The organism is Sphingomonas sp. Leaf67 (genome assembly GCF_001421965.1).
Classification (GTDB): domain Bacteria; phylum Pseudomonadota; class Alphaproteobacteria; order Sphingomonadales; family Sphingomonadaceae; genus Sphingomonas.
The window spans coordinates 1-214,861 of record NZ_LMLP01000024.1; the positions used below are offsets into that span (position 1 = coordinate 1).

The 214,861-nt window shown below is 65.3% G+C and carries 186 protein-coding genes, 5 tRNA genes and 1 pseudogene; 105 read left to right on the top strand and 87 right to left on the bottom strand.

Annotated features, from left to right (window positions below; all coding sequences use genetic code 11):
- Nucleotides 1-98: 98 nt before the first annotated feature.
- The 5 genes and pseudogenes from ASE90_RS21035 to ASE90_RS17025 form a co-directional block, all read left to right on the top strand.
- Nucleotides 99-467: pseudogene (locus tag ASE90_RS21035) on the top strand (integrase core domain-containing protein); the annotation flags it as partial.
- A gap of 223 nt (nt 468-690) precedes the next feature.
- On the top strand, nt 691-1,362 hold the full coding sequence (locus ASE90_RS17010) for a protein-L-isoaspartate O-methyltransferase family protein (RefSeq protein WP_056003665.1): 672 nt from the start codon (nt 691-693) through the stop codon (nt 1,360-1,362).
- A gap of 6 nt (nt 1,363-1,368) precedes the next feature.
- A complete protein-coding gene (locus ASE90_RS17015) occupies nt 1,369-2,940 on the top strand; it encodes a TolC family outer membrane protein (RefSeq protein ID WP_056004145.1) in 1,572 nt (523 codons plus the stop codon).
- 20 nt (nt 2,941-2,960) lie between these two features.
- Nucleotides 2,961-3,524 (top strand): DUF2497 domain-containing protein, encoded by a 564-nt coding sequence (locus tag ASE90_RS17020; protein ID WP_414889400.1) that lies wholly within the window; start codon nt 2,961-2,963, stop codon nt 3,522-3,524.
- A gap of 45 nt (nt 3,525-3,569) precedes the next feature.
- On the top strand, nt 3,570-6,416 hold the full coding sequence (locus ASE90_RS17025; RefSeq protein WP_056003671.1) for a valine--tRNA ligase: 2,847 nt from the start codon (nt 3,570-3,572) through the stop codon (nt 6,414-6,416).
- 154 nt (nt 6,417-6,570) lie between these two features.
- Here ASE90_RS17025 and ASE90_RS17030 read toward each other — a convergent pair whose 3' ends face one another.
- Complete coding sequence (locus tag ASE90_RS17030; protein ID WP_056003674.1) at nt 6,571-7,455, bottom strand: diacylglycerol/lipid kinase family protein; 885 nt, start codon at nt 7,453-7,455, stop codon at nt 6,571-6,573.
- 83 nt (nt 7,456-7,538) lie between these two features.
- Here ASE90_RS17030 and hemB point away from each other — a divergent pair, with 83 nt between their 5' ends.
- Genes hemB through ASE90_RS17045 form a run of 3 tightly spaced genes read left to right on the top strand, consistent with a single transcriptional unit; the run spans nt 7,539 to nt 11,244 of the window.
- Nucleotides 7,539-8,525 (top strand): porphobilinogen synthase, encoded by a 987-nt coding sequence (gene hemB, locus ASE90_RS17035; RefSeq protein WP_056004149.1) that lies wholly within the window; start codon nt 7,539-7,541, stop codon nt 8,523-8,525.
- A complete protein-coding gene (locus ASE90_RS17040) occupies nt 8,522-9,052 on the top strand; it encodes a GNAT family N-acetyltransferase (RefSeq protein ID WP_056003677.1) in 531 nt (176 codons plus the stop codon). The genes hemB and ASE90_RS17040 overlap by 4 nt, the downstream gene beginning before the upstream one ends.
- Nucleotides 9,049-11,244, top strand: coding sequence for a spermidine synthase (locus ASE90_RS17045; RefSeq protein WP_235531923.1), 2,196 nt, complete (start codon nt 9,049-9,051; stop codon nt 11,242-11,244). The genes ASE90_RS17040 and ASE90_RS17045 overlap by 4 nt, the downstream gene beginning before the upstream one ends.
- A gap of 49 nt (nt 11,245-11,293) precedes the next feature.
- Here ASE90_RS17045 and ASE90_RS17050 read toward each other — a convergent pair whose 3' ends face one another.
- Nucleotides 11,294-11,788, bottom strand: coding sequence for a hypothetical protein (locus ASE90_RS17050; RefSeq protein ID WP_056003680.1), 495 nt, complete (start codon nt 11,786-11,788; stop codon nt 11,294-11,296).
- An 82-nt stretch (nt 11,789-11,870) separates the two neighbouring features.
- Here ASE90_RS17050 and ASE90_RS17055 point away from each other — a divergent pair.
- A tRNA-Arg gene (locus ASE90_RS17055) sits at nt 11,871-11,947 on the top strand.
- A gap of 172 nt (nt 11,948-12,119) precedes the next feature.
- A tRNA-Arg gene (locus ASE90_RS17060) sits at nt 12,120-12,196 on the top strand.
- Between the two features lie 110 nt (nt 12,197-12,306).
- On the opposite strand, the gene ASE90_RS17065 is transcribed toward ASE90_RS17060, so the two are convergent.
- The 3 genes from ASE90_RS17065 to ASE90_RS17075 form a co-directional block, all read right to left on the bottom strand.
- On the bottom strand, nt 12,307-13,947 hold the full coding sequence (locus tag ASE90_RS17065) for a glycoside hydrolase family 43 protein (RefSeq protein ID WP_056003682.1): 1,641 nt from the start codon (nt 13,945-13,947) through the stop codon (nt 12,307-12,309).
- Nucleotides 13,948-13,976: 29 nt separating this feature from the next.
- The gene (locus ASE90_RS17070) at nt 13,977-15,326 is read right to left on the bottom strand and encodes a glycoside hydrolase family 27 protein (protein WP_056003684.1); all 1,350 of its coding nucleotides are present in this window, start codon (nt 15,324-15,326) and stop codon (nt 13,977-13,979) included.
- A 97-nt stretch (nt 15,327-15,423) separates the two neighbouring features.
- On the bottom strand, nt 15,424-16,983 hold the full coding sequence (locus tag ASE90_RS17075) for a glycoside hydrolase 43 family protein (protein WP_056003686.1): 1,560 nt from the start codon (nt 16,981-16,983) through the stop codon (nt 15,424-15,426).
- Between the two features lie 306 nt (nt 16,984-17,289).
- Here ASE90_RS17075 and ASE90_RS17080 point away from each other — a divergent pair, with 306 nt between their 5' ends.
- Both ASE90_RS17080 and ASE90_RS17085 read left to right on the top strand, forming a co-directional pair.
- Entirely contained in the window at nt 17,290-18,045 is a 756-nt protein-coding gene (locus tag ASE90_RS17080) for a FadR/GntR family transcriptional regulator (protein WP_056004155.1), read from the top strand.
- Between the two features lie 107 nt (nt 18,046-18,152).
- A complete protein-coding gene (locus ASE90_RS17085) occupies nt 18,153-20,111 on the top strand; it encodes a sialate O-acetylesterase (RefSeq protein WP_082449906.1) in 1,959 nt (652 codons plus the stop codon).
- A 42-nt stretch (nt 20,112-20,153) separates the two neighbouring features.
- Here ASE90_RS17085 and ASE90_RS17090 read toward each other — a convergent pair whose 3' ends face one another.
- Entirely contained in the window at nt 20,154-20,780 is a 627-nt protein-coding gene (locus ASE90_RS17090; RefSeq protein ID WP_056003691.1) for a nickel uptake transporter family protein, read from the bottom strand.
- Nucleotides 20,781-20,920: 140 nt separating this feature from the next.
- On the opposite strand from ASE90_RS17090, the gene ASE90_RS17095 reads away from it, so the two are divergent.
- Genes ASE90_RS17095 through ASE90_RS17110 form a run of 4 tightly spaced genes read left to right on the top strand, consistent with a single transcriptional unit; the run spans nt 20,921 to nt 25,297 of the window.
- Nucleotides 20,921-23,155, top strand: coding sequence for a TonB-dependent siderophore receptor (locus tag ASE90_RS17095; RefSeq protein ID WP_056004157.1), 2,235 nt, complete (start codon nt 20,921-20,923; stop codon nt 23,153-23,155).
- Nucleotides 23,152-23,466: a hypothetical protein gene (locus ASE90_RS17100; protein ID WP_056003694.1), complete on the top strand. Its 315-nt coding sequence runs from the start codon at nt 23,152-23,154 to the stop codon at nt 23,464-23,466. The genes ASE90_RS17095 and ASE90_RS17100 overlap by 4 nt, the downstream gene beginning before the upstream one ends.
- The gene (locus ASE90_RS17105; RefSeq protein WP_056003697.1) at nt 23,463-25,049 is read left to right on the top strand and encodes a PepSY-associated TM helix domain-containing protein; all 1,587 of its coding nucleotides are present in this window, start codon (nt 23,463-23,465) and stop codon (nt 25,047-25,049) included. The genes ASE90_RS17100 and ASE90_RS17105 overlap by 4 nt, the downstream gene beginning before the upstream one ends.
- Complete coding sequence (locus tag ASE90_RS17110; RefSeq protein ID WP_056003700.1) at nt 25,046-25,297, top strand: DUF3325 family protein; 252 nt, start codon at nt 25,046-25,048, stop codon at nt 25,295-25,297. The genes ASE90_RS17105 and ASE90_RS17110 overlap by 4 nt, the downstream gene beginning before the upstream one ends.
- On the opposite strand, the gene trmFO is transcribed toward ASE90_RS17110, so the two are convergent.
- Entirely contained in the window at nt 25,284-26,609 is a 1,326-nt protein-coding gene (gene trmFO / locus ASE90_RS17115) for a methylenetetrahydrofolate--tRNA-(uracil(54)-C(5))-methyltransferase (FADH(2)-oxidizing) TrmFO (RefSeq protein WP_056003704.1), read from the bottom strand. The genes ASE90_RS17110 and trmFO overlap by 14 nt on opposite strands.
- A 104-nt stretch (nt 26,610-26,713) precedes the next feature.
- Here trmFO and ASE90_RS17120 point away from each other — a divergent pair, with 104 nt between their 5' ends.
- Nucleotides 26,714-27,145, top strand: coding sequence for a DUF488 family protein (locus ASE90_RS17120; protein WP_056003706.1), 432 nt, complete (start codon nt 26,714-26,716; stop codon nt 27,143-27,145).
- Between the two features lie 23 nt (nt 27,146-27,168).
- On the opposite strand, the gene ASE90_RS17125 is transcribed toward ASE90_RS17120, so the two are convergent.
- Complete coding sequence (locus tag ASE90_RS17125; RefSeq protein WP_056003709.1) at nt 27,169-27,513, bottom strand: DUF952 domain-containing protein; 345 nt, start codon at nt 27,511-27,513, stop codon at nt 27,169-27,171.
- Nucleotides 27,510-30,293 carry a DNA gyrase subunit A gene (gene gyrA, locus ASE90_RS17130; protein ID WP_056003712.1) on the bottom strand — a complete coding sequence of 928 codons (2,784 nt, stop codon included), beginning with the start codon at nt 30,291-30,293 and terminating at the stop codon, nt 27,510-27,512. Before gyrA ends, ASE90_RS17125 begins: the two co-directional genes overlap by 4 nt.
- A gap of 127 nt (nt 30,294-30,420) precedes the next feature.
- Between gyrA and ASE90_RS17135 the strand changes: the two genes are divergently transcribed.
- Nucleotides 30,421-31,506, top strand: a complete 1,086-nt coding sequence (locus ASE90_RS17135) for a mechanosensitive ion channel family protein (protein WP_056003715.1) — start codon at nt 30,421-30,423, stop codon at nt 31,504-31,506.
- Here ASE90_RS17135 and ASE90_RS17140 read toward each other — a convergent pair.
- The 3 genes from ASE90_RS17140 to ASE90_RS17150 are packed head-to-tail and all read right to left on the bottom strand — an operon-like array spanning nt 31,484 to nt 34,778.
- Nucleotides 31,484-33,313, bottom strand: coding sequence for a DUF885 domain-containing protein (locus tag ASE90_RS17140; protein ID WP_056003717.1), 1,830 nt, complete (start codon nt 33,311-33,313; stop codon nt 31,484-31,486). The two genes, ASE90_RS17135 and ASE90_RS17140, sit on opposite strands and share 23 nt — an antisense overlap.
- A gap of 56 nt (nt 33,314-33,369) precedes the next feature.
- Nucleotides 33,370-33,804 (bottom strand): NfeD family protein, encoded by a 435-nt coding sequence (locus tag ASE90_RS17145; RefSeq protein ID WP_056003719.1) that lies wholly within the window; start codon nt 33,802-33,804, stop codon nt 33,370-33,372.
- Nucleotides 33,801-34,778: an SPFH domain-containing protein gene (locus tag ASE90_RS17150; RefSeq protein ID WP_056003721.1), complete on the bottom strand. Its 978-nt coding sequence runs from the start codon at nt 34,776-34,778 to the stop codon at nt 33,801-33,803. Before ASE90_RS17150 ends, ASE90_RS17145 begins: the two co-directional genes overlap by 4 nt.
- Nucleotides 34,779-34,827: 49 nt before the next feature.
- On the opposite strand from ASE90_RS17150, the gene ASE90_RS17155 reads away from it, so the two are divergent.
- The 7 genes from ASE90_RS17155 (at nt 34,828) to ASE90_RS20905 (ending at nt 41,293) form a co-directional block, all read left to right on the top strand.
- Nucleotides 34,828-35,625 (top strand): HpcH/HpaI aldolase/citrate lyase family protein, encoded by a 798-nt coding sequence (locus ASE90_RS17155; protein ID WP_056003724.1) that lies wholly within the window; start codon nt 34,828-34,830, stop codon nt 35,623-35,625.
- Between the two features lie 37 nt (nt 35,626-35,662).
- Nucleotides 35,663-37,114, top strand: a complete 1,452-nt coding sequence (locus ASE90_RS17160; protein ID WP_056003727.1) for a M20/M25/M40 family metallo-hydrolase — start codon at nt 35,663-35,665, stop codon at nt 37,112-37,114.
- A 19-nt stretch (nt 37,115-37,133) separates the two neighbouring features.
- Nucleotides 37,134-38,591 carry an IMP dehydrogenase gene (guaB, locus tag ASE90_RS17165; protein ID WP_056003730.1) on the top strand — a complete coding sequence of 486 codons (1,458 nt, stop codon included), beginning with the start codon at nt 37,134-37,136 and terminating at the stop codon, nt 38,589-38,591.
- Nucleotides 38,592-38,758: 167 nt separating this feature from the next.
- Nucleotides 38,759-39,937 (top strand): RsmB/NOP family class I SAM-dependent RNA methyltransferase, encoded by a 1,179-nt coding sequence (locus tag ASE90_RS17170; RefSeq protein WP_056003733.1) that lies wholly within the window; start codon nt 38,759-38,761, stop codon nt 39,935-39,937.
- A gap of 25 nt (nt 39,938-39,962) precedes the next feature.
- The gene (locus ASE90_RS17175) at nt 39,963-40,487 is read left to right on the top strand and encodes a tetratricopeptide repeat protein (RefSeq protein ID WP_056003735.1); all 525 of its coding nucleotides are present in this window, start codon (nt 39,963-39,965) and stop codon (nt 40,485-40,487) included.
- A gap of 69 nt (nt 40,488-40,556) precedes the next feature.
- Nucleotides 40,557-41,093 (top strand): SIMPL domain-containing protein, encoded by a 537-nt coding sequence (locus tag ASE90_RS20900; RefSeq protein ID WP_268795028.1) that lies wholly within the window; start codon nt 40,557-40,559, stop codon nt 41,091-41,093.
- On the top strand, nt 41,018-41,293 hold the full coding sequence (locus ASE90_RS20905; RefSeq protein WP_162235111.1) for an SIMPL domain-containing protein: 276 nt from the start codon (nt 41,018-41,020) through the stop codon (nt 41,291-41,293). Before ASE90_RS20900 ends, ASE90_RS20905 begins: the two co-directional genes overlap by 76 nt.
- Before the next feature lie 10 nt (nt 41,294-41,303).
- On the opposite strand, the gene rsmA is transcribed toward ASE90_RS20905, so the two are convergent.
- The 4 genes from rsmA to ASE90_RS17205 form a co-directional block, all read right to left on the bottom strand.
- A complete protein-coding gene (gene rsmA, locus ASE90_RS17190; protein WP_235531925.1) occupies nt 41,304-42,149 on the bottom strand; it encodes a 16S rRNA (adenine(1518)-N(6)/adenine(1519)-N(6))-dimethyltransferase RsmA in 846 nt (281 codons plus the stop codon).
- Complete coding sequence (gene pdxA, locus ASE90_RS17195; RefSeq protein WP_082449909.1) at nt 42,146-43,141, bottom strand: 4-hydroxythreonine-4-phosphate dehydrogenase PdxA; 996 nt, start codon at nt 43,139-43,141, stop codon at nt 42,146-42,148. Before pdxA ends, rsmA begins: the two co-directional genes overlap by 4 nt.
- Nucleotides 43,142-43,154: 13 nt before the next feature.
- The gene (locus ASE90_RS17200) at nt 43,155-44,516 is read right to left on the bottom strand and encodes a peptidylprolyl isomerase (RefSeq protein WP_235531927.1); all 1,362 of its coding nucleotides are present in this window, start codon (nt 44,514-44,516) and stop codon (nt 43,155-43,157) included.
- 86 nt (nt 44,517-44,602) lie between these two features.
- Nucleotides 44,603-46,837, bottom strand: a complete 2,235-nt coding sequence (locus ASE90_RS17205) for an LPS-assembly protein LptD (RefSeq protein WP_156361640.1) — start codon at nt 46,835-46,837, stop codon at nt 44,603-44,605.
- A gap of 173 nt (nt 46,838-47,010) precedes the next feature.
- Here ASE90_RS17205 and ASE90_RS17210 point away from each other — a divergent pair, with 173 nt between their 5' ends.
- The 3 genes from ASE90_RS17210 to ndk all read left to right on the top strand — a co-directional run bounded on the left by ASE90_RS17210 (nt 47,011) and on the right by ndk (nt 49,524).
- Complete coding sequence (locus ASE90_RS17210; protein WP_056004163.1) at nt 47,011-48,480, top strand: leucyl aminopeptidase; 1,470 nt, start codon at nt 47,011-47,013, stop codon at nt 48,478-48,480.
- 109 nt (nt 48,481-48,589) lie between these two features.
- On the top strand, nt 48,590-49,027 hold the full coding sequence (locus ASE90_RS17215) for a DNA polymerase III subunit chi (RefSeq protein ID WP_056003755.1): 438 nt from the start codon (nt 48,590-48,592) through the stop codon (nt 49,025-49,027).
- A 74-nt stretch (nt 49,028-49,101) separates the two neighbouring features.
- The gene (gene ndk / locus ASE90_RS17220; protein ID WP_056003757.1) at nt 49,102-49,524 is read left to right on the top strand and encodes a nucleoside-diphosphate kinase; all 423 of its coding nucleotides are present in this window, start codon (nt 49,102-49,104) and stop codon (nt 49,522-49,524) included.
- Between the two features lie 402 nt (nt 49,525-49,926).
- Here ndk and ASE90_RS17225 read toward each other — a convergent pair whose 3' ends face one another.
- From ASE90_RS17225 to purM, 4 genes are all read right to left on the bottom strand, one after another.
- Nucleotides 49,927-50,538, bottom strand: a complete 612-nt coding sequence (locus ASE90_RS17225; protein WP_056003760.1) for a hypothetical protein — start codon at nt 50,536-50,538, stop codon at nt 49,927-49,929.
- 105 nt (nt 50,539-50,643) lie between these two features.
- A complete protein-coding gene (locus ASE90_RS17230) occupies nt 50,644-50,904 on the bottom strand; it encodes a hypothetical protein (protein WP_056003763.1) in 261 nt (86 codons plus the stop codon).
- Nucleotides 50,901-51,422: a phosphoribosylglycinamide formyltransferase gene (purN, locus tag ASE90_RS17235; RefSeq protein WP_056003765.1), complete on the bottom strand. Its 522-nt coding sequence runs from the start codon at nt 51,420-51,422 to the stop codon at nt 50,901-50,903. Before purN ends, ASE90_RS17230 begins: the two co-directional genes overlap by 4 nt.
- A gap of 40 nt (nt 51,423-51,462) precedes the next feature.
- Nucleotides 51,463-52,569, bottom strand: coding sequence for a phosphoribosylformylglycinamidine cyclo-ligase (gene purM / locus ASE90_RS17240; RefSeq protein ID WP_056003768.1), 1,107 nt, complete (start codon nt 52,567-52,569; stop codon nt 51,463-51,465).
- A gap of 60 nt (nt 52,570-52,629) precedes the next feature.
- Between purM and ASE90_RS17245 the strand changes: the two genes are divergently transcribed.
- From ASE90_RS17245 to ASE90_RS17260, 4 genes are read left to right on the top strand one after another with little or no spacing between them, the layout of a single operon-like run.
- The gene (locus tag ASE90_RS17245; protein WP_056003771.1) at nt 52,630-53,874 is read left to right on the top strand and encodes a hypothetical protein; all 1,245 of its coding nucleotides are present in this window, start codon (nt 52,630-52,632) and stop codon (nt 53,872-53,874) included.
- Nucleotides 53,871-54,509, top strand: a complete 639-nt coding sequence (locus ASE90_RS17250) for a hypothetical protein (RefSeq protein WP_056003774.1) — start codon at nt 53,871-53,873, stop codon at nt 54,507-54,509. Before ASE90_RS17245 ends, ASE90_RS17250 begins: the two co-directional genes overlap by 4 nt.
- Nucleotides 54,506-56,680, top strand: coding sequence for an RNA degradosome polyphosphate kinase (locus tag ASE90_RS17255; protein ID WP_056003777.1), 2,175 nt, complete (start codon nt 54,506-54,508; stop codon nt 56,678-56,680). Before ASE90_RS17250 ends, ASE90_RS17255 begins: the two co-directional genes overlap by 4 nt.
- Nucleotides 56,650-58,167 carry a Ppx/GppA family phosphatase gene (locus ASE90_RS17260; protein ID WP_082449911.1) on the top strand — a complete coding sequence of 506 codons (1,518 nt, stop codon included), beginning with the start codon at nt 56,650-56,652 and terminating at the stop codon, nt 58,165-58,167. The genes ASE90_RS17255 and ASE90_RS17260 overlap by 31 nt, the downstream gene beginning before the upstream one ends.
- Nucleotides 58,168-58,377: 210 nt before the next feature.
- Here the strand turns inward: ASE90_RS17260 and ASE90_RS17265 are convergent, their stop codons facing one another.
- Nucleotides 58,378-58,728 (bottom strand): I78 family peptidase inhibitor, encoded by a 351-nt coding sequence (locus tag ASE90_RS17265; protein ID WP_056003780.1) that lies wholly within the window; start codon nt 58,726-58,728, stop codon nt 58,378-58,380.
- Nucleotides 58,725-59,900, bottom strand: coding sequence for a ribonuclease D (rnd, locus tag ASE90_RS17270; RefSeq protein ID WP_056003783.1), 1,176 nt, complete (start codon nt 59,898-59,900; stop codon nt 58,725-58,727). The genes ASE90_RS17265 and rnd overlap by 4 nt, the downstream gene beginning before the upstream one ends.
- Before the next feature lie 109 nt (nt 59,901-60,009).
- On the opposite strand from rnd, the gene aspS reads away from it, so the two are divergent.
- The gene (aspS, locus tag ASE90_RS17275; protein ID WP_056003786.1) at nt 60,010-61,806 is read left to right on the top strand and encodes an aspartate--tRNA ligase; all 1,797 of its coding nucleotides are present in this window, start codon (nt 60,010-60,012) and stop codon (nt 61,804-61,806) included.
- Between the two features lie 43 nt (nt 61,807-61,849).
- On the opposite strand, the gene ASE90_RS17280 is transcribed toward aspS, so the two are convergent.
- Nucleotides 61,850-62,476: a carbonic anhydrase gene (locus ASE90_RS17280; protein WP_156357586.1), complete on the bottom strand. Its 627-nt coding sequence runs from the start codon at nt 62,474-62,476 to the stop codon at nt 61,850-61,852.
- Between the two features lie 107 nt (nt 62,477-62,583).
- Here ASE90_RS17280 and lipA point away from each other — a divergent pair, with 107 nt between their 5' ends.
- Together lipA and ASE90_RS17290 are read left to right on the top strand one after the other, a co-directional pair.
- On the top strand, nt 62,584-63,510 hold the full coding sequence (gene lipA, locus ASE90_RS17285) for a lipoyl synthase (protein WP_056004170.1): 927 nt from the start codon (nt 62,584-62,586) through the stop codon (nt 63,508-63,510).
- Nucleotides 63,510-64,010, top strand: a complete 501-nt coding sequence (locus tag ASE90_RS17290; RefSeq protein WP_056003792.1) for a type II toxin-antitoxin system RatA family toxin — start codon at nt 63,510-63,512, stop codon at nt 64,008-64,010. Before lipA ends, ASE90_RS17290 begins: the two co-directional genes overlap by 1 nt.
- On the opposite strand, the gene ASE90_RS17295 is transcribed toward ASE90_RS17290, so the two are convergent.
- From ASE90_RS17295 to ASE90_RS17305, 3 genes are read right to left on the bottom strand one after another with little or no spacing between them, the layout of a single operon-like run.
- Nucleotides 63,932-64,471, bottom strand: a complete 540-nt coding sequence (locus tag ASE90_RS17295; RefSeq protein WP_056003795.1) for a CinA family protein — start codon at nt 64,469-64,471, stop codon at nt 63,932-63,934. The genes ASE90_RS17290 and ASE90_RS17295 overlap by 79 nt on opposite strands.
- 4 nt (nt 64,472-64,475) lie before the next feature.
- The gene (locus ASE90_RS17300) at nt 64,476-64,991 is read right to left on the bottom strand and encodes a hypothetical protein (protein ID WP_056003798.1); all 516 of its coding nucleotides are present in this window, start codon (nt 64,989-64,991) and stop codon (nt 64,476-64,478) included.
- Nucleotides 64,988-66,130 (bottom strand): bifunctional 2-C-methyl-D-erythritol 4-phosphate cytidylyltransferase/2-C-methyl-D-erythritol 2,4-cyclodiphosphate synthase, encoded by a 1,143-nt coding sequence (locus ASE90_RS17305; protein ID WP_056003801.1) that lies wholly within the window; start codon nt 66,128-66,130, stop codon nt 64,988-64,990. The genes ASE90_RS17300 and ASE90_RS17305 overlap by 4 nt, the downstream gene beginning before the upstream one ends.
- Nucleotides 66,131-66,222: 92 nt before the next feature.
- On the opposite strand from ASE90_RS17305, the gene dusB reads away from it, so the two are divergent.
- From dusB to hflX, 7 genes are all read left to right on the top strand, one after another.
- On the top strand, nt 66,223-67,218 hold the full coding sequence (gene dusB / locus ASE90_RS17310) for a tRNA dihydrouridine synthase DusB (protein WP_056003804.1): 996 nt from the start codon (nt 66,223-66,225) through the stop codon (nt 67,216-67,218).
- 25 nt (nt 67,219-67,243) lie between these two features.
- Nucleotides 67,244-68,275 carry a two-component system sensor histidine kinase NtrB gene (locus ASE90_RS17315; protein WP_056003809.1) on the top strand — a complete coding sequence of 344 codons (1,032 nt, stop codon included), beginning with the start codon at nt 67,244-67,246 and terminating at the stop codon, nt 68,273-68,275.
- On the top strand, nt 68,272-69,726 hold the full coding sequence (ntrC, locus tag ASE90_RS17320) for a nitrogen regulation protein NR(I) (RefSeq protein WP_056003811.1): 1,455 nt from the start codon (nt 68,272-68,274) through the stop codon (nt 69,724-69,726). The genes ASE90_RS17315 and ntrC overlap by 4 nt, the downstream gene beginning before the upstream one ends.
- Before the next feature lie 79 nt (nt 69,727-69,805).
- Complete coding sequence (locus tag ASE90_RS17325; protein ID WP_235531929.1) at nt 69,806-72,061, top strand: sensor histidine kinase NtrY-like; 2,256 nt, start codon at nt 69,806-69,808, stop codon at nt 72,059-72,061.
- Nucleotides 72,058-73,440 carry a sigma-54-dependent transcriptional regulator gene (locus ASE90_RS17330; protein WP_056003817.1) on the top strand — a complete coding sequence of 461 codons (1,383 nt, stop codon included), beginning with the start codon at nt 72,058-72,060 and terminating at the stop codon, nt 73,438-73,440. Before ASE90_RS17325 ends, ASE90_RS17330 begins: the two co-directional genes overlap by 4 nt.
- A gap of 102 nt (nt 73,441-73,542) precedes the next feature.
- Nucleotides 73,543-74,064: an RNA chaperone Hfq gene (gene hfq / locus ASE90_RS17335; protein ID WP_268795030.1), complete on the top strand. Its 522-nt coding sequence runs from the start codon at nt 73,543-73,545 to the stop codon at nt 74,062-74,064.
- A complete protein-coding gene (gene hflX / locus ASE90_RS17340) occupies nt 74,061-75,347 on the top strand; it encodes a GTPase HflX (RefSeq protein WP_056003823.1) in 1,287 nt (428 codons plus the stop codon). Before hfq ends, hflX begins: the two co-directional genes overlap by 4 nt.
- A 33-nt stretch (nt 75,348-75,380) precedes the next feature.
- On the opposite strand, the gene mazG is transcribed toward hflX, so the two are convergent.
- The 10 genes from mazG to ASE90_RS17390 form a co-directional block, all read right to left on the bottom strand.
- On the bottom strand, nt 75,381-76,097 hold the full coding sequence (gene mazG, locus ASE90_RS17345) for a nucleoside triphosphate pyrophosphohydrolase (protein ID WP_056003825.1): 717 nt from the start codon (nt 76,095-76,097) through the stop codon (nt 75,381-75,383).
- Between the two features lie 167 nt (nt 76,098-76,264).
- Entirely contained in the window at nt 76,265-76,870 is a 606-nt protein-coding gene (locus ASE90_RS17350; protein ID WP_056003828.1) for a TIGR02281 family clan AA aspartic protease, read from the bottom strand.
- Complete coding sequence (locus ASE90_RS17355) at nt 76,867-77,631, bottom strand: MBL fold metallo-hydrolase (RefSeq protein ID WP_056003831.1); 765 nt, start codon at nt 77,629-77,631, stop codon at nt 76,867-76,869. Before ASE90_RS17355 ends, ASE90_RS17350 begins: the two co-directional genes overlap by 4 nt.
- Nucleotides 77,628-78,407 (bottom strand): TatD family hydrolase, encoded by a 780-nt coding sequence (locus tag ASE90_RS17360; protein ID WP_056003834.1) that lies wholly within the window; start codon nt 78,405-78,407, stop codon nt 77,628-77,630. Before ASE90_RS17360 ends, ASE90_RS17355 begins: the two co-directional genes overlap by 4 nt.
- Entirely contained in the window at nt 78,404-79,954 is a 1,551-nt protein-coding gene (gene metG / locus ASE90_RS17365; protein WP_056003837.1) for a methionine--tRNA ligase, read from the bottom strand. The genes ASE90_RS17360 and metG overlap by 4 nt, the downstream gene beginning before the upstream one ends.
- A 281-nt stretch (nt 79,955-80,235) precedes the next feature.
- Nucleotides 80,236-81,222, bottom strand: a complete 987-nt coding sequence (locus ASE90_RS17370) for an AAA family ATPase (RefSeq protein ID WP_056003840.1) — start codon at nt 81,220-81,222, stop codon at nt 80,236-80,238.
- Nucleotides 81,219-81,845 (bottom strand): dTMP kinase, encoded by a 627-nt coding sequence (tmk, locus tag ASE90_RS17375; RefSeq protein WP_056003843.1) that lies wholly within the window; start codon nt 81,843-81,845, stop codon nt 81,219-81,221. Before tmk ends, ASE90_RS17370 begins: the two co-directional genes overlap by 4 nt.
- Nucleotides 81,842-83,008, bottom strand: coding sequence for a D-alanyl-D-alanine carboxypeptidase family protein (locus tag ASE90_RS17380; RefSeq protein WP_056003846.1), 1,167 nt, complete (start codon nt 83,006-83,008; stop codon nt 81,842-81,844). The genes tmk and ASE90_RS17380 overlap by 4 nt, the downstream gene beginning before the upstream one ends.
- A gap of 17 nt (nt 83,009-83,025) precedes the next feature.
- The gene (locus ASE90_RS17385) at nt 83,026-83,799 is read right to left on the bottom strand and encodes an SPOR domain-containing protein (protein WP_082449912.1); all 774 of its coding nucleotides are present in this window, start codon (nt 83,797-83,799) and stop codon (nt 83,026-83,028) included.
- Nucleotides 83,796-84,818, bottom strand: coding sequence for a lytic transglycosylase domain-containing protein (locus ASE90_RS17390; RefSeq protein WP_056003852.1), 1,023 nt, complete (start codon nt 84,816-84,818; stop codon nt 83,796-83,798). The genes ASE90_RS17385 and ASE90_RS17390 overlap by 4 nt, the downstream gene beginning before the upstream one ends.
- 278 nt (nt 84,819-85,096) lie before the next feature.
- On the opposite strand from ASE90_RS17390, the gene ASE90_RS17395 reads away from it, so the two are divergent.
- A tRNA-Ser gene (locus ASE90_RS17395) sits at nt 85,097-85,186 on the top strand.
- A 187-nt stretch (nt 85,187-85,373) separates the two neighbouring features.
- Here ASE90_RS17395 and ASE90_RS17400 read toward each other — a convergent pair.
- The 5 genes from ASE90_RS17400 to ASE90_RS17420 form a co-directional block, all read right to left on the bottom strand.
- Nucleotides 85,374-86,876, bottom strand: coding sequence for an OprO/OprP family phosphate-selective porin (locus ASE90_RS17400; RefSeq protein ID WP_056003855.1), 1,503 nt, complete (start codon nt 86,874-86,876; stop codon nt 85,374-85,376).
- 754 nt (nt 86,877-87,630) lie between these two features.
- Nucleotides 87,631-88,944 carry a methyl-accepting chemotaxis protein gene (locus tag ASE90_RS17405; protein WP_235531930.1) on the bottom strand — a complete coding sequence of 438 codons (1,314 nt, stop codon included), beginning with the start codon at nt 88,942-88,944 and terminating at the stop codon, nt 87,631-87,633.
- Nucleotides 88,945-89,426: 482 nt separating this feature from the next.
- On the bottom strand, nt 89,427-89,720 hold the full coding sequence (locus ASE90_RS17410) for a hypothetical protein (protein WP_056003858.1): 294 nt from the start codon (nt 89,718-89,720) through the stop codon (nt 89,427-89,429).
- 164 nt (nt 89,721-89,884) lie between these two features.
- On the bottom strand, nt 89,885-90,103 hold the full coding sequence (locus ASE90_RS17415; protein WP_156361643.1) for a hypothetical protein: 219 nt from the start codon (nt 90,101-90,103) through the stop codon (nt 89,885-89,887).
- A 354-nt stretch (nt 90,104-90,457) separates the two neighbouring features.
- Nucleotides 90,458-91,018: a YkgJ family cysteine cluster protein gene (locus ASE90_RS17420; protein ID WP_056004177.1), complete on the bottom strand. Its 561-nt coding sequence runs from the start codon at nt 91,016-91,018 to the stop codon at nt 90,458-90,460.
- Nucleotides 91,019-91,165: 147 nt separating this feature from the next.
- On the opposite strand from ASE90_RS17420, the gene ASE90_RS17425 reads away from it, so the two are divergent.
- The 3 genes from ASE90_RS17425 to ASE90_RS17435 all read left to right on the top strand — a co-directional run bounded on the left by ASE90_RS17425 (nt 91,166) and on the right by ASE90_RS17435 (nt 93,862).
- Nucleotides 91,166-91,381, top strand: coding sequence for a hypothetical protein (locus ASE90_RS17425; protein ID WP_056003864.1), 216 nt, complete (start codon nt 91,166-91,168; stop codon nt 91,379-91,381).
- A gap of 163 nt (nt 91,382-91,544) precedes the next feature.
- Entirely contained in the window at nt 91,545-92,270 is a 726-nt protein-coding gene (locus ASE90_RS17430) for a response regulator transcription factor (protein ID WP_082449913.1), read from the top strand.
- Nucleotides 92,267-93,862: a sensor histidine kinase gene (locus ASE90_RS17435; protein ID WP_056003869.1), complete on the top strand. Its 1,596-nt coding sequence runs from the start codon at nt 92,267-92,269 to the stop codon at nt 93,860-93,862. Before ASE90_RS17430 ends, ASE90_RS17435 begins: the two co-directional genes overlap by 4 nt.
- Nucleotides 93,863-93,975: 113 nt before the next feature.
- On the opposite strand, the gene ASE90_RS17440 is transcribed toward ASE90_RS17435, so the two are convergent.
- From ASE90_RS17440 to mutL, 3 genes are all read right to left on the bottom strand, one after another.
- Nucleotides 93,976-94,689: a hypothetical protein gene (locus tag ASE90_RS17440; RefSeq protein WP_056003871.1), complete on the bottom strand. Its 714-nt coding sequence runs from the start codon at nt 94,687-94,689 to the stop codon at nt 93,976-93,978.
- Between the two features lie 496 nt (nt 94,690-95,185).
- Nucleotides 95,186-97,354, bottom strand: a complete 2,169-nt coding sequence (locus ASE90_RS17445) for a xanthine dehydrogenase family protein molybdopterin-binding subunit (RefSeq protein ID WP_056003874.1) — start codon at nt 97,352-97,354, stop codon at nt 95,186-95,188.
- 10 nt (nt 97,355-97,364) lie between these two features.
- On the bottom strand, nt 97,365-99,140 hold the full coding sequence (mutL, locus tag ASE90_RS17450) for a DNA mismatch repair endonuclease MutL (RefSeq protein WP_056003877.1): 1,776 nt from the start codon (nt 99,138-99,140) through the stop codon (nt 97,365-97,367).
- 140 nt (nt 99,141-99,280) lie between these two features.
- Here mutL and ASE90_RS17455 point away from each other — a divergent pair, with 140 nt between their 5' ends.
- From ASE90_RS17455 to ASE90_RS17490, 8 genes are all read left to right on the top strand, one after another.
- The gene (locus tag ASE90_RS17455; protein ID WP_055756311.1) at nt 99,281-100,324 is read left to right on the top strand and encodes a rod shape-determining protein; all 1,044 of its coding nucleotides are present in this window, start codon (nt 99,281-99,283) and stop codon (nt 100,322-100,324) included.
- Between the two features lie 17 nt (nt 100,325-100,341).
- On the top strand, nt 100,342-101,259 hold the full coding sequence (gene mreC, locus ASE90_RS17460) for a rod shape-determining protein MreC (protein ID WP_056003880.1): 918 nt from the start codon (nt 100,342-100,344) through the stop codon (nt 101,257-101,259).
- On the top strand, nt 101,256-101,756 hold the full coding sequence (gene mreD, locus ASE90_RS17465; RefSeq protein ID WP_056003883.1) for a rod shape-determining protein MreD: 501 nt from the start codon (nt 101,256-101,258) through the stop codon (nt 101,754-101,756). Before mreC ends, mreD begins: the two co-directional genes overlap by 4 nt.
- Nucleotides 101,753-103,789, top strand: a complete 2,037-nt coding sequence (mrdA, locus tag ASE90_RS17470; protein WP_056003885.1) for a penicillin-binding protein 2 — start codon at nt 101,753-101,755, stop codon at nt 103,787-103,789. Before mreD ends, mrdA begins: the two co-directional genes overlap by 4 nt.
- Nucleotides 103,786-104,922 carry a rod shape-determining protein RodA gene (gene rodA / locus ASE90_RS17475; RefSeq protein ID WP_056003888.1) on the top strand — a complete coding sequence of 379 codons (1,137 nt, stop codon included), beginning with the start codon at nt 103,786-103,788 and terminating at the stop codon, nt 104,920-104,922. The genes mrdA and rodA overlap by 4 nt, the downstream gene beginning before the upstream one ends.
- Nucleotides 104,923-105,036: 114 nt before the next feature.
- Nucleotides 105,037-105,112, top strand: a tRNA-Lys gene (locus ASE90_RS17480).
- An 11-nt stretch (nt 105,113-105,123) separates the two neighbouring features.
- Nucleotides 105,124-105,199: transfer RNA gene (locus tag ASE90_RS17485), tRNA-Lys, on the top strand.
- A 42-nt stretch (nt 105,200-105,241) separates the two neighbouring features.
- Nucleotides 105,242-106,210: a 2-hydroxyacid dehydrogenase gene (locus ASE90_RS17490; protein ID WP_056004179.1), complete on the top strand. Its 969-nt coding sequence runs from the start codon at nt 105,242-105,244 to the stop codon at nt 106,208-106,210.
- On the opposite strand, the gene asd is transcribed toward ASE90_RS17490, so the two are convergent.
- Nucleotides 106,207-107,058, bottom strand: coding sequence for an archaetidylserine decarboxylase (asd, locus tag ASE90_RS17495; protein WP_056003891.1), 852 nt, complete (start codon nt 107,056-107,058; stop codon nt 106,207-106,209). The genes ASE90_RS17490 and asd overlap by 4 nt on opposite strands.
- 141 nt (nt 107,059-107,199) lie before the next feature.
- Between asd and ASE90_RS17500 the strand changes: the two genes are divergently transcribed.
- A complete protein-coding gene (locus ASE90_RS17500; protein WP_056003894.1) occupies nt 107,200-107,763 on the top strand; it encodes an FKBP-type peptidyl-prolyl cis-trans isomerase in 564 nt (187 codons plus the stop codon).
- 45 nt (nt 107,764-107,808) lie between these two features.
- Here the strand turns inward: ASE90_RS17500 and ASE90_RS17505 are convergent, their stop codons facing one another.
- On the bottom strand, nt 107,809-108,771 hold the full coding sequence (locus ASE90_RS17505; RefSeq protein ID WP_056003896.1) for a family 43 glycosylhydrolase: 963 nt from the start codon (nt 108,769-108,771) through the stop codon (nt 107,809-107,811).
- A gap of 250 nt (nt 108,772-109,021) precedes the next feature.
- A complete protein-coding gene (locus ASE90_RS17510) occupies nt 109,022-111,859 on the bottom strand; it encodes a TonB-dependent receptor (protein ID WP_056003899.1) in 2,838 nt (945 codons plus the stop codon).
- 184 nt (nt 111,860-112,043) lie between these two features.
- Here ASE90_RS17510 and ASE90_RS17515 point away from each other — a divergent pair, with 184 nt between their 5' ends.
- From ASE90_RS17515 to paoC, 6 genes are all read left to right on the top strand, one after another.
- Nucleotides 112,044-113,210 (top strand): cellulase family glycosylhydrolase, encoded by a 1,167-nt coding sequence (locus ASE90_RS17515; protein WP_056003903.1) that lies wholly within the window; start codon nt 112,044-112,046, stop codon nt 113,208-113,210.
- A 104-nt stretch (nt 113,211-113,314) separates the two neighbouring features.
- Nucleotides 113,315-115,399 carry a putative bifunctional diguanylate cyclase/phosphodiesterase gene (locus ASE90_RS17520; RefSeq protein ID WP_056003905.1) on the top strand — a complete coding sequence of 695 codons (2,085 nt, stop codon included), beginning with the start codon at nt 113,315-113,317 and terminating at the stop codon, nt 115,397-115,399.
- Nucleotides 115,400-115,469: 70 nt separating this feature from the next.
- The gene (locus ASE90_RS17525; protein WP_056003908.1) at nt 115,470-115,922 is read left to right on the top strand and encodes a tRNA (cytidine(34)-2'-O)-methyltransferase; all 453 of its coding nucleotides are present in this window, start codon (nt 115,470-115,472) and stop codon (nt 115,920-115,922) included.
- Nucleotides 115,923-116,035: 113 nt separating this feature from the next.
- Entirely contained in the window at nt 116,036-116,674 is a 639-nt protein-coding gene (gene paoA / locus ASE90_RS17530) for an aldehyde dehydrogenase iron-sulfur subunit PaoA (protein ID WP_056003911.1), read from the top strand.
- On the top strand, nt 116,671-117,621 hold the full coding sequence (locus ASE90_RS17535) for an FAD binding domain-containing protein (protein WP_056003914.1): 951 nt from the start codon (nt 116,671-116,673) through the stop codon (nt 117,619-117,621). The genes paoA and ASE90_RS17535 overlap by 4 nt, the downstream gene beginning before the upstream one ends.
- Before the next feature lie 3 nt (nt 117,622-117,624).
- Nucleotides 117,625-119,820, top strand: a complete 2,196-nt coding sequence (gene paoC, locus ASE90_RS17540) for an aldehyde oxidoreductase molybdenum-binding subunit PaoC (RefSeq protein WP_056003917.1) — start codon at nt 117,625-117,627, stop codon at nt 119,818-119,820.
- 5 nt (nt 119,821-119,825) lie between these two features.
- On the opposite strand, the gene ASE90_RS17545 is transcribed toward paoC, so the two are convergent.
- A complete protein-coding gene (locus ASE90_RS17545; RefSeq protein WP_056003919.1) occupies nt 119,826-121,154 on the bottom strand; it encodes an oligogalacturonate lyase family protein in 1,329 nt (442 codons plus the stop codon).
- A gap of 112 nt (nt 121,155-121,266) precedes the next feature.
- Between ASE90_RS17545 and ASE90_RS17550 the strand changes: the two genes are divergently transcribed.
- Together ASE90_RS17550 and ASE90_RS17555 are read left to right on the top strand one after the other, a co-directional pair.
- Nucleotides 121,267-122,772 (top strand): MFS transporter, encoded by a 1,506-nt coding sequence (locus ASE90_RS17550; RefSeq protein ID WP_056003922.1) that lies wholly within the window; start codon nt 121,267-121,269, stop codon nt 122,770-122,772.
- Nucleotides 122,769-123,725 (top strand): glycoside hydrolase family 43, encoded by a 957-nt coding sequence (locus ASE90_RS17555; protein WP_235531931.1) that lies wholly within the window; start codon nt 122,769-122,771, stop codon nt 123,723-123,725. Before ASE90_RS17550 ends, ASE90_RS17555 begins: the two co-directional genes overlap by 4 nt.
- A gap of 110 nt (nt 123,726-123,835) precedes the next feature.
- Here ASE90_RS17555 and rhaT read toward each other — a convergent pair whose 3' ends face one another.
- The 5 genes from rhaT to rhmD form a co-directional block, all read right to left on the bottom strand.
- Complete coding sequence (gene rhaT, locus ASE90_RS17560) at nt 123,836-124,894, bottom strand: L-rhamnose/proton symporter RhaT (protein WP_056003924.1); 1,059 nt, start codon at nt 124,892-124,894, stop codon at nt 123,836-123,838.
- Complete coding sequence (locus ASE90_RS17565; protein ID WP_056003929.1) at nt 124,891-125,790, bottom strand: amidohydrolase family protein; 900 nt, start codon at nt 125,788-125,790, stop codon at nt 124,891-124,893. The genes rhaT and ASE90_RS17565 overlap by 4 nt, the downstream gene beginning before the upstream one ends.
- Before the next feature lie 181 nt (nt 125,791-125,971).
- The gene (locus ASE90_RS17570) at nt 125,972-126,712 is read right to left on the bottom strand and encodes an SDR family NAD(P)-dependent oxidoreductase (protein WP_056003933.1); all 741 of its coding nucleotides are present in this window, start codon (nt 126,710-126,712) and stop codon (nt 125,972-125,974) included.
- Nucleotides 126,709-127,563: a fumarylacetoacetate hydrolase family protein gene (locus tag ASE90_RS17575; RefSeq protein WP_056003935.1), complete on the bottom strand. Its 855-nt coding sequence runs from the start codon at nt 127,561-127,563 to the stop codon at nt 126,709-126,711. Before ASE90_RS17575 ends, ASE90_RS17570 begins: the two co-directional genes overlap by 4 nt.
- Nucleotides 127,564-127,575: 12 nt before the next feature.
- On the bottom strand, nt 127,576-128,766 hold the full coding sequence (gene rhmD, locus ASE90_RS17580; protein WP_056004187.1) for an L-rhamnonate dehydratase: 1,191 nt from the start codon (nt 128,764-128,766) through the stop codon (nt 127,576-127,578).
- 196 nt (nt 128,767-128,962) lie between these two features.
- On the opposite strand from rhmD, the gene ASE90_RS17585 reads away from it, so the two are divergent.
- From ASE90_RS17585 to glgX, 12 genes are all read left to right on the top strand, one after another.
- Nucleotides 128,963-129,817 (top strand): IclR family transcriptional regulator, encoded by an 855-nt coding sequence (locus tag ASE90_RS17585; RefSeq protein WP_056003938.1) that lies wholly within the window; start codon nt 128,963-128,965, stop codon nt 129,815-129,817.
- 14 nt (nt 129,818-129,831) lie between these two features.
- Nucleotides 129,832-130,596 (top strand): SDR family NAD(P)-dependent oxidoreductase, encoded by a 765-nt coding sequence (locus ASE90_RS17590; protein ID WP_056003941.1) that lies wholly within the window; start codon nt 129,832-129,834, stop codon nt 130,594-130,596.
- Nucleotides 130,593-131,372, top strand: a complete 780-nt coding sequence (locus tag ASE90_RS17595; RefSeq protein ID WP_056003944.1) for a rhamnogalacturonan acetylesterase — start codon at nt 130,593-130,595, stop codon at nt 131,370-131,372. The genes ASE90_RS17590 and ASE90_RS17595 overlap by 4 nt, the downstream gene beginning before the upstream one ends.
- A gap of 170 nt (nt 131,373-131,542) precedes the next feature.
- Nucleotides 131,543-132,427 carry an alpha/beta hydrolase gene (locus ASE90_RS17600; RefSeq protein WP_235531934.1) on the top strand — a complete coding sequence of 295 codons (885 nt, stop codon included), beginning with the start codon at nt 131,543-131,545 and terminating at the stop codon, nt 132,425-132,427.
- Nucleotides 132,424-133,179, top strand: a complete 756-nt coding sequence (locus ASE90_RS17605; RefSeq protein WP_056003950.1) for a (Fe-S)-binding protein — start codon at nt 132,424-132,426, stop codon at nt 133,177-133,179. The genes ASE90_RS17600 and ASE90_RS17605 overlap by 4 nt, the downstream gene beginning before the upstream one ends.
- A complete protein-coding gene (locus ASE90_RS17610) occupies nt 133,176-134,570 on the top strand; it encodes a lactate utilization protein B (RefSeq protein ID WP_056003953.1) in 1,395 nt (464 codons plus the stop codon). The genes ASE90_RS17605 and ASE90_RS17610 overlap by 4 nt, the downstream gene beginning before the upstream one ends.
- Nucleotides 134,567-135,178, top strand: a complete 612-nt coding sequence (locus tag ASE90_RS17615; protein WP_056003956.1) for a LutC/YkgG family protein — start codon at nt 134,567-134,569, stop codon at nt 135,176-135,178. Before ASE90_RS17610 ends, ASE90_RS17615 begins: the two co-directional genes overlap by 4 nt.
- 357 nt (nt 135,179-135,535) lie before the next feature.
- Nucleotides 135,536-137,965 carry a glycogen/starch/alpha-glucan phosphorylase gene (locus tag ASE90_RS17620; protein WP_056003959.1) on the top strand — a complete coding sequence of 810 codons (2,430 nt, stop codon included), beginning with the start codon at nt 135,536-135,538 and terminating at the stop codon, nt 137,963-137,965.
- A complete protein-coding gene (gene glgB, locus ASE90_RS17625) occupies nt 137,962-140,112 on the top strand; it encodes a 1,4-alpha-glucan branching protein GlgB (RefSeq protein ID WP_056003962.1) in 2,151 nt (716 codons plus the stop codon). The genes ASE90_RS17620 and glgB overlap by 4 nt, the downstream gene beginning before the upstream one ends.
- A gap of 14 nt (nt 140,113-140,126) precedes the next feature.
- The gene (gene glgC, locus ASE90_RS17630; RefSeq protein ID WP_082449915.1) at nt 140,127-141,386 is read left to right on the top strand and encodes a glucose-1-phosphate adenylyltransferase; all 1,260 of its coding nucleotides are present in this window, start codon (nt 140,127-140,129) and stop codon (nt 141,384-141,386) included.
- A 41-nt stretch (nt 141,387-141,427) separates the two neighbouring features.
- Nucleotides 141,428-142,843, top strand: coding sequence for a glycogen synthase GlgA (gene glgA, locus ASE90_RS17635; RefSeq protein WP_056003968.1), 1,416 nt, complete (start codon nt 141,428-141,430; stop codon nt 142,841-142,843).
- Complete coding sequence (gene glgX, locus ASE90_RS17640) at nt 142,840-144,609, top strand: glycogen debranching protein GlgX (RefSeq protein WP_056003972.1); 1,770 nt, start codon at nt 142,840-142,842, stop codon at nt 144,607-144,609. Before glgA ends, glgX begins: the two co-directional genes overlap by 4 nt.
- On the opposite strand, the gene ASE90_RS17645 is transcribed toward glgX, so the two are convergent.
- The 6 genes from ASE90_RS17645 to ASE90_RS17670 are packed head-to-tail and all read right to left on the bottom strand — an operon-like array spanning nt 144,596 to nt 155,914.
- Entirely contained in the window at nt 144,596-146,101 is a 1,506-nt protein-coding gene (locus ASE90_RS17645; protein WP_056003975.1) for an MFS transporter, read from the bottom strand. The genes glgX and ASE90_RS17645 overlap by 14 nt on opposite strands.
- A 27-nt stretch (nt 146,102-146,128) precedes the next feature.
- Nucleotides 146,129-148,171 (bottom strand): glycoside hydrolase family 97 protein, encoded by a 2,043-nt coding sequence (locus tag ASE90_RS17650; RefSeq protein ID WP_056003979.1) that lies wholly within the window; start codon nt 148,169-148,171, stop codon nt 146,129-146,131.
- A 17-nt stretch (nt 148,172-148,188) separates the two neighbouring features.
- Nucleotides 148,189-149,793 (bottom strand): alpha-glucosidase, encoded by a 1,605-nt coding sequence (locus ASE90_RS17655; protein ID WP_056003982.1) that lies wholly within the window; start codon nt 149,791-149,793, stop codon nt 148,189-148,191.
- Nucleotides 149,793-151,577: an alpha-amylase family glycosyl hydrolase gene (locus tag ASE90_RS17660; protein WP_056003984.1), complete on the bottom strand. Its 1,785-nt coding sequence runs from the start codon at nt 151,575-151,577 to the stop codon at nt 149,793-149,795. The genes ASE90_RS17655 and ASE90_RS17660 overlap by 1 nt, the downstream gene beginning before the upstream one ends.
- A complete protein-coding gene (locus ASE90_RS17665) occupies nt 151,574-153,088 on the bottom strand; it encodes a tryptophan halogenase family protein (protein WP_056003987.1) in 1,515 nt (504 codons plus the stop codon). The genes ASE90_RS17660 and ASE90_RS17665 overlap by 4 nt, the downstream gene beginning before the upstream one ends.
- 57 nt (nt 153,089-153,145) lie before the next feature.
- Nucleotides 153,146-155,914 carry a TonB-dependent receptor gene (locus ASE90_RS17670; RefSeq protein WP_082449916.1) on the bottom strand — a complete coding sequence of 923 codons (2,769 nt, stop codon included), beginning with the start codon at nt 155,912-155,914 and terminating at the stop codon, nt 153,146-153,148.
- 201 nt (nt 155,915-156,115) lie between these two features.
- Between ASE90_RS17670 and ASE90_RS17675 the strand changes: the two genes are divergently transcribed.
- Both ASE90_RS17675 and ASE90_RS17680 read left to right on the top strand, forming a co-directional pair.
- Nucleotides 156,116-157,138, top strand: a complete 1,023-nt coding sequence (locus ASE90_RS17675; protein WP_056003990.1) for a LacI family DNA-binding transcriptional regulator — start codon at nt 156,116-156,118, stop codon at nt 157,136-157,138.
- A gap of 41 nt (nt 157,139-157,179) precedes the next feature.
- Entirely contained in the window at nt 157,180-157,551 is a 372-nt protein-coding gene (locus tag ASE90_RS17680) for a MerC domain-containing protein (protein WP_056003992.1), read from the top strand.
- Nucleotides 157,552-157,556: 5 nt separating this feature from the next.
- On the opposite strand, the gene ASE90_RS17685 is transcribed toward ASE90_RS17680, so the two are convergent.
- The 6 genes from ASE90_RS17685 to ASE90_RS17710 form a co-directional block, all read right to left on the bottom strand.
- On the bottom strand, nt 157,557-158,447 hold the full coding sequence (locus tag ASE90_RS17685) for an SMP-30/gluconolactonase/LRE family protein (RefSeq protein WP_056003995.1): 891 nt from the start codon (nt 158,445-158,447) through the stop codon (nt 157,557-157,559).
- A 1-nt stretch (nt 158,448) separates the two neighbouring features.
- The gene (locus ASE90_RS17690; protein ID WP_056003998.1) at nt 158,449-159,243 is read right to left on the bottom strand and encodes an SDR family NAD(P)-dependent oxidoreductase; all 795 of its coding nucleotides are present in this window, start codon (nt 159,241-159,243) and stop codon (nt 158,449-158,451) included.
- 22 nt (nt 159,244-159,265) lie between these two features.
- Complete coding sequence (locus tag ASE90_RS17695; RefSeq protein ID WP_056004001.1) at nt 159,266-160,405, bottom strand: fumarylacetoacetate hydrolase family protein; 1,140 nt, start codon at nt 160,403-160,405, stop codon at nt 159,266-159,268.
- A gap of 10 nt (nt 160,406-160,415) precedes the next feature.
- Entirely contained in the window at nt 160,416-162,194 is a 1,779-nt protein-coding gene (locus ASE90_RS17700) for an IlvD/Edd family dehydratase (RefSeq protein ID WP_056004003.1), read from the bottom strand.
- 68 nt (nt 162,195-162,262) lie between these two features.
- Nucleotides 162,263-163,672: a sugar porter family MFS transporter gene (locus ASE90_RS17705; RefSeq protein WP_056004006.1), complete on the bottom strand. Its 1,410-nt coding sequence runs from the start codon at nt 163,670-163,672 to the stop codon at nt 162,263-162,265.
- Nucleotides 163,673-163,797: 125 nt separating this feature from the next.
- Nucleotides 163,798-164,877 carry a LacI family DNA-binding transcriptional regulator gene (locus ASE90_RS17710; RefSeq protein ID WP_056004009.1) on the bottom strand — a complete coding sequence of 360 codons (1,080 nt, stop codon included), beginning with the start codon at nt 164,875-164,877 and terminating at the stop codon, nt 163,798-163,800.
- Between the two features lie 158 nt (nt 164,878-165,035).
- On the opposite strand from ASE90_RS17710, the gene ASE90_RS17715 reads away from it, so the two are divergent.
- Nucleotides 165,036-167,444: a glycoside hydrolase family 3 N-terminal domain-containing protein gene (locus ASE90_RS17715; protein ID WP_200910938.1), complete on the top strand. Its 2,409-nt coding sequence runs from the start codon at nt 165,036-165,038 to the stop codon at nt 167,442-167,444.
- 441 nt (nt 167,445-167,885) lie between these two features.
- Here ASE90_RS17715 and ASE90_RS17720 read toward each other — a convergent pair whose 3' ends face one another.
- From ASE90_RS17720 to ASE90_RS17740, 5 genes are all read right to left on the bottom strand, one after another.
- Nucleotides 167,886-168,257, bottom strand: coding sequence for a hypothetical protein (locus ASE90_RS17720; protein WP_056004015.1), 372 nt, complete (start codon nt 168,255-168,257; stop codon nt 167,886-167,888).
- A gap of 125 nt (nt 168,258-168,382) precedes the next feature.
- Nucleotides 168,383-168,811: an ExbD/TolR family protein gene (locus tag ASE90_RS17725; protein ID WP_056004018.1), complete on the bottom strand. Its 429-nt coding sequence runs from the start codon at nt 168,809-168,811 to the stop codon at nt 168,383-168,385.
- Nucleotides 168,812-168,823: 12 nt separating this feature from the next.
- Entirely contained in the window at nt 168,824-169,309 is a 486-nt protein-coding gene (locus tag ASE90_RS17730; RefSeq protein ID WP_056004020.1) for an ExbD/TolR family protein, read from the bottom strand.
- A gap of 73 nt (nt 169,310-169,382) precedes the next feature.
- The gene (locus tag ASE90_RS17735) at nt 169,383-170,177 is read right to left on the bottom strand and encodes a MotA/TolQ/ExbB proton channel family protein (protein WP_056004023.1); all 795 of its coding nucleotides are present in this window, start codon (nt 170,175-170,177) and stop codon (nt 169,383-169,385) included.
- A gap of 85 nt (nt 170,178-170,262) precedes the next feature.
- Nucleotides 170,263-170,955, bottom strand: a complete 693-nt coding sequence (locus tag ASE90_RS17740; RefSeq protein WP_056004026.1) for an energy transducer TonB — start codon at nt 170,953-170,955, stop codon at nt 170,263-170,265.
- A 222-nt stretch (nt 170,956-171,177) separates the two neighbouring features.
- On the opposite strand from ASE90_RS17740, the gene ASE90_RS17745 reads away from it, so the two are divergent.
- Nucleotides 171,178-172,035, top strand: a complete 858-nt coding sequence (locus tag ASE90_RS17745; RefSeq protein ID WP_235531936.1) for a hypothetical protein — start codon at nt 171,178-171,180, stop codon at nt 172,033-172,035.
- Nucleotides 172,036-172,039: 4 nt separating this feature from the next.
- Here the strand turns inward: ASE90_RS17745 and ASE90_RS17750 are convergent, their stop codons facing one another.
- A complete protein-coding gene (locus ASE90_RS17750) occupies nt 172,040-172,783 on the bottom strand; it encodes an SDR family oxidoreductase (RefSeq protein ID WP_056004029.1) in 744 nt (247 codons plus the stop codon).
- On the bottom strand, nt 172,780-173,151 hold the full coding sequence (locus ASE90_RS17755; RefSeq protein WP_056004036.1) for a dihydroneopterin aldolase: 372 nt from the start codon (nt 173,149-173,151) through the stop codon (nt 172,780-172,782). The genes ASE90_RS17750 and ASE90_RS17755 overlap by 4 nt, the downstream gene beginning before the upstream one ends.
- A gap of 139 nt (nt 173,152-173,290) precedes the next feature.
- On the opposite strand from ASE90_RS17755, the gene ASE90_RS17760 reads away from it, so the two are divergent.
- From ASE90_RS17760 to ASE90_RS17775, 4 genes are read left to right on the top strand one after another with little or no spacing between them, the layout of a single operon-like run.
- Nucleotides 173,291-173,788, top strand: a complete 498-nt coding sequence (locus ASE90_RS17760) for a GNAT family N-acetyltransferase (protein ID WP_056004039.1) — start codon at nt 173,291-173,293, stop codon at nt 173,786-173,788.
- A 41-nt stretch (nt 173,789-173,829) separates the two neighbouring features.
- Nucleotides 173,830-174,393, top strand: coding sequence for a DUF1285 domain-containing protein (locus ASE90_RS17765; RefSeq protein WP_056004042.1), 564 nt, complete (start codon nt 173,830-173,832; stop codon nt 174,391-174,393).
- On the top strand, nt 174,390-174,980 hold the full coding sequence (locus tag ASE90_RS17770; RefSeq protein WP_056004045.1) for a CoA pyrophosphatase: 591 nt from the start codon (nt 174,390-174,392) through the stop codon (nt 174,978-174,980). Before ASE90_RS17765 ends, ASE90_RS17770 begins: the two co-directional genes overlap by 4 nt.
- Entirely contained in the window at nt 174,971-176,176 is a 1,206-nt protein-coding gene (locus tag ASE90_RS17775) for a CCA tRNA nucleotidyltransferase (RefSeq protein WP_414889431.1), read from the top strand. Before ASE90_RS17770 ends, ASE90_RS17775 begins: the two co-directional genes overlap by 10 nt.
- Here the strand turns inward: ASE90_RS17775 and ASE90_RS17780 are convergent.
- The 3 genes from ASE90_RS17780 to ASE90_RS17790 form a co-directional block, all read right to left on the bottom strand.
- The gene (locus tag ASE90_RS17780; RefSeq protein ID WP_056004199.1) at nt 176,146-177,759 is read right to left on the bottom strand and encodes a putative bifunctional diguanylate cyclase/phosphodiesterase; all 1,614 of its coding nucleotides are present in this window, start codon (nt 177,757-177,759) and stop codon (nt 176,146-176,148) included. The genes ASE90_RS17775 and ASE90_RS17780 overlap by 31 nt on opposite strands.
- Nucleotides 177,760-177,957: 198 nt before the next feature.
- Complete coding sequence (gene parC, locus ASE90_RS17785; protein WP_056004048.1) at nt 177,958-180,210, bottom strand: DNA topoisomerase IV subunit A; 2,253 nt, start codon at nt 180,208-180,210, stop codon at nt 177,958-177,960.
- A 60-nt stretch (nt 180,211-180,270) separates the two neighbouring features.
- The gene (locus ASE90_RS17790; RefSeq protein WP_162235112.1) at nt 180,271-180,846 is read right to left on the bottom strand and encodes a TetR/AcrR family transcriptional regulator; all 576 of its coding nucleotides are present in this window, start codon (nt 180,844-180,846) and stop codon (nt 180,271-180,273) included.
- 176 nt (nt 180,847-181,022) lie between these two features.
- Here ASE90_RS17790 and ASE90_RS17795 point away from each other — a divergent pair, with 176 nt between their 5' ends.
- From ASE90_RS17795 to purC, 3 genes are all read left to right on the top strand, one after another.
- Entirely contained in the window at nt 181,023-181,859 is an 837-nt protein-coding gene (locus ASE90_RS17795; protein WP_235531939.1) for an alpha/beta hydrolase, read from the top strand.
- A 62-nt stretch (nt 181,860-181,921) separates the two neighbouring features.
- Entirely contained in the window at nt 181,922-182,758 is an 837-nt protein-coding gene (locus tag ASE90_RS17800) for a hypothetical protein (RefSeq protein WP_056004058.1), read from the top strand.
- Between the two features lie 91 nt (nt 182,759-182,849).
- Nucleotides 182,850-183,629, top strand: coding sequence for a phosphoribosylaminoimidazolesuccinocarboxamide synthase (purC, locus tag ASE90_RS17805; RefSeq protein ID WP_056004061.1), 780 nt, complete (start codon nt 182,850-182,852; stop codon nt 183,627-183,629).
- A gap of 138 nt (nt 183,630-183,767) precedes the next feature.
- Here purC and ASE90_RS17810 read toward each other — a convergent pair whose 3' ends face one another.
- The 4 genes from ASE90_RS17810 to ASE90_RS17825 are packed head-to-tail and all read right to left on the bottom strand — an operon-like array spanning nt 183,768 to nt 187,203.
- Nucleotides 183,768-185,570 carry an acyl-CoA dehydrogenase C-terminal domain-containing protein gene (locus ASE90_RS17810; RefSeq protein WP_056004063.1) on the bottom strand — a complete coding sequence of 601 codons (1,803 nt, stop codon included), beginning with the start codon at nt 185,568-185,570 and terminating at the stop codon, nt 183,768-183,770.
- A 4-nt stretch (nt 185,571-185,574) separates the two neighbouring features.
- Nucleotides 185,575-186,021 (bottom strand): MerR family transcriptional regulator, encoded by a 447-nt coding sequence (locus tag ASE90_RS17815; RefSeq protein ID WP_056004065.1) that lies wholly within the window; start codon nt 186,019-186,021, stop codon nt 185,575-185,577.
- A gap of 32 nt (nt 186,022-186,053) precedes the next feature.
- Complete coding sequence (locus ASE90_RS17820; RefSeq protein WP_056004068.1) at nt 186,054-186,515, bottom strand: EF-hand domain-containing protein; 462 nt, start codon at nt 186,513-186,515, stop codon at nt 186,054-186,056.
- A gap of 43 nt (nt 186,516-186,558) precedes the next feature.
- Nucleotides 186,559-187,203, bottom strand: a complete 645-nt coding sequence (locus tag ASE90_RS17825; protein WP_082449918.1) for a squalene/phytoene synthase family protein — start codon at nt 187,201-187,203, stop codon at nt 186,559-186,561.
- 93 nt (nt 187,204-187,296) lie between these two features.
- Between ASE90_RS17825 and ASE90_RS17830 the strand changes: the two genes are divergently transcribed.
- Genes ASE90_RS17830 through ASE90_RS17840 form a run of 3 tightly spaced genes read left to right on the top strand, consistent with a single transcriptional unit; the run spans nt 187,297 to nt 190,531 of the window.
- Nucleotides 187,297-189,282 (top strand): pilus assembly protein, encoded by a 1,986-nt coding sequence (locus ASE90_RS17830; RefSeq protein ID WP_056004074.1) that lies wholly within the window; start codon nt 187,297-187,299, stop codon nt 189,280-189,282.
- Entirely contained in the window at nt 189,279-189,860 is a 582-nt protein-coding gene (locus ASE90_RS17835) for a TadE/TadG family type IV pilus assembly protein (protein WP_056004077.1), read from the top strand. Before ASE90_RS17830 ends, ASE90_RS17835 begins: the two co-directional genes overlap by 4 nt.
- Complete coding sequence (locus tag ASE90_RS17840) at nt 189,854-190,531, top strand: TadE/TadG family type IV pilus assembly protein (RefSeq protein ID WP_056004079.1); 678 nt, start codon at nt 189,854-189,856, stop codon at nt 190,529-190,531. Before ASE90_RS17835 ends, ASE90_RS17840 begins: the two co-directional genes overlap by 7 nt.
- 150 nt (nt 190,532-190,681) lie before the next feature.
- On the opposite strand, the gene ASE90_RS17845 is transcribed toward ASE90_RS17840, so the two are convergent.
- The 3 genes from ASE90_RS17845 to ASE90_RS17855 all read right to left on the bottom strand — a co-directional run bounded on the left by ASE90_RS17845 (nt 190,682) and on the right by ASE90_RS17855 (nt 193,627).
- On the bottom strand, nt 190,682-192,121 hold the full coding sequence (locus ASE90_RS17845) for a pyruvate dehydrogenase complex E1 component subunit beta (RefSeq protein WP_056004082.1): 1,440 nt from the start codon (nt 192,119-192,121) through the stop codon (nt 190,682-190,684).
- A gap of 1 nt (nt 192,122) precedes the next feature.
- Nucleotides 192,123-193,172: a pyruvate dehydrogenase (acetyl-transferring) E1 component subunit alpha gene (gene pdhA / locus ASE90_RS17850; protein ID WP_056004085.1), complete on the bottom strand. Its 1,050-nt coding sequence runs from the start codon at nt 193,170-193,172 to the stop codon at nt 192,123-192,125.
- A gap of 98 nt (nt 193,173-193,270) precedes the next feature.
- On the bottom strand, nt 193,271-193,627 hold the full coding sequence (locus ASE90_RS17855) for an FtsB family cell division protein (RefSeq protein WP_082449919.1): 357 nt from the start codon (nt 193,625-193,627) through the stop codon (nt 193,271-193,273).
- A 62-nt stretch (nt 193,628-193,689) separates the two neighbouring features.
- Between ASE90_RS17855 and ASE90_RS17860 the strand changes: the two genes are divergently transcribed.
- The 3 genes from ASE90_RS17860 to ASE90_RS17870 all read left to right on the top strand — a co-directional run bounded on the left by ASE90_RS17860 (nt 193,690) and on the right by ASE90_RS17870 (nt 194,910).
- Nucleotides 193,690-194,058 (top strand): tRNA-binding protein, encoded by a 369-nt coding sequence (locus ASE90_RS17860; protein ID WP_056004092.1) that lies wholly within the window; start codon nt 193,690-193,692, stop codon nt 194,056-194,058.
- Between the two features lie 100 nt (nt 194,059-194,158).
- Nucleotides 194,159-194,524, top strand: coding sequence for a hypothetical protein (locus ASE90_RS17865; protein WP_056004095.1), 366 nt, complete (start codon nt 194,159-194,161; stop codon nt 194,522-194,524).
- Between the two features lie 47 nt (nt 194,525-194,571).
- Nucleotides 194,572-194,910, top strand: coding sequence for a hypothetical protein (locus ASE90_RS17870; RefSeq protein WP_056004098.1), 339 nt, complete (start codon nt 194,572-194,574; stop codon nt 194,908-194,910).
- Between the two features lie 109 nt (nt 194,911-195,019).
- Here ASE90_RS17870 and eno read toward each other — a convergent pair whose 3' ends face one another.
- On the bottom strand, nt 195,020-196,294 hold the full coding sequence (eno, locus tag ASE90_RS17875; protein WP_056004101.1) for a phosphopyruvate hydratase: 1,275 nt from the start codon (nt 196,292-196,294) through the stop codon (nt 195,020-195,022).
- Nucleotides 196,295-196,435: 141 nt separating this feature from the next.
- Between eno and ASE90_RS17880 the strand changes: the two genes are divergently transcribed.
- The 5 genes from ASE90_RS17880 to ASE90_RS17900 all read left to right on the top strand — a co-directional run bounded on the left by ASE90_RS17880 (nt 196,436) and on the right by ASE90_RS17900 (nt 198,415).
- On the top strand, nt 196,436-196,972 hold the full coding sequence (locus ASE90_RS17880; RefSeq protein WP_200910939.1) for a hypothetical protein: 537 nt from the start codon (nt 196,436-196,438) through the stop codon (nt 196,970-196,972).
- An 8-nt stretch (nt 196,973-196,980) separates the two neighbouring features.
- Complete coding sequence (locus ASE90_RS17885; protein WP_056004104.1) at nt 196,981-197,313, top strand: phage holin family protein; 333 nt, start codon at nt 196,981-196,983, stop codon at nt 197,311-197,313.
- A complete protein-coding gene (locus tag ASE90_RS17890; protein ID WP_056004107.1) occupies nt 197,313-197,618 on the top strand; it encodes a hypothetical protein in 306 nt (101 codons plus the stop codon). The genes ASE90_RS17885 and ASE90_RS17890 overlap by 1 nt, the downstream gene beginning before the upstream one ends.
- A gap of 4 nt (nt 197,619-197,622) precedes the next feature.
- Entirely contained in the window at nt 197,623-198,102 is a 480-nt protein-coding gene (locus ASE90_RS19395; RefSeq protein WP_082449920.1) for a DUF883 family protein, read from the top strand.
- Nucleotides 198,103-198,193: 91 nt separating this feature from the next.
- The gene (locus ASE90_RS17900) at nt 198,194-198,415 is read left to right on the top strand and encodes a DUF4170 domain-containing protein (protein ID WP_056004110.1); all 222 of its coding nucleotides are present in this window, start codon (nt 198,194-198,196) and stop codon (nt 198,413-198,415) included.
- 163 nt (nt 198,416-198,578) lie between these two features.
- On the opposite strand, the gene ASE90_RS17905 is transcribed toward ASE90_RS17900, so the two are convergent.
- The 4 genes from ASE90_RS17905 to carA all read right to left on the bottom strand — a co-directional run bounded on the left by ASE90_RS17905 (nt 198,579) and on the right by carA (nt 204,744).
- Nucleotides 198,579-199,241, bottom strand: coding sequence for a rhomboid family intramembrane serine protease (locus tag ASE90_RS17905; RefSeq protein WP_056004114.1), 663 nt, complete (start codon nt 199,239-199,241; stop codon nt 198,579-198,581).
- Nucleotides 199,242-199,247: 6 nt separating this feature from the next.
- Nucleotides 199,248-199,724: a transcription elongation factor GreA gene (gene greA, locus ASE90_RS17910; RefSeq protein ID WP_056004117.1), complete on the bottom strand. Its 477-nt coding sequence runs from the start codon at nt 199,722-199,724 to the stop codon at nt 199,248-199,250.
- A gap of 97 nt (nt 199,725-199,821) precedes the next feature.
- Complete coding sequence (gene carB / locus ASE90_RS17915; protein ID WP_056004120.1) at nt 199,822-203,142, bottom strand: carbamoyl-phosphate synthase large subunit; 3,321 nt, start codon at nt 203,140-203,142, stop codon at nt 199,822-199,824.
- A 405-nt stretch (nt 203,143-203,547) separates the two neighbouring features.
- Nucleotides 203,548-204,744 (bottom strand): glutamine-hydrolyzing carbamoyl-phosphate synthase small subunit, encoded by a 1,197-nt coding sequence (gene carA, locus ASE90_RS17920; RefSeq protein ID WP_056004123.1) that lies wholly within the window; start codon nt 204,742-204,744, stop codon nt 203,548-203,550.
- A gap of 145 nt (nt 204,745-204,889) precedes the next feature.
- On the opposite strand from carA, the gene ASE90_RS17925 reads away from it, so the two are divergent.
- From ASE90_RS17925 to ASE90_RS17960, 8 genes are all read left to right on the top strand, one after another.
- Complete coding sequence (locus tag ASE90_RS17925; RefSeq protein WP_056004127.1) at nt 204,890-205,342, top strand: GatB/YqeY domain-containing protein; 453 nt, start codon at nt 204,890-204,892, stop codon at nt 205,340-205,342.
- Nucleotides 205,343-205,388: 46 nt separating this feature from the next.
- On the top strand, nt 205,389-207,194 hold the full coding sequence (gene dnaG, locus ASE90_RS17930; protein WP_056004130.1) for a DNA primase: 1,806 nt from the start codon (nt 205,389-205,391) through the stop codon (nt 207,192-207,194).
- Between the two features lie 164 nt (nt 207,195-207,358).
- Nucleotides 207,359-209,398 carry an RNA polymerase sigma factor RpoD gene (gene rpoD / locus ASE90_RS17935; protein ID WP_056004133.1) on the top strand — a complete coding sequence of 680 codons (2,040 nt, stop codon included), beginning with the start codon at nt 207,359-207,361 and terminating at the stop codon, nt 209,396-209,398.
- Between the two features lie 187 nt (nt 209,399-209,585).
- The gene (locus tag ASE90_RS17940) at nt 209,586-210,245 is read left to right on the top strand and encodes a DUF6975 family protein (RefSeq protein ID WP_235531941.1); all 660 of its coding nucleotides are present in this window, start codon (nt 209,586-209,588) and stop codon (nt 210,243-210,245) included.
- Between the two features lie 50 nt (nt 210,246-210,295).
- Nucleotides 210,296-211,141, top strand: coding sequence for an AAA family ATPase (locus tag ASE90_RS17945; RefSeq protein WP_056004208.1), 846 nt, complete (start codon nt 210,296-210,298; stop codon nt 211,139-211,141).
- Nucleotides 211,142-211,226: 85 nt separating this feature from the next.
- Nucleotides 211,227-211,769 carry a CHAP domain-containing protein gene (locus ASE90_RS17950; protein WP_056004136.1) on the top strand — a complete coding sequence of 181 codons (543 nt, stop codon included), beginning with the start codon at nt 211,227-211,229 and terminating at the stop codon, nt 211,767-211,769.
- A 16-nt stretch (nt 211,770-211,785) separates the two neighbouring features.
- On the top strand, nt 211,786-213,153 hold the full coding sequence (locus ASE90_RS17955; RefSeq protein ID WP_056004139.1) for a hypothetical protein: 1,368 nt from the start codon (nt 211,786-211,788) through the stop codon (nt 213,151-213,153).
- A gap of 198 nt (nt 213,154-213,351) precedes the next feature.
- Nucleotides 213,352-214,530 carry a vWA domain-containing protein gene (locus ASE90_RS17960; protein WP_056004142.1) on the top strand — a complete coding sequence of 393 codons (1,179 nt, stop codon included), beginning with the start codon at nt 213,352-213,354 and terminating at the stop codon, nt 214,528-214,530.
- Nucleotides 214,531-214,861: the final 331 nt, after the last annotated feature.

A 214,861-nucleotide genomic window follows, 5' to 3' on the forward strand; every position in this document is an offset into this window, starting at 1 on the left:
TCAGGCGTCATTCCGCGCTCGACTACACCAGCCCCTCGCAGTTCGAACGAACCGCGTCACGCTGAGCAAATGCCTCTCCACTTAAGCGGGGCAAGTCCAATGGCATTCAGTTCGCCGAGCAACCGCGCAACCGCAACACCGCCTGGTCGCGCCAGATGCGCTTCGACATGATCTGCGAGGCGAACGGCATTAAGCACCGGCTCACCAAACCCAACCACCCGTGGACCAACGGCTAGGTCGAGCGGATGAACCGGACCATTAAGGAGGCGACCGTCAAACGCTTCCATTACGAAAGCCACGACCAACTCCGGACGCACTTCGCCGACCTCACGGCAGCCTATAACTTTGCCGGCCGGCCCAAGACGCTTAGCGGGCTCACACCCTACGAATACATCGCCAAGATCTGGACTTCAGAGCCAGACCGGTTCATCGTCAACCCGATCCTCCAAATGCCGGGACTAAACACCTACGTGCCGTTTACAGAGCGCCGGATCCGACAAGACGGTACCGATGGCTGTCCTTCGACGAATCAGGCTTCGTTCGGCACTGTTAAGAGCACTGGACGACACGTCGGTCGCCGCGAAATTATACGCCACCCCGTCCTTGGCGAGGGCACCGCGTCGCGATAGACAGCGGTCGCGATGCGATGTGTATTGCGTGGCTAAAACAGTTGTGCGACAGGATTGCACCATGACCGATTCGAACCAGACCCGTCCCGATTTCGAAGCAATGCGCCACGCGATGGTCGTCAGCCAGCTTCGCACCAGTGCCGTCAGCGATCCACGCGTCGTCGACGCGATGGGCGAGGTGCCGCGGGAAGCCTTCGTGCCTGCTTCGCAGGCGGCGCTTGCCTATCGCGACGCGCCATTGCCGCTGGGGGGCGGCCGCGCGATCAATCCGCCGCTGATCACCGGCCGGTTGCTGGTCGCGGCCGACATCCGCCCGACCGATCGCGTGCTGCTGATCGGTGCGGCGATGGGCTATGCGGCGGCGGTGCTGGCGCGGCTGGCGGCGTCGGTCGTCGCGTTGGAGGAAGATGCCGGGCTGGTCGGCTCGGCCCGCGAGGCGATTGCAGATGCGAAGGTGACGCTGGTCGAGGGGCCGCTGAAGGCCGGCTGGGCCGAGGCTGCGCCCTATGACGTCATTATCATCGACGGGGCGGTCGAAGCGGTGCCTGATACGATCGCCGATCAGCTCGCCCCCGGCGGGCGGCTGGCGACGGGACTGGCCGATCGTGGCGTGACGCGGCTGGCGCTGGGCCGGCGCAGCGAAGGCGGGTTCGGGCTTGTCGACTTCGCCGACCTCGAATGCGTCGAGTTGCCGGGCTTTGCGCGGCCCAAGACGTTTCAGTTCGCAAGGTAGGAAATGATGCGGGGGGGGAAGTTCATCGGCGGGGTTGCGGTGCTGGCATTGCTGGCATCTCCTGCGAGTGGGGAGACGTTGCGGGAGGCGTTGGTACGCGCATATGCAACCAATCCACAGCTGACGCAGGCGCGGGCCAACCAGCGCGCGACCGACGAAACGGTGCCGATCACCCGTTCGCAGGGGCTGCCGCAGGTCGTCACGCAGGGTCAGGTCATCGAAAATATCCTGAACCCCGCGAGCCGCGGGTTCACGCAGGCACCGCGCACCGGCAACGTCCAGCTGAACGTCAGCCAGTCGCTCTACGCGGGCGGATCGATCCGCAACGGAGTGCGGGCGGCCGATGCGCGGGTCGAGGCGGGGCGCGCCAACCTGCGCAGCACCGAGGCCAATGTCTTCACGCTGGTCGTCGCCGCGTATAACGACGTAATCCGCGACGAGGCGATCGTCCGGCTGAACCAGCAGAATGTCCGCGTGCTCGAAGTCAACCTCCAGGCGTCGCAGGACCGGTTCCAGGTCGGCGACCTGACCCGCACCGACGTCGCCCAGTCCGAGGCGCGGCTGGCATCGGCACAGGCGCAGTTGCGCAATGCCGAAGCGTCGCTGATCCAGAGCCGCGAAAACTATGTCGCGACCACCGGCACGCCGGCGGGAACGCTCGACGCGCCGCCCGCGCTGCCCAATCTGCCCGCCGATCCCAACGGTGCGGTTGGGGTGGCGGTATCGAACAATCCGGCGCTGATCGCGGCACGGCGCAGCAGCGATGCCGCCGGGTTCGACGTGCGCGTCGCCCGCGCCAACCGGCTGCCGACGGTGAGCGCGATTGCCGGGGGGAGCTATACCAGCTTCCTCGGGTCGGCGCAGTCGGTGGATGGCATCGTCCTGCAACAGGATGGCGGACAGGCGCAGGCCGGCGTGCAGTTCAGCCTGCCGCTGTTCCAGAGCGGACGGCCCAGCGCGCAAATCCGTCGCGCGCAGGCGTTGGAAGGCGCCGCGATCGAGCAGGTGACGCAGGTCGAACGGTCGGTCGTGTCCGATGCGCGATCGGCGTTCGCCGCATGGCAATCGGCACTGCGCGTGATCGAGTCGTCGGAAGTGCAGGTACAGGCCAACCGCCTGTCGCTGGAGGGTGTCCGCGCCGAGAACAGCGTCGGCACCCGGACGATCCTCGACATCCTGAATGCCGAGCAGGAATTGCTCAATTCGCAGGTGCAGTTGGTGTCGGCGCGGCGGGACGCCTATGTCGCCGGCTTCGCATTGCTGGCGGCGATGGGTCGGGCGGAGGCACGCGATCTGGGGCTCGATGGCGGCGCGCTGTACGATCCGGTCGCGAATTACGAGCGGGTGCGCAATCGCATCTGGGACTGGAGCGACGATCCCGCGCCGGTGCCGATCGCGCCCAGCACGGTCAACACCCCGGCACAGACGCCGGTGGTGACCCGCGAACTCGATCCCGCATTGCAGCGGACGCCCAATCCCTATACGCCGACGCAGGGGATCGATGCACCAAATCGACAGGGTGGAGCACCGCGCGCAACGCAAGGCGTTGACACGCCGCGGATCAACCCCGAAGGCTAGGCGTTCAAGGGGCGGAACGAATGAGGGTTGCGATGGGCGATATCAGCAACGAAACGTCGATGGAGGACATCCTGTCCTCGATCAAGCGGATCATCGCCGAAGAGGGCGAAGGATCGGCCCAGGCGTTGCGCGGTCGCAAGTCGATCCGCACGGCGCAGGCACGCGACCTCGACGATAGCGACGAAATTCTGGAACTGAATCAGAGCGTTGCAGCGCCGCCACCGCCGCCGCGCATGGAACAGCCACGGGTCGAACAGCCCCGTGTGGACGCACCGCGCGCCGAACGGCCGCGCGCCCCCGAACCTCGCATGGAAGCCGAGCCCGAACCGATGCCAGCAGCGCCAGCACCCGGCAAGATCGACGCCTCGATCGTATCCGACCGCGCCGCCGAGGCGAGTCGCGGCGCGCTCGATCAACTGTCGCGGATGTTGGTGAAGCCCGAAACGCCGGGTGCCGATTCGCTCGAAGGGATGGTGCGCGAGATGCTGCGCCCGATGCTGCGCGAATGGCTGGACGCAAAGCTGCCCGGCATCGTCGAGGCGATGGTGGCGCGGGAGATCGCCCGGATCAGCGGACGCGAATAACGCCCCTCTCTTGCAACGCCGTCGCATCCGCGCCATGCGACGGCGATGAGCGAACTGCCCAAGACTTTCGATCCCGGCGCCATCGAAGCGCGCTGGTATGCCCACTGGGAACAAGACGGCCTGTTCCGGCCCGAGCGGCCGAACGCGACGCCGTGGACGATCGTCAATCCGCCGCCCAACGTCACCGGCAGCCTGCATATCGGCCACGCGCTCGACAACACGTTGCAGGACATTCTGGTCCGGCATGCCCGGTTGCAGGGCAAGGACGCCCGCTGGGTCGTCGGTACCGACCATGCCGGCATCGCGACGCAGATGGTCGTCGAACGCCAGATGGCGCAGCAACAGCAGAAGCGTACCGATTTTTCGCGCGACGATTTCGTCGCCAAGGTCTGGGAATGGAAGGCCGAAAGTGGCGGCCAGATCACCGGGCAGTTGCGGCGGCTCGGCTGTTCGATGGACTGGGCCGATGAACGCTTCACCATGGACGAAGGCTTTTCGGCCGCCGTCCTGAAGGTGTTCGTGCAGTTGCATCGCGAAGGGCTGCTGTACCGCGACAAGCGACTGGTGAACTGGGACCCGGGTCTCGGCACCGCGATCAGCGATCTCGAGGTCGAGACGCGCGAAGTCAGGGGCAATTTCTGGCGCTTGCGCTACCCGTTGGCGGACGGATCGGGCTTTATCGAGGTGGCGACGACGCGGCCCGAAACGATGCTGGCCGATATGGCCGTCGCGGTGCATCCCGACGACGCGCGCTATATCGCGCTGATCGGCAAGCAGGTGCGCCTGCCGATTACCGGGCGTCTGATCCCGATCGTGGCCGACGAACATGCCGATCCCGCACTGGGATCGGGTGCGGTGAAGATCACGCCCGGCCACGACTTCAACGATTTCGAGGTCGGCCGTCGCGCCGGGATCGAGGCGCGCGACATGCTCAACATGCTCGATGCCAGGGCGCATATCGTGCAGACCGCCGACAGGCTGATCCCCGACGCTTTCCTCGGCCTGTCTAGCGCCGATGCCCGCAAGGCGGTCGTCGCGCGGCTGAAGGACGAAGGCGTCCTGATCCCGCACGTCGACAAGGACGGTGTCGAGCACGATGCCGAACCGCGCACCATCCAGACGCCGTTCGGCGACCGTTCGGGCGTGGTGATCGAACCGTGGCTGACCGACCAATGGTATGTCGATGCCAAGACGCTGGCGCAGCCCGCGATCGAGGCGGTCCGGTCTGGCGCGGTCAAGATCGTGCCGAAGTCGTGGGAAAAGACCTATTTCAACTGGATGGAGAATATCCAGCCATGGTGCGTGTCGCGCCAGTTGTGGTGGGGGCATCGTATCCCGGCGTGGTTTGGAACGCCTATATTCGAGCGTGAGGACGGCACCGTTGGTGTTACCACCATGGCGACCGCAAAAGCGGAGGCTTGGGAAACGTTCGTTGCCGAGACCGAAGAAGAAGCAGCGCAGCAAGCGAAAGAGCATTACTCGAAGCTGCTTGGTGACAATTTTGAGATTGCTTTTTCTTACGATAGCAAAGCGCTCAAGCCAGACGATCGGGTTATATTTCGTGATGATCGGTCGGTTGCGACAATTGTCCTTCATCGCGATACAGACGTCCTAGACACGTGGTTCTCCTCCGCCCTTTGGCCGTTCGCGACGCTCGGCTGGCCGGAAAATACCGACCCGACGCTGGGCGGGCGCTACAGCAATGACGTGCTGATCTCGGGCTTCGACATCCTGTTCTTCTGGAACGCGCGGATGTTGATGCAGGGCATCCACTTCATGAAGGAAGTGCCGTTCAAGACGCTGTATCTGCACGGCCTCGTCCGCGCCGCCGATGGCGCGAAGATGTCGAAGTCGAAGGGCAATACGGTCGATCCGCTGGGGCTGATCGATCGCTATGGCGCGGATGCGTTGCGCTTCTTCATGGCGGCGATGGAAAGCCAGGGCCGCGACATCAAGATGGATGAGAGGCGGGTTGAGGGGTACCGCAACTTCGCGACGAAGCTGTGGAACGCCACCCGCTTTGCGCAGGCCAACGGCATCGGGGCGTCAGCAACGATCGAGCCACCCAGGGCCGAGCTGGCGGTCAATCGCTGGATCATCGCCGAGACGATCGAGACGGTGCAGGCGCTTGACCTTGCGCTCGCCGATCTGCGTTTCGACGGGGCGGCGAACACCATCTATCAGTTCACATGGAGCCGGTTCTGCGACTGGTATCTCGAACTCATCAAGCCGGTGCTGCAGGGTGGTGCCGAGGGTGGCGAGGAAACGCGGGCGGTCGCGGGCTGGGTGCTCGACCAGATTTTGGTGATGCTGCACCCGTTCATGCCGTTCATCACCGAGGAACTGTGGCATGCGCTGGGCGAGCGTTCGAGCGACCTGATCGTCGCGCGCTGGCCGATGGCGGATGCGCGCGCGATCGATCCGGCGGCGCGCGCGGAGGTCGACTGGCTGATCCGGCTGGTCAGTGAAATCCGGGCGGCGCGGACCGAGCTTAACGTGCCGCCGGGGGCGCGGCTGCCGCTGCATGTTCGCGATGCGTCGGGCGAGACGGTCGAGCGGCTGGCGCGACAGGGCGCGGTGCTGGCGCGGCTGGCGCGGGTCGATGCCGTGGCCGGCGATGCGCCGGCGGGCGGGGCGTTGCAGATCGTGGTGGACGAAGCGACCTTCGTCCTGCCGCTGGGCGATGTCATCGATCTGGACGCCGAACGCGCGCGCCTGACCAAGGCGATCGCGGCGGCGGAGAAGGAGCGCGATGCGCTGGCCGGTCGGCTGGGCAATGCGAGCTTCGTCGAGCGCGCCAAGCCCGAAGCGGTCGAGAAGGCGCGGGCGGACCATAATGACAAGATGGCCGAGGCGGCGCGGTTGCATGCGGCGCTGGGGCGGCTGGGGTAACGCTTCGTTCTTCCGGCGACGGCAGGAATTCGTGGATGGGGTGACGTCGGCGTTTTTGTCGTGAGCACCCGACACAATGGATTCCGGCCTTCGCCGGAATGACGAGGTTTTTAAGGTACTGTTTCGTCATTCCCGCAGAGGCGGGAATTCGACGTTATGGTTCGATCGGCGCCATTACCTCAATGATCCCCGCCGCGACCTTGGCCATGACCGGCGTCTTGGCCAGCACCTCTCCGTCGATCGAGATCGGCAGCGGCGGCACGGTTTCGATGCGCAGCGACTGGCCGTGAAAGGTCACCGTATCGACGCGGCGGGAATCGAGGCGGAAGAAGCCGGCGGCCCAGTTGCGCACGAGGCTGCGCTTGCCCTTGCCGCACACGACCTGAACGATGATCTCGCCGCTGTCGAGCCGCGCTTCCTCAACCAGTTCGGTGCCGCCATGGAAGCGGCCGTTGGAAATGCGGACTTCGGTCGCGGTCATCCGCTTGGCGTTCGGTCCTTCGCCGACGATCAACTGGAATGGCTGGAACTTGACGAATTGCAGCGTCGCCCACGCCAGATATCCGACGCGGCCGAACAGCTTTTTGACGCCGTGCGGGACGGTTTGCGCGATCTGCGGCGACAGGCCGATCGCGGCACAATTCGCGAAATAATCGCCGTCGACCATGCCGAGGTCGATGCGGCGCGGGCGGCCGGTCTTGAGCACCTCCACGGCGCCCGGAATGTCGAGCGGAATGCCGAGCGTGCGGCAAAAGCTGTTGGCGGTGCCGAACGGGAGCACCCCCAAGATAACGTTATGGCCGAGCAGATGGTCGACCAGACTGCTGATCGTACCGTCGCCGCCGCCCAGGATCACCAGATCGGGTTTGCGTTCCAGCGCGCGCTCCAGCGTCGGCACGAGGTCGTCCGGGTTTTCGACCGCATGGGCGTCGACCTCGAACGGCATGCCCTGCATCGCGCCGCACGCCTGCTCGAACTGGTCCTGCCCGCTGCGTGACCGGGCATTGACGATCATGGCGGCGGAGCGGATTTGCGTCATGCGGTCGGTAACGCTCCGTAACGAAAATGGACCCACGCGACTTTGGGTTGATCGACTGGCAGGGTTGGCCCACAAGTCGCGCCATGTCCGCTGCTTATCCTGCGCTGCGCCTGCGCCGCACCCGCGCCTCCGGCTGGAGCCGCCGCCTTCATGCCGAGACGGTCCTGACCCCTGCCGATCTGATCTGGCCGCTGTTCGTGACCGAGGGGGAGGGCGAGCCGATAGCGGCGTTGCCGGGGGTATCGCGCTGGAACCTGAACGGTATCGTTGATCGGGCGCGGGAAGCGCGGGACCTAGGCATACCGGTGGTCGCGCTGTTCCCGAACACGCCGCCGGCGTTGCGCAGCGAGGACGGAGCGGAAGCGCTCAATCCCGACAATCTGATGTGTCGTGCGATCCGGGCGATCAAGGATGCGGTGCCCGATATCGGCGTGCTGACCGATGTCGCGCTCGATCCCTATACCGCACACGGCCATGACGGGATCGTCGACGCGAACGGCTATGTGCTGAACGACGTGACCGCCGACATACTGGTGCGACAGGCGATCGTACAGGCGGAGGCGGGCAGCGATATCGTCGCGCCGTCGGACATGATGGACGGCCGGGTCGGCGCGATCCGCGACGCGCTGGAGGGGGCGGGGCACGTCAACGTCCAGATCATGGCCTATGCCGCCAAATATGCGAGCGCCTTTTATGGGCCGTTCCGCGACGCGGTCGGATCGCGCGGGCTGCTGAAGGGGGACAAGAAGACCTATCAGATGGACCCGGCGAACAGCGAGGAAGCGCTGCGCGAGGTCGCGCTCGACATCGCCGAGGGCGCGGACAGCGTGATGGTGAAGCCGGGTCTGCCCTATCTCGACATCATCACGCGGGTGAAGGCGGCGTTCGAAGTGCCGGTCTTCGCCTATCAGGTGTCGGGCGAATATGCGCTGATCGAGGCGGGGGTCGCGGCGGGCGTGGCGGATCGGGACGCGCTGGTGCTGGAAACGCTGCTCGCGTTCAAGCGGGCAGGATGTTCGGGCGTGCTGACCTATCATGCGGCGCATGCGGCGCGGTTGCTGGGGGCATGATCGACACCGAACGGCTGGTGCTGCGGCGCTGGCAGGAGCGTGATCGCGCGACCTTTTACGCGCATTGTTCCGACCCGGAGGTCATGCGTTATTTCCCGGCATTGATGACCCGCGAAGAAGTCGATGCGTCGATCGCCCGGCAGGATGGGTTCGCCGACCTGCATGGCTATTGCTTCTGGGTGGTCGAGGAACGTGCCAGCGGGCAGATGCTGGGCTTTTGCGGATTGAAGCCTGGTGCCGAGGGCACGCCGCTGGAGGGCGAGGTCGAGATCGGCTGGCGCTTCGGCAAGGAACATTGGGGCAGGGGGTTCGCGCGCGAAGCGGCGTTGGCGAGCGTCGACTGGGGGTTTGCCAACCTGCCCGTCGAGCGGATCGGGGCGATCACCGTCCTCGCCAATACCCGCAGCTGGGGGTTGATGGAGCGACTGGGCATGCTCCGCGCGGTCGATCAGGATTTCGATCACCCGACCGTGCCCGACGACAGCCCGCTGAAGCGCCATGTAACCTATTGGAAGAACCGCCCGTGAGCGCACCGGAGCGTATCACCGGATGGCCGATCCGCTGGATCTTCGTCGCGACGATCCTGACCGGATCGTTCCTGTTGTTCCTTGTCCAGCCGATGGTCGCGCGGATGGCGTTGCCGCAACTGGGCGGTGCGCCGGCGGTGTGGAACTCGGCGATGCTTGTCTATCAGGCGCTGCTGCTGGGCGGCTATGCCTATGCCCATCTGCTCGGCAAGTTGATGCCAAAGGCGCAGGCGGCGGTGCATCTACTGGTGCTGCTGTGTGCGGCGGTATGGTTGCCGATCGGGGTCAGTGCGACGCAGGTACCCGCCGGGATCGAGCCGGCGCTGTGGGCGCCGTGGCTGCTGGCGGCGTCGATCGGGCCGTTATTCTTCGCGGTGTCGGCACAGGCACCGTTGTTGCAACGCTGGTTCGCGTTCGTCTGCCCGGGGCGTGATCCCTATGCGCTCTATGCCGCGTCGAATGTCGGCAGTTTCGCCGGGCTGATCGCCTATCCCCTGCTGGTCGAGCCGTTGCTGCCGCTCCGGTCGCAAAGCTGGGGGTGGAGCGCGGGCTATGCGCTGGTGACGTTGCTGGTCGTGGCATGCGGATGGCTGTTGCCGCAGCGGCGCGAACAGGTGGCGGCGCTCGATCCGGGCGATGCGCCGGACAAGCGCCGCGTGCTGCACTGGATCGTGCTGGCGCTGGTGCCGTCGGGATTGATGCTGGCGACCTCGACCTTTCTGACGACCGATATCGTCGCGGTGCCGCTGCTGTGGGTATTGCCGCTGGGGCTGTATCTGTTGAGCTTCACGGTCGCCTTTGCCGATCGGCGCGGGCTGGCGGAAGCCATCACCCGCTATGCGCCGATCACCATCCTCGTCTTTGGCGGGATGATGATCGGCGGGCATCACGACTACCCGCTGTTGAGCGCGCTGGCGGCACTGATGCTGCTGTTCGCGGTGTCGGTGGCGCTGCACACCCGGATGTATGCGCTTCGCCCCGCGCCGGCGCGGCTGACCGGGTTCTATCTGGCGATGTCGGTCGGCGGGGCACTGGGCGGGGTGTTTTCCGGACTGATCGCGCCGGTGCTGTTCGACTGGAATTACGAATATCCGCTGCTGATCCTTGCCGCAGGGGCGCTGGCGCCGCTGCCATTCCTGTTGCCGGTAACGCAGCGGATATGGGCGGCGGGCGGCACGCGACTGACGATCGGTGTGCTCGTGGCGATCACCGGCTTCATCATGCTGGGCCTTGCCAATCCGGGTGACCTACTGGGGCCGACGCCCGAGCCGATCGCGTTCCTGGCGATCACGATCGTCGGCGTGTTCGCGATCGGATCGCGCCTGCCCTATGTCTTTGCGCTGGCCGGGGCGCTGTTCCTGTTCGGCGGCTATCGCGCGATCCAGCTGTCGCTGGAGCCGGGGGCACGGACGCGGAGCTATTTCGGCGTCTATACGATCACCCGCGGCGAGGGGGTGAACGAGTTGCAGCACGGCACCACGCTGCACGGTATCCAGTTGACCGGCAGTCCCGAGCGCGAGCGAACCCCGACCACCTATTACGTACCCAATTCAGGCGTGGGCGAGGCCTTGCGCGCCGTCCCCGCGCTGTATGGCCGCAATGCCCGGGTCGGTATCGTCGGCCTCGGAACCGGGACGCTCGCCTGCTATGCGCAGCCGGGCCAGCAATGGCGTTTCTATGAGATCGATCCGGTCGTGGTGCGGATCGCACGGGATTCGGGAGCGTTCACCTTCCTGCGCCGCTGTGCGCCCGACGCGGAGATCGTACTGGGCGACGCGCGGCTGAGCATCGCACAGGCCCCGGCGGGGAGCCTCGACCTGCTGGCGCTCGACGCATTCTCGTCGGATGCGGTGCCGATGCACCTGATGACGCGGGAGGCGTTCGATACTTATGGCCGGGTGCTCGGGCGGCGCGGCTTGCTGCTGGTCCATGTGTCGAACCGCTATCTCGATCTGGCCCCGGTCGTGGCGCGGACGGCATCGGGATGGATGGCGGCGCAGCTGGCGTATCAACCGGTCGGCGGCGGGGCGGGCGACAGTGGGTCGGTCTGGATCGCGCTGACCCGCGATCCCGGCGTGTTGGGGGAACTGTTGGCGCGCGGCGGTGCGTGGGAGCCGCTGCCGGTGACCGATACCGCGCCGTGGACCGACGATTATGCGTCGATCCTGCCGGTGCTGCGGGCATTGCAATAACGGATTGCGTTGCCGACCATCCGACGCCTGAGTATCGGGCGTCCGTTGTCTACCGCAGGCTCGCCCCCAGCGTCGCGATCGTCGCACGCTGGGCCTTTGCCGCTTCGGTCGCCTTGGCCAGCGCGGCGTCGAGCGCGGGGTAGGGCGGCGACCCGGCCGCGGCGCGGTCGATCGCCAGCCGTTCCAGATCGGCGAGGGGCGTATCGATCGCGGTGCGCGCGACGTCGAGTTCCGCCAACGCCACCTGTCCCCCCAGCCAGCGCTCGCTGCCCTGTGCCGTCCCGGCGGCGGCACGGACCAGCGGTCGGGCACGGCCCACCGCTGCATCGAACGCAGACGTCGCGCTGTCGATGCTACCGGTCAGCGTCGCGATCGTTCGATCGAGTCCGGCGTCGGGCGTTGCGACCGGCACCGGCCGTGATGGTTCGGCCAGACTGATCTTTTCGATCGGGCGGGGCAGCAGCGACGGATACTCTCCACGCGGCGCGGCGCAGGCCGACAGCAGGGCGGCGAACAGGACGAGCGGGATCGGAGCGGCTTTCATGTCCCCAGCTATGCATCCAAAAAAAATCGCGCGACAGGCTTGCCAGACCAAAAAGCCACGTCTAACAGGCTGCCTCCACCGGGCACCCGTAGCTCAGCTGGATAGAGCATCAGACTACGAATCTGAGGGCCGGGCGTTCGAATCGCTCCGGGTGCACCATGGAAAGCCCCGCCAGACCAACGGTCCGGCGGGGTTTTCTTTGTCTGTGTTGCCGAAGTTCGGTTTCGGCTGCGGAAATGTTTGGCCATACTCGAAAACGTCGACGCGGTTATTTGACGGGGCGAGGGCTTGCCAGACCGAAACGTGGCGTCTAACAGGCTGCCTCCACCGGGCACCCGTAGCTCAGCTGGATAGAGCATCAGACTACGAATCTGAGGGCCGGGCGTTCGAATCGCTCCGGGTGCACCATGGAAAGCCCCGCCAGACCAACGGTCCGGCGGGGTTTTCTTTGTGCGCCATACCGGACCGGCCCTTCGAAAACCGGAGCGCCCAACCGACGCTCCGGTCACCATTCGCTGTTATCTGGCCTGCCAGACATAGGGCCCGACGACCGTGCCGACGAAGCCGCCGGCCATCTTCGTGCTGAGGAACCGGACGTCGACATCGCGCTTCAACGTCTGTTTCCTACCCCCCGCCGCGACATCGAACGCCATCGTGCCACGGTCCGCACGGATGGTCAGCGTGACCGGCGCGGTCCCTTCGATCGGGATCGACGCGACCAGTCGTTCCGCACCCTTTGCCCGCGTGTAGAGCGCGACGACGCGTTTGCCGGCCAGACGGGTAAGCCCGAAGAACAGGTAATAGTCGTCATTCTGGATCGCGGCCAGACCGGCGCGGTCGCCGTCCTGCCGGGGCGTGAACGCGACCGTCGTGGCGATCGTCGCCATATGATGCTGCTGACGCCGCCCGACGAAGCCCGGCACGCCGTTCAGGTCGCCGATCGGCGCGCCACCGTCGATCAGCAGTTCGCCGCCGGCCACGCGATACACCGGAGTCTTGGGCGTGCGGACACCGATCCATTGCAGGCCGAGCGCCTTGCCGTCGAATTCGTCGACATAGCCGAAATCCCCGCTGGTCGGCAGTTTGGGCACTGGCTGGCGCGGCAGCGTCGGGCGGGTGGCGACGAACGGGACACGCTGGCCGGGCGGGAGGATCGTGGGCCAGCCATCCTTCCATGTCACCGGCAGCAGGAACGTCTCGCGCCCGATATTGTAGTAATCGTCGCCATAGGGACGCACGGCGAGGAACGTCGCCCACCAGTCGCCGGCGCGGGTCTGCACCAGCTTGGCATGGCCCGCCGCCGATACTGGATCGCTGCGGTCGGCAGGCAGGTCGCGCTGGGTCAGGATCGGATTGCCGCTCCATGGGGTGAACGGTCCACGCAGGTTTCTCGAGCGGAACGCGACCTGCGAATGGTTGACGCTGGTGCCGCCCTCTGCCGCGGTCAGATAATACCAGCCGTCTTTCCGGAAGATATGCGGCCCTTCGATCCATACCGGTTTCTTGGTGAGGTCGACGCCGCCGTTGATGAGTTGCGTCGATTCACCGACCATCTTGCCGACGCGCCAGTCATATTCCTGGACCCAGATCGCGCGGTGCCCCTCGTACCGCGGCGGTTCGTTCGGGGCGCGGTTGTTGACGATATAGGCGCGGTCGCCTTCCCAATAGATGGAAGGGTCGATCCCTTCGAACGGCAGCCAGATCGGGTTCGACCATGGCCCTTTCGGGTCTTTCGCGGTGATGACGAAATTGCCTTTGCACGCGACACAGGTGTTGACGATGTAGAAGGTGCCGTCGTGATACGAAATGTCGGGCGCGAACACGGCCTCCGACACGCGGCGACCGGTGAAATCGAGCTGTTCGGGCCGGCTGATCGCGTTGGCAATTTGTGTCCAGCTGACCAGATCCTTCGAATGGAAGATCGGCAGCCCCGGATAATGGGCGAAGGACGACAGCGCGAGATAATAGTCGTCGCCGACGCGGGTGATCGACGGGTCGGGATAATAGCCCGACAGGATCGGGTTGCGATACTGGTCGGAGCCGGGCGTTGCCCGCTCGACGCTGCGCCCTTCATAGGTAAAGCGGCTGAAGCGCGCCGGTTCGGCGAGGGCGCTGGTGCTTGCGGCCAGCGCCAACCCGGTCATCAACGTTCGGAGCATCGGTTCGTCCTGTCGGAAAGGGGTGAAGGTCAGGCGTCGAGGCGATAGAGGCCGGCACCATGCGGCGGCAGGTCGGCCTCGACCCGGGTCGCCGCCGTGCCGAGATCGCGCCGCGCCCACAGGTCGCGTACCCGGACAGGGCCTTTCAGGTTCAACCAGCGCAGATCGACGCCCGGCCGGAGCGGCTTCTCACCCGGATTGAACAAGGCGAGATAGGTCGCGCCATCCATTGCCTTTGCGGTCCATGCGCGCATGCCATCCTGTACCTGCAACGGGCGGTTGGCGGTGCTGGCCTGATTGACCGCAATGACTTCCGGATTGGTCAGTAGCGCCAGCGTCGGCGCGTCGAGATGACGCAGGTCGCCGCCCATGATCAACGGCGATCGGGCGATCGACCATAAAGTCATCAGCGTACGCTGTTCGGCGAGCGTGAATTTGGTGTCACGCTGGCCCAGCGCCAGCCGGCCGAGCGGCAGCATGTCGGCATCGGGCCAGCCGCCGGGGCCGGCGAAACGCTGCCAGTTTTCCAGCCGGACGAACTGTGCGTCGAGCAGCGACCATTCGTCCCAGAAATCGTCGCTGATCCGCCACATCTGGGCATGGGCGCGGACATGGTCGCCGTTCGCCACCGGGGTTTCTCCGGGCGACAGACTGAGCAGGATCGGGCGACCCGACCGCGCGATCGCCGCGCTCGCTGCCTCGATCTCCGGCGCATGAGAGTCGTACGGGCGGCTCATATCGTCCATCTTGACCAGATCGACGCCCCAGTCGGCATATTGCGCGAACACGCTGTCGTAATAGGCCTGCGCACCGGGACGACGCATGTCGACGCCGTACATGTCGCTGTTCCACGAACAGATGCTCGACGTGTCGGCAATATCCTGCGCGCGGTACCGGGTACCGAGCACGGGCAGGTTTCGGCGCACCGCCTCGCGCGGGATGCCGCGCATCAGGTGGATACCGAATTGCAGCCCCATCGCATGCACCTGATCGGCGATGGCTCGAAATCCGCGGCCGTTGGCGGCGGAGGGAAACCGCTTCGGATCGGGCTGCAAGCGGCCATAGCCGTCGAGCACCGGCACCGCATCCGCGCGATAGGCATAGCCGGTCGCGCCCGGTTCGTACCACTGGATGTCGATGGTGAAGATCGAATAGCCGACTGGCAGCAGCTTTTCGCGCATGATCCGCGCGGTTTCGATTGCCTGCGCTTCGGTGATGGTCGTGGCGAAGCTGTTCCAGCTGTTCCAGCCCATCGGCGGGGTCTGCGCCAGCCTGGTCTTGCCGCGAGGGGCCGCTGTCGCCCGTGCCGCGCTGGCGACGATCGGGACCGCGCCTGCCGCCCCGATCAGTCCGCGCCGTGTGATCCCGTCGATGGTCATTCCCCGTCCCCCTTGCCTGTTGTCATCATTTGTCGAGCAGCCGTCCGGGAAGGTCACGGGCAGGCGGCGGCCGGCAACGCACCCGGCGGCCGACGCTTCATTTCGAGGCCTTCAGCGTGAAGCTGTCGACATCGAGGAAGCCAGCGCTCGGTGCCGGATTGTAGCAGGAGATCGCCATCTGCTCCCCCTGAAACGTCCCCGTCCGCCATGCGAACGCCAGCGGGAAATCGCCACCGATCGGCTGCCAGCGTCTGCCGTCGCTGCTGTAGGAAAGCCGTCCGCGATCGGCCGTGAAGTCGAGGTCCATTGCCATCCACAGTGCCCGTCCGCCGACCGGCTGTGCCACACGTCGATCGGTCCTGGGACCGGCCTCGGTGCTTTCGAGTACCTCCATCGCCAGCGACGGCGCGCCGTTGGCGGCGCGTGTTACCAACAGTGTCGCGCTGTATTGGCCGAAGGTGCCGAACCCGCAGCGGTCACCGGGACGGATGTTGGCGATATCCAGCTTCACCTCGGCCCGGCTGCGCGGTCCCTGTGCCTTTTGCACCAGCGTGTTGCGCGCCGTCCAGAACCCATCCGCCCTGGTCGGGCGCAGCCGCAGATAGCCAGGGCGCTCGGTCAGCGACCAGCGATCGTCGATCGGATTGTGGTTCCACTGCCATTGCAGGCCCAGTTTTGACGCGCCGAAGTCGTCGGAGGTGGCGGGCTCGACGAAGGGGAAGCCCTTGATCGGCTTTTCGGCGCGATCGGGTACGCGGTCGGGTGCATCCGGCGTTCCCCATATAGGCCAGTCGTCGCGCCAGAAGATGGGGCTGAGGTTCGTCATCCGGCCGATCGATCCGGAATCGATCATCACGAAGCCGACCCACTTCCCGTCCGGCGTATCGACCAGCGCCCCCTGATGCCCGCCGCTTTTGTCGTCGATCTGCGGGCGGGTTTCCCATGGTCCATACAGGCTGCGCGCGCGCGATACCGTCAGGCCCAGTCGGCGGGGAATCGCATTGAACAGGTAATAATATCCGCCTCGCCGGATGATCTTCGATCCCTCGGCACCGGCGTTATAATGAATCTTGCGATCGTCGACCACGCTTCGGAAATCGCGGTCCAGCCTGAGCAGGCGGGTGGTGCCGTCCGATCCGATCGCGGTCGCGATATAGCCGGTGCCGTCGGGTTCGATGAACATGCCCGGGTCGAAGGCCGCGCGGTCGAGTTCGTTCATCGTCCATGTCCCGCGTGGATCGCGGGTGCGATAGATGCGGGTATTCTGTCCGACCGGGGTCACGGCAATGTAAAAGGTGCCGGCATGATGGCGCAGGCTGGCCGCGAACAGTCCGCGCCGATACGCGTTCTTGCCGTCGGTCAGCGTATATTCGGGTCGATCGTCTAGGCGCGGTACGACATGGCTGATGACCTGCCAGTTCAACAGATCCTTCGAGTGGAGCAGGGTCAGGCCGGGCGCATTGGCGAAGGTCGTCGTGACGAAATAATAATCGCTGCCGACGCGAATAATATCCGGATCGGGATAATCGGCGTAGAAAACGGGGTTGCGATAGCTGCCATCGCCCTGATCGGCGCGCCAAACCTGTGCGGACGCGGTACCGCCCAAAGCAGCGCTGACCACAAGCATCGCCACCCGGATCGATCTGGTCGCCAACATCGCTCTCCCATTCCGGCGACTTACGGCCGTTTTTGTCTGGGTATTCAGTTGCCGGCAACGCGTCAATGTCGTTCGCGGTAGCGTTAACAGCTTGCGCTTGGTATCGGTGGCTCGGAATTGCTGCGTGCCGGAGGGGCCGGTTTTGGCCGCGATTTGACGGCGGGTGTCCGGGTCCGTAGCATCGTTTGTAAATTTCATCCGGCATCGATCCGCGGCCCATTACGTATACATCGCGCTGGCGGCCGCCACGTCGACGCCGATGGCAAGGGAAGTACGGTGAGCATGGAACCGGGGCACGATATCGACATGGCCGATATCGACGAGAACGCGGGCCAACCGCCGTTGGACGAACCCGCTGCGCCCGCCCGGAAGGGCTCGGGCCGGCGGCTGCGCGGCGCCGTCGCCCATTATCTCGGCACCGCAATCGTGTCCGGCCGGATCGCACCGGGCGAATTGCTGACCGGCGAAGTCGCCAATGCCGAGGCGCTGGACGTATCGCGCAGCGCCTATCGCGAAGCGGTACAGGTCCTGACCGCCAAGGGGCTGGTCGAAAGTCGCCCGAAGATCGGCACGCGCGTGCTGCCCCGCCGGCGCTGGAACTTCCTCGACCCGATGGTCCTTGCCTGGGCGTTCGAGGGTGAGCCGAACATGTCGTTCATCCGCGGGTTGTTCGAACTTCGCGCGGTCGTCGAACCGGCGGTGGCGCGGCTGGCGGCGGAACGGCGCGACAAGGAGGATATCAAGGCGTTGCGCGCGGCGCTGGGCGGTATGCGGCGGCATACGCTTGCCACAGAAGCCGGGCGCGCCGCCGATCGCGATTTCCACGACGCGCTGATCTATGCCACGCATAACGAGACATTCGTCGCGCTCAGCGCCAGCATCGGCGCGGCCGTCAACTGGACCACGCAGTTCAAACAGCGCCAGCGAGCGTTGCCCCGCGACCCGGTACCCGATCACTCCCGCGTGTTCGAGGCGGTGGTCGCCGGCGATCCCAAGGCGGCCGAAGATGCGATGACCCTGCTGGTATCGCTCGCACTGGAGGACACCCGCACCGCGATGTGAAGGCAGCCTCTGCCGCAGGGTCGCATCCGCGCATTGTCCGTACGCCGCGGTAGCGCGTCCCTGTCCACTACGGCATGGTAGCGGTCACAATGATTCGGGGAGGGGTTATGCGTTCGGTTCGGACTTCGGCGATCTGCGCGGTGGTCGCGTCACTGGCGTGGGGAGTATCGGCCCATGCCCAATCGACGGCACCGGCACTCGCCAACATCTTTGCCGACCATGCGGTCCTGCAACGTGACCGACCGATCGCGATCTGGGGCAGTGCCGCGCCCGGCGCATCGGTCACGGTCAGGCTGAACGATCGTAGCGTCACCGCGCAGACCGGCAGCGACGGCAAATGGCGGGCGACGTTGCCGGTGATGAAGGCCGGCGGCCCCTATGTGCTGGAGGTCAGCGGCGGGAACGCGACGGCGGCGCAGCGACTGTCCGACATCCTGATCGGCGACGTGTTCCTGTGCGGCGGACAGTCGAACATGGAATTTCAAGTCAAGCATGCGACCGGACTGGACGTGATCCCGTCGGCCAATGACGCGTCGCTGCGGTTCACGACGATCCCCGACAGCAGCAAGACCGCGCCCGCCGGCGACCTTGCCAAGCGGGTCGACTGGCGCAGCGTCACCCCGGAAACGATCGGCGACGCATCGGCTGTCTGCTATTTCATGGCCCGCTCGCTGCGCAGGACCGAGAAGGTGCCGATGGGGTTCATCGCCTCCGAATGGGGCGGTACGCGGATCGAAAGCTGGATCAGTGCCCCGGCGCTGGCGACGCAGCCGGGCTTTACCGATGGGCTGAACGCCATCGCGACGTTCGATCGCGATCCGGCCGCGGCAACGGCGGCGGACGGTGCGCGGCGCGAAAAGGCGTGGGAAACAATCGACCCCGCCGCGAGGACCGAGCGCGCGTTTCGGGCGACCGACTATGACGATCGCCGCTGGGCCACGGTGTCGGGGCAATATGAGCAGTTGCCCGCCGCAGATCGCGACCGGCTGGACGGCGTGGTGTGGCTTCGCACGACCGTCGACCTGACCCCGGCACAGGTTGCGGCGGCGCAGACGTTGCGGCTGGGACCGATCGGTCGGTACGACGAAACCTATCTCAACGGCCGTTTCGTCGGCGGTGGGAGCGTCGATTGGGCATGGCGTAACTATGGCGTACCCGCCGGGTTGCTGCGTGCCGGTCGCAACGTCATCGCGATCCGCGCGGTCGGCGCGAAGAAGGACGGACGGTTCACCGACATGAGCATCCGCACGATCGGCCTGTCCGATGGCGGTGCGGTGCCGCTGTCGGGACCGTGGCGGTACCGCATCGGCACCGCGTTGAAGGACGGTTCGGTCGGCCCGGCGCCGTGGGACGTCCCGAACAGTCTCACCACGCTCTACAACGGCATGATCGCGCCGATCGCACCCTACGGCCTGAAGCTGGCGGCATGGTATCAGGGGGAGTCAAATACCGGACAGCCGGCGGCCTATCGCGGGTTGATGTCGACGTTGATGGCCGATTGGCGGCGGGCATTCGCCTCGCCCGAACTGCCGTTCTTCGTCGTACAGCTCACCGGCTATGGCACCCCGGCGACCACTCCGCGCGAGTCCGGCTGGGCGGCGCTGCGCCAGTCGCAGGCGCAGGCGGTTGCCGCCGATGCCCATGCCGGCCTGGCCGTGACGATCGATGTCGGCGACCGGTTCGATATCCATCCGGCGCAAAAGACGGTGATCGGCGAACGGCTGGCACGACTGGCACGGGTCGTCGCCTATGGTCAGCCGGGCTTGCGCAGCGGTCCGGAAGCGGCCGAAGCAGTGCGGCAGGGGGGCGATATCGTCGTCCGCTTCCGCAACGTGACCGGTGGACTGCAACGCTATGGCGGGGCAGGGGCGATCGGCTTCGAACAATGCGCCGGTGCGACCTGCAGCTATGTCGACGGCCGTGTGCAGGGCGATTCGGTCGTGCTGCCCGGCGCGGGTCGCCCGGAGGTGACGGCGGTGCGCTATGCGTGGGCCGATGCGCCGTTCGTCAACCTGTTCGACGGAGCCGACCTGCCGGCCGCCCCGTTCGAACTGCCGGTGCGCTGATGCGGGCGGGGCGGCAGGGATTTGCGCCCGCCGCCCGCTTCGTCAGTCAACGACGAAGCTGGTCGTCGCGATGTGATGCAGCTTGTCGACCGGACCGGCTGCAACGTGCAGCTTGCCGGTTTCGACCTGCGCGGCCGTTAGCAGATACCGACCCTTGCCCGCCATCGGCACCGCTACCGCGCCATTGGCGTCGGCGGTCAGTTCGACGCTTTTGCGCTCCGGCGTGATGACAGTGACCTTGGCGGCCGGGATCGGCTTGCCGTTCCGGATCAGCGCGAAGCGATTGTCGCCGGCGGTCAACGGCGCGATCTCGTACGGCATCCGGGTCTTGATGTCGGCGCGACCGGCGCGTGCGTAATAGGCTACGCCCTCCTTCGCGCCGTCTTCGCCCCATGGCGCGAACACCGAATTGTCGATCACGCGGACATCGCCTGCGGGCAGATCCGCTTCGAGAAAGCCAGCCCTGCGTTGTAGCTTGGCGTTGGTCTGTCCGACGATCTTCGGCAAGACCAGCCGCTTGAACTCCGGATCGCCACCCGGTGGCAAGGCTTCGGCAGGTTCACCAAGGTAGATGCGCGCCGGGCCGTTGCCGTCACGTTCTACCCAGACTTCGTGCGCTTCCGCCAGCGAGGGTAGCGCCAAAGCGAGGATAAGGGTCAGCACGCGCATAACTTTTCTCCCGATCGCCGGCGTTTGGTGCCAGCACCCCGGCTCATAGGTGTAATGCGAGTAGGTCGCAATAGCGTTGCATTGTCCGTTTCTTACGGTTAGGTGGCATCGTATTGCAAATGACTCGCAAAGGGGGAATGATGGCGCATCCGGTACGCACGATGAGGCTGGTGGGGATGCTGGCGCTGGTGATGACAGCTCCCGCAATGGCCGAACCGGTCCGGACGGCGGATGAGGAAACGGACGCGCAACGTGGCGATGACATTCTGGTGGTCGGCAAAAGCTATGGGCAGGCGGTCGGCAAGACCGTCACCCCGCTGAAGGACGTGCCGAACACCGTTACCGTGATCGATCAGGTGCAGTTGCAGCAGCGCAACCTGTTCACCCTTGAGGACGCTCTCACTGTCACCAACGGCGTGACCGTCACCGGGATCAGCAGCGAGGATCCGTCCTACCTGTCGCGCGGCTTCACCATCAACAACTACCTTGTCGACGGCGTGCCGACCTTTGCGTTCGCCTTTCCGGCGGTCGTGCCCGACCTGTTCCTGTACGACCGGGTCGAGGTGTTGCGCGGACCGGCCGGGCTATTCAGCGGGGCGGGCAATCCGGCGGGCAGCATCAATCTGGTCCGCAAACGACCGCTCGACCGTTTCGAGGTCAGCGCCATGGCGGGCTATGGCAGCTTCCGGAATTTCCGCGGCGAGGTCGACGTGTCGACACCGCTCGACGATCGCTCCGGCCTGCGGCTGGGCGTGATGGCGCAGGATCAGGACCAGTTCTTCGACATCGCCCATCGCTATCGCTTCGCGGCGTTCGGGGTCGCCGATACCGAGATCGGCGAGGATACGACGCTGACGGTCGGCGGCAATTACGACCTGTTCAAGCCGGCGATCCAGTCGGGGCTGCCGGCCTATGCCGGCGGCGCGGACGGCAGCGACGGCCGGTTGCTCGACGTCGATCGCTCGACCTATCTCGGGGCCGACTGGAACCGGTTCCGGTCGGAAAGCTGGTCGGGTTTCGTCGAACTCGCGCATCGGGTCAGCGACCGCTGGACGCTGCGTGCCACGGGCCTGATGACCGATGTCGATCGCATCGACATCTACAGCTATATCGGCAACCAGCCGGTGACGCCGGCCAATGGCGGTACCACCAACCACATCGCCTATCGCGGCGACAGTGCGATGCAGACGCGCTCGTTCGATTTCAACGGCGTCGGCAGCTTTCCCGCGTTTGGACGCGACCAGACCCTGATCCTGGGCGCAGATTATCAGGCGAGTTCGGCGACGTCGGACTTTACCCGTTTGTCCAACTATGCGCGGATCAACGTCTTCGACCCCGTATCGCCCGCCGAACCACCGCTGAACCCCTATGGTCCGCTGCCCGCGTTTCAGGGACCGAACGGGCCGGTGACGCAGGTATTCGGCGGATCGGAGACCGAGATCGAGCAATATGGCCTGTACGGACAGATGCGGCTGAGCCCGGTAAAGGGGCTGACGCTGGTTGGCGGCGGTCGCATGACGTGGTGGGACACGACCGTTACCACCACGCGCGTGGCGACCGGCGCGATCCCGCTGCCGACCCGCTACAGCTTCGACGAACGCTTCACCCCTTATGCCGGGGTCGTATGGGACGTCACCGACGACCTGAACCTCTATGCCAGCTATGCCGACAGCTTCACGCCGCAGGCACCACCGGTCGGCCGCAGCCTGCCCGGCGGCGGCGCAGTCCAGCCGCTGGTCGGCGATCAGTATGAGGCGGGGACGAAGCTGTCGTTGATGGACAAGCGCCTGCTGCTGTCGGCAGCGGTCTATCAGATCACGCAGCGTAACCGCCTGTTCAACGATCCCGACGAACCGACGCTGACCTATCAGATCGGCAAGGTTCGTGCGCGCGGGATCGAGGCGGAGGCGAGTGGCGAAATCCTTCCCGGCTGGCGAGTCAACGGCGGTTATACCTTTACCCGGACCAAATATCTGGAGGATGCCAATCCGGTGCTGGAGGGGTTAAGCCTGTTGCCGGTCATCCCGGACCATATGGTCAAGCTGTTCACCAACTATGAGGCTGGCGACGGCCCGCTGGCCGGTGCCAGTGTCGGGGCAGGTGTCACATGGTTCGACAGCACGTGGAGCGGCAATCCACCCGCCTTCAACGCCAACGGTACGCTGCGCACGGCGTCGACGATCGTGCGGCAAGGGAGCTATGCCGTCGCCGATCTTCGCGCCGGATATCGCATCAATGACAATCTGTCGTTGGCACTGAACGTCAACAACCTGTTCGACCGCACCTATTACGCCCGTATTTCGTCGACCGGGCGCGGCAATTATTATGGCAGCCCGCGCACGGTGTTCGCCAGCCTGCGGGTGACGATGCCATGACCGCGACCGGGCAGGCACGCCATGTCCTCTGGCGACGGCTGGGGGACAATGTGTTGCGGCTGATCGCGGCGATGCCGGTCAGCTATGCCGTCGCCAGCCTGTGGGCGATGGCGCTGGCCCGGATACTGCCGGGCGATCCGGTACAGACGACGATGGCGGCGGCGCTGACCGCGCTGCTGCTGTGCGGACTGGCGGTGATGTGGGCCTATGCCGCGCGTAGCGGCTGGCGGGCGCTGTGGACGCTCGTGATGGCGGGTGGCATCGCAGGGGCGATCACCTGGGGATCGATCGCGGTGTGGGGGCGGGTATGAGCAAGGGGTTTCGCCAGTCGCAATCGACGCTGCATACCTGGTCGGGCCTGTTGCTTGGCTGGCTATTGTTCGCAATCTTCGTGGCTGGCACCTCGGCCTATTGGCGGGAGGCGCTGAACCGCTGGGCGCGACCCGAACTGGCCCCGATCGCCAGCCGCGAACGCGTTGTGGATGGGGCCGTCGCGTTTCTGACGCGTAAAGCGCCCGATGCGCAAAGCTGGTTCATCACCGTGCCGAGCGCGCAGAGCGCGGGCGGCGATGTCTTCTGGGTACCGCAGGCCAAGCCCGGCGAGCAACGCCGCCGCGGACGCCGCGACACCCGCGCCTTCATCGGCAGCGACGGGCAGGAGGGGACCGCGCGGGATACGCGTGGCGGCGACTTCTTCTACCGGTTCCACTTCGATCTGCACTATGTGCCGGTGCTGTGGGCGCGCTGGCTGGTCGGCATCGCCGCGATGTTCATGCTGGTCGCGATCTTCACCGGCATCGTCACCCACAAGAAGATCTTTCGCGATTTCTTTACGTTGCGGCGGGGCAAAGGCCAGCGGTCGTGGCTGGATGGCCATAATGCCAGCGCGGTGCTGGCGCTGCCGTTTCACCTGATGATTACCTATACCGGGCTGGTCACGCTGATCGCAATGCTGATGCCATGGACGATCGTCGCCAATTACGACGATCCCGCCAAGCTCTACGCCGCAGTCTTCCCCGAAGCGCCGGCGGCCGAACGAACCGAACGTCCCGCACCGCTGATCGATCTCGGCACGGTGCTGCGCGATGCCGAGCGGCGGGTGGGCGGTGAGATCGGCTATATCACCGTCTTCAATCCCGGCGATGCCGCCGCGCGGATCACGCTGACCCGGTCGGGAACGTCGATGCTGTCGGCGCGAACGCCTGCCATCGCCTATGACGGCGTTACCGGGCGGCTGTTGTGGCAGGCACCGCCCCCGGGCGGTGCGGTCGAGACGCAGGGGGTGATGGTCGGGCTGCATGCTGGGCGGTTCGGCGACTATCCGATGCGCTGGCTGTATTTCCTGTGCGGCATCGCCGGGTCACTGATGGTCGCGAGCGGGCTGGTGCTGTGGACCGTCAAGCGGCGCGAGCGGCTACCCGATCCCGCCCGGCCGCATTTCGGGTTCCGGCTGGTCGAGCGGCTGAATGTCGGGTTCGTCGCTGGCTTCCCGATCGCGATGACGCTGTATCTTTGGGCCAACCGGTTGCTCCCGGTCGGTACGGCGGGCCGGGCCGATGCCGAGGTCAACGTCATGTTCGCCGGCTGGGCGGCGCTGTTCCTCTATGCCCTGGCACGGAAACCGGCACGCGCATGGGTCGAAATGCTGACGTTGCAGGCGGCGCTGCTGATCGCCCTCCCGCTCTACAATATGGCAGCGCTGCCGACCGGACTTCCGGCAACGATCGCGCGCGGCGACTGGGTGCTGGCCGGGGCCGACCTGACGTTCCTCGCGCTGGGCATGGGCTTCGGCTTCGCGGCGTGGCGCGTTCACCGCTTCCGTCCGACGGTGCGGCGGCGTGCCGTCCGGACCGCATCGCCGATCAACACTACAAGCTGGGCACCCGCCGAATGATCCTGATCGCAATGTTGAGCGCACTCGCCGCTTTCGCGCTGCTGGGGCTTGCCAGCGAGCGGCATCGCAGCCGCTGGGAGGGGATCGACCGGCGCTGGCGACGGCGTGGCGGCTGGGCGCTGGTCGCCGCGACCTTCCTCGCCGCATTTGCGGCGTGGGGGCCGGTGTACGGCGCGATCGGCGGTACCGGCCTGCTGATGCTGGGGGCGGGCGCGAGTTTCCTCGCGCTCAACCTCACCCGACCGTAAGCGCGCTCGCCCACGGTTCGAACGCGTCGCGGGCGCGCGCCGTGTACATCTTTTTCCGGTCCGCCTTCTTGGTACGGCCGGGGATCGGCGGCATCAGTCCGAAATTGACGTTCATCGGCTGATAGGTCTCTGCCACCGCCGCGCCGGTGATGTGGTGCAGCAACGCCCCCATCGCCGTTTCGACCGGCGGCGGGCCGACCATGCGCCCGGCCAACTCGGCGGCGGCGAAGCGCCCGGCCAACAGCCCGACCGCAGCGCTTTCGACATAGCCCTCACACCCCGTCATCTGCCCGGCGAAGCGCAGATGCGGTCGCGCCTTCAACCGCAGCGTCTCGTCGAGCAGCTCGGGCGAGCGGATGAAGGTGTTGCGGTGTAGCCCTCCCAACCGGGCGAACTCGGCATTCTCCAGGCCCGGAATGGTGCGGAACAGCCGGACCTGTTCGCCATGTTTCAGCTTGGTCTGGAACCCGACGATATTCCACAACGTGCCTGACGCATTGTCCTGCCGCAACTGCACCACCGCATGTGGCCAGCGGCCCGTGCGCGGATCGTCCAGCCCGACCGGCTTCATCGGCCCGAAGCGCAACGTATCCAGCCCGCGTTCGGCCATCACCTCGATCGGCATGCAGCCTTCGAAATAGGGGACGTTCTCCCATTCGCGGAACTCGGCCTTTTCCGCCGCCATCAGCCCGGCGTGAAAGGCTTCATACTGCTCGCGGTTCATCGCGCAGTTGATGTAATCCTTGCCGTCGCCCTTGTTCCAGCGGCTCTGGAACCAAGCCTGATCGAGGTCGATCGAATCGCGGTGCACGATCGGCGCGATCGCGTCGAAGAAGGCGAGCGCCTCCGCCCCCGTCGCGCTGCCGATATCGCCGGCCAGACCGGCGGCGGTCAGCGGACCAGTGGCAATGATCGTCATGCCGCTGTCGGGCAGGGTGTCGATCCGTTCGCGGACGATGGTAATGTTCGGATGCGCCGACAACGCGGCGGTGACGCCGGCCGAAAAACCGTCGCGGTCAACCGCCAGCGCCGATCCCGCGGGCACCTTGTGTTCGTCGCCCTTGGTCATGATGAGCGAGCCGAGCGCTCGCATCTCGGCATGCAGCAGCCCGACCGCATTCGATTCGGCATCGTCGGACCGGAAGCTGTTCGAACAGACCAGTTCGGCGAGATCGTCCCCCTGATGGGCAGGCGTGCTGTCGCCACCACCCCGCATTTCAGACAGGCGGACCTTCGCGCCGGTTTCTGCCAGTTGCCACGCGGCCTCGGACCCGGCGAGGCCGCCGCCGATGATGTGAACGTCATACTCCATGTCAGGGCGTCTAGGCCGCACAAGCCCAACCGGCAATGAACGTACGAAACGGGCCGTCGTTTTATTGGGTTATGCGTTGGTGGCGTACGACGAAGGGAAGGCGCATGAAAATCTACACCATCGGCTATGAGGCGGTAACCATGGCCGAATTCGTGGCGGCGTTGCAGGCGGCGGGAGTGCGGCGGGTCATCGACGTGCGCGCGTTGCCCCTGTCGCGACGGCCGGGCTTTTCGAAATCGTCGCTCGCGGCCGAACTGTCGACGCACGCGATCGATTATGTGCATCTGAAGGCGCTCGGCACGCCGAAGCGCGGGCGCGACGCCGCGAAGAAGGGCGACGTCGCCACGCTTCGTGCGGTGTATGACGAACAGCTCGAACTACCCGAAGCGCAGGCGCAGGCAGCGATCATGCTCGGGCTGGCTGCCGAAATGCCGTCGGCCCTGTTGTGCTTCGAGCGCGAACCGGCGCATTGCCACCGGACCTTATTGCTCGCAGCGGTCGGGCAGGGGGCGGAGGTCGTGGAACTTTACGCGTAATTTCTCCCCGGCGCGGGGAGGAATTAGCCGGTAACCGGCCGTCGCACCTGACCCGCATCATCCCGGTGCAGCGGCCCGTACGCCACCACGACGTTCAGCGGCAACGGCCCATACACATGCGGGAACAACTGCCCGCCGCGCGAAGGCTCCCACTTCACCGCCTCGCCCAGCGCGTCCAGATCGACCTCCGCCACATGCAGATCGTCCTGCCCGGCGAAGTGCTTGTCGACCGTTTCGGTCAACTGTTCGAAGGTCGACAGGTGGATATAGCCATCGGCCAGATCGACCGGTGCCCCGTCGAAGCTGCCCGTCTCCAGCGCCGCCATCTGCCCGGCGGTCAGCACCTTGAAGGCGGTCACGGCGGTCATTCCTCGATATCCTTCTCGCTGATCGTCGCCGGACCGGTGCCGTCGTCGAGGACGATATCGCCTTCGATCGGCGGCATTGCGGTGCGTTCCTCGGCGACGATCGCTTCGGCCTCGTTTTCGGGGTTCTCGTCCTCGTCGATCTTCGCCGCCGACACGACCTGTTCGCCCATCCCGACGCGGAAGATGGTGATCCCCTGCGTATTGCGGCCGGCGACGCGGATGTCGCCGACGGTGGTACGGATCAGCTTGGCCTGATCGGTCACCAGCATCAGCTGTTCGCCATTATGCGCCGGGAAGCTCGCCACGACCGGGCCGTTGCGGTCGGAAGTGACGATGTTGGTGATCCCCTGACCACCGCGATTGGTCCGACGATATTCATAGGCCGAGGTGCGCTTGCCAAAGCCATTGGCAGTGACGGTGAGAATGAACTCCTCCGCCGCCTCGAACTCGGCCATGCGTTCGGCCGACAGCGTGACCTCGCGGTCGCCTTCCTTCCACGGTGCGGCCTTCAGATACGCCTCACGCTCGTCGGCGCTCGCTTCGAACCCGCCGAGAATCGATAGCGAGATGACCTCGTCATCCTTGCCCAGCGCGATCCCGCGCACCCCGGTCGAGGTGCGGCTCTGGAACTCGCGCACGTCGGTCGCGCTGAACCGGATCGCCTTGCCGGCCTTGGTCGCAAGCAGCACGTCGTCGGTCTCGGTCAGCAGCGCCACGCCGATCAGGCGATCGTCGCTGTCATCATCGAAGCGCATCGCGATCTTGCCCGCGGTGGGCACGTTGGCGAACGCGTCCATCGAATTGCGCCGCACCGTGCCGTTCGCGGTCGCGAACATCACGTGCAGGTCGGCCCAGCGTTCCTCGTCCTCGGGCAACGGCAGCACGGTCGAGATCGTCTCACCGGCCGCCAGCGGCAGCAGGTTCACCATCGGCCGTCCGCGCGTCGCCGGCCCACCTTCGGGCAGGCGCCACACCTTCATGCGGTACACCTTGCCGGCGGTCGAGAAGAATAGCACCGGGGTATGGGTGCTGGTCACGAACAGATTCGTGATCGCGTCCTCGTCCTTGGTCGTCATGCCCGCGCGGCCCTTGCCGCCGCGCTTCTGCGCACGGAACGCATCGAGCGGGGTGCGCTTGATATAGCCCTGCACCGTGACGGTGACGACCATCTCCTCGCGCTCGATCAGATCCTCGTCGTCGATCCCGTCGGCGGCTCCGGCAATTTCGGTCCGGCGCGGCGTCGCGAATTCCGCGCGGATTTCGACCAGCTCCTGCCGCATCACCGCATAGAGCATGCCCCGGTTGCCGAGGATTTCGAGCAGATGGCTGATCGACCCGGCCAGCGTCTTGAGTTCGTCGCCGATCTCATCGCGGCCAAGTGCCGTCAGGCGATGCAGGCGCAGGTCGAGAATTGCGCGAACCTGCAGATCGGACAGCCGATACACGTCGCCGGTCAGGTCGGCCTCAACCGCCTCGACCAGCTTCAGATAGGGCGCGATTTCGGCGACCGGCCATTCGCGTGCCAGCAATGCGGCGCGGGCGGCGGCGGGGCTGTCCGACCCACGGATGATCCGCACCACTTCGTCGAGATTGGTGACCGCGATGACCAGGCCGAGCAACAGGTGCGCCCGCTCGCGCGCCTTCGCCAGCTCATATTTCGACCGCCGGGTGATGACCTCCTCACGAAAGCCGACGAACGCGTCTATGATCTGGGCAAGGTTGAGCAGTTCGGGCCGACCGCCACGGATCGCCAGCATGTTCGCGGCGAAGCTCGACTGCGCCGGCGTGTGCCGCCACAACTGGTTCAGCACGACATCGGGGGTGGCATCGCGCTTCAGATCGATGACGATCCGCACACCTTCACGGTTCGACTCGTCGCGAATGTCGCTGACGCCTTCGATCCGCTTGTCCTTGGCGGCCTCGGCGATCTTCTCGACCAGACCCGACTTGCCGACCTGGAACGGGATTTCGGTCAGGACGATCGACCGCCGTTCACCCCGCGCCTCGACCGTGTGGCGCGACCGCAGGATGATCGACCCGCGCCCGCCGGCATAGGCAGCGCGCGCACCGGCCCGGCCAAGCATCAGCGCGCCGGTCGGGAAATCCGGTCCCGGCACGATCTCGCACAACTCTTCGTGGGTGAGCGGCTCGCCACCCTCGACCCGGCGGTCGATCGTGGCGAGGCAGGCGTCGACCACTTCGCCCAGATTGTGCGGCGGGACGTTGGTCGCCATACCGACCGCAATGCCGCCCGCCCCGTTGACCAGCAGGTTCGGGAAACGCGCCGGCAAGACGGCAGGCTCGCGCTCCGACCCGTCATAGTTCGGCACGAAATCGACCGTATCCTTGTCGAGATCGTCGAGCAGCGCCATCGCCGACTTGGCAAGCCGCGCCTCGGTATAGCGCATCGCGGCGGGCGGATCGGGGTCCATCGAACCGAAATTGCCCTGACCGTCGATCAGCGGCAGCCGCATCGACCATGGCTGTGCCATGCGCGCGAGGGCGTCGTAGATCGCGGTGTCGCCGTGCGGGTGATATTTACCCATCACGTCGCCGACGATACGCGCCGACTTGCGATACGCCTTGCCGGGAACGAAGCCGCTTTCCTGTGCCGAGAACAGGATGCGGCGATGGACCGGCTTCAACCCGTCGCGCACGTCGGGCAAGGCGCGCGATACGATGACGCTCATCGCATAGTCGAGATAGCTCGACCGCATCTCGTCCACGATCGAGATGGGGGCGATATCGGATGGGTCGGCGATCAGCGTCGCGTCTGTCAAAGTTCGATGCTTTCGAGGAATGTTTCGGTTGGGCGACAACCTAGCCGGTCGGGTCGCGAAAGCCAAGCGTCGCGGCTCCGTTCAGCGGGTGCCCGGAACATGCTGCGGCGCAAAAGGTTGCCCGTCCATGCGCGACGTACAACGGTTTCTGAACACGCTGCCCCCGGCCGCCGCCGATCTCGCCACCGTCGCGATATCGGTATTGGCGGCCCTGTTGTTGCATGCCGCCGTGTTCCGGTTGCTGCAGCGGTTCGCGCAGCGCACGCCGGGGTCGGTCGACGACGTCTATGTCGACCATGCGTGGCGGCCGATGCGCTGGATCCTGATCGCCATGGTGTTGGCCAGTGTCCGCCGGCCGCTACGCCTTCCCGAACGCTGGGACGATCTGTGGACGCAGGTCGCCGGCCTCGCCGTGCCGCTGCTGATGGGATGGTTCGCGATCGCGATGATCCGCGCGTCGGTAAAAGCGATCGAGATCGCGACCGACATCACCGTCGCCGACAATCTGCGCGCGCGGCGGCGGCGGACGCGCAGTGCCATCCTGGGACGGATCGCGGTGATCGCCATCGGCTTCATCACCATCTGTCTGATGCTGCTGTCGATCCCCAGCATCCGATCGATCGGGGTCACGCTGATGGCCTCGGCGGGGCTCGCCGGTCTCGCGGTGGGTGCCGCCGCGCAGCCCGCGCTCAAGAACATCATCGCCGGCGTGCAGATGGCATTCACCGAACCGATCCGTATCGACGACGTCGTCATCATCGAGAATGAATGGGGCCGGATCGAGGAAATCCGCCTGACCTATGTCGTCGTGCAGATTTGGGATGAACGACGCCTCGTCGTCCCGGTATCCAAATTCCTCGAATCGAGTTTCCAGAACTGGACGCGCACGACCAGCGGGCTGCTGGGATCGGCGTTCTTCTGGCTCGACCCCACGACCAACATTCCCCGCCTGCGCGCGCGGTTCGAGGAACTGGTGAGGAGCGATCCGCTCTGGGACGGGCGGGCCTATGTGTTGCAGGTGACCGATACCAAGCCCGACGCGATCGAGGTCCGCATCCTCGCCACCGCTTCCGACGCCGCCCGCGCGTTCGACCTGCGCTGTTCGCTACGCGAGGGGATGCTGGCCTATATCCGCGACGAGATGCCCGAAGCGTTGCCGCGCCGGCGTCTCGCCATCGACCAGCCCGATCCTATCCCCGGCGCGCCGCGATGAACGCATCGACATTGCGCCCGAGCACCGTCATCGGCACCCCGCCGCCCTGCACGACCGCATCGTTGAACGCCTTGAAGTCATAGCGTCCGCCAAGCGCGGTCTTCGCCCGATCGCGCAGCCGGTTGATCTCCGAATGGCCGACCTTGTAGCCGCAGGCCTGCCCCGGCCACGAACAATAGCGGTCGACCTCGCCGGTTACCTCGTCGACGCTCGACCCATTGGTGCTGGCGAACCAATCAATTGCCTGCTGTCGCGTCCAGCGTTTGGCGTGCAGCCCGGTATCGACCACCATCCGGCACGCGCGGAACGCGATCGACTGGAGATAGCCGAGCCGTCCGACCGGATCGCCCTCATACGCGCCAAGTTCGTCGCCCAGCTGCTCGGCATAGAGCGCCCATCCTTCCGAAAAGGCGTTGAACTGCAGCAGCGAGCGGATCAGCGGCAGGCGGAAGCTATATTCCCCTTGCCAGACATGGCCGGGAATCGCTTCGTGATACACCAGCGTCGGCAACGAATAGCGGGTCCAGATGCCGGTCGTGCGCAGGTTGATCCACATCTTGCCCGGCACCTTGCCGTCGATCGAACCGGCCCCGCCGTAAGCACCCGGCGCACCCGCTTCCTCGACCGGCGGGATGCGGCGGACCTCGACATTGCCCGGTGCCAGCGTGTTGAACGCGCGCGGCATCCGGGCGCGGATATCGCGCAGCCGGTTCTGCACCAATTCCATGATCTGCGCGCGTCCGGCATCGCCTTCGGGAAAGATGAAGCGCGGGTCCTTGCCGAGCGCCGTCATCCGCGCGCCGACGCTGCCCTTGCTATAGCCCAGCCCCTGCAGGATCACGTCCATCTGCGACTGCAACCGTGCCAGTTCGTCGCGGCCCATCGCATGGACCTCGTCAGGCGTCATGTTGGTCGTGGTCGATGCCCGCAGCCCCCAGCGATACCACGCGTCACCATCCGGCCGCGCCCACATGCCGGCATCGGAGGTCGCCTTCTTCCGGTCGTCCTGCATCGCTGCCAATTGTCGTTCCAGCGCCGGCTTGACCTTGTCGCGGGCGATGGCGGCCGCCTGATTGCTCCAGTCGCCAGGAATGTCCCGGGTACGCCGCGTGAGCGACGTCACCACGTCCCAGCCTGCCGGTTCGCCTGCCAGCGATTGCGTCATCTGCTTCAGCGTCTTGTCGAGCAGGAAGTCGGGCGGCACCACGCCCCGTGCCGACGCGGTCCGCACCCGCACCGTCTCCCCATCCAACTGCGTCGCATAGCTTTCCAGCCGCGCCAGATACGCATCGGCATCGGCCTTCGTCGCGATGCTGTGATCGCTGTCGAGGGAGCGCGGCACGTCGAGATACGCGCCGACATTCTGGATCACGACATAGGGCGTGTTGCGCCATCCGCCGACCGCGACGTCGCCATAGGGCAGGGCAAACCCGTCGAGCGCGGTTTCGAACGCGGTCCGCACGACATCGATATCGGTGCGGGTCGCCGCCGAAACCTTGGCAGGTTCGATCGCCTTCAGCGTCGCGAGATGCGCGCGCAGATGATCGGCGACGGCGTGCTGTCCGGCGGCCGACCGATCGCCCAGCCGCGCCTTCAGCGCCGCGCGCGCGCCGGTATCGATGCCCAGTCCGCTGGCGGACTCGGGCGAATCGACCAGCATCGCCTCGGCGATCCGCGACAGCGTCGCCTCGGCCGCCGCGTCTGCGGCGCTGGCGGCGACGGGCGCGTTCTGCGCGCGGGCGGGCAGGGCGGTGGCGAGCGTCGTCGCGGCGGCTCCGGCGATCCAGTCGCGGCGGGTCAGGTCCATCGGCAATCCCTTGTCAACGAGGTGTCGCCGCCTTGTCCCGTCCCCGGCGCCGCGCGTCAATCGTCCGCCACGACCGTCAGGGTCGATCCGCTGACCCCGACGATCCGGACGCGGTGGCCCACCGCCAGATCGGGTCCGCGCGCGATCCACTCGCTGTCGCCGACCCGCACGCGGCCGCAGCCGCCTACAATCGCCTCGACCACGACGACCTGTTGCCCGATCAGCCGCGCCGCGCGATCGTTCAGCAACGGATCGTCGCTGTCGACCGGATATTCGGCATACCAGCGCCGTCCGATCAGCACCGTCACCACGCTCCACGCTCCGAACACCGCAAGTTCGGCCGGCAGTGTCAGAGCAGGAAACAGCAGCGCCAGCAGCCCGGTGATCGCCGCCGCGATCGCCACGAACACGACGAATACGCCCGGAACCGCCAGTTCGGCGGCACCGAGCGCCGCCGCCAGCAACAGCCAGCCATAGCCGTCGTCGATCATCGGGCGGGCGGTTCGAACGGACCGACCGGTCGGTCCCTTAGCGCGGGTGCCGGCGTTCCGTCCTTGTTTTCGCCCAGCGCTTCCTTCGCCAACTGGCCGATCCCGCCCAGCGTTCCGATCAACTGCGTCGCCTCGACCGGGAACAGGATCGTCTTGGCATTGGGGCTGGTCGCGAACTTGCCGACCGCCTCGACATATTTCTGGGCGATGAAATAATTGATCGCCTGCGTGCCGCCCGACTTGATCGCGTCGCTCACCACTTGCGTGGCCTTCGCCTCGGCCTCGGCGGCACGTTCGCGTGCTTCGGAGTCGCGGAAGGCCGACTCCCGCCGGCCTTCGGCTTCGAGAATGCGCGCCTGTTTCTGGCCCTCGGCGCGCAGGATTTCGGACGCGCGCGTGCCTTCCGCTTCGAGGATGTTCGCGCGCTTCTCCCGCTCGGCCTTCATCTGCCGTCCCATCGCATTGACGATGTCGGCGGGCGGGCGAATGTCCTTGATCTCGACCCGGGTGATCTTCACGCCCCACGGGTTGGTGGCGTGGTCGACGACCCCCAGCAACCGGGCATTGATCTCGTCGCGCTTCGACAGCGTCTCGTCGAGGTCCATCGACCCCATCACCGTGCGCAGATTGGTGGTCGTGATTTGCTGAAGCGCGACATACAGGTCCGACACCTCATAGGCCGCCTTGGCCGGGTCGAGCACCTGGAAGAACACCACGCCATCGGTCGACACCATCGCATTGTCGCGGGTGATGATCTCCTGACCCGGAATGTCGATCACCTGCTCCATCATGTTCACCTTGCGGCCGACCCGATAAAAAAAGGCGGGGTAGAAATTGAATCCGGGCCGGGCGACCGCGGTGAAGCGACCGAAATGTTCGATCGTGTATTGATGCCCTTGCGTGACGATCTTCACGCTCGCGAACAGGTAGAGCAGCACCATCAGGACCAGTGCCGCGATCACGCCCACTATCATCGTTCATCCCCGCTTGCTTCGACAGGGACGGGTCTAGCATAGCGCCCGCATGGAACCCACCATCCCCCTTGCGCCACGCAGCCTTTTGTTCGTCCCCGCCGCGCGCCCTGGCATGATCGAGAAGGCAGTCGGCCTGCCCGCCGACCTGATCGTCCTCGACCTCGAAGATGCGGTCCGTGCGGATGAAAAGGCGGCGGCGCGCACGGCGTTGCCGGCGGCGATCGGCCGCCTCGGGCCGCGTGCCGCCATTCGGGTCAACGCCCCCGACAGCGAGCATTTCGCCGCCGATTTGGCGGCGATCCGGGACCTCGCCGGTCCGCTGATCGTCGTGCCGAAGGTCGAATGTGGCGCGGACCTTACCCCCCTTGCCGGTAACGCGATGCTGGCGATGATCGAAACGCCGCGCGGCGTGCTGGCGGCGGCGGAGATCGCCGCATCGCACGGCGTGGTCGGGCTGATGATCGGCACCAACGACCTTGCCGCCGCCTTGCGACTGCCACCGGATGCGGGGCGGGGGGCGATGACGCTGGCATTGCAGAATGTGGTGCTCGCCGCGCGGGCGGCAGGCGGCTGGGCAATCGACGGCGTGTTCAACGCGCTCGCTGATGCCGAAGGGCTGGCACGCGAATGTGCGGAGGGTCGCGCGCTCGGCTTCGACGGGAAATCGCTGATCCACCCCGGCCAGATCGCTGCTGCCAATGCCGCCTTCTCTCCCAGTCCCGCCGAACTGGACGAAGCACGGGCGCTGATCGCCGCCGCGACCGGCGGGGCGGAGCGGTTTCGCGACCGGATGATCGAGGATATGCACGTCGAAACGGCGCGAAGGTTGATCGAACGCGCGCGTTGACGCTTGCCCGTCACGTTTCGGATCGATAGTGGGGCGCATGTCGCTCCGCCCGATCCTCGGACTCGCCGCCCTGCTGTGCAGCGGCTCGTCGGCCCTCGCCCAGCAGATCACGCCACAAATGCTGCGCGACCATGTCGCGGTGCTGGCCAGCGACGCCTATGAAGGCCGCGAACCCGGCACGCCCGGCGGTGACCGGGCCGAAGCCTATGTGTTGCAGGCCTTTGCCGCCGCCGGCCTGAAGCCCGGCGCGCCCGATGGCCGCTGGCGGCAGGAAGTCGCGCTCGCCGAATATCGTGCGGAAACGATCGCTGCCGTCGTTCGGCAGGGCGACCGTACCATGCCGCTCACCGCCGATCAGATCGCAGGACTTGGTCTGTCCACCAGGACCGATATCCAGCGTGCCCCGATCGTCTTCGTGGGGCGCGGCGATCCGGCGCAGATGCGTGGTACGGCGCTGAACGGCGCGATCGCGGTCGTCATCGGCGGTACCGCGCCCGATGCGCCGCCCGTCCCGACCGCCGACCGTAACGCAGCGTTGCTGGCGGCGGGTGCGATCGGCGTGCTGCTGATCGCGCCGGCGCAGGCACCGTGGACCGATGTCGCGCACAGCTTCACCAGCGCGACCGTCACCGGCACCGCCAAGCGTCCCGATTTCAGCGGCGTCGTGCCCGCGTCGCTCGCCGAAACGCTGCTGGGGCGATCGGCGGCCGATCTGCGGAAGGCCGCCATCGCCGCGGATTTCCGCCCGGTCCGTACGGCGGCGACGATCGATATCGCCGCGACCGGCACCGTCCATCGCTACACTACCGCCAACATCGTCGGCATGATCCCCGGCACGACCCGCCCGAACGAAGCCGTTCTGCTGTCGGCGCATTGGGACCATATCGGCATCTGCCGGCCCGAGGGTGCCCCCGACCGCATCTGTAACGGCGCTGCGGACAATGCCAGCGGCACCGCGATCCTGATCGAGGTCGCCCGCGCGCTGACGAAAGGGCCTCGCCCCGAACGCAGCATCTATTTCGTCGCGACGACCGCAGAGGAGAAGGGGTTGATTGGTGCCGACGCCTATGCCGCCGCCGTCGCCGAAACGCCGCTGAAGATCGTCGCGAACCTGAATATCGATACGACCGCGATCATCCCGACCGGGACGCCGGTCGCGATCGTCGGTCGCGGCAATCACCCGAAGATCGACGCGATCGTCGACGCCACCGCCCGTTCGCTCGGCCGCAAGGTCGATACCGATAGCGAGGCGAACATCATGATCCAGCGGCAGGACGGCTGGGCGTTCGGCAAGCGCGGCATTCCCGCGATCATGGCGACCGGTTCGGTCAGCGACATGAAGCAGTTGTTCGCCTATCTTGACGGCCCCTATCACAAACCGAACGACGACCTCGCGCATCTCGACCTGTCGGGTGCTGCCGAGGATGCCGACCTGCATGCCGCGCTCGCCCGCGCGCTTGCCGACCCGATCCGCTACCCCGCCAACTGAAGACGAGACGACGCCTGTTATGGATATCACCCTCGGCCTGACCTTCGACGACGTCCTGCTGGTTCCGCAGGAATCGGACGTGCTGCCCAGCCAGGCTGACCCGCGCACCCGCGTCGCGCGCGATCTGGCGCTCAACATCCCGTTCCTGTCGTCCGCCATGGACACGGTGACCGAAGCCGACATGGCGATCGTCATGGCGCAGCTGGGGGGGATCGGTGTGCTTCACCGCAACCTGACCGTCGAGGAACAGGTCGCGGCGGTGCGCGCGGTCAAGCGGTTCGAAAGCGGCATGGTCGTCAACCCTATCACCATCACCGCCGACGCGCCGCTCTCGGCCGCGCGCGCTTTGATGGGGCGACACCGGATCAGCGGTATTCCGGTCGTCGAGGGTTCGGGCAAGCTGGTCGGTATCCTGACCAACCGCGACGTCCGCTTCGCCGAAAACCCGAACCAGCCCGTCGCCGAACTGATGACGCACGAGAACCTCGCCACGGTCCGCATCGGTGTGTCGCAGGAAGAGGCGCGTCGCCAGCTGCATCATCGTCGCATCGAAAAGCTGCTGGTCGTCGATGACGACTATGCCTGTGTCGGCCTCATTACCGTCAAGGATATCGAAAAGGCGGTAACCTATCCCAATGCGACCAAGGACGGGACCGGTCGCCTGCGCGTCGCCGCCGCGACCACGGTCGGGGATAAGGGCTATGAGCGGACCGAGGCGCTGATCGCGGCCGAATGCGACCTGATCGTCATCGACACCGCGCACGGCCATAACCGGCAGGTCGCCGAAGCGGTGAAGCGCGTGAAGGCGATCGCACCGCACGTACAGGTCATCGCCGGCAACGTCGCGACCGGCGAAGCGACCCGCGCGCTGATCGATGCGGGCGCGGACGGGATCAAGGTCGGCATCGGTCCGGGTTCGATCTGCACCACGCGCGTCGTCGCCGGCGTCGGCGTGCCGCAGCTGACCGCCGTCATGGACGCGGCGAAAGCGGCGGCGGGGACGGGCGTTCCGGTCATCGCCGATGGCGGCATCCGCACTTCAGGCGACGTTGCCAAGGCGCTCGCCGCCGGCGCATCGGCGGTGATGATCGGATCGCTGCTCGCCGGTACCGAAGAAGCGCCCGGCGAAACCTTCCTGTACCAGGGCCGCGCCTATAAAAGCTATCGCGGCATGGGCTCGGTCGGTGCGATGGCCAAGGGGTCGGCCGACCGCTATTTTCAGCAGGATATCAAGGATCAGCTGAAGCTGGTACCCGAAGGGATCGAGGGGCAGGTTGCGTTCAAGGGACCGGCAAAGGACGTCATCCACCAGCTGGTCGGCGGGGTGAAGGCGGCGATGGGCTATACCGGATCGAACACCATCACCGATCTGCAGGCGCGCGCCCGTTTCGTCCGCATCACCAATGCGGGTCTGCGCGAGAGCCATGTCCATGATGTGACGATCACCCGCGAAGCACCGAACTACCCGACGCGCTGAGGATCGCCGGCTGCGTGTCGATTGCGGCACGCAGCCTTTTCCATCCTTCCGTTCCCTTTCCCGCTGCCATGCGTTTGACCGTCCGACACCACGCCCGCGTCTTCGCGTACTGGATTGATCTAGGTTATGTTGATAGCGTCGGGCATGGTTTTTCTGGACAGTAGCGCATGACTCCGGCGGCACGTACCCAGGCTGCGATCGATCTGGTCGATGCGATCCTCGATGCCGCGCGTACCGGCGGCGCGGCGGGCGATCAGGTCGCCAAACGGTTCTTCGCCGCGCGCCGCTATGCCGGGTCGAAGGATCGGCGCGCGATCCGCACGCTTGCTTATGACGCGGTCCGCCGGTTCGGTGCGGTGCCGGTCAACGCTCGCGCCGCGATCGTCACACTGGCCGAAAGCGACCAGGATCTTGCCGCGACGTTCGACGGTTCGTCCTACGGCCCCGCGCCGATCGCTGCGGAGGAGCCCCGCGCCGAACCCGCCTATGCCCCGGCATGGCTCGCCGATGCACTGCGAAACTCGGGGCTGAACGACGCCGACCTTGCCGCGCTGCTGGAACGCGCGCCGCTCGACATCCGCGTCAACCGGCTGCGCACCGATCGCGATACGTTGCTCGACGAACTGGGTGGCGAGCTGGCGACCGACCTGCCCGACGCGATCCGACTGCCCGCCGACACGCTGCCAGCCAGCGAAGCGCTGCGCGACGGACGTGCCGAAGTCCAGGATTTCGGTAGCCAGATCGTCGCACTCGCCGCCTGCGCCGAACCGGGTGGCTTCGCCATCGACCTGTGCGCCGGTGGCGGCGGCAAGACGCTGGCGATCGCTGCCCAGATGGCGGGGGAGGGGCGCATCCTTGCCACCGATACCGATCGCCCGCGTCTGTCGCGCCTTGCCCCCCGCGCCGCACGTGCCGGGGTGTCGATCGCCGAACCCCGCCTGCTTGATCCGGGCAAGGAAACGGCGATGCTGGCCGATGTCGCCGGGCAGGCCGATTGGGTGATGGTCGACGCCCCGTGTTCGGGTACCGGCACGTGGCGCCGCAACCCGGAGGCGCGCTGGCGGCTGACGCCCGAAAGGCTTGACCGGGTGGTCGCGACACAGAAGCGGTTGCTCGATATTGCCGCCGGCCTTACGTCGCCGACCGGCACGATCACCTATGTGGTCTGTTCGCTGCTCGACGCCGAAGGGGCGGGTCAGGTCGATGGCTTTCTGAAGCGCAATCCCGAATGGCGCGCGCTGCCGCTTGCATTGCCGCGCGGGCGCGTCCACGGTCAGGGAATGCGCCTGACCCCGGCATCCGATTCAACCGACGGCTTCTTCGTCGCACGGCTCGGTCGGGGATAAGGCTGTGTCGCGTTCGGAGAAGTTGATGCGGTTCACCTCGGTTTCGGTCGCTGCCGCGCTCGCGCTCGTATGCGCTTCGACGTCGCTCAGCGGGCAGCGTCCCGATAACCAGATCGACCCGCGTTCGACCGCTCTGCTGCAACAGGGGCGCGCGGCACAGGCATCCGGCAATATCGAGGGCGCGGTCGGACTGATCGAAAGCGCCCTTGTCGTCGATCCGCGCAACCGGCCAGCCTATATCGCGCTGGCCGATATCGCACGCGGGCAGGGATTGCCGGGAAAATCCATCCGCCTGTATCGCGAAGCGCTGAGCCTCGAACCCAATGACCTCGTCGCGCTGAAGGGCGAGGGTGAGGCGCTGGTCCAGAAGGGCGCTGTCACCAAGGCGCGCGAAACGCTCGCAAAGCTGAAGACCGTCTGCGGTGCTACCTGCCCGGCGAGCGACGAACTGGCAGCGTCCATCGCCAAGGGTCCCCCGGTGACTGCGACCGCGCTCCAGACTCCATCGGCGGTACCGGTGCCGGGCAAGGTCGCTCCGACGAACCAGTAATCGCCTTTGCGCGGTCGTGTACGGCGCTTGGCATCGAAAACGCAGGGGAGAGATGCGATGCAACATGCGATGATGCTGCTTCTGGGCCTGGCCGCGACGCCTGCAATGGCCCAGTCTGCCGATGAACGGGTGTCGCTCATTCAGGTGATTGGTGTCGGCACCGTATCCACCCCGCCCGACATGGCGACCATCTCCTATTCCGTCATCGGCGAGGGCAAGACCGCCGACGACGCCAGCGTGGCCCTGGCAACGAAGCAGCGGGCGATCGTCGCGGAGTTGACGGCGTTGCTCGGGCGTGGCGCGCAATTGTCGTCGGGGGAGGTGAGCGTAATCGAAGCCCGATCCGACAAATGCGAGAATTTCACCGGTTATAACAGCCGCCCCCGACTGAGTGAGGGGGATTGCGCCGTTACCGGATACATCGCGATCTGGCAGGGCACGGCGCGGACGGGTGCGGTCGATCGGGCCGGGACCGCCGTCGGTGCCGTCGCCCGACTGGGGGCGCGGATGCGCGGATACAGGGGTTCTCGTTGCGCGATCCAGCGGAAGCACAACGCCGCGCAACCGCCGCCGCGATCGCTGCCGCCCGCGCCAAGGCGGAGGTGATGGCCGCCGGTGCTGGCGTCCGGCTTGGCGAATTGCTGGCGTTGCACGATCCGAACGCGCAGATGGACATGGCGATTTCGGCCGACGATATTGGGTCGATGAGCCTCGCTAACGCGCGTCCGAGGGTGGAAATCGCCGTTTCGCCCAAGGCGATCGAGACGCAGGCCCGTGTGAGCGCCCGGTACGCGATCCAGCGGTAAGGCTCGGCGGCTATCCGGTTCGGCTACCGTCCAGCACCCGCGCCATCGCCACGAATTCCGCAACGCTGACCGTTTCCGCGCGACGCGTCGGATCGATGCCGATCGCTTCCGCTGCGTCGATCGCGCCCGGCACTGACTTCAAACTCTGCCGCAACATCTTGCGTCGCTGTCCAAATGCGGCGGCGGTCAGGCGTTCCAGTGTCTTGAGCAAAACGCCTTCAGGTGCATCGGTCGGGACGACATGCACCACCGCCGACATGACCTTCGGCGGCGGAGTGAAGGCGCTGCGATGCACCGGCATCGCGATGCGCGCCGCACTCCGCCACTGCGCCAGTACGGCCAGCCGCCCGAACGCGTCGTCATTGGCACTGGCGACGATCCGGTCCGCCACCTCGCGCTGGAACATCAACGTCAGGCTTTGCCACCACGGTTCCCACGCCGCCGACAGCCAGCCGACGAACAGCGCGGTGCCGACATTATAGGGCAGGTTGGACGCAATATGCGGCCGCCCCTCGAACAGCGACGGCGCATCGACATCGAGGGCGTCGCCTTCGATCACGCGCAAGCGTCCGGGAAACGCCGCGCCCAGTTCCTCGAGTGCCGGAATGCACCGCCGGTCGCGCTCGATCGCGGTCACCTTCGCCCCGGCCAGCAACAGCCCACGGGTCAGGCCGCCCGGCCCCGGTCCGACCTCCAGCACGTCCTGATCGTGCAAGTCACCCGGTACGCGCGCAATCCGGTCGAGCAATTGCTGATCGAACAGGAAATTCTGCCCCAGCGCCTTGTTCGCCGACAGATGGTGCCGCTTGATGACCTCCCGCAGTGGCGGCAGGTCGCCGACCGGAGCAACGCTCACGCGGCGGCCCGGCGGGCGGCGGCTTCGCCCGCCATCCGGATCGCGGCGATCATCGCGCCCGGCTCCGCCATGTCCCGGCCGGCGATGTCGAAGGCGGTGCCATGATCGGGCGAGGTCCGCACGATCGGCAGGCCCAGCGTAATGTTGACGCCGTCGTCGAAGTGCAGCGTCTTGATCGGGATCAGCGCCTGGTCGTGATAGGCGCACAGCGCCGCATCGTATCGCGCCCGCGCGCGGGGATGGAACATGGTGTCGGCCGCCAGCGGCCCGACGATATCGATCCCTTCGGCCCGCAATAGCTCGACCGCGGGGATCATCACGTCGATCTCCTCGCGTCCGATCGCGCCGCCTTCGCCGGCATGCGGATTGAGTCCAGCCAGCGCAAGGCGCGGTGCCCCGATCCCGAAATCGCGGATCAGGCCGCGCGCCGTCACCCGCGCCCGCGCGAGCAGCAGTTCCACCGTCAGCACCCGTGGCACGGCCGCCAATGGTTCGTGGATCGTCACCGGCACCACGCGCAAGGTCGGGCCGGCGAGCATCATCACCGCATTCTCGCGCGCCACGCCGCATCGTTCGGCGACGAATTCGGTCTGCCCCGGATAGTCGAAACCGACCCGGTACAGGTCGGCCTTGGACACCGGGGCCGTCACCAGTCCCGACACCGCATCCGATCGCGCCAGTCCGGCGGCCAGTTCAAGCGACTGCAACGCACAGCGCGCGCCGCCGATATCGGGCCGTCCGGGTACGATCGCTTCGTCGTCGACCACCGACACGACCGGCAGCGCACGGCGAAACACGTCTGCGGCATCGCGCGGGTCGTCGATCCGCTCGACCGGCCCGTTCCACACCGCCGATACCGCGCGCACGTCACCGACGGCAAAGAAACATGGCAGCTTCTCGCTGTCGCGCCGTTCCCACGCCTTGGCGATCACCTCCGGGCCGATCCCGGCGGGATCCCCCATCGATATGGCGAGAGGAGCTATTCCCCGCATCGCGCGCGCTGCCTCAGCGATACTCGATCACCGCGTCCCGCCGCAGATCGCGCATCATGCGCTGCGCCCGCAGGTTGACGCGTTCCTGCTCCAGGCCCTGCTGGATCTGCGCCGCACTGGGTAAGGCACCGTTGCGTGGGTCCTCGCGACCGCACAGCACCAGCACGCGCACACCGTCCTTGGGCGAACCGAAGGGCGGAGTCGCCTGTCCCACGTTCAGTTTCAGGATGATTTCCTGCAACGCCGGCGGCAGGCTGCGGACGGTCACCGCGTCGTTGTCGACGATTTCCGCCTTTTGCGTCTGCGCGATCTTGGTCGCGTCGCCGCACCCGCGGATCGTCTGCGTCGCTTCGGTGAAGGCCGCGACCTTCGCGCTCGCCTGCGCTTCGGTCGTGCCGGCGGGGAAGGGCAGGAACAACTGCCGCAGCGCCAGCTTGGCGTCGCGCGGATCGGCGGTCAGCACCTGCCGCTTGTCGGTCAGATACAGGATCGAATAGCCGCCCGGCACTTCGATGGGTCCGGCGATCTGCCCGACCTGCATCTGTTGCGCGGCCCGCTGCAACGGTTCGGGCAGCATGTTCAGCCGCACGAAGCCCAGATCGCCACCGACCGCACGGGTCGATGCTTCGGAGAAATTACGCGCGAAATATTCGAACGGCGCACCCTGCCGGATCTGCTCGATCATCTTGGTCATGCCGGCCTGCACCTCGGCGGCGCGATCGGGCGTAGCGCTCATATAGATTTCGCGCAGGCTGAATTCTTCGGCGCCCTTGGATTCCTCCATGCGCTTGATGACGGCGGCGACTTCTTCCTCGCCGACGTTCACGAACGGTTCTACCTGCCGCCGCAGCAACCGGCTCCACGCCAGCTCGCCCTCGATCTGCCGCCGGAGCGAACGATCCGACGACCCGACGGTCCGCAGATAGGCGCGCAGCTGTTCCGGCGTCTGGTTGAAACGCTGCTTGGCCAGCCGGTTGAAGCTCTGCTCCAGCTCGGCCGGCGTGACGGTGATGTCCTTCGCTTTCGCCTGCTGGATCTGCAGCGTCTCGTCAATCAACTGGCGCACGACCTGCTGGCGCAGCACTTCGCGGTCCGCGTCGCTCAGCTTGAAATCGTTCAGCGCGACGATCAGCGCCATCCGCTGGTCGACATCGGTGCCGGTCAGCACCGTATCGTTCACGATCGCGGTCGGCTTGCGAATATTGGGGTCCAGTTTCCCGAAGATGATCGGGTTGCCCGGCAGGTTCAGGTTGGCACCCGGTACCTCCTGCCCGTCGCTGACGGTCTGGGCCGCCAGCGTGGCGGCGGCGGCGATCGCGACGAAGCCGGCGATCGAACGGCCGATGCGGCCGACATTCACGATGTTCTTGGTCACTTGGTCGTCATATCCCATGCGCGCGAAATCAGGGCGGTGCCGCACCATTCGGGCAAATTCATGACCCGCCGCGCCTGAACAGGGCCTTATCGCCCAAGGTTCTTCAATGCCAGCGTTACCAGATAGCTGCTACCGCTGCGCGCGTCGCCGATCCGCTGGTAATCGCGCTTCCACGTCAGCCCCAGCCGCAGGCAGTCGTCCTCATACTGGACACCCAGCCGGTGACGGATCGGATCGTAACCATCGGACAGCGATAGCGAATCCTCCGATTTGTCGGTCAGGTCGACCGTCGCCGATCCGAACGCCGACCAGAACGGACCATAAGCGATGCGACCCGCCACGCGGATTTCCTCGCGGTCCTGCAAATCTTCCAGTTCGTCGATATCGCGATTGAGCCGGAGATATCCGACCTGCAGATACGTCCGGCGGCTGCCGACCGTCGCGTCCAGTTCGTTGCGGCGAATCTTCAGCCCGTCCTTGTCGAGCCGGTAGCGATGGGTGAAGCTGACCAGCTCGCGGAACCGGATATCGGTCCGCCCGACGATATCGGACCAGCGATCGTCCAGCCCGGTGCCGCTCGGCAGGATGCTGGCGCGCTCGCTCGCGCGATAGCTCTGCCCGACCGTCGCCGCGACCGTCATGCCGGGCAGGTCGAGCGCATAATCGAGGCCGTAGGTGATGCGCGACGAATCCTCGAACCGGTCATATCCGGCAAAGCGATTCAGCGCGAACAGGTTGGAATCCTCTAGGTCGACGGCGCGGGCATCCTCGTTCGGGACCGCCAGATTCGCGATCTTCGGCGAAGCCACCAGCTGCACGCGCGGGCTGATCCGCTGCGTACCCGCCCCGAGCGGCCCGACGAACGGCCAGCGGACGTCGATCGCCGCCGCTGCGATGCCGCGCGGGGTAAAGCCTTCGTCGCCGCGATAGCTCAGGACCGCCGTATCGATCGTGTCGCGCGCGTTATAGGCGTCGCCGCGCGCATAGGCGGTGAAGGTCACTTCCTGCCCCAGCGGCGTGTAGCGGGTCAGGTCCCAACGCGCGGCGGCGAACGCGCGCTGCGTATCCTGCCCCTCGCTGCGGCCGATCGCCAGCGTGTTGAGCTGCACCTGTGCGACCCCGCCCAGCAGGCCGTTGAACCGGCGTCGGTAATCGAGTTCGGGCAGCGCGACCGGCTGCATCCCCTGATCGTCGCCGACCCGCAGCGTCTGCACCGCCCAGCCGCTGACCGTCAGCATCGAATCGCGATTGATCCGCTCGACCGTCACATTGTTGCGGAGGCGGTCGTCGCGCGAAATGTCGTAGCGACGCAGGAACGTCTGGTCGGTGGTATAGCGCAACGATCCCGACACTGCCCAGTTCGGATCGAGCTGAAACCGTCCGACCGCGTCGAGATAGCCGCGAAACGACTGTTCGCTGCCGGTCGGCACGATGCCGAGGACCAGATCGTCGCTCCGCCGGCTAACCGTCGCATAACCCTGTACCCGGTACGCGCCCTTGGACGTCAGCGCGCGATACTCGCCCTGCACCATCGGCAGGACGGCGGTGTAGACGTGCGGGGTGATCGTCAGGTCGCGATTGGGCGCGAGGTTGAAATAATAGGGGACGGCAACCTCGACGCCGTTGACCCGGTCGAGCCGGATCGACGGTGCCAGCAGTCCCGAATCGCTGCCATCACCGATCGAATGCGAAAAGGACGGCAACGGAATGGCGGGCAGGCCGAAGATGGTCAGTCCCGCGCCGGTATAGCGGATGCGCTTGCGCGTCGGATCGTAGCGGACGCGGATCGCGGTGATCTTCCACGACGGCTCTTTCGGGCATCCCGCCGAATTGGTCACCGAACAGGGCGTATAGGCCGCGCTTTCGACCGTCACGACGCCGTTTTCGGACCGGGTGCCGCGTTTCGCCGCGATCCGCCCGCCTTCGTCGAGCACGACCAGCATATTGTCCACCACGCCGTCCTTCAGCGTGTCGGTCAGTTCGATCCGGTCGCCATAGGCCACGTCGCCCTGCGGGTTGGTCACCGCGATATTGCCGTCCGCCACAACCTGGCCGGTCTTGCGGTTCCACGTCACCCGGTCGGCGCGCAGCCGGTTGCCGTCGCGCAGCAGCCGCACCTCACCGCTGGCGGTGACGATATCGGCGTTACTGTCATATTCCAGCAGGTCCGACGAGAAAACGATCTGGTCGCTAGTCGGTGCGGTCGGCAGCGCCTGTTCGGGCGCGGGCGGCGGATTGGGCCGATCCTGCAGTTCCTGCGCAAACGCCGGCCCGCCGAACGCCAATGTCAACCCAAGGGCAAGCGAACCGATCGAACGCACCACTAGTCCCGCTTCCCCAGCACCGTCGCCGCCCCATGGCGAGCCTGTCGCCTGTGCCTATCGCATCGTGCAGCGGGAACCGCAATCGCCGTCCACCCGCTTTACCTGCCCACGCCCTGCGGCCTAGAAGAGCGAGCGCCGTAGCGCGCCAGCGTAGAAGGAAGTGCATGTCGATCTCGATCCAGTTCGCCCCCGACCGGGGAACCGCCGCCGCCCTCGTCCTGCCCGTCGCTACGGGAGGGCTCGACCGGATCGCCGCGGCCGGGCTGGACGATGCGACCGCTACGCTGGTCGCCGGTGCTGCCCGTGCCGGCCGGTTCGAGGGGGAAGCCGGTTCGATGGCCGAAATCTTCGTCGCCGGTGAAGGCGACAGCGCCAACCGCGTCATCCTGCTCGGCATCGGTGCCGGCGACGGCGCGGCGCTGGAAAAGGCGGGCGGCGCGCTGACCGGGCGTTTCCTGCTGTCGGGCCTGACCGACCTGACCGTCGATTTCGCCGGCACCGACGCATCGGCGGCATCGGTCGCGCGCTTCGCGGCGACGGCGGCCCAGCGCGGCTGGCGGCAGGATGGCTATCGGACGAAAATGCCCGAAAAGTCCAAGCCGACGCTGTCGACGATCACCATCGCCAACGCGCCGGACGGTATCGACGACGCCTTCGTCGCCGCCGATGCAATCACGCAGGGGATGGACCTGACCCGCACGCTGGTCACCGACCCGCCGAATATCCTGTACCCGGTCAGCTTCGTCGAAAAGTGCCGCGAACTGACCGAACTGGGCGTGGAACTGACCATCCTCGACGAACGGCAGATGGCCGAACTGGGCATGGGCGCGCTGCTCGGCGTCAGCCTCGGTTCGGAAAAGGAGGCGCGCCTGCTGGCGATGCGCTGGAACGGGAAGGGTGAGGGCGATGTCGACCTCGCATTGGTTGGCAAGGGCGTGACCTTCGACACCGGCGGTATTTCGCTGAAGCCCGGACCCGGCATGGAGGACATGAAGTGGGACATGGGCGGCGCGGGCGCGGTCGCCGGCACGATGAAGGTGCTCGCCACGCGCAAGGCGAAGGCCAATGTCGTCGGCGTCGTCGGGCTGGTCGAGAACATGCCCGATGGCAAGGCGATGCGCCCCGGCGACGTCATCACCAGCATGTCGGGCCAGACGATCGAGGTGCTCAACACCGATGCCGAAGGTCGTCTCGTCCTGTGCGACGTGCTGACCTGGGTCCAGAAAACGCATTCGCCCAAGACGATCGTCGATCTTGCCACGCTGACCGGTGCGATGATCGTGTCGCTCGGCAGCGAGCATGGCGGGATGTTCGCCAACGACGATTCGCTGGCCGACCAGTTGCTGGCCGCATCGCGGGAATCGGGTGATCTGTTGTGGCGCTTCCCGCTGTCGCCCGCCTATGACAAGCTGATCGACAGCCCGATCGCCGACATGAAGAATATCGGGCCGCGCGGCGCCGGGTCGATCACCGCCGCGCAGTTCCTGAAGCGGTATATCGACGACGGCGTCCGCTGGGCGCATCTCGACATCGCCGGGATGGTGTGGGCCGACAAACCTGGCAATCACCACGACAAGGGTGCGACCGGCTTCGGTGTGCGCCTGCTCGACCGGTTCGTGACGGATAATTTCGAACAGTAACGTCATTCCCGCGCAGGCGGGGATCCATAAACGCTGATCTGGCGGCTCCATCGAGGTCGTCAGCGGATATGGGTTCCCGCCTGCGCGGGAACGACGCGTGGGCACAGCCATGAAAGTCGACTTCTACCACCTGACCCGCAGCCCGCTCGACCGCGTGCTCCCGCGCATCGCCGCCCGCCTCCACGGCGACGGCGAGCGGCTGTTGCTGGTATCCGACGATGCCGACCAGCGCCGCGATCTCGACATGCTGCTCTGGACCTACGCACCCGACAGCTTCCTGCCGCACGCGCAGGCCGGGGCAGGGGACGACAGCCGGCAAGCGGTCCTGATCGCCGCCGACGCCACCCCCGCCAACGCCGCGCGCAACATTGCGATCGTCGACGGGCAGTGGCGCGACGAAGCGCTGACGTTCGACCGGGCGTTTCACTTCTTCGGCGAAGACCATATCGCCGCCGCCCGCGGCGCGTGGAAAGCCCTTGCCGAGCGCGACGGCGTCGAACGCCGGTACTGGCGGCAAGGCGACAATGGTTGGGAGCAGGCGGCGTAACGCTTGCCTGCCGCGCGGTGCCCGACTAGGGGGACCGTCAACTTCCAACCAGCAACGCAGGAGCTGCGACCACCATGGCCGCCACCCGTACCTTTTCGATCATCAAGCCCGATGCGACCCGCCGCAACCTGACCGGCGCCGTCACCAAGATGCTGGAGGAAGCCGGCCTGCGCGTCATCGCTTCGAAGCGCATCCAGATGACCCGTGAACAGGCCGAAGGCTTTTACGGCGTGCACCGTGAGCGTCCATTCTTCAACGACCTGGTGTCGTTCATGATTTCGGGTCCGGTCGTCGTGCAGGTCCTCGAAGGCGAAGACGCCGTCCAGAAGAACCGCGACATCATGGGCGCGACCAACCCGGCGAACGCCGATGCCGGCACGATCCGCAAGGAACTGGCCGAATCGATCGAAGCCAATTCGGTCCATGGGTCGGATTCGGAAGAGAATGCGAAGATCGAGATCGACTTCTTCTTCAAGCCCGAAGAGATCGTCGGCTGATCGAACAGCTAATGTGAAAAAGGCCCGCTTCCCTGTCGGGGAGCGGGCCTTTTTTGTGTTTGCGCTGCGTGGGAGCAGACGGCGCCGATCGGTTCGTGCCGAGTAGGGACTGAGCGAAGTCGAAGAAACGTATCGAGGCACCTGTTGCGGTCCTTCGATACGCCATTTCGACAAACTCAATGCCTATTCAGGAAGAACGGTAACCTTGCGGCCGGAAATACTCCGCTAATTGTCCACCGCTCAACCCCGTTCGGTTCGAGCAGCTTCGAGCTTGTCGAGAAGCGCCCGTCGAGAACGCGGTCGCTTGAGGCAACCCCGTCCCGACTGCGGTTCTCGCCAAGTTCGAACCAAACGGAATGGGCCAGCGAACGGTGAAAAGGGAAGGGGCCGAAGCCCCGACCCTTACTTGACCGCCGCAGTCGCCGCGACCGCGACCACCGGCGTCCCGACCGAAACCGCTGCCGTGGCCGGCACCGCAACCGGCGTCGCCGATTCGGTGAACGCCTTCAGTTCCCGCCCGGCCGGGATGCGCGCGCTCTTGCCGGTGACGAACGGCGCCGCCGGCCACAGCAGCGCCACCGACGCGACCGTCGCAACGGTATTGCCTTCGCCTTCCTGACGATACTTTCCGGTCACCGGAATGCGGCGGCCGTTCAGGTCGATCGAGCGTACCTGGATTTCCATCTTGCCCGACTTGCCGAACGCACCCTTGCCGGTCAGCCATGTGACTTCGCCGACGGCGGGCGTGCCCTTCGGGATCACGACATAGTCGCCCAGCATCACGTCGGCGACGACGGTCAGACCGAACTTGTACCCTGCGTCGATGCGACCGCCCTTGGTCGTCAGGTCTTCGTTCATCGACAACAATATTTCGGTGTTTGCCGGCAGTTGCGCATTGGCAGCGGTGCCTCCGCGCGCGACGGCGGTCAACGGCACCGCCGAATCCTGCGCAACGGCAGCCGAAACCGACGCGCCAGCGACAGCCGCGACGCAAAGCATCTTCACGATATTCATAAACTTCCCCTCTACTTCCCCCCCATGGGAAGTCGGGGACGGTATTTATCCGATCACTGTCCGACTGAATAGAGGCGCGCCGGTCGTAACTGGACCGAAACGGGGTTAACGCCCGCCTGCTTCCAGCAATCCGCGCGGTGCTGCGAGTTCCCACGCATGGGCAACGGCATCCTCGACCGCGACGGGATCGCTGTCGGCGTCGATCTCCATCCAGCCATCGTCGCCACGCACGGTCGTACTGTCGCCGACGATCCGCACGAAATCATTACCTTCGACCGAAAATACCGTCGCCTCACCCGCGTCGCGCTCTTCGGTGGCCGGCAACACCTTCACGGCTTCACGAATATGGTCGAGCATGTCGGTCATCGCGTCACAAACTCCGCTAGGGTAAGGGGGTAGAGCCGGTGTTCCTCCACCAGCACCCGCGCCGCAAGGGTATCGGGGGTATCGTCGGGCAGGATCGGAACGCGCGCCTGCGCTAATACGCTCCCGGCATCCAGCTCTTCGGTCACGACATGGACCGAACATCCCGCGTGCGTCTCGCCGGCCGCGATCGCACGCGCATGGGTGTCGAGCCCCTTATACGCGGGCAGCAATGACGGATGGATATTGACGATCCGATCGCGCCACGCTGCGACGAATTCGGCTGACAGCAGTCGCATATAGCCGGCAAGAGCGATCGTCTCGACACCCGCCGCCCGCAGCGCGCCGTCGATCGCGGCTTCATACTCCGCCTTGGGAATGCCGCGCGGCGACTTGGCGAAGGTCGCGATACCCTGTTCGGCGGCATGGGTCAGGCCGGCGGCATCGGGCTTGTCCGACGCCACCAGCACGATTTCGTATGGACAGTCCACCGCGCGTGCCGCCGCGATCAGCGCGGCCATATTCGATCCCCGCCCCGAAATCAGGACGCCGACACGGTGTTTAGCCAAGATGCGTCGCGCTCCACTCGCTCCGCGCGCTCCACGTGCCGGCGCTTCCCTTGACGGTGCAGCCCTTGTCGCCCGCATCGACGGTGCCGATCCGCACGACCGTCTCACCGGCTTCATTCAGCGCGGCCGCGACACCATCGGCGTCGTCCGCCGACACCAGCACCGCCATGCCGATGCCGCAGTTGAACGTCCGCGCCATTTCTTCCGGCTCGATATTGCCCTGTCCTTGCAGGAACGCCATCAACCGCGACTGTTCCCACGCATCGGCATCGACCGTCGCATGTGCCTCGTCCGGCAGGACGCGCGGAATATTTTCCAGCAAGCCGCCGCCGGTAATATGCGCCAGCCCATGGATGCGCCCTTCGCGCAGCAACGGCAGCAGCGACTTCACGTAAATCCTGGTCGGCGCCATCAGCGCGTCGATCAACAGCACGTCCTGATCGAACAGGGCAGGGCGGTCGAGCTTCCACCCCTTGTCCGCCGCCAGCCGCCGGACCAGCGAAAAGCCGTTCGAATGGACGCCCGACGATGCCAGCCCGAGGATCACGTCGCCGACCGCGACCTTGTCGCCGGTCAGCAACTGCTCGCGCTCGACCGCACCGACGCAGAAGCCGGCAAGGTCGTAATCGCCATCGGCATACATGCCCGGCATTTCCGCCGTCTCGCCGCCGATCAGCGCACATCCCGCCTGCCTGCACCCTTCGGCAATCGATGCGACGACGCGTTCGGCGGTGTCGGCGACCAGCCTGCCCGATGCGTAATAGTCGAGGAAGAACAGCGGCTCGGCACCCTGGACGATCAGGTCGTTGGCGCACATCGCGACCAGGTCGATACCGACCCCGTCATGCGCGTCATGCTCGATCGCCAACTTCAGCTTGGTACCCACGCCGTCATTGGCCGCGACCAGCAACGGGTCCTTGAACCCGGCGGCCTTGGGGTCGAACACCCCGCCAAAGCCGCCCAGTTCGGCATCCGCCCCCGGCCGCCGCGTCGATTTCGCCAGCGGCCCGATGGCGCGCACCAGGGCATTGCCCGCCGCGATCGAGACGCCTGCCTGTGCGTAGGTATAGCCGCCGCCGCGGTCCGCTTCGTTGCTCATACCCGCCCGACTAACCACATCGCGCTTGGATTTCCACGCCTGCTTCGTCAAAAGGCGCGCATGACTTTGGTTCAGCCCCGCCGCATCCTTGCCGCCCTCGCATTGGGCGTGGTCGCGACCGGGGCGGTCGTGGCGCAGCAGGGTGGCATCGCGGCGGTCGACGGATCGGGCAGTTTCGAGGTGAACGGCGTCCGCGTCGACGTCGCCGGAACCTCGGCCGATGCCGCGCGCACCGCCGGCTGGCGGCTGGCACAGCGCAAGGGCTGGCAGATGCTGTCGCAGCGGCTGACCGGACAGGCGCGCTCGCTGCCCGATGGTACGCTCGATTCGCTGGTCACCAGCATCGTCGTCGAAAGCGAACAGATCGGCCCGAACCGCTACATCGCCCGGCTGGGGGTGCTGTTCAATCGCGGCCGCGCCGCCTCGATCCTCGGCATCGCCGGCGTGTCCGAACGCAGCCCGGCGATGCTGGTCGTGCCGCTGATATGGGACGGCGGCACCGGCACCGTCTTCGAACAGGCGACGCCGTGGCAGGCAGCATGGGCGCGTTTCCGCACCGGTGGCAGCGTCATGGACTATGTCCGCCCCAGCGGCACCGGCGCCGACGGCCTGCTCCTCAACGCCGGACAGGTCACGCGGCGCGGCCGTGGCTGGTGGCGTACCGTACTCAACCAATATGGCGCGTCCGATGTCCTGATCCCACAGGTGCGCCTCTATCGCCAATGGCCCGGCGGCCCGGTCATCGGCACCTTCACCGCCGGCTATGGCCCGGACAACCGCCTGCTCGGCAGCTTCTCGCTGCGCGTCAATCAGGGGGATGCAGTGCCCGCATTGCTGGACGAGGGCGTCCGCCGCCTCGACGCGCTCTACCAGAAGGGCTTGCGCAGTGGCGCGCTTCGCCCCGATCCGGTGCTGGCCGCCCCGCCGCCCGGCAGCGTCGTCTTGCCCGACGAAGTGGACCTAATCGATCCGACCATCACCGAACCCGGTATCGGTCCCTCGCCGCTGCCGACCGGGGAAAGCGTCACCCTGTCGATCCAGGCCGATACCCCGACCGTCGCCGATGTCGAATCGACCGAAGCCGCGCTGCGCTCTGTGCCCGGCGTCCGGTCCGCCGCGACGTCAAGCCTAGCGCTGGGCGGCGTATCAGTGCTGCGCGTGACCTTCGACGGCGACATCGCGATCCTCACCGCCGCGCTCGAATCGCGCGGCTGGCAGGTTCAGCAGGGGGAGGGCGCGCTGCGCATCCGTCGCCGCGCCGCCGGCGCGACCTCGACCGCCCCGCCGAGTGCACCGCAGGGATGACGATCCTGTCTCGCGGTACGGTTCAGCTTACCCTGCCTCTGGAACTGCCCGCCGGTGCCCGGCAGGACCTGTTCCTCGTCGGGCCGTCGAACGAAGCCGCCGTCCACCATCTCGACCATTTCGCGACATGGCCGGTCCATGCGGCGCTGCTGGTCGGCCCACGTAAATCGGGGCGCACGCTACTGGCGCGGCTGTTCGCGGCGAAGAGCGGCGGAACGATCGCCGACGATGCCGACCGTTGGAGCGAGGCCGATCTGTTCCATGCGTGGAACCGGGCGCAGGGCGACGCCCGTCCGCTGCTGATCGTCGCCGACGCCGCGCCGCCGATCTGGCGGATCGGCCTGCCCGACCTACGTTCGCGGATCAATGCGACACCGGTGCTGCGGCTCGAGGCGCCCGACGATGTGCTGATCGAAACACTGCTGCAATATCTCTTCGACAGGAAGGAACTCGTCGCCGCGCCCGATCTGGTGCGCTGGCTTGCCCGCCGCGTCGAACGAAGCCACCTTGCGGTGCTTCGCATCGTTGAGGCTTTGGAGGAAGATGCCATGTTGCGCTCGACGCGCCGTCTGACCGTTCCCGCCGCGCGCGTCGCGCTGACCGGCAACCCGCTGTTGCTGGACCGACTGCTGTGAACGATCCCGTCCCCTCCGCCCGCACGACCGTCGCCGCCGCGCCCGAGGCCCGCTATTTCAACCGCGAACTGTCGTGGCTGGCGTTCAACCGCCGCGTCCTCGACGAAGCGTGCAATCCCGATCACCCGCTGCTCGAACGGCTGCGCTTCCTGTCGATTTCGGCGACCAATATCGATGAATTCTTCATGGTCCGCGTCGCGGGTCTGAAGGGGCAGCAGATGCAGGAGGTCGGCCACGAATCGGTCGACGGCCTGACCCCGTCGCAGCAACTGGCCGCGATCACCGTCGACGCCGCCGGGCTGGTCGACAGCCAGCAGCGTATCTGGCGTGATATCGCCGCGCGATTGGCCGATGCCGACATCCTCGTGCTCGGTGCCGACGAAATCCATGGCGAGACCGAGGAATGGCTGGCCCGCTATTTCCGCGAACAGGTGTTCCCGGTCCTGACCCCGCAGGCGCTCGACCCGGCGCATCCGTTCCCGTTTATCCCGAACCTCGGTTCGGCGATGCTGTTCGACCTGATCCGCCGGTCGGACGATGTCGAGGTGCGAGAGGTCGTGCTGCTGCCCCCGGCGATGCCGCGCTTCGTCCGCCTGCCGGGCAAGACCGCGCGCTATGTCGCGATCGAAACCGTGCTGCGCCATTTCTCCGGCCTGTTCTTCCCCGGTTACACCGTGCGCGCCTCCGCCGCCTTCCGCGTCATCCGCGACAGCGATATCGAACTGGAGGAAGAGGCGGAGGATCTGGTCCTTTATTTCCGCACCGCGATCAAACGGCGGCGTCGCGGCCGGATCATCCGGCTGGAGATCGAATCGGGTATTTCCGACGAACTGGTTCAGCTGCTGCGCGACGAAATGGGCGGCAGCGACGCGCTCATCACCGAAACCGGCGGGTTCCTCGGCATCGGCGACCTTGCGATGCTGGTCGCCGAAGACCGGCCCGACCTGAAATTCCCGCCCTTTTCCCCGCGTTTCCCCGAACGCATCCGCGAATATGGCGGCGATTGTTTCGCCGCGATCCGGGCCAAGGACATCGTCGTCCACCACCCGTATGAAACGTTCGACGTGGTGCTCGCCTTCCTCAAGCAAGCCGCCGCCGATCCCGACGTCGTTGCGATCAAGCAGACGCTGTATCGCGCCGGTAAGCAATCCGCCGTCGTCGCCGCGCTGGTCGCCGCCGCCGAGGCCGGCAAGTCCGTAACCGCCGTCGTCGAACTCAAGGCGCGGTTCGACGAGGAGCAGAATCTCAACCTCGCCTCGGTTCTCGAACGCGCCGGTGTGCAGGTCGTCTACGGCTTTATCGAATGGAAGACCCACGCCAAGATCTCGATGGTCGTCCGGCGCGAGGAACAGGGCTATCGGACCTATTGTCACTTCGGCACCGGCAATTATCACCCGATCACCGCGCGCATCTATACCGATCTCAGCTTCTTCACCGCCGATCCGGTGATCGGACGTGATGCCGCGCAGGTGTTCAACTACATCACCGGCTATGTCGAACCGCAGGCGCTGCAACAGCTTGCCATTTCCCCACGCGACCTGCGCGACCGGCTGGAGGCGCTGATCGAGGGCGAGATCCAGACCGCGCGCGCCGGTGGCGAAGGCTCGATCTGGCTCAAGATGAACTCGCTGGTCGATCCGGCGCTGATCGACAAGCTGTACGAGGCGTCGGCGGCGGGGGTGCAGATCGACCTGATCGTGCGCGGCATCTGCTGCCTGCGGCCGGGCGTGCCGGGCATGTCGGACAACATCCGGGTCAAATCGGTCGTCGGCCGGTTCCTCGAACACAGTCGCATCTATTGCTTCGGCAATGGGCAGGCACTGCCGAACGACGACGCCCTGATCTATGTGTCGTCCGCCGACTGGATGCCGCGCAACTTCGACCGCCGCGTCGAATATCTGCTCCCCATCACCAATCCGACCGTCCACGATCAGGTCCTCGATCAGGTGATGGTCGCCAATCTGCTCGACACCGAACAAAGTTGGGACCTCGGCCCTGATGGCAGCTATCGCCGGATGGCGAAGGGTGACAAGCCGTTCAATCTGCATCGCTATTTCATGACCAATCCGTCGCTGTCCGGCCGCGGCGCGGCGATCGAGAGCGGTGCGGCCACCGTACCGCAAAAACTGTCGCTGCGTGCATGGCGCGCGGCCCGGGAAGGAACGACGTGATCCGATTGCCGTGGAGCCGCCCCGCCACCGTCGCGCACAGCGCGATCATCGACATCGGATCGAACTCGATCCGCCTGGTCGTCTATGGCGGGCCGGATCGCATCCCGGCGACATTGTTCAATGAAAAAGTGCTGGCCGGTCTCGGCCGGTCGCTCGCCGAAACGGGGACGATCGACGCCGACGCGTTTCGCATCGCCGGGGCGGCACTTGCCCGCTTCGCATGGCTGACGAGGGAGATGCAGGTCGATGTCGTCCGCACCGTCGCGACTGCCGCGGTGCGGGATGCCAGTAACGGGCCGGATCTTATCGCGCTGGCTGAACGCTACGGTCTGACTGTCGAAACCCTGTCGGGCGAGGAGGAGGCGCTGGCCGCGGGGCAGGGCGTGTTGTCCGCCATTCCCGATGCCGACGGGATCGTCGGCGACCTTGGCGGTGGCAGTCTCGAACTGGTCCGGGTGAAGGGCGGCAAGCTCGGCGAGCGGGTGTCGTTTCCGTTGGGGGTGTTGCGCATCGGCGCGATCCGCGAACGTCGCGCCGGCGAACTCGACCGGACGGTGCAGCGGATGGTGCGCGGAGCCGGGTGGATCGGGCGGGGGCAGGGGTTGCCCTTCTACATGGTCGGCGGGTCATGGCGCGCGCTGGCCCGGCTCGACATGCATCATACCGGCTATCCGCTGCCGATCGCGCATGGCTATTCGATTTCATTAGCCCGTATCAATGCGTTGCGGAAGATTCTTGCCGAAGTTCCTCGCACCGATCTGAAGGCGGTGCCGAACCTGTCGGGGGGGCGCGTGCCGACGCTCGACAATGCCACCTCGGTCCTTGCCGCGATGACCAAGCATCTCGGATCGGCAACGACGATGGTGTCGGCCTATGGGTTGCGCGAAGGGTTGCTCTACGCCGCCTTGCCTGCCGACGTCCGCGCGCAGGACCCGTTGCTGATCGCCGCGCATGACGAGGGTGCCCGGCAGGGCCGGTTCGCCGAACATGGCGACCTGCTGCACAAATGGATCGCACCGCTGTTTCCGCAGGACGATCCGGCGATGGTCCGGTTGCGCCATGCCGCCTGCCTGCTCGCCGATGTGGGTTGGCATGCAAACCCCGAATTCCGCGCCGAACGCGGTGTCGAGATCGCCTTGCACGGCAACTGGGTCGCGATCGACGCCGCCGGCCGCGCGATTCTCGCGCAGGCGCTGTATAGCTGTCTCGGCGGCGGCGGCGATTCAGCACCGGACCCGCTGCCCCGCCTCGCCCCGGCCGCAGCGCTGTCCGCCGCCCATCGTTGGGGGCTCGCCATGCGTCTCGGTCAACGCCTTAGCGGTGGCGTCGCCGCCCCGCTCCAGCGCACCGACCTGCGTCGCGGTCGGGGTCAGGTCGAACTGGTCGTGCCCGCCCGCGACACCGCGCTCTATGGGGAAGCCGTCCAGAAACGGCACAAGGCGTTGGCGACCGCCCTTGGCATGGAAGCCGCTCTGGTCACTCCCTGACCGCGCTTTCCTACACGCGCCCGATCTGCGACCGTCCGACCGTTCCTTCCACCGTCCGGATCACCCCGTCATACCGACCGTGCGTTGCTGAGGACACAACGCGAACGTGTCAACTTCCGCGCCCGCAACGCCGACTAACCTACTGCGATATATAGGATCTAACTGATTTCACCGACCGGCATACTGTAACCTTCGTCGACTTCCGCCACGTCATCCGCAACGCAAATTGGTCACGATACCCTTGTCGTCGACATCGATATTCAGCCGATCCTGCCGGAAGTCCATCGTTACGATCGTGCCCGGCCGAATCACCCGAACCGTCCGCGTGCCGGACCGCTTGCGGGCATCGTCCGTCATGTTTTGCGTCACCGTCTTGCCGACCAGATCCCTGATCGTTCCGACGCCGCAACTGTCGATCTGTCCGACCGGTCCCGGCCCGACCGGACGACCACCTATGATCATCGGCGGCGTCCTTACCGGCGGTCCGGCCACCGGTGGGGTGTAGGTCTGCGGTTCGGCACAGCCGACCATCGCCACCGCCATCAACGCAAATTGCTTCATTCCACCACCTCCGCTCGGGTCATCTTCAATCGTCCACCCAGCACCGTGAACCCAAGCTGACCCTCGACCAATGCCAATGCGTCGCGGCCAAACTGTTCGAACCGCCACCCGGTCAGGATCGACAGCCCCTCGCGCTGTCCGGCGGCCAGCGCCTCCAGATCGTCCGACCGGGCGAGCAGCCGCGATGCGACCTTGATCTCATTGGCCCGGATTTTCAGCAGCAGTTTCAGCAGGTCGGCGACCAGCGCGCCTTCCTTGCCCAATGCGGGCTTGCGTTCGTCGCGGCCCGGCATCTCGTCGGCGGGCAGCGGCTTCGCTTCGGCCAGCGCGGTCATCATTCGCGAACCGATATCGTTGTGCGCCCATGCCGCCGACAACCCGCGCACCTTGGCCAGATCGGCCTGCTTGCGCGGTGGATTGCCCGCCAGATCGGCGATCGTCTCGTCCTTGACGATCCGCCCGCGCGGCAAATCCTTCCCCTGCGCCTCCAGCTCGCGCCATTTGCCGAGCGCCTTCAATCGCCCCAGCACCTCGGGCTTGCGGCTGTTGACGCGGACGCGCTGCCACACCGTCTCCGGATCGTTGAAATAATTGGACGGATCACCGATCCGCTCCATCTCCTCGTCCAGCCACAGCCCGCGCCCGGTCTTGCGCAGCTTGCCCAGCATCTTGGGGAAAATGACCGACAAATGCGTCACGTCGGCGATCGCATAGTCGATCTGCCGATCGTCGAGCGGCCGCCGCGACCAGTCGGTGAAGCGCGCGCCCTTGTCGACGGTGATCCCCAGATAGGCATCGACCAGATTGGAATAGCCGACCTGCTCGCCCTGACCCAGCGCCATCGCCGCCACCTGCGTGTCGAACATGGGGAAGGGGGTCTTGCCGGTCAGATTATAGACGATCTCGATATCCTGCCCGCCGGCATGGAAGACCTTCAGCACGTCATCGTTATCGGTCAGCAGGTTGAGCAGAGGGGTCAGGTCGATCCCCGGTGCCATCGGATCGATCGCCGCGGCTTCCTCGGTATTGGCGATCTGGATCAGGCACAGTTCGGGCCAATAGCTGTTCTCGCGCATGAATTCGGTGTCGACGGCAACGAAGTCGGACGTGGCGAGGCGGGTACAGAGGGCAGCGAGCGTCGCGCTGTCCGCGATCAACGGATGGATGTGCATCGCGCCCGCATAGCAAGGGTCGCGCGCCTTGACAAAAGGGGGTGGGAGAGGGAAGCGGCCCACGTTCCAAAATCACTATTTTAGTGAAACACCGCCAAAGGTCTTACCGATGCACGCCTATCGCACTCATAACTGCGGCCAGCTGACCGACGCGAACGATGGCGAGACCGTCCGCCTGTCGGGCTGGGTGCATCGCAAGCGCGACCATGGCGGCGTGTTGTTCATCGACCTGCGCGACCATTACGGCATTACCCAGATCGTCGCGGACAGCGATTCGCCTGCGCTCGCGCTGCTGGAATCGGCACGGACCGAATCGGTGCTGACAATCGACGGCAACGTGAAGCTGCGCAGCGAGGCGACCAAGAACCCGAACCTCGCCACCGGCGCGATCGAAATCTACGCGCGCGCCGCGACGCTTCAGTCGGCGGCGCAGGAATTGCCCATGCCGGTCGCGGGCGAAGCCGAATATCCCGAAGACATTCGGCTTCGCTATCGCTTCCTCGATCTGCGTCGCGAACGGCTGCACGCGAACATCCTGCTGCGCTCGAACGTCATCGCGTCGCTGCGCCGCCGGATGATCGATCAGGGGTTCACCGAATTCCAGACCCCGATCCTGACCGCATCGTCGCCGGAAGGGGCACGCGACTATCTTGTCCCCAGCCGCGTTCATCCCGGCAAATTCTATGCGCTGCCGCAGGCACCGCAGATGTTCAAACAGCTGTTGATGGTCGCCGGTTTCGACCGTTATTTTCAGATTGCGCCCTGCTTCCGCGACGAAGATGCTCGCGCCGACCGCAGCCCCGGCGAATTCTACCAGCTCGACTTCGAAATGAGCTTCGTCACGCAGGAAGACGTGTTCGCCGCGATCGAACCCGTGCTGCACGGCGTGTTCGAGGAATATGCCAACTGGCAGGGCAAGGGCCGCACGGTGTCCCCGCTGCCGTTCAAGCGCATCCCCTATCGCGAATCGATGCTGAAATACGGCAACGACAAGCCCGACCTGCGCAACCCGCTGATCATCACCGACGTGTCCGACCTGTTCGTCGGTTCGGGCTTCGGCCGCTTCGCCTCGATCGTCGAGGCGGGCGACGTGGTCCGCGCCGTGCCGGCACCGAGGACCGCCGAAAAGAGCCGCAAATTCTTCGACGACATGAACGCGTGGGCGCAGTCGGAAGGGTTTGCCGGCCTCGGCTATGCCACCCGTAAGGGCGGCGAATGGGGCGGCCCGATCGCCAAGAACCATGGCGAGGAAGGCATGGCCAAGATCGCCGAAGCGCTTGGCCTCGGCCCCGATGACGGTGTGTTCTTCGCCGCCGGCAAGGAAGCGCAGGCCGCAAAGCTCGCCGGACTGGCACGGACCCGCGTTGCCGAGACGCTGGGCCTGATCGACGACAAGCGGTTCGAGTTCTGTTGGATCGTCGATTTCCCGATGTTCGAATATGACGAGGACGCGAAGAAGGTCGACTTCAGCCACAACCCCTTCTCGATGCCGCAGGGCGAGATGGAAGCGCTGGAGACGATGAACCCGCTCGACATCCTCGCGTACCAGTACGACATCGTTTGCAACGGCGTGGAGCTGTCGTCGGGCGCGATCCGGAACCATCGTCCGGAGATCATGTACAAGGCGTTCGAGATCGCCGGCTACAGCCAGGAAGATGTCGACACGAACTTTGCCGGCATGATCAACGCATTCAAGTTCGGCGCACCGCCGCACGGTGGCTCTGCACCGGGTGTCGACCGGATCGTCATGCTGCTGGCGGACGAACCGAACATCCGCGAAGTCATCACCTTCCCGATGACGCAGAAGGCTGAAGACCTGATGATGGGCGCGCCCAACTATGCGACGCCCAAACAACTTCGCGAACTCAATATCCGCGTGACCGTCGACGGTCCGAAGGAAGGGTAAGCATCATCGCAGGGCGGGGGAGTATCCCCGCCCCGCGTCCTGTTCATGCGTTTTCGAACGTATCGCCTTCGAGCACGCGCAGACGTCCGTCCTCAATCGCGAAAACCGCGCCGTGCAGCTTGAGCGTGCCGGCTTCGACCCGTTCCTTGACGAACGGGAAGGTCATCAGGTTGTTTAGCGAGACTTTTACGCCTTCCTGCTCAAGCGCCTTCTGGCCTTCGGGACCGGTGCCATGTTCGGCCACGACCTTTTCGCGTGCCCCATCGAGCAGGTCGATCCAGTGGGCGACGAAGCCGCCTTCCCCCGGCTTGGTATTCGCCAGCGCCTGGGTGAGGCAGGCGTTGACGCCGCCGCAAGCGCCGTGGCCGAGGACGAGGACTTCCTCGACCTCCAGCTTCGTCACCGCGAATTCCAGCGCTGCCGACACGCCGTGCCGCCCGCCATCGTCCTCGAACGGCGGCACGAGATTGGCGACGTTGCGCACCACGAAAATTTCGCCCGGACGTGCGCCGAAAATGGTCGCCGGATCGACGCGGCTATCGGAGCAGGCGATCACCATGACCTTGGGGCTCTGGCCACCGGCCAGTTCGCTCCAGCGCTGGCGTTCCTGCTGCCACTCGGTGCCACGAAAGCGATAATAGCCCTCTTTGAGGTCGCTGAAGTGCATCAATGATTCTCCGTCGAAATGTATAATTCTTCCCTCGGTCGGTAGACGCATGGCGCGCGCGAACGTTGCAGGCGGTTGTTCGTTTCGCCGTGCATCGCTATCTGACACGCATGAACGAGATGACGCCGCTGCCCCGCCCCGAGCGGATCCGCAAGCCCGACTGGATTCGGGTCAAGGCACCGACCGGCAAGGTCGTGCAGGAAACCCGCGCGCTGATGCGCTCGAAAAGCCTGACGACGGTATGCGAGGAAGCGGCCTGCCCGAATATCGGCGAATGCTGGTCCAAAAAGCATGCGACCGTCATGATCCTCGGCGACACCTGCACCCGCGCTTGCGCGTTCTGCAACGTGAAGACCGGCATGCCGCGCGCGGTCGATCCGATGGAGCCGCAGCATGTCGCCGAAGCGGCGGCGGCGATGGGGCTGAACCATATCGTCATCACCTCGGTCGATCGCGACGATCTGCCCGATGGCGGTGCCAAGCAGTTCGTGAAGGTGATCGAGGCGATCCGCGCCGCGAACCCGACCACGACGATCGAGATCCTGACCCCCGATTTCCGCAACAAGCACGAGGCGGCGGTCGAGATGATCGTGGCGGCGCGCCCGGACGTCTATAACCACAATCTGGAAACCGTACCGCGCCTCTATCCGACCATCCGTCCCGGCGCGCGCTATTATGCATCGTTACGCCTGCTGGAGAGTGTGAAGAAGCTCGACCCGTCGATCTTCACCAAATCCGGTATCATGCTCGGCTTGGGCGAAGAACGTCTGGAAGTGCATCAGGTGATGGACGACATGCGATCGGCCGACATCGATTTCCTGACGATGGGCCAGTATCTGCAACCCACGCCCCGCCACGCGAAGGTCATCGACTTCGTCACGCCCAAGGCCTTTGACGGCTTTGCAGCGATCGCCCGGGCCAAGGGCTTCCTGCTGGTCGCGTCGTCGCCGCTGACCCGGTCGAGCTACCATGCCGGTGACGATTTCGAACGGATGCGGGCGAACCGCGATGCCAAGCTGGGCGTTGTCCGCGGCTGATGCCAAAGCACAACGAAACCCGCCATCTGCCCTATTCCCCCGAGCAGATGTTCGATCTGGTCGCCGATGTCGCGCGCTATGGCGAATTCCTGCCATGGGTCAGCGCGATCCGGGTGCGGTCAAACAGCGATACCGAAATGGTCGCCGACATGATCGTCGGGTTCAAGGGGCTGCGCGAGAGCTTCACGTCGAAGGTTCAGAAGGAACGGCCCGACCATATCCGCGTCGATTATCTCGACGGGCCGCTCAAATACCTCAACAACGACTGGCGCTTCCGCCCCGACGGGCAGGGCGGCTGCTATGTCGATTTCGGCGTGGATTTCCAGTTCAAGAGCCGCATGTTCGAAATGCTTGCCGGACAGGTGTTCGACCGGGCGTTGCGCAAGATGATCGGCGCGTTCGAGGATCGCGCCGCCGATCTTTACGGCGATTCGGGCACCGGTTCTTCCGGTGCGACTTCGGGCGGCAGCAGCAGTTCGAGCGCACATAGTGCCGCCTGAAGACGGACCCCGCCACGGCCAAGGTCACCGAACTGGCGCAGGTCGGCAACGACCTTCGCCGGATCGCCGCCCTTTTCGGCGCGCGCGAACACGACGGTCCCGACCGGTTTCTTTTCGGTACCGCCGCCCGGACCGGCGACGCCGGTGATGGCGACGGCGACATCGGCCTGCGTCACCTCCAGCGCGCCCTGCGCCATGCTCCATGCCGTTGCGATCGATACTGCGCCGAACGTTTCGATCACGTTGGTGCTGACCCGGACCAACTCGACCTTGGCATCGTTCGAATAGGTCACGAAGCCCGCGTCGAACACGTCCGAGCAACCGGGAATTTCGGTTATAGCCGCCGACACCAGCCCGCCGGTGCAGCTTTCGGCCAGTGTGATGCGCCGACCCGCGGCACGGTTCGTTTCGACGACGCGGCGCGCGGCCTCGATCAGTTCGGGGGGTAGGATACTGTCCATTACATCAATTCCGGGCGCGCTGTCCGCATAGCGGCAGGCGCATCTGGGGGTTGGGCCGGTCGGCATCGACCTGCGCGAACAGGACGATGAGACCGGCGACGTTGCGGGGCGGCAACGGTTGCACAAGGTTCGCTGCCCGCTCGATGCGCGGACAATCCGCCGGATCGATATTGCCGACCACCATCGGCGCGATCAGCGATGCGACCAGCGGCGCGGCGAACGACGCATCAAGCAGCTGGATCGCCTGCGGTGCGGTCAGGCGGGCGAGCGCCGCCTTCGCCTGCGGCCACGCCGCATCGGTTTCGGCTTCGTAACGCGCAAGGAACGGACCACTGGTCCGGCGGATCAGCGCCGTCGGGGGCAGGGCGTTGGCACACCGTGCGCCGGCCTGCCGGATCAGTTCGGGTGCGACGAACAGCACCAGCGCCTCTGCCTCGACCGGCGTCACGCACGCCTGCGGCGTCTGCGCCGACGCCGAACCGCAAGCGAACAGTCCGAGGAACGCGGCGAGGCGCTTCATGCCGGCACCCGGATCGTCGCGATCGCCTGTGCCGCGATTCCTTCCTGCCGTCCGGTAAAGCCCAGTCGCTCGCTGGTCGTCGCCTTGATGCTGACCTGCCGTTCCTCGATCGTCAGGATTTCGGCGATCCGACTGCGCATAGCCGCGCGGTGCGGCCCGATCTTGGGCGCTTCGCAGATCAACGTCAGGTCGACGAAATCGATGATCCCGCCCTCGGCACGGACGAGCTTGGCAGCGTGCGCCAGAAACTGTCCTGATTCGGCACCGCGCCACTGCGCATCGCTCGGCGGAAAATGCGTTCCGATATCGCCGGCCCCGATCGTGCCGAGCAAGGCGTCGGTGATGGCATGCAACGCGACATCGGCATCGCTATGCCCCGACAGCCCGCGATCATGCGGGATCAGCACGCCGCCCAGCCACAATTCCTCCCCGGTTTCGAGGCGATGGACGTCGTAGCCGGTGGCGCTACGCGAAACGAGCGCGGGCAGGGCGCGCGCCTCGGCCAGTGTAAAATCGGTCGGATAGGTGATCTTGTCGAGCATAGTGTCCCCTTCGACCATCGCCACGTTCAGCCCGATCGCGCGCAACATCTGCGCATCGTCGGTGGCTTCGGTGCCGGCATCCCATTCGGCATGCGCCTGACGGATCGCCGCCATGTCGAACGCCTGTGGCGTCTGCACCCGCACCAATGCGGCGCGCGGCACGACATCGCCAAGGCCTACGCCAGCCTGTGCCAGCGTATCGGCAACCGGCAGGACCGGCACGGCACCGGGCGCATTGTCGAGCGCAGCTAGCAGCCGATCGACTACGGCGGCTGGGATGAACGGCCGTGCCGCGTCATGGATCAAGATGCGCGCCGCGTCGGCGACGACGGCAAGGCCGGCGGCGACGCTTTCGCGCCGGGTCGCGCCGCCGATGACATACTCCACGTCGCCGATGGCAGCGTGCAGCGCGTCGGCCTGCCCTGCACCGATCACGACGACCACCCGGTCGATGCCGGGATGCGACGACAGCGCAGCATAGGCGTGCGCGACCATCGGACGTCCGGCGACAGGCGCGAACTGCTTAGGGGTGGCGCTGCCCGATCGCGTCCCGTTACCGGCGGCGACGATCAGCGCGACTGTTGGTCCGGTCTGCATGGCCGTCCGCCTAGCGCAAGGCGCGTGCGCCCGCCAGCCTTGCCCTGCGCACAGCGTTGCGCTAGAGCTTGCCTGATTTTCAGGCACGATTGATGACCATAGCTCCCATCCGTATCGGCGATGTCGTCATCGACACGCCCGTGATCCTCGCGCCGATGACCGGTGTCACCGACCTGCCGTTCCGCAAGATGGTGCGGCGGCACGGATCGGGGCTGAACGTCACCGAGATGATCGCCAGCCAGGCCGCGATCCGCGAAACCCGTCAGTCGATTCAGAAGGCGATGTGGGACGCGGTCGAGGAACCGGTATCGATGCAGCTCGTCGGCTGTACGCCGGTCGAAATGGGCGAAGCCGCCAAGCTGGCCGAGGACAAGGGCGCGGCGATCGTCGATATCAACATGGGCTGTCCGGTGCGCAAGGTCACGAACGGCGATGCCGGGTCGGCGCTGATGCGCGACCTGCCGCTCGCCGCCGAGCTCATCGCGGCGGTGGTGAAGGCGGTCGACGTCCCGGTCACGGTGAAGATGCGGATGGGCTGGGATCACAACAGCCTCAACGCCCCCGAACTGGCGCATATCGCGGAGGATCTGGGCGCGCAGATGGTGACGGTCCATGGTCGCACCCGCAACCAGATGTATCGCGACCATGCCGACTGGGGGTTCGTCCGCCGGGTGAAGGATGCGGTGAAGGTGCCGGTGATCGTCAACGGCGATATCTGCTCGGTCGACGATGCCCGGACCGCGCTGGATCAATCGGGTGCCGATGGCGTGATGATCGGTCGCGGTGCCTATGGCCGGCCGTGGCTGCTCGCGCAGGTCATGCAGGCCCTGTCGGGCGAGCATGTTCAGGACGATCCCTCGGTCGAAGAACAATATCGCCTGATCCTCGAACATTATCACATGATGCTCGACCATTATGGTGCCGAAACCGGCGTCAACATGATGCGCAAGCATATCGGTTGGTACACCAAGGGACTGCACGGCTCCGCCGATTTCCGGAACAAGGTCAATCAGGAAGCGAGCGCCAAGACGGTGCTGGCGATGCTCGACGACTTCTACGCACCATGGTGCTCGCGCGCAGCGGCGTGACAGCAGCGTGACGTCAGCAACCGCGATGCCGGCGTTTGCCGACCTGTTCGCAGGGCTTCCGGTCGCCGCGCTGGTGCTCGATGAGGCGGGGTGTATTGCCCATGCCAATGGTGCCGCCGAACTGCTGTTGAACCTGTCGGACCGGGCGATGCGCGGCCTGTCGCTCGAACAGATCATTTCGCTGCCACCGGGCTATGCCGAACAGCGCGATGGCCGCGCTTTTACGAGTTACGACTGCGAATTGCAGTTGAAGCGCGGCGGGCGGCTTCGCCTGGACTTCCACGACAGCCCGGCAGCGCATGGCTCGGCGTGGCGGATCGTCATGCTGTACGGACTGCGCGGCGGCCATGCGATGTCGCAGGCCGCCGGCGCGCGGGCCGCGATCGGTGCGGCGGCGATGCTGGGGCATGAGATCAAGAATCCGCTGTCGGGAATTAGGGGTGCCGCTCAATTGCTGGCGGGCGACGTCGACGATCGCCCCGTCCTGACCGACCTGATCATCGCCGAGGTCGATCGCATCGCCGCATTGATCGATCGGATGCAGGATTTTACCGACGATCGGCCGCGCGAGTTGGTCGCGCAGAACATCTATCCGGTGCTGGCCCATGCGGTGCAGCTTGCCTCCGCCGGCTTCGCCCGCGGCGTAACGATCGAGGAGCGCTTCGATCCGTCGCTGCCGCCGGTCCGCATCGACCGCGACGCCTTTGTTCAGGTCATGGTAAACCTGCTCAAGAACGCTGCCGAAGCGCTTGAGAAGGTGGAGAAGCCCCGCATCATTCTCGGCACGGCCTATCGCCACGGCCTGTCGCATGGCATTCATGACGGCAGCCGACGCGCCGTACCGATCGAACTGACCGTCACCGACAACGGCCCCGGTGCCCCCGCCGATATCGCCGGCCATCTGTTCGAACCCTTCGTCTCGGGCAAGCGCGAGGGGCGGGGGTTTGGCCTGCCGATGGTCGAGAAGCTGGTCAGCGAGATGGGCGGTCTGGTTCGCTATGCCCGTGAAGGATTTCCCGCGATGACCGTGTTCCGCATGCACCTGCCGCGCGCATGACCGGTCCCGCCCGCATCCTGCTGGTCGATGACGACGCCGCGATCCGCATGGTCGTGGCACAGGCGTTGCGGCGTGAGGGGTACGACGTACAGAGCGTCGCGACGCTCGGCCAGTTGCGCGCCGAACTGCGCGCCGGGCTGCCGGGCGTGCTGGTCACCGACGTCGTCCTGCCGGATGGCGACGGCCTCGAAATGGCCGCGTCGCTGGCCATCGAATATCCGGATCTGCCGATCATCGTTCTGTCGGCCCGCAACACGCTGACGACCGCCGTTCGGGCCGCGGAGGCGGGGGCCTTTGATTATCTGCCTAAGCCGTTCGATCTCGACACCCTCGCGCTGGCGGTGCGCGGCGCGCTGGCGAGGCGCGCCGGAGTGACGGAGGATCAACCGGTCGACGCACTCGATTCGTCGTTGCCGTTGATCGGTCGTTCTCCGGCGATGCAGGACGTTTACCGCGTGATCGCCCGCGTCGTCGCGACCGACCTGACCGTACTGGTCACCGGCGAGTCCGGGACCGGCAAGGAACTGGTCGCCCGCGCCCTCCACGACCTCGGCCGGCGGCAGCGTGCGCCGTTCATCGCATTGAATATGGCGGCGATCCCGCGTGAACTGATCGAAGCGGAACTGTTCGGCCACGAACGCGGTGCGTTTACCGGTGCTGCGCAACGTTCGGCAGGCAAATTCGAACAGGCCGCCGGCGGCACGCTGTTCCTCGACGAGATAGGCGACATGCCGATGGAGGCGCAGACCCGGCTGCTGCGGGTCCTGCAGTCCGGTGAGTTTACCAGCGTCGGCGGTGCCCGCCTGATCCGGGCCGACGTCCGCATCGTCGCCGCAACGAACAAGACACTGGCAGCGCAGGTCCAGTCGGGCCAGTTTCGTGAGGACCTGTTCTACCGACTCAACGTCGTCCCGATCGCACTGCCGCCGCTGCGCGAACGGCGACAGGACATTCCGCTACTGGCACGCCATTTCCTTGATCAGGCCGCCCGCGAAGGTCTGCCGCGCAAGTCGCTGACGCCGGAGGCGTTGGCATTGCTGGAGGGGCATGACTGGCCCGGCAACGTCCGCGAGCTGGAGAATCTCATGCGCCGCGTCGCCGTGCTCGGCCGCGACGCCGCGATTGACGCCAGCGAACTGCGCGGGACGCTGGGCGAAGCGACCGGCAAGCCGATTGCGTTACCCGACACCGACCTCGACGAAGCAGTACGCGCATGGGTCCGCCGCATCGCCCGCGAGGAACCCGCCGCGCTCGACAACGGCACACTTTACGACCGGCTCATCTCCGACGTGGAACGCCCGCTGATCGAAGCGATGCTCGATCGCCACGCCAACAACCAGTTGCGTGCCGCAAAAGCCATGGGGCTGAACCGCAACACGCTGCGCAAACGGCTCGACGATCTGGGCATCGATCCGACGCTTCGCGCCTATCATGCTGACAAGGAACGCTGATCGGTTCGGTTCGCACCCAGGTTGCGATTTGACGTGCGTTGCCGCCGGAATGTTGTAAAACCGCAACATGGGTGCAGCGTTGACGGAACCGGCTCGGGCCTCATCGATCCCCGCGCGGTGGTTCCCGGCGATCGAGGGTGCGGTCCTGCTCCTTGCGATCGCGGTCGGCATCGGCAGCTATTTCCTGTTCGACGGCAGTCAGGCGGCACGGGGACGACTGCCATCGCCGTCGCTGATGGCGGTGGTGCTGGTCGCCAACCTGATCCCGGCGATGGCGCTGCTCGTGCTGATGGGCCGCCGCATTGCCAAGCGCCGCGCAGCCAGATCGGAGATTGGCGGCACCGGCACGTTGCATGTGCGTCTGGTTGCGCTGTTCTCGATCCTCGCCAGCGTACCGATGCTGCTGGTCACGGTCGTCGCGTCGTTCCTGTTTCAGTATGGCGTCGAATTCTGGTCGTCGACGCGCGCTCGCGGCATTTTTGAGAATGCGCAGGCGCTCGCCCAGTCGTCGTACAACGAATTCCTCGATGGGGTCGACAGCCAGAACGTTGCCGTGGCTTCGGACGTCCGGCGGATGCTGTTGAACAATCGCTACTCGATGGAAAGCGACGAATTTCGCCTGTTGTACCAGCAAAGTATGTTCATCCGTTCGCTCAGCGATTCGGTGGTGTTCGATATTCCGGCGGATGGGCGCCCGAGATCGCTGGCGTCGGCCTCCATCTACGAGGGCCCGTTGCGCTGGAGCATCGATCCGAAATCGATCACAGCATTACGATCAGGGCGTAAAAGCTATGTCAGCGTTCGAGACGGGCAGGTCCAGTCCGTGACGCGCGTCCCCGACACGCCGTATTTCGTTTATTCCGCGCGCGACATCGACTTTGCCAAGTTGCAGGATCGCCTGAACCGCACACGTGCGATCCTGTCGGACTATGACGCACTCTTGAACCGATCACGCAGCGTCCAGCTAAGACTGAACATCGCGCTGTTCATCGTATCGCTGCTGATCGTTGGCCTCGCCGTGTTCGTGGCGCTCGCGGTTGCCGATCGTCTGGTCCGGCCCGTGGGCGCGCTCGTCGGGGCCGCACGGCGCATCGCCGATGGCGATCTATCGGCCCGCGTCCCCGAACCGACCCATACCCGCGTCAAGGACGAGATCGGCACCCTCGCCAGCGCGTTCAACAGCATGACCGAGCGGTTGCAGGAACAGACCGGCGAACTGGTTGCCGCGAACGCCCAGATCGACAGCCGCCGTGCCCTGATCGAGGCGGTGATGTCAGGCGTCAGCGCGGGCGTGGTATCGGTCGGTTCCGACCGGATCATCCGCCTCGCCAACAGTTCGGCGACCGCGCTGCTCAAGACCGGCACGATGCCGCTCGTCGGCCGTCCGCTCGCCGAAGTGGCACCCGAACTCGACCCCCTGCTCGGCAGCGATACGCAGGACGCGATCATCCAGCTTGCCGCCGGCGGTGAGGCCAAGACGCTGGCGGTGCGCATCACCCGCGACGATGGCCAGCACATCCTGACCTTCGACGACATTACCCAGCAATTGCTCGATCAGCGCCGTGCGGCATGGTCCGACGTCGCCCGCCGCATCGCGCACGAAATCAAGAACCCGCTGACCCCGATCCAGCTCGCCGCCGAGCGGCTGCAACGCCGCTATGGCAGCAAGCTGCAGGAGGACGACGGCACCTTCGCGCGGTTGACCGAAACGATCGTGCGGCAGGTCGGTGACCTGCGCCGCATGGTAGATGAATTCTCGTCCTTCGCGCGGATGCCCAAACCGGTATTCCGGCACGAGTCCCTCGCCGAGCTGGCGAGGCAAAGCCTGTTCCTGCACGAAGTCGCCCATCCCGATATCGATTTCGTCCTCGAAGCCGCCGGCCCCGCGCCGCTGGTCTGCGACCGCCGGCAGCTGGGGCAAGCGCTCACCAACATCGTCAAGAATGCGACCGAAGCCGTTGCAGCCCGCCCGGAAACGGCCGAACGCGGCCGCATCGAAATCGACGTTCGCTACGATGCGCAGGGGCGGATGCATATCGACACCAGCGACAACGGTATCGGCCTGCCGGTCGAGCGGGACCGTATCGCCGAACCCTATATGACGACGCGCAAGGGCGGCACGGGCCTCGGCCTCGCCATCGTGCGCAAGATCGTGGAGGAACATTTCGGAACCATATCGTTCGCCGACCGTCCCGGAGGAGGGACGATCGTATCGATCATATTCGACCCATCGGTTCTTGCCGCTCTCGCCGGTACCGGATCGACGGAAGATGATGCCCCACAGGAGGTTATGACGCGCCATCCCATGCTTACCCGGACCGGAACGCCCGCATGAAGCTCGACATTCTCGTCGTCGACGACGAAACCGACATCCGCGAACTGGTCGCCGGCGTCCTTGAGGACGAAGGCTATGACACGCGCGGTGCCGCCGACAGCGATGCCGCGCTGGAGGCCGTTGCGCAGCGTCGTCCGTCGCTGGTCCTGCTCGACGTCTGGCTACAGGGATCGCGGCTTGACGGGCTCGATTTGCTCGACGAACTGAAGGCGCGCGATCCGTCGCTTCCGGTTCTGGTCATCTCGGGCCATGGCAATATCGATACTGCCGTGGCGGCGATCCGCCGCGGTGCGGTCGACTTCATCGAAAAGCCGTTCGAGGCCGAACGCTTGCTGTTTCTGGTCCAGCGCGCGACCGAAACCGAACGCTTGCGCCGGGAAGTGGCGTCGCTGCGTGCATCAGTGGGTCGTGAGGATGATCTGACCGGCAGTTCGACCGCGATCAACAGCGTCCGCGCGACGCTGAAGCGTGTCGCCGGCACCGGCAGCCGGGTCCTCATCACCGGCGGGGCAGGGGTCGGCAAGGAAGTCGCCGCCCGCCTGCTGCATGGCTGGAGCCAACGCGCCCGTGCACCGTTCGTGATCGTCAGCGCCGCACGGATGACCCCGGAACGGGTCGATGAGGAACTGTTCGGTGTGGAGGAAGGCGGCAATCTCGTTCGCCCCGGCCTGCTCGAACAGGCGCATGGCGGCACGTTGTTCCTCGACGAAATCGCCGACATGCCAATCGCGACACAGGCCCGCATCCTGCGCGTTTTGACCGACCAGAGCTTTACGCGGGTCGGCGGTACGCGGGTGGTGAAGGTCGATGTCCGCGTCGTCTCGGCGACCGCGCGGGATCTTCAGCAGGAGATCGTCGACGGCACGTTTCGCGAGGACCTGTATTACCGGCTCAACGTCGTACCGGTGCAGATCCCGTCGCTGGCCGAACGGCGCGAGGATATCCCGCCGCTGGTGGAACATTTCGTCGCGCATTATGCCAATGAACGTCGCGTATCGACGCCCGAGGTGGCACCCGATGCGATGATCGCGCTGCAAAGCTATGAATGGCCGGGCAATGTCCGGCAGTTGCGCAACGTCGTCGAGCGTACGGTCATCCTCGCGCCGGGCAATCGTATCGCCCGCATCGATATCGACCTGCTGCCGCCAGAGGTGCTCGGGTCGGCGGGCGATGGGGCAGGGGGTGCGTCGGCCAGCGCAATCATGGGCTCGCCGCTGCGTGAGGCCCGCGAATCGTTCGAACGCGAGTATCTCCGTGTCCAGATCCGGCGTTTTTCGGGCAATATTTCGCGGACCGCGACGTTCATCGGCATGGAACGCTCGGCATTGCACCGCAAACTCAAACTGCTGGGGATTACCGAGACGCGCGGCGACGAATAGCCGGAAGGTCCCATTGCGGGCACCGGCCAAGCGACCTAGATTGCAGATCCGTGCCACTGGGGCACGGCAACCGGGTGCCGGTCAAAGACACTCACGCGGGAAATTTCCCGCCAAAAACAAGGGCAAACCATGGCCGATAGGCACGGGTCGCTACAGGACCTGTTTCTCAACTCGCTCCGCCGGTCGAAGACACCGGTCACGATGTTCTTGGTCAAGGGCGTAAAGCTCCAGGGTATCGTGACATGGTTCGACAATTTTTCGGTGTTGCTGCGCCGCGATGGACAATCGCAACTGATCTACAAACACGCCATTTCGACGATTATGCCCGCCGGGCCGGCCGACCTGTCGTCCGTGATCGAGGCGGCGGCCGAGCATTCGACGAAGAACGCGCCGCTACAGGAAATCTTTCTGAACGCTGTGCGCAAGGCGCAGGAAAACGTCACCATGTTCCTTGTGAACGGCGTGATGTTGCAAGGTCAGATCGCTGCATTCGACCTGTTCTGCATGCTGCTGCAGCGTGAGGGCATGTCGCAATTGGTATACAAGCACGCCGTTTCGACGATTCAGCCGGCCAATCCGCTGAACCTTGCGGAGGAACAGGCATCGGGAGCGGACGAAGTTTGAGCACTGGTTTCGATCGCGACGCGCAGGAATTCACGCGCGGCGCAGCGGCAATGGTCGTCCTGCCCGATATGGGCGGATCGGCGCGCGACGCCGATGCCCGATTGGAGGAAACCGCCGGGCTGGCGCTGGCGATCGGCGTGGACGTCCGCCACCGCGTACCCTTCCGCGTCCGTGCGCCGAAGCCGGCGACGTTGCTCGGCAGCGGGCAGGTCGATCAGCTGGCGGCCATCGTCCGGGACGACGATATCCAGTTGGCGGTGTTCGATGCGGCGCTGACGCCGGTGCAGCAGCGCAATCTCGAAACCGCGCTGGCCTGCAAGGTGATCGATCGCACCGGCTTGATCCTCGAAATCTTCGGCGAACGCGCCCGTACTGCCGAGGGGCGGTTGCAGGTCGAACTGGCCCATCTCGATTATCAGGCCGGTCGACTGGTCCGGAGCTGGACCCACCTTGAACGGCAACGCGGCGGCTTCGGCTTTCTCGGTGGTCCGGGTGAGACCCAGATCGAGGCCGACCGTCGCCTGATCCGCGATCGGATGGCGCGGCTGCGGCGCGAGCTGGAGGGCGTATCGCGGACCCGGACGCTCCATCGCGACCGCCGTCAGCGCGCGCCATGGCCGGTGGTTGCGTTGGTCGGCTATACCAATGCGGGCAAATCGACGCTGTTCAACCGGCTGACCGGTGCCGATGTCATGGCCGAAAACCTGCTGTTCGCGACGCTGGACCCGACGCTGCGCCAGGTATCGCTGCCGGGTGTGGACAAGGCGATTCTGTCCGATACCGTGGGGTTCGTGTCCGACCTGCCCACGCAATTGGTCGCCGCGTTCAAGGCGACGCTGGAGGAGGTCGTGTCGGCCGACCTGCTCGTCCACGTCCGCGACGTTGCACATCCCGATACCGAAGCACAAGCCGCCGACGTCGAAGCCGTCCTCGCCGAAATCGGCGTGGATGAAACAACGCCGCGGATCGAAGCATGGAACAAGCTCGACCTGTTGCGCGAGGAAGATCAAACCGAACTGCTCGGCGAAGCGGCTCATCGTGACGATGTCGTCGCGCTGTCGGCGCTGACCGGGGAGGGGGTCGATCGTCTCGTTCGTACCGTCGGGGATCGGTTGACGCAGGGTCATCGCCGCTACCGGATCGCGCTAGCACCGGAGGACGGCGCAAGTGCTGCGTGGCTACATGCGCATGGCGAGGTTACCGACCACTGGATCGACGAAGGCCGCGCCTTGTACGATGTCCGCATGTCGCCAGCCGATTACGATCGGTTCCTGACGCGTTGATCGCTGCCGAGTATCGTTAACTTCGCGTTAGCGTTACTCGGCCGCCTTTGCACGTTGCCACGCCGATTCCTGTTCGGCCAGCGTCCGGTCGGCGAAGGTGGCATCTTCAGCTTCCATAGCACTGAATCGGCGCTCGAATTTGCCGTTCGCCGCACGTAACGCGGCTTCGGCGTTGACGCCCAGATGCCGGGCCCAGTTGACGACCGAGAATAACAGGTCGCCGACTTCGTCGAACCGCTCGGCGTCGGTCGTCGCTTGCGTGATCTCGGCAAGTTCTTCGTCGATCTTGTTGCGCGGACCGGTAGCGTCGGGCCAGTCGAAGCCGACGCGGCCAGCACGTTTCTGCAGCTTTTCCGCCCGCGCCAGTGCGGGCAAGCCCAACGCGACCCCCGCCAAGGCACCGCCTTGCCCCGGCTTCTGGCGGCGTTCGGTGGCCTTGACCTGTTCCCACAGGTGATGACCGCCAACTTCTGCGTCACCAAATATATGCGGATGACGACGTTCCATCTTATCGCTGATCGCGTCGACGACATTGCTCAGGTCGAAATAACCCGCTTCCTCGGCGATACGGCTGTGGAACACAATCTGGAGTAGCAGATCGCCCAATTCGTCTTTCAGGTCACCGATATCGCCGCGTTCGATTGCGTCGGCGACCTCATAGGCTTCCTCGATGGTATAGGGCGCGATCGTCGCAAACGTCTGTGCGCAATCCCATTCACAGCCACGTTCCGGGTCCCGGAGCTGTGCCATGATCGCGACGATCCGCCCGACGGTATCATGTTCCGCAGTGGCCGGCCGAGCGGACGGCTCGCAGTCTGCTGGAGTGATGATGCCGGTACCATGTTCCGACCCAGGGAGTCCCATAACCGCCTCCATCAATGCATCAAGGCAAATGCGATAATCGACATTATGTAAAATTAGACGTCATTTCCGGTATCGAGGACCAACGTTCCGCCCTCAACGCGCCAACTTCGTAACCTTGACAGGAAGTTCATGCCGATGACGTCGAAATTGCCGAATGCCGGCGACACCACGATCGGCAGGTCACGGGTTTCCAGCGATCCGATCCGCACCGTTTCGATCCGTCCGCGCGCCGCCTCGACCATTCCGTTCGCGGTCGTGATCACCACCGGCGGCACCCGTCGCGGCGTGACGCCGATCGCCTTGGCGGTCGCTTCCGAGATCGCCGTCGTCGTCGCACCGCTATCGATCAGCATCCGCCGCTCAACGCCGTTCAACCGCGCCGTTGCGTAAAAATGTCCGTCGGGCGACTGACGGATACGAACCGTGTCACCCTCGACCATCTGCTCGGCCAGACCAAGCCTTTCGCCTAGACCCGCTGCGACTTCCGTCAATCGGGCGCGGTTGCTAAAAGCTACAAACAGAACCCCGGCAATGATTGCCCACCCGACAACGGAGCGTATTACCGCCCGGGCTGGCGGACGCCGCACCAGCAGCGACGACAATGGCAGCGTAAGCGCCAGCAATCCCAGCAGGACATAGACGCCGCGATCATCGCTCACAGCGTCAGTTCCAGCCCGTCAAACCCCGGCTCGACCCCGTCCGGCAGTGTCGAGCACAATGTGGCATAATCCATCGAATGATCCATATGGATCAGTACCGTGCGCCCGGCCTGGCATGTCTTCGCGAACGCCAGAGCTTCGTCGAGGGACGGATGGGTCGGATGCGGCGCAACCCGCAACGCATCCACCACGAGAATGTCGACGCCGCGATACAGTTCTATCATTTCGGGCGTTACCGTGCTGAAATCCGTCGCATAGCCGATCGATCTGCCCTCGGTCTCGAACCGCAGCCCGGCCGAAAAAATCGAACCATGCGGCTGATCGGTACAGTTTACCGCGATCGGACCGACGGCCATTCGGTCGGGCAGAACATCGGCCGCGACGGTCGCACGGTAGCCCTGTCGCCCGGCAAAGACATAATCGAACCGCGACTTCAGGCTGGCCAGCGTGTCCGCTCGGGCAAAGCCGCGTACCGTCGATCCCTGATTGTGGAACAGTTGCCGCAGATCGTCGATGCCGTGACAGTGATCGGCATGGTCATGGGTCCACAGCACTGCGTCGATGGTCGCGACGTCCGCCGCGAGCAGTTGCTCGCGCATATCCGGGCCGGTGTCGATCAGAATGCGCGTACCGCCATGCTCAATCAACGCGGACACACGGGTACGGCGATTGCGCGGTTCATTCGGGTCGCAAACGCCCCAGTCGTTGCCGATCCGCGGCACACCCGACGACGTACCGGAGCCGAGAATGCGGATTTTCACGCGAGCGTCTTCGCGAACAGCGTATGAAAATTAGCTCGCGTTGCGTCGGCTAACGCTTCCGGGTCCTCGCCACGCAGCTGCGCGAGGAAGCGGCAAGTGTCGGCGACGAATGCAGGCTCACCCTGTTTTCCACGGTGTGGGACGGGCGCCAGAAACGGCGCGTCGGTTTCAATGAGCAGCCGGTCCTGTGGTAAGTCTTTGGCGACTGCTTGCAACACCTGTGCGCTTTTGAACGTCACGATGCCGGAAATGGAAATGTAGAAACCGAGATCGAGCGCGATCCGTGCGAGTTCTGCCGACCCGGTGAAGCAATGCAGAACGCCGGGGAAGGTCCCCTTTCCCAACTCGTCGCGCAGGATCGCTGCGGTATCGTCTTCGGCGTCGCGGGTATGCACCACGATCGGCAAGCCCGTTTCGCGACATGCGGCAAGGTGCGACCGAAAACTGACCTGCTGCGCACCGCGATCGCTATGGTCGTAATAGTAATCGAGTCCGCTCTCGCCGATGCCGACGACCCGCGGGTGCATGGCCGCCGTGACCAGTCGCGCCGTGTCGACATGTGGGTGCTGGTCGGCTTCGTGCGGATGGATGCCGACCGTCGCCCAGACGTCTGGTTCGCGCTCGGCGGTGGCAATCACCGCGTCCCATTCGCTTTCGCGGGTCGAGATGTTCAGCATCGCCACGACGCCGGTGCTGCGGGCGCGGGTCAAGACGTCGCCTTGAACCTCGGCAACGCCCTTATAGTTCAGGTGGCAATGGCTGTCGGCCAGTTTCATGCCGGTACGGTCTCCGCGATCGTCAGTCGTGGAAAGATGGGGGTCGGTGGAGCGATCCGGAAGCCCGCAGCGCGCGCTTCTTCGTACCAGCGGTCGTCGCCCAGCGCGTCATGCCCCTGCCCCGCCTGCCCCAGCTGGTTGAGCAGCGCTTCGGCTGAGGCCGGGACGACCGGCACGATCGTGACGGCGAGATCGCGGATCGCACGGACCAGCGTGCCGAGGACGGCATGCATCCGTTCGGGATCGGTCTTGCGGAGCGCCCACGGGGCCTGCACGTCGATATACTGGTTGCAGGCGAACACGCCGCGCATCCATGCTTCGAGTGCCTGGCTGAGTTGTAAGTTGGTGAAGTTGCCACGGAAGGTAGTGGTTGCTTCGGCGATCGTGGCGAGCAGATCGGCGTCGGCGGGATCGCTGCGGCCCGGTTCGGGCAGCGCGCCTTCCAGATTTTTCGCGATAAAAGAAAGGGTTCGCTGCGCGAGGTTGCCGAAGCTGTTGGCGAGGTCGCTGTTCGCGCGGGTCACGATCGCTTCGTCGGAAAAGCTGCCGTCCTGACCGAAGCTGACATCGCGCATCAGAAAATAGCGCAGCGAGTCGACGCCGTAGAGCCGGGCAAGCTCGATCGGATCGGCGACATTCCCGGCCGATTTCGACATTTTGGTCCCGTCGCGGGCCAGCACATGGCCGTGGCCGAACACGGTTTTCGGCAGCGCCAACTTCGCCGACATCAGGAAAGCGGGCCAATAGACCGCGTGGAAGCGGACAATGTCCTTGCCGATCAAATGCAGCGCCGCCGGCCAGTAGCGGTTCGGCGCGTCGGGATAGCCCGCGCCGGTCAGATAGTTGGTCAGCGCGTCGACCCAGACATACATGACGTGGCCGGGGCTGTCGGGCACCGGCACCCCCCAGTCGAAGCTGGTGCGCGACACCGACAGGTCGGTCAGCCCGCCCTCGACGAAGCGCAGTACTTCGTTGCGGCGGCTTTCGGGCTGAATGAAGTCGGGGTTGGCGGCGTAGAAATCGAGCAGCGGCTGCTGATATTTCGACAGGCGGAAGAACCACGTCTCCTCGGCGGTCCATTCGACCGGCGTGCCCTGCGGCGAGAGGCGGACGCCGCCCTCCCCGTCGACCAGCTCCTTTTCCTCGTAAAAGGCTTCGTCGCGGACCGAATACCAGCCTTCATAGCGATCGAGATACAGGTCGTCGGCATCGCGCATCGCCGTCCAGATCGCCTGCGAGGCGGCATAATGCTGCGGTTCGACAGTGCGGATGAACCGATCACAGGAGATGTTCAGTTCGCCCGCCATGTCGTGAAAATAACCCGACATTTCATCGGCAAGCGCACGGACGTCGACGCCGCGTTCGCGCGCGGTCTTGACCATTTTCAGGCCGTGTTCGTCGGTGCCGGTCTGAAAGAACACGTCGCGTCCGGCCTGCCGATGAAAGCGGGCGATGGCGTCGGCGGCGATCATTTCATAGGCGTGGCCGATATGCGGCCGGCCGTTCGGGTAATGGATCGCGGTGGTGATGTAGAAAGGATCGGACATGGTCCGAGGCTCTACGGTTCAAAGCGTGACAGAACAAGGTCGGGGATTGCGGCGCTTTTGGCGGCGGACCACGGCGCGCTCCCGCCCGAGATACTCTCGCCGTCCGAAACCGTCATTCCGGCGAAGGCCGGAATCCATGGATACGGGCGATAAAGATAGAGCCGCGACGTACCGTGACCATGGATCCCGGCCTGCGCCGGGATGACGGAGCAGCTAACCGAGAGATCCCAGGCTTCGCTCAAATGACGTCAATTTCAGGACACGCAGCGTTCCGTGCCGGCTTAACCGCCCGGACGCCCCGGCGCCAGGCGGGCGATCAGCCCGGCCATTTCGAACACCGTCGTCTCCGCCACCAGCGACAGGGCCGGAGCCATCGATGCCAGTGCCCGCGCCTTGTCATAGGCGTCGAGCGCGTCGCGCAACGCTGGCCCGGTCCGCGTCCGCGCCGTCGCGGCGATCAGTGCCGGAGAGCGGTCCAGAAACATCGCATAGCGTGGCTGGGCGGTCTTGCCGGCGAGCGATTTGGCAAGGCGCGAGCGGATGCGGTTGTCGAGGTCGCCCGTCTCGGCAATTTCCGACAGGTCGCGGTCGAGCGCGGCGACCGACAGTCCGGCATAGGCCAGCGCGCGGCCGGGCGATCCGTCCGCCGCGGCGACCAGCGCGGCAACTTCCGCCGCTTCGGTTTCGGGCAATTCCGCGCGTACCACCGTCGCGACCTCTGCATCGGTCAAGGGATCGAAGCGCAGTTGCCGGCAGCGCGAGCGGATCGTCGGCAGCAACCGTCCCGGCGAATGGCTGACCAGCAGGAAGATCGTGCCGACCGGCGGTTCTTCGAGGTTCTTGAGCAGGGCGTTGGCACCCGGCCGTTCGAGATCGTCGATCGCATCGATCACGATCACCCGGCGCGACGACAGCGCAGGCTTGGTCGCGAACAGCGGCTGCAGGGTGCGGACCTGATCGATCTTGATACTGCGTGCGATATCCTGATCGGGCTTGTCAGGGTCCTTGGGCAACCGGACGAGTTCGCGATAGTCGGGATGCGCGCCCGCCGCGATCAGCGCGGCGGCGCGGTGGTCGTCGGCGATGTCACCGCGCATCCGGCTGCGCCCGTCGATTGCGGTGGCGAGCAGGCGCAGCGCCATGTCGCGGGCAAAGCTGCCCTTGCCGACCCCCTCGGGTCCGCTCAGCAGCCACGCATGGTGCAGCGATGTACCTTCCGCAGCGGCGATGAACGCCTGCCGCGCGGCATCATTGCCGATCGGGGTCATGGCAGCAGATCGGCGATCGCTTCGATCAGGCGCGCGGTCACCGCCGATACCTCGCCCGAGGCGTCGATGCGGCGCACCCGGTCGCTTTCGGTCGCGGCGATCCGGTCGAAGGTCGTTGAGACCGAGCGATGGAAATCATCGCCCCGCGCCGCGAACCGGTCCGCCGCCTCGCCATCGCGGGCACGGGCGCGCGCGTCCCCTTCCCCATCGGGCAGGGTCAGCAGCAGCGTGCGGTCGGGCAGCAGTCCGCGCGACCCGAAGGCATGGAGCGCGAGGATCGCCGCATCATCGATCCCCTGCGCGCCCTGATAGGCGCGGGTGCTGTCGATGAACCGGTCGCAAATCACCCAGCTGCCCGCCGCAACCAGCGGGTTGATGTGTTTTTCGACGTGATCGGCGCGCGCGGCGGCGAACAGCAGCGCCTCGCTATGCGCGCTCCAGCGGCGTACCTCACCCTGCATCAGCAGGTCGCGGATTGCCTCGGCCCCCTCGCTGCCGCCCGGCTCGCGGGTCAGCACCGCATGGATGCAGCGCGCTTCCAGCGCGGCAACCAGCGCGCGGGCCTGGGTCGATTTACCGACCCCTTCCCCGCCCTCCAGCGTCAGGAACCGCCCGGCGCTCAAGCGAACAGCGAGGTCAGGCTTGCCCAGATCCGGCCGAAGAAGCCGGCCTCGGCCACGTCCTTTTCGGCGACGAGCGGCATACGCTGTTCCCCGGTGTCGGGCGAGGAGATCACGAGGTCGGCGATATGCTGACCCTTGGCGATCGGTGCCTTGATCGGGCCGGTATAGACGACCTTCGCCGTGATCGGGCTGTTGGTGCCGGCGGGCATCGTGACGGTCAGCGCCTTCGGCGCGACGAGGCCGACGGTCGAGGAATCGCCCAACTGAACCTCGGCCGTCTCGACCTTCTTGCCCGCCGCGACGATCGGGCGTGCGCGCCATGCGCCGAAGCCCCAGTTCATGAATTTGACCGATTCGGCGATACGCTGGTTCGCGCTGGTCAGACCGGCCAGCACCATCACCAGTCGCCGGCCGTCCTGTTCGGCCGAACCGGTGAAGCCATAGCCGGCCTCCTCGGTATGGCCGGTCTTCAGGCCATCGGCACCGCGCACCCGGCCCAGCAACGGGTCACGGTTCGCCTGCGTGATCGCGGCCCCCTCGCCCAGCGTCTTGCCCCAGGTGAAATCGGTCTTCGAATAGAATTTCTTGTACAGCTGCGGATGGTTCTGGATCGTCGCGGAGGCAAGCTTCGCCAGATCGCGCGCCGTCACATAGGTGCGGCCTTCATCGGGCCAGCCGTTCGACGTGCCGAAATGGCTGTTGGCCAGACCCAGTTCCTTGGCCCGCTGGTTCATCAGGTTGGTGAACGCTTCTTCCGAACCGGCGATCTTTTCGGCGAGCACGACGCAGGCATCGTTCCCCGACAGGACGATGATGCCGTACAGCAGGTTTTCCACGCTGACATTCTCGTTCACCGACAGGAACATGGTCGATCCGGCCTGAGGACCGTGCCACTTCTTCCACGTTTCGGGCGATACGGTCGCCATGTCCCCAAGCTTCAGATCGCCCTTCTTGATCAGGTCGAACGCGACGTAGGCGGTCATCATCTTGGCCATCGATGCCGGCGGCATCCGGCGATCGGCGTCCTTCGCATACAGCGTCGCACCCGACGACAGGTCAGTCATGAACGCGACCGGTGCCGGCGTGTCGAACGCTGGCGCGGCGGCGATGCCGGGGGTGGCGATGGCGATGGCGGCGATGCTCGAAAGGGCGATCTTACGCATGGGGCACGTGGTTCCGTTCAGTCCTGGGCGATGATCCGGGCGTCGGCGAAGCCGCGACGTGCGATGGCGGCACGGGCGGTTTCGGCGGCGGCACGGGTAGGGAATGGGCCTGCCTGCACCCGGTACAGCCTGCCCGCCGAACGTACAACGCCGTCGATGGTTTTTGCGAGCGCGGCGGCGCGGTTGGCGTCCGACAGGGCCGCGACCTGTACCAGCCAGCGGCCAGCGGCGGGTCTGGGCATGGCGGTGACGGGCGGGTTCGAGCGGGGCACTGGTTTAGCGGCTGCGGTGATAGCCGCAACTTGCGGTGGGGCGGCCTTGGGCGCGACCGCAACAGGCTGGATCGCCGCTGGCTGCACCGACGGCAGCGGCCGGCGCAGCGCCGCGAGCAACGAGGGCGGCGCGGCGAGGCGGGGAACTTCGCTGCCGGCGCGGATCGCGGCCTGTTCGGCGGGCGACGGCGCGGCGGGACGGATTCGGATCTGCGCGTCCGTCTGGTCGCCAACGCCGATCGCCATTGATGCGGGGGCCGACAGCAGCGCGATCGTTTCGGGCGACACCGACGGATCGTTTTCGACCAGCACGATGATCGTCCGACCGCTGTCGAGCGCGGTGACCTCGGCATAGCTGCCGCCGGGGAGCGTGCGGTGCTGCACCGTCATGCCCTGCCCGGCCCGGTGCGAGAAACCGGCGCGGCCGACCTCGTCCAGTCGCTGTTCGTGGACGACCGGCGGCGCGTTCTGTGCCGACACCTGCCCGCCAGCCAGCAGCAGCAGCACGGCGAGGCTCATTGGGCGACCGCGTCCGCCAGCAGCCCGACCGACAGCGCGTAGAAATTGGAACAATTATAGTCGAGGATCACGCGGTAGTTGCCGGTCAGCAGATAGGCGGTCTCTCCCGGGCCGTCCGGCTCGATCAACGTCGCCTGCATCGTCGGGTCGAGGCGGCGGCCGTCGCTGGCAACGACGCCCAGCGCCTGCCACTCTTCGAGCGAGCGCCACTGGCTGTGCCGGGCGAACACGCGCGGGCACCGGGGCGACAGGGTACGCGGGGTAAGGATCGATCGGTCGAAGCCGGTCGGGACCTGCACCGCAAAGCCCCATGGCTGGCCGGGCCGCCAGCCGGCATCGACGAAATAATTGGCGATCGAGGCGAGCGTATCGGCAGGGTTCGACCAGATATTGGCGACGCCGTCGCCATCGCCGTCGCGCGCCAGCCGCAGATAGATCGACGGCAGGAACTGCGGATAGCCGAACGCGCCGGCCCAGCTGCCCTTCAACCGTTCGCGGGGAACGCCGCGATCGATCATCCTCAGCGTCGCGATGAATTCGGGTTCGAACAGGCTGCGGCGACGCCCTTCATAGGCCAGCGTGGCGAGGCTGCGCGGCAGATCGAAGTCGCCGGTATAGCTGCCGTAATTGGTCTCATGCCCCCAGATCGCGACCATGACCGATTCGGGCACGCCGGTCTGCTGCTCGATCGCTGCCAGCCGGCCGCGCTGCGCCTGATAGGCGGTGCGGCCGCGATCGATCCGCGCCGCATCGACATGGCGGATGCGATAGGGGGCGAAGCGCGACACGGTGGTCGTCGACGACGATCCCGGCTGTTGCCGGTCGAGTTCGACGACGCGCGGATTATAGGTCAGCGTCGGCAGGACGGAATCGATCGTCTGCTGCTGCACCCCCTGCGCCCGCGCGCGCAAGGCAACCTCGCGCAGATAGGATTGAAACCCGTCGGCATCCTGCGCCGCCGCCGACCCGCCGGCCATCAGGGTCAGGAACGCTGCCAACCCCGCCTTTGCAATACGCATCACACAGCCTCCCGCTACGGCGATCTTTTGGCACAGCCGGTCAGGCGGATGAACCCCCTCCTGCGACAAAGGCTTGCACAATGACGTCGACCCGCATTAGGCGCTGCAGGCACGGGGAAGAGTGTCCGAGTGGTTTAAGGAACCGGTCTTGAAAGCCACTGGAGCTTTAGCGCCGATGCGATAAAAAGGTGAGGATTATTGCGGATTTGCCGCTACGTCCGGGCTGTGGGTGGAAACGCCCGTAAGTAGATTGTAAGCGGCAAGCGCGCTGACGGTACGGAAGAGTGTCCGAGTGGTTTAAGGAACCGGTCTTGAAAACCGGCGAGCGGGCAACCGTTCCGTGGGTTCGAATCCCACCTCTTCCGCCAGCCGGGGCGGCTTGTGATGGCGATACCCCGCGCTCCCCAACCGGCTTCACCGCCTTCAGATTGAATTCGGGGCTGAACTTCGACCGTTGCGTTCGCTACCGCCGGTTCCGGTACATCTCGGGTGTCCCGCGGAACCGGCGGTGGACCAGAACGGGGTTGCCGGATGGTACCCGCTCCGACGCGACGATCAGAACGTAACGCCGATCCCGCCACTGACGGTTTCCCCATTGTCCTTGCCGATGAACGCGCCAGCACGATTATCGGTGTTCCAGTGGATCAGATTGAGCTGCAACCGGATGATGCTGTCGAGATACCAGTTCACCCCCGCTGTCACCGCTGATCCGTTGCCCCCGGTCGCCACGCCGGCGAAATCGAGGTTCTCGTAGCGCGTCAGCAGCTCGACGGCACCCGGACCGCCGTCGAACACCGGGCGCAGGACGCGCGGTTGCGCGAACGTTCCGAGCCGCGGGTTGTACGGCGGCAGTTCACCGGTGACGAACCAGCCGCCGGACAGGCTCCACGCCCTTGTGACCAGATCATCACGACCGCCGGTCAGGCGGGCATGGCGCTCGCCCGCCTCGCCCATCACCCACACCGGGCCGGCATAGCCTCCGACTTCGGCACCATAGCCGGTCGTTCCCGTCCCGCCGGTCAGGATCCCGGTAGAGACGCGCAGCAGGCTGTTGAAGCGCCCGCCGATCACGGTGTTGCGGGTCAGCGTTCCCGGTCCGTTGGCCAGTTTTTCATCGAATCCCCACAGCCCGAGATGGACGATCGAGCGGTCCGTCTTGATCGGATTCCAGTGCGCGCGTGCCAGCACCGTCCGACTGTCCGACACGCTCTGGTTGGCATCGACAGTATCACCGCTCAGCGTGATCGAGGCATGGCCCGTGCTCCAGAAGATCCGCGGCATCAGCGCGATACCATAAAAGCCACGCTGAGGAATGATCGCGGTAGCGACGACGTTTCTTTCAAGGAACGGTGGTGCGTCCGAACCGCTCGATCCCTCGAAACTCCGATCGTTGAACATGTTGCCGAAGCGGACGTCGTAGGAGATCCGCCCCACGTCATCGCGCCAGCCGACAAACATCGTACCGACGTCGGACACGTTGTCGGCGAAATCGTTTTCGAACTGGTAGAAGAAGTGTGTTCCGATCGCGCCCTCGATACCGATCCGAAGCGCGCGGGCACCGGTGGTCGTGATGTTGCGCGCTTCATACCCGGACCCGAACGTCGAACTGACGTGGTTGATGATACGGCCGCGCATCTTGAACGTATATTTGCCGTCTGCGGAGTGGAAAATCGGCAATCCGCCACGCCATTCGGTGGTAACGCCCGACGGGTTCATTGCGGCGGCGCGCGCTTGCGTCACGGTCTGTTCGGCCGGGCTTGCCGGAATGATCTGCGGCGCGAAGGACACCGTTTCACTGTCGTTGCCGATGGTCGTTGCGGCCGTCGACGGTTGCTGGCGTGGGGCCACGGTGGTGGCGGCCGCGATCGGCGCCACGGCGACCGCGGACGACCTGCTTTCGATCGCTTCAAGCCGCGCACGAAGCAGCGCGATTTCACTTGCCTGCGCTCGCAACAGCTTCAGTATCTCCGCTTGGTCAGCCGGATTGCTTTGAGCAGATACCGGCGCGGAGAGCACAAGTGCGGACACCGACGTGCCAATGTATAGCAGGTGCTTCATGTATCAAGCCCATAATATAAGGTGCCGAATGCTGTCGTTTCAATTAAATGTACGGGCCTATTATCTCGGCAAATATTTCATGGAATCCGCCTCCATCAAACCCGCTATAAATAATTTGCGACACCTTCGCGGCTCACCGATTTCAGGAACTCGTTCCATAGTATCGTGAAGGTTAATTACCCGCTAATGTACTTATGCGGCAGCGATATATTTGCGGCATGGACAGCAACGGCCTTATCGCAAACAGGACTGACGCAAGGTTGACGATGCCGATGCAGGAGGCAGCGGTGTTGTCGTAGCGGGTGCGACACGTCGATCGTTCATGAAGCTGTTCAACAGGCGCTCTATCGGCCTGCGCAACGGGCATGGAATTTGGCAATGAAGTGGAGGCACGATCACCCAAGCGCCTCGACCGTGCCAGTCTTTTTTTGCCCATGGTTTTAAGGAGGGGGCTGCATAACCATACTGGCAATTACGCGCAGATAGCCTGGAAATCATAGAATTATGCCATCAATATTCAGCAAAAACACCCGGTGACGGCAGTGAACAGCATGCATGTTTTCGAGTCATGGATTGATACATCCCGATATCAGCCGAGAGTATCAAACATATTTCTGATTTTGGCAAGAATGTAGGCAATGTTCGGCTTGACCTCATCTGCCGCTGCGTGACGCTGTATAACACGCGAGCGGTGCTTGTGGGTATTCGGGATCGGGATGACGATTGTCGCGGCAACGGTCGCGGCGCGGCGATTTCAGCACGCGACGCGGCGCGAAAATTCATCGGCGCTATTCTTCAGCAGGTGCAGACGCCTGTTGAGCCGGTCGAAGCCCTGCCCAACCTGGCCCATCTTCTCGGCGACCGCCTCGGTGTCGGTGTGGATCGCCGCGATCGTGTTCGACGTCATCCTGGCGGCCAGCGCAGTTTCATCGACGGCCGCCGTAATCATGGTCACGGTTTGCGCCTGCACCTCCATGGCGCGACGGATCCGTCCGGCACTGCTCTCCACCGCGTTTACCGTCGCCTTGATCTCGGCATTCATATCGACCGCCGCTTGGGTCGACGACTGGATTGCACCGATCTTCGCTGCGATATCATCGGTCGCATGCGCCGTCTGCCGGGCCAGCGACTTCACTTCCTGTGCCACCACCGAAAATCCTCGCCCGGCATTGCCGGCGCGTGCCGCTTCTATGGTAGCGTTTAGCGCCAGCAGGTTTGTCCGGCCTGCGATTTCGCGGATCAAGCCGAGAATGGACTCGATCGCGCGCGCATGATCGCTCAGGGACACGGACACCCCGACCGCGTGCGTTGCCTGCGCCCGCGCAAGGCACGCTATTTCAGCCGCCTCCTTCACCTCCTGTTGCGCTGTCTGTATCGCCTGGATCAGTCCGGCGGCGGTTCCGGCGGCGTCGCGCATCGCAGTCGCGGATTGATCGGCGGCCAACGCCACGGCGCTTGTCATGTCCAGCATGCCCCGCGTTGCTACGGCGGTCCGTGCGGTCTGCTCGTGTAGCGACCCCCCTTCGTCCAGGCTTTCGGCCACCAGCGCCGCGATCCCGCTGCGAAAGGCGTCGGCGGTCACTGCGCGCTGGTGTTGCAGCACCGTATCCCTGTGCGCATTGTAGAGCGTGGTCAGGACGTCGCCTTCCATCGCCTGCAGCCTGAGAAACAAGCGATTGATCGCGGTCCGCTCCTCCTTGGAGCAGTTATACTCGTCAGCCATCGTCTCGACGCACCGTGCGATCGTCGCACTGCCGAGTGCGAGGATGGTACTCAGCGGTACGCCGGCGGCAAAGCCCGCTGCAACCCACTGCTCGCTGTGTTGCAGCCATGCCCCGCCCGCAGGGTCGCATAGCTGCGCCTCGATCGCGGAGAATAGGTCCGCTTCATGGCTGCCGCGTTCTGCCGCGGTGTTGGCGGGAAGCAGTCGGTACCACTCCGCGATCTCCGCTGCGGCGATGTCTGCGGCATGAGGTTTCAAAATGGCCCAGACCGCGCGCCCAAGTCGGGAATCTGAATCCTGGAAGCCAAACAAGCGGCATTTCTCGAAGAGATCACGCTCGTCCAAGCAAATACGGCCCGAAATTATAGCCCCGGTTTCCATCATTTGGATGGTAGTTCATGGGTGTTAAATCGACGTTAGCGCAAATTGGGTGGCGCGCTCGCTGTTATGTAGCAGTACGCTGCTGAGTTGGAGCGGCAGATTACGGCCTTCATCAGCCAGGTGCTGCACGTCGACCGGCGTAGGATGCGCGGGGAGCGTGGTGACGGAACGATCCGCAAACCGTCGAGCCGGCGACCAAGCCGTTGTCATTCGATCGGTCACGATCCACTATCGCAATACCTCGCCGGCATCGGCCAGTTCGACCTGATACATGATGTTCAGATGCAGACCGATGAGGTTTGCACACCGAACCGGCGATGGTCAGCACCTGCGTAGCGGGACACCGTGCGAAGGCCGCACGAACACCGGTTTGTGTTGGGGCGACGCCCTTTCGTTCTGCGAAAGCAGGATGGTCGCAACAACGGCCCCTCAATATCCAGCTGCCATCAGCGCCGCATCCATGTCGTTCCGGCCGTGTCGGATGCCGTCTTCAGCCGGGCACGAGCCTTGGCGTCCGACAGGCTGGTGGCACGCGGAAAATCGGTACTGATTGTAGCTGCGCCCGCGAAACTGGCATTGCCGGGTCTTCCGATAAACTCGTGATCGGCGCCGACGTAGACAACGCCGTACTTGTCGCCGGCCGGGGCGGACTGCACCGGCAGCAGATGATCGTGCCAATCGGTGACGAGTCCGGGCACGAGGTCGCGGTCGCGGTCGCCGGTGACGAGCAGGATCGGCACGCGATCACCGGCATAGGCGTCCGGTCCGATCAGACCGGGGATGCGCCCCGGCGATCAGAATCCCAGCACTGCTCTGACGCTGGGGTCGCGGAAGTTGCCGAGCGCTGCCAACCCACCGCCGAGGCGTAAGGCGGTCAGTGTACCGAAGCTATGTCCCGCCGCCACTAATAGGCGCTCGCGGCGCGCCAATCGGCGATCCGTTCGCCGAAATTCGCTTCGCAGCTGAACTTCTCGCGATCGGAATAATGCATCGAGTCGACATGCACCGACGCAATCACCGCGAACCCTGCCTGTTGCCACGCCGACGCGATCGCATCGTAACGCTCGGGCCATGCGCCATGGCCGGTCGAAAACAGGACAACATCCTCCACTTTCTTTGGCACCTAGGTGACGAGCGTAGTCGCGCGCGTGGCGGATACCGTTAACGGCAGTTACGCTGTGGGCTGCGCCGCCAACGGCCTAGGCGTTATGGCGAGAAGCAGCCCTGCGACCGAAGCAAACTTCAATCGGCCCATCGGCTTTACCCCGTCCCTGCTGTGATGTTAGCTGCTACAATACAACCCTCGCAAGTCTACCAGTTGGAAGGCGTTCGGAGCGGATCCGGCATGGCGCCGCCTGATCGCAATGCCGGGCGCTGGCCGAGACGGTCATGGGCATCGATAATCAGATTCTACGCCCGATGCGCTATTCGCAGACCTGACCGGCCGGCACGTCCCGCCAGGGACGCGCCCTGCCCCTCAACCGTCCGACGCAAACATCCCATATTGATCGCGCCACGCCGCTACTTCGTCCCGTAACGGTCCCGGAGCCGGTGCCCCCGACAGGACGAGGCGAGCGATGTCGGGTTCGGGGTGCATCAGCATCTTCTTGTCGCCGTCACTGAACCAGACGGGGATCAGGCGGTCGCACAAAACATCCAGAACCCGCGCGGCCGTGCCGTTTGCGATCGCGTCGCTGCCGGGCAGCAGGCGGACGTTGATCGCGACCCCTTCCAAGCAATTTTGCGGTTTCGCGACGAAATTGACCGAAATCAGCAGCCCGGAGCGGTCGGGTCGTGCCGCGTCGGGCAGATCCTCGTCGCGCCGCCAGACGCAGAACCACGTCCGGCAGATATGCGGCCGCACCGCGTGAATGCCGCAGCCGTTCGCGGTCAGATGGGTACAGGGGATGCCCGCCGGCTTGGCGAAATCGGGCGAGTTGACCGGCAGCACCGTGCAGCAGGCGGTGCAATCGCCGCACGATCGATGCGACAGCACCGGGCCGAGCAGGTTCGTTTCCAGATCGGCGACATCGTCCATCCGCCCCGGTTGCCGAGGCGCGACCGAAAAGGCAACCGCCGCCCTGCACGAAATCTGCACCGTTTCCAGCCGGGTTCCGAACCACGGCGACCGCACGATGTGCAGCAGCACGGGCGTATCGGTGTCCCGGACCAACCGGAGACATTCATGGATATCACCACCGCCCGTAAACGCCGCCCCGTCGTCTGGTGCGTCGCCGCCGCCGTGATGATGGTGACGGTGGGCGACGTGCCGTTCGGTCAGCGAGGTGCCTTTGGCGGCAAGATCGGGTTCGGACTGGCGGCGCTGTTGTTGCCCGGCATTGCCTGCCGTCCGGCGATCCAGCGCAGCGCGACCGCGTCCGCTTCGTCCGCAACACGGTGATGTTCACCATGGACCGGCGGATGGCAGCGGCCCGGGCGAGGCTGCCCGGACTTGCCCGGAAGCTGCCGATGCCCGGCGCGACCCGCCGGTGCGACGGACGCATCAAACCGCCCCCTGCCCCGCCTGCCCCGGTCAGCTCCACATTGACAGTCGAGGCGCGGCCATGATCCTGTGCCCCATGCCGCGTTCGATCCTGATCGTCGATGACGATCCGCACATCCGCCAGTTGCTGGTCTTCGCCTTTGGCAAGGCGGGCCTGAACACCCGCGAGGCCGGCGATGGCGAGGAGGCATTGGCCAGTGCGACGCGCGACCCGCCGGACCTGATCGTCCTCGACATCAATATGCCGCGCATGGACGGGCTGGAAGTATGTCGCCGGTTGCGGGCGGCAGGCGATATCCCGATCCTGTTCCTGTCGTCGCGCGACGACGAGATCGACCGGGTGCTCGGCATCGAGCTGGGCGGTGACGACTATGTCGTGAAACCCTTTTCCCCGCGTGAGGTGGTCGCCCGGTCGATGGCGATCCTGCGCCGGACCGCCGCGCATCCGCCGCGTGCCGAGACGGTGGCGAGCTTTCGCTATGGCGGGCTGAGCATCGATGGCGAGGGATGGGCCGCGCACTGGATGGGGCGGGAGGTCGCGCTGACGGTGACCGAGTTCACGATCCTGCGGACGCTGGCATCGATGCCGTCGCGCATCTTTTCGCGCGACCAGATCATCGACCGGCTGCACGGACCGGGCTTTGCGATCACCGACCGGACGATCGACAGCCATGTCCGCAACCTGCGCCGGAAATTCACCGATGCGGGCTGTGCCGACCTGATCGAGACGCGGGCCGGGGTCGGCTATCGGCTGGGCAACTGCAAGGAGCCGGTCGCGACGCCATGATCGCGCGGGCAAAGGCGGCCATTGCGCGGCATTGGCCGGTGCTGCGGCTGCGCACGATCCTGTTCAGTACGCTGGTGCTGGTCGCGGCGCTGCCCGGCTTCGGCGCGCTGTTCCTGCGGGTATATGAGAACGCACTGGTTCGCCGGACCGAGGGCGAACTGATCGCGCAAAGTGCGGCGCTGGCCGCCAGCGCCGCGATCCTGTGGCAGGGACCACGGCCGACGGTGGCGGCGCCCCGCCCGGCAGCGCCCAATCCCTATGATCCGCAGAGCGAAGTCGATCTGCGTGCCTCGCCGATCCTGCCGCCCCGCCCCGCTGCGCTGGTCGTAGCGGATGCGCCGCAACCCGACGCGCTGGCGACCGCGCGGCGACTGCTCCCGGCGATCGACGAGACCAGCCGCACTACGCTGTCGTCGATCCTGATGCTCGACGGCAGGGGTATCCTGCTGAACGGGGGCGAGGCGGGACGTTCGCTGCGGCAACTGCCGGAAATCCGGTCGGCGCTGGCCGGACGACCGGCGACGGTGTTGCGCGAAAATGGCGGCTACGTTTCCCGCTATCCGTTCGAATGGCTCAGTCGCGCGTCGAACCTGCGGTTGCATCATACGCGGCCGATCATGGTCGATGGCCGGGTTCGCGGCGTGCTGCTGGTATCGCGGTCGCCGCGCCCGCTGTTCAAGGGAATGTACGAGGATCGCGGCAAGATCGTGCTCGGCATCGTGCTGATCTTCGGTGCGCTGATCGTGCTGACCGCGATCCTGTCGCGGGCGATCGTGCGGCCGATCGAGCGGCTCAGCCGGTCGACGCGGACGTTGGCATCGGGCCAGCCGGCGGCGACCGACCTGCCCTCGCTACAGGTCGTCGAGATCCGCGACCTGTTCCGCGACTTCGCGGTGATGGCCGACAGCATCGACAAACGGTCGCGCTATCTGCGCGACTTCGCCTCCTCGGTCAGCCACGAATTCAAGACGCCGCTGGCGGGCATCAGCGGCGCGATCGAGCTGTTGCAGGATCATGAGGCGGACATGACGCCGGCCGATCGGCGGCAATTCCTGCACAACATGGCGATCGATGCCGAACGCCTGTCGCGGCTGGTGCGGCGATTGATGGAACTGGCCAAGGCCGATCTGCACCGGCCGGGCGGGAAAGCCGGTGCGGCGTTGCCGCCGGTACTGGCGATCGTTGCCGACGTACTGCCGACCGCCGGGTTCACCGTGTCGATCATGCTGCCCGAGCAACTGCCCCGGCTGGCGATCGATGCGCGGACGTTGGAGGCAGTGTTGACCACGCTGGTCGACAATGCGCGACAGGCGGGGGCATCGGTCGTGGTGGTTACCGCGGCGGTCGAGGACGGCACCGTCGCGATCGACGTCGCCGACGATGGTCGGGGAATCGCGCCTGCCGATCGCGACCGCATTTTCGAGGCGTTCTTCACGACCAAGCGCGAGGCGGGCGGCACCGGTCTCGGCCTGCCGATCGCGCGGTCGCTCGTCGAGGCTTATGGCGGGACGCTGACGTTGGGAGCGGCGATGGCCGGTGCCCGGTTCGTCATTGGCCTGCCGATCGACCCCGGAGAACGGGCCGAGGTGTAGAGCGATACCGACGGCGCTGGATAAGGACCGGCGTGGCGAACGATCTGCCACGCCGGTCCTCGATTACCTCGGGAAAGGTGCCGGCTGGCGCGAACGCCGCCGGCCCCCTTCGATCAGCCGTCGATACCGTAATGGAAATAGGTCACGCCGTTGATCGTCTCCTGATACAGGAAATCGATCGAGACCATGTTGTGGCCGACGCCGTTCAGGTCGATCTGCCCGCCCGGATGCTTGAAGCCGTCGCTGGACTTGGGACCGCCTTCGCCCGACAGGTCGAGGACGTCGTTGCTGCCGAAGCCGATCGTGGCGTTGTCGTCATTGTCGAAAATCTGCCTGGTGGTGACGATCTGATCGTCGGCACCGAAGCCGTTGATCGTGTCGAAACCGAGGTTCAGACCCAGCGCATTGTCGTAGAAGAATTTGTAGCTGCCCGACGACGCGTCGAAACTGTCGTTGGTGACCTTTCCTTCGGTGAACCCCGCCAGCCGGACCGACGCGTCGGCATAGGCATGGCCGCCGTCCTTCGATCCCAGATAGCGCAGGTTCACCCCGCCGCCATCGGCGGCGACGAGCGTCAACTGGTCGGCACCACCGGCGCCATCGACCGCGATCACGCCGTTCTCGCCAGCGTCGACCGTATCGCCGATCGACCGGTAATTGATCAGCGAGTCGTTCTTGCGGAAGGTCAGGATCGTATCGTCACCGACATCGCCGTTGCTGACGATATAAGCAGTGGCGATATCCTGGCCGAAGATGACGTCGTTGGTGCCGTTCGCGACGAGGATCGTCGACGCAGCGGTGGTGATCAGCGAATTGTTGCTTGGCATGATGCCCCCTCTTTAAAAATCCCCCCAGCCATGCCCCGGCGGTTCCCGAACGGCTGGCCGAAGACCGGGTCCGTCAACGCGACGATCCGGTTGCGACGATGCGCGAAATCGACAACCCCGATCCTGCCAAGCGGTTCCAGAGGAACAATAATTTTACAATATGGCGATGCGTTAGCGAAATATTAATTGTTGCCGCTAACCGTTTGTAAACTTCTCGAGGCGGGACATTCCGACATATTCCGCTGATGTGCAACGTCCTTGCCGGGGAGTTTCAGTTAATCCTGTGCGTTCAGTGCGGTCCAGTCTGGAAAAATAGTGCCAGCAATAGTATCGCCGGTGCGACGACGACGATGACATAGGTAAGCAACAGCTCCGGCTGTCTGGCCATCACCAACACCGGCGTCCAACGAGCGTGGTGGATCGCGGGCAGGTCCCCCTCAAGCGGATCGACGGAGACGTAGCCACCCGAACAGCGTCGGTGCGGATCGGCCGGAACCTACATTCCGGCCAACAGCTTGTCGACGGTGATCGGATAGTCGCGCACCCGGACGCCGCACGCATTGTAGACGGCGTTGGCCACCGCCGCGCCGACGCCGCAGATGCCGAGTTCGCCAACCCCCTTCGCCTTCATCGGCGACGACAGCGGGTCCTCTTCGTCGAGGAAGACGATGTCCTGATGCGGAATATCGGCATGGGTCGGCACATGATATTCGGCCATGTCGTGATTGATGAACCCGCCGAGCCGGGCGTCGATCACCAGTTCCTCGGTCAGGGCAGCGCCGACGCCCATCGTCATCGCGCCCAGTATCTGGCTGCGCGCCGATTTGGGGTTGAGGATGCGTCCGGCACCGAACACGCCCAGCATTCGCCGCACCCGGATTTCGGCGGTATCGGCGTCGACCGCGACTTCGGCGAAATGCGCGCCGAAGGTTGCCTGCACGTATTTTTTGGTCAGGTTGCCGAACTCGATCCGGTCCTCGACCTCGATCCCCTGCCCGCCCGCGGCCTCGCCCAGCGTCACCGACTTGTTGCCCGACCACACCCGGCCATCGGAAAAGCGGGCGGTGACGGCTTCGAAACCTGCCGCTTCGGCGATCCGGTCGCGCAGGCCTATACATGCGGCATAGACGCCGGCGGTCGAGCTGTTCGCGCCGAATTGTCCGCCCGATCCGGCGGAGATCGGAAAGCTGGATTCACCCAGCCGGACGGTCACCTGATCGAGGTCGACGCCCAGCATTTCGGCAGCGGTCTGGGCAAGGATCGTGTAGCTGCCGGTGCCGATGTCGGTCATGTCGGTGGTCACGGTCACGTGTCCGGAACCATCTACACCGACGCGCGCCGCCGATTTCAGCACGATATTGCCGCGATAGGCCGCTGCCATGCCCATGCCGATCCGCCAGCGACCATCGCGCCGCGCGCCCGGCGTCGGAACCCTCGCGCTCCAGCCGAAACGCTCGGCCCCTTCGCGCAGGCACCCGACCAAATCGCGGTGCGAGAAGCGGCGTTCGGGATTTTCGGGATCGACCTGCGTATCGTTCAGGATGCGCAACTCGACGGGATCGATGCCCAGCTTTTCCGCCAGTTCGTCCATCGCCGCTTCGATCGCCATCATGCCCACCGCTTCGCCGGGCGCGCGCATGGCGTTGGATTCGGGCAGGTTGAGCGTCGCCAGCCATTCGTCGACCCGACGGTTCGGCGCGGCATAGAGCTGTCGGGTCTGCGCGCCCGCCCCTTCGGGACTGCCGCCATCGACGTCGCCCGACCAGCTTTCGTGCCCGATCGCGGTCAGCCGCCCCTCACGCGTCGCGCCCAGCCGCACACGCTGGATCGTCGCCGACCGGTGCGGAGTATTGTTGAACATCTGCGGCCGGGTCAGCACCACCTTCACCGCCCGCCCCACCTGCCGCGCCGCGACCGCCGCCAGCACCGCATCGGCGCGGACCCACAGCTTGCCGCCGAACCCGCCGCCGATATGGTGCGCGACGATCCGCACCTTCTCCTTCGGCATGGCGAGCACCTTGGCCATATCACGCGCGGCCCAGTCGACCATCTGGTTCGCGGTCCACAGCGTCAGTTCGTCGCCGTCCCACGCCGCGATCGTCGCATGCGGCTCCATCATCGCATGGGCGTGATCGGGGGTGGTGTAGGTCGCATCGACCTGCACCGCGGCATCGGCGAAGGCGCGATCGAAATCGCCATGTTCGTTCGACGAATGTCGCGTGGCGGCGTCCTTTGCCGCGACGAGGTCGAACATCCCGTCATCGGCGGCATAGTCGATCCGGATCAGCCGGGCGGCGGCGCGCGCCGTTTCGAAGCTGTCCGCCACGACCAGCGCCGCCGCCTGCCCGAACTGATCGACCTGCGGGCCGGCGAGCATCGGCACCTTGTGATCGTCGCCACGCGCCAGCGGCCCGGCATTCTCGTGCGTCACCACCGCCAGCACGCCGGGCGCGGACAGCGCAGCGGCGGCGTCGATCGCCACGATCCGTCCGCTGGCGATCGTCGTCGTGACGATCATCCCATAGACCATGCCGGTCGCCGAAAATTCGGCGGCATAGGTCGCACGGCCGGTGACCTTCAGCGGCCCTTCGATCCGATCGGTCGGACGGCCCAGAACCCGCATGGTATCGGTCGGATTCGGTCCGGCGGCTTGGGTGAACTTCATGACTTGCTTCCTATTTCCGGCCGAACAGCTTTTCGATATCGCCATGCGCCAGCTTGATCCAGGTCGGGCGACCATGGTTGCACTGGCCCGAATGTGGCGTGACTTCCATTTCGCGCAACAGCGCGTTCATCTCGACCACCGACAACACCCGCCCGGCCCGCACCGATCCATGGCAGGCCATCGTCGCCGCGACATGGTCGATGCGTTCCTTCAGCGACAGCGCCGCGTCGTGCGCACGGATTTCGTCGGCCAGATCGGTGACGAGGCCGAGGACATCGCCCTGCCCCAGCACCGCCGGGACGGCACGCACCAGCATCGCGCGCGGCCCGAACCGTTCGAGTTCAAGGCCGAATTCCGTCAGTTCGCCGGCCTTGTCCTCCAGCGCGTCGCAGGCGAACTCGTCCAGTTCGACCACTTCGGGGATCAGCAGCGCCTGTCGCGCGACCCCGCCCGTGGCCAGCGCGGCGCGCATCCGTTCCAGCACCAGCCGTTCATGCGCGGCATGCTGATCGACAAGCACGAGCCCGTCCTCGGCCTCGGCAACGATATAGGTCCGCGCAACCTGTCCGCGGGCAGCGCCCAGCGGGAATTGCGTCGCGGCGGGCGGTGGTTCGGTGGCGACCTCCGCGCGGGCCTGCGGCGGCGGTGCGAAGAAGGTCGGGCGACGTTCGTTGAACGCGAACCCCGACGCTATGGTCGCCTCGGCCAACGGAGGCAGCGGCAATACGGACGGGACGGCAGGTGCGATCGGTTCCGACGTCCATGCCGCCATCGCTTCCTCGGCGGGGCGCTGCGCCGCACGAAAGCCGGCCTCGTCGAGCGCCCGGCGCAGGCCACCGACGATCAGGCCGCGCGCGGCCGCCGGGTCGCGGAAACGCACCTCGGTCTTGGCGGGATGGACGTTCACGTCGATCAGGTCGGGATCGACGTCGAGGAACAACGCGACCACCGCGTGCCGATCGCGCGCCAGCATTTCGGCATAGGCACCGCGCACCGCCCCCGACAGCAGCCGATCCTTTACCGGGCGGCCGTTGACGAACAGATATTGATGATCGGCCACGCCGCGGTGAAAGGTCGGCAGCCCGGCGACGCCGCCCAGACGCATCCCCTCACGCGCCCAGTCCAGTCCGACCGAATTGGCGGCGAGCGCCCGGTCGGTCAGCGCCGCAACGCGTTCGGGCCGCGACTCGCCGGCCTGCACGCCCAGCACCCGCCGGCCATCATGTTCGAGGGTGAAGGCGATGTCGGGGCGCGCCATCGCCAGTCGCCGGACCTGATCGACGCATGCGGCGAATTCCGACCGGGCGGAGCGCAGAAACTTGCGCCGCGCCGGCACGCGGGCGAACAGCCCTTCCACCCGGATGCGGGTGCCCGGCGGCACGGCGGCGGGGCGATCGTCGACCACCTCGCCATTGTCGACGGTGCGCAGCCAGCCCTCCGCCCCCGCCGGTCTGCTCTCGATCGACAGCCGGGCGACGCTGGCGATCGACGGCAGCGCCTCGCCCCTAAACCCCAGGGTCGTGACCGCTTCGATCCGGTCGTCGGGCAGTTTCGAGGTGGCATGGCGTTCGAGCGCCAGCGCCATATCGGCCGGTCCCATGCCACAGCCGTCGTCGGCAACCTCGATCAGGTCGATGCCGCCACCAGCCAGGCGAACCGATATCCGGGTCGCCCCGGCATCGATCGCGTTCTCGACCAGTTCTTTCAGCGCGGAAGCAGGGCGTTCCACCACTTCCCCGGCGGCGATGCGGTTGACGAGATGCTCGGGGAGACGGCGTATTGACATGGAGATCGCTCTAGCCCAAGCGGCCTCATCCCGCGACCTGGAACTGCCATCGTGCAACCGATCGGATAGCCGATCGGACGGGTCGAGGTACAAGCTGCGAACCGCCGCGTCGGGACACGCGGGCAACGACGGAAGTATCGATGGCCTTCTTCTCGCGTTTCTTCAAGTTCATGTCGCACGACATGGCGATCGACCTGGGTACCGCCAATACGGTGGTATATCTGCGCGGTCGCGGGGTCGTGCTGAACGAACCGTCGGTGGTGGCGGTCGAAACGCTCAACGGCGTCAAGCGGGTGAAGGCGGTCGGCGACGACGCCAAGCTGATGATGGGCAAGACCCCCGGTTCGATCGAGGCGATTCGCCCGTTGCGCGACGGCGTGATCGCCGACATCGATGTCGCCGAACAGATGATCAAGCATTTCATCCAGAAGGTGCATGGCCAGCGCCGCTTCATCCGCTGGCCGCAGATCGTGATCTGCGTGCCGTCGGGTTCGACCAGCGTCGAACGCCGCGCGATCCGCGATGCCGCGTCGAACGCCGGTGCATCGCAGGTATGGCTGATCGAGGAGCCGATGGCCGCCGCGATTGGTGCCGACATGCCGGTGACCGAGCCGATCGGGTCGATGGTCGTCGACATCGGCGGCGGCACGACCGAAGTCGCCGTTCTGTCGCTGCGCGGGCTCGCCTATTCCACGTCGGTTCGCGTCGGCGGCGACAAGATGGACGAAGCGATCGTCAGCTATGTCCGACGCAACCATAATCTGCTGATCGGTGAAGCCACGGCCGAGCGGATCAAGCAGGAAGTCGGCACGGCCAAGCCGCCGGCGGACGGCATCGGCACGCTGATCTACATCAAGGGCCGCGACCTGGTGAACGGCGTGCCAAAGGAAATCCAGATCAACCAGGGCCAGATCGCCGAGGCGCTGTCCGAACCGGTCGCCGCGATCGTCGAAGGCGTTCGGATCGCACTGGAAAACACTGCGCCAGAGCTGGCCGCCGATATCGTCGATCAGGGTATCGTGCTGACCGGTGGAGGCGCGCTGTTGCAGGGGATCGATGAGGTACTGCGCGACGAGACCGGCCTGCCGGTGACGGTCGCCGAAGACCCGCTGACCTGCGTCGCGCTCGGCACCGGGCGTGCGCTCGAGGATCCGATCTACAAGGGCGTCCTGCTCGCCGTTTGATAGAGGGGTCGGGGAGCATGGCGCCGCCACGCAACCACCGCCCGGGTTTCTCGCGGCGGGCGCAGTATACCGTGTTCGCGGGCTATGTGCTGGCGGCGAGCGGCGCATTGGTCGGTGCCATCCTGCTCCTGATTTCGATCATCGATCCGCGCGCCTTTGCCGTGCTGCGCGGGGCGGTGCGCGAGGCGACGACGCCGGTCTCGGCCGGGCTCGACTGGGTCTGGGACGGGGTGTCGTCGGTACCGCGCGGGATCGGCGATTATTTCGGTGCGGTCGATGAGAACCGGCAGTTGCGCGCGCGCGAGGCGGCGACGCGACGCTATCTGATGCAGGCGCGGTCGCTGAACCGCGAAAATGCGCGGTTGCGGACGTTGCTGGCGCTGCGCGACCGTTCGGCATCGCCGGTGATCGCGGCCCGGCTGGTCAACAGTTCGGCCGGCAGCACCCGGCGCTATGCGACGCTCAACGCCGGATCGTCGCAGGGCGTGCTGCGTGGACAGCCGGTGCGCGGGCCCGACGGGCTGATCGGCCGGATCGTCGAAACCAGCCCGAACACCGCCAGCGTCCTGTTGATCCTCGACCCGGAAAGCATCGTGCCGGTCCGCCGGACCCGCGACGGGCTGTCGGCGATCGTCGCCGGTCTGGGCAACGGTCAGGTCGAGGTTCGCACCGCCGGCGTGGTCAACGCGCCGTTGCTGGCGGGCGATGTCTTCGTGACATCGGGTACCGGCGGCCTCTATCCGTCCGGCATTCCGGTCGCCCGCATTTCGCGCAGCCAACGCGACGTCGCGCCGGCGCGGGTGTTCGCCGAACCGGACGCGCTCGACTTCGCGCTGGTCGAGCGGGCGTTCCTGCAACCGCCGGTGCCGCGCCCGACCCCGACCCCGACCCCGACCCCGACCCCCACGCCCAGTCCCGAGCCCGCCGCCGAATGAAGCTGCTGGGGCCCGACGACGATCGCAACGATCGCGTCCTGACACGCAAGGCGGTCATCAGCATTCTCGCCGGATCGTTGATGACGCTGATCCCCGTTGTCGCATCGGTGCCGTTCCTGCCGCCGTTCGGGCTGTTGATGTTCCTTGGCTGGCGGCTGTTCCGGCCCGGCGCTCTGCCGGTCTGGGCAGCGGCACCGCTTGGCCTGTTCGACGATCTGGTCAGCGGACAGCCGCTGGGCAGCGCGGCGCTGATGTGGCAGATATGTTCGCTGATGCTCGATCTGGTCGATACACGGCTGGTGACGCGGGATTTCTGGCAGGACTGGCTGCTGGCGGGCGGATCGATCGCGCTGTGCCTGATGGCGGGGCGGATCTTCGCCAGCCGGCTTTCGGCGCAGGTCGATACGGCGTTGGTGTTTCAGATCGTGGTGTCGGTGGCGTTGTTTCCGCTGGCCACGCGGCTATGTACGGCACTTGCGGGCCGTGAGGATGAATGAGCAGGATCGTCACCGAAGCCGCACAGGCGTTCAGCTTCTCCCGGCGGGCGATGGTGCTGGGCGGCGCGCAGGCGGCGGTCGGTGTCGTGCTGGCCGGGCGGATGGCGTGGCTGTCGGTCGCCGAGAACGAGCGCTATAACCTCCTCGCCGAAAGCAACCGCGTCAACCTGACCATGATCCCGCCGCGCCGCGGGTGGATCATCGACCGGCACGGTGCGCCGATCGCCAACAACCGCACCGACTTCCGCGTCGACCTGATCCCCGACCGGATGGAGGATGGCGACCGTGTGCTCGGCGAGTTGCGGCAATTGCTGGCGCTGACCGCCGAAGACATGGCGCGCATCCAGACCGACCTGAAGCGCGCCGGCAATTTCACGCCCGTGCAGGTCGCCGAAAATCTCGACTGGGAACGCTTCGCGGCGGTCAGCGTCCGCCTGCCCGAGCTGCCGGGCGTGCAGCCGACGCGGGGGTTTTCGCGCAGCTATCCGCCGGGGGCCGCCGTCGCGCACCTGACCGGCTATGTGGGTGCCGCGACCGCCGAGCAGTTCAAGCAGGCGCGCGATCCGTTGATGGTGACACCGGGGTTCAAGCTCGGCAAGGATGGCCTTGAAAAGACGCTCGAATCCGACCTGCGCGGTGCCGCCGGTGCCAAGCGGGTCGAGGTTACGGCGCGCGGCCAGATCGTCCGCGAACTCGAAACCCGTCCCGACAAGCAGGGCAAGAACGTCCGGCTGACCATCGATCTGGGGCTCCAGGAATATGCGGCGCGGCGGCTGGGTCCCAACTCCGGATCGGCGGTGGTGATGGACGCGGTGACCGGCGACGTGCTGGCGATGGTGTCGATGCCGGCCTATGATCCCAACAGCTTTTCCGACGGCATCGGGCGGCTCGAATGGAAGATGTTGTCGAGCGACGACCATATTCCGTTGATGAACAAGACGTTGCAGGGCCTGTATCCGCCGGGGTCGACGGTCAAGCCGATGCACGCGCTGGCGATCCTGCGCGCGGGGATCGATCCGCATCGCCGGGTGAACTGTTCGGGCGTGCTGCAGGTCGGCACCGGCCGATTCCACTGCCACAAGCGCGGCGGCCACGGCCCGCTCGACATGGTCGGTGCGGTCGCGCAGAGCTGCGACATCTATTTCTACACCATGGCGCGCGAGCTGGGGTACGACAATTTCGCGCCCACCGTCCGCGCGATGGGGTTGGGGCAGGAATATGAACTGCCCTTTCAGTCGCAACGCTATGGGACCGTGCCAGATAGCGCTTGGAAGTACCGAAAATACAAGCAGAAGTGGACTGTTGCGGACTCGGTCAACGCGTCGATCGGACAGGGCTATGTGCTGACCAACCCGCTGCAACTGGCAGTGATGGCCGCCCGCATCGCCCAGGGGCGACGGGTCGTGCCCCGTTTGCTGCTCGACACGCCGCACCGGCCAGCGCCATCGATGAACATTGATCCGGCCATGCTGGAGACCGTGCACAAGGCGACATGGGCCGTCATCAACGGCGGTGGCACCGGCGGTCGTTCGCGATTTCAGGGACTGCCCGGCATCGAGCTCGCAGGAAAGACCGGGACGGCGCAGGTCCGCCGCATCACCATGGCCGAGCGGCGCACCGGTGTGCTGGGGGATGGTGCCCTGCCGTTCAAGATGCGCGATCACTCGCTATTCATCGGCTACGCCCCCGCCAACGCACCACACTATGCGGTGTCGGTCGTGCTCGAACACTCCGGCCATATCTATACCGCCGCGCCGATCGCCAGCGACATCCTGTCGTGGCTGTTCGACCGGGACAAGGCGATGGCCCGTCTCGAACCGCTCGAACGCGAATGGGGTGGTGACATCAACGCCCGCATGGCGACCCAATGGCGGAGTTTCGAGGCCGCACAACGCGTGCCGGTGCTGAGCGTCCCTGCGACGCCGGCGGATGTCGAGGGAGCGACGACCAACGTCGTCGATTCCGCGGTCGCCAACCAGATCGAACCCGACCCTGCCGTCGCCCAGTCGAACGAAACCCGACGCACAGAATGAAACGCCTCAACCAAACGACCTCGCACGGGCTGGGCTTCGTCCCCGCCCCGCTAGCGCAATTGCCGTGGCGGGTGCTGTTCCTGCTGCTGGCGATCGGTGGCTTCGGACTGGTCGTGCTGTTCTCGGCGGCCGGCGGCAGCGTCCAGCCATGGGCGTCGCGACAGGGGATCGCCTTCGCCATCTTCCTGCTGCTCGCGATCGGTATCTCGCGCATCCGCCTGACCTTCTGGCGCGACCTCGCGCTGCCGGCCTATGCCGTCATTACGGTCCTGTTGATCCTGGTGGAATTGGCCGGGGCGGTGCGTGGCGGATCGCAGCGCTGGCTCGATCTCGGCTTCATACGGGTTCAGCCGTCCGAATTCATGAAGCCGGCGATCGTGCTGGCGCTGGCGCGCTTCTACGAATTGCTGCCGGCAGGCGAGATCCGACGGTTCAGCGCGGTGTGGCCGGCGGCGGCGATGCTGGGTATTCCGGTGGTGCTGGTGATGCTGCAACCCGATCTTGGCACCGCGCTGATGATCACCGCGGGCGGCCTGACCGTCATGTTCCTTGCCGGACTGCCGATCCGGTTGTTCGTCGGCGGTGCGCTGGGGCTGGCGATCGCGGCGCCGCTCGCCTTCCATTTCCTGCTGCACGAATATCAGCGCAACCGCGTCCTGATCTTCCTCGACCCCGAAAGCGACCCGCTCGGCACCGGCTATCATATCAGCCAGTCGAAGATCGCGATCGGATCGGGCGGGATTTTCGGCAAGGGGTTCCTGAACGGCACGCAAAGCCATCTCGACTATCTGCCCGAGGGGCATACCGATTTCGTGTTCGCGACGATGGCGGAGGAATGGGGGCTGATCGGTGGCGTATTCTTGATCACGGCGTTCATCCTGCTGGTCCGGTGGGGCGTCAGCGTGGGCGTGCGGGCGGAGGGTCGGTTTTCGAAGCTGGTCGCGGGCGGGCTGGCGACGACCATCTTCTTTTATGTCGCCATCAACCTGATGATGGTGATGGGGCTGGCACCCGTGGTCGGCATCCCCTTGCCGCTGGTCAGCTATGGCGGATCGGCCCAGATGACGGTGCTCGGCTGTATCGGCATCCTAATGGCGATCGACCGCGAGAACCGCGAACGCGTCCGCTTCTGACGCTAATTTTCAGGCTGGCGAGAAATAGGGTTTGCATCGCCGGCAAGGTTCGCTAAAGGCCCCGCTCCAACGGCGGAACGGCCCTAAACCGATCCGCCCCATCGCGCAGGCGACGGACGCATAGCTCAGTTGGTAGAGCAGCTGACTCTTAATCAGCGGGTCCTTGGTTCGAGCCCAAGTGCGTCCACCACCTGTCCGAATGGACGCATAGCTCAGTTGGTAGAGCAGCTGACTCTTAATCAGCGGGTCCTTGGTTCGAGCCCAAGTGCGTCCACCAGTTTTCGAAGCGGCACTGCCGTTCGCGTGCTATCATTGCACGATGACCCGCCCCCAGATCCTGATGCCCGCCGCGCTGACGCCCCACGTCATCGCCGCGCTCGAAGAACGTTTCACGCTGCACCGGTTGTGGGAACAGGACGATCGCAACGCGTTTCTGGCGGCGGTCGGACCCGACATCGTCGGCATGGCGGTGACCACGCTTGCCGGGAAGATCGACGCAAGCTGGCTCGACCGGTTGCCCGCGCTGGAGATCATCGCCAGCTTCGGCGTGGGTTACGACAATATCGATGCCGATGTCGCCGCGGCGCGGGGCGTGTTGGTCACCAACACTCCCGGCGTCCTCGACGATGAAGTCGCCGACCTTGCCGTCGGGCTGCTGCTGGCGACGCTGCGGCGCATTCCGCAGGCCGACCGGTTCGTGCGCGATAGGCGCTGGTCGTCCGGGACCTTCCCGCTTTCGCCGACGCTGCGCGGACGCCGGGTCGGCATCGTCGGGCTGGGAGCGATTGGCAAGACAATAGCGAAACGGATCGAGGCATTCGGCGTGCCGATCGCCTATCACGGACGTTCCCGTCAGGATGACGTGCCCTATCACTATTTCGACACCCCGGCGGCACTGGCGGCGGAGACGGACGTCGTCATCGTGATCGTGCCCGGCAATAGCGGAACCCGACACCTGATCAATAATGAGGTGCTTGCGGCGCTCGGCCCCGATGGCGTGCTGATCAATGTCGCACGCGGCGGCGTGGTCGACGAACAGGCGCTGGTGCAGGCGTTGCAGGCCGGCACGATCGGTGGCGCGGGACTGGACGTCTTCGAGGACGAGCCGAACGTACCCGATGCCCTGCTTGCCATGGAGAATGTGGTGTTGCTGCCGCATATCGGATCGGCGTCGGTCGCGACACGGGCGGCGATGGGGCAGCTGGTCGTCGACAATCTGATCGCGTGGTTCGACGGCGATCCTGCACGGACGCCGGTACCGGAGACCGCGGCGTTGAACCGGCGTTAGGCCGGAGCGACACCCATCGCCTCTCCCAACCGGACCGGCCGTTCCGGTGCCCAGTCCGGATTGAACGCGATCCGGCCGGGTTCGAACAGCATGACGATGGTCGACCCCAGCAAAAACCGGCCCATTTCCGCGCCCTGCCTCAAAGCAACGTCGCCCCGGCTGTACGACCATTCGGCGATCTGTCCGGACCGTTTCGGGTTGACGACACCGTGCCAGACGGTCGCCATGCTGCCGACGATCGTCGCGCCGACCAATATCATGACGAAGCGGCCATGTTCCGGTGAATCAAAGACGCAGACGACGCGTTCGTTGCGGGCGAACAGATTCGGCACGCCGCGTGCGGTGACCGGGTTCACCGAATAGAGTGCGCCCGGCACATAGATCATCCGCGCCAGTACGCCGTCGCACGGCATGTGCAGGCGATGATAGTCCTTGGGCGACAGGTACAAGTTGGCGAAGTTGCCACGCAGGAACGGTTCCGCGAGGGCCGGGTCGCCGCCGACCAGTTCGGTCGTGGTGAACCAGTGCCCCTTGGCCTGGACGATCCGGCCGTCGTCGATCGCGCCGAACTGGCTGATCGCACCATCGACCGGGCAGACGAAGTTGACACCGGCCAGCGGTCGGACGCCGTCGCGCAGCGGGCGGGTAAAAAATTCGTTGAACGATTTGTAGCTGTTGAGGTCCGGATTCGCGGCTTCGCGCATGTCGACACCATAATGCCGCGCGAACCACCGGATCAGTCGCGGCGTGAACAGCGCGGACTCCGCGCGCGCGACCCGGCCGGCGAGGCCGGTGAGGTGCCGTTTGGGCAACAGATGTTGAATCAGGATCTTCAGACGGTCGGACACAATCGGCCTTTGGATAGGACGCACGGATAGCGATGACGTCGCGACCGGCCTTGTCAGGTCGACCGACGCTAGGCAGGCGGTGGCATATGTCCAGCGGAAACGCATGGCGCGGCGGGGCGGTCCGGCCTATAGGCGCGCCGCATGAGCCAATTGTTCCGCGCCGCCCGCCTGTCCGCCCTGCCCCTGCTGGCGCTGCTATCGACCGTACCGGCCGTCGCGCAAAAGCCCGTCGCGGTGGTGAAGCCCGACAATGCGATCATCCCGCTTCCGCTCAATCCGACCATCCCGGCCGGACAACGGCTGTGTTCGACCAGAACGGCGTCGGGCCTCGGCTATACCGTCCTGCGGCCCGGTACGGGCACCAGGCCGACCGCGACCGACATCGCGCTGGTCAACTATATCGGCTATCTGGCGGCCAGCGGCACGATGTTCGATCAGGGCATGCAATCGCCGCTGCCGATCGATCAGGTCATTCCCGGCTTTTCGGAAGCGTTGCAGACGATGACCAAGGGATCGGTTGTCCGCTTCTGCATTCCCGCCGCGCTCGGTTATGGCCCACGGGAAGCAGGATCGATCCCGGCCAATTCCGATCTGGTGTTTCAGGTCGAGCTGCTCGATTTCAAGACCGCCGCCGAAGTTCAGGCGATGAACAACCCGGCTCCGGCTCCGGCCGAGCAGCAGCCCGCCGCTCCGGCCAAGCCATAAAGGGCGTACCGGGCGGCTCGCCGCCGCCCGGCCGCGCATAGAAGGCTATTTGTCCACCAGCGTTGGCGCATCCGCGCCGTCGGTCATCTTGATCGGCAGGATGCGGCCGTCGCGGGCGTAGCGTATGCGGTCGACCGCCACCTGCCGCTCGCCGCGATAGGGCGCGCCGCCCTGCGGGTTTTCCCAGCGGTGATAGACGATCAGCGACTGGCCGTTCGGGGTGGTAACGAAGCTGTGGTGGCCCGGCCCCTTGTGCGTGGCATCGCTGGTCAGGATCGCGCCGCGATAGTTCCATGGGCCGACCGGAGACGGCGCGGTCGCATAATGCACCGAATAATCGGGTCCGTTGAACCGGCCATGGCTGTACGACAGATAATAGGTGCCGCCGCGTTCGTGCAGGAAAGCGCCCTCGGTAAATTGCGGCGGGTTGGCGACCGGCACCTCGCGGGCGATGGTCACCATGTCGGGTTTCAGTTCCCACACCCGCAGCCTTGAACCGGCACTGCCGCCGGCATAGAGATAGCTCTTTCCCGACCGCCGATCGTTGAAGACCATCGGGTCGATTGCTTCGAAGCCCTTGCCCCCGGTCACCAGCGGGCGGCCGCTGTCGCTATAGGGTCCCTCCGGCCGGTCGGCGACGGCGACGCCGATCCGGCTGGGGGTGGGGTTTTGCGGCCCGACGGAGAAATAGAGATAATATTTGCCGTTCCGCGTCGCGACGCCCGGTGCCCAGAGGAAATGTTCGGGCGCGCCGTCATCCTCGATCCAGCCGATCTGATCGCGGCGGATCAGTTCGCCGCGCGGTCGCCAGCTCTTCAGGTCGCGGGTCGAGAAGGCCCCGAACCGGTCGGCGGCCCAGCTTCCGCCGGGGCCGCCGGTGGGAAAGACCCACAGTTCGTTGCCGATGAACATCGCGTGCGGATCGGCACCCTCGAACTGCGGATTGCCGCCCGGGGCCGCCGCGACGCTGGTGAGGAGGATTAGCGGCAGGAACAGGTATTTGCGCATGGGGGGGGTCCTGTGGGTTCAGAGGATCTTGTGTTGGTTCGTCGGGACGTTGACGAAACTGCTCCGCCGTTCCTTTTAAGAACATGCCTGCAAGAGCCGTTCGCTCAACCCTGAATTCGCCGTACCCCCGCGAAGGCGGGGGTCCAGAGCCAAGCCAAACAACCGCTTCCGCTGGCGGCCCTGGACCCCCGCCTTCGCGGGGGTACGCCAGAGGTAGGCGTTCGGCGCTTTCACAAGACTCCGCTCCGGATCAGAAGCGGAAACGGACGCCCAGCGAATAGACCCGCTCAAGATACTGGATCTGCCGCGTATAGACATCGCCTGCATCGTTGAACTGTCGCGTGCGCTTGATCGGGTTGCCGAGCAGGTTGACGATATCGAACGCCAGCGTGACGTTCGGCACCGGCGTCAGCGTCGTCGAGAAATCGAGCTGCCCCCGCCCCTTTTCGATCACGGCGCGGGTGCGCGGCGATCCGTCGGCACCGACGTCGAGCGGTTCGACGCTGTAATAGCTGACGAAGTCTGACCGGTAGTTGTACGCAAGCCGGGCCGAGAAGAACGAGCGTTCGTAGAGGCCGACGAGGTTCCCCGACCATTCCGACACGCCGGTGAACGGCACGCGGGTGCCCGCGACGTTGGGCGACGCGCTGAGCCCGGTCGCCAGATCGCCGCGCGCGTCGATATAGGTCGCGTTCGCCTGCACCCCGAAGCCGCGCATCCATTCGGGCAGACCGTCGATGTCGAGGAAGCTGGTAAAGGCGAGTTCGGCACCGTTGAACCGGGTCTTGCCGGTGTTTTCGGGCCGGTCGAAGCGCGACGGACCATAGCCGAGATCGACCGGCGCAATCGCCACGCGCGAAATGAACCCCTGCGCATCACGGCGGAACAGTGCGCCGGTCAGCGACCCGGTGCGGGAAAAATACCATTCGAGGCTGACGTCGTAATTGTCCGACGTCAGCGGGTTCAGATCGGGATTGCCGCCCGAGATATTGCGCAGGTTGCTGTTCGGGTCGTTCGGGTTCGGCGGATTATTGGGATCGATGACCGGCGGCGGCCCGACGGTCAGGGTCGGGTTCAGATCGAAGAAGTTCGGCCGGGTCCGCGTCTGGGTATAGGCCAGCCGCATCTGCAGTTCGTCGTTGAAGCGAACGCGGGCGCTGACGTTCGGCAGGTAATCGGTATATTCGTTTTCGGCGACCACCGGGCTGAAGGTCGGGTTGGCGGGATCGGTTTCGTCGCGCGCGAAGCCGCCGATCCGTGTCCTGGTCTTGATCGCGCGCAGCCCGACCAGGCCGTCGACGGTCATCGTCGACCCGAGATCGAACCCGTATTTGATCTGTGCATAGGTCGCGTACGCCTTTTCATTGGCGCGGAAATTCTCGGTCGGATTGAACGCGGGATTTCCCTCCGGCGCGCCGAAGAAGGATCGCAGTTCGGCGATGTTCGACCGGATGCTGGGTTCGGTGATCGACGCGAACGTCCGGACCGGAAAGGCATTGTCGAATTTGAACGCGGGCCGGGTCGAGCCGATGTCGATCGGCAACGCCGAGATCGGAATACGCTGATCGGTCAGCGGGCTGCCATTCAACGTGCTGATATAGGGCGCGCCGCGATCGCGATTGGCGTCGCGGTCGTTGTAGCGGAACCCGACCTTGAATTCACGGAAGAACCCTTCGCCGAGGTCGTACTGCGCATCGAAGCGGGTCTGGATATCCTTGCCGCTGACCTTGAGAAATTCCTGAAAGAAGCCGCGCGTCAGGAAATTGGCGGGATCGGTCACGTCGAAATCGACGAAGTTGAAGCTGGGGCCGCCGTAATTACCGCTCGGCGTTTCGAACACGACGTTGCGGGTCGGCGAACTGGCGAACAGATAGTCGATATTGTTCAGATTGAAGGTGTAGGCGCTGTCGGTATAGGCGATATCGGCCGACAGCCGCAGCCGGTCGCGGGTCCAGGTCGCGCCGCCGCCGACCTGATAGGTGTCGGTGCGGCCGTTGGCGGAGGTGAAATAGCCGTCCGGCGTGTTCGCACCGACCACGGTCGCGCCTTGCGCGATGGTCGGATTGCCGTCGCGCGTCGTCAGGTTGTTGAGGCGGAAGGCGTCGCCGCCGAAGATCGGCACGAACATCCACTGGTTGGAGTCATGGCCGCGATAGCCCTGATACAGGCCATCGACATAGATTTCGAGTTCGGAGCTCGGCCGCCACTGGAACGCGGCATTGGCCGATGGCCGAAACCGCTTGCCGTTGCTGGTGAAGCGTCCCTGCGCGTCAGGATAACGGACGCCGCCGACGCCGGCATTGGCGGCGCTGGTCGTGCCGATCACCAGCGACTGTTCGCGCGTCGCGTCGAGATAGTTGAGGCCGACATAGGAGGCGTTGACCAGCAACCCCATCTCGCCGATGCCGGTGTTCCAGCGCCCGCTGACCAGGAGGTTGCCGTTCCACGTCAGTCCGCCCGATTGCTCCCAGTTCACGCCGTTCAGCGAGCCGGAGATTTCGAGGCCCTTGAAATCGAACGGCCGGCGGCCGCGGACATTGACCTGTCCGCCGATGCCGCCCTCGATCAGGTTCGCGGTGCTAGACTTGTAGACTTCCAGCGCGGCGACGGTGCCGGCCGGGAAATCCTGAATCGCGACGAAGCGGCCTTCGGCGGTGAAGATCTCGCGCCCGTTATAGGTGGTGCTGATATCGGGCAGGCCACGGATCTGGACCCCGGCCGCCTCGCCCGCACCGCGCGTCACCTGCACGCCGGTCACGCGCGCGAGAGCGGCGGAGGCGAAGGTGTCGGGCAGCTTGCCGATATCCTCGGCGACGATCGCATCGACGATGCCGTCGGAATTGCGCTTCAACTGCTGCGCCGATTGCAGGCTGCGGCGCAGGCCGGTGACGACGATGTCGCCATCGTCGGTCGCGCTTTCCTGTGCCGATGGCGCGGGTGCGGTCGGGCTGACCGACTGGTCGGACGGCGTGGTGGGCTTGGGCGTTTCCTGCGCCGTGCCGACCTGCGCCAGCGCGGCCGCCGGCAGCAGGGCGGTGAGCGCCGCCAGCATCGATACCGAGCCTCGCAATACAGGCTTGTCGATCATAGTTCCTCCCCAGCGGTCATGGCCGGACGATCTCGCGCCGCCGGTCCACTTCGACCTATCAGCGGTGGCGCACGTTCACAATACGGTTATATGTGATAATTGAAAACGGTTACAGAAGAAGCACTTCGGCCAATATCCCGGGCAACGGGTGCGCCGGACAAGCGACATGAACGGGAGAGAATGGATGAAGCGATTTGCCGCCGCGCTGCTGGGTGCGACCATGTTGACGCTGTCGCCCGCGCAGGCGCGCGACCGCTGGACCGAGGCGCAGGCCGATGCGTGGTATGCCAGGCAGCCATGGCTGGTCGGGGCGAACTACACGCCCGCCAGCGCTATCAACCAGTTCGAGATGTGGCAGGCCGAGACATGGGACCCGAAGCGGATCGATTACGAGCTGAACCTGGCGCAGGGCATCGGCATGAACACGATGCGCGTGTTCCTGCACGACCAGCTGTGGACGCAGGACCCGGAAGGCTTCAAGCGGCGGATCGACGAATTTCTCCAGATCGCGGCACGGCACAAGATCAAGCCGCTGTTCGTGCTGTTCGACAGCTGCTGGGACCCGAACCCGAAGCTCGGGCCGCAGCATCCGCCGATCCCCGGTGTCCATAATTCGGGCTGGGTACAGGGGCCGGGCATGGCGGGGCTGCGCGACAAGAGCCGCTATCCGGCGTACAAGGCCTATGTGCAGGGGGTGATCGCCGCCTTCGGGCGCGACGACCGCGTGCTCGGCTGGGACGTGTGGAACGAGCCCGACAATGGCGCCGACCAATATCCGGGGCAGGACGGCAAGGAGCCGCTGGTCCGCGCGCTGCTGGCGCAGGTGTTCGACTGGGCGCGCGACGCCGATCCGATGCAGCCGATCACCTCGGGCGTCTGGATCGGGCAGGACTGGACACCGGGTGGCAAGGGATCGGCGATGGAAAAGCTGCAACTCGGCCAGTCGGACGTCATCACCTTTCACGACTATAGCTGGCCGGAGACGTTCGAGGGGCGCATCCGGCAATTGCTGCCGTACAAACGCCCGATCCTCTGCACCGAATATATGGCGCGCGGGAACGGGTCGACGTTCGACGGATCGCTGCCGATCGCCAAGCGGTACAATGTCGGGATGATGAACTGGGGGTTCGTCGATGGAAAGACGCAGACCCGGTTGCCATGGGACAGCTGGCAAAAGCCCTATGTGATGGCCGAACCGACCATCTGGTTCCACGAGGTGTTCCGCGCCGATGGCAGCCCCTATCGCACTGCCGAGACTGACCTAATCCGTCGGCTGGCGACGTCGCCCAGGGGAGTCGTGCCGGATACCGCCGCGGCCATGTCGCCCATGCCGCCGCGTCGTCGCCGCTGAACGACCGCCGCCCGCCATCGTCGCCGGGGGTGACGGGTGTTCGAAATCCTAACTTGTTGGTAAAGCTTTTATCCTACGTTGCGCTCTTCCACGGGGAGTCGCCGGTGCATCTCTCGATTTCGACCAAGGTGACCGTCGCCTGCACAGCGGTGCTGTTGCCGTCGCTGTTGCTGCTGGCGAGCTGGTTGCATATCGGTGCGGAGGTGGGCGATGCGGCGGGGCATATCGGTCATCTGACCGAATTGCTGCGTGGACAGGACCGGCAGGATGCCGCGCAGCGTGCGCTGCGCCTGTCGATCGGCGACGCGACCCGGCTGGCCGAACGACACGGCACCGTGCCCGACGCGCAATGGCGCGCGCTGTCCGCGGAGTTGCAGGCGTTTCGGGCGCTGAACAACGTCACGGCGAACGACCCCGATCGCGCGCTGCCGCCCGAGTTGCGGATCGCGCTGGCGCGGACCCGCGCTGCGACGCTGGCATTCGTGCCGATCGGCAAGGAACTTGTCGATATCGCCCGGATCGACCCCGATGGGATCAAGCCGACGATGCCGCGGTTTCTCGACGCGCTCAAGGCGCTGGAAACCGAACGGACGCGAACCCGCGATGCGATGGGCCGCGCGATCGGGGACGCAGCCGACGATGCGATCGCGCTGAACCATCGCGGCACCTTTCGCGCGCTGTTGAGCGCGGGCGCGGTCATCCTCGCCCTGCTGGTCATGGCGTTGTGGCTGCATCTGCGCGTCATAGAACCGCTGACGTCGATCGCGGGCATCCTGCGGGCATTTCGTGCGGACCGTCCGGTCGGGCAAAGCGTGCCCTGTCTTGACCGGCAGGACGAGGTCGGCGATCTGGCACGCGGCGTTTCCGAATATCACAAGGCGATGGAGGCACAGCGCAGCGCGCAACGCCGTGTCGACTTCCTCGCCCATCACGATGCGCTGACCGGCCTGCCCAACCGGTTGCTGTTCGAGAACCGGCTGTCGCACGAGCTGCTGCGGGCGCGCCGGACGGGTGAGAAGGTCACGCTGTTCGCGATCGACCTCGACCAGTTCAAGAGCATCAACGACCGTTGCGGCCATGCCGGCGGCGACGATGCGCTGCGACGCGCGGCCAAGCTGTTGTCGGGCTGCGTGCGGGCCAGCGACCTGGTCGCGCGGATCGGGGGGGACGAATTCGCGATCATCCAGATCGCACCGGCGCAACCCGCAGCCGCCGAGGGCCTGTTGCGGCGGATCGCGCGCGCGACCGACGCCACGCTGACTGCCGATGTCCCGATCCAGATGAGCATCGGCGTTGCCATCGCCGCGCCCGATCAAAGCGGCGGCGACCTCCACAACCTTGCCGACATGGCGCTGTATCGTGCCAAATCGGACGGGCGGAATACCGCACGGTTCTTCGATACCAGCCTGCTGGAGGAAGTGAGCCTGCGCAGCCGGCTGGGTCGCGATCTGGAACGGGCGATCGATGCAAACCAGCTGCACCTCGCCTATCAACCGATCGCAACGCCCGACGGTCGGATTGCCGGGTTCGAGGCGCTGCTGCGCTGGACCCATATCGATCTGGGCAATATTCCGCCGGACGTCTTCATTCCGATCGCCGAAGCGACGGGCCAGATCAGCCGTATCGGCCATTGGGTTGCCGATACGGCAATGGCGGCGGCGGCACGGTGGCCCGAGCACATGCACCTGGCGCTCAATCTGTCGCCACTGCAATTCCGCGACGCCGAACTTGCCGGCAGTCTGATCGACCTGGCCGCAAGGCACGGGGTGACGACCGATCGGCTCGAAATGGAAGTGACCGAAAGCGCCACCCTGCTCGACCAGCATCGCCATGCGGTACACACGACGCTGCGGCGGTTGCAGGCTGCGGGGGCGATCATCGCGATGGACGATTTCGGCACCGGACATTCCTCGCTCAGCAACCTGAAGGAATTCACCTTCGACAAGCTGAAGATCGATCGCAGCTTCGTCGCGGCGATGTTATCCGACGCCCCTTCCGCCGTCATCGTCAAGGCGACGATCGGTCTTGGCAAGAGCCTCGGCATGTCGATCGTCGCGGAGGGGGTCGAGACCGCCGAACAACTGGCGCAGCTTCGCGAATGGGGCTGCGACCAGTTGCAGGGCTATTTCATCGGTCGGCCGATGCGCGTCGTCGACCATCTGATCGCGCCCGTCGAAATGGCAGGCTGACCGACCGCCCCGGACAAACGGCGTAGGATGCGGCCTTGCGCGGCCGACGCCGAGCGGCCAAGCAGCGGCGATGCGGATCGCTCTCTACGAACCCGAAATCGCCGGCAATGTCGGTGCGGTGATGCGGCTGGGCGCCTGTCTGGGCGTCGCCGTCGACCTGATCGAGCCCCTGGGGTTCGCATGGGACGATCGTCGGGTCCGGCGGACGGCGATGGACTATATCGATCATGTCTCGGTCACGCGTCATGCCGACTTCGCCGCGTTCCGTTCGACCGTGGCGCCGCCGCGCCTCGTGCTGTTCACCACCAAAAGCGAGCGATCATCCTATGATTTCGCATTCCTGCCCGACGACGTGCTGTTGTTCGGCAAGGAAAGCGCCGGCGTACCCGCCGACATCGCCGCGATGTGTGACGAGCGCCTGCGCCTGCCGATCCGGGCAGTAGTGCGATCGATGAACCTTGCCACCGCCACCGCGCTCGCGCTGGGCGAGGCGCTGCGTCAGACCGGCGGCCTGCCCGGCTAATCCACGGCGGCTTCGCCCGATTGCGTACCGTCGTTGCGACGCGACGGGGCGATCGGCATCGTCGTGCGTTGTCGGGCTTTCGGGGATGTTCCCTGACAAGGATGATCGATCGAATGGCGGACAGGCCCGACATGGAAATTTCACGCCGCGGCGTGCTGGCAAGTGGCGCGATGGGCGCGGCCGTTGCCGTGACCCCGGCTGTTGCGACGGCGCAATCGGCACCCCGGCCCGCGTCGCCGCCGACGATGCCGGTCCGCTTCAGGGTGAACGGCAAGCCGCAGCAGATGACGCTCGATACGCGCACCACCCTGCTCGATGCGCTGCGCGAGCACCTGCACCTGACCGGCACCAAGAAAGGCTGCGATCACGGCCAGTGCGGTGCCTGCACCGTGCTGGTGGACGGCAAGCGCATCAATTCCTGCCTGACGCTGGCGGTGATGCATGAGGGTGACGAGGTCGTGACGATCGAGGGGCTGGGCACGCCCGACAAGCTGCATCCGATGCAGGCGGCGTTCGTGAAGCATGACGGGTATCAATGCGGTTATTGCACGCCGGGACAGATTTGTTCGGCAGTCGCCGTGCTCGACGAAATCCGGCGTGGCGTGCCGAGCCATGTGCAGGCCGACCTGACCAAGCGTCCGGCCGCGACCAACATGGAAATGCGAGAGCGGATGAGCGGCAATATCTGTCGTTGCGGCGCGTATTCGAACATCGCCGATGCCATGGCCGATGTGGCGGGAGCCAAGGCATGAGAGCCTTTACCTACGAACGCGCGCGCGATGCGGTCGCGGCGGCACGGATCGTCGCCAGCCGGCCCGACGCGAAGTTCATCGCCGGCGGCACCAACCTGCTCGACCTCATGAAGCTGGAAATTGAGACGCCGACGCATCTGGTCGATGTGCAGGATCTGGGGTTCGACAGGATCGAGAAGACCCGCGACGGCGGTCTGCGGATCGGTGCGCTGGTGACCAATACCGATCTTGCTGCCGATGAACGGGTAAGGCGCGATTATGGCGTGTTGACGCGGGCGATCGTCGCGGGCGCTTCGGGACAGTTGCGCAACAAGGCATCGACCGCCGGCAACCTGCTGCAACGGACCCGCTGCCCATATTTCTACGACACGAACATGGCCTGCAACAAGCGCAAGCCGGGTTCGGGCTGCGCCGCGATCGGCGGCTATTCGCGGCAACTGGGCGTGATCGGCGTGAGTAACGCCTGCATCGCGACGTTTCCAGGCGACATGGCGGTGGCGATGCGCGTGCTCGACGCCAGCATCGAAACGATCGATGGCGCGGGTGCGCGGCGCACCATTCCGATCGCCGACTTCCACCGGTTGTGGGGCGATCGGCCCGACGTCGATACGGTACTGAAGCCCGGCGAACTGATCACCGCCGTCACCCTGCCCCGCCCGATCGGCGGCCAGCATTTTTACGAAAAGGTGCGCGACCGGGCATCCTATGCCTATGCACTGGTATCGGTTGCGGCGGTGATCCAGCGCGACGGGTCCGGCCGCGTCGCCTTCGGCGGGGTCGCGCCGCGGCCGTGGCGGGTAGAGGCGGCTGACGCTTTGCTGCCGCAGGGGGCCGCCGCCGTCACCGCCCGTGCGTTTCAGGGGGCCACCCCCACCAAGGACAATGCGTTCAAGCTGCCGCTCGCCACCCGCGCGCTGGCATCGGTCATCGCGCAAGCCAAGGCATAATCCATGCAGTTCGACACTCCCGCGACGACCAATCCCATCGACCGGATGAAGGTGGTCGGCCGCGCGCACGACCGCATCGACGGTCCGCTGAAAACGACCGGCGGCGCGCCCTATGCCTATGAGCATCAGGGTATCGCCAACCAGGCCTATGGCTATATCGTCGGCGCGGCGGTGGCGAAGGGGACGATCCGGTCGATCAACCTCGACGATGCGCGCGGCGCGCCCGGCGTGCTGACGATCGTCACCGCCCAGAATGCCGGCAAGCTCGGCAAGGGGCAGATGAATACGGTAAAGCTGCTCGCCGGGCCGCAGGTCGACCATTATCATCAGGCGGTGGCGCTGGTCGTTGCCGAGACGTTTGAACAGGCACGTGCCGCCGCTGCGCTGGTGCGGGTCGATTATGCGCGGGCGCCGGGGCAATATGATCTGGACGAGGCACTGAAGGATGCCCCGCTCGCCGATGGTGATGGCGGCGTCGCACGGGTCGGTTCGTTCGACAGCGCCTTTGCCGCTGCGCCGGTCAAGATCGATGCCGAATATACGACCCCCGACCACAGCCATGCGATGATGGAGCCGTTCGCGTCGATCGCGGCGTGGAAGGGCGACGAACTGACGCTGTGGACGTCGAACCAGATGATCGACTGGGGCCGTGGCGATCTGGCGAAGACGCTCGGCATTCCGAAGGAAAAGATCACGTTGATGTCGCCCTATGTCGGCGGGGGGTTCGGCGGAAAGCTGTTCCTGCGCGCCGATGCCGTGCTGGCGGCACTGGGTGCCAGGGCGGCGAAGCGGCCGGTGAAGCTTGCCATGCAGCGGCCGATGATGGTCAACAACGCCACCCACCGCCCGGCAACCCGCCAGCGTATCCGCATCGGGGCGCGACCCGACGGGACGATCACCGCGATCGCACATGAGAGCGGGTCGGGCGATCAGCCGAACGGTGGTCCCGAAGCGGCGATCAACCAGACCAAGCTGCTCTATGCCGGGGCGAACCGCCTCACCTCGATGCGGTTGGCGGTGCTGAATTTGCCCGAAGGCAATGCGATGCGCGCGCCGGGCGAAGCGCCGGGGATGATGGCGCTCGAAATCGCGATGGACGAACTGGCCGAAAAGCTGCGGATCGATCCGATCGCGCTGCGCGTCAGGAACGATACGCAGGTCGATCCCGCAAAGCCCGAGCGGCGCTTTTCGCAGCGGCAACTGGTCCGGTGTCTGGAGGAAGGGGCGCAACGCTTCGGCTGGTCGCGGCGCAATGCGACGCCGGGACAGGTGCGCGACGGCAAATGGCTGGTCGGCATGGGCGTCGCGTCCGCGTTTCGCAACCACATGAACATGGCGTCGGGCGCGCGGGTGCGGCTGGGTCGCGACGGCATCGTCACGGTCGAAACCGACATGACCGATATCGGCACCGGCAGCTACACGATCATCGCCCAGACGGCCGGCGAAATGATGGGCGTGCCGGCCGAGGCGGTCGTGGTGAAGCTTGGCAGTTCGGCGTTCCCGGTATCCGCCGGGTCGGGCGGGCAATGGGGTGCGGCGAATGCGACCGCCGGGGTCTATGCGGCGTGCGTGCGACTTCGCGAACAGGTGGCGCAGCGGCTGGGCATCGACCCGGCGACCGCCGACTTCACCGATGGCAAGGTAAACGGCGGCGGGCGCTCCACCGATCTGCGCGCGGCGGCGGCCGGCGGCGACCTAATCGCCGAGGACAAGATCGAATTCGACAAGCTCGACAAGACCTATCAAATGGCGACGTTCGGCGCGCATTTCGTCGAGGTCGGGGTGGATGCCTATACCGGCACCACCCGCATCCGCCGGATGCTGGCGGTGTGTGCGGCGGGTCGGATCATCAACCCGAAATCGGCGCGCAGTCAGGTGATCGGCGCGATGACGATGGGCGCGGGATCGGCGCTGATGGAGGAACTGGCGGTCGACAAGCGGTTCGGCATGTTCGTCAACCACGACCTCGCCAGCTATGAGGTGCCGGTCCATGCCGACATCCCGCATCAGGAGGTCGTGTTCCTCGACGAAGCCGATGACAAGGCGAACCCGATGAAGGCCAAGGGCGTCGGCGAACTGGGCATGTGCGGCGTCGCCGGCGCGGTGGCGAATGCAGTCTATAACGCGACGGGTGTGCGGGTTCGTGACTACCCGCTGACGCTGGAAAAGCATCTCGACCGGTTGCCGCCGATCGCCTGATCCGGTCAGGAGGTGGCGGCCTTCGCCACCTCGACCGCATAGATGTGCGTCGCGCCTTCGAAATTGCCGCGGAACACCACCCATTTGGCGTCAGGGGTGAAGGTCATGTTCGGTTCCAGCCGGTAATCGTGGCGGCGTATATCGACCAGCTTTTCGACCTCCAGCGTGCCCGGCACGATCAGCGCATCGGCATTGGCGGCGTGGATGTCGGCTACGTCGGGAATTGCCTTTGGCGTGAACAGGTAGAGATACTTGCCGTCGGGGGCATGGGCGACCATCTCGCTGTCGCCGCCGTCCCCCGAAAAGCGCCGGCCGCCGGGCATCTGGTTGTAATGTACCGACCATTGGTTGCGATCGACCTTGTACCAGTGGCGTTTGCCGGTGGTCAAGTCGTAGCCGGCGAGCCAGAACACCTCGCCGCGCGGGGTTTGCAGATCGTACCAGATCGTCTTGCCATCGGCCGAGAAGAATTCGTGGCCTGCGATCTCCATGTTCATCGTGCGGCTATGGATCAGTTGCTTGCCCGTGCCGTCCGCCCGGATCGTCCAGATGCGGTCGACCCTGTGCCACGGTCCTTCATGGCAATACAGTATCCGTTGCGGATCGGTGGGTGAGAACTGGATGTGGTTCAGCCAGTCGGTCGAGGCGGTGACGACGCGGCGCTGGCCGGTGCGCAGGTCGATGGTAAAGATTTCCATCGGGATGCCCGCTTCCAGCCGTTCGTTCAGCCGACGTTCCTTGGCCTCGGCGAAGCTGTAGGGCGTGCCGTCCGCTCGGGTGGCGCGATAGTCCGCCTCGCCCGGTCCGACGACGCGGCCGGGGGTGTGACGCTGGTCCTGACGCGTGCCGTCGGGACGGAGTGCGCCTTCGCCCAAGGCGACCTGACCCAATAGCAGCGTTTCATCGGCATTGATCGAACCGATCGATCCGCCGGGAATGTCGGCGACTTTGCGGGTCCGGCCGCTGTCGATATCGACCGCGAAGACAGTGGAGGGGCCGCTGGCGTCGTTGCGAAGCTGGCGCGCGTAATAGGCGGTTCGCGTCCTCCGGCCGGTGAATAGCAGCGTCACGCCCTTCTCCCGGACCAGCGGCTTCAGGTCCCAGGTCTTCAGATCGACCGTCGCGATACCGTCGGGGACGCTGACGACCATCCGGTCGCCTTGCGGGGTGTAGCTGTTCTGATGGAAGTACAGGCTGGTGCTGTCGGGCACGCGGCTGATGCGGACCACGCGGTGGCCGGTCAGGCGGTCGACCCACTGCGCGGCTGGTTCGGCCAGCGCGGGCGCCGCGCCCAGTAGCAGGGCGGCAAGGCCGAGAATGATCGGGGTCCGCATCGCACTCTCCAAACGCACTTGTGATTATTCCACATAGTATGATAGCTATTCACATATTGAGCATGACGAACCGGGTGATGCAAGCCCGGGCCATGTCAGGGAGAGAGCGCGCGTGATATCCGCCCCACCAGCCAAGCGTCCGGTAAAGCTGATCAATTATCTGGCCTATGGGTCGAACGACGTGCTGGGCGCGGGTTCGATGGCGGTGATTTCGGGCTGGGTGCTGATCTTCTATACCCAGTTTTGCGGACTGACCGCCGGACAGGCTGCGCTGATCTTTGCCGTCGCCCGCATCCTCGACGCGATCGCGTCGCCGGTGATCGGCTATCTCTCCGACCATTTCGGCACGACGGCGCTGGGCCAGCGGTTCGGACGGCGGCGTTTCTTCATTCTCGCGGCCATTCCGCTGTTGCCGAGCTTTGCGCTGATGTGGCTGCCGGGCATGACCTTCTGGTATTATCTGGTCAGCTATGTCGGCTTCGAGCTGGTGTATGCGATGGTCATCATCCCGTACGAAACGCTCGCCGCCGAAATGTCGACGGACTATCGGACGAAGGCGAAATTCGCCGGTTTCCGCATCCTGTTCGGCCAGACCGCCGCGATCCTTGCCGGGTTCCTGCCATTGTGGCTCATCAACTATCTGGGCCGCGACAGTGCGCAGACATTTTTCTACATGGGGGTGATCTTCGCGGCGCTGTTCATGGCGACGGCGGGCTTTCTGTATCGGTTCAGCTGGGAACGCCCCCTGCCCGCACAGGCCGGCACCCGCGCGAATGCCGGGGTCGGGTCGGCGTTCAAGGCGCTGTACCGCAACCTGTTTTCGACGATGCGCATCCGTGCGTTCCGGCTGCATCTGGGCATGTATCTGGGCGGCTATATCAGTCAGGATATCTTCAACGCCGCCTTCACCTTCTTCGTGATCTTCGCGCTCGCGGGTACGACGGCGATGGCGTCGGGACTGCTGGGCACGATGTATATCGTCCAGTTCGTGGCGGTAGTGATCGCGATCAACCTTGCGCTCAGGGCCTCGCCGGCCTTCGCCTATCGACTGGCGGCGGTCACCTTCGGCCTTGGCGTGATCGTGCTGCTGTCGCTGTGGGCGGGCGGGACGACCGCGACCAGCCCGCTGATCTACCTGGCGATCGGCCTTGCCGGTCTGGGGCGCGGGGCGCTCAACTATATTCCGTGGGCCACGTACAACTACATGGCCGATGTCGACGAGATCGTGACCGGCCAGCGGCGGGAGGGCAGCTTCGCCGGCGTCATGACCTTCGTCCGCAAGGCGACGCAGGCGGCGGCGGTGGCAGGGGTCGGCCTCATCATCCAGGCGGGCGGCTTCGTTTCGGGCGCGCAGACGCAGACGCCGGAGGCGATCAACACGATCGCGCTGCTGCTGGGCGTCGGGACACTCGGGGTGCTGGTGGCGGGTATCATCGTGTCGCTGCGCTTCCGCCTCGATCCGCAAACGCATGCGATCCTGATGGAAGAAATCGAACGGCTGCGCGCCGGCGATCCCACCCCGCCCGACCCGCTGCACAAGGCGGTGGTCGAGGATCTGTCGGGATGGCCGCACGATCAGCTGTGGGGCAATAACCCGGTCGCGGCGAAAGTCGCGTGATCTGGGCGGCGCTGCTGGCGCAGGCGGCAGCGGCAAGCGCGCCGGTGCCGCTGTGGCGCGATCCGGTGCATGACGGGGCGGCCGATGCATCGACGGTGCGCGATCCGGCGACGCGCGAATGGGTGATATTCTACACCAATCGTCGCGCCGATCTGCCGTTGGCCGACGAGAAGGACGTGTCGTGGGTGCATGGCACCGCCATCGGCATCGCCCGGTCGAAGGACGGCGTTCGCTGGCGCTACGGCGGCACGGCGGCGATCCCGCCGGCCTGTACCGGGGCGACGCTGTGGGCACCGGACGTGCAGCGGATCGGCGGGCGCTGGCATATGTGGCTGACGGTGGTGCCGGGCTTGTTCAGGGACTGGAACGCGCCGCGCTTCCTCGTCCATCTGACCAGCCGCGACCTGATGCACTGGGACTGTGGCGAGCGGGTCGATCTCGGGTCCGACCGGGTCATCGATGCCAGCGTCGCGGTGCTGGGGCCGAACCGGTATCGGTTATGGTTCAACGACGAACGCGCGGGCAAGGCGATCAAATATGCCGACAGCCGTGACCTGACGCACTGGAGCGTCAATGGAACGGTGACCGACACGCCGGGCGAAGGACCGAAGGCATTCCGATGGCGCGGCACATGGTGGCTGGTCAGTGATGCGTGGAAGGGGCTGCTGGTCCAGCGGTCGACCGACGCGACGAACTGGACCCGGCAGCCGGACTATCTGCTGGCCGATGCCGGGCGGCGACCGACCGACCGGGCCAAGGGGCAGCATCCCGATATCGTCGTCGTCGGCGATCGGGCATGGATACTCTATTTCGTGCATCAGTCGGGTGAGGAGCAGGCCAAACGCGATCCGCGCTGGCACAGGCGCAGCGTGTTGCAGATCGCCGAGTTGCGCGAGCGCGACGGCATGCTTTCAATCGATCGGGAAGCGCCGGTGGTCCGGCCGTTGCGATAGGATCGGCTACCGGTCTCATCCCTTCCAAACCGCCCGACGTATCCGGTTTAGGTGAGAGGCAAGATCCAGTTGAAACAAGCGGTGCCGTGTACCGCCTCGGCGCTCGACTGCTACCCCCCGGTCATGTTTCCGTAACCGATGACGATCGTCGCCAGCACCAGCAGGGCGACCCCGCCCCAGACCATCGCCCGGGTGCGCGGTGCGGCATCCTTCCATTCGCGCAGGGCAAATCCCCACAGCGTGCCGAAGATGATGATCGACGCCATGTGCAGCGTCCAGCTCGAAAAGCCGAACCGGCCCATCTGGCTTTCGCCCATGGTGTAGAAGAAAAACTGGAAATACCATGCGGTGCCGGCCAGCGCGCACAGCGCGAAGTTGCGACCCATCGGCGCGCCCGCCGCCTTGCCGCGACCGATCCATTCTTCGCCGCTGCGGTTGCGGACGATCAGGATCGCGCACCACACCGCATTGGTCAGCAGCCCGCCGAACATGACGAGGCACAGCACCGGCAGTCCGGTCCAGAGCGGTCCGGTCCCGGCGGCGGCCGACAGCGCCTTGATCGGCTCGCCAGCGGCCAGACCGAAGGCGAAGCAGGCCGACATGATGCCGGCAAAGATCGCGACGACGATCCCCTTGCGGAAATCGAACTCGGCGACGGCCGCGGCCTTTTGTTGCGGGGACAGCGCCTGATCCTTCTTCGCGCCGGCGAGAGCGACGACGATGATCCCGGCAAGTGTCAGGGCAAGACCGAACAGGATGATGTTGCCCGACACACTGTCGAGCAGCTTGGCCGCGAATTCTCCGGCGAAGAGCGGCGGGATGAGCGTGCCGAAGACGGTGCAGAGCCCCAGCACCACCGCCATGCCGAGCGACAGGCCGAGATAGCGCATGACCAGCCCGTAGCCGAGCCCGCCGAATCCCCATAGCACGCCGAAGAAGACCGGCCACAACAGCGTCGGCAGCGGCGTCGCGGCGAAGACGCCGAGCAGGTCGTTGGTCTGGATACTCGCGAAGAACCATGGCGCGAGCACCCACGAAAAGATCCCGCCGGTCAGCCAGTAAATCTCCCACGACCAGCGTCGCACCCCGCGATAGGGGACGTAGAAGCTGGCCGACGCGAACCCGCCGAGCCAGTGGTAGACGACGCCGGTCAGCGGGTTGGGGGTCATAAGGTCAGGCCCAGTCGATAGAGCCGGTTGGCGTTGCCGGCGAACATCGCGCGGCGCTCGCCGTCGGAGAAGTCGGCGGTAATCGCGGCATAGGCCCCGAGCGTCGCGGCGAAACTGCCGAACAATTTGTCGGTCGGAAAGTCGCTCGCGACCATCGACCGGTCGGCACCGAACAGGTCGATCGCGGTCAGGACCAGCGTGCGCGCCTGTTCGAGTGTCCATGGGCGATGGGTGAAGCCGATGCCCGACAGCTTGATCGCAACATGCGGCAACCGGGCGAGCGCGGCGAGACCCTCCCGCCATTCGCCTTCCTCACCCGGCACGCACATGCCCATATGGTTGATCATCACCGGCGTTTCGGGATGGCGTTCGATCAGCTGCGCAAGAGCGGGGAACTGGCCCGGATAGGCTTGCAGGTCGAAGCTGAGCCCGTGTTCCGCGAGGCGGGCATAGCCCCCGCCCCATGCGTCGTCCTGCGTCATGTCGCGCGGGGTGTAGGTACGGCGGGAATCGGGGTGCCAGTTGACGATGTGGCGGATGCCGCGGACGTTGGGATGCACGGCATGATCGGCGAGCAATGTGTCGAGGTCGGGATCGGACAGGTCGGCGAAGGCGACGATCGCGGTCGGCAACCCGTCGTAATCGGCCATCGCCTGTAGCCAGCGAGTTTCGTCGAGGGCGGCGCCCGGCTCCGCACCGGCATCGACATGGACGATGCCGCGAACGTCCCAGTCGCCGGCATCGGCGCGATAGTCGCCGGGCAGATAGGTCTTCGCGATCGCTTCAACCGAACCGTTGGGGCCGTCATCGGCAAAGGGCGGGGTCAACCATGGGTAGCGGATGCGATCGAGATCCCAGAGATGGACATGGGCGTCGACGAAGGGGAGTTTTTCCATGGCCTTGCGCTCGCGGTTTATCGTTTTTCTCGGCTGACCCGCCCCCGTTCGCTTCGAGCGGAGGTTCGAGCTTGTCGAGAACCGTCGTCGGGAAGGGGGTGCCTCACGTGGGGCCTTCTCGACAGACGCTTCTCGACTTCGCCCGAAACTGCTCGAACCGAACGGGGAGAACAGGGATGGATCAATATGTCGTCCGTCCGCCCGAGGTGTCGAACACCGACCCGGTGGTAAAGCTGCATTCCTCGCTGGCCATGAAACACACCATTGCGGCGCTTTCGTCGACCTCGCCCAGCCGCCCCATTGGGATTTTCGAGCGCATGTAATCGACCTGGCTTTGCGGCAATTGCGCGAGGATCGGGCTTTCGAACGTGGCGGGGGTCAGCGCGTTGGCGATCACGCCCTTGCCGGCGAGTTCCTTGCCGAGCGACTTGGTGAAGCCGATCACCCCCGCCTTGGTCGCAGAATAGGCGCTGGCATTGGGGTTGCCTTCCTTGCCCGCGACCGACGCGACATTGACGATCCGGCCATATCCGTTCGCCAGCAGGTGCGGCACGACCGCGCGGTTGCAATAGAACAGACCGTTCAGGTTGACGTTCACGACCTGCAACCAGTTGTCGATCGGAAATTCGTGGACCGGCACGGTCGCCCCGGTGATTCCGGCCGAGCAGATCAGGATATCGACCTTGCCCAGTGCGGCCACGCTTTCCGCCGCAGCGGCGGCGACCGCCGCCGCGTCGGACACGTCGAGGCGTACGCCGTGCAGACCGATACGCTGGCAGCTTTCCTCCAGCGCGGGGTTCATGTCCCACACCGATACCTGCCCGCCCTCTGCGACGATGCGTTCGGCGACCGCCAGGCCGAGGCCCGACGCCCCGCCGGTGATGATTGCGCTGCGTCCGGCGAACCGCCCCGAATAGGTCATCCGAGCACCGCATCGCCAAGGTTGCGCCATGCGACGACCTGCTGATCCTGTTCGCCAAGACCGGCGATGCCCAGCTTCATCGTGTCGCCCGCCTTCAGATAGACGGCGTTCGGCTTCTTGCCCTCGCCCACGCCCGGCGGCGTGCCGGTGATCATCACGTCGCCCGGATACAAAGTGATATATTCGCTGACATAGGAAATCAGTTCGGCGACGTCGAAGATCATCGTCTTCGTGTTGCCGGTCTGCATCCGCTCGCCGTTCACATCGAGGAACATGTCGAGATTCTGGTGGTCGCCGACCTCGTCCGGCGTTACCAGCCACGGACCGAGCGGGCAGAAGCTGTCATGGCCCTTGCCCTTCGACCACTGGCTGCCGCGCTGCTTCTGGTTGAAGCGTTCCGACACGTCGTTGGCGATCGCGAAGCCCGCGACATGGGTCAGCGCGTCTTCCTTCGACACGTAGCGCGCGGTCTTGCCGATCACGACGGCAAGTTCGACTTCCCAGTCGGTGTGGGTCGAATCCCTGGGGATCATCACCTCGTCGTTCGGACCGGTCAGCGACGACAGTGCCTTCATGAACATCATCGGTTCGGCCGGCACCGGCAGGTTCGATTCGGCGGCGTGGTCGGCATAGTTCAGGCCGATCGCGACGATCTTGCCGATACCGGCGACCGGCACGCCGTAGCGCGGCGTGCCGTCGACGACGGGCAGGCTGTCGACATCGACGTTCAGGCCGGCGATGCTGACGACGGTGATGTCGTCGACCACGCCCGACAGGTCGCGGATCTGGCCGTTCGCATCGACGATGCCGGGCTTCTCATCACCCTGGGTTCCGTAGCGGCAGAATTTCATGGTCTCGTTCTCTCAGTGTTCGAAGGGACGGTGCATGGTCAGGTCGCGGTTCAGTTCGACCCCGAAACCGGGGGCATCGAGCCGCGAAGTCCGCATCCGTCCGTTTTCAGGAATGGGCTCGCCGATCAACTGCGGATGGAACATCGGCTGCACATGGTCGGCCTCCGGCGCCATCATCAGATATTCGGCAAAGGGCGAATTGTGGCGGGTGACCACGAAATGATAGCTGTAGACCGACGAGCCATGCGGCACGACCAGCTTGCCGCGCGCATCGGCCAGCGCAGAGATCTTGAGCAATTCCGTCACGCCGCCGCACCAGCCGACATCGGGCTGAATAATGTCGCAGCAATCCATGTCGAGCAGCATCCGGAAACCCCAGCGGGTCGCTTCATGTTCGCCGGTGGTGACGAGCATGCCCTTGGGCGCGTTGCGCTTCAGTTCGGCATAGCCCCAATAATCGTCGGGGCTGATCGCTTCCTCGATCCATTTCAGGCCATGTTCGTGCGCGGCATGGGCAAGGCGTGTCGCATAGTCGACGTCCAACGCCATCCAGCAATCCCACATCAGCCAGAAGTCCGGCCCGACGCGCTGGCGCATTTCGGCCAGTTCGGCGATGTTCTTCTTCAGCCCCTCGACTCCTTCGGCCGGACCATGGTGCAGCGGCATCTTGCCGCCGATAAAGCCCATATCCTTCGCGAGATCGGGCCGCGCGCCGGTGGCGTAGAATTGCAGTTCGTCGCGGACCGCGCCGCCCAGCATCTGATAAACGGGTTCGTCGCGCAGCTTGCCGAGCAAATCCCACAGCGCGAGGTCGACGCCCGAAATGGCGTTCACCACCAGACCCTTGCGCCCGTAATATTGGGTTGAGAAATACATCTGGTCCCAGATTTTCTCGTATTCGGTCGGCGAGCGCCCTTCGAGGAACCGGGCGAGATGCTTCTCGACGATGAAGCAGGCGGGTTCGCCGCCGGTCGTCACCGCGAAGCCGATCGTGCCATCCTCCGCCTCGATCTCGACGATCAGCGTACCAAGCACGTTGATGCCGAAGCTCTGCCGTGACTGGCGATATTCGGGATAGCGGCTCATCGGCGTCGCGATGTGATCGTCGATCCAGTGATAGCCCTGCTGGTCGTGATAGTCCGCCCCGCCACCACGCACGGTGAACGCACGGACATGTTTGATCCTGGGAAGCGCCGCCTTCATTGCCACCACCTTCGTTACGCGCGGCCATGGTCCGCCGCCGACTGAACCCGAAATCCGCACGCGCCCGCGTACCATCATATGGTATGCCGCCTGCGCCATGCGGTCTGAATTGTCGGAAACCCCCGCTGCGGGAAATCCCGCGAACATCCGCTCCGACTGGTTTACTTTCTCACTTTATGGGATAGGATGCTACTAGATGAGACAGAAACCGTCAAACGAAGAATCACCGGCGGTTGCCGAGCCGGGGTCAGAGCCTGAGCTGAAAAGCGCGGCCAAGGCACAGGGTAGCCAGACGCTGGTGCGTGGCCTCGACCTTCTCGATCAGGTCATCGACGGACCGGTGAAGCTCGCCGAATTGTCGCACCGCATGGGCCTTACGCGGTCGACGACGCACCGTCTGGCCAACGCGTTGATCGATCGCGGTTTTCTGACCTTCCTGCCGCGCGAGGGTTATTTGTTGGGACCTAAGCTGTTGCAGCTCGGCTTCCTCGCACAGGGACAGGCCGACATCGTGCAGATCGCCCGCCCGCGGATCGAGGAACTGGCTGCGCAGACCGAGGACACGGTTCATTTCGGGCGGCTCGACAGCGACCTTGCACTGTATCTCGACAAGATTCCGGGACGTCGCCGGGTCGATATCTCCAGCCGGATCGGAGATCGACAGCCGCTGTCGTCGACAGGTCTCGGCAAGGCGCTGCTGCTCGACGATTCGGAAGCGCGCTGGATCGAGATTTTCGAGGCGGAGCACCCGCCGGGTACCCGCCGCCCCGACTTCGACGTGTGGATGGAACGGATGCGCGGCTATGTCGCGAACGGCCATGCGTATGATCTCGAGGAGAACGAGGATCTGATCCGCTGCGTCGCCGCCCCGGTGCGCGACGCATCTGGCCGGATCGTCGGTGCGATCAGCGTGTCGAGCGCCGCCCAATATATGGACGACGACCGCATGCAGACACTGAGCGTCGACGTGCGCGGCACCGCCGAACGGATCAGCCGCGATCTGGGCTGGTCCCCCGATACCCAGGCGCTGCAAAAGCGTCGCAAGCGATAAGGAGAAGGATTGCGATGAAGCTGTTGGAAGGCAAGACGGTATTGGTCACCGGCGCGTCGACGGGCATCGGCCGGGCGGCAGCGATCGGCGCGGCGCAGCATGGCGCGAACGTCGTCATCAACTATCATAGCCGCGACGACGACGCCGATGCCTGCATCGCCGCGATCGAGGCGACCGGGCAGCGCGGGCTGGCCGTCAAGGGTGACGTTGCCGAGGCGGCAACCGCCACCGACTTCGTCGCGAAGGCGGCGGCGGAGTTCGGGCGCGTCGATGTGATGGTGTCGAATGCCGGTATCTGCCCATTCCACAGCTTTCTGGAGATGCCCGCGGAAACACTGGAGCGGACGCTGCGGGTCAACCTGCACGGCGCCTATTACATGTGTCAGGCGGCCGCGAAGGCGATGGTCGAACAGGGCGATGGCGGGGCAATCGTCGCCGTGTCGTCGATCTCGGCATTGGTCGGCGGCGAATATCAGACGCATTATACCCCGACCAAGGCGGGGGTTCATTCGCTGATGCAGTCGACCGCGATCGCGCTGGGGCGGCATGGCATCCGCTGCAATTCGGTGCTGCCGGGCACGATCCTGACCGAGATCAACAAGGACGACCTCGCCGACGAAGGGAAGCGCAAATATATGGAAAGCCGCGTGCCGCTGGGTCGATTGGGTCAGCCCGAGGATATGGTCGGACCGATCGTATTCCTCGCGTCCGACATGGCGGCCTATGTCACCGGCGCGGCGCTGCTGGTCGATGGCGGCATGTTCGTGAACCTCCAATGAAGTCGATCGCACTCGCTCTTGCATTGCTGGCGGCCGGTCCGGCAGCAGCGGAAACCATCTTTATCGCCGGCGACTCCACCGCACAGACGTACAGGGAAGATCGCTATCCACAGACCGGATGGGGGCAGATGCTGCCCTGTGGCCTGACCGGTGACGTGAAGGTCGAGAACCGGGCAATGGGCGGCCGTTCGACCAAGAGCTTCATCGCCGAGGGGCGCTGGGACAAGATCATGGCCGAGGTGAAACCCGGCGACGTTGTACTGATCCAGTTCGGCCATAACGACGCCAGCCAGAACAAGCCGGAACGCTATGCGCCCGCGGCGACACTGTATCGCGACAATCTGTTACGGATGGTGTGGGAAACGAAGGGCCATGGCGCGACGCCGATCCTGATCACGCCTGTCACCCGCCGGTCGTTCGGTGCCGATGGCAAGACCAGAGCGGATTTCGCGGCGTGGTCGGCAGTGGTGCGCGATATCGCCGCGACGACGGGCACCCAGTTGATCGACCTCGAATCGTCGTCGCGCGGCTGGGTCGACGGCAAGGGCGTCGCCGGGTCGAAAGCATTGTTCCTCCATTATCCTGCCGGGCGCTGGCCGGGGTTCAAGGACGGCATCGACGACGACACGCATTTCAGTGAACTGGGCGCGCGCGGTGTGGCGGAACTGATCGCCGCCGATCTGGCGAGGACGGGGTTGCCGGTAGCAGCGAAGGTTGCAAAGGATCGACCCGATCTGACGCGGACGACGCCTTTGGGGAAAACCGCATGCCGGTGACTGGATATCCTTCGTATTCCCGCGCAGGCGGGGATCCAGAGTCCCGGCCGTCGTCGCCTGTTTCCGGCAACCCTGGATCGCCGCCTGCTCAAGGATCCGGCTGGGGGCTGGCGCGGCGCTCTCTGCTGTGCGCCGGGATGGCGGTCGGCGTAGCCAGTGCCTTCCCCACCTTGGCCCAACCGGGTTCCGCCCCCCTCACCTACCGCCCGATCTGGCCGGGCGCTGCGCCGGGTGGCGAACGGGTGACCGAGGCGGAACAGGAAATCCCACGGTCGCCGACCGGTCCGAAGGACGACACCGCGTTCCTGCACGTCCGTACCCCGACCATGGCGCATATCGCCCCGGCCAAGCCCAACGGCGCGGCCATCCTGTTGGTCCCGGGCGGCGGCTATCTTCGCGTCGCGATCGGCAATGGCGGACGGGCGCTGCTCCAGTTCTTCGCAGAGCAAGGGTATCACGCCTACCTGCTGAAATACCGTCTGCCCGGCGATCCATGGGCGGCCGGGCCGGATGCGCCGTTGCAGGATGCCCAGCGCGCGCTACGGCTCATCAAGGCCGAGGCGAAGGCCAATGCAGTCGCGATCGACCGGATCGGGGTGATGGGATTTTCGGCGGGCGGGCATCTGGCGGCGATGCTGGCATATCGTAGCGACGAAACCTATCGTCCGGTCGATGCCGCCGATGCACAGCCGCTGGGCATACGGGTGGCCGGGTTGCTGTATCCGGTGGTGCTGATGGGTGCGCCGGGCACGCACAGGGGATCGCAGGATCAACTGCTTGGCAAGGACCCGACGCCGGAGAAGGCGTTGCGCGCCCGCACCGATGCCCGGATCAACGCGGCCAGCCCGCCGACCTTCATCGCCCACGCGATCGACGACAGGGTGGTCAGCGTCGACAACGGCCTCGCGCTGCTGGCTGCGCTGCGGCAGGCGAAACGGCCGGCGGAAGCGTATCTTCCTGAAATTGGTGGCCACGGCTTCGGCGTGATGCTGGATGGCCAGCCGGCCCCGTGGACGAAGCTGTTCTTCGCCTTCGCCAAGCGGCACGGGCTATGAGCAGGCCGTCGGTCGCGCTGTTCGTCACCTGTCTGGTCGATGCGATGCGGCCGGCGATCGGCTTTGCCAGCCTGAAGGTGCTGGAAGAGGCGGGTTTCGACGTGATCGTGCCGCCGGACCAGACCTGTTGCGGCCAACCCGCGTTTAATTCAGGCGACCGCGACGGGGCAGTGGCGATCGCGAAGGCGACGATCGTCTGCCTCGAACCCTACGACGCAATCGTCGTGCCGAGCGGGTCCTGCGGCGGGACGATCAAGGTCCATTATCCCGAAATGTTCGCCGACGATCCGGCATGGCTGGCGCGGGCCGAGGCCATCGCTGCCAGGACACACGAAATCCTGTCGTTCCTCGACGCACAGGGCTGGCGGCCCGACGGGGTCGGCCTGCAGACGAGCGCCGCCTATCACGACAGTTGTTCGGGATTGCGCGAACTGGGCATCAAGCGCCAGCCGCGAACGCTGCTCTCGGCGGTCGCCGGTCTCGACCAGCTGCCGCTCAAAGGGGCCGAGACCTGCTGCGGATTCGGTGGCACCTTCTGCGTCAAATATCCGGCGATTTCGAATGCGGTAGTCGAGGAAAAGGCGCAGGCGATCGAGAACAGCGGCGCGGCACTGTTGTTGGCGGGCGATCTGGGGTGCCTGATGAACATGGCGGGCAAGCTGCACCGGCGCGGCAGCAGCGTCCGGGCGTTCCATACCATCGAGATTCTCGCCGGTATGGGCGATGGCCCGGCGATCGGTGAGCCGGCATGAGCTTTGGCCAACGCGTCGAACTGGCGCTGGCCGATCCGGTGCTGAAGGTCGCGGTCGAGCGCACCGCCGGCACCGCCGAGGCGAAGCGGGCGGCGGCGGTCGAGGCGTTTCCGGCATTCGAGGATGCGCGGACGCGGGCGGCGGCGATCAAGGACCATGTGATCGCGCATCTCGGTCACTATCTGGAGATGTTCGAGGCGAACGCGATTGCGGCTGGCGCGCAGGTCCATTGGGCGCGCACCGCCGATGAGGCCGCGACGATCGTCATCGACCTGTGCCGCAAGGCGGGTGCGACGTCGGTCGCGCGTTCCAAATCGATGCTGGGGGAGGAAATCGGCCTGCACCATGCGCTGGCCGAGGCGGGGATCGAGCGGGTCGAGACCGACCTTGCCGAACATATCATCCAGCTGGCGGGCGAACGGCCGTCGCACATTGTATGGCCGGCGATGCACAAGACGCGCGAGCAGGTGTCGGCGCTGTTCCGCGCGAAGCATCGCGACCCGCATGTCGAGGAAACGATCGCGGCGATGGCCGAAAGTGCGCGGCGGCATCTTCGCAGCCAGATGCTGGGGGCCGATGTCGGCATCTCCGGCGCGAACTTTCTGATCGCCGACAGCGGCAGCGTCTGCACCGTCACCAACGAAGGCAATGCCGAACTGTCGATCGTCCCGCCGCGTGTCCATATCGTGACGGCGGGGATCGAAAAGATCGTGCCGTCGCTGCCCCATGCCATCCATATGCTCAGGATGCTGGCGCGATCGGCGACCGGCGCGGCGCTGACCCAATATACGACCTTCTATACCGGGCCGAAGCGCAATGGCGATCGCGACGGGCCGGAGGAAATGCATATCGTACTGGTCGACAATGGCCGCAGCGCGATGGCCGCCGATGCGGCATTGAAGGAGATGCTGCGCTGTATCCGGTGCGGGGCGTGCATGAACCATTGCGTCGTGTTCCGGCAGGTCGGCGGCCATGCCTATGGCGGCACCTATCCGGGGCCGATGGGGGCGGTGCTGACCCCGGCGCTCGACGGATTGTCGGCCAATCGCGATCTGGCCCACGCCTGCACGATGAACGGGCGGTGTCAGGAGGTCTGCCCGGTCAAGATCCCCCTCCCCACGCTGTTGCGCGGATGGCGCGAGAAAAGCTGGCGCGAGGGGCTGGAACCGGTGTCGATGCGGCAGGGCCTCGGCATCTGGCGGCGGGCGGTGCTGCGGCCACGGCTGTATCGCATCGCGAGCAGCGCAGCCGTACGCGCGATGCGGGTCATGACACGACAGGGCTGGATCACGCGCCTGCCCTTTGCCGCCGCGTGGACGAAGTATCGCGACATGCCCGCGCCCGAAGGCGGTACCTTCACGGCGCAATATGCCAAGGGGCGACGGCGATGAACGCGCGCGACACGATTCTCGGCAAGCTGCGGGCGACCGTACCCGTCGATCTAACGGCGCGGGCGGCGGCGCTGGTGGCGGGAAGCGAGCGCCCCCCCGAGCCCGCCGGTTCGCTGGTCGAACGCTTCGTGCTGCGGTTGGCGGGGCCGAGCGTGTCGGCGACGTTCGACCGGATCGATGCTGCCGATGCCCTGCCCGATGCGGTTCGGCGCTATCTTGCGGCGCAGGCGCTGCCCGCCGCGCTCTATCTGCCGCCCGATCCGCATGTCGCCGCGCTCGACTGGCACGGCTTCCAGATCGATCAGGAGGCCGCCCCCGATCAGGGCGCTGCGCTGGCGGTTGCCAAGGCGGGAGTGGCGGAGAGCGGGTCGCTGGTGTTCGAAACCGGACCACAGGCACCGATGCTGCCGAACTTTCTGACGCTCCATCATATCGTCGTGCTGGCGCAAGCGGACCTGGTCGCGACGCTGGAGGATATTCCGGCCGATCTGGCGGGGCATCGCGCGCATTACTGGGTCACCGGCGTGTCGGGGACGACCGACATCGAAGGGCAGTATGTCCGCGGGGCGCATGGACCGCGGTTTTTGCATGTCGTGCTGATGGGCTGAGGGCGACGATCCCCCCTTTCCCGTTTGCTTCGAGCGGAGGTTCGAGCCTGTCGAGAACCGAAGTCGACAAGGGGGTGCCCATAGCGACCCGTTCTCGACGAGGTTCGGGCCGAATTGTCCCCCTTATAATTCTGGACCATGCGGGGCATGGTCCATCCGAGCCTTTTCTCGACTTCGCTCGAAGCTGCTCGAACCCAACGGGAGGAAGATGGAAACGGCCGCTCAACAAAGCATTGCGGCATTAATCACGCGCTAACCCGATGGTAACCGGAACGACGCATCGCACGCATACGTATTGCGCGTGACAAGCGTTCGACAATCGATACTGTCGTTCCGACCCTGTTCAGAGGAACCTGCGTGACTCAGCCTGCCCTCTCCGCCGTTTCCCCTACGTCCCCGCCGCTCGCCGACGCGATCCTCGAAACGCTGGTCCATCGCATCGGCAAGGATGCGCAGGCCGCCCTGCCACATGACTGGCTGGCAGCGACGATCCTGACCGTGCGCAACGACATCATCGAACGCTGGATGGCGTCGAGCAAGGAAGCCCATGCCGCCGGGGCGAAGAAGGTCTATTATCTAAGCCTCGAATTCCTGATCGGGCGGCTGTTGCGCGATGCGATCGCCAATCTGTCGCGGACCGACGAGGTGCGCGAGGCGCTGGCGTCGCTGGGCGTCAACCTGTCCGATCTGGAGGGTGAGGAACCCGATGCCGCCCTCGGTAACGGTGGTCTCGGACGATTGGCGGCTTGCTTCATGGAGAGCCTCGCGAGCCTCGACCTGCCGGCGTACGGCTATGGCATCCGTTATGTGAACGGCATGTTCCGCCAGCGGATCGACAATGGCTGGCAGATCGAGCTGCCCGAAACGTGGTTGCGCCACGGCAATCCATGGGAGTTCGAACGGCGCGAGAGCAATTATCGCATCGGTTTCGGCGGTGAAGTGGTCGGCGACGAGAATGGCGACATTCACTGGATGCCGAGCGAAAGCGTCGAGGCGGTAGCGGTCGATACCCCGGTGATCGGCTGGCGCGGGGCGCGGGTCAATACGTTGCGGCTGTGGACCGCGCGGGCGCGCGATCCGATCCGGCTCGACCGGTTCAATGCCGGCGATCACGAAGGCGCACTGGCCGCTTCGGTGCGCGCCGACACGCTGGTCCGCGTCCTGTATCCGGCGGACTCGACGCCGGCCGGACAGGAATTGCGGCTGCGGCAGGAATATTTCTTCTCCTCGGCATCGATCCAGGACATCGTCCGTCGGCACGTCCAGTATTTCGGTGACATCCGCACCCTGCCCGACAAGGCTGCGATCCAGTTGAACGATACCCACCCGGCGGTGTCGGTTGCGGAGTTGATGCGCATCCTGATCGACGACCATGCGCTCGATTTCGACGGCGCGTGGGAGATTACCAAGGCGACGTTCGGCTATACCAATCACACGCTGCTGCCCGAGGCGCTCGAAAGCTGGCCGCTCCCCCTGTTCGAACGGCTGCTGCCGCGACACATGCAGATCGTCTATGCGATCAATGCGAAGGTGCTGCGCGAGGCGCGGACTCAGGGGCAGGACGATCGCGCGATCTCCGCGATCAGCCTGATCGACGAAGGCGGCGAGCGGCGCGTACGGATGGCAAACCTCGCCTTCACCGGCAGCCACAGCGTCAACGGCGTCGCGGCGCTGCACACCGACCTGATGAAACAGACGGTGTTCGCCGACCTGCACCGCCTGTATCCCGACCGGATCAACAACAAGACCAACGGCATCACCCCGCGCCGCTGGCTGTTCGAAAGCAATCCGGGGCTGACCGCGCTGATCCGCGAGGCGATCGGCGACGGCTTCCTCGACGATGCGACCAGGCTGGCCGACCTGAAACCCTTCGCCGCCGATGCCGCGTTCCGCGAGAAGTTCGAGGGCGTGAAGCGCGCCAACAAGGTCCGGCTGTCGCAACATCTGCGCGAGGTGATGGGCGTCCGCCTCGATCCCGACGCGATGTTCGACGTGCAGGTGAAGCGCATCCACGAATATAAGCGCCAGTTGCTCAATATCCTCGAAACGGTGGCGCTGTACGACCAGATCCGCAGCCAGCCGGACAAGGACTGGACGCCCCGCGTGAAACTGTTCGCGGGCAAGGCGGCGTCGAGCTATCATAACGCCAAGCTCATCATCAAACTGGCCAATGACGTCGCGCGCCGGGTCAATGCGGACCCGGCGGTGCGCGGGCTGCTGCGCGTGGCGTTCGTGCCGAACTACAATGTTTCGCTCGCCGAACTCATCATGCCTGCCGCCGACCTGTCCGAACAGATCAGCACCGCCGGCATGGAAGCATCGGGCACCGGCAACATGAAGCTGGCGCTGAACGGCGCACTGACCATCGGCACGCTGGACGGGGCCAATGTCGAAATCCGCGACCATGTCGGCGCGGACGACATCATCATCTTCGGCCTGACCGCCGATCAGGTCGCCGAGAAGCGCGCCAATGGCTATGACCCGCGCGAGGCGATCGCCGCCTCCCGCGAGTTGCAGCAGGCGCTGTCGGCGATCAAAAGCGGCGTGTTCAGCCATGACGATCCGGGCCGCTATGCCGGGCTGATCGAAGGGCTCGAGAATAGCGACTGGTTCCTGTGCTGCGCCGATTTCGACAGCTATGCGCAGGCACAGCGCGACGTCGACGCGCGCTGGGCCGACCGGGCCGGCTGGAACGCCAGCGCGATCCGCAATGTCGGCGGGGTCGGCTGGTTCTCGTCCGACCGAACGATCAGCGAATATGCCCGCGATATCTGGAAAGTAATGTGAAGCCGCCGGCCGACGCCGTCGCGGCGCTGCTCGCGGGGCGTCACGCCGATCCTTTCGCGCTGCTGGGGCCGCACGCCGGTCCGGAGGGTACGTTCGTGCGCGCATGGTTGCCGAATGCGCAGAAGGTGCTGGCGCACGACCTGTCGGGCAAGCTGCTGGGCGAGTTGCGACCGGTCGGCGACGGCATCGTCGAGGGGATGATCGACGGCCCGCCCCAGCCGATGCTCTACTACGCGCGCGGCGGTGCCGGCGAATGGTGGATCAAGGACCCCTATTCGTTCGGGCCGGTGCTGGGGCCGACCGACGATTTCCTGATCGCCGAAGGTACGCACCTGCGGCTGCACGACAAGCTCGGCGCACATCCGATCCGGCATGAAGGTGCCGAAGGCATGCACTTCGCGGTCTGGGCCCCGAACGCCCAGGTCGTCAGCGTGGTCGGCGACTGGAACCATTGGGATGCGAAGCGTCATCCGATGCGGCGGCGAAGCGATGTTGGCGTGTGGGAAATCTTCCTGCCCGATGTCGGGCCGGGTCAGGCGTATAAATTCGCGATCATCGGCGCGGACGGGCAGCGATTGCCGCACAAGGCCGATCCGTTCGCCTTTGCCAGCGAACTGCGACCGGCAACGGCATCGCTGACGGCAGCGCCGCTCGATCACGACTGGCGCGACGGCGCGCACCGCGCGCATTGGGCATCGGTCGATCCGCGCCGTGTGCCGATCTCGATCTACGAAGTCCATGCCGGCAGTTGGCAGCGCGGCGACGATGGCTGGTTCCTGCCATGGGACCAACTGGCCGATCGACTGATCCCCTATATCGTCGACATGGGCTTTACCCATATCGAGTTCCTGCCGATCAGCGAACATCCCTACGACCCGTCCTGGGGCTATCAGACGACCGGCCTTTATGCCCCCTCGGCGCGGTTCGGCGATGCGGCCGGGTTCGCGCGCTTCGTCGATGGCGCGCACAAGGCCGGCGTCGGCGTATTGCTCGACTGGGTGCCGGCCCATTTCCCGACCGATGCGCACGGACTGGCGCGGTTCGATGGTACCGCGCTGTACGAACATGACGATCCACGGCTGGGCTTCCACCCCGACTGGAACACCGCCATCTATAATTTCGGCCGCCGCGAAGTATCGCAATTTCTCGTCAACAATGCGTTGTTCTGGGCCGAGCGCTATCATGTCGACGGACTGCGCGTGGATGCGGTCGCGTCGATGCTGTACCGCGACTATTCGCGCAAGGATGGCGAATGGATCCCCAACGACGCCGGCGGGCGCGAAAACTGGGAGGCGGTCGAATTCCTGCGCGCCACCAACCGTGCGGTCTATCGTGACCATCCCGGGTTTTTTACGGTTGCCGAGGAGTCGACGTCATGGCCCGGCGTGTCGAAACCGGCGCACGAAGGTGGTCTGGGCTTCGGGTTCAAATGGAATATGGGGTTCATGCACGACACGCTCGCCTATATGGCGCGCGAGCCGGTGCATCGGTCGCATCATCACAATGAAATCACCTTCGGGCTGACCTACGCGTTCAGCGAAAACTTCGTCCTGCCGCTCAGCCACGACGAAGTCGTGCATGGCAAGGGATCGCTGCTGGCCAAGATGGCGGGCGACGACTGGCAGAAATTCGCCAATTTGCGCGCCTATTATGCGCTGATGTGGGGCTATCCCGGCAAGAAGCTGTTGTTCATGGGACAGGAATTCGCACAGCGCCGCGAATGGTCCGAGGAACGCGCGCTCGATTGGGAATTGATGGACGCGCCCGCCCATCGCGGCGTCGCATCGCTGATCCGCGACCTGAACCGGCTGTATCGCGCGACGCCGGCGCTGCACGCCCGCGACTGCGAGGGCGACGGGTTCGCCTGGGCCGTGGTCGACGACGCCGCCAATTCGGTGTTCGCCTGGGAGCGCCGGGCACCGGGCGAAGCGCCGGTACTGGTCGTCAGCAACCTCACCCCGATCCCGCGCGAAGGCTATCGCGTGCCGGTGTCGCAGGGCGGGCGCTGGCGGGAGATGCTGAACAGCGACGCCGCCGAATATTGCGGCGGCGGCATGGGCAATATGGGCGTTGTCGAAGCGACGGACGGGATGGTGACACTGACCCTGCCCCCGCTGGCAACGCTCTGGTTCGAAAACGAAAAATAATCTGGGAGGGGTACATGGAACGTCGGGGACAACCATTGGCGCGCGACGCGATGGCTTATGTTCTGGCGGGCGGGCGCGGCAGCCGGTTGTTCGAAATGACCGACACCCGCGCCAAGCCCGCCGTCTATTTTGGCGGCAAGAGCCGGATCATCGATTTCGCACTGTCGAACGCGATCAATTCGGGCATCCGCCGCATCGGCGTGGCGACGCAGTACAAGGCGCACAGCTTGATCCGCCACTTGCAGCGCGGCTGGAACTTCCTGCGTCCCGAACGCAACGAAAGCTTCGACATCCTGCCGGCAAGCCAGCGAATTAGCGAATTTCAATGGTATGAGGGCACCGCCGATGCGGTGTTCCAGAATATCGACATCATCCAGAGCTATAATCCGGAATATATGGTCATCCTCGCGGGCGATCATATCTACAAGATGGACTATGAGCTCATGCTGCAGCAGCATGTCGACACCGGCGCCGACGTGACGGTGGCGTGCATGGAAGTGCCGCGGATGGAGGCGGTCGGCTTCGGCGTGATGCATGTCGATGCACAGGACCGGATCATCGATTTCGTCGAAAAGCCAAAGGACCCGCCGGCGATCCCCGGACAGCCCGATCTCGCGCTCGCCAGCCTTGGCATCTATGTGTTCCGTACCGCCTTGCTGTTCGAGGAACTGCGTCGCGACGCCGATACAGCGGATTCCAGCCGGGATTTCGGCAAGGACCTGATCCCGTGGCTGGTGAAGCATGGCCATGCGCAGGCGCATCGCTTCTCCGCATCGTGCGTGCGCAGTCCCGAGGAGCCGCGCGCCTATTGGCGCGACGTGGGAACGGTCGATGCCTATTGGGAAGCGAATATCGATCTGACCGACGTGGTGCCCGAACTCGACCTGTACGATCGCAGCTGGCCGCTATGGACCTATTCGGAAATCACACCCCCGGCGAAATTCGTCCATGATGTCGATGGCCGGCGCGGTTGCGCGGTGTCGAGCCTGGTATCGGGCGACTGCATCGTGTCGGGGTCGAGCATCCATCGCAGCCTGCTGAGCACCGGGGTACGCGCGCACAGCTTCAGCAACATCGATGAATCGGTGATCCTGCCGATGACCCGGATCGGGCGCGGCGCACGATTGACGCGGTGCGTGGTCGATGCCGGCGTGACGATTCCCGACGGGCTGGTGATCGGCGAGGACCCGGTGATCGACGGTCACCGCTTCCGCCGGACGGAACGGGGGATTTGTCTGATTACCCAGCCGATGATCGACCGGCTGGAGGCGTGATGACCCGTTCGACACCTTCGCGCACCACGGGCAGTTCGTAGGTGCGCGTTCTATCGGTAGCTTCCGAGGCGTATCCGCTGGTCAAGACCGGCGGCCTTGCCGACGTCGTCGGTGCCCTGCCCGCAGCCCTCGCTCCACATGGTGTCGAGACGACGACGGTGTTGCCCGGCTATCCGTCGGTGCTGAAGCATCTGGGCAGGGCGAAGCTGGTCCATCGTTGGGACGACCTGCTCGGTACGCCAGCGCGGTTGCTGGACGGAAAGATCGACGGCCATCCGCTGCTGGTCCTCGACGCACCGGAGTTGTTCGTCCGCGACGGTGGCCCCTATGCCGACACAACGGGCCGCGACTGGAACGATAACTGGCAGCGCTTCGCCGCACTCGGTCGGGCGACGGCGGATATCGCGCCGCGGTTCGACCTGTTGCACGCGCATGACTGGCAGGGGGCGATGGCGCCGGCCTATCTGCGCTACGACGGCGCGACCGTGCCCAGCGTGCTGACGATCCACAATATCGCGTTTCAGGGCCGCTACGACGCCGCGGTGTTCGCCGGACTGAACCTGCCGGACGCCGCCTTCGCACTCGACGGCATCGAATATTATGGCGGCGTCGGCCTGCTCAAGGCCGGACTGGCGTCGGCCGATGCGATCACCACCGTGTCACCCAGCTATGCCGAGGAAATCCGGCGCAGCGAATTCGGCATGGGTCTCGAAGGATTGATCGAGGCGCGGCGCGACCGGGTGAGCGGCATCGTCAACGGGATCGATCCGGCGGTGTGGTCGCCCGAGCACGACACCGCCCTCCCCGCCCGCTATTCCGCACGCAACCTGTCGCGCCGCCGCGCGAACAAACGCGCGGTCGAGACGGCGTTCGACCTCGATCGCGGCGAAGGTCCGATCTTCATCGTCGTCAGCCGGCTGACCTGGCAAAAGGGTATGGACGTGCTCGCCGACAGCCTCGACGCGCTGGTCGCGATGGGCGGACGTCTGGCCTTGCTCGGATCGGGTGATGCTGCACTGGAAGGCGCGTTCATGGCGGCACGCAACCGGCACGCCGGACGTGTCGGTGTGCGGATCGGCTATGACGAAGCGCTCTCACATCTGTTGCAGGGGGGCGGCGATGCGATCCTGATCCCGTCGCGCTTCGAACCATGCGGGCTGACCCAATTATATGGACTGGCCTATGGCTGCGTGCCGGTGGTGGCGCGGACCGGCGGATTGGCCGATACGGTCATCGACGCGAACGAAGCGGCGGTGGCCGCCGGCGTTGCGACCGGGGTCCAGTTCGCGGCGGTGACGCCGGACGGGCTACTCCATGCGTTGCGCCGGACGATGGGGCTATATGCCCGTGGCGATCTGTGGACGGCAATGCAGAAACAAGGGATGCGCGCCGACTTTTCGTGGAAGCGCAGCGGCGCGCGCTATGCCGAACTCTATCGCGGCCTGACGACCCGGTGATTGCCGGCGCCAGTGCCATCGGCGGCGGAACCCGCTTTGCCGTCCGTGCGCGCGATGCGGCGACAGTGTGGTTGTGCCTGTTCGACGGCGACGTCGAGCGCCGGGTGGCAATGATGCGCGACGGCGACTGTTTCGTCGTCGATGTCGACGGTGTCGGTCCGGGGCAGCGTTACGGCTATCGTGCCGACGGCGACTGGGCACCTGCGGCGGGGCGTTGGTTCGATCCGGCCAAGCTGCTGGTCGATCCCTATGCCGTCGAACTCGACCGGCGGTTCGTCCATGATCCGGCCCTGTCGCGGTTCGGGGCGGATACGGCGTCGATCGTGCCGCGCGCTATCGTCCCGACATCGTTCGAACCGGTCCGGCCGGAACCGCCGCGCATCGATCCAGCCCGGCCGATCTACGAACTGAACGTGCGTGGCTTCACCATGCTGCACCCCGACGTACCGGAGGCACAGCGCGGGACGATCGCAGCGCTGTCCCATCCGTCGGTCCTCGCCCATCTGCGCAAGATCGGCGTCGGTGCGATCGAACTGATGCCGATCGTGGCGTGGATCGACGAACGGCATCTGCCACCGCTGGGGCTTCGCAATGCGTGGGGGTACAACCCGGTCGCGTTCATGGCGGTCGACCCGGCCCTTGCCCCCGGCGGCATCGCCGAACTGCGCGACACGATCGCGGCACTGCATGCTGCCGATATCGGCGTGATCCTCGACGTCGTGTTCAACCATAGCGGCGAGAGCGACGTACAGGGGCCGATCCTGTCGCTGCGTGGGCTCGACGATCGCAGCTACGCCCATGCGCCGGACGGGCGCCTCATCAACGATACCGGCACCGGCAACACGCTCGACGCCGGGGACGCGGGGGTTCGCGATCTGATCCTTGCATCGCTGCGGCATTTCGCGGCGTTGGGCGTCGACGGGTTCCGCTTCGATCTCGCCCCGGTCATCGCCCGGTCGCCGGGGTTCGATCGCGACGCACCGATCTTTGCCGCCATCGCCGCCGACCCGCTGCTCGCCGACCGGGTGATGATCGCCGAGCCATGGGATATCGGTCCGGGCGGCTATCAGCTGGGGCAGTTTCCACCCGACTGGCTCGAATGGAACGACCGCTATCGTGACGATGTCCGCCGGTTCTGGCGCGGGGACGGCAGCGTCGGGACCTTGGCGACGCGGTTGATGGGGTCGGCCGATATCTTCGGATCGCCGACCTGCAGCGTCAACTTCCTTGCCGCGCATGACGGCTTCACCCTTGCCGACCTGGTGTCGCATGTCGATCGGCACAATCATGCAAATGGTGAGGATAATCGCGACGGGCATGGCGACAATCTGTCGTGGAATCACGGGGTGGAAGGACGGTCCGACGATCCGCGCGTGATCGCCGCCCGCACCGCCGATCTTCGTACGTTGCTGGCCACCCTGTTCGCGACGCGCGGCCATATCCAGTTGACCGCGGGCGACGAATTCGGCCGCAGCCAGCGGGGCAACAACAACGCCTATGCACAGGACAACGCGATCACCTGGGTCGACTGGGCGGCGCGCGACGTGGCGCTGGAGGATCATGTCGCCGCACTGGCGCGCTGGCGGCGCGAACGACCGGCGGTATTCGACCGGCACGTACCCGATCAGGCAATGTGGCTGACCCTCGACGGACAGTCGATGACCCCGGCAAATTGGGAAGCACCCGACTGCCCCGGCTTCGAACTCCGGCTGCCCGGCTCGTCGATCCGGGTCGATCGCGCCGGACGAACCGTCACCCTGCGATAGGGTCGCGCACCCGAAGCATCGCCACCGCCGCCAGCGCCATTACCGTTGCCGCGACCAGCATGGTGTAGACCGGATTGGTCGGGAACCACGTCTTGATGACCCCGCCCATCACGGTCGCGACGATCAGCTGCGGCAGGACGATGAAGAAGTTGAAGATGCCCATATACACGCCCAGCTTGCGCTGCGGCAGGGCATTGGCGAGCAACACATAGGGCATGGTCAGCACCGATGCCCACGCGATGCCGATCCCGATCATCGGCACGACCATTCCGATACGGTCATGCGTCAGGAAGATGCCGATATAGGCGACCGCGCCGATGGCGAGGCACAGCAGATGCGTCCGCGCCGCGCCGATCCGGCGTGCCAGCACCGGCAAGGCGAACGCCGCCACCGCCGCGACGCCCGAATAGATGGCAAAGAGGACGCCGACCCAGCTACCCGCCTGATTATACCCGTCCGAGGTCGGGTCGATCGTGCCCCATACCTGCTGGGCGATCACCGGGGTCGTATAGACCCACATGATGATGAGCGCGCCCCAGGTGAAGAACTGGACCAGCGCCAGCCGCCGCATCGTGTCGGGCATGGTCGCCAGATCGCCGATGATGTGGCTCAACACATTGTCGCCGCGGCCGGCGCGGACCAGCGCGCCGGAAACCAGCTGCGCCACGCCGTACAGCGCGATGCCGGCGGCGACGAAATAGGCTTCGCGACCGCTTGCCAACGCTCCACTGCGCTCGGCCCATGCGATCAGCAGCGCGACGACGATGCCGCCGACGATCCACAACGGTCCGCGCTGGGGGATGACGGGCGGGGCATGGTCGACGGGTTCCTGCGCTTCTTCCCCGAACGCCGCCAGTTCCGCCGGGCTGTATTCGCGAACGGTCAGGACGGTCCACAGCACCGCGATCAGTAGCATCACCCCGCCGAAATAGAAGCCGTAACGGACGGCATCGGGCACCTCGCCCGCCGGGGCGGTGTTGCTGACGCCGAAGACGTTTTCGAAGGCATAGGGCGCGATGCTGGCGACGACCGCGCCTGCACCGATGAACCATGTCTGGAATGCATAGCCCGCCGGGCGCTGGCGAGGGGACAGCATGTCCCCGACGAACGCGCGGAACGGCTCCATCGACACGTTCAGCGATGCGTCGAGGATCCACAGCGTCATCGCCGCCGCAAGAATGCTCGGTGCGTTCGGCATGAAGAACAGCGCACAGGTACACAGGATCGCACCGATCAGGAAATAGGGTCGCCTGCGCCCCAGTCGTCCCCACGTCCGGTCGGAATAATGGCCGATCAACGGCTGGACCAGCAGCCCGGTCAGCGGAGCCGCGATCCACATCAGGCCCAACTGGTCGATGGGGGTGCCGAGCGACTGGAAAATGCGACTGGCATTCGCGTTTTGCAGCGCGAAGCCGATCTGGATGCCGAAGAAACCGAACGAGATGTTCCAGAGCTGGGCGAAGCCGAGCGTCGGACGGTTGGTAGTCGTCATAAATCCTCCCCGTTCCGGGGAGGAACTTTATTTGCGCTTCGCTGCCACGAACCGGATCGCTTCGCCACCGCCGGGTGCCAGCGCGATCGTCATCGTATCGCCCTTCTTCACCGGCCGCTGTTCGATGGCGATCGAATGGCGGGCATCGGTCCGGTAATCGGCGCCCGGTCCGTCGCGATAGATTTCCGCCGTATAGGTCTTGCCCGCATCGAGGAAATCGAGCGTCACCGTCGAGTTGCGTGCTTCCTCGTCGCCGATTGCGCCCAGATACCAGTCGTTGCTGCCCGCCGCCTTGCGTACGATCGTCGCATAATCGCCGACCTCGCCGTTCAGCACGCGGGTGTCGGACCAGTCGGTCGGCACGTCGCGGATGAACTTGAAGGCGGCGGGATAACGCGCATAATTTTCAGGCGTATCGGCCGCCATGACGACCGGTGAATACAACACGACATATAATGCCAGTTGCTTGGCGATGGTCGATTTGATCGCACTGCCATTGCTGCCGGTCAGGCTCAGCACGCCCGGCGTGAAGTCCATCGGGCCGCCCAGAAATTGGGTGAAGACCATGTTGGCTTCATGCTCGGGTGGGTTCTTGCCGCCTTCCCACGCGTTATACTCCATACCGCGTCCACCTTCGCGGCTCAGCCAGTTGGGATAGGTGCGCCGCAAGCCGGTGTCCTTGACCGGTTCATGGCTGTCGATCGATACCCTGTAGCGGGCGGCAGCGTTCAGGACGCGCTGGTGATGGTTCACCATCCATTGGCCTTCATGCCACTCGCGATGCTTCGATCCATCGGCATCGATGCGCTCGATCTGGCCGGCATCGGTGACATAGCCGGTCTTGACCACGCGTTCGCCGTGGTCGGCCGCCCATTTGAACGCGGTGTCGAGTTGCGCGTCATAATGGCTGACCGAACCGCCGGTCTCATGATGGCCGATCAGGCGTACGCCTTTCGACTTTGCATAGGCCGCCAGCGCTGCCGCATCGAAATCCTCCGTCGGGCCGCTGAAGTTCATGTCGTTGCCATTGCCGAGCCAGTCGCCGTCCCAGCCGACATTCCATCCCTCGACCAGCACTCCCTGAATGCCGTTGGCAGCAGCGAAGTCGATGTAGCGCCGGACATTCGCGGTGGTGGCGCCGTGCTTGGGCCCCCGCGCCCAGGTCCAGTCGCCCTTGATCATGTTCCACCACACGCCGACGAACTTGCCCGGCTGAATCCAGCCCGACGTGTCGCCCAGCTTGTTGGGTTCGTTGAGGTTCAGTCCGATCCGGCTGGCCGCGTACAGCCCGGCGGCATCGTCGGCGATGGCAATCGTCCGCCACGGTGTCGAAAACCCGGCAGCGCGTGTCACCTTGGGACCGTTCGACCCCGGCGTCAGCACCGCGCGAAACGTCGTTCCCTCGGCCCGGGCGAGGTTCATCGCCGAATAATCGGTCAGCGCCGCTTCGTGGATCGAGACGTGACGCCCGCTGGCAAGCTTCACTGTCATCACCGTCTGGGCGGTGCCGACCGCGTCGAGCGGGGTCTTGTTGTAAAGATACTCCTCACGATTCCATTCGAACGCCGGCTTCCACCATGCGGTGCCGGGTTCGGCAAAGGCGAACTGGGTCAGTTCGTCGGCGATGTTGACCGTCGTCAGGTTCACTTGTTTCGGCAGGGTATAGCGAAAGCCGACGCCATCATCGAACAGGCGGAAGGTGACCGCCATCTCGCGCTTCAGGTTCTTCGCCTCGCGGAAGGTGACGGTCAGTTCGGTGTGGTTGTCGCGGATCGTCTTCCACTCGCCGAACGGCTGTGTCCAACTGCTGTCCGACCGGTCGCGCTTCGTCCCCGCCAGCGTCAGCCCGCGCTCGATCTTCGGTGCGTCAGTGAACAGGAAGCCGAGCTTGCTGTCGTTCAGCACCGCCTTGCCATCCTTCGCGACCGAATAGCTGGGACGACCTTCGTTATCGAGACTGATGGCAATCGTCAGCTTGCCGTCGGGCGACGCAGCGCGTGCGACGACCTCGGCAAAGGCGGGCGAGGCCATGGCGGTCACGCCGGCCAATGCCAGCGCCAGTTTGAACATCCTCAACCCATTATTCCTTATGCTTGATCGCGGATCGCGACCTGCGCCGCGAACGGCCCGAACCGGTCCCCGTCAACGTCGCCAATGGTTTCGATGGCGCGCCAGCCGGCGCCCGCCGCAAATGCCGACGCGGCAGTCGATAGATTGAACACACACAACAACTCCTGCCCATCGAGCTCGCGTTCAAAGGCGAGGATAGCGTCCGATGCCTCGACGATGGTCATGCTGCCCGACCGCAGCGCTGGATGTGCGTTGCGCAGGCGCAGGGCGCGGCGCGTGAAGTTTAGCAACGAACGGGCGTCGTCCTCCTGCCGGTCGACCGCCAGCGGGCGATGGGTAGCACCGGCCGGCAGCCACGGCTTGCCCTTGCCGAAACCGAGATTGTCGGCATCGGCCGCCCATGGCATCGGGGTGCGCGCCCCGTCGCGCGACAGGGTCAGCGGCCAGTTGGCGATCGCCTCCGGGTCCTGCAAATCCTCGAACGCGATCTCGACCTGCGGCAGGCCCAGTTCCTCGCCATTGTACAGGAAGATATTGCCGCGCAGGCAGGCGAGCAGCATCATCTTGATCCGGCCGAAGGCATCGGCATCGGCCCCCTCGGGCAACCAGCGGGATACGGCGCGCGGCGCGTCATGGTTCTCGAACGCCCAGCTCGGCCATGGCGAACCGTCGTCCCATGGCTCGATCGCGTCGCGCAGGATGCGGGGCGACAGTTCGGGGGCGTAGAGAAAATCGAAACCATAGGCCGTGTTGAGCCGCGTATCGCCCGCGCAGAACAGCTTCATTTCACGCGTCGCGTCGTCGCCACCAATCTCCGCCACCGTAAAACGGTCGCCGTCATAGCTATCGAACAGCGCGCGCACCCGTTCAAGGAAGGCCGGAATGTCCGGATGCCCCTGATTATACAGCTTGCGCTGGAAATCGAACGGGCGGGTCCGGGTCTTGCCGTTGCTCGGCATGGGCGGATTGTCCCGCAGTTCGGGATCGTGCATCGCGAAGTTGATCGCGTCGAGCCGGAATCCGTCGACGCCGCGGTCGAGCCAGAAGCGCGCCGTGTCCAGCAACGCCTCCTGCAATTCCGCATTGTGACCATGAAGTTGCGGCTGCTCCTTCAGGAAGTTGTGCAGATAATACTGGCCGCGCCGCGCGTCCCACGTCCATGCCGGACCGCCGAATACCGACTGCCAGTTGCTGGGCGGCGAACCGTCGGGCTTGGCATCGGCCCACACGTACCAGTCGGCCTTGGGGTTCGTGCGGCTCGACCGGCTCTCGACAAACCACGGATGCTCATCGCTGGTGTGTGACCATACCTGGTCGATTATGATTTTGAGGTTCAACGCATGGGCGCGCGCGATCAAGACGTCGAAATCGGCGAGCGTGCCGAAAATCGGATCGACATCGCAATAATTTGCAACGTCATAGCCAAAGTCTTTCATCGGCGATGTGAAGAACGGCGACAGCCAGATCGCGTCGACACCCAGCGACGCGACATGGTCAAGATGCGCGGTAATGCCCGGCAAATCGCCGATACCGTCGCCATTGCTGTCCGAAAAACTGCGCGGATAGATCTGGTAGATGGTCGCGCCGTGCCACCAGCGACGGGCGTTCGCAGTCTCGGTCATTATCGGGTCTCCGCGGCGCATGCCGCATAGCCAAGGGCGGGAAGGTCGACACGGATCGCGCCGGGCGCGGTCACGGTGCCGCAACGACCGGCAAGCGCGCGGAAGCGGATCGAGGCGGTTTCGACCTGTACATTACGAGTGATCGGCGCGGTCGAGGTGTTGAAGAGCAACAGGACTTCGGCGTTGCTGGTCGGATCGAAGCGCGACATCGCGAGCAGGCCCGGCGTTTCCTCCCGCACGCGCAATAGCTGCCGTCCACGGGTCAGCGCCGGGGTCGCCGTCCGCAACTTCGCGAGGTCGGCGATCTGCCGATACAGCGGGTGGGTCGGGGTGAAGTTCGCGGTCGCCGTAGTGGCATTGGTCCCGACCAGCTTGTTGTCGTTGTACGACGCAACCTGCGATGCGAACATGTCTTCCCGCGCGTCCTGATCGTTGCCGTCGCCGGCGAAACCCTGTTCGTCGCCCGAATAGATCGTCGGCACGCCGCGCAGCGTCAGCAGCATCGCATTCGACAGCATCACGCGCGACAGGATTTCGGCATCGCTCGCCTCGGGTCGCGCTTGGCGGAGGTAGAAGGCGAAGCGGCCATTGTCATGGTTTCCGGTAAAGGTTGGCAATTGCCGCGCCATCGCCTCGCCACCGGCATACAGGACGTCGCCGTCGAACACGGTTTCGAACGCGTCAGTACCTTTCTTGCCGGCGACGGTCTGCAAAACCGCTTCGCGGAACGAAAAGTCGAGGACCGCCGGAAACTTGCCAGTCTTCGTCCACGCCGCCAGCCCGCCCGCGTCGAGCGACGACATCGCAACCTCCCCAAAGATATGGAAGTTCGGAATACCCTTCGCCCGGGCACGGTCGCGCATCGCCGGCACGAACGCTGCCCAGAATTCGGGGTTCACGTGCCGAGCCGTGTCGATGCGATATCCGTCGATGCCGAATCGGTCGATCCACCCGCCGAAGATGTCGATCATCCCGGCAACGACGCGCGGGTTTTCGGTCATCAGATCGTCCAGCCCGACGAAGTCGCCCATCTGCGAACTTTCGTTGGTGAAGGTCGTGTTGCCGCGATTATGGTAATAGATCGGATCGTTGAGCCACGCCGGGACCTTCACCGCTTTTTCGGGCGTAGGTACATAGGGGGTGTAGGCGAAGGACGGATCAGTCAGCTTGGCAAAGTTCTCGGCCGTCTGCACGCCGTCGCCGGCAAAGCCACGGTTCTTGCCCTTTGCCGCATAGGGATAGTCGGCGCGGCTGCGATAGACGCACGCGCTCTTGCCGGCACATTCGCGATACTGGATCACGTCGGCGGTGTGGTTGGCGATGATGTCCATATAGACCTTCATCCCCCGCGCATGTGCCGCATCGACCAGCGCCTTGAAATCGGCGTTGGTGCCGAGATGCGGGTCGACCTGCGTGAAGTCGGTTACCCAATAGCCGTGATAGCCCGCCGATTCCTGTCCCGGACCACCCTGTACCGGCTTGTTCCTGAAGATCGGTCCGACCCAGATCGCGGTCGCGCCGAGCGACTGGATGTAGGGCAGTCGCGCGGTCAGCCCATTCAGGTCGCCGCCATGGTAGAAGCCCTTGGCGGTCGGATCATAGCCATGGACCATCCGGTCGCCGGTCAGGCCGCCGCGATCATTGGCGCGGTCGCCATTTTCGAACCGGTCGGGCAGCACGAAATAGATCACCTCGTCCTCGGGCGCGCGGGCGCGAAAATCCTGCGCGGCGGCAGGCAGCGCGCTGGCACCCAGCGTCAGGGCGAGGAGCAGGGATCGGATCACGCGGCAACCTTTACATCGGGCGCCGGGCAGTGGGCGCGCAGGAACTGGTCATGGGTCGGCATCCGCGCGACCGTGGCGGCGACATGTTTCGAACTCATGTCGAGAAACTGGCTGCGGCGTTCGGCGGGCAGCGCATCGGCGAGCGGATGATAGCCGCCGGCCCGCACCCCCTGCCCGACCAATAGTTGCACCCATGCGACTTCAGCGAACAATTCGTGTTCGTCGCGAACGATCCGGCCGGATTCACGGAACAGAGCGATGCGTTCCGCCAGACTATCGGGCAGCGGCGTCGCACGGCGTTCCTGCCAAAAGGGTTCGTCACGACCGTTCAGCGCATAATGCGCGATCAGGAAGTCGCGAACGCCGAGCCATTCGCGTTCCGACTGGCGGTTGAACGCGGCGATATCGGCGGGACGCGGCCGGGAGGCGGGCCAGAGCGACAACAGCCGCGCAATGCCCGACTGGACCAGATGGATCGACGTCGATTCGAGCGGCTCCAGAAACCCCGCCGCCAGTCCCAGCGCGACGCAATTGCCGATCCACGGCGCATGGCGACGCCCGGTGGTGAAGCGCAGCGGCCTGGGATCGGCCAGCGCCGCTCCGTCGAGGTTGCCGAGCAACGTCGCCGCTGCTTCGTCGTCGGACAGATGCGCGCTCGAATAGACCAGCCCGTTCCCAGTCCGCGCCTGTAACGGGATGCGCCACTGCCATCCCGCCGACCGGGCAGTGGCGCGGGTATAGGGCGTAACCGGCTGTGTCGCGGCGCAGGGGACCGCCAGTGCCCGGTCGCACGGCAGCAGCGCCGACCAGTCGTCCCAACGATCGCCCGCCAGCCGCCCGATGAGCAGCGCGGCAAACCCCGAACAATCGACGAAGAAGTCGGCCGCGATGGTCCGTCCATCGTCCAGCGTGACGGTGTCGATCCCGACGTCGTTCAGACCGACCGCAACGACCCGCCCCTCGGCCCGTTCGACCCCGCCCGCCTCGGCGCGTTCGCGCAGATACGCGGCGTAGCGCGCCGCATCGAAGTGATAGGCCCACGCGATGCCCGATGGTGCCTGCGGATTGCCCGGATCGCGATCGAACCGGTTCGCCGACGCCGCGGCCGCACACGCGCTGTGCGACCATAGCGATTCCGGCGCGTCGCCGCCGCCCGCCGCCAGCCAGTAGTGATGGAACGGGACCAGCCCCAGCGACCGGCCGATCGTACCGAAGGCGTGGAGGTAGCGACTGTCCGTACCGTTCCAGCCGGCGAACTCGATACCGAGTTTGAAACTGCCCCCGGTGCGCGCGACGAAGTCGTCCTCGTCGATCCCCAGATGTTGATTGAACAGGCGAAGCTGCGGGATCGTCGCCTCGCCCACCCCGACCGTCCCGATCGCATCGGATTCGATCAGCGTCACCCGCGTATCCGCCGGCAGGAAGCGCGCGAGCGCCGCTGCCGTCATCCAGCCGGCCGAACCGCCACCGACGATCGCCACGCTACGGACGGGTACCTGATCGATCGCCATCAACGCCTCCCGTCACGTCACCCCGCCCGTCCGGTTACGGACGGCCGGCATGGGGCTTCAGAACCGGAACGATGCCCCGGCGAGAAAGCGCCGGCCATAGCTCTGATAATCGATCACCGCGAGATCGTACGACGGATCGACGGTCGCGAAGCGTTCGTCGGTCAGATTCTGTCCCTGCACGAACAGCGACAGCCCTTCGAGCGTCGTTCCCTTCGGGAATTCATAGCCGACCTGCGCATCGATGATCGTTTCGTCGAGCGCCCGGCGACGCTGGCGATTGCCACCGAAGCCCGACAGTTCGCCGACGAAGGTCGACCGGTACCGCGCCGACCCCCGCGCGCTGAAGCCCCATTTTTCGAAATAGGCGGTGCCGTTGACGACCCATTTCGAATAGCCGGGGATGTTTTCCGGCGGCGAGTTGGGATCGGGCTTGATCTGGGTCCTGGTCCACGAACCGCCCCCGGTGACGCCGAACCCGTCGAGGAACGATACGAACGTGCTGAGCGGCAGCGTGGCGGCGAGTTCGACGCCGTAGATGTTGCCGCCTTCGCCATTGATCGGCCGGTCGACGCGACCGAGGGTCGGGGTACCCGCAGGCGTGCCGGTCGGGGTCGGAAACGCGAAATAGTCGAACGGCAGCGTCTGGTTGTACACGTACGACTTCAGGTCCTTGTAGAAGCCCTGTGCCGCGATGTAGCCCGCACGCCCGAAATATTTCTCCAGCGTCAGGTCGAATGAGTTCGACCGGATCGGGCGCAGCGACGGATTGCCACCGCCGCCGGTGATCAGCTGTTCCTGCGGATTGTAGCCGAAGCCCAGCGCGACGCGCATATCGTCGAGCCGCGGCCGCTGTACCTGCCGAGCGGCACCCGCACGGATCACCCAGTCGCCGGGCATGCGCAGCGACAGGTTGAGACTGGGCATCAGGTCCCAGTAATCCGTACCTCGCGTCACCGGCGACAGCACCTGGTTGGCGGCGATCAGCCCCGACGACTTCTGTTCGGTCGCCACGGCCTGCACCCCGACGTTGCCGGTCAGGACCGATCCGCCGATTTCCTGATCGATGTCCGCCTGGACGTACATCGTCATCAGGTCTTCTTCGATACGAAACGCCTTTGCCGGCACGTCCGGACTGGTGTTGGCGTTCAGTTGGTAGACGCCACCTGCCAACAGGTCGCGCGGGTCGTAGCTCAGCATCGGTCCGAGACCCAGATAGCTGAGGCTGGTCGGTTCCTGAATATACTGGTCGGGGATCCGCAGCGAGCGCAGGCCGCCGCTCAGCGCCAATAGGCTTTCGCGCGGATCGAGCGACTTGTCGCGATCGGTATAGTTCAGCCCGGCCTTGACCGCGCCGAAGAAGCCGTCGAGTTCCTTCTCTACCTCGAACCGGTATTGCGCGATCCGGTCCTGCACCTTGCGGTCGTTGAAATAGCCGGCCTGCAGGTTGGACCCGCCCCAACCGAGCGGATCGGTCAGCAGGATCAGGTTCGGATCGGAATAGTTCAGCGTCGGGCTGAACCGCGTGCCGGTCTTGCCGCTGGTGAAGCTGATCGTGTCCTTTGCGCCGACATTCTGGCCATAGCCGGTGCCGGCATAGCTTTCGAGGATGATCTCTTCGCGGTCGGTGCGCGAATAGCTGGCATCGAGCGTGGCGTTCCAGCCATCGTCGCCGCGCCATGCCATATTGTAGCCGAATGCATAGAGCTTCGCCTTGCGCTCGAACGCGTCGTTGCGAACGACGCCCTCGACATTGCCGAACGTGCCGGCGGTGACGAAGCCGTCGCTGTTGGCGGTCGTACCGGTCAGCTTGACGCCCTGCGGCTGGGTCGGATCGTTGAAGGATTGCCCATAGCCGAGCGGCAGTTCGATACCGCGCTTCAACTGATCGTCGTTGAAGTCCGAATAGAAGCCGTCGACGGTAACGGTCAGATTATCGACCGGCTTGTATTGCAGCGTGCCCGACAGGCCGAGCCGCTTGAGACGCGTCGAGGTGACGTAGGACTTCGACCCGCCGATGACGCCCTGCCCGTTGAAACCGGCATAGCCCCAGGCGTTGAATTCCTGAATCTGGTACGGTTCGTCGAGATAGTTGGCCGACAGGGCGATGCCGATCGTGTCGTCGGCGAACTGGTCGACATAAGTGCCGCTGACCCGATAGCCCTTGTCACGCGACCCGGCGTTCAGCTTGCCGAGGTCGGCATAGGTGCCGCGTGCCCCGATCGAGATCGCCTGACGACCATATTCGAGCGGACGGACGGTGCGCAGGTCGACGGTACCCGACAAGCCCTGTCCGACCAGGTTCGCCTGACCGGTCTTGTAGACCAGGACCTGGCTCATGATTTCAGCGGGATACTGGTCGTATTCGACGGCGCGGTTGTCGCCGGTCGACGTCTGTTCGCGACCGTTGAGCAACGTCGTCGAGAAATCGGGCGCGAAGCCGCGGATCGAGATCGAGTTCGAACGACCCGACACACGCTGCGAGGTCAGACCCGGCAGGCGGGCGATCGATTCGGCGATCGATGCGTCGGGCAGCTTGCCGATATCCTCGGCACTGATCGATTCGACGACCTGATCGCGGTTCTTCTTTTCGGCGACCGCATTTTCGAGGCTGGCGCGGAAACCGGTGACGACGATATCCTCGTCCGCGTTCGTCGCGGGATCGGTCGGGTCGGTGCCGTCGGCCTGAACCGTGGTCGGCTCCGTTGCGGTCGTCGCTTGCGCCAACGCGCTGCCGTTTCCTGCCAATGCGCCTGCCGCGATCAATGCCGCGATGCTCGCGCCGCGTGCCAGCCGGGCGCATGTCAGCGCCTGCGATGAATACCGCATATCCCAATCCTCCCCAACGTTGTTCGATTCCCCGGTTCTTCCGCCCGGTTCGTCCATACCCTCTTATTGAAACCATCGGTCGCGCTTGGGAAGCGGACAGCATACGTATTCAGTCGATGCTTGCCGATGGCGGATCGGCACCGCTACACCGGTGCTTTCTCTCGATCGATCGGGCCGACAGCCGGCCGCAAAGGACCAGTCATGCCGGCGGGCGACAAGCCGACCTCCTTCGATATCGCGGCGCTGGCCGGCGTATCGCAGCCGACCGTCAGCCGGGCATTGCGCGGCGACCGGACGGTCAGCGCCGCGACGCGGCTGCGGATCGAGGCGATCGCCGCGCAGCTGAATTACAAGGTCGACAAGAACGCGTCGGCACTGCGGCGCGGCAGCACGTCGACGCTGGCGCTGCTGTTCTTCGAGGACCCTGCGCCCGACGGATCGCGGATTAACCCGTTCTTCCTGTCGATGCTGGGATCGATCCTGCACACCTGCGGGGCGCGCGGCTATGACCTGCTCACCTCGTTCCAGCACCTCTCGGCCGACTGGCATGTCGATTACGAGGACAGCCGCAAGGCGGACGGGCTGATCCTGCTCGGCTATGGCGATTTCGACGATTATTCGCGGCGACTCGACCAGTTGGTGGCGCAGGGCACGCATTTCGTGCGGTGGGGATCGGCCGATCCGGCCCATCCCGGCACCGTCATCGGCTGCGACAATTTCGCCGGCGGGCATGATGCGGGCCGGCACCTGATCGAGCGGGGACGGCGGCGAATCGCGTTCCTCGGCGACGCGTCGAGCCGGTATCCGGAGTCGCGAGACCGTTTTCGCGGGCTTGCCGCTGCGTTGCAGGACGCCGGATTGCCCGTCGATCCGGGGTTGCAGGTCGACGCATTGTCGAGCGAAGCGTCGGGCTATGACGCTGCCAGCCGGCTGATCGGGAGGGGCATCGCGTTCGACGCGATCTTTGCCGCATCGGACATGATCGCGCTGGGTGCGGTCCGCGCGCTGGCGGAATCGGGGCGAAGCGTTCCCGATGATGTCGCGCTGGTCGGTTTCGATGATATTCCCGCCGCGTCGCTGGCCCAGCCACCGCTCACCACCATCCGACAGGATTATGCCCGCGCCGGCGAATTGCTGGTCGATATGCTCATCCGGCAGATCGACCGGCGCGCGACCGCCCCCACCCTATTGCCGCCCGAACTGGTCGTTCGAAAATCGACCTGAGCCCCTTGCGGTCGATGATATAAAGTCACATTTGCGTCGGCATGCAACGTTCGACCTTTCTCGACAGCGCCGCGATCGGTGCGTCCCTGCTCTGCCTGATCCATTGCATCGGCCTGCCGATCCTGTTCGCGCTGTTGCCCGCGCTGGCGACGATCGGTCTGCCGTCGTCGGAATGGCTGCATCTCGCGCTGCTGCTGACCGCGATACCGATCAGCGGACTGGCACTGGTTGGCGGATGGCGGGTGCATGGCGCGGTGGTCCCGCTGCTGCTGGGCGGCGTGGGCCTTGCCGGGCTTGCCGCCGGACTGGCGTTCGGCAGCATGCCCGGTGCGGAAACCGCGCTGACCGTCGCCGGCAGCCTCGCGCTCGCCATGGCGCATATCGGCAACTGGCGACGGCTGCGGACCGCCTGACCGGGTCAGATTCCGACCGAAATTTCCTGCCCGGCCACGCCCGGCACGTCGACCTCGAAGCGGAACAGATTGCCCGCCAGCGGCTGCGCCGCGGCCTGATCCGCATCATGATGCTTGTTGGCCGTCGTCGCGAAGACCGTCTTGCGATCGGATCCACCGAACGCGACCTTGGTGACCGCGTCGACCGGCAGCCGGATCGTTTCCAGCAACTCGCCCTTGGGCGAATACCGGCGGATGCCCCAGCCGCCGTACAGGCTGATCCACACGCAACCCTCCGCATCGACCGCCGGTCCGTCGGGATGGCCTTCGGCATTCGGGATCGTCACGAACAGTCGCCTGTCGGTCAGCGATCCGTCTGCGGCGACGGTACAGGCATAGACATGCCCGCCCAGCGTATCGACGTGATACAGCGTCCTGCCATCGGGGCTGACCGCCGGTCCGTTGGTGATCGCGACCTGCGGGCTGGACGCGATGGCGGTGCCGTCGGCCGCAAGGCGATAGATCGCACCGGTCGCAGCACGCTCGCCATCGTCCATCGTCCCGAACCACAGCTGACCGTTCGGCGCGACCGTAGCGTCGTTCAACCGGTTGCCCGGCAGATTGGGTTCCGGATCGACTAGCAACGCAAACGCGCCGGTCGTCGGATCGAAGCGGTGCAACCCGCTTTGCAGCCCGGCGATGAACTTGCCATCGGCGGAGGGCAGCACGAACCCGCACTGTCCCGGCGCGGCCCAGCTGCGCCGCTCGCCGCTGGCCGGATCATAGCGGTGGATGCGCGGCGTCTTGATACAGACGAACCACAGCGCGTTGTCGCGGTCGACCCAATTCGGCCCTTCCAGCAACGGTGCCGACAGATCCCAGACGCTGACCGGTTCGGACTTCTGTACCTTCGTCATCCTATCGCCATCCTGCATCAACGAAAAAGCTGTGCCCGGTTACCAGCCGCGCATCGTCGGAGGCAAGGAACAGGATCATCGCAGCGATGTCACCCGCGACCAGCCGCCCGTTCAGGCACTGCGCCTTCACGATCTCGGCCTCGCCCTCGGGCGTGTACCATTTCAGCTGGCGCGGCGTGCGGACATTGCCCGGAATGACGCAGACCGAGCGGATGCCGTCGCCGCCCAGTTCGCGCGCGAAACTGCGGGTGAGCCCCTCGATCGCGGCCTTGGCAGTCTGGTAGAGGGTCAGTTCCTCCAGCGCCAGATGCCAGCTGATCGACCCCATGTTGACGATCACGCCCTTGCCCTTCGCCTTCATGCCCGGGATCACCGCCTGTGCCGCGAAGAACAGGTGGCGCAGGTTCACGCCCATCCGGTTGTCCCAATAGGCTTCGTCGACCTGCTCGATCGTGTGGCGATCGTCGCTGGCAGCGTTGTTCACCAGCACGTCGAATTCGCCACCCTCGGCAATCGCATCGGCAATCGCCGTCTTGAGCGCGGTGATATCGGTCAGGTCGACCCGCTTGAACTTCGGGGTCGGACCGACGTCCGCCAGTTCCGCGATCAGCTGCAGCGAATCCGCTTCGGCAATGTCGAAGAAGGTGACGTGTGCGCCCTGCCGCACGAACCCCTCGACCACGCCCGCGCCGATCCCCGACCCGCCGCCGGTGATGAGTACACGCTTGTTGCCAAGCGAAGGAAACGAGGCGCGAGCTTCGGGCGCGATCGGGTAGGCGAAATCGTCAGGCGACATGGGTGCTTCCAGCAAAGAGGTGTCAGGCGGCGATCAGGCCGCGGCGCGCAAGGTTGCGCATCAGGTCTCGGATGCCGAAATTCCATGGATCGGCAGCCTTCGACGTGGTGACGGTGTTGGCCAGCTCGCCCAACGACGGGGTCGAGATCCGCACGACATCGCCCGGCTTGTGGGTGAAGCCTCGGCCCGGTTCGTCACGGTCCTGCACCGGCGCGAACAACGTGCCGAGGAACAGGACGAAGCCGTCGGGATATTGATGTTCGGACAAAGCCTGCCGCACCAGATCCTCGGGATCGCGGCTGATCTCGCGCATCGTGCTGGCGCCGGTCAGGACATAGCCTTCGGGACCGTCGATGCGCAGGTCGACCACGGCGTTGCGCACCGTATCCATCGTGAAATGGTCGTCGAACAGGCGGATGAACGGGCCGATCCCGGTCGAGGCGTTATTGTCCTTCGCCTTGCCGAGCAGCAGCGCCGAGCGGCCTTCGAAATCACGCAGATTGACGTCGTTGCCCAGCGTCGCGCCGACCGCCTTGCCGTCGCTGGTGGCGACGACGACGATTTCCGGCTCCGGGTTGTTCCACGACGAGTCCGACCGGATGCCGACGTCGCCGCCCCATCCGATCGTCGATAGGACGGGAGCCTTGGTGAACACCTCGGCATCGGGGCCGATCGCGACCTCCAGATACTGCGACCACATGCCCGCGTCGATCAGCGCGGCTTTCAGTTCGGCGGCTTCGGACGAACCCGGCTTTACCGAGCGGATGCCACCGCCGATGCGCGCTTCCAGATCGCCGCGAATACCCTGCGCCGCATCGGCATCGCCGCGCGCGCGTTCCTCGATCACCCGCTCCAGCGCGGAAACGGCAAAGGTCACGCCCGCCGCCTTTACGCATTGCAGGTCGATCGGCGACAGGATCGGCGGATGCTCGCCCGCCGGATCGGCCAACGCCGCCGCATCGCACACGACCGGACCGTCGAGCAGCGCAATATCGCTCCGTTCCAGCAGGTCGGCGACCGTCGCGGCGTGGGCCGATACGTCGATGACCTTGCCCCCCTTCACGACGACCGGCGTCGGGCCATCGGCCAGTTCCATCCGCCCGACCAGCAGCGCCTGATCGTGATCCACCGGCAGCATCCGCGCGGCATGTTCGCTCTTCATGTCCGTTTCCTCAGTGGTTGTGGCGCGGCGTCGTTTCCGACGTCCGGCGATATTTCAATGCAAGGTCGAGCACGCCGCCGTCACCAAGCTGGCCGACCTTCTCCCGGTAGATTTCCTCCCATGGCGTCTGGCTGGCCGGGACCGGGGGAATACCGTCGCCCTTGCGCCGCGCGATCTCTTCGTCGGTCACCAGCATGTCGCAGCGACCATGGTTCAGATCGATGCGGATGGTGTCGCCGGTACGCAGCCAAGCAAGTCCCCCGCCGACCGCGCTTTCGGGGGAAGCGTTCAGGATCGACGGGCTGTCCGACGTCCCCGACTGCCGTCCGTCGCCGATCGTCGGCAGGCTCTGGATACCGCGTTGCAGGAGTGCGGCGGGCGGTTGCATGTTGGTGACCTCGGCCGACCCCGGCCATCCGATCACGCCCGCGCCGCGAATAACGAGGATGCAGTTTTCGTCGATATCGAGCGCCGGATCGTCGATGCGGTGGTGATAATCGTCCGACCCGTCGAACACGATCGCCCGCCCCTCGAAACAGCCTTCATTGCCGGACTGCGACAGATAGCGCGCCCGAAAATCCGGGCTGATGACGCTGGTCTTCATGATCGCCACGTCGAATAGATTGCCCGACAGGACGAGGAAGCCGGCCTGTTCCTTGAGCGGCTGGTCGTAGGGTCGGATGACCTCGCGGTCGGTGGCGAAGCGGTTGACGACATTCTCGCCCAGCGTTCGGCCGGTGACGGTTGCGACATTGCCGTCGATCTTCCCCACCGCGATCAGTTCGGACAGCACCGCCGGCACGCCACCCGCGCGGTGGAAGCGTTCGCCAAGGAAGCGCCCGGCCGGCTGTACATCGACCAGCAACGGCAAGTCATAGCCATAGTCCATCCAGTCGGACGGCTTCAGCTCGATATCGGCATGGCGCGCCATCGCGTGGAGGTGCGGATGGGCGTTCGACGATCCGCCGATCGCGGTGATGAGCGCGATCGCGTTCAGGAACGACTGGCGCGTCAGGATTTTCGAGGGGCGCAGATCGTCATAGGCCATGTCGACGATCCGTCGGCCGGTCTCGTAGGCGATCTGTCCGCGTTCGCGATAGGGTGCCGGGATCGCCGCGCAGCCGGGCAATGACATGCCCAGCCCTTCGGCGATGGCGTTCATGGTCGATGCGGTGCCCATGGTGTTGCAATGGCCCGCCGACGGTGCCGAAGCGGTCGCCGCCTCCAGAAACTCTTCCTCGGTGATCTCGCCCGCCGCCAGCCTGCGGCGTGAGCGCCAAATGACCGTGCCCGACCCGACCAGATCGCCGTCGTGCCAGCCGTCGAGCATCGGTCCGCCCGACAGGACGATCGCAGGAATATCAACGGTCGACGCCGCCATGATCGCCGATGGCGTGGTCTTGTCGCACCCGGTGGTCAGCACCACCGCGTCGATCGGATAGCCGTTCAGGACCTCGACCAACCCGAGATAGGCGAGGTTGCGGTCGATCGCCGCGGTCGGGCGGCGGCAATTCTCGAAGATCGGATGGGTCGGGAACTCCATCGGGATGCCGCCCGCCGCCTCGATCCCGGCCTTCACGCGCTTGACGGTTTCGAGGTGAATGCGGTTGCATGGCGTCAGGTCGGACCCCGACTGGGCGATGCCGATGATCGGCCGCCCGCCGGTCAGTTCCTTTGGCGTGATGCCATAGTTCATGAACCGCTCGAGATAGAGCGCGGCCATGTCGAGCCGGCCGGGTGCGGCGAACCATTCGCGCGATCGGAACGGACGGACGGGAGTGCGGGTCATCGGTTCTTCCTGATGCCCCTTCCGCTTGAAAGCGCAAGGGGCGGGTTACGGTCGGGAAAAGGCCGGGCTCAGCCCCGCATTTCCTCCAGTTCCTTGCCGTTCGTTTCCTGAATGAAGCGCAGGACGAGGAAGAAACTGATCGCGGCGAAGGTGGCGTAGAAGCCGTAGGTGATGGTCAGGCCCAGCCCGGCGGCCATCACCGGGAAGGTCCAGGTGATGACGAAGTTCGCGAACCACTGCGCGAACCCGCACACTGCCAGCGCCGACCCACGGATCTGGTTGGGGAACATCTCACCCAGCATCACCCACATGATCGGGCCCCAGCTGACGTTGAAGAAGACGACGTACAGATTGGCGGCGATCAGCGCGGTGGTCCCCAGCCCGGCCGACAGTTGCAGTTTGCCCGCCGCGTCGAGCGTACCGTTGTGGAAACAATAGACGAGCGCGAACAGCGTGACGGCCATGCCCGCCGATCCGATCAGCAACAGCGGCTTGCGGCCGATCTTGTCGACCAGTCCGACGGTGACGAAACACGCCGCGATCGAGACGAGACCCGACACGATATTGATCTGAAGCGACTGATCTTCGGTAAAGCCCGCGAGCTGCCACAGGGTCGCGCCGTAATAGAAGATCACGTTGATACCGACGAGCTGCTGGAACACCGCCAGCAACAGCCCGGCCCATACGATCGGGCGGATGCCGCCGCGTGCCGGGTCCTTGATGTCGGACAGCCGGGGCTTGTGGTCCTTGTCGAAGCTTGTGGCGATCTCGCCGATCTTCACTTGCGCGGCGGCCGGTCCGAACAGGCGGGTCAACACGATGCGCGCTTCGTCCAACCGTCCCTTCTGCACCAGGAAGCGCGGGCTTTCGGGAATGAAGGTCAGCGCGACGAGGAATACGGCGGCGGGAATCGCCTGCATCCAGTACATCCAGCGCCACGCCTCGTATCCGCCCCACCACATCGCGGTCGACGAACCGGCGGCACCAGCCAGATAATAGTTCACGACGAACGCAGCGGTCAGGCCGGTGATGATCATGATCTGCTGGATGGTGGTCATCCGCCCGCGGATATTGGCGGGGGCGACTTCGGAGATATACGCCGGCGACAGCACCGACGCTGCACCCACCGCCATGCCGCCCATGAACCGCGCGACGATAAAGATGATCTGCAGATGGCTGAAACCCTGAATGATCGCGCCGACCAGGAACAGGATCGCGGCCAGCATCATCACCTTGCGCCGGCCCATCGTGTCGGCCAGCTTGCCAGCGAGGAACGCGCCGACGAAACAACCGACCAGCAGCGAACCGACGGTCAGGCCAAGGCCGTTTTCAGTCAGGTTGAAGGCGGACTTCAGCCCTTCCTGCGTGCCGTTGACCGCACCGCTGTCATATCCGAACAACAGCCCCCCGATCGTCGCCACTGCGACGATCGCGATGACGAGCGCGATGTTCACGCGCTCCCCCGTCGCCTCTACCATCCCCATCCACTCCATTTTCTCGCCGCAGTTAGAAACGGCGTGTTAGCGGTAACGGTGGCGAATTATTAAGACAAATGCAAGCGTCCGCGACGACGGCCCGGCGCCTTTTACGCCGGTGAATGCCACTATATCGTTCCCGGACGAACGGCCACCCCCGGCACCGGCCCCGACGACTCGCGTACGATCAGTTCATGGTCAAGGACGCGGTCCTCGCCAGCGGCGGACCCCTGACCCATGCGACGATCGCGCAGTTGCCCCAACAGTATCTCGACCGCGGCCTCCGCCATCGCCGCGATCGGCTGGCGAATCGTGGTTATTTCCGGCCACGTCGTTGTCGCCAGCGACGTATCGTCGAACCCGACGATGCTGAGATCGTCGGGGACGTGCAACCCGCGCCGATGCGCGACGCTGATCGCCGCCGCGGCCATGTCGTCGTTGCAGGCAAAGATGGCGGTTGGCCGGTCGGCGCGATCGATCAAACGCTCACCGGCGTCGATCCCCGATCGAAAGGTGAAATAACCCTGCTCGACCGGCATGTCGTTCAGATCGAGGCCGGCTGCTTCGATGGCGGCGACGAAGCCGCGCCACCGCTCGGCGCTCGATCCGTTGTTGGGATCGCCGCGCACGAAACCGATACGGCGATGGCCGAAGTCGATCAGATGCTGGGTCATTGCCCGTGCTGCTGCGCAATCGTCGATCCGCACCGACGACCGCCCCGATTGCGCCACGCCGACCGCGACCGCGACCGACGGCGTGCCCGCCGCGTCGAGTTCGTCGCGCACCGGCACCGAATCCGATAAGGGCGGCGGCAGGATCACCCCCTGCACGGCCGTCGATGCGAAGCGCCGCGCGCCCTCCGCCTGTGCTTCGGCACTGTCGCCATCGCACGGTTCGAGAACCAGATGACAGCCGACCTTGCGCGCACCCTCCAGCGCCCCAATCAAAAAATTGGACAGATAGGCGAGCGACGGGTTGGCGTAGAGTAATCCGATCTGCGCTGCCTCTCCGGCGGCCAGACTTCGCGCGGCGCTGTTGGGCCAATAGTTGAGCTGCTCGATCGCCGCCATTACCGCTTCGCGCGTCGACTGACGAACATTCACGCCGCCATTGACCACGCGCGAAACCGTCATTGCCGATACGCCCGCCAACCTTGCGACGTCCTGCACGGTCACGCTGCCACCGCTACGACGACTTGGCTTTTCCATGGATGAAAACGGCTCCCTTGGTGCAAGGCTTATGGCGCGGAACGAATGAATGCAATTGGCACGATCGGTTGACGAATTTCCCAACCCAAGATAGCTGATAGCGCTACCAAATAGCGGCGGCGGGTGAACCGGATGCCGAATGTCCTGGGAGAGAGATCTTGACCCTTCGCGCCAAGCCCGTACGCCTTGCGCTTGCCTGTCTGCTGGCGACCGCCGCGACCGGTACCCTCGTCGCACAGACCCGCCCCAACCGTCCGGTATCGGCCGAACGGCTGCTGTACAAGGACGCGTCGCAACCGGTTGCTGCCCGGGTCGAGGACCTGCTGCGCCGCATGACGCTGGAGGAAAAGGTCGCCCAGATGATCGGCGTATGGGAAAAGAAGGGCGCTATTCAGGACGCGAAGGGCAATTTCTCGGCGGCGAAGGCATCGCGCGTCTTTCCTGATGGCCTCGGCCAGATCACCCGCCCCTCCGACAAGCGCGGCGTGACCGCCAGCAACAACGCGGCCGGCGTCGCCGCCGACGCGGTCAACCGCACCGCGCAGGAAACTGCCGACTATATCAACGCCGCACAGCGCTGGGCGGTCGAACGGACCCGGCTCGGCATCCCGATGATCATGCATGAGGAAGCGCTGCACGGCTATGTCGCGCGCGGGGCGACCAGCTTTCCGCAGTCGATCGCACTGGCATCGTCATGGGACCCGGCGCTGGTCGAGCGGGTTTTCGGCGTTGCCGCGCGCGAAATGCGCGCCCGTGGTGCCAACCTTGCCCTCGCTCCCGTCGTCGACGTCGCGCGGGACCCGCGTTGGGGCCGGATCGAGGAGACCTATGGCGAAGACCCGCATCTCGTCGGCGAAATGGGCCTTGCCGCGATTCGCGGGTTCCAGGGCTCGACCCTCCCGCTCGCGCCGACCAAGGTCATGGTCACGCTCAAGCACATGACCGGCCATGGTCAGCCGGAGAACGGGACCAATGTCGGCCCGGCCAATATTTCCGAACGGACGCTGCGCGAGAACTTTTTCCCGCCGTTCGAACGCGCAGTGAAGGAACTGCCGGTACAGGCAGTAATGGCGTCGTATAACGAGATCGACGGCATCCCCAGCCATGCCAACAAATGGCTGCTCGACGACGTGCTGCGCCGCGAATGGGGGTATAAGGGGTCGGTGGTCAGCGACTATTTCGCGATCAAGGAACTGAACGTCCGCCACCATCTGTACGGCACCGACATGGCCGCCGCCGGGCGCCGCGCGCTGGATGCCGGCGTCGATATGGAATTGCCCGACGCGGAGGGCTGGTCGACCCTCGCAGCGATGGTCAAGTCGGGGCAGGTCCCGCAGGAACAGGTCGACAATGCCGTCCGCCGCATCCTGACCATGAAGTTCCAGATGGGCCTGTTCGAAAACCCCTATGCCGATGCCCGCACCGCCGAGGCCAAGACCGCGACGCCCGACGCGATCGCGCTGGCCCGCGAGGCCGCCGTCCGGTCGATGGTCCTGTTGAAGAACCGCAACAACCTGCTGCCGCTCGACCCGGCCAGGGTCGGCAAGATGCTGGTCGTCGGCACCCATGCGCGCGACACCCCGATCGGCGGCTATTCGGACGTACCCAAGCATGTGGTTAGCGTGCTGGAGGGCATGCAGCAGGCCGCAAAGGGCCGCTTCTCGGTCGATTATGCCGAAGGTGTTCGCCTGACCCGCAGCCGGCAATGGGCCGCCGACAAGGTCGAACTGGTCCCGGCGGCCGAGAATGCCCCGTTGATCGAGGAAGCGGTGCGAAAGGCGGCGCAGGCCGACACCATCCTGCTGGTGTTGGGCCAAAACGAACAATTGAGCCGTGAGGCATGGGCAGACGCGCATCTCGGCGACCGGCAGAAGCTCGACCTGATCGGCGAGCAGAACGAACTGGCCCGCCGCCTGTTCGCGACCGGCAAGCCGGTGGTGGTCGTGCTGCTGAACGGCGGCCCGCTCGCCGCGACCTATCTGGAGGCGAACGCCCCCGCGATCGTCGAAGGCTGGTATCTGGGACAGGAAACCGGCAACGCCGTCGCCGATGTCGTGCTCGGTCGCGCCAATCCGGGCGGCAAACTGCCGGTATCGGTCCCGCGCAGCGAAGGCCAGCTGCCGATCTTCTACAACCACAAGCCGACCTCGCGGCGCGGGTATCTGTTCGACACCACCGCCCCGCTCTACCCGTTCGGCTATGGCCTGTCCTATACCAGCTTCGACATCGGTGCACCGCGCCTTGCCAAGGCGACGATCGGCCGCGACGACACGGTGCGCGTGTCGGTTGATGTCGCGAACACCGGCCGCCGCGTCGGTGACGAGGTCATCCAGCTTTACGTCCGCGACGACGAAGCGACCGTTACCCGCCCGGTACTCGAACTGAAACACTTCCAGCGCGTGACGTTGCAGCCGGGTGAAAAGCGGACGGTTACGTTCGACCTGAAGCCGGCGGACCTCGCCTTCTGGAACGTCGCGATGCACCGCGTCGTCGAACCGGGCACGTTCACGATCAGTGCGGGCAACAGCTCGACGGCACTGAAGACGGCGACCCTGACGGTTCGCTGAGCACCAGCGCTGCCGCTATCCGCGTCATCCCGACAATTTTTCGGGGTAACGCGGGTAACGGTGACGTGGTGACTGCCGATAATGTGTTCAGTCACCGAAGCGCAGACGCCGCTCGGGTCAAGGCTTGCGTACAGCAGCCCACTAACCCCGATCTAAATTCGATCAAAATATCTTTCGCCAAGCTTGAACGCCTGGTGCGAAAGGCTCGGGAACGCAACGGTGAGAGCGTTTGGAACCGCATTGGGTCACCCCTCGAAGGCTTCCCGCCAACACAATGCTCAAGCTGCGCTCGCTGGCGCTACGGTATGATCGCCACTGGCTTCACGTTAGAACAACAAAACGCCGTCGGCTTAAGCCGACGGCGCTTTCTTGTTCAGCATGGCCAGTCGACGCAAACCACGTCAACCAAGAGGCATACGGCCTAGCACCTAACCTTATGGGTCATCGGGCGGTCAGTTGCTGCGTACCGGACCGGTCGAGCATTCGAAGTCCGCGGCGGGCTACGTCATGTGCGCGCGCGACCTGATCCGACTGCATCAGCAAGGACGCATCCTCGCCTGCCAACACGCGAGTGTATAAAGCGCGAGCTGCGTCGGGACGATCCGTCATCGCATACACAGCCGCCAAGTTCAGCAAAACCTGTGGTTCACGGCTGCCGGCGCGGGTGTCGCGTTCTAGGGCGCGTTCGGCTTGTGGTAGTTTGCCGGCCTCTATTGCCGCGTGCGCGTATTGCGCATCCTGGGCGTTCGCGCTGGCGGCGAAACCCATGGCCGCCAGCGCCGGGGCAAGCAGTACGAGCGTTCCGATTCGCATGACATCATCTCCTGTTTGTTACATCGTGATGACATCAATGTTTCACTTTTACGACGGCTCCGCAAGCCGGGCACAAAAAAAGGGGCGGCCGAAGCCGCCCCTTTGCGAGACAGTAGTGCGCGCGATCAGAAGTCGGCGCGGTACTGTTCGTTGCCGACGAAGCCGAGCTTCGTCACGTTCGCCCGCTTGATGATCGCAAGCACCCCGTCGACCACTTCGTACCGCGCATTTGCGTCCGGCTGGAAATGGAGTTCGGGCTGCGGGCTCATCGCCACCGTCTGATCGAGAAACTGGGTCAGCGTGACCTCGTCTACCGGCGTACCGTTCCAGAAGGTCTGGCCCTGCGCGTTGATCGCGATCTTGTTCTTGACCGGATCAGGCTGGTTCTGCTGGTTCGGGTTGGGCTGCGGAAGATCGACCTTCACCGCGTGGCTCTGGATCGGGATGGTGATGATGAACATGATCAGGAGCACGAGCAGCACGTCGATCAACGGCGTGGTGTTCATGTCCATCATGGGTTCGTCGTCTGAGCGACCGCCACTGCTCATTGCCATGTCAGGCTACTCCTATTGACGCGCGCGCGGCGTGGTATTGGGGTCCGGTTCGGAAATGAACCCGACCTTCGCAAAGCCCGCCGACTGCATCGTGTAGATCGTACCGCCGATGCAGCGATACGGGGTGTTCACGTCGCCACGGATGTGCACTTCGGGCAGTTCCAGCTTCGGATTGCCGATCCCGCCCTGACGGGCGATTTCGTCTTCCAGCTTCTTGACCGCGCGGGTGCGCAGCTCGTCAGCGTTGACCCGGGTCAGACCCCAGTACACCGCACATTCGTTGCCGAGGCCCTGTACCGAAAGCGATACGTTTTCAGGCTTGGTCGTCGTCGGTTCGAACACGACCTTCGGGACCTTCAGACCGCTCACCTGCTGCACCACGACCGGAACCGCGATCAGGAAGATGATCAGCAGCACGAGCATGACGTCCACGAGCGGCGTGGTATTGATGTCCGAGAGGGGGGCTTCTTCGCCGCCGCCGCCAACACTCATCGCCATGAGGCTATCCTATCCACTTTTACTCAATCGAACCGGCGGGATCGGTTACGACCCCGCCGGTGTCAGCGTCCAATCAGACGCGCGGTGCGGTCGGCACGCCACCGGCCTGGCCGGCGGTGGTGCTGCCGACTGCCGGCTTGGCGACAGGCGCCGGGCCGCGAGCGGCAATGGCCGGACGAACCGCACCGTTCGACGCGAGGAAGCCCAGCACGTCGTTCGAGAAGGACGACAGATCCTTCTGGATCGACTTGTTGCGGCTCTGCAGCCAGTTGTAGGCGAGCACGGCAGGAACCGCGACGACCAGACCGATGGCGGTCATGATGAGCGCTTCACCGACCGGACCGGCGACGTCGCCGATGGCGGCCTGACCGGCGGCACCGATCTTCACCAGCGCGCGGTAGATGCCGACGACGGTACCGAACAGACCGACGAACGGCGAGGTCGCGCCGACGGTAGCGAGGAACGGCAGGCCGCTGTTCAGCTTCGAGTTGATCGACGCTTCCGAACGGGCGAGCGAACCGTGCAGCCAGTCATGTGCTTCGACCGGGTCGGTCAGCTTGCCATGCTGTTCCTGCGCGGAAAGGCCGTCGTCGACGATCTGGCGATAGGCCGAGTTCTTGTCGAGCTTCGCGGCGCCTTCACGCAGCGAGTTCGACTGCCAGAACGACGCCTGAACGCGCTTCGCCTGGTTCATGATCTTCTGCTGTTCGAACAGCTTGGTGAAGAGAATGTAGAACGAACCGACCGACATGATGACGAGAATGACCAGCGTGCTGATCGCGATCGCGCCGCCCTGCTGCAGTGCTTCGTAGAAGCCGAAGTTCGGAGCCCCGGCGGGTGCGCCGGCAGCAAGAATCGGAATGAGCATCGAATCGTTTCCTTAGATCTGATATGTTCTTGAAGAATATGCCCCGGTATTGCCCCGCGTCGTTTTCGCCGCGAGGCACCCGGTCTTACCGATCGGCAGGCAGCTGCCAGCGAACGCGACGCGACGAACTCGAACGGATCGCGTTACCCGACTGATCGAGTGCCGGCGAGTAGCGGGCGCGGCGTTGCAGGGCCGAGCACGCGGCCCGATCCAGCGCGGCCGAACCGCTCGACGAGGTCACCCGGCAGTTTTCGACGCGGCCCTGGGCGTTGATGTCCCACGAGATCGCCGTGACGCCTTCGTCACCGCTGTTCAGTGCCGACGCAGGATAATCTTCCTGCGTGATCCACTGCGACGGATCGCCCTTTGCACCAGCAGCCTTGCTGATGACCGGTGCCGGCGGCGCAGGCGGCGCAACCGGTGCCGGCGGCGCAGGCGGGCCAGCGGTTGGAATCGGCGCATATGTCGGCGGCGGATTCGTTTGCGTCTGAATCTGCATCGGCGGCGGATTCGGATTCTGGACGATCGGCGGCGGCGACACAACCGGCGGCGGCGACTGCGGCTGCGGCTGATCCGGCGGTGGCGGGGGAGGAGGAATCTCCTCGGGCGGGGGTGGCGGTTCCTCGACGTCGAACGTCTCGGTATCCTCAGTCACCTTCTTCACATATTTATAGGCAAGACCGGAAATGAACGCCCATCCGATCAGCACGTGGAGCAACCCCACGATGATCAGCGCGACGATCCGGCCATTACCTGCTTTTTGATCAGCGTAAGCCATTCAGCAACCAAACTCCTCTAGCCCGGTACATTGGGTCGGTCCGTCCGGCGAAACCGGCGCGCAACGACCGTCGTGTCCGGGGCTACGCGGCATTCCGGACGCGATTGTCTATCGCGGCCTTTTAAACGACGCAAACGCTTTGTCGGACGAAACAATCGTACAATCGCGCCATTACCGAAATAAGTCTGTAACCCAGCATTTCCGGCGATTATGACCGGCAGGATGAAGCGCATTTTCCTAGCCGCGACCGGCATGTCTCTGTTTCTGATCGGGTGTGGCCCGGTCGTCGCGCGTCAGAATGGCACGCCGGATGTTATCGCTACCGAATCATCCGGGCCATCCTACGCGCAACTGGTCAGCCTGTCGCTCGACGGTGATATCGTGCTGGATGCGACGATTCGCTCCGCCGCGCGCATCCCACCGGCCGAAGCGGCCGGACTGGCACCGGGGCATGTCCGGTTCTACGTCACCGTCGATGTCGGCGCGCTGATCCGCGCGAACGGACCGTTGCCGGCGCGCGTCGGCTATCTGGTCGACGTTCCGTTCGATCCGCGCGGCCGAGCGCCCAATCTGAAGCGCCAGCGTGTCATCGCGTTCGCCCGTGTCGTGGCGGGACGTCCCGATCAGATACAATTGCTGACGCCCGATGCGCAATTCGCGTGGAGCCCCGCACTCGACCAGCGGGTGCGCGGTGTCGTTCGCGACGTGCTTGCGCCCGACGCGCCGCCGGCGGTGACCGGGGTCGGCAATGCGTTTCACGTTCCCGGAACGTTGCCCGGCGAGGGCGAAACGCAGATCTTCCTGAAGACCGCCGATGGCAATCCGGTATCGCTGCTGGTCCTGCGCCGGCCGGGCGAGGCGAAGCGCTGGGCTTTGTCGCTGGGCGATATCATTGACGAGGCGGGCGGCGCGCCGCAGCGCGATACGCTGGCATGGTACCGGCTGGCCTGTGGTTTGCCGGACGCCCTGCCCGAGGGAAGCCTGCAAGCGCAGGAAGACGACAATGCGACGATCGCCCGCGAGGATTATGCGTTCGTGCGCGAGCAGTTAGGCCCCTGCAACGACGGTCGCCGCGGCTGAGCGATCAGCGACCGAGGTGGACGAAGTCGCGTTCGAACCGAACCAGCCCCGCCCCGCCGTCGACGAACAGCACCTGACCGGTCGATGCGGTAGCGCCGGCCAGGAAGATCACGGCATCGGCGACCTGATCGGCGGTCGGCAGGCGTTCGAGCGGCATCATTGCCGCCAGTCGCTGCAGTTGGTCGGGATCGTAATCGTCGGTCGCGATGGTCAGCCCCGGCGCGACGCCATTGACGCGGACCGACGGTGCCAGCGCGAGGGCAAGGGTCCGGGTTGCTTCCGCAAGTGCCTGTTTTGACAGGGTATAGGCAAGCTGGTCGCGATGCGGATGGGCGATCCGTTGGTCGAGAATGTTGACGACCGCCGATCCGCCCTGCCCCGCCAATGCCGTGGCGAGCGCGAACGGCGCGGCGGCGTTGACCGCGAAGTGCGCGTTCAGCGATTCGGGCGCGGGATAGCTGTCATCGTCAGCGCGGAAGCACGACGCGTTGTTGACGAGCAGATCGACCCGCCGCCCGAAGCGATCCGCAACCGCCGGAATGAGCGCGACGACCGCCGCCGGATCGGCAAGGTCCGCGGCGAAGGTGGCGTGGCGAGCATCCTCCAGACCCTCGATAATCAAACGATCGGGTTCGCCCGCGCGACTGGCGTGGAGCGCGACGTCGTATCCCGCCTGCGCCAGTCGGACGGCGATCCGGCCGCCCAGCCGGCGATAGCTGCCGGTGACCAGCGCCAGCGGGCGGGTCACCGCCGGTGCCGGACCATCGTGATGCCGATCGATTCGCCGGCTTCGGCAATGGCCAGCTTCACGATGCGGATCTTCACGCGCTGCACGCGCGGATCGGACAGGATGAGGGTGTCGACGATATGGTCGGCCACCCCCTCGATCAGGGTGAAATGCACCCCCGGCGGCAGTGCGTCGGTCGCGGCGTGCTTGAGGTCCATATAGCTTTTGGAGGCCGATAGCGGCGTGTCCGGCGTGAAGCGTTCGGGACAGTCGAGATCGACCGTCATCGAGATCCGCAACGGTTGCGGCAGGTGCGTTTCCTCGGAGTAAATGCCGGTCAGGACATTCACTTCGACATCATGGACTTCCAATTGAAGTGAATCGCGCACTCTGCACCTGTCATCATATGGGAATATCGGCGCGATAGCAGAAGGCGCCGGTAGCGGAAGCGGGGACCGGCGAATCTTGGCCCTTGTGCCTGTCCGTCGCGGCGGTACAGGCGCGCATTCCGTTTCGATTGGACCCGTATTGCCCGACTTGCGCCCCCTCGCCTCCGTTCCCCCGGCCGATGTCGAAGCACTGCTCGATGCGGCGTTCGGGATCGATCGGCATCGGCGAACGGCGTATCGGGTGCGCGAGGGGCTGCAACCGATCGGGGCGCTCAGCTTCGCCTGGGTCGAGGACGGGCGGCTGACCGGATGTATCCAGTGCTGGCCGGTACAGCTCGACACCGATGATGGGCGGGCGGTGCCGATGGTCATGGTCGGCCCGGTCGCGGTCGCGCCCGACCGGCAGGGGACCGGGATTGGACACCGGCTGATGGCCGAAGCGATCGCGGCGGCGGGCAGCGACGCGCCGCTGATGCTGATCGGCGACCTCGAATATTATGGCCGGTTCGGCTTTGGTGCGGAGCGGACCGGCGGGTGGCGGATGCCGGGTCCCTACGAACAGCGGCGGTTGCTGGCGCGCGGCACCGTGCCCGACCATGGCGGCATGGTGGGTCCGCGCATCATCCTCGCGGCGTGAACCCCTTGTGGTGGGCGCGCGGTCCAAGCTAACGGACGCCCATGCCGATGCAGCCCCCCGCCGATTTCGCCTCGCTCTCCCTCGCCGAGGTCGCTCGCCTTGCCGCCGAAGCGAAACTGCCGCCGGTCGATCGCTGGAACCCGACGCATTGCGGCGACAGCGAGATGCGGATCGCCGCCGATGGAACATGGTATCATCAGGGGAGCGCGATCACGCGGGCCGAGATGGTGCGGCTGTTCTCGACGATCCTGCGACGCGAGGCCGATGGATCGCATGTGCTGGTGACGCCGGTCGAGAAGCTGTCGATCGCGGTCGACGATGCGCCGTTCGTGGCGGTCGAGGCGAAGTTGTCGGGTGAGGGCGCACAGGGGCGGATCGCGTTCCGACTGAATACCGACGAGCTGGCGGTGGCCGATGCCGGGCATCCGATCCGGATCGAAGGGGATGCCGATGCGCCGCGCCCCTATCTGCGCGTGCGCGGCGGTATGGATGCGCTGATCGCGCGTCCGGTCTTCTACGAACTGGTCGAGCTGCTGGCGACGGGGCCGGACGGGCGGCGCGGGCTGTGGAGTGAGGGCGCGTTCTTTCCGTTCGAGCCGGCATGACGCTGGCCGACCGGCTGCGCGCGCGGCTGGCGGACCCGGTCGAGGGGTTGCTGACCGGCGATCTGAACGGCGCGGCGCCGATGCCGGAGGGCGGCTGGCGGGCGGCAGCGGTGCTGATCGCGGTGACCGAGCGGGCGGAGCCGGGCGTGTTGCTGACGCAGCGGACCGGCGACCTGCGCACCCATGCGGGTCAGGTGGCGTTTCCGGGCGGCAGCATCGATCCGGCGGATGGCGGGCCGGTCGCGGCGGCGCTGCGCGAGGCGGCGGAAGAGATCGCCTTGCCGCCGCAGACCGCGACCGTGGTGGCGACGCTCGACCGCTATCACACGGTGACCGGGTTCGAGGTCGTACCGGTCCTCGCCACGGTGCCGGCCGACCTGCCGCTGATGCCGGCTCCGCTGGAGGTCGATGCGATCTTCGAGGTGCCGCTGACCGTTCTGCTCGACCGCGCGAACTATCAGGTCGGCAGCCGCTGGCATGAGGGGACCGAGCGATTCTATTACGAACTGATCTTCGGCGAACGGCGCATCTGGGGTGCGACGGCGGCGATGATCCTGAATCTGGCACGACGACTGACATGGCCCTGACCGAACTCCTTCCCCCCGCCCACTGGATGCAGCGCCCCGGGCTCGACCGGCTGGCCGACGCGCTCGACGCCGATGCCGGGGCGGCGCGCTATGTCGGGGGGGCGGTGCGCGATACGTTGCTGGGGCTGGACGTGTCCGACATCGACGTCGCGACGATCCATCCGCCGCAGGAAGTCGTGCGGCGGCTGGAGGCAGCGGGTATCAAGGCGGTGCCGACCGGCATCGCGCACGGCACGATCACCGCGGTCGCCGACGGAACGGTGGTCGAGGTGACGACGCTGCGCCGCGATGTCGCGACCGATGGCCGCCATGCCGAGGTCGCCTTTACCGATGACTGGCAGGCGGATGCGGCGCGGCGCGATTTCACGATGAACGCGCTCTATGCCGATATGCGCAGCCACCGGCTGCACGACTATTTCGACGGGATCGCCGACCTGCGCGCCGGGCGGGTGCGGTTCATCGGCGATCCGTTGCGGCGCATCGCCGAGGATCATCTGCGCATCCTGCGATTCTTCCGCTTCCTCGCGCGGTTCGGCGATGCGCCCGATGCCGACGGGCTGAGCGCCTGTATCGATCGCGCCAACGACCTGATGGCATTGTCGCGCGAGCGGATCGCCGATGAATTGCTGAAGCTGCTGGTCGCGCGCGACGCGGTCGCTGTCCTGCGATTGATGGTCGGGCACGGCATCTGGACGCCGGTGCTGCCCGAGATCGATGCGGCGGCGGTCGAGCGCCTTGCCGCGCTGGCCGCCGGCGAAGCCACTGCCGGAATCGCCCCCGACCCGATCCGCCGGCTTGCCGCGCTGCTCGACACCGGTAATGCCGAGGGCGTCACCGCGCGGCTGAAGCTGTCGAACGCCCATCGCAAGCGGATCGCCACGGCATTGGGCCGCAACGACGCACGGCAAGCGCAGGAGACGGGATACCGGCTGGGCGTCGAGGGAGCGATCGACCAGTTGCTGCTGGCAGGCGAGCCGGAAACAGCGGCGAGCCTGATCGGCTGGACCCGCCCTGCCCTGCCGCTGTCGGGCGGTGCGCTGGTCGCACGCGGCCTTGCGCGCGGACCCGATGTCGCAAAGGCATTGAGGCTGGTCGAGGATCGCTGGATCGCGGAAGGATTTCCCGGCGCCGCGCGGACCGGCGCCATCGCCGACGACGTCGTCGCTCAGGCGTTGCGCGCCACCAGCATCGCATAGGCCGCATCGGCGTCGATCGGCTTCGAATAGAAATAGCCCTGCCCGAACGCGCAGCCGAGCGCGACGAGCGTCTGTTCAAGTTCCTGCGTCTCGATCCCCTCGGCCGTGGTGCGCATGCCAAGCGCCTGGGCAAGGCTGAGGATCGCACGCACGATCGCCACCTTGTCGCGATCGGCGAGCATGCCCGACACGAAGCTGCGGTCGATCTTGAGCTTGTCGATCGGCAGCTTCTGCAGATAGGCGAGGTTCGAATAACCGGTGCCGAAATCGTCCATCGCGATCGTGGCATGCATGGCCTTCAACGCCAGCATCGTCTGCAGCGTGCTATCGGGATCGACGATGAACGCGCTTTCGGTCAGTTCGATGGTGAAGCGATCGCCCGTCAGGTCGTGGCGCGACAGCACTTCGGCAAACATCGCGGCGATATCGTCGCGCTGAAGCTGCACCGCCGACAGGTTGACCGCCATCCTGGCACCGCAATGCCCGCCGGATTGACGATCCCAAAGCGCGAGCGCCCGCGCCGCTTCATCCATGGCCCAGCGGCCAAGCGGCACGATCAGGCCCGATTCCTCGGCGACGGGGATGAAATCGACCGGCGAGATGTGCTGCCCATCGGGCGTCTGCCACCGCGCCAGCGCCTCGAAACTATTGATGCGGCCGTTCGACAGGTCATAGATCGGCTGGAACGCCAGCCGGAGCTGCCGTTCCTCCAGCGCGGTGCGCAACCGCGTCTCGATCGAAAACTGGCTGCGGACGATATCGAACAGATGCGGGCGATAGATTTCGGTCTGGCCGGTCCGTTTCGACCGCTTCACCGCGAATTGCGCGTGGCGGATCAGATCCTCGGCTTCGTCCTCGGTATCCTCACCCAGCGCGATACCGATCGAGCAATCGACACTGATGCTGAAATCGGACAGCTGGAACGGCTGGACGAGTGCCTGTTGCAGGCGACCGGCGACCAGAATCGCATCGTCCGGCCCCCCACGCAACGTCAACAGCACCGCGAATTCATCGCCACCCGTGCGCGCCAGTACGTCGCAGCCGCGCAATACGCCTTTCAGGCGGCGCGCGACCGAGATCAGCAATTCGTCGCCCGACAACGACCCCATGCACGCGTTGACGCGGCTGAACCGGTCGAGATTGATCGCCAGCACCGCATAGCGCGCGCGCTTGCCGTCCGCGATCCGTTCATCGACCAGATCGCCAAAGCCCATACGGTTCGCCAGCCCGGTCAGCGAATCGGTATTCATCTCCCGCCGCAGGCTGGCTTCGGTCCGCTGTTCGGCGGTCTGATCGAGCAGCGTCATCAGACAGCTGGCGACCGAGACCCTGTCGGGACAGCGGGCCAGCGTGACGTCGTAATAACGGCTGTCCACCGAATCGCCGATTTGCAGCGGGACGGAACATCGGGTTTCGGCCGAGGTCAGAAACGTCGCGATCCGATCTCCGATCGCGTCGAGCAGCGCCGCTTCCCCGCCGCAGACGAAGCCCGCCGCGCGAAAGGCCATGTTGTTCGCGATGAACACCAGTCGCCCGTCGATCAGATCGACGATCGCCGTCGGCGCGGGGATCAGGTCCAGCATTGCCGTGTCGGCATCGAACGACGAACCCGGTACTTTCGACGGTTCAGCCCGAACGGCGACGGAGTCGTCCGAAACCGGATGCGTCCTGAACGCGGAAAGGAACTGCCGACCGAAAGCCATTTGCATCGCTGTACCGCGACGATGGTTAAAAGCTTCTGAAGCCCGGCAAGCTATTCGAACGGATATGCACGTCGCCCGTCAGAAGCGGTTGTCGCGAGGGAAGCCGTTGGGTGGCATCCGCCCGGCCGCACCGCGTGCGGCGCGCCACGGCGTCAGATCGCCCTCGGTACGGACGCGCCCGGTCTCTCCGCCCATCGTCCAGGTCAGCCCGTCGCCGAACCGCAAGGTCCGCGCATCCGACAGGCCGCCATCGCGGAACCGTTGCAGCTGAACCCCCTGCCCACGGGCCATTTCCGCGAGTTCGGACAGCGGAAAGAGCACGAGCTTGCGATTGTCCCCGATCGCCGCGACATAATCATCCTCCGGCGCGATGGGCCGGACGATCTTCAGCTTGGCACCGGGGCGCGGTGCCATCACCTGCTTGCCCTTGCGGGTTTCGGCAAGCACGTCGGCGATCCGCACCGCAAAGCCGCGACCATCGGTCGCCGCCAGCAACAGCCGATCGGATGTCGCCGCGCGGAACAGCCCGACGATCCGGGCATCGCCGTCGAGATCGATCATCGCCCGCACCGGCTCGCCGAATCCGCGTCCGCCGGGCAGCTTGTCGGCACCCAGCGTGTAGAAACGCCCGCCATCGGTGGTCAGCAACAACTTGTCGGTCGTGTGCGCGTGAAAGGCGAAGGCCGGACCGTCGCCTTCCTTGAACCGTGCGGTATCGGCGGAGGCGAGGTCGACATGCCCCCTGAGCGCCCGTACCCAGCCGCGTTGCGACAGGATGATGGTCAGCGGCTCGCGCTCGATCATCGCCTCTGCCGGGATTTCGCGTGCCGGGGCGGCTTCCTCGATCGAAGTACGGCGGGCGCCGAGCGCGGTGTCGCTGCCATAGCGGTCGCGCATCTTCGACAGGTCGCGCTTCATGCGGGTCCGCTGCCGGGCCTCGCTGGACAGCAGCAGCGTCAGTTCGGCCTGCTCCTTTTCCAGCTTCGACCGCTCGCCGCGAATCTCCATTTCCTCTAGCTTGCGCAAGGATCGCAGCCGCATGTTGAGGATCGCTTCGGCCTGTCGGTCGGTCAGGGTGAATTCGGCGATCAGCACCGGCTTTGGTTCATCCTCGGTGCGGATGATCGCGATCACCCGGTCGAGGTTGAGATAGGCAGCCAGATAGCCGTCGAGCAATTCGATCCGGTCGGCGATTCTGGCAAGCCGGTGCTCGCTACGCCGGCGCAGGACGACGAACTGGTGATCGACCCATGCCTTCAGTGCCTCGCGCAGCGACATGACGCGCGGGGTGCGATCCTTGTCGAGCACGTTGAGGTTGAGGGGGATGCGCGATTCGAGGTCGGTCAGCCGGAACAGCCCGTCCATCAGCACCTGGTGGTCGACGGTGCGGCTGCGCGGTTCGAGGACGATGCGGATCTCGGCATCCGATTCGTCGCGAACGTCGGTCAGGATCGGCAGCTTCTTGTCGTTGATGAGCGCGGCGATCTGTTCGATCAGCTTGCCCTTCTGCACGCCGTACGGAATCTCGGTGATGACGATCTGCCAGCCGCCGCCTTTCTCCCGTTCGATCGTGTGGCGCGCACGGACGCGAAAGCCACCACGACCGGTGGCATAGGCTTCGCGGATCGCGGCGGGGGTATCGGCGACGATACCGCCGGTGGGAAAATCGGGGCCGCGCACATAAGCGAGCACGGCGGCGTCATCCGCATCCGGCCGGTCGATCAGCACGATCGCGGCCTCGTACAATTCGGCGGCGTTGTGCGGCGGTACGCTGGTCGCCATGCCGACGGCGATGCCGCTGGCCCCGTTGGCGAGCAGATTGGGGAACAGGCCCGGAAACAGTTCGGGCTCCTGCTCCTCGCCGTTATAGGTCGGGCGGAAGTCGGTAGCGTCCTCGTCGAGGCCCGCCATCAGGTCGATCGCGACCTGCGTCAGCCGCGCTTCGGTATAACGGTAGGCGGCGGCATTATCGCCATCGATGTTGCCGAAATTGCCCTGTCCGTCGACCAGCGGATAGCGCAGCGCGAAATCCTGTGCGAGGCGGACCATCGCGTCATAGACCGACTGGTCGCCATGCGGATGGTATTTGCCGATCACGTCGCCGACGACGCGCGCGCATTTCTTGTACCCCGATGCGGGATCGAGCTTCAGCAGCCGCATCGCCCACAACAGCCGGCGATGCACCGGCTTCAGCCCGTCGCGCACGTCGGGCAACGACCGGGCCGTGATCGTCGACAGCGCGTAGACGAGATAACGCTCGGACAATGCGCTGTCGAACGGTGCATCGAAGATGCCGATCGGCGTCGAAGGGTCGGTCAGTTCACTTGCCATCACAACCGCGATAGCAGGCGAACCCCGCCTCTGCGATAGGCGAAATGGAACGAACCGGGATCAGGCCGCCTGTCGCCCGTCGGATACGCGCACCGCACCCGGTTCACCATCGGCCAGCGCCACCACATCGGCGACGATGCCCTGCCATTCGGTGTCGCTCATTTCGATCAGGCCGAACAGCCGCATGAGGAACGCCCCCTCCATCGCGAGGAACGCCAGCCGCAGCCGGCGACCCGCGTCGGTGGTGACGTCGATCAGGTCGATCCGCTCACGATACCATTTGCGCACCAGCACCATATGCTGCGGCGAATTGAGGACCGAGACCAGCAGGCTGGGCGCCCCCCGCCGCGAACGATCGTTATAATCGGCGGCGTAATCGATATGGACCCGGGCCGGGCAGGTGCCATCGGCGGCACCCAGTTCGGCGATGCGTTCGGCATATTCGTCCTGCCACCGCTCGAACATCGCGGCGATCAGCGATTCCTTGCTGCGAAAACTGTATTGCACACCGCCGTTGGTGATGCCCATATGCTCCGCGACGGCGGCGATGGTCAGGCCGACCGGGCCCTTTTCCAGCGTCACCGACTCGGCGGCATCCAACAGCTTGTCACGCTCGATCGTACGAGTTCTTCCCACTTCCACGCCCCTTTGCAGCCGGCATACCGCCGGCCAAACCCTTCCCCGCGGCCCCCTTAGCGCAAAATTATCCGCCCGCGCGATTTTTATTATACGATTCATCATTATGGGTACGGTTGCGACACTCGGTGGATCGGACTGCAACAATGGCTGAATGCGTCACGTCATGGACCGCAATGTGTTGGCCCGACCTGACCCGGCGACCGCGCCCCGATCCGGACCGGACGTTCCACTACGGGTCGGACCGGTTGCAGGTGGTCGACCTGTGGTTGCCCGCGGGCGATCCCGCCACGTGCCGGCCGATCGTGCTGATGGTGCATGGAGGATGCTGGCAGAGTTCGATCGCCGACCGGCGGCTGATGGACTGGATTGCCGCCGATCTTCGCGCGGACGGCATCGCCGTGTGGAATATCGACTATCGCGGGGTCGACCGCGATGGCGGCGGTTATCCGGGGACGTTTCTCGACGCGGCGGCGGCGGCCGATGTGCTGCGCGACCATGCCGGGACGTACGCCCTCGACCTGTCGCGGATCGTCGCGGTCGGACATTCGGCGGGCGGGCATCTGGCGCTGTGGCTCGCCGCGCGGCATCGCCTTCCCGGCGATAGTCCGCTGGCGACCGACGATCCGTTGCCGATCGCGCATGTCGTCAGTCTGGGCGGTCTGCCCGATCTTGCCGCGGTCGAAGCCAGCCCGGACAATGGCTGCGGGACGGAGGTCGTCGCGCAACTGGTCGGGGGGGACCGGGTCGATCGCTTCGCCGATACCTCCGTCGTCGAGCTGCTGCCGGTCGGGGTGCCGATCGACCTGATCGACGGCGCGCAGGACGAGATCGTTCCCGCCGCGATGGCACCGGCCTTTGCCGAAGCCGCCCGCGCCGCCGGAGACCGGGTGGTGATGCAACGGATCGCGGAAACCGGCCATGTCGAGCTGATCGCACCGGAAACGCCGGCATGGGCCGCGGCCAAGGCCTCGATCCGGCGCGCCTTGTCGAGCGCCACCCCCTTCGAATAGCGGCGGATTGCATCCGCCTTATTTCTGCCCTATTTTAGCCACGAATAAGGCAGGAGTTGTCGATGACCCGTTCGCGTTCGACCTTGATCATCATGGCCGCCGTCTCCGCTGCGCTTGCCGGTTGCGGCCGACCCGATACCGCCGACGAGACGGGATCGACCGATCAGGATGCCCCGCCAGGCGTCGAGGTGACCGCTGCGCCGGGCGTCGCGTTCCGATACGACTACGCCTTCCGCCTGCCAGCGCAGCGGATCGCCGCAGCACAGGAACGCCATGCCGAGGCATGCGAGCGACTAGGTCCGGACCGCTGCCGGATCACCGGGATGCGCTATCTCCGCTCGCCGAAGAACGACGTCACCGCCGATCTGCAGTTCAGCATCGTCCCCGCCCTTGCGCGCGGCTTCGGCCGCGATGCAATCGGAGTGGTCGAACGCAGCGAAGGCGGCGTGCGCAGCGTCAATGTCAGTGGCGAGCACGTTGGCGCAACCATCGACGCCGCCAGAACCGCGCGCAACGCTGCCGCCGCCGAACGCGCCACCGTCGAGAAGCGGATCGCGGACGGCAATCGTTCGACCGCGACCGAACTGGAACGGCAGCGCGCCGATCTGGCGCGGACGATCCGGGACGCCGATGCGCAGGCCGCCGGGCAACGCGCGCTCCTGAATGCGACGCCGGTCGCGTTCCATTACGAATCGGGCAAGGCCGCCCCGGGCTTCGAAACCCGGTCGCCGCTGGCACAGGCGGGCGAACTGCTCGGCTGGTCGGCGGGCGTAACGTTCAGCACGGTGCTCAATCTGCTTGGGCTGCTGCTGCCACCGATGTTGCTCGCGGCGATTCTGGCCGGGCTGTTCGTTGGCGGGCGGCGGTTCGTGCGACGGCGGATCGCGCCCGCGGCGTGATTGCGCGCCCGGCCCCCTTGGGCTATGCGGCGGCTTTCTACACCGGCCACGGGCATCCCCCGGGCCGGCCCGTTTCGTCGAAGGGAATCGCATGGCTCGCCGCCGCCAGATTTACGAAGGCAAGGCAAAGATCCTGTACGAGGGTCCGGAGCCGGGTACGCTGATCCAGTATTTCAAGGATGACGCCACCGCTTTCAACGCCCAGAAAAAGGGCACGATCAACGGCAAGGGCGTGCTGAACAACCGGATTTCCGAGCACGTCTTCACGCTGCTCGGCAATATCGGGGTGCCGACCCACTTCATCCGCCGGCTTAACATGCGCGAGCAGTTGATCCGTCAGGTCGAAATCGTGCCGATCGAGGTCGTGGTGCGCAACGTCGCCGCGGGTTCGCTGTCGAAACGGCTGGGCATCGAGGAAGGGCAGCAGCTGCCGCGCACGATCGTCGAATATTATTACAAGGACGATGCGCTGGGCGATCCGATGGTATCGGACGAACACATCCTGTGCTTCGGCTGGGCCGCGCAGGACGAATTGCACGAGATGGCCGACATGGCGATCCGCGTGAACGACTTCCTGTCCGGGCTGTTCGCCGGGATCAACATCCGGCTGGTCGACTTCAAGCTCGAATTCGGTCGCATCTGGGACAATGATTTCAGCCGGATCATCCTGGCCGACGAAATCAGCCCCGATGGCTGCCGCCTGTGGGACATGACCACCAACGAGAAGCTCGACAAGGATCGCTTCCGTCGCGATCTCGGCGGCGAAGTCGAAGCCTATCAGGAGGTCGCGCGCCGGCTGGGCCTGATGCCCGAAGGCGCGGACTCGGCGGTCCTCGACCTCGAGACGCATCGCAAGAAGCGCGAGAAGTAAGACTCCACCCGACCAGAACGTCATCCCGGCGAAAGCCGGGATCCACGGACGGGGTGTCGCCAATGGCGCTTGCCGTCGCTGCCGTCGCGCATCCATGGGTTCCGGCTTTCACCGGGATGACGGTTCTGACGGGTGCCCCTACCCCCGCGCGAACATCGCCGGGTCGAGCGCCATCACCGCATCGGCCCCGCCTTCGACCTTGCGCCGCAGGGCACCGGTGTCGGGGATGATGCGTTCGGCATAGAAGCGCGCGGTTACCCGCTTGCCCTCGACGAACGTCGGATCGCCTTCGCCCGATGCCGCCAGTGACTCAGCCGCGGTCAGCATCCGCAGCCACATCAGTCCGGTCGCGACGATCCCCATGATGTGCATATACGAATGCGCGCCCGCCCCGACATGGTTCGGGTTCTGCATCCCGTTGGCCATGAACCACATCGTCGCCGCCTGCAGGTCCTTGAGCCCGCGCTCCAGCCGCTCGGCGAAGTCGCGGGTCGCATCCGCGCCCTTCGCTGTCGCGATTTCCTCGGCTGTGATGCGGAAGAAATGCTGGATCGCACGCCCGTTATTCTGCGCCAGCTTGCGCCCGACCAGATCCATCGCCTGCACGCCGTTGGTGCCTTCATAGATCATCGCGATCCGGGCATCGCGGACATATTGCTCCATGCCCCATTCGGCGATGTAGCCGTGCCCGCCATAGACCTGCTGCGCATTGGTCGCGACGTCATAGCCCTTGTCGGTGCCATAGCCCTTGATGACCGGAGTCAGCAGCGACACCAGATCGTCGGCCAGCTCGCGCGTCGCCGCATCCTCGCTCATATGCGCCAGATCGACCTGCAACGCGCCCCACAGGCACAGCGCGCGCAGCCCCTCGGTCAGCGCCTTGCCCTCCATCAGCATCCGCCGTACATCGGGATGGACGAACAGCGTATCGGCCTTTTCCTGCGGTTGCGCGGGGCCGGTCAGCGCCCGGCCCTGTCGCCGGTCGCCGGCATAGATCACCGCATTCTGATAGGCGGTTTCGGCAACACCCAGACCCTGCAACCCGACGCCGAGGCGCGCCGCGTTCATCATGATGAACATCGCGGCCAGCCCCTTCATCTCGTCCCCGACCAGCCAGCCCTTTGCGCCGTCATAGTTCATGACGCAGGTCGAATTCGCGTGGATGCCCATCTTGTGCTCGATCGAGCCGCACGTCACCGGATTACGCGCGCCGAGCGACCCGTCGTCGTTCACGAGGAATTTCGGCACAACGAACAGCGAAATCCCCTTCGAGCTTTCCGGCGCACCCGGCGTCTTGGCAAGGACGAGGTGGATGATGTTGTCGGTCAGGTCATGCTCGCCCGACGAGATGAAGATCTTGGTGCCGGTGATCGCCCACGACCCGTCGTCGTTCGGCACGGCGCGCGTCTTGATAAGACCGAGATCGGTGCCGCATTGCGGCTCGGTCAGGTTCATGGTGCCGCCCCATTCGCCCGACACCATCCTGGGCACATACATCGCCTGCTGTTCGGGGTTGCCCTTGACCAGCAAGGCGGCGATCGCGCCGTGCGTCAGCCCGGGATACATGGCAAATGCCATGTTGGCGGAGATCAGATATTCCTCGAACGCGGTCGCGACGACATGCGGCATCGCCTGCCCGCCAAACGCCTCCGGTGCCGACAGCGTGCCCCAACCCGATTCGACGAACTGGCGATAGGCCTGCTTGAACCCGTCGGGCGTGGTCACGCTGCCATCGGGATGGCGAGTGCAGCCCTGCAGGTCGCCCGATGCGTTCAGCGGAAACAGCACTTCGGCGACGAAGCGACCGCCCTCCTCCAGCACCGCCTCGACCGTATCGGGCGTGGCATTGGCGAAACCAGGCAGCGCGGCATGATCGCCGATCCTGAGCACATGATCGAGGATGAAGCGGGTGTCGCGGACCGGCGGGGTATAGCTGGGCATCGGGTCAATCCTTCTCCGGGGAGGCGCCCTCTGACGGGGCGGTCTGGTACGGCAGCGCTTCGATGGTCGTCACGAAGTCGCTCAGTTCGGCGATCGCGGCATCGATGTCGCGCCGCTGGTTTTCGAGCAGCGCGATCCGGTCACGGCATTTCTGGACGGTGACCTGCCGCTGCACGACGCGGCCGTCGCCGATATCGTACAGGTCGATCATCTCGCGAATATCGGCAAGGCTGAACCCGACCCGCTTGCCGCGCAAGATCCACGCAAGCCGCGCCCGATCACGTTGTGAATAGATGCGGGCGAGGCCGCGCCGTTCGGGCGCGATCAGCCCCTCATCCTCATAAAAGCGCAGCGCGCGCGCGGTCACGCCGAATTCGTTGCACAGGTCGGTGATCGAGAAGCGATCGGCTTGCCCGGGCGAGGGAGGGGACAAGGAGGCTGCGAGTTGCATGACCCGCAAGCTACTTTACGTTGACGTGAACGTCAACCTTCCTCGCCGGACGCTGGTGCCGGTGGGCAGTCGACCCGTTTCGCCGGCTTGCGCCTGACCGCGGTCGTCGCGAATTCGGCGGCGTCGAGCGCGCCGTCGCGGCCCTTGTCCGCTGCCGCAAACTTCGTGCTGGTTTTGATCGCCCATTCGTCGAAGGTCAGACGCCCATCGCCATTGGTGTCGAGCTTCGCATAGGCCTTGCGCCGCGAGGTCAGATACTCGTCGCGGGTGATGCGGCTGTCGCGATCCTTGTCATAGCGGTCGAAACGCTTCTGTTCGCGCGTGCGCGGCGATGCGGCGGGCGGTTCGGGGATTTCGGCGTCCGCCGTTTGCGCCGTCGCGGACGGTGCCGGCGGCGGCGGCAGTTTCTCGGTCGCCGCAACCCCGCGGAACAGGAACAGCCCCGCCGCGACCAGCGCCAAGGCCGACCCTACCCCCGCCAGGAACCGCCACATCGCTTACCCCCCCCGATTGCCGGTGCCCGGTATCGGTCAGCCGCTATCGCCCGGCAAGTCCGAACCACGCCAGTCGCGCCGCCCGTTTCGACCCGCCGGGTGCCACCCGTGCCAGATCGAGCCGCGCCGACAACGCCAGCATGCCGAGCGGCCGGGCGACCCTGCGCAGCGGCGTCGCCAGCGCCTCACGGGCCAGCGCGCCGGCGGTTTCGGCGGTCGCGGACTCGTCGACATGGTGTAACAGGTCGGCCAGCGCCCACCCCTGCCCCAGCATCGTCGCCCGGTCGACATCGCCGCCGAGGATCGCGGCCGCCAGCGCGAACAACTGCCCGCCCCGTTCCGCCCCGAACCGGCGCAACGCCTTGCGATCGAGCGTTTCCTCCTCGATCAACACTTCCCAGCCCTCGACCACCTTTGCCAGCGCCGCGCCGGTAACGCCGCGTGGCAGCACGGTTTCGGCGAGCGCGGTTAGGACCGGCATGGCGGGCGGCGGGGCGTGGTCCAGCTTGGCCAGTTGTTCGCGCCACCACGCCAGCCGGATCTGGCCGATCGCCGGCTGGGTCGTGGTCCGGACGACATCGGCCAGCGCGGCGTCGAGCGCCAGCAGCGCCAACAATGCCGCGCGCCGTCCGTCGTCGGGGGCATAGGCCAGTGCGAGGCTGCGTTCGGGATCGGGATCGATGTGCATCGGTCCCGTCAGCGCAGGTCTTTACAGTCCGTCAACCCCGATCTGGCAAACAAGCCATCGATTGCGCGACTTTGGCGCTGGGATGGACGGGCAATGATCGGACGCGGACGGGATCGGGGACGATCGGGCGGCTTTCTCACGCGGCTGGTGCACGATCGTGGCGGCAATACGCTGGCGATGATGGCGGTCGCGATGATCCCCCTCCTCGGCATGGCGGGATCGGCGATCGATACCGCGCGGGTTTATTACGTCAAGGTTCGCCTGCAACAGGCGTGCGATGCCGGCGCGCTGGCTGGCCGGAAGTTCATGAACGGCAACGACTTCAACGACGCGGCCAACTCGCAGGCGCGCGCCTTCTTCGCGAATAATTTCCAGACGGGATCGATGGGATCGGAGGCCCCCGTCTTCACGCCGGTCAAGACCGACGCGGGACAGGTCGCGGCGACCGCATCGGTCACCGTGCCGATGACGGTGATGCGGATGGCGGGATTCGAACCGGTCACGGTCTCGGTCGCCTGCGAAGCCAGGCTCGAAATTCCAAATCTCGATATCATGTTCGTTCTCGATACGACCGGATCGATGACGGAAACCAATGTCGGCGACAGCGCCGACCGGATCACCGGCCTGCGTCAGGCCGTCATGAACTTCTACGATACGCTAGACCGCGCCAAAAAGCCCGGAACGGAAATCCGCTATGGCGCGGTACCCTATTCGGCCAACGTCAATGTCGGCATGTTGCTGCGCCCCGAATGGATGGTCGACAAGGCCGATTACCAGTCCCGCCGCTATTTGGGTCCCGAGACGACCAAGGCTCCGGATACGGTGGACAACGCCGACTGGGTAACGACTGCCGGATCATGGCAGAAAAAGAGCGGTTCGATCGTAACGAGCAAAAGCTTCGGCAGGCCGGAGGATTGTAGCCCGTCGGCAAGTACCGTGAACACATCGCAAACCGACACGACGTGGAAGGATGCTGGCAAGGGGAACGGCAGCCAGACGATCACCTATACCCGGACCCGTACCGGTAGCGCCTATTCGACGAAAGTCGTCAATGCGCGTTGTGAGATCACCGAAACGTCGTACCGCAGTTACGTCGAAACGCGGACCGATACGCGCGTTCCAAACCCGAACAAGGGCCAGACCAAAGCCGGTGCCACGACAACTACGTATTGGTGGTCGTACGAGTCGGTCAACGTACCCGTTTCGAGGTTGAAGGGCACGGGTGCGCGCATCAGCGGCGGATCGATTTCCATGAACATCGCCGCACAGGGCAAGTCGCGAACGATCACCTGGAATCAGCAGAATGGCTGCATCGAGGAGCGCAAGACCGTCCGGCAGTCGACCTACGATACCATTCCATCCGACGCGTACGACCTGAACATCGACATGGTCCCCGATCCCTCCAACGACGACACTCGTTGGAAACCATGGCTGCCCGCCGCGGTGTTCGCCCGGGAAAGCTTCACCAAATGGTCTGTCCCCGCAGTGCGCTCGAACCTCGACTTCACGAACCTTCAGGACGTGAATAGCGGCCAGAACGCTCCTTGCCCTTCGCCGGCAAAGCTGTTGCAGGCATTTACGCGTACCGACCTGCAAAGCTACGTCAATAGCCTGATCGTCGGGGGCAAGACCCACCATGATATCGGCTTTCTGTGGGGCCTGCGCCTGATGTCGCGCGACGGCATCTTCGGGGACGTCGTCAACACCGGATTGAACGGTGCGAAAAATGCGCAGCACCTGATCTTCATGACCGACGGCGAAACCGATACCGATAACACGGTGTACGAGGCCTATGGCTTGTCGGGGCTGGATCGTCGCCGCACGACGAGCTTCACGACGAACGACGCGCAGAATAACGAACAGGACACCATCGTCGCCAATCGCCTGCTGGCATTGTGTCAGGTCGCGCGGCGCAAGGACATTACCGTCTGGGTCATCGCGTTCGGCACGACGATGCCCGCGCTGCTCAGCAACTGCACGACGGAGGGGCGTTCGTTCGAGGCGAGCAACACCGCCCAGTTGAACGCCGCGTTCACCAACATCGCCGCGCAGATCGCCAAGCTGCGGGTGTCGAAATGATCGTGCGGATCGCGCGCGATCGGCGCGGCGCGACCATCATCGAATTCGCGTTGCTCGCCCCCGTCCTGCTGCTGTTGCTGATGGGCCTGTTCGACCTGTGCTACCGGTCGTACGCCCAGGCAATCCTGACGGGCGCGCTACAGGCCGCCGCGCGCAAGGGCACGCTGGAGGGTAATGCGACCACGTCCGCCTCCCAAGCCATCGACGAAGCGGTTATTCAGCAGGTGCGACCGGTCGCGCCGAACCTGACCTGGATCAGCAAGCGACTGCATTATCGCAACTATGACGGCGTCGAAGCCGAACCGTTCGACGACGTCAACAGCAACAATCGCCGTGATCCCGGGGAATGCTTCACCGACACCAACAGCAATGGCCTGTGGGATTCCGATCCGGGTACCACCGGTCAGGGCGGTGCGAACGACATCACCGTCTATACCGTAGAGATCACCTATCCCCGCCTGTTTCCGCTGACCGGACTGATGGGCTGGTCCTCCGATCAGACAATCTCGGCGTCCAGCGCACTCAAGAACCAGCCCTATGATACGCAGAGCGCGGCCACACCGGAGCGGATATGCTGATGATCACGGCCCGCCGACTGCACGATCTGCACCATGCCCGGCGCGGCGTCGCCCTGCTGGAATTCGCGCTGGCATTGCCCGTCGTCCTTACCATAGGGCTGTGCGCGGTCGAATTGTGCAATTTCGGCGTCCAGCAGCTTCGGCTGAGTCAGGCGACGCAGACGCTCGCCGACAATATCTCGCGCGTCGGCGTCGACACCAACGCTGCGACGCAACAGCTGCGCGAGGCTGACGTGAACGAGGTGATCGGCGGGCTGCGCCGGCAAACCGAAGCACTGGGCGTCACCACCAACGGCCGGGTGACGATTTCCAGCCTCGAGACGAAGGACGGCGCGCAGTGGATCCACTGGCAGCGCTGCGTCGGGCTGAAACGTGGTCCGGGCTATGATTCGAGTTTCGGCCGCGAAGGCGATGGCGGAACATCGGGCAGCCCGTTTCGGGGAATGGGCGACCCGGCCAAGCCGGTGCAGGCACCCGATCGCGCGGCAGTGATCTTCGTCGAGATCAATTTCGACTATCAGCCGCTGCTACCGACCTTTTTCCTCGGCAACCCGAAATTGCAGCAGACCTCCGCCTTCATCGTGCGCGACAATCGCTTGCTGGAGGAGGGCGTGCGCGATCCGGTGCCGCAGGTGAAGCAACGCATGACCTGCGACCGCTACACCGTCTGAGGGTCCATCCGAAATTCACGCGAAGGCGGATTTGAAGGCCGTCCGTTCCGGAAACCGGTAGCGTGATCGGCACGTCGCGGGTCCGGCACATTCCCGAACCGACGCGGCGACCAGTCGCCGCTGCGGAGGATACCGCAGCGGCGCCGTGGCTTACTTGTACGTGACCTTCTTCACCGCCGCGACGACCTTGTCGCTGGTGATGAGCGCCAGCTTTTCGAGATTGGCGGCATAGGGCAGCGGCACGTCTTCGTTGGTGACGCGCAGCACCGGGGCGTCGAGATCGTCGAAGCCCTGCTCCATGACCACCGCGGCGATTTCCGACGCGATCGAGCAGGTCGGCCAACCTTCCTCGACCACGACCAGCCGGTTGGTCTTCTTCAGCGACTTCAGCACCGTCTTGGTGTCGAGCGGGCGCAGCGTGCGCAGGTCGATCACTTCGGCATCGATGCCCTCGCCCGCCAGCTTCTCGGCGGCTTCGAGCGCGAGGCCGACGCCGATCGAGTAGCTGACGATGGTGACGTCCTTGCCCGGCTTCATGATCCGCGCCTTGCCGATCGGCAGGACGAAATCGTCGAGCTTCGGCACGTCGAACGAGCGACCGTACATCAGTTCGTTTTCGAGGAAGACGACCGGATCGGTCGATCGGATCGCCGCCTTCAGCAGACCCTTCGCATCCGCCGCGTCATAGGGCGCAATCACGATCAGGCCGGGCACCGAAGCGTACCACGGGCCATAGTTCTGCGAGTGCTGCGCACCGACGCGGCTCGCCGCACCGTTGGGACCGCGGAACACGATCGGACAGCGCATCTGGCCGCCCGACATGTAATTGGTCTTGGCCGCCGAATTGATGATGTGGTCGATCGCCTGCATGGCGAAGTTGAACGTCATGAATTCGATGACCGGACGCAGGCCGCCCATCGCCGCACCGGTACCGATGCCGGCAAAGCCGTACTCGGTAATCGGCGTATCGATGACGCGACGATCGCCGAACTCGGCGAGCAGGCCCTGCGTGACCTTGTACGCGCCCTGATATTCGGCGACTTCCTCGCCCATCACGAACACGCGGTCGTCGGCACGCATTTCCTCGGCCATCGCGTCGCGCAGTGCGTCGCGGACCGTGGTCTTGACCATTTCGGTCCCTTCCGGAATTTCCGGGCTGGTGTCGCCTTCCTGATCGGCGGCGTCGAACAGCTGGCGCGCGCCGGTCTCGGCATGCTGCTGCGTCGTGCCCTCGGGCGCTGGCGGTGCCTTGTCGTCGTTCTTCTCGTCGGCCTTGGGCGTGGCAGCGGCGGCTTCGCCGGCACGCGCTTCGGTCGGCTGGGCCGACTTGGCGGCGTCGACATCCTCGCCCTCGCCGGCGAGGATCGCGATGACGGCGCCGACCTTTACGTTATCGGTGCCCTCGGCGATCAGGATCTGCGCGATCGTACCTTCGTCGACCGCTTCGAATTCCATCGTCGCCTTGTCGGTCTCGATCTCGGCCATGATGTCGCCCGACTTGACCGTGTCGCCCTCCTTGACGAGCCACTTGGCCAGCGTGCCTTCTTCCATCGTGGGCGACAGCGCCGGCATCTTCAGTTCGATCGGCATCTCAGTAGGTCTCCACCAGAACGTCGGTGTACAGTTCCTTGGCGTCCGGTTCGGGCGCGCTTTCGGCGAAATCGGCAGCCGCGTTCACCACCTTGCGGATTTCAGCCTCGATCGCCTTCAGCTCGTCCTCCTGCACGCCGGCGGCGGTCAGCTCGCGCTTCAGCCCCTCGATCGGGTCCGAATTGTCGCGCATCGCCTGCACTTCGTCGCGGCTGCGATACTTGGCCGGGTCGGACATCGAATGGCCGCGATAGCGATAGGTCTTCATCTCGAGGATGATCGGCCCCTTGCCCGCACGCACCCATTCGAGCGCGGTTTCGGCGGCACCACGGCACGCCAGTACGTCCATGCCGTCGACCTGGATGCCCGGAATGCGGAAGCTTTCGCCGCGGCGATAGAGCTGGTCCTCGGCCGACGAGCGGTTGACGCTGGTGCCCATCGCATACTGATTGTTCTCGATCACGAAGATGATCGGGAGCTTCCACAGCTCGGCCATGTTGAACGATTCGTACACCTGACCCTGATTCGACGCACCATCGCCGAAATACGTCATGCAGACGCCGCCGTCGTTGCTGTACTTGTGGCCGAACGCGAGGCCCGCGCCCAGCGACACCTGCGCACCCACGATGCCGTGGCCGCCATAGAACTTGTGCTCGGTCGAGAACATGTGCATCGACCCGCCCTTGCCGCGACTGATGCCGGCCTCGCGCCCGGTCAATTCGGCCATGATGACCTTGGGATCAATGCCATAGGCGAGCATGTGGCCATGGTCGCGATAGCCGGTGATCACCGAGTCCTTGCCGGATTCGAGCGCCGACTGAAGCCCGACGGCGACGGCTTCCTGACCGATATACAGGTGGCAGAAACCACCGATCAGGCCGAGGCCGTACAATTGACCCGCTTTCTCCTCGAAACGACGGATCAGCAGCATCTCCTTGTAGAAGGAGAGCAGCTCCTCTTTCGACGCCTCGTACCGCGTTGGCTCACCCGGCCGTTCGCGATTGGGAATGACGGGTTCGCTGATGCGGCCTGGCGCCGGTGCTTTTGCCACGGTTCGGATGCCTCGTTCCTGAAAGGATGGGAAGGAAGCGCCGCCTATGGCGCGAATTATGCCCTCGTGCAACCGAACCTGCCCGTTCCGGTCCGGATTCAGTCGTCGATGCGGATCCCGCAGCGGCTTCGCGCCGCCGCCTCGCCGGTGATCGGCACGATGAATTCATCCGGGTGGGCGACGTTCAGCTTCCGCCGGACCAGTTCGTCGACCATGTCGGGATCGGCATGACGCGGATCGAGCAGCTCGACCCGGTTGCGCAGCTCGGCGCGCACCTTCTCCAGACACGCATATTGCGCCTTCCGCACCGCCAGGTTGCGCTGATACTCGCGATACGCCAGCACGCCGTTCGGCCCCAGCACCGCGTGATAGGCGAAGAAGCCGATGACGAGGATCACCAGCGCCGGCCATCCGGCACGTTTCAGCATCTGACGAAGGGGCGAGGGGCGCGACATGGCGCGTATGTCGGTTATAGCCTGCGCCCACGCAAGCCACCAACCGGTGCCAAGGAGCCGATATGCACCTGCTGCACGATCCCGCGACCCTGACCGACCCGACCGACTTCGACACGTTCCTGAAGGTCGATATCCGTGTCGGCACGATCGTCGCCGCCGAACCCTATCCGCAAGCGCACAAGCCCGCGATCAAGCTGATCATCGATTTCGGCCCGGTGCTGGGCCGCAAACGATCGAGCGCGCAGATCACCGAACGGTATGATTGCGACGGGCTGCTCGGACGACAGGTCGCGGCGGTGGTCAATTTCCCGCCGCGTCAGATCGGCAAGTTCGTGTCCGAGGTACTGACGCTGGGCTTTCCCGACGAAGCCGGCGCGGTCGTCCTGTTCGCGCCGGACTGGCGGGTGCCGGACGGCGGGCGGCTGTTCTGACCGGCGCGCGGGCACCGGTCATGGCGGGTGCATCCGCCGCGCATTGCCGATACAGGCCATATCCGGGGGCGGCGAACGCATCCCGTTTGAAGGAAGAAGGATGAGCAACGCAACCGCCACCGCATGGGACGCAAGCCGGGTCCGCCTCTGGCTGGAGAGCCGCCTGTCCGCCGCGAAGCTGGAGCAGGCAGCGGCGGACCGGCGCGGCTACGAGGCGCAGGGCGACTATGACAAGGCCGCAGCGGAGGAATGGGTCAGCCGCGCGTTGCTCGCCACCGATTGCACGACGGACCAGGCCGCCTTGGCCGGCCGCGTGAAGGCGTTGCTGGCGCAGGACGAATACCGGATCACCGGCATCTACGACGACCGGCGATTCGACCGCGGCGTCAGGGCGCAGCTGCGGAAAATCGCGAAGATGACCAAGGCGAACGAAGGGTTCGCGAACCTGTTACGCTATCAGGATTGAGAAGCACGTCGGCAACGGCGACCGAAGTTAGGTGGATTGGCAACGACATGGCCCGCAAGAACAACCGGCACGATCCCTATCCGCAGACGGATGACAGCGACGATGCACCGGCCCCCGCCGTCCCCTGCTGGCTGTGCGGCCGGCCCACCGGCAAGACGATCGTCTGGCACCATCCCGTCCCCAAAAGCCGGGGCGGACGCGATGTCGTGCCGATGCATTCGATCTGTCAACAGACGTTGATGGCCAATTTCACCAATTCCGAACTGCAACGCGCCGGCATGGATGTCGACACGCTGCTCGCGAATCCGAATGTCCGCAAATTCGTCGACTGGGTGGCGAACAAGGACCCCGACTTCACTGCGACCATCGCGAAAAAGCAACGCTGAGCCACTATCGAAGGACTTCCGGCGGCCCGGACCACAATACGCCGACGCCACCCCGCGCAAAAGGGGCGCCGGTTCGCACCGACGCCCCCTTCGCTGACGGACGATCGGCTCAACGCAGGATCGAACGCCCCGCATAGCGCGCGGCACCGGCCAGCTCTTCCTCGATACGGATCAGCTGGTTGTACTTGGCAAGCCGGTCCGAGCGCGCCAGCGAACCCGTCTTGATCTGGCCACAGTTGGTCGCGACCGCGAGGTCGGCGATCGTCGCGTCCTCGGTCTCGCCCGACCGGTGCGACATCACCGCGGTATAGCGGTTGCGCTGGGCGAGGCTCACCGCCTCCAACGTTTCGGTCAGCGTGCCGATCTGGTTGACCTTCACCAGCAGCGAGTTGGCGAGGCCCTGTTCCAGACCCATCGCCAGCCGCTTCGGGTTGGTGACGAACAGATCGTCACCGACCAGCTGGACCTTGTCGCCGATCTTGTCGGTCAGCGCCTTCCAGCCTTCGAAATCATCCTCGCCCATGCCGTCCTCGATCGACAGGATCGGATAGCGCGCGGCGAGATCGGCGAGGTAATCGGCCATTTCGTGCGGGGAAAGCGACTTGCCCTCTCCGACCATCTCGTACCGGCCGCCCTTGAAGAATTCGGTCGCCGCGCAGTCGAGCGCGAGCATCACGTCCTCGCCCGGTTTGTAACCCGCGCGCTCGATGCTCTGCATGATGAAGTCGAGCGCGTCGATCGTGCTGCTCAGCGCCGGGGCGAAGCCGCCTTCGTCGCCGACCGAGGTGGCGAGACCCTTTTCGGACAGGCCCTTCTTCAGCGTGTGGAAGATTTCCGAACCGCACCGGACCGCTTCGGCGATGCTGTCGGCACCGACCGGCATGACCATGAATTCCTGGAAATCGATCGGGTTGTCGGCATGTTCGCCACCGTTGATGATGTTCATCATCGGCACCGGCAGCAGATGCGCCGACACGCCGCCGACATAGCGATACAGCGGCAGGCCGCGGGCATCCGCCGCCGCCTTGGCAACCGCCAGGCTGACGCCGAGAATCGCGTTCGCGCCCAGCCGGCCCTTGTTCTCGGTCCCGTCGAGCTGGATCATCGCTTCGTCGATGTCACTCTGGTCTTCGGCATCCATGCCCAGCACCGCTTCGGCGATGTCGCCGTTCACCGCCTCGACCGCGCCCAGCACGCCCTTGCCCAGATAGACGCTCTTGTCGCCGTCACGCTTTTCGACGGCTTCGTGCGCGCCGGTCGACGCGCCCGACGGGACCGCGGCGCGGCCGAAGCTGCCATCCTCCAGCAGCACATCGACCTCGACGGTCGGATTGCCGCGGCTGTCGAGGATCTGGCGGCCATGCACCTGAATGATTGCGGTCACGTAACGACTCCTTCTATGTCCGTGCGAACGGCTTGGTCGCGGCCCCTCTATCCATTCGTCCCGCCGCTCGCAAATCCTCCGCACGACGGAACCCGACCATGGCCGCATGGTTATCGTTCCGAAACGAAGAAAGGATTCGTTATGACCGACTTTAACAGGACCGGGGGTTCGCCGGCCACCAGCGACACCGCTGTCGACTTCAATGCCGATCTCAAGCCAGCTTCCGGCGGCACCGTCGAATTTACGCCGGCCGCCACGACATCGTTCGATTCGGAAGCAACCTCGACCGGCAGCACCACCCAGACGCTGAAGGACGAGGCGTCGAAGCTGTCGGTGAAGGCGACCGAAAAGGCGCGCGGTCTGGCCGACGAAGGCAAGGCACGGGCCACCGGCGCGCTCGACGAATTCTCGAAGCTGATGGAAGATGCCGCCGGTACCGTCGATGAAAAGCTTGGCGAACAATATGGCCAATATGCCCGCTCGGCGGCCAAGGCCATTTCGGGCTTCTCGGACAATCTGCGCGGCAAGGAAGTCGACGATCTGATCGCCGACGCCAGCGATTTCGTCCGCAAGAGCCCGGCAGTCGCCATCGGCACCGCCGCAGCACTCGGCTTCCTGCTGGCGCGCATCGTGAAGGCCGGCACCGATGCCGACACCATCCCCTCGGTAAAGGGCTGACCCCGATCATGGGGGACGAGGGGCTGGGAACGGTTGTCGGCCGCGTCGTTGAGGACGCGAAGGCCTATGCCAAGGCCGAGGTGACGCTGTGGAAGACGGTGGCCAGTACGCGCGGGTCGCAGGCCGGCATCGCCGCAGGCCTTGCGGTCGGCGCGGTGGTCATCGCGCTGTCGGCGGTCACCGCCTTGCTGGTCGGGGCGATCCTGTCGCTGCGGCCGATCATGGGGCCGGGCTGGGCCACGTTGCTGGTCGTCGTCGTGGCGCTGGTCGTGGCGGCGATCCTCGCCAAGGTCGCGTTGTCTAGCTTCAAGCGCGTTGTCGCGCCGTTGGGAGACAGCTGATGATTCCGCCAACCCTCGCTGCCGCCCGCGCCGACGCGCTGATCAAGCGTGCCCGGTTGCAGGCCAGCCTTGCCGAAGCGAAGCATCGCCTGTCGCCGTCGACTATCGCCTCGGGCGTGGCCGACGACCTGAAAGACAAGGCAGAGGATGGCGTCGCCCTCGTGATGGAACGGCCGGGCGTGGCCGCCGGTATCGCGACCGGCTTCGTCGCCCTGCTCGCCCGCAAGCGCATCGCCCGGCTGTTCCGCAAGGCTCCACCCCCGCCCCCCATCGCCCCGCCCCCGCCCGTCCCGAACAAGGAATGACATCATGAGCGAACTCAAGACCGTCCCGCACGAAACCGCGGGCACCATCGACACGCTGAAGGAAAAGGCGTCGACCGCCGCCCACGCCACTAGCGACGCCGCCCACGACGCCGCAAAGCGTGCCTCGGACGCCGCGCACGAAGCCGCCCAGCGCGCGTCGGAAGCAGCGCATGACGCCGCCAAGCGCGCATCGGACACGATCGAGACCAATCCGCTCGCGGTCCTCGCCGGTGGCCTTGCACTCGGTGCCGTCGTCGGTGCCTTGCTGCCGCGCACCGCGCAGGAGACGAAAACGCTCGCCCCGCTCGGCAAGAAGCTGGCGGCGGCAGCCACCGCCGCTGCCGCAACGGCACGCGACGTCGGCAAGGAGCAGCTGACCGCCGCGCTGCCGAGCAAGGACGGTGCCAAGGAACAGCTCCGCGCTGCGTTTGGCACGGTGGTGCAGGCCGCCAAGGACAGCGGCAAGGCCGCCGTCAAGGGCTGACCTCCGCCACGAATCCCAGTTTATGGGTTGAAGGGTACGCTCCGTCCGCTATGCGACGGGGCGTATCTTTTTTTGCACTGCGGGAGCGATCATGAGCAAACTCCACCTCGTCTTCGGCGGCCGCGTCGCCGATCCGCGCACGCTCGATTTCGCCGACCTGAAGGCGATCGACGTCGTCGGCATCTTCGGCGACTATGCCAGCGCGGAAAAAGCATGGCGCGCCGCCGCACAGCGGACCGTCGACGATGCCGAGATGAAGTATGTGGTGGTCCACCTCCACCGCCTGCTCGAACCGGAACTGCCGGCGGCGTAAGGGTCGCTTACTAACCCGTTGGCTTCGAGCGGAGGTTCGAGCTTGTCGAGAAGCGTCCGTCGAGAACTTGCCCACTCGGGGCACCGTCTTCTCGACTGCGGTTCTCGACAAGCTCGAAGCCAACGGGATCGACGTGAGGAACGGGGACCGATACGAACTCGGCTCAGTCGGTCTCAGCCACCCGCCACACCCCCCAGCGCCACCGCAACAACGGCCGCAGCAGCACCATCCCGGCGATGAACCCGCCGGCATGTGCCGCCCCCGCGACCGGCATGTCGCTGCCGGCGCTCGACCAGCCGATCGCCAGATTGAGCAGCGTCCAGCTGGCTCCCAGCCATAGCGCATGGACGACGTGCGCCGGCACAGGCCCGATCGCCTTCGCCTTGCCGCCACCGAACAGCAGCGCATAGGCCCCGATCAGTGCCGAGATCGCACCGCTCGCCCCGATCATCGGCGCGGGCGAGGTTGGTCCGGCCAGCCACTGCGCCGCCACCGACGCATAGGCCCCGACCAGCAACAGCACCAACACCCCACGTAGCCCGACCGCGCGCTGCGTCGGGGTGCCGACGATGGCGAGAGTCAGCAGATTGAAGCCGAGATGCAACCACCCGTCATGAATGAACGCGGCGGTAAGCGGCGTCAGCCACACCGGCACGAACGGCGCAAACCCCTCGATCGACGCGAAATTGCTGGTCATTCGCAGCGGCACGAAGCCCGCCGTGATCGCCGCGCTCCACACGCCACCGGTCAGGATCAGCCACGCGCTGACGCACGCGATCAACCCGCCGATCACCAGGATCGACGGGGAAGGACGCCGTTCGAACATGAGCGTTTAGATGAACTCGATCTTCGAGATCTGGTAATACCGGTCGCCCGACGGCACCGTCACCTCGACATCGTCGTCGATCTTGCGCCCGATCAGCGCGCGTCCCATCGGCGAGTTGTACGAAATGCGGCCCGACTTGGCATCGGCCTCGGTCTGGCCGACGATCTGGTAGGTGACCGCCTTGTCGTCCTCGTCGAGCAGGGTGACGGTCGCGCCGAACACGACCTTGTCGCCCGACAGGTCCTTCGGATCAATGACCTGCGCGCGGGACAGCTTGTCCTCGATATCGGCGATCGACGCCTCGATCTGGCCCTGCCGTTCCTTCGCCGCATGATATTCGGCGTTTTCCGACAGATCGCCATGCGCGCGCGCTTCCTCGATCGCGTCGATGATCTGCGGCCGTTCGACCTTCAGTTGCTTGAGATGCACCGTCAGGCGATCATAGCCTTCTTGCAGCATCGGCATCTTTTCGACCGTCGCCATCGCGCGCGCGTCCCTTTTCGTAAGTAGCCCCCTCACACGGCCGGGCCTCCCTGCCCGTCCGTGCGCAACTATTCGCTGATGGGGATCAGTTGTGCGATCAAGAATAATAGGACTGCAACGGCCGCACTTCAAGGGAGCGGGCCGCCAGTGCCTGAATGGCCTGCGCCACCGCCACGCTGGCGGGAGCGGTCGTGAAGTACGGCACCTTCTGCGATTGCGCCGACGCGCGGATCGATTCGGAGTCCTTCAGCGACTGCCAGCCTTCGGTCGTGTTGAAGATCATCGCGATATCGCCGTCGAAGATCTTGTCCACGATATGCGGGCGGCCCTGCGCCACCTTGTTCACGCGTTCGACGGGCACGCCATGTTCGGCCAGATAATCGGCGGTGCCGGCGGTCGCGACGATCTTGAACCCCATCTCGACCAGCAACTGCACGCCGGGCAGGATCACCGGCTTGTCGCCCGACTTCACCGATACGAACACCGTGCCACTGGTAGGCAAGACGATGCTCGCCCCCATCTGCGCCTTGGCAAAGGCGGTCGCGAAATCGCTATCGATTCCCATGACTTCGCCGGTCGACTTCATTTCCGGTGACAGTACCGGATCGACGCCGGGGAAGCGGCCCCATGGGAACACCGCTTCCTTGACCGCGACATGGTCGATATGGCGGTCGATCATCGGCAGGTCGGCCAGCTTTTCGCCCGCCATCACCCGCGCCGCGATCTTGGCGACCGGGGTACCGATCGCCTTGGCGACGAACGGCACCGTGCGGCTGGCACGCGGATTGACCTCGATCAGATAGACGTTGCCGTCCTTGACCGCGAACTGGATATTCATCAGGCCCTTGACGTTGAGCGCCTTGGCCAGCGCCACCGTCTGCCGCTCGATCTCGGCAATGACCTCGGCGGTCAGCGAATAGGGCGGCATCGAACACGCGCTGTCGCCCGAATGGACGCCCGCTTCCTCGATATGCTGCAACACGCCCGCGACGACGACATCGTCACCATCGGCGATCGCATCGACATCGACCTCGATCGCGTCACGCAGATACTGGTCGATCAGGACCGGCGAATCGCCCGACACCTGCACCGCCGTCTGGATATAATCGTCGAGCTGCCCCAGCGAATCGACGATCTCCATCGCCCGCCCGCCCAGCACATAGCTCGGCCGCATCAGCACCGGATAGCCGATCCGCTCGGCGATCACCGCCGCTTCGTCGCGGCTGCGCGCCAGCCCATTGGCCGGCTGGAGCAGGCCGAGCGAGGTGACCAGATCGGCGAACCGCTCGCGGTCCTCCGCCAGGTCGATCGAATCGGGTGTGGTGCCAAGGATCGGGATACCGGCCGCTTCGAGCGCGCGGGCAAGGTTCAGCGGCGTCTGCCCGCCAAACTGCACGATCACCCCGACCAGCTCGCCCTTCGACGCTTCGACATGCAGGATTTCCAGCACGTCCTCAGCGGTCAGCGGTTCGAAATACAGCCGGTCCGACGTGTCGTAATCGGTCGATACCGTTTCGGGGTTGCAGTTGACCATGATGGTTTCATAGCCGGCGTCGCTCAGCGCGAAGCAGGCATGGCAGCAGCAATAGTCGAACTCGATCCCCTGCCCGATCCGGTTCGGACCGCCGCCGAGGATGACGATCTTCCGCGCGTCCGACGGCGCGCTTTCGTCCTCCGGCTCGCCGAACGTCGGCGCTTCATAGGTCGAATACATATAGGGCGTCTTCGCCTCGAACTCGGCGGCGCAGGTGTCGATCCGCTTGAAGACCGGCCGCACGCCCAGCTTGTGGCGATGTTGACGCACCTCTTCCTCGGTCACGCCGCCGGTCATCATCTTGACGACCTCGTGGATCAGACCCGATCCGCGTGCGATGCCGCGATCCATGCCGCGCAGATTGGCCGATTGCAGCGCCAGCCACGCCAGCCGCTTGTCGCTGAACCCCATCGATTTCAGCCGACGCATTCCCGCCGCGTCCTGCGGCAGACCGTTGGCGCAAACTTCGGTTTCCGCTGCGACGATTTCGGCAATGCGTTCGAGGAACCACGGATCATATTTGGCGATGGCGTGGACTTCGGCGACGGTGAAGCCTTCGCGCAGCGCCTGTGCCGCGACCAGCAGCCGGTCGGGCGTGGCGACGGCCAGCGCCGCCTCGATCTCGGCACGCGGCGCACCGGCAAGGCGTTCGACGGTGTTGAAGCCCGACAGTCCGGTCTCCAGACCGCGCAGCGCCTTCTGCATCGATTCGTGGATATTGCGGCCGATCGCCATCACTTCGCCGACCGACTTCATCGCCGTCGACAGCACCGCCTGCGACCCCTTGAACTTTTCGAAGGCGAATCGCGGGATCTTGGTGACGACATAGTCGATGGTGGGTTCGAACGATGCCGGCGTCGCGCCGGTAATGTCGTTGGTGATCTCGTCGAGCGTATAGCCGACCGCCAGCTTGGCCGCGACCTTCGCGATCGGGAAGCCGGTCGCCTTCGACGCCAGCGCCGACGACCGCGACACGCGCGGGTTCATCTCGATGACGATGAGACGGCCGTCCCTCGGATTGACCGCGAACTGTACGTTCGAACCACCTGTTTCGACACCGATTTCCCGGAGTACCGCGATCGATGCGTTGCGCATGATCTGATATTCCTTATCGGTCAGCGTCAGCGCCGGGGCGACGGTGATCGAATCGCCGGTATGGACGCCCATCGGATCGATATTCTCGATCGAACACACGATGATGGCATTGTCCGCGCGGTCGCGGACGACTTCCATCTCATATTCCTTCCACCCGAGCAGCGATTCCTCGATCAGCACCTCGGTGGTCGGCGACGCGTCCAGCCCTTCGCGGACGATCTTCAGAAATTCGTCGCGGTTATAGGCGACGCCGCCGCCGGTCCCGCCCAACGTGAACGACGGGCGGATGATCGCCGGCAGCCCGACATGCTCCAGCCCCGCCAGCGCCTCCGTCTCGCTGTGCGCGATATGGCTGCGCGCGGATTCGAGGCCGATCTTGTCCATCGCGACCTTGAACTTCTGGCGGTCCTCGGCCTTGTCGATCGCCTCGGCATCGGCGCCGATCATCGTCACGCCGAACTTTTCGAGCGTCCCGTCATTGGCCAGCGCCAGCGCGGTGTTCAGCGCGGTCTGCCCGCCCATCGTCGGCAGCACCGCATCGGGGCGCTCCTTCTCGATGATCTTGGCGACGATCGCGGGCGTGATCGGCTCGACATAGGTCGCGTCGGCCAGATCGGGATCGGTCATGATCGTGGCGGGGTTGGAGTTGACGAGGACGATGCGATAGCCCTCCTCCTTCAACGCCTTGATCGCCTGCACGCCCGAATAATCGAACTCGCAAGCCTGACCGATGACGATCGGCCCCGCGCCGATGACGAGGATGGACGAAATGTCGGTGCGTTTTGGCATGATTAACGATCGATTCGAGTTACGGAATGGGCCATGATCATTGTGACTACTTCCCTTGCTGCCTTGAAGGAAACATCATCCACTTGATCTCGTATGGACCGAATATGTCTGATTGCAGGCGCCCTGCGAGAAGCATTGCTTCTGCGGGACTTTTGCCGGTGGTATATATTCGAAGAGCAAAATGACCATCGACCTTCCAGGGCGGCGACGTCGACCAACCCTCTCTGATTAAATTTTCTCGCAGCGCCTCGAGTGTTCTATTGGATCCTTCGACGATCCACCCAACCAACACCATTGAGCGACCCTGAACCTGAAGGCAGGGATCCGTTTTACAAGAGGGTTGCTCGACCTGTGTCGCCCGCTGGAGAATAATGGGCGGCGGGTTAGGGACAGTCGCCTGCACGACTATACTTTCCTCATGTCCGCGACGAACCGCTCGAACAGATAGAAGCTGTCCTGCGGCCCGGGCGACGCCTCGGGGTGATACTGGACCGAAAAGGCGCGACCGCCGTCCACTTCGATGCCGGCATTCGACCCGTCGAACAGCGACACATGCGTCTCGCGGACATTCGCCGGCAGGCTGTCGCGTTCGACCGCGAAGCCGTGGTTCATGCTGGTGATCTCGACCGCCCCGTCCGACAGCCGCTTGACCGGATGGTTCGCGCCGCGATGGCCCTGGTGCATCTTGGTCGTCTTCGCCCCCAGCGCGAGGCCGAGCAACTGGTGGCCAAGGCAGATGCCGAACAGCGGCTTGCCGGTCTCCAGCAACTGGCGGATCACCGGCACCGCATAGTCGCCGGTCGCGGCGGGATCGCCCGGACCGTTCGACAGGAAGATGCCGTCGGGGTTGGCCGCCATGACCTGTTCATAGGTCGCGGTGGCCGGTAGCACGGTTACTTCAGCACCGGCGTGAACAAGATTGCGGAAGATATTGCGTTTGCTACCATAATCAATCGCAACGACATGCGGACGCTTGTTCGCCTGCGTGGCAACTTCGCCAACTTCCACGCCCGTGCTGTCGTCATAGCCCTTGCCCAGATGCCATGCCCCGCCGGCCCAGCCATAATGGGTCTCGCACGACACGGTCTTGGCAAGGTCCATGCCCTCCAGCCCCGGCCACGCCTGCGCCTGTGCCAGCAACACGGGAATATCGAACTCGCCGGTCGCCGAATGCGCGATGACGCCGTTCGGCGCGCCGCCCTGCCGGATGCGGCGGGTCAGCGCGCGGGTGTCGATTCCCGCGAGGCCGATCCGGTTGTGCCGCGCCATCCACGCATCGAGATGCTCGTTCGACCGGAAATTCGACGGCTCGGTCACATCCTCGCGGACGATCATGCCCAGCGCATGCGGATCGTTCGCCTCGACGTCATCGACATTGGTGCCGACATTGCCGATGTGCGGAAAGGTGAAGGTGATGATCTGCCCGGCAAAGGACGGATCGGTCATGATTTCCTGATAGCCGGTCATCGCGGTGTGGAAGCACACCTCGCCCACCGCTGCGCCTTCGGCACCGAAGCCACGGCCCCACAGCACGTCGCCATTGGCAAGGACCAGAACACCCGTAGCTCCGTCGGGCATGGCGAATGGCTTGGCGTCGGCCATGATGGGCGGGCACTCCTGGGTAAATCTGATGATGTCGCTAAGCGGTGGCGGCTAGTCCCAACCCCGCCCCCCGTCAATCCTGTGATCGCCGGACGATTGCGGCTAAGGGTGATTGCTTACCCGAACGAACGACATTGGAACCCGCATGATTCGCGACACCATCAAGGACGCGCTGGTCACCGCCATGAAAAGCGGCGACAAGGAAGGCACGGCCACGATCCGCCTGATCCAGTCCTCGATCAAGAACCGCGATATCGAGGTGCGCACCGGCAAGGCTCCCGACAGCGACGACGCACTGGTCGTCGAGGTGCTGCAGAAAATGGTCAAGCAACGCCGCGAATCGATCGAGATGTACGAAAAGGGCAACCGCCCCGAACTGGCCGCGGCCGAAGCGCGCGAAGTGACCGTCATCGAACGCTTCCTGCCGCAGCAGATGGACGAAGCACAGACGGCGGCGGCGATCGAGACGATCAAGGCCGATCTGGGCGCGACCGGCATGAAGGACATGGGCCGCGTGATGGCCGAGCTGAAGTCGCGCCACGGCAGCGAGCTCGACATGAGCAAGGCCAGCGCGGCGGTGAAGGCGGCGCTGGGCTGACGCATAAGCGGTTGCCGACCCCGTTCCGTTCGGGGCATAAAGAGGCATGACCCTTTCGCCCCAGTTCCTCGACGAGTTGCGCACCCGCACGACGCTGTCGGCGCTGGTCGGCAAGTCGGTGAAGCTCCAGCGGTCGGGCAACGAGCACAAGGCCTGCTGCCCGTTCCATACCGAGAAGACGCCGAGCTTCTGGGTCAATGACGACAAGGGCTTCTACCACTGCTTCGGCTGCGGCGCGCATGGCGATGCCATCCGCTGGATGACCGACCAGCGCGGCCTGCCCTTCATCGACGCGGTGAAGGAACTGGCCGCCGCCGCCGGCCTTGAAATGCCGGCGCAGGATGCACGGTCAGCCAGGCAGGCGGAACGCGCCAAGGGCCTGCACGAATTGATGGCCGATGCGCAAACCTGGTTCGCCGACCGGCTCGGCGACGAAGGCGGCATCGCCCGCGACGCGCTGGTCAAGCGCGGCATCAAGGCGGAAACGGCGCGCGCCTTCGGCATGGGCTTCGCGCCCGATGCGCGCGGACGGTTGAAGGCGGCACTGGCGTCGTACGGCGATCCGATGCTGGTCGAATCGGGGATGCTGATCTCGGTCGAGGGCAAGGAGCCGTATGACCGGTTCCGCGGGCGGCTGATGATCCCGATCCGCGATGCGCGCGGACGGACCATCGCGTTCGGCGGGCGCATCCTCGGCGATGGCGAGCCGAAATATCTGAACTCGCCCGAAACGCCGCTCTTCGACAAGGGGCGCACCCTCTACAATATCGACCGGGCACAGACGGCCGCGCGTAGCCGCAAGCGCGTCATCGCGGTCGAGGGCTATATGGACGTCATCGCGCTGGCGCAGGCCGGTTTCGATGAGGTCGTGGCCCCGCTCGGCACCGCGCTGACCGAGCATCAGCTCGAACGGCTGTGGCGGATGGCGGACGTGCCGATCCTGTGTTTCGACGGCGATGCCGCGGGAATTAAGGCGGCGCGCCGTGCGGCCGAACGCGCGCTGCCGTTGCTGCAACCGGGCAAGAGCATCTCGATCGTCACCATTCCCGACGGCATGGACCCCGACGATCTGGTCCGCGCGGAAGGGCCGCAGGCGTTCGAGGATTTGCTCGCACGCCGCGAATCGCTGTCCGATTTCCTGTGGCGGCTGGAACTGGCGACATTGCCGCCCGGGGCGGGTCCCGATGAGCGGGCAGCGTTCGAGCATGAACTCGCGCGCCTTGCCGGCACGATCACCCACGAAGGCATTCGCCGCGAATATTTCCGGACGTTCAAGGACCAGTTCTTCGCGTTGTTCGGTGCCAAGGACCGCCGCCTGCGGATCGTCGCCAACGACATGGCGGCGGCGGCGAACGTCAAGGAAGTCGATCTGGTCTTCGCGTTCCAGCGTGCGGTGCTGATGGGGCTGATGCAGCATGTCGACGTGCTCACCCGCTATTGCGAGCTGATCGCCCAACTGCCGATCAAGAACCAGCAGTTGCAGCGTTGGCGCAACCACTTGATCGACCTTGCCATCTATCGCAGCGACCTGAGCGAAAGCCTGCTGACCGACACGATTGCCGCCGACCGGCAGCTGGTCGACATGGCGCGGCGGAACAGGGAAACCGACCTCGCCTTCACCTTCTGGCTGCGCGACGCCGAGCGGGAAACGGCCGAGACCGACCTGTTGCGCGTGATCCAGATCCTGGTCGACGAGCAGGCCTGTCGCCGTGCCGAGAATGCGGCCGCCGAACGGTGCCGACAGGAAACGACCGAACGGACCTTTGCCGAGTATCAACAGGCCCGGTCCGACCATGCCGCCGTGCAGGCGCGTATCCGCAGCTGGATGGAGGAACTGGACGAGGCGGCTTGATCCCTCGCCGCCGTTTCCCATATCGCCGTCTTAGAATTGCCCGAAATCCACGATCGAACCGCCGGAATGCGCGCTCTTGGCTTGCAAAAGGTACGGTGTCGGACGAAGACAACGGGTAAAATAGCGCTGGGCAGACGCGCTGCGTAAATTTCTGAGGGTTATTGATGGCCAAGGCGAATGGTGGCGGCGACGACACGATCGATACCGGCGACGCGCCGCTGATCGACCTGAACGAAGGGTCGATCAAGAAGCTGGTCGCCCGCGCGAAGAAGCGCGGCTACATCACCGTCGACCAGCTGAACGAAATGCTGCCGCAGGATCAGATGACCTCGGAGCAGATCGAGGACATCATGTCGGCGCTGAACGACATGGGCGTCAACGTCGTCGAGAATGAGGACGCGGGCGAGGACGGCGAAGGCGAGGAACGCGCGAAACAGGAAGACGACGACGCCGACGACAGCGCCGCCGAACAGGACGAGGCTTCCGCAGCTTTCGAACCGGTCAAGAAAAAGGAAACCGTCGACCGCACCGATGACCCGGTGCGGATGTATCTGCGCGAGATGGGCGCGGTCGAACTGCTCAGCCGCGAAGGCGAAATCGCCATCGCCAAGCGGATCGAGGCCGGTCGCGACACGATGATCTTCGGCCTGTGTGAATCGCCGATCACGTTCAACGCGATCATCGGCTGGTCGACGGCACTCAACGAAGGCACGATGCAGTTGCGCGAGATCCTAGATCTCGACGCCATGCTGTCGAAGGATCCCGCCCCGGAATCGCTGTCCGACGACGAGGACGCCGACGACAATGGCGAGATTTCGTCGAAGAATGCCGGTCCCAGCTTCAAGGAAGAGGAAGAGCCCGAGGAACCGTCGGTCGACGAGGACGAGGATGGCGAACGCCGTGCGCCCCGGCCGAGCGACGACGACGAGGAGGACAACACCCTCAGTCTCGCCCAGATGGAAGAGCAGCTCAAGCCTCAGGCCCTGGAGAAGTTCGCCAACATCACCGCGATCTTCAAGAAATTCTCGAAGATGCAGTCGCAGCGTCTCGACGCGATGGCGACCGGCGATGGCCTGAGCAATGCCGAGGAGCGCAAGTATCAGAAGCTGCGCGAGGAGCTGACGGCCGAGGTCGAAAGCGTCCAGTTCCATCAGGCGAAGATCGAATATCTGGTCGATCAGCTATACGCCTATAACCGGCGCCTGACCGCGCTGGGCGGGCAGATGCTGCGTCTGGCCGAGCGTCACAAGGTGCCGCGCAAGGCGTTCCTCGACAGTTATGTCGATCACGAACTGGACGAACAGTGGCTGACGTCGGTCGCGACGATCGACAAGAAGTGGAAGGCGTTCGTCGACAACGAAGGCGCTGCGGTCGATCGCATCCGCACCGAGATTGCCGAGATCGCCCAGCAGACCGGCATGGCGCTGGGCGAGTTCCGGCGCATCGTCAACATGGTCCAGAAGGGCGAGCGCGAGGCGCGGATCGCCAAGAAGGAAATGGTCGAGGCCAATCTGCGCCTCGTCATCTCGATCGCCAAGAAATACACCAATCGCGGCCTGCAATTCCTCGACCTGATCCAGGAGGGGAATATCGGGTTGATGAAGGCGGTCGATAAGTTCGAATATCGTCGCGGTTACAAGTTCAGCACCTATGCGACGTGGTGGATCCGGCAGGCGATCACCCGCTCGATCGCCGATCAGGCGCGGACGATCCGCATCCCGGTGCATATGATCGAGACGATCAACAAGCTGGTGCGCACCAGCCGCCAGTTCCTGCACGAACAGGGCCGCGAACCGACGCCGGAGGAAATGGCCGAACGGCTGTCGATGCCGCTCGAGAAGGTTCGCAAGGTGATGAAGATCGCCAAGGAGCCGATCAGCCTCGAAACGCCGATCGGCGACGAGGAAGATTCGCATCTCGGCGACTTCATCGAGGACAAGAATGCGATCATCCCGGTCGATGCCGCGATCCAGGCGAACCTGAAGGAAACGGTCACCCGCGTCCTAGCCAGCCTGACCCCGCGCGAAGAACGCGTGCTGCGCATGCGTTTCGGGATCGGCATGAACACCGACCACACGCTCGAAGAGGTCGGACAGCAGTTCAGCGTGACCCGCGAACGTATTCGTCAGATCGAGGCGAAGGCGCTGCGCAAGCTGAAACATCCGAGCCGTAGCCGGAAAATGCGGTCCTTCCTCGACCAGTAGCTTACTCCGCCCCGACGCTTCACCAGCGCCGGGGCGTTTCGTTTCGGCGGCAGACCGAAGCCGCATAGCGGCGTTAAGCGCGGTTAAAGTGCTGGAAACCCTGTTCCTACGCGCTTGAGTTATCTCTTGCGGGCATACCATCGGTCGAGCGGGGGATTACCCGGTCAGACGAGAATGGGGGCCGTCGGTGATAGTTGCGATTGCGAACGACACGAATGACAGCGGGGTAGCCTATAAGCTCGCGCAGATCGTTCATGCCGATGGAAGCAGTACACACGCCACACCGGAACGGCTGGCGCATGCCGGCGTCTCCGTACGCGACATCGCCGATGCGTTGCATCAACTGTGCACGTTGCATGGACGGCATCCGGGCGTGGTCGATCTGGCGAGCAGCGCCACCAACAACCCGGCGGCGGAAGACTGGCTGGCGCATGCCGGCGCTGCATTCGTCGAGGAACGCGCCTATCTGATCCGGGTCGCCGCCGCTGCGGGACCGCCGCCGGGCACCCCCGGTCAGGCCGCGACGGAGGCGGCGCTGGCGACGCAGCGCAACGCTATCGACCTGCTGTCGCGGTCGGTTCGACCCGGCTGCGCGCTGGGCGCCGCGATCGCGGTCACCCTCGACTGGCCGGTGATCCGCCGTCCAATCGATGCCGCCGCCGAGCGGATGGGGATTGACGTCATTCCCTGCACCCTGCCCTCGCCTGCGCAGACCCGGCAGGTGATCGAAGCGGTCGCCATGAACGCAGCGGTCGAACGCGCGATGACCTTCGGCATCCAGCAATTGCTGGCACAGCATCGCGGCCTGTGGGATCTGATCGCCGCGCGCGCGGAAAGCCGCGGCTAGCGTTCGACAGCATCTGTCCGTAACGCTTGGCCATGAGTCATGAACAGGCGATGCGGTTCGAGGGAACCAGGGGCTATGTCGCGACCGACGATCTGAAGGTCGCGGTCAATGCCGCGGTGATGCTGCGCCGGCCGTTGCTGGTGAAGGGCGAACCGGGCACCGGCAAGACGGTATTGGCGCAGGAGATCGCCCGCGCGATCGGTGCCCCGCTGATCGAATGGAACGTCAAGTCGACTACCCGCGCGCAGCAGGGGTTGTACGAATATGACGCGGTGGCGCGGCTGCGCGACGGACAATTGGGCGATCCCCGCGTCCACGACATCGCCAACTATATCCGCCACGGGAAATTATGGGAGGCGTTCGTCAGCCCGACCCTGCCGGTGCTGTTGATCGATGAGGTCGACAAGGCCGACATCGAATTCCCCAACGATCTGCTCCATGAACTCGATCGAATGGCGTTCGACGTGTACGAAACCGGCGAGCGGGTAACGGCCCGCGAACGGCCGATCGTCGTCATCACGTCGAACAACGAGAAGGAACTGCCCGACGCATTCCTGCGCCGCTGCTTCTTCCACTATATCCGCTTTCCCGACCGCGTGACGATGCAGGCGATCATCGACGTGCATTTCCCGGGGATCCAGACGTTGCTGGTCAACCGCGCGCTCGACCTGTTCTTCGCGGTACGCGAGACGCCGGGATTGAAGAAGAAACCGTCGACCAGCGAACTGCTCGACTGGCTGAAGCTGCTGCTGCACGACGACATGCCGCTGGAAGTGCTGGCATCGCACGATCCGGCCCGGGCGATCCCGCCGCTGCACGGCGCACTTCTGAAGAACGAACAGGATGTGATGCTGTTCGAACGGCTGGCGTTTCTGCATCGGCGCAAGGGCGGCTGATCGCGCAGGGGGTTGCGTGGCCTTGACGATCCGGTAACCATGTTCGCTCATCAATTGGCGACCATCGTTCGGCAGGATCGTCATCATGTTCGGTTCGCTTCTCCGGGGCACGCTGCTCCTCGCCTTTGCCGCCATCGTCAGCGTGCCGGTCGGCGCGCGTTCGCTGCTCGACTATGTCGGGCAATGCGTTCCGTTTGCGCGGGCGGCGTCGGGCGTCGAAATCTATGGCGACGCCTGGACGTGGTGGGATCAGGCGGACGGCCGCTATCCGCGCGGGCACAGGCCGAAGGTCGGTGCCGTTCTCGCCTTCGCCAAGACCGACCGCCTGCCGCTCGGCCATGTCCTCGTCATCAGCCACGTCGTCGAACCGCGCGTCGCCATGGTCACCCATGCGAACTGGTCGCGGATCAACGGCGTGCGCGGCGGCGTCGAGCAGGATGTCACCGTGTTCGACGTTTCCGCGAAAGGGGACTGGACGCGGGTGAAGGTCTGGTATCGGGATACGCAGGAACTGGGTGGTTCGGAATACCCGACGCACGGCTTCATCTACGGCCCCCGCCCCGCTGCCGAACTGGGCGGCAACGCACCCGATTATGTCGGGTCGCTGATCGACGCCTACGGCCGTTGAGCGCGTCGCGCCCGCGATGACGAGCGGGGAGCAGCGCGGCGTCTGGACGGCGGTCGCGCTCATCACCATTGCCGGCCTGATCCTGCGCATTCTCGCCGCGCGGGGCGGCTTGTGGCTCGACGAGGCATGGTCGGCGGTGACCGCGCAGGACGTGGGGACCCCCGCCGGGGTGTTCGTCGGGATCAACCACGACAACAACCATCATCTCAACAGCCTGTGGCTGCAATGGGTAGGTAGCGGCGCCCCGCCACTGCTGCAGCGTGCCCTGTCGATCATCACCGGGAGCGCAACCATTGCGCTGGCCGCCGCGATCGCGCTGCGACGGGGCCGGGCGTCGGCAATTCTTGCCGCGGTTGCCTTTGCCGTTTCGCCGTTTCTGGTGACCTTCGGATCGGAAGCACGCGGCTATGCGCCGATGCTGCTTGCCTGGGTCGCAGCGATCGGCGTCGCCGACCGCTGGCTAGCCGATCCTGCCGCCCGACCACCGACGACCGCCATCGCGCTGGCGGCGATCTTCGGGTGCCTGTCACAGGCGACGATGTTCTTCGCCCTCGCCGCGCTCGGTCCATGGGTTGCGATAGGGCGTTGGCGCGCGGCGGGGTGGCGATGCGCGGTACGCGACACCGCCCGCCTGTTCATCCCGGCCGCGATCGCGGTCATGCTGCTGATCGCCATCGCATGGACGGCTGCCGCGACCAGCAGGACCGGGTTCCAGTTCGGTGCACGCGAACCGCATGACGACTGGAAGATGCTGACCGGCCTCGAACAGCTGTGGACATGGAGTTGCGGGCTGTGGGTCATCGCCCCGGTGATCGCGATCGCCGGCTGGTTCGTCCGCGACCGGTTCACCGGCCTCGTCCTGCTGACGGCAATCGCACTGCCGTTGACGGTTGCGCTGCTCGCGCTGCCGAACAGCGGCGCGTCGCGTTACTATATCGTCGCCGTTCCACCCTTGCTCCTGTCGGCAGCCAGCACCCTGCCCGTCCTGTGGGCGAGGCGGGGCGTATGGCGTCTGCCCGTGCTGATCGCCGGCGCTCTCTTCGTCTGGACAGCGATAGAACGGGACGGCGCGCTGGTGGCCAATTTGCGGGGAGACCCCGGTCAGGCGGTTTCGAAGCTGATCGAGGTGGGACCGGGCGGGGCACGGGTCTCCGTCGCACTGTCGCGTTCGACCGCGATCCTGATCGCCGCCGCACGGTCGCGCGGCTATCGACTGACCATCGACGACAGCCGCTGCGCCCCGTTTCGCTTTATCGAACGCGATGGCGGCAACCGCTTCCCCGATCCGCTCGTCCATTGCGGCCGGCAATTCGAGGAGATCGCGCGCGGCGACCCGAACGGCGTGTCGGGCAGCCACTGGCGCCTTTACGCCCGATCGCGCTAGAGCATGACCGGACCATGTTGGATCATCGGCACGGCGGTGATTTCGGCGTGCGGCAAGGCGCGAGGAGGGAGCGATGCCAAAGCATCGTAACCGACGAGCAACGCAGCATCACGTCGACAGCAGCCCGCCGAGCAGCGGTCGCCCGCAGGGCGATGACGGTGGTTCAACATGGTCCGGTCATGCTCTAAGACATCGACCATGTTCCATTCGTTCGTCGAGGCGCTGCGCACTGCCGGCATCGCGGTCAGCATCCGCGAGCATCTGGTCCTGCTCGAAGCGATCGAGCGCGGCGTGATCGACCGGACGCTGGACAGCTTCTATCACCTTGCCCGCACAACCTTCATCAAGGACGAGAGCTTGATCGACCGGTTCGACCGGGTGTTCGGACAGGCCTTTGCCGGTATCGATGGCACGGCCGGCGTCGGTCCGGTCCCGCTGCCCGACGAATGGCTGCGGCGCATCGCCGAACGCTATCTGTCACCCGAAGACATGGCGAAGGTCGCGGCGACCGGCGACTGGAACGCACTCATGGACCGGTTGCGGCAACGGCTGGCCGAACAGCACGAACGGCATGAAGGCGGATCGAAATGGATCGGTACCGGCGGCACCAGTCCGTTCGGCCATGGCGGCTATAATCCCGAAGGCGTCCGGATCGGCGGAGAGAGTCGCCATCGCCGCGCGGTCAAGGTTTGGGAACGGCGCGAGTTTCGCAACCTCGACAACGCGCGCGAACTCGGCACCCGCAACCTGAAGGTCGCGCTTCGTCGCCTGCGACGCTTCGCCCGCGAAGGGGCCGCCGACGAACTCGATCTCGATGCGACGATCGCGGGAACGGCGCGACGCGGCTTTCTCGACGTTGCGATGCGGCCGGAACGGCGCAATGCCGTCAAACTGTTGCTGTTCCTCGATGTCGGTGGATCGATGGACCCGTTCGTCGAGCAGGTCGAGGAGCTGTTCTCCGCCGCCACTGCCGAATTCCGGCATCTCGACTTCTTCTATTTCCACAACTGCATTTACGAAGGCGTCTGGCGCGACAATCGCCGTCGCTGGACTGAACAGGTCGCGACCGCCGACCTGCTGCGGACCTATGGCCCGGACTACCGCCTCATCGTGGTCGGCGACGCGGCGATGAGCCCCTACGAGGTCCTGCAACCCGGCGGATCGGTCGAACACGCCAATGCCGAAGCCGGCGCGGTCTGGCTGCAACGCCTGACCGCCCATTGGCGATCGGCCGCGTGGATCAATCCAACGCCGCTGGATCATTGGCAATGGTCGCACTCGACGCAGTTGATCCGCGACCTGTTCGCCGATCGGATGTACCCGCTGACCCTCGACGGGCTGGACGCCGCCATGCGCGAGTTATCGCGCCGGCGATGAGCGTTAGAGGCTGTTTGAAAACGCGCCGCAGCACGTTTCCAAACAGCCTCTAGACGGGATCGACATTCAGTTCGCTGGGCGGAGGAATAGCGTTCCATTACCTCTCGTCACTCCCGCGCAGGCGGGAGTCCATAGACGCCAGCGTCGCGGATCCAGCCAAACCGTAGGCGTCTATGGATTCCCGCCTGCGCGGGAATGACGAAATTCCGTGGTTCTCGCTGAAGGTCGATCGGCCCTAGGCGGTGTCTGCATTTAGCGCAGCCAGATCATGGCGCACGCGAGATGAACGAAGCCCATGAAAGCGGTGATGGTTTTCTCGCAGCGCAGGGCG

What these genes read in the sequence shown, in the direction of transcription:
- ASE90_RS17380 (WP_056003846.1), bottom strand. Translation starts at nt 83,008, where the DNA reads ATGCGTAAGATCGCCCTTTCGAGCATCGCCGCCATCGCCATCGCCACC.
- mrdA (WP_056003885.1), top strand. Translation starts at nt 101,753, where the DNA reads ATGAGCAGGATCGTCACCGAAGCCGCACAGGCGTTCAGCTTCTCCCGG.
- ASE90_RS17215 (WP_056003755.1), top strand. Translation starts at nt 48,590, where the DNA reads ATGAAAGTCGACTTCTACCACCTGACCCGCAGCCCGCTCGACCGCGTG.
- ASE90_RS17860 (WP_056004092.1), top strand. Translation starts at nt 193,690, where the DNA reads ATGCACCTGCTGCACGATCCCGCGACCCTGACCGACCCGACCGACTTC.
- ASE90_RS17835 (WP_056004077.1), top strand. Translation starts at nt 189,279, where the DNA reads ATGATCGTGCGGATCGCGCGCGATCGGCGCGGCGCGACCATCATCGAA.
- rodA (WP_056003888.1), top strand. Translation starts at nt 103,786, where the DNA reads ATGAAACGCCTCAACCAAACGACCTCGCACGGGCTGGGCTTCGTCCCC.
- ASE90_RS17420 (WP_056004177.1), bottom strand. Translation starts at nt 91,018, where the DNA reads ATGGACGATGTCGCCGATCTGGAAACGAACCTGCTCGGCCCGGTGCTG.
- ASE90_RS17950 (WP_056004136.1), top strand. Translation starts at nt 211,227, where the DNA reads ATGTTCGGTTCGCTTCTCCGGGGCACGCTGCTCCTCGCCTTTGCCGCC.
- ASE90_RS17170 (WP_056003733.1), top strand. Translation starts at nt 38,759, where the DNA reads ATGACTCCGGCGGCACGTACCCAGGCTGCGATCGATCTGGTCGATGCG.
- ASE90_RS17765 (WP_056004042.1), top strand. Translation starts at nt 173,830, where the DNA reads ATGCCGATGCAGCCCCCCGCCGATTTCGCCTCGCTCTCCCTCGCCGAG.
- ASE90_RS17605 (WP_056003950.1), top strand. Translation starts at nt 132,424, where the DNA reads ATGAGCAGGCCGTCGGTCGCGCTGTTCGTCACCTGTCTGGTCGATGCG.
- ASE90_RS17040 (WP_056003677.1), top strand. Translation starts at nt 8,522, where the DNA reads ATGATCGACACCGAACGGCTGGTGCTGCGGCGCTGGCAGGAGCGTGAT.
- ASE90_RS17945 (WP_056004208.1), top strand. Translation starts at nt 210,296, where the DNA reads ATGCGGTTCGAGGGAACCAGGGGCTATGTCGCGACCGACGATCTGAAG.
- ASE90_RS17645 (WP_056003975.1), bottom strand. Translation starts at nt 146,101, where the DNA reads ATGACGACTACCAACCGTCCGACGCTCGGCTTCGCCCAGCTCTGGAAC.
- ASE90_RS17300 (WP_056003798.1), bottom strand. Translation starts at nt 64,991, where the DNA reads ATGAAGCGCCTCGCCGCGTTCCTCGGACTGTTCGCTTGCGGTTCGGCG.
- carA (WP_056004123.1), bottom strand. Translation starts at nt 204,744, where the DNA reads ATGGCCGACGCCAAGCCATTCGCCATGCCCGACGGAGCTACGGGTGTT.
- ASE90_RS17670 (WP_082449916.1), bottom strand. Translation starts at nt 155,914, where the DNA reads ATGCGGTATTCATCGCAGGCGCTGACATGCGCCCGGCTGGCACGCGGC.
- ASE90_RS17295 (WP_056003795.1), bottom strand. Translation starts at nt 64,471, where the DNA reads ATGGACAGTATCCTACCCCCCGAACTGATCGAGGCCGCGCGCCGCGTC.
- ASE90_RS17655 (WP_056003982.1), bottom strand. Translation starts at nt 149,793, where the DNA reads ATGACCGAGACTGCGAACGCCCGTCGCTGGTGGCACGGCGCGACCATC.
- ASE90_RS17815 (WP_056004065.1), bottom strand. Translation starts at nt 186,021, where the DNA reads ATGCAACTCGCAGCCTCCTTGTCCCCTCCCTCGCCCGGGCAAGCCGAT.
- ASE90_RS17175 (WP_056003735.1), top strand. Translation starts at nt 39,963, where the DNA reads ATGCGGTTCACCTCGGTTTCGGTCGCTGCCGCGCTCGCGCTCGTATGC.
- trmFO (WP_056003704.1), bottom strand. Translation starts at nt 26,609, where the DNA reads ATGGAGTATGACGTTCACATCATCGGCGGCGGCCTCGCCGGGTCCGAG.
- ASE90_RS17110 (WP_056003700.1), top strand. Translation starts at nt 25,046, where the DNA reads ATGATCCTGATCGCAATGTTGAGCGCACTCGCCGCTTTCGCGCTGCTG.
- rpoD (WP_056004133.1), top strand. Translation starts at nt 207,359, where the DNA reads ATGGCCAAGGCGAATGGTGGCGGCGACGACACGATCGATACCGGCGAC.
- ASE90_RS17735 (WP_056004023.1), bottom strand. Translation starts at nt 170,177, where the DNA reads ATGCTCATTCCGATTCTTGCTGCCGGCGCACCCGCCGGGGCTCCGAAC.
- ASE90_RS17675 (WP_056003990.1), top strand. Translation starts at nt 156,116, where the DNA reads ATGCCGGCGGGCGACAAGCCGACCTCCTTCGATATCGCGGCGCTGGCC.
- ASE90_RS17565 (WP_056003929.1), bottom strand. Translation starts at nt 125,790, where the DNA reads ATGGAAAAACTCCCCTTCGTCGACGCCCATGTCCATCTCTGGGATCTC.
- ASE90_RS17260 (WP_082449911.1), top strand. Translation starts at nt 56,650, where the DNA reads ATGGCGCGCGGCCCGGGAAGGAACGACGTGATCCGATTGCCGTGGAGC.
- ndk (WP_056003757.1), top strand. Translation starts at nt 49,102, where the DNA reads ATGGCCGCCACCCGTACCTTTTCGATCATCAAGCCCGATGCGACCCGC.
- ASE90_RS17225 (WP_056003760.1), bottom strand. Translation starts at nt 50,538, where the DNA reads ATGAATATCGTGAAGATGCTTTGCGTCGCGGCTGTCGCTGGCGCGTCG.
- rhaT (WP_056003924.1), bottom strand. Translation starts at nt 124,894, where the DNA reads ATGACCCCCAACCCGCTGACCGGCGTCGTCTACCACTGGCTCGGCGGG.
- ASE90_RS17955 (WP_056004139.1), top strand. Translation starts at nt 211,786, where the DNA reads ATGACGAGCGGGGAGCAGCGCGGCGTCTGGACGGCGGTCGCGCTCATC.
- ASE90_RS17865 (WP_056004095.1), top strand. Translation starts at nt 194,159, where the DNA reads ATGAGCAACGCAACCGCCACCGCATGGGACGCAAGCCGGGTCCGCCTC.
- ASE90_RS17250 (WP_056003774.1), top strand. Translation starts at nt 53,871, where the DNA reads ATGACGATCCTGTCTCGCGGTACGGTTCAGCTTACCCTGCCTCTGGAA.
- ASE90_RS17135 (WP_056003715.1), top strand. Translation starts at nt 30,421, where the DNA reads ATGCGCGACGTACAACGGTTTCTGAACACGCTGCCCCCGGCCGCCGCC.
- ASE90_RS17515 (WP_056003903.1), top strand. Translation starts at nt 112,044, where the DNA reads ATGAAGCGATTTGCCGCCGCGCTGCTGGGTGCGACCATGTTGACGCTG.
- ASE90_RS17575 (WP_056003935.1), bottom strand. Translation starts at nt 127,563, where the DNA reads ATGAAATTCTGCCGCTACGGAACCCAGGGTGATGAGAAGCCCGGCATC.
- aspS (WP_056003786.1), top strand. Translation starts at nt 60,010, where the DNA reads ATGCACGCCTATCGCACTCATAACTGCGGCCAGCTGACCGACGCGAAC.
- carB (WP_056004120.1), bottom strand. Translation starts at nt 203,142, where the DNA reads ATGCCAAAACGCACCGACATTTCGTCCATCCTCGTCATCGGCGCGGGG.
- ASE90_RS17585 (WP_056003938.1), top strand. Translation starts at nt 128,963, where the DNA reads ATGAGACAGAAACCGTCAAACGAAGAATCACCGGCGGTTGCCGAGCCG.
- ASE90_RS17500 (WP_056003894.1), top strand. Translation starts at nt 107,200, where the DNA reads ATGAGCCAATTGTTCCGCGCCGCCCGCCTGTCCGCCCTGCCCCTGCTG.
- ASE90_RS17880 (WP_200910939.1), top strand. Translation starts at nt 196,436, where the DNA reads ATGACCGACTTTAACAGGACCGGGGGTTCGCCGGCCACCAGCGACACC.
- ASE90_RS17505 (WP_056003896.1), bottom strand. Translation starts at nt 108,771, where the DNA reads ATGCGCAAATACCTGTTCCTGCCGCTAATCCTCCTCACCAGCGTCGCG.
- ASE90_RS17145 (WP_056003719.1), bottom strand. Translation starts at nt 33,804, where the DNA reads ATGATCGACGACGGCTATGGCTGGCTGTTGCTGGCGGCGGCGCTCGGT.
- ASE90_RS17770 (WP_056004045.1), top strand. Translation starts at nt 174,390, where the DNA reads ATGACGCTGGCCGACCGGCTGCGCGCGCGGCTGGCGGACCCGGTCGAG.
- ASE90_RS17820 (WP_056004068.1), bottom strand. Translation starts at nt 186,515, where the DNA reads ATGTGGCGGTTCCTGGCGGGGGTAGGGTCGGCCTTGGCGCTGGTCGCG.
- ASE90_RS17795 (WP_235531939.1), top strand. Translation starts at nt 181,023, where the DNA reads ATGTGTTGGCCCGACCTGACCCGGCGACCGCGCCCCGATCCGGACCGG.
- parC (WP_056004048.1), bottom strand. Translation starts at nt 180,210, where the DNA reads ATGGCAAGTGAACTGACCGACCCTTCGACGCCGATCGGCATCTTCGAT.
- ASE90_RS17390 (WP_056003852.1), bottom strand. Translation starts at nt 84,818, where the DNA reads ATGCGTATTGCAAAGGCGGGGTTGGCAGCGTTCCTGACCCTGATGGCC.
- purN (WP_056003765.1), bottom strand. Translation starts at nt 51,422, where the DNA reads ATGGCCGCGCTGATCGCGGCGGCACGCGCGGTGGACTGTCCATACGAA.
- ASE90_RS17680 (WP_056003992.1), top strand. Translation starts at nt 157,180, where the DNA reads ATGCAACGTTCGACCTTTCTCGACAGCGCCGCGATCGGTGCGTCCCTG.
- ASE90_RS17265 (WP_056003780.1), bottom strand. Translation starts at nt 58,728, where the DNA reads ATGAAGCAATTTGCGTTGATGGCGGTGGCGATGGTCGGCTGTGCCGAA.
- ASE90_RS17095 (WP_056004157.1), top strand. Translation starts at nt 20,921, where the DNA reads ATGGCGCATCCGGTACGCACGATGAGGCTGGTGGGGATGCTGGCGCTG.
- ASE90_RS17725 (WP_056004018.1), bottom strand. Translation starts at nt 168,811, where the DNA reads ATGGCAATGAGCAGTGGCGGTCGCTCAGACGACGAACCCATGATGGAC.
- ASE90_RS17445 (WP_056003874.1), bottom strand. Translation starts at nt 97,354, where the DNA reads ATGAAGTTCACCCAAGCCGCCGGACCGAATCCGACCGATACCATGCGG.
- ASE90_RS17030 (WP_056003674.1), bottom strand. Translation starts at nt 7,455, where the DNA reads ATGACGCAAATCCGCTCCGCCGCCATGATCGTCAATGCCCGGTCACGC.
- ASE90_RS17290 (WP_056003792.1), top strand. Translation starts at nt 63,510, where the DNA reads ATGCCAAAGCACAACGAAACCCGCCATCTGCCCTATTCCCCCGAGCAG.
- ASE90_RS17825 (WP_082449918.1), bottom strand. Translation starts at nt 187,203, where the DNA reads ATGCACATCGATCCCGATCCCGAACGCAGCCTCGCACTGGCCTATGCC.
- purC (WP_056004061.1), top strand. Translation starts at nt 182,850, where the DNA reads ATGGCTCGCCGCCGCCAGATTTACGAAGGCAAGGCAAAGATCCTGTAC.
- ntrC (WP_056003811.1), top strand. Translation starts at nt 68,272, where the DNA reads ATGACCGGTCCCGCCCGCATCCTGCTGGTCGATGACGACGCCGCGATC.
- ASE90_RS17070 (WP_056003684.1), bottom strand. Translation starts at nt 15,326, where the DNA reads ATGACCATCGACGGGATCACACGGCGCGGACTGATCGGGGCGGCAGGC.
- dusB (WP_056003804.1), top strand. Translation starts at nt 66,223, where the DNA reads ATGACCATAGCTCCCATCCGTATCGGCGATGTCGTCATCGACACGCCC.
- ASE90_RS17315 (WP_056003809.1), top strand. Translation starts at nt 67,244, where the DNA reads ATGCCGGCGTTTGCCGACCTGTTCGCAGGGCTTCCGGTCGCCGCGCTG.
- paoA (WP_056003911.1), top strand. Translation starts at nt 116,036, where the DNA reads ATGGCGGACAGGCCCGACATGGAAATTTCACGCCGCGGCGTGCTGGCA.
- greA (WP_056004117.1), bottom strand. Translation starts at nt 199,724, where the DNA reads ATGGCGACGGTCGAAAAGATGCCGATGCTGCAAGAAGGCTATGATCGC.
- ASE90_RS17370 (WP_056003840.1), bottom strand. Translation starts at nt 81,222, where the DNA reads ATGACCCCGATCGGCAATGATGCCGCGCGGCAGGCGTTCATCGCCGCT.
- ASE90_RS17590 (WP_056003941.1), top strand. Translation starts at nt 129,832, where the DNA reads ATGAAGCTGTTGGAAGGCAAGACGGTATTGGTCACCGGCGCGTCGACG.
- ASE90_RS17155 (WP_056003724.1), top strand. Translation starts at nt 34,828, where the DNA reads ATGGAACCCACCATCCCCCTTGCGCCACGCAGCCTTTTGTTCGTCCCC.
- mazG (WP_056003825.1), bottom strand. Translation starts at nt 76,097, where the DNA reads ATGGCACAGCTCCGGGACCCGGAACGTGGCTGTGAATGGGATTGCGCA.
- ASE90_RS17140 (WP_056003717.1), bottom strand. Translation starts at nt 33,313, where the DNA reads ATGGACCTGACCCGCCGCGACTGGATCGCCGGAGCCGCCGCGACGACG.
- ASE90_RS17160 (WP_056003727.1), top strand. Translation starts at nt 35,663, where the DNA reads ATGTCGCTCCGCCCGATCCTCGGACTCGCCGCCCTGCTGTGCAGCGGC.
- ASE90_RS17800 (WP_056004058.1), top strand. Translation starts at nt 181,922, where the DNA reads ATGACCCGTTCGCGTTCGACCTTGATCATCATGGCCGCCGTCTCCGCT.
- guaB (WP_056003730.1), top strand. Translation starts at nt 37,134, where the DNA reads ATGGATATCACCCTCGGCCTGACCTTCGACGACGTCCTGCTGGTTCCG.
- ASE90_RS17385 (WP_082449912.1), bottom strand. Translation starts at nt 83,799, where the DNA reads ATGAGCCTCGCCGTGCTGCTGCTGCTGGCTGGCGGGCAGGTGTCGGCA.
- ASE90_RS17905 (WP_056004114.1), bottom strand. Translation starts at nt 199,241, where the DNA reads ATGTTCGAACGGCGTCCTTCCCCGTCGATCCTGGTGATCGGCGGGTTG.
- paoC (WP_056003917.1), top strand. Translation starts at nt 117,625, where the DNA reads ATGCAGTTCGACACTCCCGCGACGACCAATCCCATCGACCGGATGAAG.
- pdxA (WP_082449909.1), bottom strand. Translation starts at nt 43,141, where the DNA reads ATGCGGGGAATAGCTCCTCTCGCCATATCGATGGGGGATCCCGCCGGG.
- ASE90_RS17730 (WP_056004020.1), bottom strand. Translation starts at nt 169,309, where the DNA reads ATGGCGATGAGTGTTGGCGGCGGCGGCGAAGAAGCCCCCCTCTCGGAC.
- ASE90_RS17960 (WP_056004142.1), top strand. Translation starts at nt 213,352, where the DNA reads ATGTTCCATTCGTTCGTCGAGGCGCTGCGCACTGCCGGCATCGCGGTC.
- ASE90_RS17665 (WP_056003987.1), bottom strand. Translation starts at nt 153,088, where the DNA reads ATGGCGATCGATCAGGTACCCGTCCGTAGCGTGGCGATCGTCGGTGGC.
- ASE90_RS17900 (WP_056004110.1), top strand. Translation starts at nt 198,194, where the DNA reads ATGAGCAAACTCCACCTCGTCTTCGGCGGCCGCGTCGCCGATCCGCGC.
- ASE90_RS17720 (WP_056004015.1), bottom strand. Translation starts at nt 168,257, where the DNA reads ATGCGAATCGGAACGCTCGTACTGCTTGCCCCGGCGCTGGCGGCCATG.
- ASE90_RS17425 (WP_056003864.1), top strand. Translation starts at nt 91,166, where the DNA reads ATGGATATCACCACCGCCCGTAAACGCCGCCCCGTCGTCTGGTGCGTC.
- ASE90_RS17855 (WP_082449919.1), bottom strand. Translation starts at nt 193,627, where the DNA reads ATGTCGCGCCCCTCGCCCCTTCGTCAGATGCTGAAACGTGCCGGATGG.
- ASE90_RS17510 (WP_056003899.1), bottom strand. Translation starts at nt 111,859, where the DNA reads ATGATCGACAAGCCTGTATTGCGAGGCTCGGTATCGATGCTGGCGGCG.
- ASE90_RS17050 (WP_056003680.1), bottom strand. Translation starts at nt 11,788, where the DNA reads ATGAAAGCCGCTCCGATCCCGCTCGTCCTGTTCGCCGCCCTGCTGTCG.
- ASE90_RS17525 (WP_056003908.1), top strand. Translation starts at nt 115,470, where the DNA reads ATGCGGATCGCTCTCTACGAACCCGAAATCGCCGGCAATGTCGGTGCG.
- ASE90_RS17150 (WP_056003721.1), bottom strand. Translation starts at nt 34,778, where the DNA reads ATGATAGTGGGCGTGATCGCGGCACTGGTCCTGATGGTGCTGCTCTAC.
- ASE90_RS17440 (WP_056003871.1), bottom strand. Translation starts at nt 94,689, where the DNA reads ATGCCAAGCAACAATTCGCTGATCACCACCGCTGCGTCGACGATCCTC.
- ASE90_RS17885 (WP_056004104.1), top strand. Translation starts at nt 196,981, where the DNA reads ATGGGGGACGAGGGGCTGGGAACGGTTGTCGGCCGCGTCGTTGAGGAC.
- ASE90_RS17360 (WP_056003834.1), bottom strand. Translation starts at nt 78,407, where the DNA reads ATGAAACTGGCCGACAGCCATTGCCACCTGAACTATAAGGGCGTTGCC.
- ASE90_RS17890 (WP_056004107.1), top strand. Translation starts at nt 197,313, where the DNA reads ATGATTCCGCCAACCCTCGCTGCCGCCCGCGCCGACGCGCTGATCAAG.
- ASE90_RS17010 (WP_056003665.1), top strand. Translation starts at nt 691, where the DNA reads ATGACCGATTCGAACCAGACCCGTCCCGATTTCGAAGCAATGCGCCAC.
- ASE90_RS17810 (WP_056004063.1), bottom strand. Translation starts at nt 185,570, where the DNA reads ATGCCCAGCTATACCCCGCCGGTCCGCGACACCCGCTTCATCCTCGAT.
- mreC (WP_056003880.1), top strand. Translation starts at nt 100,342, where the DNA reads ATGGCGCCGCCACGCAACCACCGCCCGGGTTTCTCGCGGCGGGCGCAG.
- ASE90_RS17700 (WP_056004003.1), bottom strand. Translation starts at nt 162,194, where the DNA reads ATGACCCGCACTCCCGTCCGTCCGTTCCGATCGCGCGAATGGTTCGCC.
- ASE90_RS17695 (WP_056004001.1), bottom strand. Translation starts at nt 160,405, where the DNA reads ATGAAGAGCGAACATGCCGCGCGGATGCTGCCGGTGGATCACGATCAG.
- ASE90_RS17435 (WP_056003869.1), top strand. Translation starts at nt 92,267, where the DNA reads ATGATCGCGCGGGCAAAGGCGGCCATTGCGCGGCATTGGCCGGTGCTG.
- ASE90_RS17650 (WP_056003979.1), bottom strand. Translation starts at nt 148,171, where the DNA reads ATGTTCAAACTGGCGCTGGCATTGGCCGGCGTGACCGCCATGGCCTCG.
- ASE90_RS17065 (WP_056003682.1), bottom strand. Translation starts at nt 13,947, where the DNA reads ATGCTCCGAACGTTGATGACCGGGTTGGCGCTGGCCGCAAGCACCAGC.
- ASE90_RS17870 (WP_056004098.1), top strand. Translation starts at nt 194,572, where the DNA reads ATGGCCCGCAAGAACAACCGGCACGATCCCTATCCGCAGACGGATGAC.
- ASE90_RS17780 (WP_056004199.1), bottom strand. Translation starts at nt 177,759, where the DNA reads ATGCTGGACCTGATCCCCGCGCCGACGGCGATCGTCGATCTGATCGAC.
- ASE90_RS17245 (WP_056003771.1), top strand. Translation starts at nt 52,630, where the DNA reads ATGACTTTGGTTCAGCCCCGCCGCATCCTTGCCGCCCTCGCATTGGGC.
- ASE90_RS17075 (WP_056003686.1), bottom strand. Translation starts at nt 16,983, where the DNA reads ATGTTGGCGACCAGATCGATCCGGGTGGCGATGCTTGTGGTCAGCGCT.
- rnd (WP_056003783.1), bottom strand. Translation starts at nt 59,900, where the DNA reads ATGCACATCCATCCGTTGATCGCGGACAGCGCGACGCTCGCTGCCCTC.
- ASE90_RS17085 (WP_082449906.1), top strand. Translation starts at nt 18,153, where the DNA reads ATGCGTTCGGTTCGGACTTCGGCGATCTGCGCGGTGGTCGCGTCACTG.
- ASE90_RS17535 (WP_056003914.1), top strand. Translation starts at nt 116,671, where the DNA reads ATGAGAGCCTTTACCTACGAACGCGCGCGCGATGCGGTCGCGGCGGCA.
- ASE90_RS17490 (WP_056004179.1), top strand. Translation starts at nt 105,242, where the DNA reads ATGACCCGCCCCCAGATCCTGATGCCCGCCGCGCTGACGCCCCACGTC.
- ASE90_RS17090 (WP_056003691.1), bottom strand. Translation starts at nt 20,780, where the DNA reads ATGCGCGTGCTGACCCTTATCCTCGCTTTGGCGCTACCCTCGCTGGCG.
- ASE90_RS20900 (WP_268795028.1), top strand. Translation starts at nt 40,557, where the DNA reads ATGATGCTGCTTCTGGGCCTGGCCGCGACGCCTGCAATGGCCCAGTCT.
- ASE90_RS17015 (WP_056004145.1), top strand. Translation starts at nt 1,369, where the DNA reads ATGCGGGGGGGGAAGTTCATCGGCGGGGTTGCGGTGCTGGCATTGCTG.
- ASE90_RS17740 (WP_056004026.1), bottom strand. Translation starts at nt 170,955, where the DNA reads ATGGCTTACGCTGATCAAAAAGCAGGTAATGGCCGGATCGTCGCGCTG.
- ASE90_RS17020 (WP_414889400.1), top strand. Translation starts at nt 2,961, where the DNA reads ATGAGGGTTGCGATGGGCGATATCAGCAACGAAACGTCGATGGAGGAC.
- lipA (WP_056004170.1), top strand. Translation starts at nt 62,584, where the DNA reads ATGAACGAGATGACGCCGCTGCCCCGCCCCGAGCGGATCCGCAAGCCC.
- ASE90_RS17100 (WP_056003694.1), top strand. Translation starts at nt 23,152, where the DNA reads ATGACCGCGACCGGGCAGGCACGCCATGTCCTCTGGCGACGGCTGGGG.
- ASE90_RS17305 (WP_056003801.1), bottom strand. Translation starts at nt 66,130, where the DNA reads ATGCAGACCGGACCAACAGTCGCGCTGATCGTCGCCGCCGGTAACGGG.
- ASE90_RS17105 (WP_056003697.1), top strand. Translation starts at nt 23,463, where the DNA reads ATGAGCAAGGGGTTTCGCCAGTCGCAATCGACGCTGCATACCTGGTCG.
- ASE90_RS17400 (WP_056003855.1), bottom strand. Translation starts at nt 86,876, where the DNA reads ATGAAGCACCTGCTATACATTGGCACGTCGGTGTCCGCACTTGTGCTC.
- dnaG (WP_056004130.1), top strand. Translation starts at nt 205,389, where the DNA reads ATGACCCTTTCGCCCCAGTTCCTCGACGAGTTGCGCACCCGCACGACG.
- mutL (WP_056003877.1), bottom strand. Translation starts at nt 99,140, where the DNA reads ATGTCAATACGCCGTCTCCCCGAGCATCTCGTCAACCGCATCGCCGCC.
- rhmD (WP_056004187.1), bottom strand. Translation starts at nt 128,766, where the DNA reads ATGAAGGCGGCGCTTCCCAGGATCAAACATGTCCGTGCGTTCACCGTG.
- ASE90_RS17610 (WP_056003953.1), top strand. Translation starts at nt 133,176, where the DNA reads ATGAGCTTTGGCCAACGCGTCGAACTGGCGCTGGCCGATCCGGTGCTG.
- ASE90_RS17570 (WP_056003933.1), bottom strand. Translation starts at nt 126,712, where the DNA reads ATGACCTATTCGGGGCGGTTCGCCGGACGCAGCGCAATCATCACCGGC.
- ASE90_RS17230 (WP_056003763.1), bottom strand. Translation starts at nt 50,904, where the DNA reads ATGACCGACATGCTCGACCATATTCGTGAAGCCGTGAAGGTGTTGCCG.
- ASE90_RS17025 (WP_056003671.1), top strand. Translation starts at nt 3,570, where the DNA reads ATGAGCGAACTGCCCAAGACTTTCGATCCCGGCGCCATCGAAGCGCGC.
- ASE90_RS19395 (WP_082449920.1), top strand. Translation starts at nt 197,623, where the DNA reads ATGAGCGAACTCAAGACCGTCCCGCACGAAACCGCGGGCACCATCGAC.
- ASE90_RS17775 (WP_414889431.1), top strand. Translation starts at nt 174,971, where the DNA reads ATGGCCCTGACCGAACTCCTTCCCCCCGCCCACTGGATGCAGCGCCCC.
- ASE90_RS17925 (WP_056004127.1), top strand. Translation starts at nt 204,890, where the DNA reads ATGATTCGCGACACCATCAAGGACGCGCTGGTCACCGCCATGAAAAGC.
- ASE90_RS17615 (WP_056003956.1), top strand. Translation starts at nt 134,567, where the DNA reads ATGAACGCGCGCGACACGATTCTCGGCAAGCTGCGGGCGACCGTACCC.
- ASE90_RS17430 (WP_082449913.1), top strand. Translation starts at nt 91,545, where the DNA reads ATGATCCTGTGCCCCATGCCGCGTTCGATCCTGATCGTCGATGACGAT.
- ASE90_RS17745 (WP_235531936.1), top strand. Translation starts at nt 171,178, where the DNA reads ATGAAGCGCATTTTCCTAGCCGCGACCGGCATGTCTCTGTTTCTGATC.
- ASE90_RS17125 (WP_056003709.1), bottom strand. Translation starts at nt 27,513, where the DNA reads ATGACCGCCGTGACCGCCTTCAAGGTGCTGACCGCCGGGCAGATGGCG.
- ASE90_RS17830 (WP_056004074.1), top strand. Translation starts at nt 187,297, where the DNA reads ATGATCGGACGCGGACGGGATCGGGGACGATCGGGCGGCTTTCTCACG.
- ASE90_RS17705 (WP_056004006.1), bottom strand. Translation starts at nt 163,672, where the DNA reads ATGGTAGAGGCGACGGGGGAGCGCGTGAACATCGCGCTCGTCATCGCG.
- ASE90_RS17690 (WP_056003998.1), bottom strand. Translation starts at nt 159,243, where the DNA reads ATGTCGCCTGACGATTTCGCCTACCCGATCGCGCCCGAAGCTCGCGCC.
- ASE90_RS17685 (WP_056003995.1), bottom strand. Translation starts at nt 158,447, where the DNA reads ATGACGAAGGTACAGAAGTCCGAACCGGTCAGCGTCTGGGATCTGTCG.
- ASE90_RS17120 (WP_056003706.1), top strand. Translation starts at nt 26,714, where the DNA reads ATGAAAATCTACACCATCGGCTATGAGGCGGTAACCATGGCCGAATTC.
- ASE90_RS17840 (WP_056004079.1), top strand. Translation starts at nt 189,854, where the DNA reads ATGCTGATGATCACGGCCCGCCGACTGCACGATCTGCACCATGCCCGG.
- metG (WP_056003837.1), bottom strand. Translation starts at nt 79,954, where the DNA reads ATGTCCGATCCTTTCTACATCACCACCGCGATCCATTACCCGAACGGC.
- ASE90_RS17455 (WP_055756311.1), top strand. Translation starts at nt 99,281, where the DNA reads ATGGCCTTCTTCTCGCGTTTCTTCAAGTTCATGTCGCACGACATGGCG.
- ASE90_RS17545 (WP_056003919.1), bottom strand. Translation starts at nt 121,154, where the DNA reads ATGCGGACCCCGATCATTCTCGGCCTTGCCGCCCTGCTACTGGGCGCG.
- ASE90_RS17710 (WP_056004009.1), bottom strand. Translation starts at nt 164,877, where the DNA reads ATGGAAAAGCCAAGTCGTCGTAGCGGTGGCAGCGTGACCGTGCAGGAC.
- ASE90_RS17080 (WP_056004155.1), top strand. Translation starts at nt 17,290, where the DNA reads ATGGCCGATATCGACGAGAACGCGGGCCAACCGCCGTTGGACGAACCC.
- purM (WP_056003768.1), bottom strand. Translation starts at nt 52,569, where the DNA reads ATGAGCAACGAAGCGGACCGCGGCGGCGGCTATACCTACGCACAGGCA.
- mreD (WP_056003883.1), top strand. Translation starts at nt 101,256, where the DNA reads ATGAAGCTGCTGGGGCCCGACGACGATCGCAACGATCGCGTCCTGACA.
- ASE90_RS17330 (WP_056003817.1), top strand. Translation starts at nt 72,058, where the DNA reads ATGAAGCTCGACATTCTCGTCGTCGACGACGAAACCGACATCCGCGAA.
- ASE90_RS17845 (WP_056004082.1), bottom strand. Translation starts at nt 192,121, where the DNA reads ATGCCGATCGAACTGAAGATGCCGGCGCTGTCGCCCACGATGGAAGAA.
- glgC (WP_082449915.1), top strand. Translation starts at nt 140,127, where the DNA reads ATGGAACGTCGGGGACAACCATTGGCGCGCGACGCGATGGCTTATGTT.
- ASE90_RS17595 (WP_056003944.1), top strand. Translation starts at nt 130,593, where the DNA reads ATGAAGTCGATCGCACTCGCTCTTGCATTGCTGGCGGCCGGTCCGGCA.
- hemB (WP_056004149.1), top strand. Translation starts at nt 7,539, where the DNA reads ATGTCCGCTGCTTATCCTGCGCTGCGCCTGCGCCGCACCCGCGCCTCC.